This is a genomic window from Paenibacillus sanguinis 2301083 = DSM 16941 (genome assembly GCF_000374825.1).
Classification (GTDB): Bacteria; Bacillota; Bacilli; order Paenibacillales; family Paenibacillaceae; genus Fontibacillus; species Fontibacillus sanguinis.
Genome location: NZ_KB895380.1, coordinates 1 through 230,686, shown reverse-complemented (window position 1 = coordinate 230,686; position 230,686 = coordinate 1). Strand labels below are relative to the sequence as shown.

The following is a 230,686-nucleotide window of genomic DNA, read 5'->3' as shown; positions in this document are numbered from 1 at the left end:
GTATGACAGGTCGAAGCGGATGGGCTTTCCGCTCTCCTCGCTTTCCATGCTGCGTTGTCCTGCTTGCCGGAGGCCGCTGCAAATTGCAGATGGCTCCATTGAACACCATATGCTGCTTCAGGCGGAGGTCTTCTGCGGGTGCGGTTATCAAGCCATGGTGGAAGATGGCATCTTCATTGACCGCAGAGCGGTGAAGACAAGAATTATGCCAACCAAGAAGGAGTTTGTACAGTCGGCTTCCCCGCAGTATATTAATTTATTGTATAACGGTACAACGACACTGATTGATTATATTCAAGCTCCCACCGGTTCATTAGATTATGTTCTTGAGCTGGATAGCTGTGTTGGCCGCTTTTTGATGCGGTACATTGAGCATCTAAAGGAAGGGACAACCTACATTTTGCTCAGTACGGATTTGGAGCGTCTGACGTCCTTAAAGCATAATCTGGAGCGGGAGTACGCAGACAATCAATTTATCTTTCTTTGCTGCGATCTGACCCAGCTTCCCTTGGCCCAAGGCTCCATTGACCGGATTGTAAGCCAAGGCATGTTGCCTAAATCCGAGCACACCGATCATCAATTTCTCCCCGCCCTGGTCTCACCATTGTTGAAGCCGCAAGGGTTGTTCGCCGGGGCCTTCTGGCATCTTGGAGCGCATCAAAATCCCAATAGGTCTTTCCCGGTCGAGACAAAGGTATATATTGACCGGAAGGAGATCACAGAAGAGATTGAGAAGCTTGATCTTTCCCCGTTGGACGTGGAGGAGTTAGGGCCTGTAGTTGACTGCAGCCCCTACCTGATCTTCAGGGGTCAGGAGCAGTATTTAATGCTCTATGCCGGTGTGAAGCATTGTAGCTATGAGGTGCTTTCCAGACCTGCAAGTCGTGAGGTTCAGCTATCGAAGCACCGAATGCCTAATCCTACGGCAAACATGGGGTTAACCCCATGGTAGGGACGATTAGGTTGAGCTATTAAGTTATTTTTTTCACAAATAGAAATTGACCTGGTGAATACCCCACTATGTACACTTGACTTGTAGCATGAGCACAGCAATAGGGGGGAACGATCATGAAGAGGGTTAGGAAGCAGACATGGATTGTAATGATGGGGGTTTTGCTGGTATTCAGCTTGGGCTTGGCCGCTTGCGGGAATTCAGGAGAGAGCAGCAACAGCAATAAAGCAGCCAGCGAAGCATCCGCAGCCGGCATTTACAAGGCAGGGACGTATACGGCAGTGGCTAAAGGGAATAACGGAGACGTTACGGTTGAAGTCGTATTTGATGCCAATCAGATCGTATCAGTTACTGTGAAGGATCATAAAGAAACCCCAGGAATCAGTGACCCGGCGATGAAAAAGATACCAGAAGGTATCGTGACGGGGCAGACGCTGGCAGTTGATGTTGTCTCTGGCGCGACGAATAGCTCTAATGCTATTCTGACGGCAGTTGAAGACTGTGTGAAGCAGGCGGGTGGCGATATTGATGCTTTAAAAGTAGCTGCTATAGTCCATGAAGAAGACAGGGTAGAGACGGAAATGTCTACGGATGTCGTTATTATTGGTGCGGGCGGCACCGGGCTTGCGGCAGCAGGTTCAGCTTTTGAGCAAGGCGCCAAGGTGGTTGTCCTGGAGAAGCAAAGTAATGTCGGCGGATCTACTGCGCTGTCCGGCGGGGCAATTGCAGCGACAGGTACCCGCTTTCAGGAGGAGATCGGCGTGAAGGATACGCCTGAGGACTGGATGAAGCTGTGGAAAAAACGCCAAAGCACTAGCAATCCTGACAGCAAATATCCTGACTATGACCGGGTTGCGAAATATATGGATGATGCCGTGGATACCACTCACTGGCTGGTAGACTATATGAATCATAAATATGCCCGGGTAGAGGGATACGGTGTGGACCCTGTTGCACGTCTGCACTTTCCCGAGAAGGGTGGGGCAGGATTGATCTCTAATCTGGAGAAGTCGGTGAGGGAGAAAGGCATCGACATAATGCTGGAGACCCGAGCAACCGAGCTTCTGACGGATGCGCAGGGCGCGGTTGTTGGCGTCAAGGCAGAGCATGGGGAAGGCACACTGACTGTGCATGCCAAGAAGGTGATCATTGCCTCGGGCGGTTTTGCCAAGAATGAGGAAATGATGCAGCAATTCCTGCCCCAGTTCGTAGAAGATATGGATATTAGCGCAGCGGCAGCAGGCAGTACCGGGGATGGTATTTTGATGGCGGAGAAGATCGGGGCAGCGCTGTATGAAGACCCCTGGATCATTGGCCTTGGCATGGGCAGCCGCATCCAGCAATTGGACGGACTGGGCTGGGATACAACGAAGATTCTGGTGAATGAAAAGGGGCAGCGCTTCTTCAACGAGAATAGCCATTACGCTATTGTTACAAACCAGATGGTGAATCAGGAACAAGTGTGGATGGTGATCGATTCCAGTGAGGCCAATGCCAAGATCATTGACTCGATTCAAGACCTTCTCCCTAACGATGAGATCGCCACAGGCGGGACTTTGCAGGCGCTGGCCGCAGCTATGAAGGTGCCAGCAGATACCTTGACGGAGACTATGGACACCTTTAACAACGGGGTTGCTTCCGGTAAGGATGCCTTTAACAAGGAGAAGGAAACTCTGGTTGCAGTGGCTAAGAGCCCCTACTATGCCTTCAAATTTTATCCTAAAACCATGGGGACCTTTGGCGGTGTGAAGGTGGATGAGCAATACCGGGTATTAACGGAAACCGGGACGCCCATCCCGAATCTATACGCTGGTGGGGAAGCAGCCAACCGTTATATTTATAATCAGGTGTATATGACCGGCAGCGCGGTACAATATGCATTGACAAGCGGTAGATTGAGTGGTGCGAATGCGGCTCATGCCATTAAGGAAGGCAAATAAAGAATAACTACACGTTTATAAAAGAAGAGAGCACCTGTCGGATGAACTTTCCGATGAAGGTGCTCTTTGATTATGAAGACAACTCTTCGCTTTCCGCCTCGGTGGTTTGATACCGCGCCAGAGCTTTTGTTGCGGCTTCCAGCATGCGCTTCTTCAGGTAGTCCCCTTCGATCACACGGACACGTTTGCCAAGAAAGCGGATTTTGGATAACAGGTATTCGACTTCATCACCAAACACGACAACACGGATACGATAGATATCCTGCTCGGCATCGTACTCTACCTGCTTCTCAAAGCTGGAGAAGGCATACAGGATACGAGATAGTTCCTCGTTATAGAGCTGGACTACTTCGATGAGCACATGGTTTTTTCGTGAGTCCAGAAGGGTCCCCATTCTCTTCACCATAGCCTCTACGGCCTCGGGGGGAACGGCTTCCTCCGCCAACTCATGAATCTTGGCCAGCCGGGTACTCATCAGGACACGATTACGGGTACGGTACCATAGCAAATACCATTCTCGCTTCACCATGGAATACTCCAGCTTGAAAGGAATGCCCCGGTGGTCTGTTCGCGTCTCCCCATTTTTCACCTTATAGCTTAAGCGAATGCCGGATTTATTCATGATGAGCCGACGTAAAGGCCGCAGGAGCGGATGAATGACCTGGCGTTCCAGGCTTCCTGCCTTCTGAATGAGGTGAAGCGAGATATCCATGGCCTGTTCAGGCTCCAGAATTTGTTGCAGCTTCGTGAGGGTCTCAGGCGTGAAGGCATCCTGGGCCGCAGGGTGCTCCAGCATCGTCTTCAGCCAGGCCCGTTCATGGCCGGTAATCATAATGGTTCCACTATGCTCCAGACGCGAAATAATCTGATGGCTGAACAGCTTTTCAAATAGATTCATAATAGCTCTGAATCTCCTTCCATTCGGCAATCATGTCCTGACGGAAACGGCGGGGCTCCAAAATCTCGCAACTCGAGCCGAAGCTGCGCAGCCAGGGCTTGATTTCCGTCGTGCCGTTGACCATGATCTCATAGATAAACGAAGCATCATCTTCATCAACGATCTGTCCCCATTGGCCTTGCAGCAGTACCCGTTCCTTGATGAAGTTAGGCTCGGAGCCCCCTGGGTTGTAAAAGCGGGCGCGAACCATAACCGGCTTGCCGGTATCGATGAGCCAGCTGTACTTTAGCTTGTCGAGCAGCTCTGCCTTTTTCTGCTCATGCCAAGCGCTCTCAACGGTCTCGGCTCCCTCCAGTTGGGTGATGCCCTCCATACGGTATTTGCGAATGCCCTGCCGACCATGGGAGAGCAGATACCATCTACCGTATTGATGATCATATACCAGCTTCAGCGGGAGGGTGATCTCTCGCTTGGAGGTCGTATTCCGCTCAAATAAAGGGTTGGTATTTTGCGAATTGTAGCTGCGGTCCGACTTGGGTGAGAAATATTCAAAGCGTACCTTGCGGTGTTCTCTAATCGCCTGTAACAGGGTGAACAAATGTGCTTCATCCAGAATTCGTGAATAGTAATGATACTTATACAGGAAGACCTCGGGTTCCACCGCACTTGTGATTTGCTGGTTTTGCAGCAAATGCTTCTTCAGCCCATCGCGTAGCAAATATCCTTGAACGGAGGGCACCTGCGTATTGGCCATAACATCAATGAAGTCATACAAGTCGATCAATTCCTCGTCCGATAAGCAGCGCACCAAGTCATCCTGAATGCGATACTTGTAGGGGCGTGGCCCCGGCTCCTTCTTGACGACACCCACCGCTTCCAAATATTTGAGATCCGAGCGAATCGTCTTCTCGTCAGGAAGAGCAAGATCAGACGTCAAGCTATCACAGCATAGATCCAGCAGCTCCATGGCGGTCAGAGCTTGTTCATTCATTGCGCTCAGCAGTAGCGAAATACGTTCACTTTCGGATTCCTTCACCGACTTGGTGCGGAACAAAAATAACAATAAAGGATCGGTGGAGTCATGATAACTATAATGAAGGAGTTCGGCGAATTCCTTGTCTTGTTCCTCGGACACCGAAGCATGAAGGGAGGTGATAGCTTCCTTCAGCTTACGCGTGGTTTTATCAAAGGTATGTACAGAAATGCCCAGCCGCTCGGCAAATTGTTTGCGGTTGAACGCTCCGCTCGTTAACACCAGCATCCGCAGGAATTGAATTTCCTTATCGAAACTTTCCTTAGCCATAATGTCCCCTCGAATCGTCATTCGGTCTTATTCCCATTATAACAGGAGAAGTAAACAGAGCGCCCGCTACGGGTATTTTTAGGCTATTCGTCATACTTATGCCATGTTCGTTCGCTCCGCGATCCGTGATAATCGATATTAAGAAGTTTTAGGGTAAGACAACTCACACCAAGGAAGGGGGCTTCCTCATGCCAAACATGAAGGAGCAAATCAGAACAGAGCTAGACCGCATCGAACAAACGGAAAATGTTAAAATCCTGTACGCCTGCGAATCGGGCAGTCGAGCATGGGGATTCCCCTCACAGGACAGTGATTATGATGTAAGGTTCGTTTATGTCCGGCCGCAGGACTGGTATTTATCCATTCTGGAGAAGCGGGATGTCATTGAACGCCCAATCAGTGAAATGTTGGATATACATGGTTGGGACGTGAAGAAGGCGTTGAACCTGTTCCGCAAGCCCAGCCCGCAGCTGCTGGAGTGGCTGCATTCACCGATTGTTTACAAGGAAGAGCAAGCATGGGCCCGGCGGATGCGAGACATTTCCCCCTGGACGTTCTCGCCCAAGTCATGCGTTTATCATTATATGCATATGGCTTCCGGGAATTATCGGGGATATCTGCAAGGGGAACAAGTCAAGATCAAGAAATACTTTTACGTGTTAAGACCACTGCTGGCTTGTCAATGGATTGAGAAATATGAGACGATGCCGCCGGTAGAATTTGATCGGCTTGTTGACGAACTGGTTCCGCGGGATAGCGAGTTGATGGACGAGATTCAGCGTTTGCTGGTGCGGAAGAAGGCGGGGGATGAACTCGACTATGAGTCGCAAATTCCAGCGATTGATCAATTTCTGAAGGAGAGTATCGCCTACTACGAGCAGAACACGTCTGCTATGAAAACTACAGAGCCTATGCCGCCGGATCAGCTTGATGAGTTGTTTCGGATGACACTTCAAGAAGCCTGAAGCGAAGGGAAGTAAAGCGCGCTGAGCGAACAATGTGCCCGAAACCCGGGATTACGCCCTGGGTTTCGGGATTGTCCGACAAAACTCGCAGCAGCATGACTGCTTGTATCACATAACGGCGATAGATGTGTTGAAGGAGGCGGGGGTGCTCAAGCGTCTGCCGTTTGACGCAGAAATGAGCTTTGTACATGGCCTGCTATGGGTTGATTTAAGTTTAAAGCTGGATTTTCAGTGTATCATGCGGAAGGTTAACCCCGGCCGAACGGGTAATGCCCAGCTTCTGATCCTCTGAGAACCCGATGGTCTCTCCATCATGCAAGGTAACATCCGCGCTAATAATATACCAGGCGATATCGGCCAGGAAATCACGAAGCTCCGCTGGCTCGTAAGAGCTGTCCAGCACTTCAAGCTCGTCCTTGCCGAAATTTTGGAGCCCAATCGTATATCCACTGATGCCGTTCTCTGTCCGCAGCAAGCCGAAATAGATCACATTCAGCAATGGAAATTGCTCATGCTGCTTCATGTTCTCCGTCACTTCCTGGAAGAACTCAGGCTGGAACACGGTGCCGGAGGTATAGATGCCGATGGCATTGGGCAGCTTGAGACAACTGGAGACCAGCTTGGTATAGACGGCAGCAGCGTCCAATTGCGAGGCTTCCCGTTTAAATACGGCAACGATGAGCTGCGCCACATGCGTCTCTGTGACTTGAACGGCCTGTGGCCAGAGATAGTTCGTCGCTGCGTTGCGCACGGCCTCATCGTCCGGCACCGGAGCATTGATGAAGCTGACTGCCAGCATGCAGCCCTCAGCCTCGAAGACCAAGGGAGGAGGGCCGTCAGAATCGGCTTCTGCAGGGGCTTCTTCCTGTTCCGTCTCCGATACGGTGATATTCCAGTCGTTTTGCAAATAGGCCTTCAATTGCTCAATATCAAATTCCGAGGAATTCAGAAGTATAAAGCCATTAAAAACACCGCCGGTGCGATCATCCTCTGTCCCGGAATCGCCTTCCCCGATGGCAGTACCCTGGGGGGCCTCGTAAGCCCTGGCCTGCTGCATCCAATACTCCCGGATCATTTCCACCATCTTGATAGCCTCATTCTCTGCGGTATCCGGATGATAGGGTTGCATTTCACTGAAAATGTGACCGCAATGCTCTGTATCCTCAGGCGTCTCGTAACCGCCACATACCCCCAGCAGCCAGCCCCCCAGCATGTTCTTCTTGTATTTGAATATGTAATATTGCATGTCATGTCGCTCGAATTGCCCCGCTACCTCGATTTTGTGAGGTCTGCGCCCAAGCTCGTTCTCGTGGGCCAACCACTCCACCATAGACTCCATAGCTGCTTGCTGCTGTACTGTCATCAAATCTTCTCCTTTGCAGTGACTCCCTACAGGAGTGCAATAAGTTAACTTATTATATCAGTTCAAGCAACTAGGAGACTATCGGGCGCGGGGGCTATTAAATTGTTACTGCTATCCTTAATAAGAACAAACCTTTAAAAATATTTCCGGAAACTATCTTTCTCCTAAGGATTTTTCCTTCAACAAATCCCGGATCTCGGCCAATAGAACCTCTTCTTTGCTGGGAGCAGGAGGGGCTTCAGGCTTTTTCTGTTCCGCGTGCTTGAACTTGTTAATCAGCTTGACGAACAGGAAAATCGACATAGCAATAATAAAGAAATCAAGAACCGTCTGCAGGAAATTACCGTATTTCAGTACGGCATCCCCATATGTAAACTGAAGTCCACTTAAATCAATGCCCCCCAGCAGCAAGCCGATAATCGGGGTAATCAAATCCTCAACAACCGAGGTGACAATCTTCCCGAAGGCGGCACCGATGATAACCCCTACGGCAAGGTCGAGGACGTTGCCCTTGAGCGCAAAGGCCCTAAATTCTTTCCACATAATCAGCTCTCCTTCGTGATGGAGCTCTTCAGCCGAAGCCGGACTCCTCTATTTTGTAAAATTATATAGCAGAGCATGACAAGCTTCAAGCTGGAAAACCATGTGGTAGATGATGGAATAGAAAAAGCCCAGCTACGAGAGCCCAAATGAATATCGAGATATCAGCACATATGAGTTGATTAAGGAGTAGGGCGGGAGTGGAAGCTCGTTGCTTTTCCCGCTACAATCCTGCTATAATTCCGATATATCAATGGCATGGGGGGTTATACCGTGGCAATATGGGCAGCGCCGGATTGCTCGTTCACTAGAAAGGCCTTACGCAAAGCCTGTTAGGGGCCGACTTTGTGTAGGGCGCGACGAGAGTAGCATGGATCGCCCTGAATCTAGCATAACGTTTCAACCTGCAGGCCTTGCACCTTATTTGTTTATCCAATAAAAATAAGGGGCTGACAGCCATGCAAACACCGTTTATTCAAAATCACCAATTTAATGTTATTCAAAAACAAGCTGATTTCCTGCTCAAAGCATTGCGGACGGTTGCGGATCAAAAAGTGTTGGAAACGGTTCGTTATACAGCCATCACCAACATGGTCGAGGTCTTTGACGAATTGAATGCCGAACAGAGGCAGCTACTGGAGCAGCTAACTATCTGTGAGGCTGCACATGAATTCCAGGAATATTTGGACCGAATGGAGACCTACCTGATTTCATTTCCACAAGTAACGGCGAAGCAGATTCAAAAGCTGTTTCCCAAAGTCAAGAAGCTCAAGGTGCCTGATCTGGAAATGGTCGATTATGCACGTACCACCTATCTGAGATGGACTGACATTGCTGCCAATCGCCTGTTTATCGTGTATCCATACGAAGGCAGATTTCTCGGTATTGAGGGACGGATTACGGCTACTAACAAAAAAGGCTACTGTATGTTCTGTCATCGTCATCAGGAACTTGGATTCTTTAATGTAAAGACCAAGAGCAGCTCACCGGATCACCTTTCTTCCATTGGCCAGTACGTATGCTTAAGTGGAACAGCTTGTAACCATAGCATCACCGATCTCACGATGCTGGAGAAGTTCCTTCTCTCCGCATCAAAATAGCTGCAAAGTAGTAAAGGGTCGCTACAAATCGGACCCTGTATAGGGCGCACTGAAGGGACGACTCCTGCATGATGCAGGGGTCGTTTTTTCAGTGTAAGGAAACCCCAAAATGCCATATTGTACTTGCGTAGGAAAAGCCAAGCTAGAAACCTTAATTAAATTATGAGATACTTTTAATTACAAGTTATCTGATTCAATTGAGTGTGTATTGGTAGAAGTAGCAGCTTTGCTAGCTTACATAATAAGATGATAAAAGAGCGCCATGACGTAATTTATGACTGGTGCGAATGTGAAGCGAACATGGTTTTCCCGGGAGATTCGCACCAAAATTAGTTACTTTCATTTGTATTAATGTATATATAAGGATATGAAAAGATGATTCTTAACACTGAATAGGGGGATAGGTGGCTGTTTATACCTTGAAATATCCTTATTCTGTTAAAAATCGGAGTCGCACCCTACGCGGGTGCGTGGATTGAAATAATGCAATGGATATCCCATCAGAAGGGAATCCGAGTCGCACCCTACGCGGGTGCGTGGATTGAAATCGCAAGCTCCCGAGTGACACCAGCCGCGCCTATGCGTCGCACCCTACGCGGGTGCGTGGATTGAAATATACAATGTTAAGGTGAAAATAATTAAAGTAGCGTCGCACCCTACGCGGGTGCGTGGATTGAAATAACCGTCTTAAAGAGAACTGATGCCCTATGTAAGTCGCACCCTACGCGGGTGCGTGGATTGAAATTGGAGCACCCGCCTCCTGGGAGTTGTCATCCGTGAAGTCGCACCCTACGCGGGTGCGTGGATTGAAATCAACTTGGAATATCAATCGTGCCCTTGACATCATGTCGCACCCTACGCGGGTGCGTGGATTGAAATGGATCCGGATAAACGGTGAAGCCAGCCTCATCCAGGTCGCACCCTACGCGGGTGCGTGGATTGAAATAGTAGCCTTGATGGCAGTAGGAGAAGGTAGTTAGTCGCACCCTACGCGGGTGCGTGGATTGAAATTTAATTCATTATCTGCATCTTCCCAGCTCGTCTCCCGTCGCACCCTACGCGGGTGCGTGGATTGAAATCTTGTCCTGATCTGGAGCTGTCGAAAAACTTAGACGTCGCACCCTACGCGGGTGCGTGGATTGAAATGTATTCGTCCACCCAATCAGCGCGCGTATACCAACGTCGCACCCTATGCGGGTGCGTGGATTGAAATTAATAAAAATGAAAAGTGAGGTTTTAAACGATGAACGTCGCACCCTATGCGGGTGCGTGGATTGAAATCTTGCGTAAAACCTTTGGGTATCATCATTACAGCGTCGCACCCTATGCGGGTGTGTGGATTGAAATTGAATTGGTTCTTTTCACAAGTTCCAGCTGCTGCGTCGCACCCTATGCGGGTGCGTGGATTGAAATTCCCGCAGCTTGGCAGCCGATAATATATTGCTGCGTCGCACCCTATGCGGGTGCGTGGATTGAAATACTCATCGTCTGGGTGTTGATTGCCCCGCCCGTGCCGTCGCACCCTATGCGGGTGCGTGGATTGAAATAGCATGTGATCTGTACGGGCTCGGCAAGTTGCCTTCGTCGCACCCTATGCGGGTGCGTGGATTGAAATCACATCGGGTTATGGGCGCAGAAGGGAGCAAGAACGTCGCACCCTATGCGGGTGCGTGGATTGAAATCCGCTTGGGTCATGGTCGCCTAAATGGAGAATGTGTCGCACCCTACGCGGGTGCGTGGATTGAAATAAGTTCGCCATCCATATTGTCAAACCAACTCCGAGTCGCACCCTACGCGGGTGCGTGGATTGAAATCGTCTCTGGATGTCCAGAATTAAATGTGATCGTGCCAGTCGCACCCTACGCGGGTGCGTGGATTGAAATCATAACAAGCACCTTTAAGATGGAGCTTGAAACAGGTCGAACCCTACGCGGGGTGCGTGGATTGAAATGGTTGCTTGACTTAAGTTGATCTGCTCCATGAATGTCGCACCCTACGCGGGTGCGTGGATTGAAATCGGTGATATAAGGCCTGCATTAAATCTATCAATGGTCGCACCCTACGCGGGGTGCGTGGATTGATCTGGTTGCTTTCCTTATTTTGATCCGTTTCGTGAACGTCGCACCCTACGTGGGTGCGTGGATTGAAATCAATAGTATTTTTCTTGAGTGCTGCTCAACATTTTATCGCACCCTACGCGGGTGCGTGGATTGAAATTCAATTTCCAATTTATTGATTTCAGGCGGTTCTCTGCTACACGCTGGAGCAGGGACCAATGTCTATTCTATGGGGTGCACTTGAATATACGGCATACAGGGAAATAATAAAAAAGCCTGTCCAGTAAATCGGACAGACTACCAATAAATCATATAATTCAAAAGTAGTAAGAAGTAAAATGATAGGGTAAGTGTACCACAAGCAAGTCCTGCAATTGCCAAGCCTTTACCGGCATCATTGGATCTAGTAATTTCATTGGATGCCTGCCTTGCTAGAATAATTGAAATTATTGCTAAAATAAAGCCAAAAAGTGGTATTACTAAAGATAAAACCCCTAAAATTAAAGCAGCTACAGATTTAGCATTAACCCCTTCCGGTGAGCTTTTAAACAAAATTAAATCCTCCTTTGATTCCTCCATCTCATAACATTATCATGAACTGCTTATTTTTGTAAAAAGCGATGTATAACATTTTTTAAGAAAAGACCTCCCATCTTCGGAAGGCTTTTTGCCGTTCACATAAAACAACTCCACAAATCATAAAAAATGTTGAATCATGGAAGGTATTGGCGATTTTTCGGAGAAATACATGAGTATATGGAGATAGTTCTCGAGAACTATCGGAAAAGGTTTAGGAGGTCAGGCAGTTGGATTATATTGCACACGTGCGGGAAAATGATGGGACGCCACAGCTAGTGGAGCATCATTTGTTAGGAGCAAAGCGATTGGCAGAGTTCGCTGGGGAGGCACTTGGTATTCGGCATATTACGGGTCTGGCAGGCCTACTCCATGATCTCGGGAAATACGCAATAGCATTTCAAGACTATCTGCGCGAAGCTGTAGCTCACCCGGAAACTCCTCCCAAGCGGGGGAGTGTAGATCATTCTACAGCCGGTGGGCGCTTGCTATATGATCTTTACCATAAGCAGCCGGGCAAAGGAATCTTGGCTGAAATCGTCGGCAACGCCATCATTTCACACCATTCCAGCTTGCATGATTACATCAGTCCAGAACTGGAAACCCCTTATTTGCGAAGAGTTCGGGATAAGGACGATGTTCCTGAATACGAAGCCTGCACTAAACTATTTTTTGAGCGTGTGATGGACCGTGAGGCATTTGAACAATACGTGGAGCAAGCGGTACAAGAGATTGATGCTTACTTTGCCCTTCCGTCCACTTTCACCAAGGAAATGAAATGCCTTTACCTGACTAAATATGTATTTAGCGCTCTAATTGATGCTGACCGCACAGATACACGGCGATTTGAGGAGCAGATTGCGCAGAACGAAGAGCAAGCCCCCAACACGAAGGAACTGTTCGAGAGCTATTATGCTAAATTAATGGATAAGCTGGAGGGATTGGCGGACCATGCTTCGGCTACTACCCCGATTAATCAACTAAGAAGGGAAATGTCGGAGCAATGCGAGCGTTCTGCGTATAAGCCTTCCGGTATTTACACCCTATCCATCCCTACTGGCGGGGGCAAGACGTTAGCCAGTCTTCGCTATGCACTCAGACATGCGATAGAGCACCACAAGAAGCGCATTATATATGTCCTTCCATATACCACTATCATAGAACAAAACGCTGCCGAGGTACGGAAAATTTTGCAGGATGATATTCACATTTTGGAGCATCACTCCAATGTGATTGACGAACTCCATGATGATGAGATGGACGATGGCTTGATTCATATTCGGCAAAAATTAAAGCTGGCCAAGGACAATTGGGATTGCCCGATTATCTTTACGACGATGGTGCAATTTTTGAACGTGTTCTACGCCAAAAGCAACCGGAATGTGCGCAGGCTGCATCACCTTGCGGAATCGGTCATCATATTCGACGAGGTGCAGAAGGTTCCGGTGTCCTGTGTCTCTCTATTTAATGAGGCCTTGAACTTCCTGAAGCACTATGGACAATCCAGCATCGTGTTATGCACGGCTACCCAGCCTGCGCTAGATGAGGTGGAGCATCAATTGCATCTACCCTCGGATGCTGAAATTGTCGGCAACCTGGACGATGTGATTAAGGCATTCAAGCGGGTGGAATTAAGCGATGAGGCAACCACCAGGGTGTTCACGAATGAGAGCTTAACCGACTGGGTACTGGATAGGCTGGAAGAGAAGCGGGATATGCTGATTATTTTGAATACGAAGGCTGTAGTTAAGGATTTGTACGAGCGCTTGAAGGGAATCAAGCACGGTGCTGTCGTGTATCACTTAAGCACGTCCATGTGTGCGGCCCATCGCAAGCAGGAACTGGACAAAATTAGAGGATGCCTGGACAGGAAAGAAAAGATCATCTGCATCAGCACACCGCTTATTGAAGCCGGAGTTGATGTTAGCTTCCAGTGTGTAGTCCGCTCATTAGCGGGGCTGGACTCTGTGGCGCAGGCGGCTGGGCGCTGTAACCGTCATGGGGAAGAGTCGCTCCAGCAGGTGTACATGATTGATCATGCCGAGGAGAACTTGCAGCATCTTAACGAGATTCGCAAAGGGAAAGACATCACCAAACGAATGCTTACGGATATGCAGCGGGATGAGTCGGCTCATGGTAGTTATTTATTATCGGACAAGGCGATGAGATTTTACTTCAAGCGATTTTATGCGGATGTTGAGCCATTATTGAAATTTGAAATTCCAAAGCTGAAGAAGAATATGGTGAAGCTGCTATTTGCTAAACCCCAGGAGAATGATTACTTTCAGGACTACTGTCAAAGTTACGCCAAGCGACCGCCCCAATATCTGCTTAACAGCCCCCGGACAGCGGCCGATCACTTTCACGTAATTGAGGATTTGACCACCCCGGTTATTGCTCCCTATGGGGAAGGTGCTAATATTATCGCTGAATTGAACGGAGCAAGCCGCATTGAGGATTTGGGTCGTCTGCTGCGCCAGGCACAGCAATATACCGTTAATTTGTTCCCGCATGATAAGATCAGGCTGGACCAGAATCAAGGACTGGAGGCCTGTCTGGACGGACAAATCCTTGTGCTGCGAGAGGGAGCTTACAATGAAGAGTTTGGGCTGGATTTAGAAAATGATAGCTGGGGAGCGCCATCTATTTACTAGTCTCTAGCTAATTTGTCCAGGTGCATGAATGATCCCATGGGAAAGGAGGTGAATGACTGATGATAAGAAATGCTGTGGAGTTTGCCGTTTACGGTGATTACGCCTTGTTCACGGACCCGTTAACCAAGCTTGGGGGTGAGAAGCTCAGCTATCAGGTGCCAACCTATCAGGCGCTCAAGGGCATCGTGGAAAGCATCTATTGGAAGCCAACGCTGCTGATGGTTGTGGATGAGGTCCGGATTATGAACGCGATCCGGATGGAATCCAAGGGAGTACGGCCTATTGATTATAGCGGCGGCAATACACTGGCTAATTACACTTACCTCAAGGATGTATATTATCAGGTTAAATGCCATTTTGAGTTTAATCTTAATCGTCCAGATATGGAATTTGATCGGAACGAAAATAAACATCACAATATCCTCAAGCGAAGCGTCAAGGCAGGAGGACGGCGGGACATTTTTCTCGGCACCCGCGAGTGTCAAGGCTATGTGGAGCCTTGCGTATTTGGGGAAGGCGATAGCTTCTACGATCATTACGGAGAACTTCATTTAGGTACGATGGTGCACGGTATCAACTACCCGGATGAGACAGGACGGGATCAGATGGAGGTACGGCTTTGGCAGCCGGTGATGAAGAATGGGGTTATCGCTTTTGCCAGACCCGAGAACTGCAATCAGATACGTGTAATTTCACAAATGAAGGCCAAGGTATTTGACGACAGCAATGTTCAATCTGCCGAGCAATTACTGGCCAGTTGGGGAGAGGAGGAGGTTCAGTGAGCTGGCTGCTTAACTTATATGAGACCTATGAGTCCAATATAGATAGAGTAGGCGAGATTGGATTAAGATACAACCGCGAATATACGCTGCTCCCTGTTGCGCATACCACACAGAATGCTCATATAGAAGTGCGTGTGACCAAGGAAGGAGAGTTTCACTCAGCCAAGGTGATTGACAAGAGTGAAGCCAGCACCTTGATTCCTTGTACAGAAAAGTCAGCCAGTCGGGCTGGCGCTGTCATTGCCCCTTATCCGCTGCATGACAAGTTAAGCTATGTCGCAGGGGACTATGTCGCTTATGGCGGACAAATTAAAGGAGAAGAGCCCTTCGCAACCTACATACAAGAACTGCAAAATTGGGCCGAGTCCCCACATACACATCCCAAGGTAATGAGCATTTATCGTTACTTAAGGAAAAGAACGTTAATTCGTGACCTTGTCGAAGTCAGTCGCATTCTGGCTGTGGATGATCAGCAACAACTTATTGTCAAATGGGACAACAAGTACAGCGATCGATACCCGGTGAAGCCTGAGATTTTTAGCGTAATTGCAGGGGATCAGACCAGCGCCTTTGTTCGCTTCACCGTCTATTCGCCGGACGATGATCGACTTGAAGAGGTTTGGAAGGACGCTGAGGTTCACGCTTCCTTCATCGCCTATTATCAAGAGAAGCTGGGAGATGAAGACCTTTGTTATGTGACCGGGCGACGATTGCCTAGTACCGATAAGCACGCCAACAAGATCCGCAATGCGGCTGATAAAGCCAAGCTTATCTCGGCCAACGACAAGACCGGCTTTACCTATCGTGGACGGTTCACAGATAGCCGAGATGCGGCGAGCATAAGCTACGAGGTATCGCAGAAGGCCCATAATGCCTTGAAGTGGCTCATTCAGCGTCAGGGAAAGACGATTGATGATCGCGTCTTCCTAGTGTGGGGTAATGCTTCCTTGTATATTCCCGACCCTGGCGAGGACACCTTTGCTCTTGATCCGGAGGCGATGCCAGAGGTGGTCCGTAAGTCCAATACGCACGAGACGCTGGCTGCCGAGGTAGCCAAGGCGCTTGATGGGTACAGAAGCAAAATGGTGCAAGGCGAGGTCGGTTCGGCCCGGACAGGTGTGAATATCCTGATTCTTGACTCTGCCACAACCGGACGTATGGCGGTGCTGTATTACCGGAATATGGACAAAGAGCTATACCTGGATCGGCTTAAGCATTGGCATACCACCTGTGCCTGGCTCCATCGGTATCGGAAGAATGAGCAGGGAGAATTCACGGCCTTCTATGGCGCTCCGGCGACACGCGACATTGCCTTTGCAGCCTATGGTCCACGTGCAAGTGACAAAGTGGTAAAGGGCCTCATGGAGCGGATGCTGCCCTGTATCGTTGATGGCTCCAAAGTACCGCTTGATATTATCAGGAGCCTGGTGAACCGGGCCTCTAACCCGGTAGCTTTGGAGCGCTGGGAATGGGAAAAGACGCTGAGTATTGCCTGTGCACTGTTTGACAAGCACTTATATGATCGACGGGAGGGAATCGGCATGCCACTGGATGAACAAAACGATGATCGCAGTTATTTATTTGGAAGAATGCTCGCTGTAGCCGACGTGCTGGAGAGACGGGCGCTAGGAAGGGAAGAGAATCGGGCGACTAATGCTATTCGCTATATGAATACATTCTCTCAGCATCCGGAGCGAACCTGGAAGGTAATTCAGGCTGCCCTACAGCCTTATCAGGCCCGATTAGGGCGTAAAGCAACGAATCTGACCAAAATTATAGATGAGATTGCTTACAAATTTGACCCCAAGGATTTTAATAATCAGTCCTTGTCCGGCAAGTATTTGCTAGGGTTTTATAGTCAAAGACATGAGTTGTATCAAGGCAAACAACAGGATGCTGCTGTTGACACAGATGAATATGAAGCTGATGAGCATGAATCCAACCAATAAGGAGTGAACGAAAATGAGTAGCTTGGATCATAAAATTGATTTTGCCGTAGTTCTTTCAGTAACAGGTGCTAACCCTAACGGTGACCCACTCAATGGCAATCGCCCACGCCAGAATTATGATGGCTATGGTGAGATTTCGGATGTAGCAATCAAACGGAAGATTCGCAATCGTCTACAGGACTTGGGAGAAGCCATTTTTGTGCAATCCAATGACCGCAAGAATGACGAGTATAGCAGCTTGAGAGAGCGGGCAGAAGGAAATGCGCGGCTTAGCGAAGTAGCCAAGAATAAGAAGGCAACTAGTGATGATTTTGCTGAAATTGCTTGTCAGGAATGGATCGATGTTCGCAGCTTTGGGCAAGTATTTGCCTTTAAGGGAGCATCAAGTGGTGGCGGTGTGTCCGTCGGGGTAAGAGGTCCTGTCTCGATTCACGCAGCTCGGAGCGTAGCCCCTATTGATATTACGAGTACGCAGATCACCAAGAGTGTCAATTCCGAGCCAGGAGAAAAGCGTAGCTCCGACACTATGGGGATGAAGCACCGGGTAGATTTTGGCGTGTACGTCTTCTACGGAAGTATCAACACACAATTAGCAGAGAAGACCGGATTTACGAACGAGGACGCGGACAAACTGAAGCAGGCGCTCTTGACCTTGTTTGAAAATGATTTGTCCTCTGCTCGTCCCGAAGGCAGCATGGAGGTGCGGAAGCTGTATTGGTGGGAACATAGCTCGAAGCTGGGGCAATATTCATCGGCTCAAGTACATCGCTCGCTGGCGGTCAGCTCCAAAGTGGACGAGCCACAGTCTTTTGACGATTATGTCATTGAACTGTCTGCACTCGACGGGCTGAAGGCCGAAGTGCTGGATGGACGGTAATCGGGACGAAGATGAGCTGATGCTTTCAGGCATCCAGCATTTTCAGTTCTGTAAGCGGCAGTGGGCGCTGATTCATATTGAACAGCAATGGGAAGAGAATGTTGGCACGATCGAAGGACAGTATTTGCACCGGAAGGCGGATCAGCCCTTCGTGCGGGAGAAGCGTGGGGACAAGCTGATTGTTCGGGCATTACCTGTTAAATCTGCTGAACTGGGTATCACGGGAATCTGTGATGTTGTTGAATTTACTCGGGATGATAACGGCGTACAGATTCAGGGAGCGGAGGGTAAATACACGGCTTGCCCAGTTGAATATAAACGAGGCAAGCCCAAGAAGGATGAAGCCGATATTCTCCAGTTGGCCGCACAAGCGATGTGTCTGGAGGAGATGCTGTTATGTCCGGTTCCCGTTGGCTACCTATTCTATAATGAAATCAAGCGCAGAATTGAAGTGCCACTGACGGCGGAGTTAAAGGGCCGGGTTCGCTCTATTTTCGGGGAGATGCGTGAGTATTACCACCGAAGACATACGCCGAAGGTGAAGACGGGGGCTTTTTGCGCTAAATGCTCTTTACAATCCGTATGTGTGCCTGAAGTGCTGAATAAACGTTCCGTCAAAAGCTATATCGAAGGGAAAATCAAGGAATGAAAAAGCTGCTGAATACGCTCTTCGTGAATCAGCCGGACGTTTATCTATCTCTGGATGGAGATAACATTGTGCTGCTGAAGGATCAGGAGACGTTGGGCCGTCTTCCGCTTCATAATTTGGAGTCTATCGTTGCCTTTGGCTATACAGGTGCCAGCCCCGCACTAATGGGTTATTGCGCTGAACGGAATATATCCATCACATTTATGACGATGAATGGACGGTTCCTCGCCCGCGTCATTGGAGCAAGCCGAGGTAATGTCGTGTTGCGTAAGAAGCAATACGCCATATCCGAGAACGAATTGCAATCGGCCAGGGTGGCTCGCAACTTTATTCTTGGCAAGATATATAATCACAAATGGATGCTCGAACGAATGACGCGGGATTATCCGCTGCGTGTTGATGTAGACCAGTTCAAAGAGGCTTCAGCCCAGTTATCTGCTACAATGGACGCCATTTGGGAATGCGATGATCTGGAACGCTTACGCGGGCTGGAGGGACAGGCGGCACTTAGCTATAATAAGCTGTGGGATCATATGATTTTGCAGCAAAAAGAGGATTTTCAATTTCATACTCGCTCTCGCCGTCCTCCGCTCGATAAGGTGAATGCCATGTTATCTTTGGCCTATACCCTGCTGTCTCATGATATGACCTCTGCCCTCGAAGGGGTTGGGCTGGACGCTTACGTGGGCTTTCTGCATCGTGACCGTCCCGGGCGTGCCTCGCTGGCACTCGATGTGATGGAGGAGCTACGGGGCATTTATGCGGATCGGTTTGTCTTGTCACTTATCAATAAAAGGCTGGTTAGTGCCGGGGACTTCGTCCATAAAGAGAACGGGGCGGTGCTGCTTACCGAGGAAGGCCGCAAAACGTTCCTGTCCGCCTGGCAGACCCGCAAGCAAGAGAAGATCAAGCATCCCTATCTTGGTGAGAACATTTCCTGGGGGCTGCTCCCGCATGTACAGGCTCTATTGCTCGCCAGGTATTTGCGCGGCGATCTGGACGAATACCCGCCATTTCTTTGGAAGTAGGTGTTGAATCATACTGGTACTTATCACTTATGATGTGAGCACTACGGATTCGGCCGGACAGCGTAGATTGCGCCAGGTAGCCAAGACTTGCCTGAATTGTGGACAACGGGTGCAGAACTCTGTATTCGAGTGCATCGTTGATGCTGCCGAATGGACATCCTTGAGACTACGTCTGCTAGAACTCATTGACCCGGAGCAGGATAGTATCCGTTTCTATCAATTGGGCAACCAGTACAAGAACAAGATAGAGCATGTGGGTACCAAATCATCCCTTGATTTGGAGGGGCCACTTATTCTGTAACGACCAAAATTGAAAAAATAGGCTGGTGCGAATGTGAAGCGAACATGATTTTCCCGGGGGATTCGCACCAAAATAAGTTACTTTCATTTGGTTATATGTAAAAATATTCAATTACTTGAGCGGTTTTTGATGATATAAGGGCCATAAATGGCTAATATAGCAGCATAATACCCTTATTATGTTAAAAATCGGAGTCGCACCCCACGCGGGTGCGTGGATTGAAATTGTAGTGTCGATAGGAATTTCTGTCGGAAGTTCAGTCGCACCCCACGCGGGTGCGTGGATTGAAATAAAAGTGGTGATGTTTTGTCCCGTAGCGCTCCAGTCGCACCCCACGCGGGTGCGTGGATTGAAATCGTAAGAAAGAGAATATATCGGGCCGGACTTCCGGCGTCGCACCCCACGCGGGTGCGTGGATTGAAATTTTGCGACGAAAGTAAGACGCGCGTAAGCCCACGGTCGCACCCCACGCGGGTGCGTGGATTGAAATATCTAGTAATTCTTCATTGCTCAGGAAAAATCTCACAAGTCGCACCCCACGCGGGTGCGTGGATTGAAATCGTTGCGGGCATCTTACCAACGCTATCAAAGTACGGTCGCACCCCACGCGGGTGCGTGGATTGAAATAACTGCGAGATCAGTATAGATACTCAGGGGAACGTTGTCGCACCCCACGCGGGTGCGTGGATTGAAATCAATCTCTCTGGCGTCATTTTTGCTTCGCTCCCTGTCGCACCCCACGCGGGTGCGTGGATTGAAATTCGAACAGAAGCTGCTTACGGTTGTTGTACTTGGGTCGCACCCCACGCGGGTGCGTGGATTGAAATTTTTTGATATCAAATACAGTAGCCTTTCGGCTGCTCGTCGCACCCCACGCGGGTGCGTGGATTGAAATAACCACGCTTACCCGCTGCAACGCCTCCGCCACTCGTCGCACCCCACGCGGGTGCGTGGATTGAAATAAACTGATAGCGACGCTCCAGGATCTTAAATCTTGGTCGCACCCCACGCGGGTGCGTGGATTGAAATAAGCTTCTGGAGATAGCATGATTAATGCCCGAATGTCGCACCCCACGCGGGTGCGTGGATTGAAATTTGGCATCCCACGCAGGGTGATGCGTCGTGTACAGTCGCACCCCACGCGGGTGCGTGGATTGAAATATCTACATCGAAGACGAATACAACGAGGTTGCCCAGTCGCACCCCACGCGGGTGCGTGGATTGAAATTGCCATATATGCAACTCGCGAGTATGTCAATCAGCAGTCGCACCCCACGCGGGTGCGTGGATTGAAATAAGTTTTTTTAAATTTAGCCTGGTCGCGTTGGTAGTCGCACCCCACGCGGGTGCGTGGATTGAAATCCTGCTCGATATTGCTACGCGCCCGCGATACAGCCGTGTCGCACCCCACGCGGGTGCGTGGATTGAAATACAGAAGATCATCACGTTACTGCGCCGAAACCTGTCGTCGCACCCCACGCGGGTGCGTGGATTGAAATTTGGTGTGCCCGCTGTTCTCTTCTTGCTTCTATCGTCGCACCCCACGCGGGTGCGTGGATTGAAATCACCCGAACTGCCGTCACGTAATATCGCCGATACGGTCGCACCCCACGCGGGTGCGTGGATTGAAATCCTGCAAGCGATCTACACAAAGGGCGGCTTCAAGTCGCACCCCACGCGGGTGCGTGGATTGAAATGCAATATGGGTCTTATGCAGCACTAGGGCCACGGAATGTCGCACCCCACGCGGGTGCGTGGATTGAAATAATCGAGGGCATCCCCGACTCACTTGGCAGAACCCGTCGCACCCCACGCGGGTGCGTGGATTGAAATCACGCTTTAAGGTCCGGCGCTTGTGGTCTGGCTTGTCGCACCCCACGCGGGTGCGTGGATTGAAATATCACCGTCCCAATTCCATAATCCTTGCTGCCCCTTGTCGCACCCCACGCGGGTGCGTGGATTGAAATCCAAAAATTCGAGGATTTAATGGGAAGTCTAAAATGTCGCACCCCACGCGGGTGCGTGGATTGAAATATCACTCAAGATAGCATCCATGGATACGGCCCAAGGTCGCACCCCACGCGGGTGCGTGGATTGAAATATTTGCATATCCCTCCCCGCGTAAGGCCGCCGCCAGTCGCACCCCACGCGAGTGCGTGAATTGAAATCGCTCAGGGAGAGCTTGAGCGATTAAAAGCGAGATAAGTCGCACCCCACGCGAGTGCTTAATTGAAATGCAGTATAGCAGATTTTTTTTCGTGAGGGAGAAGGGAGAATGGGGAAGCCATGCAGACGATTATTGTTAGATTGAATCCTGTGCTGATGAGGAATCCCGATTTGGATATACGGTATGTTTTGCCGGATACCGTGGAGGCTTATACGGATAATAGTATTATGTACCAAGGCTATGATTATTTGAATGATTCTAACCATAGCATAGGAATCTGGCTGAGCTGCATGAATGCTGAGCGTGATTATTTAAGGGTGCTAGAATGCTTTAGGGAGCATCCTATTTTAAACAATGATCTGCTGCATTGTGCTGAGATCTATATCAGTACGGATGAAGTAGCCAAGCTAGAGGATTGTATCAAGGTCTACCCGCTGAACTCATTGGAATAGTGTTATTGTTGATTGAAACGTAGTCTCTGAAAATATCTATTTCAATTTCAGCGCCTGTGCCACAACCCACTCCAGCCACTTCCAAGGCAGATGTTCCTTCCCCCAAAGCATAGCTTTTGCACCCTGGCCGACCGGGTAACGTAGGCGGGGGGAACGTTTGGCGGCAATGCGGGCTATTAAGTTAGCCACTTGTCCGGGATCGGGGGCCTGCTGCCCGGCAAGCCTGGAGTAACGCAGCACAGACTCCAGTCGCTCGCGGTAAGGCGAGCTCTCGTGGCTGACGATTCGAGCCAGGCCCTTATGCCAGATCGCTGTGCGAAAAGCCCCCGGTTCCACCAGCACGACCCGTACGCCGTAAGGAGACATCTCATGGCGCAGGCTTTCACTGTAGCCTTCGACGGCGAATTTGGACGCGGCGTAAGGACCGTATCCCGGAAAGCCAACTCTGCCGCTAACGCTGCCCACATTAATAATGCAGCCTGATCGGCGCTCCCGCATTTGTGGGAGAACAGCCTTGGTCATGGCGACAACACCAAAGAAGTTAGTCTCCATCTGCTGTCGCCAATCCTCCAGCGATAATTCCTCGATGTATCCACCCACGGCCAAGCCTGCGTTATTCACCAGCAGATCAATCCGGCCGAACCGGGCCATGACCTCTTCCACGGCTTGGCTAATGGACTCACGGTCGGTGACATCCAGCCGCATTGGTATCACCGCATCAGCGACTTGTTCCTTCTGCGCCAGCTCCAGCAGTTCTCCGGCTTTGCCGGGATCGCGCATTGTGGCGACAACCTGATAGCCCTGCCGGGCCAGCGCTATGGCCGTCAACAGGCCAAAGCCGCTGGAGGCTCCGGTGATGAGTGCAACGAGAGGTTGTCCATTAGAGATCAGACCTGCAGCCATCATCAAAATCTCTCCTTCTTGAAAATCTGAAAGTCAGGGACGAAGTTGTGGGGCATCAGCCGCCTGGTTCATAGCTTCAGCCGCTGAATTATCGGTACACCTATGCTGTACAAAAGCTTCTCCAGCAATGTCCAACATACACGGACACCCAGCGGTAGGTGCCTGTCATACACGGCCATCACTTCCAGTTCAGCCACCGCTCCGCGGTTGCGCTTGAACTGTCCTACTCCGGAGCTCTCGTGAAGCAGCAAGCTGCGTTCTTCGGCAATTCCGATCAATACCGCAGACAGCATACGGTACAGGCCCAGCTTTTGGGGCTGGGAGGTATCATAGCCGAAGAGGGGAGCAGTCATTATTCCATCTCGGCTGAAGAAGCCAAGAATCGCATCCAGCCGGCCGTTTTTGCGTAGTCCGTGCAGTTCCAACGTTCCTGTAGCGATGGCTGTGCGGATGAACCTTTCATTTAATTGTGGATTGCAGGGTGAATACTTGTCAATGTATAACATATCGTACAGTTCCTTAATGCGCGCTGTATCCTCATAGCCTATCTCCCTGGGATCGCACACAATGTATCCTTGCTTCGCGATCAATGCCCGGTCGCGCTTCACCAGCCAGCGGGCTTTGGCAGGGACAGGGGGAAGGGAAATAGGATATCCGGCGCTTGTGGCCCCGTTCTCAAGAGAAATTGGCTGGTTCGTCCTTCCGTTAGCCCGCTCATCAGCATCCCCTGACATAGCCGTTTGGTGTCCTGAGCCATGCAGCAAATAAATTTGTCGACTGGGGATCAGCTTGCAGCCTTGTTCGCGCAGCACCGTCAGGTAGGGCCCGGTCGTCGCTTCGTTCAGCGAGCGGCAGATCACCACATGCTTAGGGTAACGCTGCTGCAATACCTCAACAAGCTGCTTCAGTCGTTCCGGCGGCACAGGCGGGAGGAGGTTTGTAGATACCAGCCAATTGTTTACCTGAACCACCCGGTTAAAATGGACACGCCGCAGCATCCAGCCCATCCCGCTGAGTAGGCCGCCAAGCATAATCTCGACGGGGCGGTTCCCGAGCAAAACCAATTCTTCGCGCGCATACGTCACAAAGTGGGTGTAAGGGGAGCAGACATAGGAATTGCCGTACTCCTCGTCATTGACGGTCACCGGCAGCGGTACCCCATCCAGAGTGACCATCAGCAGACGGGTGCGCACATTATCTATATACTGTTCCACCGAGGGGGTAAGCAGGAGTGGCAGCAGATAGTTTTTGGCATACTGCCCGTATGCCGTATCCGGCCATTCCAGGTCAGAGATATTAGTCTTGTCGTAAAAACTAATCCCTGTCTCGCCACTCACATCTGCCATCTCCTCTCTACCCGTCGCAGCTTCGTTAGTCCAGGGACAACATTATATGGGGAAAAAGCCAGCTTCGGCAGCTTGCAGCCCAGCCGATCACATAGGCCACCAAGCTCCCCCCGGATAGCTGCCTCCAATGTCGCATCCAGCTCTCGCCCGGCGCGCAGCATCAGCCCGATGGTGAACTGCTCCGCCCCGGTTTGGACCACGTGGTAATGCTCGATGTTGGGTGAAGCCCCAATGACCGCACGGCTAACGAAGTCCGGGAACACGGGCACAGGTTGGCCGCTCACGATATGTGGCAGATAGAGGATATCATCGCAACGGCCCTCAATCCGTTCAATAGCTGTGTAGATCAGACCGCAGGGACAAGGCTCCGCCGCTTCGGTCAAAATATCGTTCAGTCGGTAGCGGACAATCGGCTGTGAGGTTCTGGAGAAGTCCGTAATAATCGGCACGAAGCGACGGGATTCGGCATCCAGGTACTCCTTCTCCACCAGAACCAGATCCTCATTCAAATGCAGTGTGCCATGCTCGCAGGTGTAGCCCAAAAAGCCTTCTGTACACTGGTAAGCCTGATGCACAGACAGACCAAGGGCCAACTCAATATATCTGCGGTCGAGTGGATCCAGCACCTCTGCTACCGAGATCAACTTGTGTGGTCGCGTAGTAAGTCTGCCGGAGACAACGGCCTCAGCCAGCAGGCGCAGTATGGAGGGAGGAGCGATCCAGATGCCAGGACGATAATCCTCCAGCCGTTGGATCAGACGCTTTATAGGCTCCAGCATGTCAAAATATTGAAACTGCAAGCGTCCGCGCTGGACGGACTCGTATAGATTACTGTTGGCACGTAGGAAAAAAGCGATCTTCTCTTGTTGCAGCAGCCCGCCCGGCAGCATTTTGGCTAGTACGGTCCCACTCCAAGCAGCCTGTTCCCGAGCACTCAACACAAACAGTCCCCGGTTGCCCGACGTCCCGGAGGACAGCCCGATGGTCACGCCGCTCAACAATGGCTTGAAATCCCGGGTCTGCTCCGCGCGGGCGGCCAGTTCCAATGCTTCCTCGCGGCGGATGCCAACTGTATTCAGCTCATCGAAGTGCTCCATCATGCCGGATTTCTCAATGATGGGGAAGCTGCGCCAATCGTCGGCAGGCAGATCATTCCACCATTTTCGATAAAAAGGCGAAGACTGACGCACCCACTTCACATGGCGAATGACCTGCTTCTCCTGCCAGCGCGTCAGGCGATCCCGCAGGAATGTTGCTTGATCGGCAGTGGGCTGGGGATTTAGATTCGCAGGGCTAGAAGAAGATTGGTGACCATGTACGGCCCGCCCGGAAGATAACTTAGCATTTATTTGGGTGAACCGCTTCTCCAGATATTTTGTTCTGAGGTAATGATAAATGACTTGATGCAGCTTCATTCCAGCACTCCCTTTCCCCAGTTGTCCAAAACGCTTCGGCAATGACTGGGAACAATGCGCAAAGCTGGATGCCATGCCCTTAGCGCTTGCAGACGCTCGAAGCTATGCTTATAGTCCAGCCTGTCGGACATGATTAGCCCGGCGGCTGGATGGGGTGGGCGCTGCTCCAGAAATGCCCGACTCGACCAGACCGTGTCCGCGCATAGCAAATAATCGTGGGCGGTGGTGGAGATGAACACACCGATCATCCCGGCGGCATGGCCGGATAGCTCTACGGCCAGCACGCTTCCGTCGCCCAGCAAGTCATAGACCGCTTCGGGCGCAAACGGGGCTCCCGGGCTAAACGAAGCAGCCCAGGGAGCTGCGGGCTTGATGGCGCCGTCCAGCCCACGGCTCCCAGATGCTTCGCTCACCGGAAGCGAACGCTCTGCGAAGTCCTCTGGCAGGAGCCCCGGCAGAAAGCCTGCCTTCACCCGGGCCAACCTGCCAAGCCCGCGAACAGCGGCATAGGCCTTGTCCAGGTAAATGAAGCGGGCGTTCGGGTAGTCCTTTGCGCCCCCGATATGGTCGGCATGGAAGTGGGAGAGGATGATGTAACGCACGTCCTCCGGGGCGATGCCTGCTTGTCCAAGCTGAGCCGCTGCGCTATCCTCCTCCCGGAAATGCACCGGGGTAATGTAGCGGTACAACGCGCTTGGCAGCGTGGCCGTCTCCCGAAAAAAGCGGCTACTGTAGCCCGTATCGAACAGGATTGGCCCGTGCATCGGATGCAGCAGGCAAGCAAAGCCTGCCGGGAACGGTACAGGCCGCAAGCTTCCGCCCTTCAGCGTCAGCCATTCCGGATGCACGCAATAGCCGGCTGAGCGAATCATCAGCTTAATGGGAAGGGAGGTCAGCATGACTTCACCCACCAATCGGCAAAGCGGCGCAAGCCTTCTTCGACAGAAACCTGTGGCGTATAGCCAAGATACTGGCGAGCCAGCGAGATGTCGAGTGTATGCGTCACGCCTATGGAACCAACGGTATAGCGCGTCAATGGAGGCTCACCCTTCAGGGGGAGCGCGGAGTAGACTAACTCCAGCAACGCAGCTAGACTATAGGCTACTTTGTAGGGAAGCTTCCGTGTCTGCAGAGGGATGGCCAGCATGGCAAATAGCTTCTCCATCAGCTCGCGGAAGGTGTACGCTTCCCCGTTCGAGATATGATAAGCTCGTCCGAGCGCTTCCGGCCCGGCCTGACAGCCGAGGACCATGGCGTCCACGACATTATCAACATAGGTCAGGTCAATGCTGGCCTGACCCTCGCCAATCATCGGAACGCCTCCTTGGGCGTTGGCTTCCAGCAGCCGGGGGAAGAGCGACCGATCCTGCGGGCCAAAAATAGCCCGCGGGCGCAGGATCAATGCCGGCACTCCGTCTTGGCAGGCGGACAGCACCTCTTGCTCCGCCAGCAGCTTGGTAGCGGCGTAGGCGTTAGCGGGCCGCTGGGGCAGCGGAGCATCCTCGCGGACGGATCGGCGCGGATGATAATCGAACAGCACGCTTGGCGTGGAGATGTGGACGAGCCGCGAAACTTCGTGCTTGCGACAGCCTGCCAGCACGTGACGCGTAGCTTCTACATTACATTCGTAAAAGCTGCGGTAAGGTCCCCATGGCGCGGATAGAGCGCCGCAATGCAGGACAACCTCCTGTCCAGCACAGGCTTGTTCCACCGCAGCCGCGTCCCGTAAGTCCGCTTCTATAAAGCGGATGCCGTCCCGCTTCAGTTTTTCCCCGGCATCGAGGGAACGGCCCATGGCGTATACCTCCCAGCCCATTCGCGCTAGTCTGCGGGCCGCATGTCCTCCCAGAAATCCGGTTGCTCCAGTGATCAGTACCTTTGTCATTTTGAATCACCATTCCATTCAATATCTTCGGTCAAGGCTTGGGTGACGGTAATTCCCAGCCGCCTGCTCCGCTGCCATATGGCATACATCATACGAAGCTGCTCCGTAAAGGGTCCAGGGTCTTCAGGGCGGCGGATGACATCGCGTGCTCCGCGCAGTGCCCCCATCCATCGACGCCATGTCCGCACTCCACGGACATGCTTGAAGCCGCTGCCCAGCATGGCCAGCTGGATCATCGCCGCTGATCCAGCCCTCGGCATCACGACGCGGCCCGAGAGGGCCACTATATCCGACTGGGTCAAGGCTTCTGCCAGTCCATCCGCTACCTCAAACAGATGCACCCCGCTGGTAGCGCGGGGGTTACATTCAATCGGGTACAGCGTGCCATTCTCGGCCAGGATGAAGTCGAAGCTGATTTGGCCTGTATACCCGATCTTGGCCGTGAAGCGCTTCACCCAATCCAATACAGCGGGCTGCTCCGCTTGCTGGAAATGAACGCAGGCCCCGGACTGCCCTGTGCGGTAATGACAAGCATAGGCGGCATGGGCAATCAGCTTGCCTTCATGTACGATGCTGTAGCTACACCAGGCTTGGCCCGCTATGAACTCCTGAGCGACCCATGGTCTGGAAGGAGACAGCTCACGTATAGCCTCGGCCCGGTAGCGGGCTGCCTTTTTGCTTAATCTCCGAACCTGCCCTAACCTCGTATCTTGTTGCTTACCCGTCCAGAGACTTCTTTCGTCATATTGGTTCTGCCCTTTTCTCTCCGGCAAAATCACCCGCGAGGCAAACCGCGAGTAGACAGGCTTGAATACTAGCGGCAGCGACATGAGAGAAGCCGACTGGCTCAGGTCCATCAGGTCCATGACTGGGTCAACAGGCAAGGAAGAAGCGGGAGTATTGACGCTTCCCACTCTATTTCTAGCCTTAGCCCCAATCCCCTGTTCCTCCACGTCTCTCCATGCGGCTTCATCTTCAAGTAGTGCCGTAGCGGGAACTTGAAACCCAAGCTCGGCGGCCCAGTGTATAAATTCAGCTTTGTGATGGAGGCGGTGCAATACCGCAAGCTCTGGGCACAACACCCGGCAAAAGGGCCGTAGTTGCTTCAGCCCTTGGGCGACATAGAAAATTTCCTCACAGGTTGGTATCAGCAAATCGATGCGCCACTGAATGACCAGCCGCTCCAGTTCGGCCAGAAAGGCTTGCGTATGTGGCCTTGGGGCAGGCAGGACGGCTGAACCCTCCACCACGTTAGAGCTGCGGCATAGATAATAGTCCAGACTTTCCGCCACGTACACGGTATGCCCGGCACGATGCAAGAGCCGGGCCAGTTCAAGAGCAACCGGTGCCCTCCCTCCAGTGATCAGAATTCGCTGCCCGCTCTGTAGTTGTGCTGAATCTTCAGGGTTCCACTTACCGTCCTGATTAATAATCAAGAACCATGCCTCCCAGTGTGAGACCGGCAGCCGTGCCGATCAGGAGCAGGGGATCACCACGATGCAGCCGCTGCTGCTGAATTGCCTCATGCAGTCCCATCGGAATGGAAGCGGCAATGGTGTTGCCGTGGCCTGGCGTAATATTCATAAATTGAGCGGGAGCAATGCCCAGCTTCTTTTGCAGCAGTCGCATGGCCATGGCACTTCCCTGATGGGGAATAACGACCTTAAATTCCTTCATATTTATATGTGAGCCGCCAAGCAGCTCATCAACGAACCCGGGTAGCAGCTTGGAGGCCAGACGGAAGATGCCTTGGCCATCCATGTGGAATTTGAAAGGGTCCTCCACCGGAATCGGTTGATTTGGGTGGTATTTGGTTCCCCCTCCGGGAATTTCGGAATAGTGCGCCCCTTTGCTGTAGGTTCGGAGTGAGGCCTGGCGGATACGCGCAGCTTCTTGCTCTCCGGCGGGTCCGATAACAACCGCCGCAGCGCCGTCCCCAAATAAGGCAGCACTTTCTTTGTCCTTCCAGTTCAAGCCGACAGAGGCAATTTCTGTGGCCACGAGCAGCACATTGCGGTATCTTCCGGCATGAACCATGTAGGACATCACGTCCAGTCCAGCAAGGAAGCTCAGGCAGGTCGCATCGATATCGAACGCCGGCACGCCGGACATATCCTGGCCCATTGCCCGCTGTATCCATACCGCCGTAGACGGCAGCGGCTGCTCCTTGGTTCCGCTGGTGCAGACCAGGCAATCAATATCCTCGAAGCGCAGCCCGGCACTTTTTAGCGCGGTCTCCGCTGCTCTGGCGCCCATAAATGAGGCCGTTTCTTCGTCGGTGGCATAATGCCTGAATCCAACGTCAGTCATCTTATGCACCCAACCTGGCTGTACACCTAACCTTTGGTCCAATTCCTCATCTGTTACAATGCGGCTGGGCAAGTATTTCCCCGTGCCTAATATTTTTATTTTACGATCTTGCATGTTGATCCTCTCCCGTGCTCTGGCTGTGTCCGGAAGCATATCCCGGGCAATTGATGCTTTAATCCTAGCCTATAGAATTCGCTGCTCAAATACAACGATCAAAGGTCCTGGGTAGCAGGTCAGCACGGAGTATATTTGGTGAACACGATTTGCAATTATGACCAGGATATCATTCCATTCCTTAAATCGCCGCCGGGTACGGCCTATATCCGCAATGAAGACGATGTGCTGGTGCTGGATACCGAGTGGGATGGACTCGAGGATTAACCAGAGCCGAGAAGTCCTTTTCCGTATGAATGGGATAGCGAAGTAAAGTGTCAAAGTCATATTGACTTTATATAATGAAGTGGATACTATGATCTGGTTGCGGGGTACTCGTAACTTCCGTGAGGAGTGGCTTGGCTCAGGGCCGTAATGGCTTGCAAAGAGTTCAGGTGCTTGCCAATCCTGGCGGGGAGACTTGCTTAGAGAGGATCATGATCATGGTGAAAAAGAGATTAGCGGATATCGCAACGATTATATTGGGGGCCTTCCTGTTCGCGCTGGCTGTCAATCTATTCATCATCCCGAATGAATTCGGAGAGGGTGGCGTGACCGGGGTCACGATTATTCTGTATTACTTATTCCAGTGGTCACCATCCATTGTCAACATCGTGCTTAATGGACTGCTGCTTATCGTTGGATATAAATTTCTGGATCGGCAAACCACGCTGTATACCATTATTGCCGTTGCCTTCAACTCATTATTTCTGCATGTAACAGAAGGATGGACAATCAACTCGCAGGAGCCCACGATTAACGCCGTATTTGCTGGCGTAATAATCGGGGTCGGCATCGGCTTGATCGTACGTGTCGGGGGAACAACGGCGGGAACCGTCATCCTCGCGAGAATTACGAATAAATACCTTGACTGGAATATTAGCTATGGGCTGTTGTTCTTCGATCTGATTGTTGCTTTCTCGTCTTACTTCATTATTGGGGCAGAGAAGCTGATGCTGACGATTGTTTGCTTGTACGTCGGCACCAAGGTCATGGATTTTATGATTGAGGGGCTGAATCCCAAGAAGGCAGTCATGATTATTTCCGAGAAGCAGGACCGTATCGCTGAGATGGTCATTACACAGATGGATCGCGGTGTAACGGTTCTGTCAGGTCATGGTTATTACACGAAGAAGCAGAAGGAAGTCCTCTATATTGTGATTAGCAAGCAAGAGGTGTCTACATTGAAAAGGATTGTTAGGTCAATTGACACCGCAGCGTTCCTTACCATCCATGATGTGCGCGACGTCTTTGGCGAAGGATTTTTGGACATTTCTAAATAGATTGAAGAATAACCGGCTCAATCTAAAAATAAGCTAAAAATTAGCGGTTAACCATTAGCAAGCAAGACCTGCGAGGCGCATTGAATTGCAAGTATGCCAAAACTAGCTAAAAACCGCCGGTGGCCAGGCTCTTATCGAGTTCCCAAGCTCTTACCACTAGTTACCGGGTTTTATTCGGGGACTTTCCTCTCCTATTATCAGGAAAAACTCCCACTAAATCGCCCATATCCGCCAAAACCGGAGGTTTATAGGGATTTCCTCATGTTAATTTTTGTGAAATGGTCAATTTTTGGGAGAAAGCATAAAATTAACATCAGGATTTCCAGCTATATATAATAATTGATGAAATACAGGCGAATTAGCAGGAAGATTTCAGACTGTTGAGAAAGGGCGTAACGTACCATTTATACGGAGAAGAACCCTTATAAGCTAAAGGGCTTTTCTATCCGAGATGTACGGAAAACCAACTTTCTCAACAATCTGAAGATTTCATGCTAAAGGGCGATAGAGGTTTGGAGTTGCTCACGTCCCTCTGCTTCCACAGCCGTTTCTCCGTAAACGTGTAGCTCCGCTACTCATTCCCTAGCTTCATCAGAGCTTAAGCGTTTAAAAACGCACATCGAAAGCATAAGCTTTGGCCCTGCAACCCCAACCTTTTGAACCCAAACTTTAAGTAAAAATATGAAAATTGTATGTACGAAAGCAGGCTTTTCTGTAAATACTTAGATGAAGAGTTGATGAAATATGTTGATAACGATAATCATTGGTATAATATAATGATTATAAACAAAAAACCAAATGTTCCGAAAGGAGAGTTTATTTTATGTCTTTGATTGGAAAAGAAGTATTGCCGTTTAACGCATCTGCCTATCACAATGGGAAGTTCATCGAGGTATCCGAGGAGAACTTTAAGGGGAAATGGAGCGTCGTGTGCTTCTACCCTGCCGACTTCACCTTTGTATGCCCTACTGAACTGGAGGATCTCCAGGATCAATACGCAACGCTGCAAGAACTTGGTGTTGAAGTATATTCGGTATCCACTGATTCTCACTATGTTCATAAAGCATGGCATGATAGCTCTGAAGCTATTGGCAAAGTAACTTACATTATGATTGGTGACCCATCCCACGTCATCTCCCGCAACTTCGACGTACTGATTGAAGAAGACGGCATGGCTGACCGCGGTACATTCATCATTGACCCGAACGGTGTGATTCAAGCGATCGAAATTACGGCTGGCGGCATCGGCCGCGATGCCAGTACATTGGTCGACAAGATCAAGGCTGCTCAATATGTTCATAATCATCCAGGGGAAGTATGCCCGGCAAAATGGAAAGAGGGCGGCGAAACGCTGAAGCCAAGCCTTGACCTAGTTGGCAAAATTTAAGGAGAGTTTACTATGAAACTGGACGCGGATATCAAACAACAACTGGAGCAATACCTTCAGCTTCTGGAAGGCGACATTCTGTTGAAGGTCAGTGCAGGAAGCGATTCGGTATCCCAGGATATGTTAGACCTGGTTCATGAACTGGCCGATATGTCGGGGAAGATCACGGTTGAGACCGCCTCCTTGCCCAGAACTCCAAGCTTTAGCGTAAACCGTAAAGGCGAGGATACGGGGATTACCTTTGCCGGCGTTCCATTGGGACACGAATTTACTTCGTTGGTTCTGGCCTTGCTTCAGGTTAGTGGAAGACCACCCAAAGTGGAGCAGGATGTCATCGATCAGATCAAGGGCATTCAAGGCGAATACCGCTTTGAGACCTATGTAAGTCTAACGTGTCATAACTGCCCGGATGTCGTTCAGGCTCTGAACCTGATGAGTGTGCTGAACCCTGGCATTTCCCATACGATGATTGATGGTGCAGCTTTCAAGGAAGAAGTCGAGAGCAAAGAAATTCTGGCCGTGCCTACGGTTTATCTGAATGGGGAACTGTTCGGCAATGGACGGATGACCATCGAGGATATCCTGGGCAAGCTGGGAACCTCCGATGCTTCCGCATTTGAGAATAAAGAGCCGTATGATGTGCTGGTGGTCGGCGGCGGTCCGGCTGGAGCGAGTGCGGCGATCTACGCAGCGCGCAAAGGCATCCGTACAGGGATCGTTGCTGAACGCTTTGGCGGTCAAGTGAATGATACGCTGGGCATTGAAAACTTCATTAGCGTGAAATATACAGAAGGACCCAAGCTGGCGGCGAGCCTGGAAGAGCATGCCAAGGAATACAACATCGACATCATGAAGGGCCAACTTGCCAAACGTCTGGAGAAGAAGGAACTCGTTGAGCTTGAGCTGGAGAATGGCGCGGTGCTAAAGAGCAAGACAGTCATTATCTCAACGGGAGCCCGGTGGCGCAACATTGGCGTTCCTGGCGAAGCGGAGTTCAAGAACAAGGGTGTGGCCTATTGCCCGCATTGTGATGGACCTTTATTCGCTGGCAAGCATGTAGCGGTCGTGGGCGGAGGGAACTCCGGTATCGAGGCTGCTATCGATTTGGCAGGTGTGGCTTCGCATGTGACCGTCCTGGAATTTATGCCAGAGCTGAAGGCAGATTCTGTCCTGCAGGACCGTCTGAATAGCCTGTCCAATACCACGGTTATCAAGAATGCTCAGGTTAAGGAAATCACCGGCACCAGCAAGGTGGATGGATTGACCTATCTGGAGCGCGAGAGTGGCCAGGAGAAGCATATCGAGCTTGAAGGGGTATTTGTACAGATTGGTCTTGTGCCCAATACGGATTGGCTGGATGGTGTGCTTGAACGTACGAAGATGGGTGAAATCATCGTAGACAACCACGGGGCAACCACGATCCCTGGCGTATTTGCTGCAGGCGACTGCACCAACTCGCCATACAAGCAGATCATTATTTCCATGGGATCTGGAGCAACGGCAGCCTTGGGCGCGTTCGATTATATGATTCGCAACCAGTAAGCCAAGAGCAGAGCTTCAAGTTCAGTCATAACGATATAGCAAGAGGAACGGCGGTGTGGGGAGCATATCATCCCCGGCACCGCCGTTTTTTTAAGATTATAGAGTTTATAAGTGTTCAGCGGAGCTGAACAATTCTATAATCGCAAGAAAAACTACCGCTTAACGTGGTCTGGCTTTAAAGATAGTACATCAATAGATGTTTTTCTTATAAGCCCGAACACATGCTTTTACGACTCATCATTCGCAGGATCGGGCTTGCCAGTCAAGGTCAGAATTCCGTAAATCGAAGTATCCTGATACCCATTGCCTGTCGTGTCATTCCAGGTGGCGATACTTTGGCGCATGCCATTCTTGGCATCATTGATTTGTGCATCAAATCCAATGATCACTCCGTTGGCCGGGGAGATTGATCTGAACGGAATCCTGGCTTCGATCGTGTAATTAGTGCCCGATACCGTGACAGATGAGACAAAGCCTTCTCCAACGCTCTCCGGATTAAAGGAGGTTTCGTTGACGAAGTTAATCCGGTATTGTCCATCGTCGGCTTGATAAAATGGTGTTTTGGCGTTATTTTCGTCCAGGAAAATTTCGGCGGAGTCCTGCTCCCAAGGGTTGGCATTGGTCTTGTCTAGCTGTGCGTCGTTCACCTGGATCAGCACGTACAGGTAATGGTCATCCCATAGGACTTTGGCCGTACCGCTTGCTCCTTCCCAGGCCAGTTGATAACGGTCGATGGGGATGACCGGTGCTTCATTCCATATGGCATCCACGACTCCGTCGATTATGGGGGTGCCGTAGCTGGCCGTTGACTGCCGCGCCTCCGGCAACTCCGGCTGATGCTCATCGATGAATTTGTCCGGATCGATAACGCCATAGTAAGCCGGTTTGGCTTGCAGGTTCTTATCGAACAGCAGCGGATTGGAGGAGGCCCGCCAGCTTGTGGCATCGTCCAGCCCCCAGAAAGTAACGCGGCTGATCTGATTGGCATGCTCCCGGAAGATCTTCATCAGTTGAGCATACAAGAGGCCTTGAGCATTCGCCAGAGATTCGGGCAACTCGTAGTTGCTGCCTGCCTGAATATCCAGTTCGGTGATGCTGACCTCTACGCCCAGGGAGATGAACTGCTCCAGAGACAATCTGACATTTTGCGGATTCGTATTCACATTGTAGTGTCCTTGCATGCCTATTCCGTCGATCAGGAGCCTTCCGGGATGCGTCAGCGCATAGCGGTCATTTAGCTCCTTCACCATGCTGTAAATGGCTTCAGCTTTGTTCCGGTTGTCCTCGTTATAGTCGTTGTAATACAGCTTAATGTCCCACTCGGGGTGCGCATCCAGCACCTCCCGGGCGGCGAGGAACGCTTGCTCCACGTAGTCCGGGCCGATGGCCTGAAACCATGGCGATGTGCGGAGCGCTCCCTCCCAATCGGTTGGGTTAGACGGGTTATCGTTCATGGCTTCGTTGACCACATCCCAGGAGATCACGTTATCGCCAAAATGCTCCATGACGGTCTGGATATGGGTTCGCAGATTAAGGAGTGCCTCCGTACGCCCCAGGGGGACGGTTTGACCTTGCGCATTGGTCGTTGTATTCATCCAGGCAGGGGATTGCTGATGCCATACGAGCACATGTCCATGCATATTCATCCCGGCGCCCCTTACCTTGTTGATCATGGCGTCGGCCTCGGTGAACGTAAAGTTGCCCTGGGTCCGTTGCAGGGCATCCGGTTTCATGGCGTTGCCTGCGGTGGCCGTGTTGTGGTGCATGCTCAACAGTTCAAGCCGGACCCCCTCCAGATCCTCTGCTGAAATTGCGCTTCCGATCAGAAAGTCATTTTCGTAAGCCTTCTTGAGCGGCAGCAAATCCTTCTCGATGCCAATCGGCCCGGCGCCTGTGCTGGCAAAGCGGATGTCATCGAGATAGAAAGAAGCGTTGGCGTTGTTTGAGCTTTCGGCATATATCGTCAAAAATTCCCCTCCTACGCTGTTGTAGCGGTATGTCCCTTCATATAGCACCCAGCCATCGTCAGCCTGGATAGTTTTGGCTGCCAAGGCTACGTAATTGGCCGAGTCGCCGTTTCCGATTTGGGTGGATAGTTGAATTTGCGAGCTTTCCGGCTCGATCAGCTTAATCCAGGCGGAGATTTTATATTCTTCGCCCAGGTTCACATATTGTTCTACCCGCAGCGCAGGCCCGTGCCAGGTACTGGTCCGTCCCTCCACCTTCAAGGCCCTGGAGCCCCCCGGAGTGTGATTGTCCTCCGTGGTGACGGTCAATGTCTCAGACCCGGCTCTGCCCGTAAAGCCGCCGGTGGTACCGTCTTCAAAGGTAATGGCCTCGAACGGTAGAGCAGGCTTCCTGGGGGGTTCTTCTCCACCTGAGCCAGTCTCCGCGGTAATCAGGATGTCCCCGATATAGAAGGGTACCCCGGCACCATCATCATTGGATTGAATCCGCAGCGCGATATCTTTACCGGTGTCTACCGTGAATTCCTTGGTCAATGTCAGAGGGCTGCCAGCAAGGAAGGATTTGCCATCCAGCCAACCGTAGCTGTTGACGGTTTGTAGATAGACCTGTGCCCCGTCCGGCACACTGACTACCGCGTCTACGTAGACGGATACGGTTACTGTATAGGTGCTGCCATGTTCCAGCCCGATGTCAGCAAATCGGAAGTCAGCACCATCCCAGTTGTTGGTTCGCCCGTCAACATACAGAGCGGCTCCATCTTCGTTGCCTGTGTAGAACTTGCCCGTGACTGCGCTCAAGGATGCTCCACCGGACTGAACGGCAGCGCCTTTTCCACTCGTGAAATCTTCATGATACACCGTTGTCTTGTCACTTGGGGTCAGGTCCGTCCCGGCCTGAGCCGCCGTCGCCAGCCATCCTGATGGAATTAGCAAAGCTGCGGCGAGTAATAGCGAGACGGCATGCTTCATGCTTTTCAACATTCTCACTTCCCCTCAGGTATTTGGTCAAATTTTATAAAACGCTTACATTTTATTGAAGCATCCCTCCTTTATATCCAGATGATACCATTTTAATGATGGGCAGACTTTCTACAAATTAAAGGTGAACCCGTGTTTTTCTTAGGTGATAAAGGAGCTTTTCAAGGTTGATGCCCCAATAAGAGAAGAAGCCATCTTACCCACCTTAAAAGTGGGGAGGCTTCTTCACGAATGTGAGTAGGAGTTCACCAGACTGTTAAAACCATAGCTCTTCACTAGCGGACAAAGAATGAATTTGTATTTGAGTGCTTTGAGCTGCTACGTCCTGAAGCAATTGCTGCCGCAGTTGATCTGTTTCTTCCTTGGCCGCATGGACCAGTACGTTGTGCCGCGCGGGAATCGTTGATATCATCCGGCGTACATCCTCGTAGCCTTGATGGACCTTGTATCTGCGCTTCTGTACATCACAGTCTCCGTATTTCGAGGGTTCTTGCAGCAGTTGCTCAGCGAAGGTTCCTTTGGCTGCATGACCTGTCAGCAATACCAGATTGCGAGAATCATCGCGCAACTGATCATAATACCAACGAGCAAGCTGTGATTGCATCATGCCGTCGGTGGTGAACCATATGGAGGCATTCAGCGTTCTCAGCCAATAGCTGCGCTGGCCTTCATTTTCCGGGACCAGCAAGTCATTTCGATGTAGGAACGGCTCCAGTTGGTCCACTATTTCCTGACCGGTGCAATCGGCATGTTGACGCAGCCATTCGGGATAACGAAGCAGCCGCTCCATGCCGTCTAGCAGTCCCTGCTCAATGACAATGGGGCAGTCCCGGTAAGTCGTGTAAGCCCACAGGAGCATTTCTTGCCCCCGTCCTGTGGCTGGTACCGGCAGGAGAACTTTGCCTCCGCCTAGAATAGTGCTGCTGATAGCAGCCTCCAGTGTGTTCAGCTTGTCCTGCTGAGAGTCTCTGTCCGTGCTATAAGCGGCATCGATGATCGCCAGATCGGCATAACTGGCTGATGAACCTGGACTGTCATCCCCGAGCAGCATTGATTCAGCGGTATAGTCGCCTGAATAGAAGATGGTCTTTCCCTCGACCCGGAGCAACAACCATACGGATCCGGCCATATGCCCGCTCCGTCCCCACATCACTTGAACACCGGGAGCTGCTTCAAACCATGTCAATTTATCGGCCTCCTTGTCAAGGAAGCGGTAGCGGATGGAACGATAGTCTGCATCTGTATAGGGAAGAGCAGTGCCGCATTGCTTGGCAAATGCTCTCCAGCTTTCAAAATAACCCCCCACCTGGCTGGCAGTTTCCTGTGTCGTCCAGACTTCTCCCTCATAGCCCATGCCATATAAGAGCGGAATCGCTACCGAATGGTCCTCATGGGCATGGGAGAGAAATACGGCAGTCAGCCTGGGAACCAGCTCCGGTTCCATGAGTGGATATTCTCCCGTGCCTTCTCGTTTGACCCCACAATCCAGCAGCAGATGGATTTGGTTGCTGCTTAATACATAAGCGGAGCGGCCATGTTCACCAGCGCCGCCCCAAACCTTGAGCTTCATCATGATGCATTCCACTTTCTGTTTGTTTTAAGAGCTTCTACAATAAGCAGTAATATTACAGTCATGCCGACAGAGACGACGGCCATCGCCATACCAAGCGATACCTGCCCCTGCTCGAATTCGGCGAAAATGTAGGTAGCTGATGTTTGCATAGAAGGAGGGAGGATCAGCAAGGAACCAACCAGCTCTCGAACCGAGATGGTAAAGGTCATGATCCAGCCCGCCAGCATTCCCGGTATAATTAACGGCAGCAGGATTCTCCTGGCAATCAGCCAGGGGTTGCCCCCGAACACTTGAGCAGCTTGAAACAGCGTTCCGTCAATTTGGGTGAAATTCGACTTCACATATTGCACCGTATAAGGAAGGAAGAGCACCACATACGTGAGTACTACAATGCCATAGGTATTATAAAGCGTGACCGGCAGCCATGAGGAATTCCAGAATAGCACCAGGCCTACCACCATGACGATGCCAGGAACGGTGTTCGGCAAGAGGCTGAACAGATCAATGAATCGTTGTGTTCGCTGCTGCGACTCGCCGATAACTAAGGCCAGGCCACTGCCGAGAACGACGGCAATGGTTGATGCCGCAAGCGATAAGCCCAGACTGTTCCATAATGCCTTCAGGCTCACCGAGCCCCAGGACAATAGCTCCTTATAATGCTCCAGAGTCAGGTTATCCCAGGCCAGCCCTGCCCCGCGAAGCTTCATAAGAGAGGCGGCAATCACCGAAAAATAAGGGATACCCACCGAAAAAACCAGCAGCAGGAGGAGGTAAGTAATTGATGCTACGCTAGAAAGTCCCCGTAGAGAGTACCGCTTGCTGCGTTGCCCTTTGCCCCCTACGAGGCGATAGGTGAACCGCCGACTCATGATGGATTGCATATACCACATCACCAGACATACAGACATGAGTACAGAAGCCAGCGAGGTAGCTTTCCCAAAATCAATCGGCCAGCTGGATATATACTTATGAATTTCTGAGGTCATCACATAGTAGCCGATGCGTCGGCCAAACGTCGCAGGTGTTCCAAACTCGGCGATCGTCTTGACGAAGATCAGCATCGCCCCCATGCCATAAGAGGATAGCAGCAGCGGCAGCATGATCTTCCTGAAGCGGTAGCCGCTGCTGGCTCCATGAACGGCGCCAGCCTCCTCCAGATTGCCGCCGATTCGTACGATGGCATCGCGCAGCAGCAAATAAAGGAAAGGGAACAGATGCAGACACATAATCAGCACCATTCCCCCGAAGCTGAAGAAGGCATCGCTTACAGCAACACTTCCCGGCAACCATTGCTGAAGATAACCTCCCCTTTGCATAAACAAAATCCAGCCCATCGAGCCAATATAAGGAGGGGTCATAAAGGGAATCATCAACACGACATCAATCCAGCGATGTTGCCCGAGCCGTGTCTTGGACATGATCCAGGCAAGGGGGAGAGCGAGCAGGGTTGTCCCTGCCACTACACATATCCCAAGCCCGATCGTATGCATAAGCACACCGGATAGTTCATGTCCGGCAATCGTTCTGATCGGAGCTAACAAATCTAATCCCTGCTCTGTAGCTATGCTTTGCCAGAAGATCATCAATAGCGGTACTACAATGCCAATGATTAGAAGAAATAAAGCAAGTATGATTCCGATGCTGCGAAAAACCCCGGGACTGTCTTTGAAGCCAGGCCTCACTATGCTCACCTCACATTGCCTTCCCACACTTGTTGTTGCTTATTTGAATACCTCGGAGAACCGAGCCGCAGTCTCATCGCCATGATCGTTCATCCACTTCCAATCTACAGACAGCAGCGGAATGTCCTTGAGATTCGTACGTCCTTCAGCCTCAATGTCCTCACGACCAGGAAGGAGATGAGCCTGGGCAACCAGCTTCTGGGCATCATCAGACAGCAGGTAATCGATGAATGCCTTGGCGTTATCTACATTTTGGCTCGTATTTAGAATTGCTGCCGGTCTTGGGCTGACTACAGTTCCTTCTGCCGGATATACGATATCTACCGGCTCACCTTTTGCTTTTGCCGAATAAGTCATGTAGTCCACACCCGCAGCAACCACACTTTTTGCTCCGGTGATGACAGGGTCCAGGGCCTCTTGATTAGCTCCGGCCATGGCTGCCCCGTTGGCTTTATATTTTTCAAACAAGGACCATCCTTCTTCCCCGTGTACACTTAAATATCCAGTAATGAAGTCAAGCGCCGATCCTGACAATGTGGGGTCAGGGATGTTCACGACATCCTTCCACTCCGCCAGCTCCAGGTCGCTCCAGCTCTTAGGCGGGGTGGATACCAGATTCGTGTTGTATACAATACCAAGCGCCGAGGCACTGCTGCTGAAATAATGTCCTTCAGCATCCGACCACTCTTTGTTCAGCTTATCGCTATTCACGGCTTCCGGATACGGCATCGTCAGTCCTTCGGCTTTCATCGATTGCATCGAGGGCAGGGAAGCGAGGATGACGACATCCGCAACGGGATTGGCTTTCTCCGCTTCCAATCTGGCCAGAATTTTCCCTGTTGTCCCTTGGAACATCTCCACCTTGATTCCTGTCTTATCCTCAAAGCTGCTGATCAGATTATCCGCCAATTTCTTTGGGCCAGCGCTATACAGTACAAGCTTTCCGCCTAAGGTGTCAGCCTTTTCTTTGCCTGCTTCTGCATTTGTCTGCACGGCTTGTCCACTATTAGCAGATTCAACGGCTGAATTGCTGCTAGATACGTTGCCGCATCCAAACAGGCTGATACTCATGAGAGAAGCCAGCAGCAGCATGGTTCCCTTTTTACGCAAATTTGTTGTCATATTAAATCGCTCCTTTTTATTAGTTAGCCCAAGGCTATAAGCTCACGGCTGAGTTCTTGCTGTCCATTTATATTTGAAGCGGCACTACGGTCCTGGACCTGGCACAAGGACTCTGGGGACACATACAAGGTTACCTGTTCGCCAACGGGCAATCGGTTATGCGAGTAAGCTGTCCATTCCAGAAGTGCATTCACCTGGAGACGAATCTCATAGCGCTCACCGACATAGCTGATATGTCGGACGGTTGCCAAGTAACTCAGGTCATGGTCTGAGGTTCTATGCCACCGGGCCTGCTCCGGGCGGAACATGGTCTTGTCCGGCTCAATCCAGTTGGATTTCCCGATAAAGGACGCAACAAACGGGTGGCTCGGCGCTTGGTAGATGGACTCCGGAGTTCCCCGCTGCAGCACCTCCCCTTTACGCATCACGACAATGTGGTCGGACATCGACATCGCCTCGATCTGATCATGGGTGACATAAAGCGCTGTAAGGCCCATGTCTTTTACCAGGGACATCATTTCCACACGCATCTCCTCACGCAGCACGGCATCAAGGGCACTTAAAGGCTCATCAAACAACACCAGCGCAGGGCGAATAGCAACCGCTCTGGCAAAGGCTACTCGCTGCTGCTGACCACCGGACAACTGATGAGGATAACGATCCTCCATCCCTTGGAGCCGAACCATAGCCAGGGCTTCACGGACTTTTTCCTTGATGTTGTGATGAAGCTTGGCCGCTTTCAAGCCGAAGGCGACATTCTCGAATACCGTCATATGGGGCCATAATGCAAAATCCTGAAACACCATGCCGAACTTGCGCTTATGCGCAGGTACATCAATGCGCCTGCTTGCCGAGTAGATACATGTTCCCGCTGAGTAAATCTCCCCGCCGTCGGGCTGTTCAAGCCCGGCAATCATGCGCAGGAGGGTGGTTTTGCCGCAGCCGGATGGACCCAGCAATGTCGTAAACTCGCCCTGCCGCAGTGTCAAATCTGTAGGCTGAAGTGCGGGCGTGCCTGCAAATGATTTATGGATCCCATTGATTTCGATCTCCATACTGATCCCTGCCTATCCTTATTTAACTTTTTTTAGTGTAATGGTTGGGTTCTAGCTAAGTATTAGACTTATGTAAATGAGGAATTAACTTTTTATTTGAATTCTGTTGATGTTCATAGAGTAAATCTATAGTGAGCCCTATATAAAGGATAGATAGAGGAGAGTAATGAAATGAACCTGATGAAATTGCGAATTGTTGAGCTGATTGACCGACATCATAATATGACCAGCGTGGCTGAGACATTGGGCATTAAGCAGCCGACGGTGACATTTCATATGAAGTCTCTGGAGAAGGAGATGGGGGTCAAGCTGTTTGAAGCACGTAACGGGAAGACCTTTCTTACGGAAGCCGGACAAGCTTTGCTGCATTATGCAGTCAAAATGAATGCTCTGGCCAAAGAGTCCAAGCGTGTGGTGAGAGAATATGACAATCTGTATCGCGGTACGCTGTATATTGGGGCAAGCTATGTTCCGGCAACCTACTTGCTCCCACGTATTCTGAACGCCTTCTCCCAGGAGTTTCCCGGTATTCGGATCTCGCTGTCGGTCAAGCCTTCACTTGTTATCCGGAATATGCTTGCCCGTCACCAGATCGACCTTGGAGTTGTTTCATCGGAGTCATTCACCGACAAGAACTTGCTGGCCGAGTCACTGTGTTCTGATGACTTGGTGCTCGTATGTGGACTGAATCACCCGCTAGCCAAAGGAGAGGCGCTAGAGCCTGAGCAGATTGCTCGTACACCATTCGCGCTGCATGGAACGGAATCGAGCACACGACAGTTGACCAACCAGTGGGTGGAGCAACATGGGCTGCAGCTACGCAGCACGGTCGAAATGGATTCCTTGGAGGCTATCAAGCAGTTGGTCCTGTTGGGGCATCATGTTTCTTTTCTGTCCCGTATGGCAGTATACAGGGAAGAGGAGCAGGGGTGGCTGCGGGTTCTTCCGATTCCGGGCCATCAGACCTCACGGTATATTTATAGTGTGCATAACGTGGACCGCTTGCCATCGGTCCAGGTCAACCGCTTTTGTGAAGTGTTAAGAGAGGCTGGTGCTCAGGCAGAGCTGGGGCAGAGAGAAGTGAAACAACAATAATTAGAGGTTGACCATCATAAAATCTATGGAAATTTGATGCATATTTCCCTTTCTTTTAACAGCATGCTTGTACTTCTCCTTTAGAGTGGATTTGTATTCAATACATCTTAAGGAGTGATGAATCGTGAAAGCCTGGAAACGCATCATATTGGCCGCTGTTGTTGGACTCACGACATGGGGAAGCCTGTTTTCCGGTGCTGTACTGGAGCCTGTGTCAGCAGCACCCAATGCTGTCCCGTCGTACGAGGTGAAGTTTATTGCCAGCCCTGAAGCTGTATTGACCTCGGAGGGACAAGTGCAAGAGAACGTCAGGGAGCAGTTCAATCTCCCCTCAACACCTGAGTTGATTGGCGTAGCTTATTATGACACAAACGATCTTGCTCTAAATGAGGAGGGTTGGAGTGTGCGCTTTCGCAAGAAGGAAGATAAGAGCAACTACGAGTTGACTTACAAGAAACGTTACCCCATCTTGAATGGAGATGTTGATGCTGCGTTGACTTTGGCTAATCAGGAAGGCTTTGACGCGTCTGATGATAATTACGAAGCGGAAGTTGATTGGGGTTATAGCAAGCAGACCTTGAGCTTCTCGAACACGAAGAAGGAAAAGACGAAGGCAAAGGGGCCTGAGCTTCCTGCTGACAAGAAGATGTTGGCTCTTCTGCTGGACGAGCTTCCAGGCAAGCTAAATAAGTGGTCTGCTCCAGATTGGGGTGAGCAGATATTGTCTCAATTGCGCGCCCATGGCCCACTGGTCTTTGAGCGTTATCGCGGAGAATGGGAAGGTCAGGAGCTCACTTTGGAAGTATGGCCGATTCGGAATAGTGCAGGTACAGGGGTCGAACATCTGGTAGAGCTCTCTTTCAAGACGGATGATTATGACGTTGCGGCAGAGCTGCGTCCTGAATTCAAGAACGTGCTGGAATTCAGCGGCTGGCTGCTTCCTGCAGACAGCTTGAAGACACAACTGATTTTGCAAAGGTATTAAGTGTGTATCCCCATTCAGCAGACAGGGGGGCCTCTAAACTGGTGCTGTATGGGGATTTTTAGTGAAACGAAGTAACCTGTAGAAAAAGCGGGGAAATATATAAATAATAGGTCTTTAATCCTATCAAAAACCATTTACATAGTAGATAATAGGAATAACGGATGATATAATGGAGACTAAGGAACTATATTAATTTCTATATATATGCTTTTTAAGATAATTAAACCTTAAATACATATAACTACCACTATAATAAATAAAAATGTAATATACAATTAGAGCTAGATTGAGTCTAAAGAGCTTGGGGTTGTGAGGTAGATTGAAAACCATGCTTAAGAAGGCGGCAAAAAGGAAAGGGTTGTGGCTGTTGTTCCTGATCATCATTATTGTTGCGGTGATGTTTGAGGGAAGGAGGTCTTATTTTGCTTTGCAAGCATCGCCCACAGAGCAGTTTATCAAGCGGCATATGATGAATGCCAACGGAACATTGGCCACGTTTCTTCAGGAAGGCGTCTCCGATACGCCGGAAATTCCGGCAGGCAGGGAGGCGTTGTCGGAGTCCCTTGGACTGTGGATGCAGTATGCGGTTTTAAAAGACGATAAGGCGCTGTTTGAATCAGGCTATGAGACTTTGAAGCAGTGGTTTGTTGCACCGGAGGGATATATAGCCTGGAAGCTGACAGAGGATGGGCAATCTATGGTGCACACCAATGCGCTGGTTGATGATTTTCGGATTATCGAGGCGCTGTACGAGGCTACATACAAATGGAATAGAGAAGCCTATGGTACACTGGCTGATCAATTGTCGAGCACGGTCACGGACTTTTTGCTGCGGGAAGGGACCTTCGTCGATTACTATGACTTTTCTCTGCAGGATTCAGGCAGCAACATCAGTCTATCCTACCTGAATATGCCTGCCATGGCGCATATGGTTTATAGTGGAGAACTGGCGCAGTCTGTCTATCAGCGCCATAAGGCGTTGCTTAAGGATATGCCCAATGATGGACGCTTCTACCCCAAAAGCTATGATCCTGTCGCAAATCGTTATACTTATGATGATACCATTAATCTGATTGACCAGCTGCTGGTTGCCTTGAATGTTGTGGATAATGGAGGGGACCCTGCGCCGCTGTTCACATTTATTCAAACCGAATTTACACAGCGACAGCAGATTATGGGGCGTTATAGCCGGGCAGGGCAGCCGGTTGCGCCTTATGAATCGCCTGCTGTATATGGCCTGTCCATCCTGTTGGCGCTGCGTCTGAATGATGTGGAATTTGCCAGCCAGCTATATGATCGGATGCTCAAATTCCGAGGTCAGGATCACACATATCCCGGAGGATATGTGTTTGACCGGAATACCCATCTGTTTGACAACCTTTATCCGCTGATTGCCGAGCAGCAGTTATTAGAACAAACCAGGGGCAAGCAGAGTTGGTGGGACAAAATATGGAGGTGATTCAATGCTTGCAAGACAGAGTGCGGGCCCTGCTGATCAAACGCCCCTGCACAGGCTGGTTTGGGGGTACGCTTTACTGATCGCGATAGCTTTGCTGCAGGAACAGCTTGTGTTCTGGCACATTTATACAACCCAAGCTTTTACCGTACAGGATTTGTTGCTTAACGCTGCTGCACTTTTAGCGTTGCTCGCTGGGTTGCTCTTGCCAGTCGGAATCTCGATTGTGGGTGTATTTGTGTTTTTTGTTGGTTACCTGGTGTGGCTGGCTACCTATGCTCCACCGCAGGTGATCACGATCTCCTGGCTGTTGCTTATTCCGGCGAACATACTGGTTGCAACCTTGATTAAGACGTATTTAATTCGCAGCGGGCGTTATTTGGAGCGGATCAGAGAGCTGGAACGGAAGATTCCAAGGACAGACCCGTATACCTCGCTGGGCAACAAGGATGCGTTGGCTGATGCCATCATTAATCAATCGAACCTGGCCCGCAGGAACCCGGAGCAATACAACTTTAGCCTGGCCCTGTTTAAAATTGATTTCTTGCCGTTGGTGCAGGAATCTCTGGGTTCGCAGCGGTATACAGCATTGCTGCAGGAGTTGTCAGATACGATTCAGAAGCAGATTCGCCACGAGGATTCCAAATTTTTCGTCGATCATGCCCGGTTTGTCATTATATGCCCAATGACTCGCGCTGAATTTCTGGAGCCTCTTACTGAGCGCATCAAGCAAGCCATGATGGCTGTTCCGTTTGCAGATTTGAAGGGGAGACCGCTGAAGCTGGTAATTCGCACGGGCGCCCTTGTGTTCCAGCCTGATCAATTTGAGAAGTACGCCAATGTGGACAGCATTATTGCTGCACTGGAAAGAAATGCTGAGACCGATTTGATCGGTGAATATATATAGGAGAGGAGCACGGCAAGTTGGGGAGCTATTTGAGCTGGTTCATTCCGTTATGTATTGTTATCAGTGTATTTTTTTCGCTTGCCATTATAGGGCTGACCATAGCCACGCTGGTATTTCGCGCTCAGGTCAATCGCAGCTATGATCGGGGGAAGCCAAGTGTCTGATGTCATCCTGCTGGTTACGATTATTAGTATCTGGGTGGCTGTGCTGGAGTCGCTGATCATCATGTTTGGGGCAATCCGTTTCCTGAGCAAGCAGAATCGCAACCGGTTTGTCATCCCGGAGACGATGGAGCATTACCCTAGTGTTACCGTGCTTGTACCTGCTCATAATGAGGAAATCGTAGTTGTGTCTACCGTAGAGCATATCCTGCGCCTTAATTATCCGGAGGACAAGGTTCAGATTATTGTGATTGCGGATAATTGTACGGACCAAACCGCAGAAAAGTTATATGATTTGAAGAATCGTGCGAGTTACAGACACCGCGACTTCACCATTATGGAACGATCAGGAACCGGAGGGAAATCGGGGGCGCTGAATGATGGCCTGAAGCTGACTAAGGGAGAATGGATTTGTGTGTATGATGCCGATGCGGCTCCGGAACGCAATGCACTGATGTTCCTGGTGCAGAAAGCGCTGGAGAAGCCGGATCTTTACGGTGCGGTGTTTGGCCGCAACAAAGCCCGCAACCGGGGACAGAACTTTCTGTCCAAAGCGATTAATCAGGAGCTTGTTACTGTCCAGCGTGTGCATCATACCGGGCTATGGGAGTTATTCCAAATTGGGACGATTCCGGGAACCAACTTCATTATCCAGACCAGCCTGATTCGGGATATTGGCGGCTGGGATGAGAATGCGATCACGGAGGATACCGCCGTATCCTTTGAAATTATGAAGAAGGGCAAGCTGATTGCGTTGGCTCCGCAAGCTGAGGCCTATCAGCAGGAGCCGGAGAAGCTAAGCGTTTATACCAAACAGCGCAGCCGGTGGTCCAAAGGAAATTTTCATGTCGTTATGCATAATTTCCATCACTTGTTTGATCGTACAAGCTGGCGGATTAAGCTGCATGTGCTCTATTACGCTGCCAGCTACTTCTGGTTTATGCTGGCGATTTTAATCTCGGACATTATTTTTCTCACCAATATTGTTTATCAGATTGTCCATTTATTTGCGCCAAACATCAATTCACCTTTTCAATTCTCCGGGGATGTCTATGTGTACCTGGTGATCGCCTGGGCGTTGATGTATTTCATTTATGTGCTGCAGATCAATCTGGCGCTTGCTTCGGATATCGGCCAGAGCAATACCGAGAATTTTGTCATTTCTTGTGTTTCTTATTTCACGTACGCCCAGTTGTTCCTGATTATTTCGGTCAAAGCCTTTATTTCGATTATCGGAGACAAGCTGGCCGGACGGCAGAGCAACCAGTGGTACAAAACGCAGCGGTTTGGTTGAGGTTGCGAAGGCGTTTATGAAGTGAATATAGTAATCTTGTCTTAAGACTAGTGTTGCGGTCCTGCTTGGGGGCGGCTTTGCATTGGTCTTATTTTTTTGTCCAGGGCTGGGAAATGATACTCTCCCGTTATTCCCTGGCATAATCTCCGCAAAATACGTCACTTTATATAACATTAATTGTTAACTTACTGATGATTTTATTCTATTTTTAATTACAATAGCACTTTTAGGGGGTGAAAAGAACAATTTATACATAGAATTCACGTAAAAATAGCTGACATAAATATTTACAAGGTAAAAGTTGTCTAGTATATTAATTAATAATTAAATGATGATTATTAATTTAGCTGATTTCAACAATGATTATGGAGTTAATTTTAGATTATACAGGGTTTTTTATATGAGTTAGTAAACTTAATTTATTAATTAGTCGCCATTTTGGTTTAGTAAAGGAGGTCATCGGTCATGTTTGAAGGTGAAGGCTACGATCAGACCATGATGCGCAGACATCATTCCCTGTTGCTGTTTAATTTAATTCGGGATGCGCAGCAAATCTCACGGGTAGACCTTTCTAAAATAACGCAAATGAGCAGTACGAGTATTGGCAAAATTGTGAAGGATTTGATCGATCGGGGGCTGGTCATTGAGACCGGGCAATCCTCTGGAAAGGTGGGGCGCAAGCCAACTCTGCTGCAAATTAATCCGGAGGGGGCTTACGTCATCGGTGTTGACGTCGATCTGGAGCGGCTTGCCTTAGGCGTTGTTGATCTGAACGGAAAGATTGTCAGTAAATTAGAGAAGCCGATCAATCTCAAGCAAAATCCCGAATTTGTAGTCGACGATATTGTTCAATCCATTAATGAATTATCGGACCAATTTCATGCCGAAGCAAAGAATATTATTGGCGTTGGGATTTGCATACCGGGGTTAGTCTCCTGGCCGGATGGAAATATTGCGATGATTCCGCAGTTTCAATGGAAGGATATTAAACTTAGAGAACTGCTGGAAAGCAAGCTTAATCATACGGTTTATGTCGATAACAATGTGAAGACGGGTTTGCTTGCTGAGTATCTATTCGGAAGCGTGAAGGGTATGAAGCATATTGTCAGCATTCATATCGGCAGCGGGTTGGGCAGCGCGGTGATAGAGAACGGCGATATTCTGCGTGGAGTCAGCAATGCTTTGGGGGAAATTGGACATACCATTATGGACCCGAAGGGACAATTATGTGATTGCGGGCGATTTGGATGCTTGCAGACCTTTATCTGCTCAACGGCATTGGAGAAGCAAGCGGGCAAATCAATCGCGGATATTATCGCTGCGGCCAACAATCAGGACCCAACGGCGCTAAAGCTGTTGGAGAGAGCGGGAGAGTACCTGGCTATTGCCGTATCCAATGTAATCAGCATGTACAATCCCGAGAGCATTCTGTTGGTAGGTTCGATGATGGAGCATTACCCTGAACTGTTTCAAATCGTAAAACGCTATCTGGCCCAATACTCGTGGGAGCCGTTAAATCAATCCTGTGATCTTCGGTTGGCCAAATTTGGCAGTGAGAGCGGAATTATCGGCGGTACGGCACTGGTGCTTAACGAAAAGCTCAAGCTGCCGTTGAAAAAAAACAACGCTTTAGAGGAGCACAACCTGACTACGCTGGAGTTCTAAGTTTAGCCCCGAGATGGGGGCGGTTGCCTAGATGTTTCGTTGGATTTGGGGCTCCCACCCTGAATTCAACTTCACATAAATAATGCAGGTTTGTTTGTAAGAAAGAAGGTGATTTACTCATAAAACGATACCTATGAGCAATAAACAGGGGGGAGGCACATGCACATCGATTATATAATCTGATCATCGGCAAATGACAGATTATAAGTATAAAGACATACCATACAAAATTATAAATAACGAAGCTTATAAATGCAAGTTTCCACAAACAAACGATAACTTACTATATCACCACGTAATGGAGGTCAGGCATAATATGAAATCTATTAATAAATTCAATTCAATTATAGGGATCGTCCTGCTGTTACCGCTCGTTCTGTTCGGTTGTTCATCCAATACGAATAGCGTTAGCAGCAATGAGGGGAGCGGTGCAGACGCTTCGCAGCAAGTGGAGTTGGACATTTTAAGCTGGTGGACGGCAGGCGGGGAAGCCGATGCTTTGAATGCTGTGCTGGACGGATTTCATGCGGCCCACCCTGATATTCTTGTAGAAAATGCCGCTGTGGCCGGAGGGGCGGGATCAAATGCCCAAACCGTGCTGGCAACGCGTCTGGCCGGGGGAGATCCGCCCGCTATTTTTCAGGCGCAGGGTGGACCCGATCTTCTGAGATGGCAAGAGTCCGATTCGCTTGAAGCGCTGACCGGCTTTTATGATGAGTTTGGCTGGAAGGATGTTATTCCGGAGACACTTCTGCAAATGAATACCGTCGATAATGAAATCTACGGATTGCCGATCAACGTTCATAGAAACAATGTGATCTGGTATAACAAAAAGGTTCTTGACGAGAATGGTCTGCAGCCTCCAACGACCTATGACGAGTTCTTCACTACGGCCGAAGCCCTGAAAGCCAAGGGAATCACTCCCTTGGCGCTGGGTGATAAAAATCCAAGATGGGCAACGCTGTTGCTGGAGACGGCATTGCTGGATCAGCTTGGAGCAGATGGCATAGCCAAGCTGTGGACCGGGGATGTGGATTTTGATACGCCGGAAGTCCGCGCAGCCATCGGTATTTACCAAAAGATGCTTACCTACACCAACGAAAATCATAGTGCCCTTGATTGGCAGGATGCCGCTGAGCTAATTGTCAGTGGAGATGCAGCGATGATGATCATGGGGGACTGGGCCTCCGGATTTTTCGCCAGCAAAAATATGGAGCCCAATGTCGATTACGGATGGATTACCACCCCGAGCAAAGAGAAGATTTTTAACGTCGTCAACGATTCCATGGGTATGCCTAAAGGGGTTGCCAACCAAGAAGCTGTGAAAAAATTAGTAGAATACTTTGGCTCTGTAGAAGGACAAAAGGCATTTAATAAGCTAAAGGGCTCCATTCCTGCCCGGACCGACGTAGATGTGTCGGATTATAGCCTATACAGTCAGTCAGCGGCACAAGATTTCAAGGATTCCAAGATTGTATTAAGCCTTGCGGGTGGTTCGGCAACACCTGCTGCATTTATTAACAAATTTGATGAGCTGATCAACATGCTGACGTATCAACAGGATGCCGATGCGTTTGTTCAAGCACTGAATGAGGCCAAAACAATCCTGAAGGGAAATTAAAGCGGCATTACGCAATTGGAGCAAACATTCCACTCAATCTTGACACCATGAGACAATTCGCAGCTAGTTACGGGATGTGTGGTGTGTTTGCTCTCTCTTCTATTGCGGAGTGATCGGATTAGTGAGTTCAGAAAAGTGGCAAGGAGTGGGACTATTGAGTAATCAGAGAAGTGCAATGGGCAAACGAAGAAAGCCTCTCACAACGGATACCTTGTTTTCCTTGCTGATTGTGGTGCCTTCTGTTGTGCTGGTGGGCATCTTCGTCTATGGCTTTATCGGGTGGACCGGCATTGTCTCGCTCGTAAAGTGGAATTCGGTCAACCCGGACTTTACGTTTGTTGGTTTGCGCAACTATGTGAGCTTGTTTGACTCGTTCCGGTTTCAATCGGACCTGAGGAACATGATCTTCTTTTCTATTCTGTTTATAGCTGGAGTCATTGTGCTGGGTCAAGGCATTGCTCTGCTTCTGGAAGCCCGAATAAAGGGGAAATGGTTGTTCAGAAACATTTTTCTGTTTCCGATGGCGATGTCGTTCGTCGTTACGGGCGTGGTGTGGAGATGGCTTTTTAATCCGCAATCCGGAATTAATCTCTTCCTGAGCAAGTTTGGCATTGCGCCCGGCTGGTACACAGATATCTCTATTTTCCCGGGATGGAAGTGGTTCAAAGTCGAATTTGGATTGCCTGTAGCCCTGATTCCCGTGCTCGTAGCTGCCATTTGGCAGATGACAGGATTTTCCTTAGCTATGTATGTAGCGGGGCTTGGGAATGTGCCGGAGGAATTGAAGGAAGCCGCATCTATTGACGGAGCCAGCAAGTGGAAAATCATGACCAAAGTATTGATTCCACAGCTTAGACCGATCACCTTCGGCCTGGTTCTAATTATGTTTCAAATCTCGTTGAAAATATTTGATTTAGTCTATACCATGACGGGCTCCGGGCCTAACTTTGTCACAGATATGCCGGCAGTTTATATGTACGAGACAACGTTCAGGAACAACTACTACGCGGAGGGCGCCGCAATTTCCATGATTATGCTTTTGATCGTTATGATCTTTATTATTCCTTACTTATCCAGACAAAGGGGTGAAGATTAATGTTAAAAACACCCTCACGTCTTTCATCGCTGATGGTCTACGCGGCCTTAATCTTGTTAAGCCTTTTGTTTTTAATGCCGTTTTACGTGCTGATTGTCACCAGCTTCAAATCATTTGATGAAGTATCAGTCATGACCATGTGGCACTTGCCTGAGTCGTTGAACTGGAGCAGCTTCGCAGCTGCCTTTGAGAAGCTAGGGAAGAACTTTTGGAACAGTTTGCTAATGGTTGTGCCAGCCACGGTTATCTCGGCGCTGCTGGGATCGCTCAATGGATATGCTTTGACAAAGTGGAAGTTTAGAGGATCGGAAGTGTTGTTCAATATCTTGCTGTTCGGTATGTTTATTCCTTACCAAAGCATTCTGATTCCGTTGATTAATACCATTCGTGCGTTGGGCCTCTACAATACCATTCCAGGCCTTGTACTGGTACATGCCATCTATGGCCTGCCCATGACGACGCTGATGTTTCGCAATTTCTATGTCAGTATTCCTCAGGCGATGATCGAAGCGGCTCAGGTAGATGGCTCCGGCTTCTTCCGCACCTATACCAAGGTGGTGCTGCCTGTGTCGATTACCTCGTTTGTCGTGGTAGGAATCTGGCAGTTTACAAACATATATAACGAGTTTCTATTTGCCATCACTATTACCGGGTTTGACAAGTATCCTGTCATGGTGGCGCTGCAAAACCTGGCCGGAAGCCAGGTGGTGGAATGGAATGTGCAGATGGCGGGAGCATTGCTAGCTGCTGTTCCGACGATGTTCATTTACATTGTAGCTGGACGTTATTTCATCCGGGGGATGCTTGCCGGGTCAGTAAAAGGATAAATCTATGAATAAGGAGCCGACTATGAAAATCTTAGTAGGATGTCTGTATCACGAGACGAATACATTTAACCCGTTCCCTACTTCTCGGGAGGATTTTGTCTATGTGGAAGGAGCAGAAGTGCTGGATCGCCTTGCCTGCACTTCTCTGCTTCAAAAGAAAGGGATAGAGGTCGTACCAGGTATTTATGCCACCGGCTTGTCCTCGGGCATTGTAAAGAAGGAGGCCTATGAGTTCTTTCGAGATCAAATGCTCGCCTGCCTCGATCAAGAGCTGGACGGTGTATGGCTTCATCTGCATGGCTCGATGATCGTTGAGGAGATCGGTTCGGGTGAGCTGGATCTGGTCCGGGAAATCAGGAAGCATATCGGATATGATATTCCGATCTCGGTCACGCTGGACCCGCACGCCAATCTGTCCGGGGAACTCGCACAGCATATCAACATTGTCCGTTCATACAGAACGGTACCGCATATCGACCAGCCTGAGACCGAATGCATTACGGCTGAACTGTTGGCAACCCATATCGCAACAGCTTCGGCGACGCATCCCGTATTTATTCCGCTGCCCCTGGTTATCTGCGGAGAAAAGGCGCTGGGCAACCAGTTCCCGCTGAACGATATTTTCAATCAACTGGCGGAGATCGAAGCCCAGCAGGGCATTTTAACTGCTTCCTTTTTCCTTGGGCATGCCTGGAGTGATTCCGAGCATACCGGGGCTTCCATTATGATTGTACCTGAATCCCCGGAATTCGAGCCGCTTGCCCGTCAATCGGGGATGAATTTAATGAAATTTGTGCAAGAGCACCGGGATCGCTTCGTCTTCTCATCGCTTGCACTGGAGCCTGCGGCTGCTGTCGAGCGCTCGTTGGCCGAGCCGCTGAAGCCGCTATTTGTATCGGACTCGGGAGATAATACCACGGCTGGCGCGCCGGGTGGAAACACGGAGCTGCTGCAACGGTATCTTGCCACGGAACAGGATAAGAAGGTGCTGATTGCGGCGATTTATGACCGTAAGGCTTTTGTTGAGCTGAATCGCCACGAGGTGGGGGATGGGGTATCCTTTCAGCTTGGCAGCGATTATGACAACCACAGCCGGCCCGTCCAGATTCGCGGGGTGCTGAAAGCCAAAGGCGACCTGCTCGGTTATTTGAATGCTATGGACAACAAGGTGGGCGAGGTGTGTACTGTATCGAGCGGAAATGTAGATATCGTCGTTGCGAACAGCGGGGAATCGTTCATTACGCTCAATCACTTCAGTCGGGCCGGGCTGGATTGGCGGGCTTATGATGTTATCGTAATCAAACAAGGATATCTCTTCCATGAGCTGGCCGAGGTCTCCCGTCAGCATATTCTCGCCCTGACACCGGGAGCGACTTACTTGAAGATCGATTCACTGGATTATCGGCATATCCCTAACGGGAAGCAATTCATTTAACAAGGGAGACAGCTATGAACAAGAAGATCATTGGGCTTGATATTGGCGGTACTACGGTCAAGCTAGGGCTTTTGAATAGAGAAGGCGACATGCTTGAAAAGTGGGAGATTCCTACGGAGCATGGCCCGGGAATAGTCGAAACAATCTACGCGTCGATCTTGGCGAAAATATCCCAAGATGAACTGAATCAGCAAGTGTTAGGCATAGGAGTGGGCGCTCCCGGCTTCGTTAATGAGGGTAAAGTTGAAGCCGTCAATCTGGGCTGGAAAGGATCGCCGCTGCAAGCGATGTTGCAAGAACGGTTTGAGCAGGCTGTATTTGTCGAGAACGATGCCAATCTGGCCGCGCTGGGCGAATATTGGAGAGAGGATGAGAACCGGGTTTCGGACCTGATCTTTGTGACGCTCGGAACCGGGGTCGGAAGCGGTATCATTGTAAATGGTCAAATTATACATGGTTTTAATGGCACGGCCGGGGAGCTTGGTCATGTTATTGTGGATTATAACGGCTATAAGTGCAACTGCGGCCGGACGGGCTGCCTGGACACGATTGCCTCGGCAACCGGTATTGTGCGGAAAGCGAAGGAACGAATGAGCGTTGACCCGACTGGCAAGCTGACTGAGTTTTATCGCACTCACGGTTCACTTAGTGCCAAGGATGTGTTTTACCTGGCGAGTCAAGGGGATGCTGCTTCCCTCGAAACCATCCACTATTCCGCTCGAATGCTGGGGATTACTCTGGCCAATGCTGCTGCGCTCGTTAATCCTTCCAAAATACTGATCGGAGGAGGAGTTTCGCGAGCAGGCGAGTCATTTCTTCAGCTCGTGGACACCTACTTCAAGCAATATGCGCTGGAACGAATTGGCGCAACAACGAAGCTTGAGCTTGCCAAGCTGGGTAATGATGCCGGGATGATTGGAGCCGCTTACCTGGTATTGCGCAGTCTGGAGCAGGAATTTGTTGTGCCAGGGGTATAGGTCTTTTTGAAATAAGGTTTGAAATTTCACAAGAGGGCAAGGTGAATAGGTGTTGAATATTGCTTATGAGGATGTAAAATACACTAAAGTTGCGCCGCCAGAACTGGAGCCTGCCTCTGTTCCGGTCGATTTGCAAGATGAGACGATGATCGAGCATAAGGAGAAAGTTTTGGCGCGTATGCTGGATGCCGGGCTGAATACGCTGGTCATTTACGCAGATCGGGAGCACGGTACGAATTTTGGCTATCTGACCGGGTTTGAGCCACGGTTCGAGGAGTCGGTGCTGGTGCTGCACCAAGATGGGCAGGCTTATATTATGCTGGGCAACGAGTCTCTCAGAATGGCGCAATATTGCCGAATTACTGCACAAGCCATTCATGTGCCGCATTTTTCCCTGCCCAATCAACCGATGGAGACAGACAAGCCGTTTGCGGAATTGCTTGCGGCAAGCGGAATACAATCCGGAAGCTCGGTTGGCGTGGTGGGCTGGAAAATGTTCACAAGTGCACTGGAGGACAATGAGCAGCTATATGATGTGCCGTTCTTTATCGTAGACGCTGTTCGGAGGCTGGTCGGCGGCTTGGGCTTCGTGAAGAATGCCACAGAGCTGTTCATCCATCCTGATCGGGGAGCCCGCGTCATCAATAATGCAAACGAAATTGCCCATTATGAGTTTGGAGCATCGTTGGCATCAGCTTGTGTTCTGAACGCCCTGAATACGATTGAACCGGGCAGGACGGAGCTGGAAATCGCAGATAAGCTGGCCGCCTACGGTCAACCCGTCAATGTGCAGACGATTTGTGCAACGGGCGAGCGGTTTACCAATGCGGTCGTAGCGCCCCGACATAAGAAGGTAGCTCTCGGCGACAGGTTTTCGATGACGATGGGAATGCGCGGCGGGCTGACAAGCCGGTCCGGGTATGTAGCCGCCAAGGAAAGTGAGCTGCCGGACGGACTGCAGGATTATTTACATCAAGTGGCTATCCCCTATTATGCGGCAGCGGCAACATGGTATTCTACAGTGAGAGCAGGCTTGCCGGCCGGTGAATTGTATGAGCGTATTGAAGGTGTTCTGCCAAAGGAGAAGTTCGGTTGGAAGCTGAACCCCGGGCATTTGACCTCGGGAGAAGAATGGATGTCCTCGCCTGTCTTTAAAAATTCATCTATCGAACTAATGAGCGGCATGCTGCTGCAAATGGACATTATACCTCATGTGCCGGGCTATGGCGGCGCCAACGCCGAGGATGGCATTGCACTTGCGGATCAGCCGCTGCGCCAGCAGCTGGAGGCTGAATATCCAGAGGTCTGGGCGCGCATTTGCGAGCGACGCCGCTATATGCAGGATACGCTGGGGATTCGGTTGCATCCGGATGTTCTGCCCTTATCCAATCTATGCGGCTATATGAGACCGTTGCTGCTGGATCGGACGAGAGCGTTCAAGCTGAATAAATAGGAATAATGAGTAGTCATAGATAAGATGTTTGCTCCCCATCAGCCTACAGGAATGAGTATCGATCCTGTGCTGATGGGGAGTTTTTGGCTATCTTTGAGCCTACCGGGATTCCAGCCACTGCAAGATGAATTGTCCCGCCAGGCTGTTGGCCCAGCCGAACCACTCGCGTGTGAATTGCTCAGGATGATCTGGATGGAAGCTTTCATGCATAAGACCAGTTCCGGCGGTGGTGGCCAGCAGTTGATCCAGCAAGTCGAGCTGCTCCTGCTTGTCGGTGGAGGTCAGGCCTTGCATAATCAATCCAATATGCCAGACGTAACCCTCCGGCGTATGCGGGCTGCCTACCCCTGCGGCATAACGGCCCTTGTAGTAATAAGGGTTGTCTTCGCTAAGTACAAATTGCCGCGTGCGCAGATATTTAGGGTCGTCATAGCTGCAATAACCAAGATAAGGCATGGACAGCAGACTTGGCACGTTAGCATCATCCATCAAATTGTAATTGCCGAAGCCATCGGTTTCATAGGCATAAATCGTGCCATGGCGAGGATGCTCTACCGTTCCGTAGGTCTCGATGCCGAAGCGAATCTCCGCTTCCAGCTCGCGTGCGCGCTCAGCCAGCTTGGCATCGGCATAGTAGGTCTCGGCGAAGCTGGCCAAGTGACGCAGAATGACCACCGCGAACATATTGGCAGGAATCAGGTAGCCAAACTTGCAGGCATCATCGCTGGGACGGAATCCCGACCACACCATGCCTGTCACATTCGTTCTTGTTCCCCGGCCTGCCATGGGCAATGTATCCGATGGCAACGTAATATCATCGCGCTCAAAGCTGTAAGAAGAGCGCTCATCGTGATATTGCTCGGTTTGCATCGTCCGCACGATGACATTCAGCATTGCATGAACTTCCTCGGTGAACACGCTGGTATCACTAGTAGCTTCAATATAATCCTGAAGCAATTGTACCGGATAACAGAGCGAATCGAGTTCAAATTTGCGCTCCCAAATCCATGGGCCCATCTCGGTGTGGTCCTGCTGGTGTCCATGCCCGTTGCCCTCCCGGTTGAAGGCGTTGGCGTAAGGGTCCAGCAGCAGGCAGCGGGCCTGCCGCCAGATCAAGCCCCGAATCATCTCCGCTAATTCCCGATCCTCGTGGGCCAAGCGGATGTAAGGTCTTACTTGGGCCGACGAATCGCGCAACCACATGGCCGGAATGTCGCCGGTAATGACGAAGGTCGTTCCATCCTCCATGCGTTCCACTGTTGTATCCAGTGTGTTGCTGTAGCCATTTTTGAATAGCTCGGCGAGTTCAGGCTTAATCTGCTGTAGCTCGGCTGCCGTTGTCTCTATCTGACGTGAAATAGCGTTGAACATTTGTGTTCTCTCCTTTTGTCTTTACTCAATGTGCTATCAGTTGAACAAATGATTGAGGCAAAGAAGCAGACGAGAAAATGTTCTTACGATCGCTGTTGCTCATGGATTTCTCTAATTTAATAAATTCTTATGAGGTAGAAATCCATTCGCAAAGGCAAACGCTCCGCTTCTTCAGAATCATTTCCTCTCTTGCTTGATATGCCTATCGTTTAGTTCAACTTGTAAAGTTATCCCTTGACGGCGCCAGCGGCGATGCCCTTAACAATATGTTTCTGCATCAGAATGTAGAAAATGATGATCGGAATCGTGGAGATCACAAATCCGGCCATGATCAAGTTCCATTGCTGATTATAGCTGCCATAGAAGTATTGCTGAGACAGCGGGATGGTCATCGGCTTGTGATTGCCGTAGACGAGGAACGCAACCAGGAATTCTCCCCAGGCCCATAGCGCATTCAACACAGCTACGGTGGCCGTGATCGGCTTCATCAGCGGGAATACAACCCGGAAGAACATCTGAATGCGGCTGCATCCGTCGATGGCGGCAGCTTCTTCAATCTCCTTGGACATTGTGGCGGTGTAGCTCCGGTACAAGAAGATCGGTACGGGCATCCCGAGGGCAATATAGATCAGGATCAGCCCCACGGGCGAACCAGTGAGCGAGAGCTGACGGGCAATGACGATCAGGGCCACCATATAGACCTGGAAGGGTACGAACAAGGTGGTCATGAAGACGAGCATGATGCCGCTGGAGAATTTGCTCTTCCAACGGGCCAGCGCATATCCCGCCAGGGATGAGACCACAACGGTAAGTGTGGTGGTAGCGGCCACTACAACAAGGCTGAACCATAGGGAGGATAGGAAATCATTATTCGTAAAGATCGTGATATAGTTGTCGAAATTGAGCTTCGCCGGTAGTCCAATAGTGGACACCATGATCTCCGGCTTCGTCTTAAAGGAATTCAGAACCACAATTACGATAGGAGCGAAGAAAAGGATTGCCAATAGCCATACTAATGCGTACAGTCCTGCTTGACGCCACCCTTGTCTTTTGCTCTCGCCGGCAGTTTTCATCATATTTTCTCCTCCCGGGATTTCATCAGTCTGGTCAGAATCAAGGTAATGCCGGCAATCAGAAGGAAGAAGATGGTCGATTGCGCTGTTGCAAGCCCGGTTTGGTTGGCACTAAAGGCCGTATTGTATATTTTCAGCACCATAGTCATCGAAGAGCCCGCCGGACCGCCGGAGGTCATGGTGAACGGCAATTCGAAGATTTTGATATGAGCTGCGGTTGACAAAATCAAACACATCACAATGATCGGAGAGATGAGCGGCAGCTTGATCTTGAACAGGATGTCCGAGGTGCGGGCTCCGTCGATTTTAGCGGCTTCCATCAGGTCATCGGATATGCCTTGCAGCGCTGCCAGATAAATGATCATGTAATAACCGGCTACGTTCCATACTGCCGTAACGGCCAGCGCATAGATAACAATATCGGGGTTGCCCAGAATCGAGGCCTGCCACGAAGCCGGCAATTGGAGCGCGGCGAACAGGTCCGGCAAGGCATCGCTATACACAAACGACCATACATAACCTACCACCAGCAAGCTCATTACGTTCGGGATAAAAAAGATGGAACGCAGGAAGCTTCTGGCACGAATTTTCGTATCCAGCAACAAGGCCAGAATAAGGGATACCACGTTGCCGAGAAGCACGGCGGTGATGGTGAATTTCAGCGTTGCACTAATCGTATCGATGAAGCTTCTATCCTTGAAGGCAGCAATATAGTTGTCCAAGCCGATGAACTTGTAGTTGGTTCTCATACCGTAAGCGTCTGTGAAGGACAAGGCCAGACTCTGCACTACGGGGATGATAAAAAAGATAGTAAACAGCAACAAGGCGGGCAGCAATATGAGAAAATAGAACATATTCGGGCCTTTTAGCTTCATCAGTATCATTCCTTTTGCCACTAGCATTCATTTGTACGTGGCCTAAAGCTGAATGCCCCGGGGGCGGGAAAGAATAATGCCTGGCCCCCGGAAAAGCATCCGCGCAAACATGGTGTTGTTGTAGTTTTATTGTCCGGAAGCTTCAACTTCCTTGGCTCTGTCCCATGCGGCATCCAAATCTTTGGCTAACGTATTCCAGTCCGTTCTGTCCAGCATATACTTGGAGAAATCCTCCCACAGCTTGTCTGTGAACACGGAGCGCAGTACACGGTCGCCATATGGAGTGAACTGACCGCTGGAAATGTATTGGTTGATATCAGCGGCAATCGGATCATAATCCACATTGACGCCATTGACGGTGGAAGATACTTTTACATTCTCGGACCAGATTTGGCCTGCTTCTTGCGAAGCTACAAACTCCAGGAATTTCTTGGCGGCATCCACGTTTTTGCTATTTTTCATGATGGACAAGGAAGTGTCCGGGAATACAAGCAGCTTGGATTCGTCAGGATTATCCGAGATCGGGAAGGCCATCAGGCCGATATCTGCGTCGGGTCCTACCTGACGAATCGGCTCCAGCGCCCATGAACCGTTGCCATAGAACGCAGCCTTGCCTTGAGCGAGCATGGCGTTGGCATCATCGTAGCCGATGTTGAAGGAACCATTGACATCACTGTATCCGTATACATAATCCTTATGCAGGTCGAATGCCAGCTTCCAGCTTTCGTCGGTAGCGATGCTTACATTTCCGGCATCACGTTCTGCCGACCAGTTCGGGTTGCGTCCGAAGACCGTTTCGGCGAACAGGGCAATCAGTGGCATGTAGGCCACGGACAAGTCTTTCGAGCCTGTAGCGAAGGCAGGAATCCCCTTGGCCTTCAGAGCCTCAACAACTTGCTTCATTTCAGTCAAGGTAGTTGGTACTTCCAGGTTGTTGTCAGCAAGGACAGTCTTGTTGTAGTAGAAGCCGATATACCCATTATCAATAGGCATCGCATAAACCTGATCATTATAAATGGCGTTAGCCGCGTTGATGCTCTCGGCATTAAGATTGCCAAGATAGCTTTCTCCCTTCAGGTCGAGCAAATATTCCGTATCGATTTCTTTCATCCAGGTTACGAGGTCCGGCATTTCGTCGGAAGCGGCTCTGGCACGCAGCGTCGTCTTCAATTGATCAGCGTTCATCGTTTGAATTTCGACTTTAATATTGGTGTTTGCGCTTTCAAAACGCTTGATAATTTCTGTGAATGCTGCTTGGCTTGCTTGTTCTTGCTTCAAAGACAGAAATTCAAGCTTGATGTTCTCATTGCTGGGTGTGCCCTGATGATTGCCTGGTTCGGCAGCGTTCTGGCTGTTGCCTCCACATGCAGTTAACACTGTGACGGTCAGCATAACTACAATGAGTGCAGATAACCATTTCTTCATGATGCGATTCCTCCCTTTTTGTGAGCAAAGCATATATGTGAGTTGCGGGCTGCGCTCGGCCGATACGCTGGCCCGCAAAGTACACCGTAATGATTTAGATGATGGAAACTTCAAGACTTCAGAGAGCTATGTTAGCTTATTTAGCTGTAGAGTGGCCCTAATTGCGAGCAAGCGCGATAGTCCATGCCCACCGAGCTATTTTCCAGGCCAAAGGCTTTCCAGTAGCTTGGACGGAATAACCGCTCTTCCGGTACATTGTGCATGTTGACCGGAATCCGCAGCATGGCGGCGAGGGTAATCAGATCACTGCCAATATGCCCGTAGCTGAATACGCCATGATTAGCGCCCCAGTTATCCATGACGGCATAGACATCGCGGAAAGCGTCTTTTCCGGTGAGCTTAGGCACGAACCAAGCGGTTGGCCAGGATGGGTCGGTGCGCTCATCCAGCAGCTCGTGTACATGCTCTGGCAAATCTACCGTATGACCTTCGGCAATTTGCAGCACCGGACCTAATCCGGCAACCAGGTTGATCCGGTAGAAGGTAATCGGCATCCCGCCCTTGGTCAGCAAACGGCTGGAGAAGCCGCCGCCTCGGAAATATCCTTGATGGGCAGCATGCCAGGTAGTGGCTTGCAAGCATCGGTCCACTTCATCCTGGCTAATGTCCCAATGTGGCTTCATCGCCGGCTGGCCATCAATTTGTTGTTCACCGCAGCTATCCAGTGCAACAGAGCCAGAGTTCTTCAGATGAATGACGCCGCCAGCGGCCAAGCCCTCAAGCTCATATCCAGCGACCCGCTTCACGGCTTCCGGACTCCAATAGGTCCGGACGTCCACGAAGGCCTGCGCAGTATGGGTCAGTAAACTCCCCAGCAGCATGGAGGCGCCATTCAGGCTGTCATTCTCAGTAGCCATCACATAAGGAGCACGGCGGCCGTTCCAGTCGAACGAGCTGTTTAGAATCGCTTCGGAAAAGTCGCCATTGGGCAAGTAATCGTTCCAGTGTCGTTGCCCCTGAAATCCAGCGGCAATGGCTTCATGTCCCAATGCTTCTTCTGTGAAGCCCGCTTTAGCCAGCTGCGGATTGCCAGCCATCAGATCCCGCATAATCAAGGTCATCTTCACGACGAACGCCCAGACTTCATCCTTGCGTTCACGGGAGAATTGAGTAGCTGCTTCGTTGTAATCGGTGCCTTCCAGACAATGCTGTCGGGTCCAAGCGAGTGCATGCTCGAATTCCTCCTGATCGAAGATTCCCAGTTGAATCCGGCGGTTGATCTCGCTCATATCTACGTATTCATTGCGCATGCCCAGATATTGCTGGAAGAAGGGTTCGTTGACGATGGAGCCGGCAATACCCATGCTGACAGAGCCAATAGCCAGATATGATTTGCCGCGCATTTGCGCGACGGCCATGGCCGAGCGAGCGAATTGCAGCAGCTTGGCCTGTACATCTTCGGGAATGCTGTCGTCATCCTTGTCTTGTACATCGCGGCCGTAAATGCCGAAGGCAGGCAGCCCCTTCTGATTATGTGCGGCTAGTGCTGCCGCCAGATAAACGGCACCGGAGCGCTCGGAGCCGTTGAATCCCCAAATTGCCTTCGGGCGATACGGGTCCATATCGATGGTTTCACTACCGTAGGCCCAAGCGGGTGTTACTGATATGGTAACGCATACATTTTCAAGCCGGAACTGCTCGTCCGCTTGGCGAGCTTCCTTGATGCTGCTGATGCAAGTAGAGGCAATAACACACTCTACAGGTGAACCGTCGCTGTAATGAAGCTGTTCGCTTAGCAACCGGGCTACCGCTTGAGCCATTGAGAGCGTTTGCGGTTCAAGCGCTTCCCTGACGTTGCCGACCCGAGCATCCACGACCGGTCTGATACCGATTCGAATTCTATTATCCATCACTGATGTCTCCTTGCTGTCGTTAGGTCAGCATCCAAATATAACGTACTGTTATATTTGGAGCTTCAATCTTGGTTTATGGAAGATATGATCAAACACTAAATAGCAGCCGCCTAACGCATACTCGTGTTCCAGTAATTGACCAGGCACGATGCTTAGTCGATTAAAGTGTTCCTTCAATAATTCGCCGGCCGTCTCTTGCAAGGACTTGAGCAAGACCGAACCCTCCAGGTTCGGGCAGCCGCCAATTACAAAGTTAGGGATTTCAAAAATGCGTGCCAGATTCACCAGAGCAAGTCCCAGGTAATGGCCTGCTTCTTGCAATAGGGAGGAGGCCCGCTCATCTCCTTCTTGTGCAAGCTGAACCAAGTTCTCCAGCCGTAGTGGAGACTGCTGGGCCGAAGCGGAATTCCCGCTTCCCTCGCGATAACGACGAATCAGATTAAGTTCGCTGGCAAATACATTCAAGCTGCCCTTGGGGCCGCCAAGTCCTTCCGGTCCGCTGACATCGAGAATCATTTGACCAATGAAGCCTGCGTTGCCATTCTCTCCGCCATAGATTCCGTTCTTCATGAAGATTGCACTACCTACGCCAGAGCGCAGCCCGATATAGATAAAGTCCTGATTCTCTGCAGATAGATAGAAGCGCTGCTCTACCAGTCCCATCAAATGAACATCATTGCGCACATAAACTGGTAGATGAAGGCGATCTTCCAGAATGGATTTGATGTCTACGTTATGCCAACCGTTAATCCGTTCAATAAAGATAGACAAGCCGTTATTTTTGTCAACCACGCCGGACATACCGATGCCAATACCTTCGATCTTCAGCCGATCTACACCGGATTCGTCAATCAACCGGGCAATTTCATCGGATAGGCGATCGGTGATGTATTGCACCGAGCTGTCGAGCGGACAATGATAGTGGTGCGAGGCTAAAATTTTGCCATTGGAGTTAGCCATCGCTATCCGAACTTGCGGGAATTCAAAGTCAACCCCGATGCCGTAGTATGCATCTGAATTAATAGCGAGCAATGCCGCTGCTCTGCCTCCGGTGGACTCAGCAAGTCCACCCTTGATAATGATATGGTCATCGGTTAATTCCTTAACTGAATTAATAACCGTAGGCCGGCTCAAATTCGTCTTCTTCACAATATCCTCAACGGTGATTGGCTGGTAGCTGGATATACATTGCAAGACCAAATACTTATTAGCTTCTTTTAAAATTTTGGAGTTATTCTTTCCCAATCCATTTCACCCTTTGCAAAAATAATACGCCCTCTTAATTATAAGCAAATCTACCTTCTTCTTATAGAGCAGGCATTATTTTTCGCTTTTAGGTACGCTTTCATTGGCTCATTTCTTACTGCGGCATTGTGTTTGATCGGGCTTGATGATGCCAGTATAGCAAGAACAAAAAGTTTTGTAAATACATTTTACTAAAGTGTTTTTTAAATGTGTTATTGAAAACTATTTGGTTTATGTTACAATGACTCTCGTAAGGCCTAAAACGCTATCATTGGGACGGTGACTAGATGAGTAATCACAAACTGGCGCAATTACTTGCGCAGAAATCCGATCAATTAATTCAAGGCTGTATCAAGGTGGCTCATGATGGTACGAAGTTGTTTACCCCTGACGGGATTGCTAGTTATGATGCGCTGTGGGTGCGCGATTTTGCTTATATGGTTGAATACGCTTTCGATTTCCTCAAGCCGGAGGATATCCGGGCTGCGGTAGATTTCGTTATAGGAGGGCGGCGTGAGGACGGGTGGCTGCCTGACCGTATTTATGCGGACGGATTAGGGGTCTATGCCGCAGGTGTGGTAGAGAAGCCGGTAGGGGAGGCCAATCTGGATAATACACCGTTCCTGGCTTTTGTGGTGTATTTCTATCTTAAAGCTCTGGAGGAAGGGGAAGCTCGGGAGTTGTTCGGCAAGTGGGTCAGGGCTCTGGACCAAGGCATGTCGCTGATTCCGCTTAGTGGCGATGGGCTTGTCTACAATGATCCGGCCAAGCCGCATTCTCCATATGGATTTACCGATACCATTGGCAAGACGGGCGAGCTGTTCATGGAATCGCTGCTCTTCTGGCGGGCCTGCCGCTTTTTGCAGGAATTGCACGAGAAGTATGGACAAGCGGCTGTAGCCAAGTCCTATCGTGAGCGGGCGGCTGCGATTGAACAGAGCATCTTCAAGCTCTACGATTCGTCTCGAAAAGGCTTCTATGCGGCTACCGACGAGTGCAAGCAACTGGACATCTGGGGCATCGCGTATCTGCTGTACATTGGCTTCCCGGCGGATGACATCTATGAGGATCTCCTGACCTTCCTGCATGATAACTACGAGGCTTATGCCTACAAGGGCCAAATTCGCCATCTGCTGCAAGGGGAATACTGGGAGCGTCTGCTCATCGATGTGCCGCATGAGGAATACCAAAATGGAGCTTATTGGGCGACGGCCAGCGGCTGGGTGATCTGGTGTCTGGCTCAGAAGGATGGCAAGCTTGCAGCGCAAGCCTTGAAGGATGTAGCAGACAGCTTTGTGAATGACGGCATCTTCGAGTGCTTAAATGAAGGCTACAGCAAGCTGGACAGCTTCGTCGTCAGCGCGACCAATGTGTACGGAGCCTATCAACGGTTGGTGCAGGAGCAAGCACAGTCCTTCATCCAGGCCGTGGATGAGCTGGAGCAGCTCTGATGTCAGCCCGGCATCAAGTGCTGGTGGCTGGAAGTGCGAACATCGATGTCGTGCTCCAGATTCCGCGCATCCCGCATCAGGGTGAATCGCTGGTAGTGGCGGGACAGCGTACCGGACTTGGCGGCAAGGGCTCCAACCGGGCTATTGCCTTGCAGCGGCTGGGTCTGGACGTGCAGCTCTGCTGCAAGCTGGGACAAGATAGCAGCGGCGGTCTTGTATTAAGTGCGCTACAGGCTGAAGGAATCGGAACCCGGCTCGTGAAGCGGGACGAGCATGTTGGTACGGGAGCAGCCTATATCATGGTTGAACCCGGTGGCAAGAATACGATTTTATCGTACTTGGGTGCGAACAATGCTTTTACCAAGGCGGATATTAACGAAATTGTCGATCAACTGTCGTCGTTCTCCTTTTTATCCATGGAGCTGGAATGCAGCCTTTCCTTAATTGAGCAACTGCTATATCACGGCCGAAAGCAGGACAAGGTCATCATCGTGGACGCAGGACCTGTGCGTGAGATCGAGCTTAGTGAATTTCGGGATGTAGACGTGTTCAGCCCGAATGAGACGGAGGCGGCTCAGTGGACGGGCTTTGCTGTAGATACGGAAGCAGCGGCGCGTGAAGCTTGCCGTTACTTGTATGAGGCTACAGGGAGCAAGCGGGTGTTGCTCAAGCGTGGAGAGCATGGCGCGATGCTGTATGATGGCCAGGATATCCGAAACTTCCCTGCCTACCGCGAGGCGGGGCATGTGGTCGATACCACGGCGGCAGGAGATTGCTTCATGGGCGCATTGACGTTAGGCATGGCCCGAAACATGCCGCTGGATCAGGCCATTTATTATGCGAACGTGGCAGCAGCCATTGCAGTGACCCGCTCCGGTGCGGCTGCTTCGCTGCCAACGGGAGCAGAGGCGGATGCGATGTTCGCCAAAGCTCGGGAAGGGGGTTACGTCAAGTGACAAACAAATTATCCTTATCAATCATGTGTGCGGATCAGCTTAACCTGAAGGGAGCGCTGGAGGATGCAGCGCACATTCGGGCGAACTTCATTCATGCCGATATTATGGATGGCAACTTCGTGCATAACATTACGCTGGGCTTTGACCAACTGCGGATGCTGGCCGAGAAGTCGTCCGTTCCAGTGGATGCTCACCTGATGGTCAGCAATCTGGATATGGCCATTCCGCTGGTGCTGGATACAGGCTGTACGCATGTCTGCTTTCATATCGAGGCGACTCATACGCCGATTCGTTATTTACGCCAAATCCGCGAGAGCGGCAAGCAAGCCGGGATTGCCATTAATCCGCACGGCTCGATCGACTTCTTGCAGCATCTTCATCAGTACGTTGATTACGTCCTGGTCATGACGGTAGAGCCTGGCTTTGCCGGGCAGAAGTTCCTGGAGCACACGGCGCTGAAGATCAAGGAGATTCGCGAGCTGCTCGGTCCGGACAAGGACATTATGGTCGATGGCAACATCGGTCTGGACAGTGCCCGGCTCTGCCGCGAGTACGGGGCCAACGTCTTCGTGCTAGGCACCTCGGTAGCCTATAGCCAGCAACAGATCAATGCAGCGCAAATTCAGACCTTCCGCGATAAGCTGGATGTTCCGGTGCAGTGACCGCAAAATATACTATCTATGTGGCAATCTACTAGAAAAGGCGACACCTATCTCCTGAGAGGATGAGTGTCGCTTTTTGTTTGTTGTGGACGGGGACTATGATTCAAGAAGCGATCAACTGATCGTGGACCAGGTCTTCAGTCAAATAGATACGGAAGCTAAGCGACTTAGTGCAAAATAACTGTTGGATAGAGGTTTCAGACAAGGTCTGAGCTCTATCCATTTTTTGATTGTTTTCATGTTGCAAAAAACGACAAAATTAGTAACTTCATATATCTAAACCAAGTGTCGACATTTTTCGCTATATGCAAAAGCAAAAAATGGGATAATAATACTATTTATATTTTGTGAAATTAGGAGGATAGATGATGGTGGGAGTGGATCATAAATAAATCTAAAGAAGCAGGTCTTTGGATTATATTGGAGGCATGCATATCGAAATTGAACAAAATTACAATTTTATTGAGTCTTGATTAGAAAGGGGAGCAGTATGACTAGAAAAAGAATAAACAGACAAGTGTGCCTCATGCTTATCGCAATATTTTGTATATCATTAGTTTCATTATATATGACAAGCAATAAAGCAGAAGCAGCAGGTGAGTGGAAATCGATTTATAAAAAAACTCATAAATTATTGAACTACAAAGATAAAGTGTACTTGCATTATTCAACAAATATCCCCAGAAGTGAACTGAAGAATTACAGGATAGATCTCTCTTGGACTTATACCTCATATCTTATATACGACTACACGGATAGAGATATTGGTAGTTATTATGTTGAAGCAGTAAAGTCTGGTGACACTGATGTTATGGTGAGAAAAACAATTAAAAGAGGGGGCAGGGGCGGTTCTGCTTCCTATTTGCTCTCCACAAACAATGATCTTTCTGTCACAGAAAGGATTACAACTTACTTTAGAACCAATGAATCTAATCTTATAAAGACTATCACTGTGGAAATCTATCATAGAGATGTAACCCCTCCTACTAATCCTGTAATTTCTGTTAACCCATCGGGATACACCCAAGGCAATGTCTCTGTTTCGATTGGTGGGAGTACGGACACCAGTGGAATTACCAGGTATGAGTACAGCCTTCAAGGAGCTCATAATTTGGGATGGACAGTATATAACAACCCGATACCGATTACCAACCCCGGACAGACTACGATTAGTGCCAGGGCAGTGGATGCAGAGGGTAATGTCAGTGGGGTGAGCACTTCCATTGCGTACATAGACAAAACAGGCCCAACAGGACCAGCCGTATACATTAGCCGATCGGGTTGGAGTAATACGGACGTCACGGTAGGCATCAGCAGCCACGGGGCTGACAGCCAGTCCGGCGTATTAAGAAGTGAAATCGCCGTGACAGGAGCGACTAATATAGGATGGCAAACCTATACGGGAACGTTCAACATATCGGCTAATGGTGAGAGTGTCGTCCATGGCCGAACGATAGACAATGCTGGTAATGTGGGTTCAGCTAGTACAGGCGTGGTCCACATCGATAAACTTGCGCCCAACCAGCCAACAATTAGCATGGATGGAAACTGGAGCAGCAGTAATAAAACTTTTACGCTCCAACACGGAACAGATAATGGAGGAAGTGGAGTAAACCGAAGCCAATACAAGCTGGGAAATAGTGGGGCATGGACCGATTACACCGATCCGGTAACCGTAAACCAGGAGAACCTCGTCGTTTACGCCAGGACGATAGATAATGCCGGTAATACGGGAAAGGTTGCTCAATTCAATGGAAATATTGATCGTACACCTCCAACGCAGCCTTCCATTACATTGAGTGAGACCGGATATACGTCCAAAAATATTTCGGTCACTGTAACTAGTGGGCAAGATGCCATGAGTGGCGTGCTGAAATCACAGTATCGGATTGGTAGTTCAGGAGCATGGACCGATTATACGATGCCCTTTTCAGTGACTAATGAAGGGGCAACGACCGTCTATGCCCGTACCATGGACAAAGCAGGGAATGTGAGCGGAGAAGCAACCGCAGTGGCTAAAATTACTAGGACCAAGCCGGTAGAGCCAGCTATCACGTTAAGCCCTGTGGACTGGACAAGCCAGAATGTTACCGCGACTATCAACAATCCGAACAACTCAACTGGAAGTATCTCCTATAAGATTCAGTGTAAGATCGGGGATACCGGGGCATGGGCTGATTATAAGTCTCCCATCACCGTTTTAAATGAAGGCATAAAGGTGTATGCGAGGGTTGTTGATGCAGCAGGTAACATCAGTGAAGAGGTCTTGGCTGAACCAAGAATAGATATGACAGCTCCGACGGAACCAATGATTGAAAGTGTTTTGAATCCGAGCGGATCAGAGGCCAATATCACGGTAACGCCGGGAACGGATATACTTAGCGGAGTGAGCCGGACGGAATACAAAATGGGGGATCAGGGTGCATGGACAGCGTATGAGACACCATTTACCGTTAACCGTCAGAATGCGGTGATCGTCTATGCAAGAACAATAGATCAGGTCGGGAATATATCCATTGAAGCAGTAGAAGTAATCGATGCAGATTCATACCAGAAAACACTGGTCGAGGCCATCCAAGCAGTTGAAAAAGCTGAGGCATCAAAGCTTCAGTCGGATGTCAATGCGGCCGTCACCTTAATTAGTGAATTAAAGGAACTCGATCAAGAATCTCTGCTGAACCGGTTGAATGCTATCCAAGTGATTCCGGACGTGCCAGGTGATCAAAACAGCCCGTCCACCCCTGCCAACCTGGTCGGTACAAATGCAACGCCAACCGGCATGAAACTGTCCTGGAAGGCTTCTACCGATGATGAAGGCAGCGTCAGCTACGAAATCTATATGGATGGTCAGCTCATAGGTGAGACAAGAAAACTCGCTTATGAAATCACAAACCTGGATCCGCAAACCAGCTATACGTTTACCGTGAAGGCCAAGGATGTCGCTGGAAATTATTCCGGTCCGAGCAATACGGTCACTAAAGGTGTATCTAAAAACTATAACTACAAGTATGATGCCGCTGGAAGACTGGACTATATCGAGTCGAATGGCAAAGTGATTTTTGATTACCAATATGACAAGAACGGGAATCTCTTACAAATCATTACGCTGATCAATCCTTAAGATTGGAGAAAAGGTCGATGAAGAGAAAACTGAGTACACGTAACATTGCTATATTCCTGCTGTTAATCCTTTTTTTCAATACAATGAGTGCCTATATTCCTGACATCGCAAGCGCTTCTGAGAACACGGGTACATACGAACAAATCGCTTCCCGCTTTGGGGTATCTGACTCATTCATTCAGAACGAGCTGCAAAAAGGATACTCTTTAAATCAGATATATACGGTCCTTTTTCATGCAGAACAGTCGAATAAAACTTATGAAGAAGCCTTGGCGGAATTGTTTCCTAAGGAATTAAATCAATCAGAAACCGTTACGAGTGATGTTTATAATCGGTTAAATCAATCGCCTGCTAAAGACATCGTCATATTCAATGTTACGGATGACGTCTATGCGAATAACACAAAGGACCGTAGCTCGGTTACTGAAGATGTGTACTCGATTAGTAAGGCTAGATCGAACTCCTTAAATAAAGTCGACGATATTCCTGTACTCCCCCCAATAACCGAAGAAGCTCCGGTTTACGATAAAACATCGTTTAACGATGCTCCTTACTCTGTGGGAAATGAAAAAGAAAGCATCTCCACTCTTTCGGGTAACTTGCATGTCCAAAGTTCCGATATCTCGCTGCCGGGGAGAAATGGTCTTGGATTTTCACTTACCCGGCAATACAATTCCAACGATGCTCAATTCTATGGTATGGGAGCTACATTAATTGATGTAAGTGAAGTAAAGCAAAATTTCTACATCGAATTCAATGTAATTCAGAAGCCTATCATAAGACAATATAAGGTGAGCTATAACGAGAAGAAATGGATCCAGGAAGACACAAATGGAGATGGGGTTGTTGACCGCAGTACATACGATCTCCCTTCCACAACCAAAGTTGTAGGAACCTATTCAACATTGGAAGAGGCAAATCAGGCGGCAAGTCAAAAGATAACGTACAAGGTTCCTGCAGAGTCCAAAACAGTAACTGATTACAGAACGGCCAGGAATCCAGATTCGTTACCACAATCCATTCGTTATAATAAAGATGGCTTTGTTGGGAGTCTTGAACCTAGAGGACAAGTGGAAGTGAAATCAGGTTCATATACACCTCCGGGCTCTAAATATATTTCATCCTATAGTTGTGAAATCTATAAACCAGGGGGTTACGATAGTTATGGATACTGGTCTTCTTATATATATAATCCTGGCGATTCATGTGGTAAATCAAGTCTAGAATATAACGATGGTACCTATAGCGGAACTTTGTCACTTTGGAATGATTTTATATGGTTAGGTTGTCCTTCTCCTAATTACACAAAACGTAATTCGATATGCAATGTTCGAGGCGATGCTTATTATTCGGGGACAGTCTTTTCAAGGGGAACTGAGGATACCCGTATATGGGGTCAGAACTACGAAGGTATAGTTACCAAACCCGGGTACACCAGTGATACCGGCTATGATGCATGGGGCGACAATGGGCAGGGAGGAAGGATAAGGTACGCTTATACCGCTGACGGCTTACCATGGATCGATAAATCTGAAACTGAAGGAAATGGAAGTAAGGTTAAGAAGCAGACTCAGCTTTACTCTACACTGGAAGAAGCTGAAGCGTGGAAAGAGATTATCGCCAGCAATCCCGGTTTAGAGCTTACCGACTCAGAAGGAGGAGCTGAACCTAACTATCGTTATTATATTGCAGAAGGAGCTCATCCCGTTATAGGTGCAGTAACCGTAGAATATCAGCCAAAATTTATTTATCAGAATACGGTTCATACGCCGCTGAGCGAACAGCTTTTTCCATTAGGCAAAGGGTGGACCTGGAATCTTCCATATATAGAAACCAAAGATGACAAACAATATATTCATCTTTCCGAGGGTGGAAGTTATGAAGTTGAGGGAGACCAACTTAAAAATTATGATTGGAAGGGACTTACCCTTGTAGCGGACGAGAGCGTAAACGTAAATGGTGATGCATCAGCCTATGTACTAAAGTCAACCGATGCCCAGCCAAAACACTATTTCTCAAAAGACGGTAGATTACTGCAGATTTCGGATGCATATAACAATTTTATTCGCTTTTATTATGAACAAAATGCCACCTATAATCGCAAATTGTTAAGCAAAATTGAGGACGCCATTGGGAACACAATAGAAATTTCGTATTCTGGGACTGAGGTTACAGTTGTTAAAGGAAATGAGACAGTTGTTTATAAAAAGCATGCGGAACAAGGAGTTGAACTTCTCGATTCGGTAACAGATGCGGTGGGAAGGAAAACGACGTATTCCTATACTTTGGCTCCTGCAAAATTTAATTTAAATGCCTCAGAGCCAGGAAGACAGCTATCGAATCCATACGCGCTTCTGACCAAAGTGTACCATCCTACCGGAGCTGCCACCGTCTACAACTACGATGACCAACCGGTACGGCGCTATATTGGTGCGAATTCTGTTAACGAGGCTTACCGCGCCGTCTCGCGAGTGGATCAAATTATATATAGCAATGACCTTGTTGAGGAGTTTAATCGTGAAACGATGCATTATACCTCCGACATGGCTGCGGCTTATAACGATAATATAAGTTTTTCAACCAGTATAAATAATGGATTAACGAATTCTACGTATAAATACAATAAAAAATATATCGATAATAAAGTTGGCTCTAAATATTACCTGGAACAGGCCGTTGTTCAAGCAGGGGATATCGAGAAGGTAACCGGATATCAGTATGAGAAACAGGTACAGGACAAGTCGTATGCGGCGTCGGTTCCAACGATTACTACATCAAGTAATAATCAAAATTCAGATGTATATACTTCAAGTGTGATGTATGACGATTACGGGAATATTACGGAGTCAACGGATGATCGGGGCGCAAAATCTTACTATACGTATGATGGCAATCACCTCGTTAAAACAGCGTTAGAACCTCTTGATTCCAGCACTAATGGCTATGTTGAGTTTGTACGAAATGAGCAAGGCGATATTCTCCAAACTACTGTCCGCGAGAACAATGCGAGCGGCAAATTGCTGCAAAAGGTGGAGTATCCAGGCAGAGACTCGTACGGGAATGTAACCAAGCAAATCATTACTAATGATGATAAAACGGTTACTACTCTTAGCGAGTTCAGCAGTCAGTATGGTAATGCATTCCCTACTTTGCAAAGTGTAAAAGTGACGAATGCGGATGGAGATATCTCAACAGTCAGCAAAAAAATCAGCTATAACAAAGAAACGGGACTGGTCAGTGCTTCAACAGATGGAAATGGTCATGAAACCACTTATGAGTATGATGCACTTGGACGTGTGGAAAAGGTAACCTATGCGGATGGAACCAACATAGGCGCATCTTACGACGATCAGGAAAATACGGTAATCGTAACGAATGAATTGGGAGTGAAGTCTAAGACACGTTGGAATGCTCTCGGATGGAACGTTGAGACAGGCTTGTATAATGCTACAGAGTATCAAGTTAAAACAAAATCGGCTTATGATCACAATGGCCGACTTGTTTCGAGTGAGGATGCATTGGGAAATCTCATCAGATATGTCCACGATGGTTTGGATCGCCTGACATCAACAACTTACCCCGATGGTTCTATGGCTACAACGACTTACAATGATGCTCTTCGACAAGTAATACAAGCTGATGGAGAAGGCAATAAACAGATTAACACTTACGACAAGTGGAACAGAATGGAGACCATGGAAGAACAGCCTGCTAATCAGGATAAAAGCACGGTTGTGGCGAAATTCGAATACGATCGGGTCAACGACCAGGTTATAAAAGAATATGATGCTCTGAATAACACTAGTTCTTACAAGTATAATTCGTCAGGCAAAGTAATTTCGGTTACGGATCCTAACGGAGACATCACCAAGTATGACTATGATATGCTTGGGAATCTAATTCAAACCACCTATCCTGATGGCAACGTTAAGTGGAAGAGTTACGATGAGCTTGGACGTGTTATTCAGACCAAAGACGAAGTTGGCCAGTCCGAAAAGCAGTATTTTGATCCTAGTGGAAATGTAACTCGTGTGGTAGATCGAAACGGGAACTCGACAGTTTTTGAATATGACAGCCGCAATCGTTTGAAAACATGGAAAAACAGCAGTGAAACGGTAAGTTATACTTATGATGCAGCCGGTAAACGTCTGTCGATGACGGATGGAACTGGAACAACTGCTTACGAGTACGATAAATACACGGAACTGCTGAAGACGATGACTTACCCGGATGGATTAACTCTTACCAATCAATATGATGCAGGAAATAATCGAACACATATGGTGGGTCCATTCGGAGCCGAAACATTCTTCACTTACGACAACCTGAACCAATTGAAAACAGTAGGAAGTGTAGAAAAGCAACCGGATACAACGTATGAGTATTATAAAAATGGACTGGTTCAAGGCGCAGTTTCCAGTAATGGATACGAAACTCAAAATAGGTATACAGGCTCGAAATTGACGGAGTTAAATCATGTGCTGGCTGAAAATGTTACCAATCATTTCGAGTATGGTTATGATGAGAATAAAAATATCAGAGAGCGTCTGCAGAACGGCATTAATGATTTATTTACGTATGATGAGCTAAATCGCATAAGCACCTCGACAGAAAATAACGAGACTTACACCTATGACTCCCGAGGCAACCGTCTTACCTTGATGACGGATCAAGAATTAAAGCCGAAACCAAGAGAATACAGCTATGATGATCAAAATCGGTTAACTAAGGTGAGTGTGAATGGTCAAACCGTCGAATATCGATATAATGGAGACGGTCTGCTGGTTGAAAGAATTCAAGGCGGAGTACAAACCCGCTATTACTATGACAGCAACAGTGAACAAATTATAGCCGAAGCAACCATAGAAAACGGAAAGCCCAGTTTGGTTGCAAATTACACAAGAGGTCTGAAGCTGGAAGCTATAGAATATGCAGATCAAACCAAAGCCTATCCGTTATATAATGGACACGGGGATTTAATTGAGCTGAGAGACTCAGCAGGAGTGCTACTGAACCAGTATCAGTATGATATATGGGGAAATATCATTTCGGAACAAGAGAAAGTCCATAATCCATTCCGTTATTCTGGTGAGCTATGGGATGATGAGGTAGAGTTACAGTACCTGAGAGCCCGCTGGTACGATCCGTCGATTGGTCGATTTGTAAATGAGGATACGTATGAGGGGGAGCTTACCAATCCGCTAAGTTTGAATTTGTATACGTATGTGGAGAATAATCCGATCAAATTCATAGACCCAAGTGGAAACGATGCTATTATCGTAACTGCAAAGGCTGCTGCTTTTGGTGCAGGACATACTTCAGCGCTTTTCCAAGATAAAAATAATGATTGGTTTTATACGTATTGGGGAGATAAAGGAGTGATAGCAGAGAAGGTAAACCGAAACGTGAGCTCACTAGAAGAACTGAATGATTGGATCAAAGGTAAATCCTTTTCCGCTTGGAGTAGTACAGGTTACACAAGTAGTACTTACATTGAAGGGGATTTTACAAAATCTCTTGATTACTTTGAAGATAAATTGAAAATTTTTAATGGAGAGATGGGAGCAAAAAATAAGGACTACAATTTAATAACCAATAATTGCTTAGAGGTTACATCCGGTGCTTTGTCATTGGGAAATTTATATGATGGCACATCAGTTAAACGTTTTCTAACTAGCCCTGTTCTGTCGGGGGAGGTTATTCCAAATTCAGCAAGTATTTTATTTGAAGCGAATTTCTATAACAATTCATTTACGCTAGATGATTATAAAGAACAACTAAACAACAAGTTAGATTTTTATGAAAGCAACTGGTTTACTACGTTTTACTTTAATACAAATATTAAGGGCATAAATTCATTATTAAGCAATTAAGTCAAGGGAAAATATTAAAAATTTTGATTGGAGTTGAATAATTGAAAAAAAAGTTAATGGGCTTGATTCTTTTCATAATAACTGTTGGTGTATTGTCAATGGTTTATGTTATTTTTTATGGAACGCCGTGGGGAAAAAATGAATTTAAAAAAGATGTGATTAAGTACTTAAATGAAAAATATTCGCAGGAGATGATTATTAATCCAGATGCTCATTATAGTTTTAAATTGGGAACATACTCCATTAGTGTTAGCCCAAGGGACATAAAAGATATTCAATTTTCAGTATGGCAAACTCAAGGGAAAGAAGGCAAACTAGGGGATAATTATTTTATTAATTATTGGGCTTATCAAGCTAGTAATCATTTGAACTCAATTCTAACTGTGGCATCACCTAATAATACGATTTCAGGTAAAGTAGTCATACAGCATGAACCTGGTTTGAATAATTATATAAACTCAAAAATCATCCCTCCAAGTTATGATGAAGTCAAGGATCAATTGAAAAATGGGACATATATTTTCATCGATTTTAGAAGAGAGTTGGACTTGCAAAATATTGAGAAAGAGTACACGGACATCTACGATATTTTTCAGCATATTAAACAGAATGGTTTTACTTTTGATATTATCAAGGTAGACTTTAATAAACAAAATAAATTTAGATTAAACTATACGGACTTTATGGACATTCACGAAAGTCAAGATTTAAAGCACTTTTTAAATAAATAGTAGGAAGTGCTGTGATTTGTTTTTATTCCTCACCACAGGCGATATAAATCATCGCTTGTGGTTGTTTGCTCTCCATTCCCGGTCGGGGCGGCGGCTGGCGACAAGTATGATGTTTCGTTAACTGCTTAATAAAATGCGTCATGACATAACAAAATACTATCCTAATAATATATATAAAGACAGGAGGCATAATGGATTATGACAATCCCCCAAAAAGCAGTAGAGATGGACTATATTCTTGAGCGCGTGCTGGAGAACTTCGCCTGCCGAGTTCTATGGAGCGAAGGGCGCCCCTGCCTGGAATACCACCTTGACCAATTAGACGCGATTGCTGAGTATGTACGTACTCAATTCGGCACGGAGCTGCTGGATGTGTTTTTCACGGCTGTAGAGAGGTTGGAGGAGGAATAGGTCTTATTCGTAAATGATTTGTTGCTCCTGATTATAAATGAGGACGGAGGAGTCGCCCATGGTTCCTTCGCCATAGTCACCAACTACGGCATAGGCTCTTTTTCCTTCCTCGATGTCTAGCCGATGCCACTTCCTGTAATCAAAGGTAGCATAAATGTATTTTCCCTCTTGGAGCAGTTGTTCATCATGAACTTGGATCATTAGATAAGGGAACCCTGTCTGAACGCCAAGAATCTCAACGGGCTGCTCCTTATTCTCGTTGACGACCAGATCAGCACCGTATACCATTTTATCGTTCATGATTCTGAGCCAATACGCCCCGATCTTCACACCCCGCTTGTAGAAGATATAAGCAAAGGGTTGGTCCACCTCATTGTTGATTTTATAATCCAACACCTCTAGAACCTCCAGTTCACTAAACTGCTGAATATGGAGATCAGAAATCTGGCTATAGGAGTCCCTTTGCAAGAGGGGAACAAGTACCATAAGCAGAGCAATTAACAGCAGTCCCAAGCCTGGAAGCAGATAGCGTTTTTTTGAAATAGTATCATGAAAGATCAACTCCTGAATTCTATCATATCAATTCTATTTCCAATGATCGTACTAAATTTAAAATTACTGAGAAAATTATATATTTAAAAGGGATTATGGGTATGATTGTCGAATGTACTGCCTTAGTATGGTTCTAAAGACTTATATAGTGATGAAGTTAAGCCGAAAGAAGGTTCACATAATGACATTATTATTAGAAAAAGAATCCAAGGCAACGGTTAATGAAAGTATTAAAAAGAAGAATAATTACCAAGTAAAGTGCATGCCTATGTTGAAATGGGCAGGGGGAAAAAGAAGAATTTTAAAACACTTATTGCCGATAATCCCAAAGAATTATAAAAAATACTACGAGCCATTTTTTGGAGGAGGTGCGCTTTTTTTTGCCACTCAGCCGCAAAATGCTATTCTATCAGACACTAATCAAGAATTAATAGAATGTTATCAGTTTGTTAAAGATTCACCACAAGAAGTTATAGATAAGCTTAGATACATGGAGAATTCTAAAGATAACTATTTTAAAGTAAGAAATAATCTACCAGAGAATGGGCTCGAACGTGCTGCAAGGATAATCTTTCTAACTACGTTATCTTTTAATGGACTGTATAGACTCAATTTAAAAGGCGAGTTTAATGTACCATATGGTAATAAGGTACATATAAACCCGTGTGATGACGCTAGAATTATAGCAGTTAGTAAGGCTCTTAGGAACGCAGAGTTAGATTGTTGTGATTTTAGCCAGTCAGTAGATGGAGCCGGAAAAAATGACTTTGTATACTTTGATCCTCCATATGCAATAAGTCAAGGCAATGGTTTCGTAAAATACAATTCAAAAGTATTCACTTGGAATGACCAAGTAAGGTTAGCTAATGAAGCGACAAAATTAGTAGACAAAGGGTGTAAGGTTATTGTCAGTAATGCAAATGTTCCAGAGATTAGGGAACTATATAGAGGATTTAACTGTAAAATTCTAGAGAGACCATCAGTCATAGCTGCTTCGGGAGAGCATCGAAAGAAGATTACGGAATGCATTTTTTATAATGGTGGTGAAAACAATGTCTAATAATATTGAACCTAGAAATAATTTGGGTGCTGCTGCCCGGGCTAAGTCAAAAAATTATCAGACTAAAACAGTCCAATTAGCTGTATTAGAAAAATATCTTCATGAAGGGTGGGTAATAGAAAAAAAGAATAAAGCATCAGTAAGATTAAAAAAAGCCAAAGAGTCAGGAATTTTATTTGAAGACCGTGTCTGGACTCTATTATTTAAAATGGGTTTTCAATTTTTATCATTAGATAATGGTTTTACATTAATAAATCCCAAAGAACCTGATACGCCAGGTCAATTAATTGACATTGTGGGAATAGATAATGAAATAGCTTTAGGTATTGTATGTAAGTACTCTTATAAGCGAACGTTAGATCATCAATTACAAGAAGAAATTAGTAATTTTAGTAAAATAAGAGAACGCTTTTCTCGTTATATAAATAAGGAATTCACCTCTAATCATAAACGTCAGATTGTATTTGTTGAATTTTTATTCAATGTGTCCGTACCTGAAGAATTGAAAGATCTGGCTGAAAAGTCAAATGTTATTTTACTTGATGAAAAAGACCTTCAGTATTATGAAAATCTAGTATCTCATATTGGACCAGCCTCAAAATATCAATTTTTTGCTGATATGATTCCTGGTAAACGAGTTCCAGGTTTAGAAATAAGGGTTCCTGCCATAAAGACAAAGATGGGGGGGACAAATTGTTATACTTTTTCAATTACACCCGAATATTTGCTTAAAATTTCGTATATATCTCATAGAGCGAAAGGTAAAGCTTCAGATGTTAATACTTATCAGAGAATGATAAGTAAGTCAAGGCTTACAACAATAAAAAAATATGTAAGTGATAATGGGATATTTCCTAGTAATATAGTTCTTAATTTAGATCAAAAACAGGTCCAATTCGAAAAAATAGGAAACGATTTTAATGATAAACAGAGTATTGAAAATGGGATTTTAGGGTGGTTAATTATCCGCCCAACTTATAAGTCTGCTTGGATAATTGATGGTCAACATAGGCTGTACGCATACTCAGGACATGAGAAGGCATCTAATTCAAAGTTATCAATTTTAGCGTTTGAAGGTCTTCCTCCTAGTAAACAAGCTGAACTATTTATAGACATTAATGCTAAGCAAAAGAAAGTAAAGCAATCTCTTTTAGAAGAACTTTATGCTGAACTTCACTGGGATGCCGCTGACCCAGAAACCCGAGTAAGTGCTATAATTTCAAAAGCAGTTCAAGACCTTGGAGCAGATCCTGACAGTGCTCTGCATAATAGGATACAATCGGCAGATTTCCCAAAGGATACAATAAGGTGTATATCTCTGACCAGTATTTTTGGAGAATTACAAAAGGTAGGATTTCATATATCTAAAACTAAGAATGGGAATGTCATAGAATATGGACCTTTATGGGCAGGTGATAATGATTTAACTCTTAAAAGGACCCTTTATATTTTGAAAGGATGGCTTAATACAATCCGTGAGGGAACGAGGGATTGGTGGGATAAGGGATCAGCTGAAGGCGGAGGACTCGCAATGAATGATGGAGTTATAACATGCATTAGAGTTCTTAAAAGTGTTTTCCAGCATTTAGAGACAAAGGGATGCAATTTATCAAAGTTGAATAACAAGGAATTAATCCAAATGATAATGCCCTATAGTCAATTTCTTGTTGACTACCTGTCTTCCCTTACAGAAGAGGAGCGCAAAAGATTTAGAGATTTACGCGGGAGTCAAGGTCAAACCACCAGAACTAGAAGATGTCAACAAGCAATAAGAGATAGAGAGAGTACATTTAATCCACCTGGTTTGGATGACTTTATTAATTTAGAGAAGGCCCAAACTAACAATAAAGCAAAAACCATAATTGATTGGATAGAGGTTAATATGCAGAAATACGTACTTCAGGAACTCCAAGTAGAATTGGGAGGAGAAGAAACGAACTGGTGGATTAATGGTATTCCTCAAGCAGTAAGAGTTAAAGTTACGGAGCGGTTTGAGAAAGATGACGGACAGAGAGGGAAAAAAGAGTTTTACTTTGACCTTATGGATTACCGTAAAATAATCTTAGATAATTGGCAAATCTTTGAGGACTTATTTTCTTATAGAAAAACTGGTAATAAAGAAGCTAAAACCTCATGGTTGGTTTTTGTTAATGAGAAAAGAAATGCCGTAGCACACTCATCATCTGGAGTAACTCTCACTTTGGATGAACTCGCGCAATTGGAAGAATACAGAAATTGGCTTCAGCATCAATTTACAGGTTTGGAACAAGAGGAAATTGAGGAAGAGATAGAAACGTTATACAGTTGAATTGTATGGGTACGTTTAAAAATACCACCTAATCTAGGTGGTATTTTTATTATATAATTCAATAATCTCCCGAATATCTTCAATGTCTAGCGCCTCTGCGATTCTTTCAATATGACCAAAATTAATACTCTCGCGTTTACCATTAGCCAACTCACTTAATGCTGCATGTCGGACATCAGTCATTCGAGATAATTCCCGTAGAGAAATATTATGTTTTTTGGTCAACTCCTTTATTTTTACGACGACCTTTTTAGCCATTGATTCACCACTCCGTTCAGTTTGGCTTGACTATACGCATAAGCGTACCGTATAATGATGTTCATTCTGGTACTTATATGCGTAACAAAAAGAATTTTATATACAATTCAAAAAATTTGTAACATGCTAATCTATATATAAAAAGGAGGCCCCGCCCATGTCCCTTCTCGAATCCCTCTACCACGGAAATCTGCTTCCGCAGGAACAGATCGTCCCGCAGGACCCGCAATATCGTGAGCTAACCCGAGAACTGTCCAGTGCAATGATTGTATGGAAAAAGAAGCTAAGCAGCGCTGACTTCGCCGACTTGGAGGCGTTGATTGACTTGCAGCAGCAGGTACAAGGGATAGAGATGGCTGAAGCTTTTACGCAAGGATTCCGGTTAGGGGCCGGGCTGATGGTTGAAGTCCTCCATAAAAATTATCGCTGAACGCGCACCCGCAACCGGCCTTGTGAGAAAAGGCACGGGAAAGCGCATACGTGGACGCGTATAATAGCTACGATAAGCGAATTTGTTTCGGCATAATTCGTGAATTTTTTCACTTATATTGTGAAAAAAAACACAATGTTGAAGAGGAGCAGAGTACATGAGACATCTAAGTAGCAGGTACGCAAGATCGGGTTTTCTGGTAGCACTGGTATTTATTTTGATGATGGGGTTAATCGGTTGCAGTGGTAGCAACAAGGAAGCCGCCCCGGCAGCTACCCAAGGTCTGTATACACCAGGGACTTACACCGGGGAAGCCCAAGGCTTGCACAGCGTGATTAAAGTAGAGGTCACGGTTGACGAAAATACGATTAAGTCGGTAAAGGTATTGGAGCAGAAGGATACCGAGGGCGTAAGTGACGCGGTATTTACTACGATTCCAGAGAAGGTCGTTGAAGGACAGAGCTTGAAGGTTGACGTGGTATCCGGGGCATCCGTATCCAGCCATGGTCTGATTGATGCGATTGCAGATGCTTTGGCCAAAGCCGGAGCGGACGTTGATGCCTTGAAGAACAAAGAGCCGTTAAAGGCAGCAGCGAAGGAAGCCATTACGAAGGATACCGAAGTAGTGGTTGTCGGCGGGGGCGGAGCAGGTATTGCCGCTGCAGTATCCGCAGCCGAGAACGGTGCCAAGGTGATTCTGATTGAGAAATCCCCAGCCCTGGGTGGGAATACACTTCGTGCGGGCGGGGAGTTCAACTCCTATGACCCGGTCAGACAGCCAAAGGTCGAAATGACGCAGGCCTTGATTAACGATCTGAAAGAAATCTTGACTTACGACGAGAAGGAATTTGGAGATTATGCTGACACCCTTAAGACGGTGAAGGCGCAGATTAAGGAATATTTGGCGAATGGCGATACAACCAAGCTGTTTGATTCCCCTGAATTGCATATGATTCATACTTATATCGGCGGGAAGAGAACGGATTTGGACGGGAAAGAAATTTCGGGCAAGTTTGAGTTGGTGAAAACCTTGACCTCTAACAGCTATGGCACAATTGAATGGCTGGAAAGCAATGGTGTACAGTTTACAGATGGCATCGGTACCGTGCTTGGCGCTTTGTGGCCTAGAACACACCATAACGCTGAGCCGCTTGGAACAGGTTACATCAACAATATGGAGAAAAAGGCAACAGAGCTTGGTGCAGAAATCATGCTGAACACGAAAGCGACCAAGCTGATTGTAGATGGTGACCGCATTGTGGGGGTAACTGCCGAGCAATCGGATGGTACTCCAGTTACTTTGAACGCCTCCAAGGGTGTAGTTATGGCAACAGGCGGCTTCGGCGCCAATCCGGACATGGTGGTAGAATACAACAACTATTGGCCTGAGATGGACGCCAATATCATGACGACCAACACGGCAAATGCTACTGGTGATGGGATCAAGATGGGTAAGGAAGTAGGAGCGAATCTGTGGGGCATGGGCTTCATCCAATTGATGCCGAGTGGTCAACCGGGAACTGGCGCGTTGTCTGGCGGCGTATGGGGTAGTGCGGAGACGCAAATCTTCGTGAACAAGGAAGGTAAACGGTATGTGAACGAGTATGCTGAACGTGACGTACTGGCTGCTGCAGCTTTAGAGCAAACCGACAAAACCTTCTTCATCATCAGCGATAAAACCTCGCTCGGCAATCCTGACTTGAACGGGAAAACCGTATGGGGCGACAACTATCAGGATCTGATTAAGAATAAAAATATTTTTATGGCCGATACACTGGAAGATCTGGCCAAGCAAATGGGCGTGCCAGTGGACACTTTTGTAGCAGAAATGAAGAAATATAACACTTATGTAGAAAACCAACTGGACCCTGAATTTGGCAAGAAGAACTTTGGCCAAAAGCTGGAGACAGCTCCATTCTTCGCAACGCCAAGAACACCGTCCGTGCATCATACAATGGGTGGTCTGGAAATTAACGAAAAGGCTGAAGTATTGACCGCAGAGGGCAACCCCATCGAAGGCTTGTTCGCAGCGGGCGAAGTGGCGGGCGGCGTCCATGCAGGCAACCGTCTGGGCGGTAATGCCATCACCGATATCTTCACCTTCGGACGGATTGCCGGGGCTAGCGCAGCCAGCAATTAACTCGTGCAATCAAATAGCACAACAGCCATTGAGTAAGTATTATTCATGGGCATAAATCCCCCGTTGCTCTAACCGCTTTGATGCGGAGAGAGACGGGGGATTTTTTAGCTCTACAAGTGTGCCTGAAAGCCAGGATTATCCAGGATTAGCTTTCTCTGCGGCTATTTTTATACTCCAAAGGGGACAAGCCCACCTTGTTTTTGAAGACACGGCTAAAATAATACTGGCTTTTATACCCTACCTTGACGGAGAGATTGTTAATTTTGATATTGGAGGCGGCTTCATCCAGCACCTCCTTGGCTTTATTGATTCGTAGCTCGGTTACATAATCCAGAAAGGATTGGCCAATTTCCTGCTTCATACGCTTGCTCAGATAGGTCGGGTTCATATGGAACAAGGAGGCTACTCTGCCGACTGTTAATTCAGGATCCTGGTAATGGTCATTGATGTAATCGGTGACCTTATGCATGAAGACTGTCCCATTCCCACTAAAGGTGGAGATTGGCTGTTTCTGTGGCTTTGCGTGCTGCTTCCCGGGAAAGCGTTGTTGCAGGTGCTTATCCAGGCGATATAGTAATTGGTTCAGGTCGCTCTTGGGAACAGGCTTTAGAATATAATCGAAGGCCTGCAGCTTTACCGCCTGCCGGGCATATTCAAAATTGTCATATCCGCTGATAATGACCACTACCGTGGAGGGGTGACGTTGTTGCAGCAGATTGATTAAGTCCAGCCCATTCATATTCGGCATATTTATATCGATGAAGCAGACATGCGCCAATTGCTGCTCTAACTGTTCTAATGCTTCACTCGCCTGCCGGGCCTCTCCTGTGATGGTAAACGGGTATGGACTGCTCTCAACAAACTGTCTCAGGCCACGGCGAATAATAGTTTCGTCATCTACAATGATTACGTTCCACATCTTATTCTACTCCCATGCTTTGAAGTTTAGGCTGTTACTCTGACTCTTGGATTTGGCAGGGCAGCTGTATAGTCATGGAGGTTAGCGCCTCGCTGCTGCGTATGGTCAGACCATAGCTTTTCCCGCATAACAGCCTGATCCGGTGGTTCACACTGTATAAGCCGAATCCGGCAGCTTTGGAGTCATGCAGGTCCTCCCGCAGCGCTTGATTAATGCGGGTCAGCTTATCTGGCGGGATGGGCAACCCATTATTCTCCACATGAATCAGGAGCCGATCCTTGTCCCGATATGCGCGGATCGCAATGGTGCATCTATGTCCTCCCAAAGGCTTGATTCCGTGATAAATGGCATTCTCGACAAGGGGCTGTAACATAAAGCGAATGACACCGCATGGCAGCAAGCTTTCCTCATAATTCAGCTCGTAATCCAGAATATCCTGATACCGTACACATTGAATATACAGGTAGCTCTCAACATGTTGAAGCTCCTGATCAAGTGAAATAAAGGGCTCTTCATTGCCAAGGCTAAGCCTGAAATACGTGCTGAGTGCCTCTATCATTTCCACAATATTGTCTGCACCGTATTCCTGGGCTGTCCACTGAATGGTATCTAGCGTATTGTATAGAAAATGTGGCTTGATCTGCTCATGTACAAGCCTGAGCTCAATATCCTGCTTCTCCTGCCTGGAGCGATATAGCTGCACGAGCATTTCGTTAAAGCTTCGGGCGAGATCACCAATCTCATCATTCCGCGACTCATCAGCGCGTATGTGCTGATTTCCTTGCTGCACATTTTTCATGACCTGCCGCAAAGCCTGAATGGGTCGAATAATAGAGGACAGCAGCGCCATCAGCAGCACAATAAATACGGCGCCAAGCAGACCGCCGATAAACAGGGCTGTCCGCTGTGTCCTTACCAAAGCAAGTGACAATTCTGAATGTGGTACCTCCAGCACTAGCTTCCAGCCTCTCACACTACCGATGGGGGCTTCAAACAGACTTGCCTTATGGTCACTAGCCTGACGTTGGTAGATGCTTTCGTTGTCAGGCTCTCCTCCCGGCTCATCGGCGCCATTCACAATCAGTTGGCCAAGTTGATCATACAGGGAGATATTATGAGCGATTGCCTTCATTTTCTCTAGCGATACACCAGCAGCAATGTAGGCAACCTCATCGTTCGCCCTTGGCTGGATAGGATAAAGAATCACAACAATCTCCACGCCGTTCGCCTTGGAGACGATCGGGTGACTAACCACATACTGGGCCTTGGATTCAATCAAGTGCTGATAATAAGGGCGATTCATGATCGAAAAGGGCTTGCCAGAGATTCCCCAGGAATAGGCCTTCAGATCAACCACACGAATCGACTCATACTCCTCCCTCTTTCTCATTTCCAGCCGATGAGTCTCCTGTAGAAGCTGCTGTCTTGACCATTGATGATCCGAAGCCAAAGCAGCGAGTGTATCAATCTCACTAATACGTTGCTTGAACCAGTAATCGATCTGATCGCTGCGGGCATCGAGCACCTGCTGAGTTAAACTTTTGTTCAAAGGGATCACCGTATGGTTCATCTCCATGTAAATCGTCGCGAGCAGGGCGAGAAACAGAAGCACAAAGCAGCCGCCTGCATAAAATAGAAGCTTGTTCTGAATAGAAGTCATCGGGAGTTGATCGTCCCTTTCTAGCTGTTAACTATGATCTATCGGATAAAGTCCGAAAAAGACAAGGAAAATCAGGAATGTGCAAATACAGCTTGCTAGATTCGTTCTATAATAGCTCTTGTGCATATTTTCACATTAAATACTACTGGTGTCTAGTTGTCTTTGGATACTGGCTAGAATCTTTATGAAGAGGGGAAGAGAACATGAAGCAAAATTTCACAACCAAAGTATTAGCCATGCTGCTAACCATAGGTTTGGTATTGGCCATGGCTGCCTGTGGACAGCAGGAATCTTCTGATGAAGGCAGCGGGGGAACTCAAGTAGTTGAAGGTGTCGGGCAGGGGAAGCACGGAGACATTAAAGTAAAGGTTACCTTTGCGGATGATAAAATTACCGATATTCAGGTAGTGGAGCATCAAGAGAATGAAGTGCTGGCAGAGCCAGTTTATACACAGCTTAAGGAAGTGGTCATGGCCTCGAATAGTGTCGAAGTGGATGCCATTAGTGGCTCTACAGTCACCAGTAAGGGATATTTGAGTGCCATTCAGGACGCCATTGCCAAATCAGGACTGACGCTTGCTGCGGTAGGGGCTGTATCCAATACATCCCAGCACCAGGAAGAAGCAGAGCAGACGTTTGATGTCGTGGTTATCGGCGGAGGCGGAGCTGGCTTTAGCGCAGCGATTGAAGCGAATTTGGCTGGTGCCAAGGTGGTTCTGTTGGAGAAGATGCCAACTGTCGGCGGCAATACGCTTATATCTGGTGGGGAAATGAACGCGCCTAACAACTGGGTACAGCAAAAGCTAGGTATTACCGATGATTCAGCGGATCTATATTATGAAGATACGATGAAGGGCGGAGATAACCTGGGGACGCCAGAGATGGTGCGGATTTTAGCAGATAACGCGCTTGCTTCCGCCGAGTGGCTGCGTGATGAGATTAAGGTTGAGTTCCTCCCGGATCATCTGTTCCAATTCGGTGGGCATTCGAGAAAGCGTGCCTTGATTCCGGTAGGTCATACGGGGGCGGAACTGATTACTAAGCTGAAGGCCAAGACGGAGGCACAAGGTGTTGCCATTAAAACGAATATGAAGGCAAACACACTGATTACGAACGATCAAGGCAGAGTTACGGGAGTGGCGGCTACTTCCGGAAATGGAGAACAAATTATTTTCCATGCGAACAAAGGGGTTGTGCTGGCTACGGGCGGCTTTGGCTCCAATGTAGAGATGCGCAAGCAATACAATCCCGAAATGGACGAGAAGTACATGTCCACCGATACCCCGGGAACCACGGGAGACGGAATTGTGATGGCTCAGGCGTTGAGCGCCAAGCTGACGAATATGGAATATATCCAGACCTATCCGGTGTGCAATCCGGAGACCGGGGTCATCTCTCTGGTTGCTGATTCTCGCTTTGACGGTGCTATATTGATTAATCAGGAGGGAGAACGCTTTGTAGAGGAACTGGAGCGCCGAGATGTCATCTCGAAGGCGATCCTTGCGCAAACGGGCGGCTACGCCTACCAATTCTGGAATCAAACGATTGCCGATATAGGCAAGACCATTGAAGCGCACCAGGATGAATACGATATGCTGGTGAAGCAGGGGCTTTTGCATAAGGCCGATACGATAGAGGAGGCTGCGAAATTCTTTAATGTAGATGTAGACACGTTGAAGGCTACGGTGGAAAAGGTAAATCAATACGCAAGTACAGGAGATGACCTTGATTTTCATCATCGCAGTGGACTGGTCTCATTGAAGACTGGACCTTATTACATTCAAAAGGCAGTACCTTCTGTTCACCATACCATGGGTGGCCTTGTAATCGATGAACAGGCCCATGTAATCAAGGAAGACGGAAGCATCATTTCAGGACTCTATGCGGCAGGCGAGGTCACCGGCGTCATTCATGGCACTAACCGTCTGGGCGGGAATGCGATTGCCGATATATTCACCTTCGGACGGATTGCCGGTGCTAACGCGGCCAGTAACTAAAACCTGTACAACTAAAGCCAAAACTAAAGCAGTCTCGTATTGTTAATCTTTAAATATACAATTATTAAATTAAGAAGCGTATCTAAGGACAAATCCTGTGAGGGAGGCGTCCTTTTTATTTTGACATTAGTGCATTCCCATCTAAGCTATGTTGCATGTAAAGCTGGTTTAAAACCAATAGCAGGGCTTTCAATGGATTTAATAAATCTAGGCAATTCTCTTAATCTAGCGTAAATAGTCAAAATCTATACTCTACTTGGGTTGAAAACAACATAAATACATGATAAACCCACAATAATCCACAGGGAGTGCGAGAGAACATGAAATATGGAGTAAAGAAAATGTTGTCGCTTGGCCTAGTTCTGTGTTTGTTGATGTTGACGTTGGCAGCATGTGGAGGAGGGACGGGCGACACACCGGCCCCCACTGCGGACGGAAATGCTGAAGCTCCTGCAGAGGAATTAACACTGGCTGAATTGGAGGCTAAAGCCAAGGAGGAAGGCTCTGTCGTTAGCGTGGGAATGCCGGATACGTGGGCCAACTGGAAAGACACCTGGGAGGATTTGAAGAGCAAGTATGGCTTGGAGCACTCGGACACGGATATGTCGAGCGCGGACGAGATCAATAAGTTTGAAGCGGAGAAGAACAAACCGACGGCCGACATCGGCGACGTAGGGATCGCCTTTGGTCCGGTAGCAGTGGATCGCGGCGTGACGCAGCCATACAAGACCTCCTATTGGGACGAGATTCCCGAGTGGGCCAAGGATGCGGATGGACACTGGATCGTAGGCTATCAAGGTTCGATTTCTATCTTTACCAATACGGATCTGGTGAAGTCTCCGCCACAAAGCTGGGAAGATATGAAGAACGGTGACTACAAAATTATCGTTGGCGATGTGACCAAGGCAGCCCAGGCCCAAATGGCTGTGCTCGCAGCAGCTATAGCCTTTGGCGGAGACGAGACCAATCTGGAACCAGGGATTGCCTATTTTGAAGAGCTGGCTAAGCAAGGCCGTTTGTCGAACGCAGAAGCTTCGCTGGCAAATATGGAGAAGGGCGAAGTCGAGGTCACTTTATTGTGGGACTTCAACGCACTTAATTTCAAGGACCAACTGGGGCCGGATAAATTTAACGTAGCCATCCCGCAGGAAGGCAGTGTTGTGAGTGGATATGCCACCATTATTAATAAATATGCGCCTCATCCGCATGCAGCGAAGCTGGCACGGGAGTACATCTTGAGTGATGAGGGTCAAATTAATCTGGCGAAGGGCTATGCCAGACCTATCCGCGAGAGCGTAGAACTACCCGAAGATGTGGCGGCCAAGCTGTTGCCTGCCGAGGCCTACACAAGCGTGAAGCCTGTGAAAGACTATCAGGCATGGGAAGAAGCCGCAAAGAAGCTGCCTCAATTGTGGCAAGAGCGCGTGCTGGTACACATGAACTAATCCATGAACTAACCACACGGTAGTTACTTCAGCGGTGCGTCAACCGTCCCGGACGAATGGCGCACCTTTTGCTCGAAGCAGAGGAGTGAGAAAGGTGAAGCGTAAAAATCGCTGGTTCTGGCTGGGGCTGCTGCCCTTCATAGCTATGGTGGCGTTGTTCCAATTGGTTCCCATCGTTTCGATGGTGACCGGGAGCATCAGCTCGGGATCGGGCTTGACGTTGGAATATTACGGTCGTGTCTTTCAAAGCGAATATTATCTCAAGGCCATTCAGAATAGTCTGTTGATTTCGATATTTTCCAGTGTGATCGGGCTGATAGCGGGCCTCGTATTTGCTTATTCCATTACACGCTTCTCCCCCAAAATGCGGGATCGCTTGATCATGCTGTCTAATATGACCTCCAACTTTGCCGGTGTGCCGCTGGCCTTCGCTTATATTATCCTGCTGGGCAGCAATGGGGTATTTACACTGCTGTTCAAGCAGTGGGGCTGGGATGTCTTTGCCGGTTTTGATCTATATAGCTGGTCGGGATTGGTGCTAGTATATGTCTATTTCCAGGTGCCCCTCGCCTTGCTTCTGCTGTATCCCTCCTTTTACGGCATTCGCGAGCAGTGGAAGGAGGCGGCGTCCTTGTTAGGCGCAAGCACGTGGCAATTCTGGAGAACGATCGGTATTCCGGTGCTGCTTCCGGCCGTCTTCGGCACGCTGGGCATTCTGTTCGCCAACAGTATGGGAGCTTACGCCACGGCATATGCGTTGGTAGGAAGCAACTTCAATCTGCTTGCCGTGCGAATCGGCAATCTGGTCTCGGGCGATGTCGTGAGTGAACCGCAGCTTGGCAATGTACTCGCCGTAATTCTGGCGTTATCCACCCTGCTCGCCGTCTATCTGAATCATAAGATGATCCAGCGTGCGCAGCGGTTTCAGCCAGGAGCCCCGGATGCAAGAGCCTCTATTCGCCGCAAGGGCTTCAAGCTGAAATCGCCTGCACTGAAGGAGGAATTATAATGCACGCATCCGGAGAGCGGCGGGCAGGCTGGGGACATCGCACCTTAATACTGGTGCTGCTCGTTTACTTGTTCCTTCCATTGCTGGCAACCTTCATCTATGCCTTTGCCAAGGACTGGCAAACCACAATCCTCCCGGAACGCTGGACGCTGGAATGGTTCAGCGAGATGTTCACGGATGTACGATTTATGGACGCCTTATGGAAGTCTCTTTATTTGTGCCTGATCAGTGTGGCGTTGAGCCTCGTGGTTATGCTTCCTGCGGTATTCATTATCACGGTGTATCTGCCGGGTCTGGAGAGCTTCATGAAGGGCGTTGTGGTGCTGCCCTATGCGGTACCCGGCGTAGTTGCAGCCGTGGGTCTCATTCGTGCCTATTCTTCCGGGCCCATCAATATTTCCGGGACGGCCTACATTTTGATCGGAGCCTATTTCGTCATTATTCTGCCTTACATGTATCAGGGAATTCGCAATAGCCTGCTGACAGTATCCGCTGTGGAGCTGCTAGGGGCGGCTGAAATGCTAGGGGCGAGTCGGATCAAGGCCTTCATCACGGTGATTTTGCCCAATATTTGGCCCGGAGTCATGACTTCAACCCTGCTGTCCTTCTCTGTATTGTTTGGCGAGTTTGTGCTGACAAATATGCTGGTCGGTGGTCACATCCAGACGATTCAGGTGTACCTGATGCGCAGAATGAACGAAAGCGGGCACTTGGCCAGCGCCATTGCCATCTCTTATTTCTTGTTCATTCTGATCTTGTCTATGGTGTTGATGCAGCTTGGCAAAAAAGTAAACAAGGGGATGTCCAAATGAAGCCATATTTGAGGCTGGAAGGGATTCGCAAGCAATTTGCCGGGAATACCGTGCTGAGCCAAGTGAATCTGGAGATTCGCGAGGGGGAGCTGGTCACATTGTTAGGACCCTCTGGATGCGGAAAAAGCACGCTGCTTCGCTGCATCGCCGGCTTGACGGAGATGGACGAGGGGCAGATCTGGCTAGATAATCGGCCTATTGCAGAACTGCCGCCACGCAGCCGGGAGATCGGCATGGTATTCCAATCCTATGCGCTATTTCCCAATCTGACGGTCAGCGAGAATATTGAATACGGGATGCGCATGCGGAAGGCATCCAGAGAGGCCCGGCGGCAGCGTTCGACGGAACTGCTGGAGCTTATCGATCTGGTGGACAAGCGCAATGCGTACCCGCAGCAGTTGTCAGGAGGTCAGCAGCAGCGCGTCGCCTTGGCCCGTTCCTTGGCGGTACGGCCCAAGGTGCTTCTGCTCGACGAGCCGCTTAGTGCACTGGATGCCAAGATACGCAGAAATTTAAGGAGCGAGATTCGCGAAATTCAGAAAAAATTTAATATGACGACGATCTTTGTCACCCATGATCAGGAGGAAGCATTAACCTTATCGGATCGGGTGTGCCTGATGAATCAGGGCAACATCGTGCAGCAAGGAGCACCCGAAGAAATCTATTCTGCCCCAAAAACGGAGTTCGTGGCCCGATTCATGGGCAGCTATAACGTATTGTCCCGGGCTGAGGCGCTGCGTTTATTCGGAACGTTGGAGGGGGAAGCCGAGAGCTTCGCCATACGGCCGGAGGCGCTCGCTCTTCTGGATCAGGAACGAGAGAGCACGAAGCTGGCATCAGGCAAGCAAATCGTGCAGGGGACCGTGCATTCTGCATCCATTTTGGGCAATGTCATTCGTTATGCCGTGGATGCTGCGGGACTTCGGCTGACCGTTGATCAACTGAACGATGGACGGTCCTTGCGCAGGGAAGAGAACAGCACGGTGAAGCTGGCCTTGGATCCTGCGCAATTGCTGCATTTGGAGAAGGAAGGGGTTTAGGAAAGTTGTCGATTTCATCCGAGGAACGCAAGCGTGTCATTATGGAACAGTTAAAACTGGAGGGACAAGTGAAGGTCCCCGACTTATCCCAGCTATTTACGGTGTCGGAAGAGACCGTTCGCCGTGATTTGGTATTGCTGGAGAAGGATGGGCTGGCCAAAAGGGTATACGGAGGTGCGGTCCTCACCAAGCTGACCAGCTATGAGCCACCCTATCTACAGCGACAGCAGGTGAGGATGGAGGAGAAGGAGCGTATTGGCCGGGCGGCTGCGGAATTGGTCGAGTCTGGTGATACGATTGCCGTTGATATTGGCACGACCACGCTGGAGATGGCGAAGGCCATTGCTGGCCGCGAACGGCTGACGATCCTGACCAATTCCCTGGCCGTCGCCTATCATCTGATGGAATCGCTGAACAGCGGGAAATTCTCCGGGAAGATTGTTGTCGTTGGCGGAGAGCTGAACCCGGAGCAGCAATCGATGTCCGGACCTATGGGGGAAAGTATGCTATCGCAGTTCCGCGTAGATAAGGCATTCATCTCCGTGGGAGGCATCTCTCCGGAACGTGGCATTAGCGACTATGATATCAACGAGACAGGGATGTCGCGGAGAATGGTTGATGCAGCGTCCCGAACCATCGTGTTGGCGGATGAGTCGAAGCTCGGCAAGGAAGCCTTCGTGGAGATCGCTCCGCTCGCTAAACTGCACATTATTGTCAGTAATACTCCGCTTCCGAAGGAGTGGATACAGCCACTTCGCAGCCAGCATATTCAATGGATCGAAGCCAATTAGCATAAGGGAGGAAGAATAGATGTCATCAATAGAAACCAAGCTGGTTGTCGTTGTGTTGGACGGGTTGCGGTATGATGCGGCACGTAAATATTTGGGCTATATGGAGCATTTAGTTGAACAAGGGGAGGTGTCTTGCTACCGTGTGGAGTCTCAGCTTCCCAGCCTGTCCCGTCCACTTTATGAGGTGCTGCTGACCGGAACACCCGTGGCCAGAAACGGCATCAATGCTAACCATATTGCGCGTCTGAGCCGGGAGGAGAGCGTATTCCATCTGGCTACTGCCGCAGGATTAAGAACGGCGGCAGCGGCTTATCATTGGGTGAGCGAGCTATATAACCGGGCTCCCTTCCATTTAGTGGAAGACCGTCACCAGCATGATGAGAGCCAGCCGATTCAGCACGGCATGTTCTACTTTGAGGATCATTACCCGGACAGCCATCTATTCTTGGATGCCGAATACTTGCGTACGACCTATGACCCGAACTTCCTTTATATCCATTCGATGAATATTGACGATATGGGCCATAAGCATGGAGGAGAGAGCAAGGAATATGCCGGAACGGTGCGTATGGCGGACGGTTTGTTAGCCTCCCTGGTCCCGTTATGGAGATCGCAAGGGTATCAGGTCATTGTGACCTCTGATCATGGGATGAATGGGGAGGGGCAGCATGGTGGTACGGAGCCGGAGGAGCGGCAGGTTCCACTGTATGTCTTCGGTGAGCTGCCGCTTCCTTCGGCAGCATTGGAGCGTGAGCGGGGGATATCGCAGCTTTATTTTGCACCCTTAATGTGTCATTACTTGGGGATTAAGCCTTCCGGAGCGATGGTGAACTGGACATAGACAGGAGGATTAGCCGGTGAAGGTTGATATGCATTTTCATTTAGAGGAAGGCCCATATTCGTTGCGCTGGCTTATGCGCACCATGCAGGCCCTCTCTGCCACTGAGCCCATGTCTGCTAGCGCTTCGGGGATGGATGATGATCACTCGCTTGCCTTTGCAGAGCGGCTGTCCGGGCTGTTATCCAGGCGGATACAGCAGGGCTGCTACAGTGAAGAGTGGCTGGACCGTTATTTAACAACGGGCCGCAGCCGGGGAATTCAGCAGTTTGGCGTTGTGGATCATCTGTACCGTTTTCGTGAATGTCGCCCTTATTATGAGAAGCATATGCTGCTTGACGATAGTCCGGTAGGCAAGCTGCAACGCACCTGGCTGGATCAGGTGTGCGTGGCTTCGCTTTCGGAATTTGCCGATTTCATTACGGAAGCCAAGAAGACAAGGTCCGATCTGGCGCTAGGAGTGGAAGCGGACTTTTTCCCTGGTGGGGAGGCAGAGCTTGGCGAGCTGCTTGCTCGGCAAAATTGGGATTACGTGATTGGTTCCGTTCATTTTCTGGAAGGCTGGGGGTTCGATAATCCTCAGGCGAGGGAGGGCTTTGACGGACGGGACATTGTAGCCACCTATGCGGCTTATTATGATCTTCTCGGGCAAGCTTGTGATTCGGGATTGTTCCAGATTATTGCACATCCGGACAATTTGAAGCTGTTTGGCTTTCGCCCCCTTGATGAACGGGAGTTATTGCCATTGTACAGGCAGATTGCTGAGAAAATGAATCGCAGTGGCGTGATTACGGAGATGAATACGGGATTGGCCTATCGCTATCCGGTTGCCGAGAGCTGTCCAAGTCCATTGTTCCTCTCGGTATTGGCTGACCATCGGATACCCCTGACATTATCCTCGGATGCGCATTATCCTGATGATATTGGCATGTTACTGGATGGGGCTCTGGCTGATGCTATGGAGCATGGCTATACAGAGCTTGCCATATTCAGGAACCGGAAACGCCAAATGGTGCCAATTACCCCTTAAGTCGCTGAAAGCTGGATAGCACGTGGTAACAAATACTCACCTCCATTCGTCTTTTTTTTATAATCATTCATTTTATAAGGGCGGGGTGCTCTTCAAGTGAGTGTTCAACAAGCCAGGTTTTCTGTGTGATCGAAAGACGGCTTTTTGAACTGCCTCTTCAAGGACAGGAGGATGGTGCAATGTTAGCGCGGAAGCTCGGCGGGCCGTCCGGCTACAGGAAGAACGAAAGGCAAGCCAGCCGGGGCTGGTATGGACTGCTATACTTGTCGTTTGGGATCTACGTGATGTTGATGGGACAGGTTATTTTGTTTAAGACACTGCCCCTTGATTCATTATTTCATGAACGGCTTAATACGATAAGAAGCGTAAACATGATTCCCTTTCGCACGATCGGGCAATCTTTGGTTCAAGGTGCGATGGACTCGGGGCAGTTGATGGAGAACATCGGAGGAAATATTTTAATTTTTATTCCGCTGGGATTATTTGTGGCCTTCATAGCCAGGCGTTGGTCGTTCTGGGGACAAATTGCCGTAGTGCTGGGCATTTCCTTGTTATTTGAGATCAGTCAATACGTATTTGCCCTCGGCAGCAGCGATATCGATGATGTTCTCTTGAATATTACGGGCGGGGTATTGGGGATAGGCTTGTATCTGTGGCTGGAGAATCGGACCCGTACGCCGAGAAAGCTGGTGGTGATGCTCACCGGAATTTATCTGTTGGTAGGGGCTGGGGGAATTGCTTCTATTACTGCCTATGATACGAGCTTAATTCCTTTTGTGGATGCCAAGGTTGTCTATGCCGACGAAAATAAAGAAGTAATGGCCGGATGGGAGGAAGCGTCCCGGGATTTGTTCGGCGATTTGGAGGGCGTAGGGAAGGATGCAATTACGGTGCGGACCAACCCTGCTTATATGGTGATGACAAGGAAATCGACGGAGGGGTCGGACAGGGAGACTGCGACCACACTGGAGACGGAGCCCAAAGAGGTCACTTTCGCCGTCGATGCAAAGACGAAGATTTTTATTCGTTACATTCATGATGAGGGCAAGCAGGTGATCAGCCGCTATGAAGCAGTAAGCTGGTCATGGTCGGAAGCAGCACATTGGCTTGAGCGTGAGGGTGCAGATCAAGGCGCCGGCTCGGCCCAGCCGCCGACCGTGAGCGTATGGTATTCAGAGGAACGTCCTGGCGTAGCAGGGGCACTGCTGATTAGCATGATGGAGTAACTGGGAGCGCAGAAGCTGGAGAAGCGTCGTTCGTACCGCAAATAGCGGATGGAAGGACGCTTTTTTTGATATATTAAATTTCTTTTCCGGCCTTGATGAAACCAATTGGTTCATTGTCATGTATTATTAAGTAAATACACAACCATCGAAGGAGGAACGGACGTGGGAATCTTATCGAGGTTTCGGGATGTTATGCGGGCCAATATCGGCTCGATGCTAGAGGGTGCCAAGGAGCCGGGGGCAGCGGTAGATGAATATATGAGGCAGGTGCATCTGGATTTGGGCCAGGTACGGGCCGAATCGGCTTCACTTAAAGCAGCGGTGGGTCGGGCCAGGCGGTCGCTTGAGGAATGCGAGGCGGATATCCGCAAGCTGCAGCGTTATGCCGAGAAAGCGGCGGAATCCGGTGATGATGAGGGAGCGCTGAAGTTCTTGCAGCGTAAGGCTGCGCAGGCAGAGGAACGCAGCAATCGGCAAGCCGCTTACGAAGAGGCGGTAGATCAGGCAAGCAAGCTAGGACAAATGCAGGCAAAGCTTGAGGCTGATGTGAATGAGCTGGAGTCGCGGCGCGCTGTGCTACAGGGCAAGCTTGCAGAGGCGGAGGCATGGCAGCGGAAGAATGCAGTGGCTGGCGAACGGTCCAGCTTCCGGGCTATGGAGGAGAAGGCCGAGCTTGCCTTGAACGAAGCCCTGGCACTCGCCGAGCTTCGAGGGGGCACACGTGAGGATGATCTGGATGAGCTGATGGCTCAGCTAGAGCGCGACACCCAGGCAGCGAAAGAAGCTCAAGCTGCTCCAGAGGAGGTCAACCAAGCCTCAGGGCAAGCCGAGCCTGAAGCTGTCTCGCCCGAGGAAGAACTTGCGGCCTTGAAGGCGAAATTGAATAAGGAATCCTGAGAATTACTTATAGAGGTTGTTCAAAAAGTCGTCTTCACAGGACGGAGTTGTTCAAGGAGTAGATTCGACATCGAATCTTGAATTCAGCTGGGCCTTCCGTTGCTCACGTAGATATCTCTACGCTCCGCTACTCAGTCCCTAGCTTTATCCAACCTTCTCGGTCCTGTATACCCGACTTTTTGAATACGTACTTATAGATTGAGGTGAGTAAATGCCGGTCATCGAGTATAAATGTCCCAACTGCGGCAGTGGCATGCGCTTTGATAGCGTGACAGGGCAGCTAAGCTGTCCAAGCTGCGGGCGGCAGGACAATATCGAGCAAATTCCTGATCCGCTCAAGCAGCAGGTCTATACCGACAACGAGGTTAAGGAATATCATTGTGAAAGCTGCGGCGCGGTCCTTGTGACGGAACCGGAGACAAGTGCGACTACCTGCACCTTTTGCGGGTCGGCCGTCGTGCTGAGCGATCGTCTGAGCGGAACACTGGCCCCGGTAAAGGTCATTCCTTTTGCGATCAGTAAGGAAGAAGCCAAGGAGGCATTCAGGAAGTGGTGCAGAAGAGGTTTGCTGACGCCACGGGCCTTCATGGCGGCGAATCGGATCAAGGGCATTACCGGGATTTACGTCCCGTTCTGGTTATACGACCTGCATAATCGGGTAGAGGCCCAGGGCCATGCAACCAAGGTGAGAAGCTATACACGAGGTGATTACCGCTATACCGAGACGGATCACTTCGCCATCTATCGGAAACTGAATGTTGACTACGTGCGGGTGCCGATTGATGCATCGGAGAAGATGAATGACAAGCTGATGGATCGGCTGGAGCCCTTCCCATATGATAAGCTCAAAGAATTCAGAACTCCGTATCTTGCCGGGTATATTGCGGAAAAATACAGTTATACCGGTGAGCAATTGTTCCCTCGGGTCAAGGAGAAGGTTAGGCCTTATATCGAATCCTTTTTGTCTTCCACGGTTTCGGGATATGCCAGCGTAAGCTTTACTGACAAGCGAATTGATACGGATGTGAAACGTAATGATTATGTGCTGCTCCCGGTGTGGATGTTCATCTATGATTTCAACCGCTCGGAGTATACCTTCGCCATGAACGGACAGACGGGGAAGGTTGTGGGCAAGCCTCCACTTAGCAAAGGGAAAATGGCCGCCTGGTTTGCGGGTATTTCAGGTGTATCTCTTCTGTTGCTTAAAATGGTCTCTTGGCTAATGGGAGGTGGATTCCTGTGAGTGCACGAAGATATCCTTATGGCTGGAGCAAGCGTCTGATAGCAATTACAGCACTTCTGCTGCTCCTGGTTAGCTTCACCTGCGGGCCCTTATTAGCCGGGGTAGCGGGTGCTGCTGGCGGCGCAGATAAGCGACTGATTTACGACGAGGCCGGGTTGCTTAGTGCAGCGGATGTTGCTGCGCTGACAGAGATGGCCCGTAGCTATGGAGCTGAGCGGGAGACAGATATTATCGTCTACACGACCAATAACCCCGAGAGCGAGGACGTGGTGAAGCTCACTGAAGATTTCTATGACGAGCGGGCACCGGGGTATGATAAAGCCCACGGCAACACGGTTATACTGACGCTGGATATGTTGAGTCGGGACATTTACTTGGCGGGATTCTATAAGGCAGAGGACTACTTGGATGATGGGCGATTGGATAAAATCCGCAATCACATTACACCGATGCTATCGGCGGGGGATTACAGACAAGCCTTTGAGGAATATATCCTGACGGCACATCGTTATATGGGCTTCAAGCCGGGGGTTAATCCCGACAATATTTTGTTTGATGGCTGGTTCCAGCTTGGTGCGGCCTTGGTGATTGGCGTGGTTGCTGTTGGGGTTATGGCATATCGCTCCGGCGGACGGGTGACGGTCAGTGGAGCTACGTATGAGGATCGAGGGAAGTCTGGCATATTAGGTCGACAAGATCAATATCTGCGCACGACGGTCACAAAGACGAAGATTCAGAAGAGCAGCAGCGGTGGGGGCGGCGGTGGAACAACCGGAGGCGGGCATTCGCATAGCGGCAGCCGGGGGTCATTTTAACAGAAGGGTGTGGGAAGCATGAGCTTTTTTAAAAATCAGTTTGCCAACGTAGTCGAATGGGAAGAATTCCGGGACGATATGATCTTCTGGAAATGGAACAACCGAGAGATCAAGAAGGGTAGTAAGCTGATTATTCGCCCGGGACAAGATGCGATCTTCCTCAACAATGGCAAGATTGAGGGGATCTTCAAGGATGATGGCGAGTTCAATGTGGAATCTGAAATTGTGCCGTTCCTCTCCACCTTGAAGGGCTTCAAATTTGGCTTTAACAGCGGAATGCGAGTAGAGGTCCTGTTCGTGAATACGAAGGAATTCACCGTTCGTTGGGGAACCCAGAATCCGGTGCTGATTCCGACGCCGCAATTGCCGGGGGGAATGCCCATCCGGGCCAACGGAACGTTTAACTTCAAGGTGAATGATTATGTGACAATGATTGATAAGGTGGCGGGCATCAAGCAAAGTTATCTGGTAGAGGACGTGAAAATCCGGATAACTTCTGTGCTGGATCAGCTGCTGATGAAGTGGATTAGTCGGGAAGGCAAGGATATGTTCAACCTGCAAGCGAACAGTGCGGAGATTGCCCGAGGTATTCGTGAGGATCTGGATATGCAGGTGATGGATGACGGGCTTGCCATTACCGGCTTCCAGGTGATGAGCTTCAATTATCCGAAGGAAATTCAGGATATGATTAACAAGACAGCTTCACATGAGATGATCGGCAATTTGTCCAAATACCAGCAGGTCAGCATGACCGATGGCATGGCTTCCGGTAAAGTACAAGGCGCCGGGGCCGCTTCCGATATGGCTGGTATGATGATGGGCATGAACATAGCCAAGGAAATGATGAAGAACATGAATGAGGGGCAGTCCGCTTCTCCATCTGCGTCCGGTAGTGGGAATAGCGGTGCCAAAAAGCCGAATTTCTGTCCAAATTGCGGAGCAAAAAATGAAGGGGCGAATTTCTGCTCCAATTGCGGACAGAAGCTGGCATAACACGAGGCGCACTCAAGTGAGGCGTAAGTAAGTTGGCCCGGATTGTCAGGCTTCGATCAGGAACTTGATTTATGTTATGATGCTATATAAGTCGAACTCAAGAAAGCGCATAACAATTACGGCTCAAACTAAAAATCAGTGCTTGCCAACAGGGATGTATAGAGCGGAGGGTCGTAGGGATTCTGGAGAAACTTAAAGCTTTCTGAAAGAAAGCTACATCGAAAGCCTACGCTTGTTCGCCTTTGCGAGTGGATTTCAACCTTATAAGAATTAATTGAATCAGGAAAATCCATGAGGGGCAGCGATCGGAAGAACCCTACGAACCCGCAGCGCCCCATCGTCCCCATGACAAGCACTGATTTCGGTTTTGAGCCACAATTATGGGGAGTGGCGTGGGGAAATGAGATTTAATTTGTGGCGGCCGATTTTTCTGATTTTGATTGCCATCCTGACTAATAATTTGGTAACCAACCTTTGTATGCTGCTGGGAATGGCTAAAGAGCCGGCGACCAATGTCGGCTTCTTGGCCATGATAATTGCGGCGATTCTGGTGTATGTCCGGTTCACGAAGAATCGGCAGAGGTAGCCAGCGCCAGCGGCACGGTGAACGTGTGGGAACGGGATAGAACTGAGGCGGAAATGAAAAGGGGAACTTACTGGTTGATGGCCGGTGGGTTCTTTTTTTATCATGCTTTGAAATAAAATTACAAATAAATTTATAATATATTGAAATTTTATTTCCGATGATATACACTGAGGGCAGATAGGAGAGGAGATGATAGGATGCTGAATCATTTAAACACAGAGAAGAGGAATCCGAGTACAGCAGACCTGGACAGGTTGTCGACAGGAAAGATTCTGGAGCTCATGCAGGAGGAGGATGCGAAGGTTTCTCTGGCAGTCAAGGCGAAGCTGCCTGAGATTGAACGTGTGGCTAGGTGCGTTATTCGTAGCTTTAAGCAGGGAGGACGGCTCATTTATATAGGAGCAGGCACCAGCGGTCGCATGGGCATTCTGGATGCTGTGGAATGTGTGCCGACCTTTGGGACGAACCCGGAGATGGTACAGGGAGTCATTGCTGGCGGCGAGAAGGCCATCCGTACGGCTGTGGAAGGAGCGGAAGATTCGCCGGAGCTTGCCATGGAGGATTTGGCAAAACTAAGCCTAAGCGAGAAGGATACGGTTCTCGGGATCGCAGCCAGTGGCCGCACGCCTTACGTCATCGGTGGATTACAATATGCGGCTGGAATCGGAGCCACCACGGCCAGCCTGGCTTGTAATCAGGATGCTGTAATCAGCAAGCATGCTCAATACCCGATAGAGATTGTCACCGGGCCGGAAGTATTAACGGGCTCCACCCGACTCAAGGCTGGGACAGCACAAAAAATGGTGCTGAACATGATATCTACTACAGCCATGATCGGGATCGGCAAGGTGTACAGCAATCTGATGGTGGATGTGCAGCCTACGAATGAGAAGTTGGTGACACGGGCAAAATCGATCATCAGCGAGATTGCGGGCTGCGACTTTGCAACCGCCTCCAATTATTATGAGTTAAGCGGGCATCAAGTGAAGGTTGCCGTCACGATGCTGCTTGCAGGAGTGAGTTGTGAAGAAGCGAGACAGCGGCTTGAACAGTCAGACGGCTTTATCAGAAAGGCCTTAGAACAAGTATAGAGGGGGAGTTGAACATGGGGAAAGAGCAGGACTTGGCATTAGAGATTCTGAATACGGTTGGCGGCATCCAAAATATCGAATTAGTCACCCATTGCATGACGCGCGTGCGCCTTACTTTAAGAGATGAAGATGTGGCTGATATTGAGCGACTGAAGAAAATTCCCGGGGTGTTAGGTGTCATTGTTGAGTCTACACTTCAAATTATTGTAGGTCCCGGTGTTGTGGGTAAGGTAGCGAAGGAAATTGCTGATATCAGCGGTGTGGAGATGGGGGAGATTATTCCACTGGATACGGCGGCCTCCGGTCAGTCGACGAACAATAAGGCAGAAGCTGCCCGCATCGCGGCAGAGAACAAGGAGAAGTACAAGCAACGGAACAACACGCCAATCAAGAATTTTTTGAAATCGATTGCTCATATTTTCATTCCGTTAGCTCCGGCTTTCGTAGCGGCGGGCTTGTTGGCAGGGATCACTTCCGTTATCGGCAACTTCATCACGTCGGGACATTTGTCAGGGGAGGGCTGGCAGCAATTTAGCCTTATTTTGAGCGTAATGAAGAACGGGATTTTCTCTTACATGGCTATCTTCGTAGGGATTAACTCAGCCAGAGAATTCGGGGCGACTCCATCGTTGGGCGGTGTCATTGGTGGGGCTACGCTGCTAACCGGGATGAAGCCGGATTTTCCGATCATCAACTTGTTTACAGGTGATCCGCTGATTGCCGGTCAAGGCGGAATTATTGGTGTCGTTCTCGCAGTGTGGATTCTATCGGTCATAGAGAAAAAAATGCACAAGATCGTGCCCAATTCCATCGACTTGATCGTAACTTCCTTCTTTAGCGTTGTGATTACCGGTCTGTTAACGATTTTTCTCATCATGCCTTTTGCTGGATTCGTAGCAAGCAATCTGCTTTATGCGGTCAACTGGATTTTGTCTGTCGGGGGAGCCTTGTCCGGGTTCATTCTGGGAGGCATCTGGCTCGTGATGGTCATGTTGGGACTACATCATATTATGACCCCTATTCACATTGAACTGATCAATCAGACCGGTGTAACCATTCTGTTGCCGATTCTGGCCATGGCCGGAGCGGGACAAGTCGGCGCTGCCCTTGCCTTGTGGATACGTTGTTATAAGAACAAGCCGCTCACCAACATTATCAAGGGCGCATTGCCTGTAGGTGTGTTGGGGATTGGAGAGCCACTCATTTACGGGGTCACCCTGCCACTGGGCAAACCTTTCGTAACAGCTTGTATAGGTGCTGCATTTGGCGGAGGGGTTATTGGTTATTTTGGAAATGTCGGAGCAATTGCCATCGGGGCTACGGGTATTGAAATGCTCTTGCTCATTGCGGACGGCAAATGGTGGATTTATTTAATGGGTCTGCTTACTTTTTTGGCTTCCTGTTCACCTGGTTCTTCGGGGTACCGAAGGAAGCAAGACAACCTCAGGAGGCGTAATTGTACAAACCCCTGAAAATAAAAAGGAGTGGATCGAGCATGGGTGGTTTCCTAGTTTCACTAACAGAGCAAAGCATTGAGGATACCTTGGAGTATATGGATTTAATGCGCAAGCATGGATTTCTCACCATGTTTACGTCTTTGCAGATTCCTGAAGAAGCACCGGAAGATTTGCTTGAGCCGCTGGGAAGAATCGGCAGATTTGCCGGGGAGCATCAGATGGAGCTGATGGTCGATGTATCTCCAAGGACGTTCCATAATTTCTCCTTGGCCCAGTTGAAGGAGCATGGCGTGACAGGCTTAAGAATAGATAGCGGCATGGACAATACCGAAATTGCTGAGCTTACCCGGGATTGGCAGGTTGCCCTGAACGCCAGCACCATTGACGCGGAATTACTGAACGATCTGCGAGTGAAAGGGGCCAATTTCACAGCGCTGGAGGCCTGGCATAATTATTATCCCCGACCGGAGACCGGTCTGGAGTGGAGCACGTTTCGCGCTCAGAACAAATGGCTGCAAGCGGAAGGACTGAAGGTAGGCGCTTTCATCCCGGGGGATGGACGGCTGCGGGGGCCTTTGCATGAGGGACTTCCCACGCTGGAGCACCATCGACATCAAGCACCGTTCGCCAGCTATTTGGAGCTCATGACCAAGGGAGCTGTGGACTTGGTTGTTATTGGGGACCTATCGCTTAGCGAATGGACTCTGTCGCAGTTCGTGGCCTGGAAGGAGGGAGTGGTCCTGGTCAGAGTAGCTGATCAGCAGCCATCCCATGTCTGGGACGATACTCACCATAACCGGCCTGATATCGCACGAGATGTCATCCGTTCGGAGAACGCACGCAGTCATTTTAAGGGAACGATTGCCCCGTATCGGTGCATCTCCCGCCCTCGCGGTGCTGTCACCCTGGATAATGAAAATTACAAGCGTTACCAAGGCGAACTGCAAATTGTGCTTAACCCTTTACCAGCCGATGAACGCGTGAATGTCATTGGATATGTAGTGGAGAACGATCTCCCGCTGCTGCCGTTCTTGCAGATGAAAGGCTACCCCTTCCGTTTCCTTGCCAGATAGCTGGTCGTTCATTAATATAGTAGTATTGAGTAAAATAAGAAGGGAGGCGTGGAGATGGCCGGGGGCCAAATTTTATCGCGGATCGAAAATGTGATGCCTAAATTGACGCAATCTGAACAAAAGGTGGCACGATTTGTCCTATCCGAGCCTGAGGATGTTGTGTTCATGTCAGTGCAAGAGATGGCCAGCCGTTCCCAATCCAGCAGCGCCTCTGTCATTCGGTTCTGCCGTTCCATGGGATTGAAGGGCTTTCCGGAATTGAAGGTAGCTCTGTCGGCCGATCTGGCACAAGATCAAAAGGTCGGGTACTATGACTTGAACAAAAATGAGAATACAAGCGATCTGATCGACAAAATTCTATCCAATGCGGTGCAGTCCTTGAGAGACACCGTCGGCCTCATCCAGATTGATACCATCGAAAAAGCGGCGCATAGCTTATATCATGCGCCGTCCATATTTGCTTACGGAGTGGGAGCCTCGGGCTTGGTGGCCGAGGATATCGCACAGAAATGGCTGCGATTAGGGAAAAATGCATATGTGTTTTCGGATATGCATGTATTAACGATGAGCTTGGCGAATGCCCCCAAAGGCAGCGTCTTTATTGGAGTGTCTTATAGCGCTACGACCAAGGAAGTCCTGCAGATGATGAAGTTTGCCCAAAAGGCCGGGCTTGTGACGATTAGCTTCACCGGCTTTGGTCGAAGCGAGCTGTCGGAATTAAGCGATATCAGCTTATTCACGTCCCTCGCGCCTGAAGCGAAGGTGCGTAGTGCCGCGACAGGTTCCAAGCATAGCCAGTTCTTCATCATTGACGTTCTGTATTATACTTATGCTTCCCTGGATACGGAAGCATCCCTTGATAAGGTCTACAAGACCAGGGAAGCGATTCAAGAATTGAAGCGCATTGAATCTGAAGACTAAGGGCCATGAGGCCCTGATTCAGACCATCAGGGCCTTGATACCGTTGAAGAACGGGATGATGGATCGGATGGCATTGTAACCCAACTTCATAACTGGCATATACTTCTTGGCGGTCTCAATAAGTTCTCTCATACGTGGTCGTACAGGAATAGCGGTGGTGGGGGACAGGCTGACCAGGCTCCCTGCTCCGCTACCGTAACCATATTCTCCGCCGTTCCATCCCATACCCATGTAGGGGTTGCCAAAGGCCGTGGGGGATGGAATTTCCGGGGGCAGCGGTCGAGAACCAGTTGTCGTATCCCAAGGGGGGGCTGAGAGTCCGTTGAACGAGGGGGACAAGGCTCTGACTTGAGCTTTTTTACGACGAGAAGAGGTTTTTTTGGCTGTTTTTTTGTGAGATTTCTTTGTTTTTGGCTTACCGGACAAGGTCACCCCGTTCTCATCAAATCCACTAATCCATCCTACATAAGTTTGCCCGTTACGCAACGTGATACAGACCGGCCGATCTTTTAATTGTATGGCACGTTGGCGGATTTTTGCCGAATTTGCCATATAAGAATCACCTCATTTGTGGGTTTTCACAAACTTACCTACTTAACCTACATACCTGATTCTATTGTACGTAGCCGCCTGTGAAATGCCTGTGCTTGTTCATCGGTTGCGGAAGATAATCTTGGCTCACTAGAATTTGAGTTCCTGGCGATGAACTTGTGATAGAATCAATAACGATTTATTGACGGACATGCATAAACCCCGGCTAATGTGGGAAATTAACTAATAAATAACCACATTTCCATTGAGGAGTTGGCATACCGAATGAAGACGTTAAATATTGTAGCTTTGACTTTACTGATTGTAGGGGGATTGAACTGGCTGCTGGTGGGACTGTTCCAATATGATTTAGTTGCCGGTATTTTTGGAGGACAAGATTCCACCCTTGCCCGAATCATTTACGTCATTGTGGGGGTTTGCGCAATTTATGCGTTCAAGTTCTTTGGCGATGTGACCGAAGACGAAGTCGCCAGATAAGGCAAGCGCAAGTTCATCAAGAGGCTCCTTCCGGTAGAGATGATCTACTAGGGAGGAGCCGCTTTTTTTATGTCATTTTTGGTGCGGAAACGGTTCTATTTTAGCTCTGACCGATACCCCCGGTCAGATGCTTCTCGGTTAAAATGGTCAGCAGTTGAATACCTACTTCATTATGTCCGCCTTCAGGGATGATCAGATCGGCATATTTCTTGGAGGGTTCAATAAACGCTTCGTGCATGGGCTTTACCGTTGCCAAATATTGCTGATAAATGGAGTGGATCGAACGCCCGCGTTCCTCCATATCACGCAGAACGCGTCGCAGGATGCGCACATCGGAATCCGTATCGACGAATACCTTGATATCAAGCAACTCTCTCAGCTTCTCGTCGTACAGCACAAACAGCCCCTCCACGATGACAATGCGACCTGGCAGCAGTTGAATTGTCTTGTCGGAGCGGGTGTGATTCGGGAAGTCATACACGGGGGCGTACGCTGCTTCACCGTTCTTAAGCAGGGTGAGGTGCTGTACCAGCAGCTCGTTGTCAAAGGCGAAGGGATGGTCGTAGTTGGTCTTCTCCCGCTCGCTCATCACCAGATGGGATTGGTCTTTATAATAATTATCCTGGGAGATAAAAGTTATTTTATCGGTTGCGAGCTGGCTGATAACCGAACGGGCTACGGTGGTCTTCCCCGAGCCGGTGCCGCCAGCGATACCTATAATTAGCATATAATTCCACGTCCTCCTAGACAAGATCCCGTTAACATTTCAGTATTGTAGCACAAGGGTCCTCTTTTTTCATCTGTGCGGTAGCGTTAGAGGATAAAATTACAAAATACGGACACCCTTTGTACAATTATTCGTATAAAAAAGAGGGGCTGAATTTTTGATAATTTATGCCCGATTAGGTTTACAATACAGGTAGCGAAACTGGTATGGCTGTCTCTAATTTGAAGGAAGAGGTGTTGAATGCATGTGGTATACCAAAACCCGGGAAGCTGTCTTGGCAGAGCTTAAGGTAAATGCTACATCCGGCTTATCCTCTGAAGAGGTCAAGGCGAGGAAGGAGCAGTACGGCTCCAACCAATTGAAGGGCAAGCCTAAGCCAAGCCTGTTGAAGCTCTTCTTCGCACAACTCAAGGATATGCTAATCTACGTATTGCTTGGTGCGGTTGTGGTCACGCTGATTGTTGGAGAATATGTAGATGCTATTATTATTCTTGCCGTCGTTATTCTCAATGCAGCCATCGGCGTAATTCAGGAGCGGAAAGCGGAGAAGGCCATTGAAGCATTGCAGCAAATGACGGCTAATAAATCATTGGTTCGACGTGGCGGTGAAGTGAAGGAGATCGATTCCGTCGATATTGTGCCTGGAGATATCGTCATTCTCGATGCTGGCCGGTATATTCCGGCGGACTTGCGTTTGCTGGAGAGTGCTAACCTGCAAATTGAGGAATCGGCGCTTACAGGGGAATCGGTTCCGTCAGATAAGCAAGCCGAGGATCTGTATGAAGATCCCAAGACACCAATCGGTGATTTGAGCAATATGGCCTTCATGTCTACACTGGTCACCTACGGACGTGGGGAAGGCGTTGTTGTGGCTACGGCGATGGATACGGAAATGGGCAAAATTGCCAAGATTCTGGATGAGGACATTCAGGAGCTAACCCCGCTGCAAAAGAAGCTGGAAGAACTGGGCAAAATGCTTGGTTATATCGCTATCGGCATCTGTTTGGTCATCTTCTTGATCGGTTTGCTCCAGGGCCGCGATTTGTTCGAGCTATTCCTTACAGCTATCAGTCTTGCTGTGGCTGCAATCCCGGAGGGACTGCCTGCAATCGTAGCGATTGTGCTGGCCTTGGGCGTGACGCGCATGTCACGCATCAACGCTATCGTGAAAAAGCTTCCAGCCGTAGAAACCTTGGGCTCTGTGAATATCATCTGTTCCGATAAGACCGGAACACTGACACAGAATAAAATGACCGTAGTGAAGCATTTTACGGCCGAATCGCTGGAAGATGATGTTCCCGTTGAAATGATCAAGGCTTTTGTGCTCTGTTCCGATGCGACTTATGAGAATGGGGAAGGCACGGGAGACCCGACAGAGATCGCGCTTGTGGTTTACGGAGAGCAGCATAATATTCTTAAGAGATCGCTGGAAGCAGAATATAAGCGAGTCGGGGAGAAGCCTTTTGACTCCGACCGGAAGCTTATGTCTACCTTGAATCAGACCCGAGAAGGCTACCGGGTACATACAAAGGGGGCCATCGACCAGCTGCTGCAAATATCCAGCTCCGCCGTGGTGAACGGTGAGGTTGTGCCGTTGACCGAGGAACTGAAGCAGCGTTATTTGCAGGCGGCGGAAGCGATGTCGGATGATGCCCTCCGTGTGCTGGGAGCGGCATACAAAGACACGGATCGCATCCTGCCACCGGAGGAAATGGAGCAGGATTTGACCGTGCTGGGCTTCGTCGGCATGATCGATCCGCCACGGATCGAGGTCAAGGATTCGATTCGGGAAGCGAAGATGGCTGGTATTACACCGGTCATGATTACGGGGGACCACCGGAATACGGCGGTGGCTATTGCCAAGGAGCTGGACATTGCTCATTCCTTAGACCAGAGCATGACCGGAGCGGAGATTGATACCTTGTCCGACCAGGACTTTGCTGAGAAAATTCGCAACATTCGCGTATTTGCCCGCGTCTCCCCTGAGCATAAGGTGAAAATCGTCAAGGCCTTTAAGGCCCAAGGCAACATCGTCTCCATGACCGGGGACGGTGTAAACGACGCACCTTCACTCAAGAATGCCGATATCGGTGTAGCGATGGGAATTACCGGGACGGATGTCTCGAAGGGCGCCAGCGACATGATCTTGACGGATGATAATTTTACGACCATTGTCCAGGCAATTCGGGAAGGGCGCAACATCTACGCCAACATCCGCAAGACGGTCACCTTCCTGTTAGCTTGTAACTTCGGGGAGATTGTCGCGATTCTGGCATCGATCCTGTTCTTCTGGCCGTTGCCGCTGCTGGCTACCCAAATTCTCTGGATCAACCTGGTGACAGATACGCTTCCGGCGATTGCCTTGGGCGTTGATCCGGGGGAGAAGGATGTCATGAGGCACAAGCCGCGGAACCCCAAGGAGAGCTTCTTCGCCAGAGGTGCAGCGCTGCAAGCGGTGCTGGGCGGGTTGCTGATCGGGGTATTGACGCTCTTTGCCTTCTACATTGGATTGGCTGAACACGGATATGGCCTGCGGTCGCCGAATATCTCCGAAGAGGCTATGACTTACGCCCGGACGATGGCCTTTGTCGTATTGGCCGCGTCCCAATTGTTCTACTCGTTCTCCAAGCGCAGCGCCACGAAGTCCATTTTCACCATCGGCCTGTTCTCCAACAAGATGCTGGTCGGTGCGGTCATCGCTGGCCTGGTGCTGCAATATGCGTCGATCTCCATCCCGTTCCTGGCCGCTGCCTTTAAGGTACAGAACCTGAGCTTGCTGGACTGGGGTCTGGTCTTCGTCCTTGCCTTGATTCCGTTAATTCTTAACGAAATCATCAAGGTGTTCGTCCGGATGAGAAAAGAAGCGTCAGCCTAATTATGGTTAAGTGGATTCAAGTGCACAGGTGAAGAAGCCTGCGCACTTTTTTTTCTGGATCGGTTAATTCCAACTTCCCGAGAGTCCGCTATAATAGAGCATAAAATAAATCATAAATCACAGGGGGATAGGAAACGGAGAGGAGATAAGTATGATGGCTGACAATCAAGGAAAGAGGGAGAAAAAGTCCTTGTCGGACGCATTCAAGCGTACGGTATATCAAGTGCCGGGGCATGGGAAGCGAAATGTGGATGTGTTGAAGCAAGCCTTGGAGAAGGTGAACGGCGGACTGGATAGCGATATGTATGGAAAAGGACAGGCCATCGAGGACTTTGAAGCCAAAATGGCGGGTGTGCTAGGTAAGGAAGCAGCGGCATTCTTCCCTAGCGGTACGATGGCACAGCAAATTGCGCTTAGAATTTGGTGCGATCAGAGGGGAACGAAGCGAGTGGCGTATCATCCTCTCTGCCATTTGGAGATCCATGAAGAGGACGGCTTGAAGAAATTGCATGGGATAGAGCCTACCCTGCTGGCATCCCCGAATCGGCTCATTCGTTTGCCTGATGTCCATAGTCTGGTGGGCAAGGAGATCGCTTGCTTGCTGCTGGAACTGCCACAACGCGAGATCGGTGGGCAGTTGCCGCCATTTGCCGAGCTGGAGGCCATTTCTTCTTACTGCCGGGAGCACGGAATCAAGCTGCATCTGGATGGTGCGCGCTTATTTGAAATTCTCCCTTACTACCAAAGGACCGCAGCGGAGGTGTGCGCCCTGTTCGATAGTGTGTATATCTCATTTTATAAGGGCCTTGGCGGGATTGCCGGAGCCATTCTGGCCGGGGGCCATGAGTTGGTAGACGAATCAAGGATATGGAAACGCCGCCACGGTGGGGATTTGATCAGCTTGTATCCCTATTTTTTAAGTGCAGATTACTATTACGAATTACGAGTGGGCAAGATGGAGCAATATTATCAGCAAGCCCGTGAGCTGGCTCAGCTCTATAATCGTTGTCGTCATATCAGTACCCTGCCAAAAGTTCCGGTGTCTAATATGTTCCACGTTCACGCAGACCTGCCCAAGAAGCAATTGGAGCAACTCCTCCTTGAGGTATATCGGGAGACGGGGATTGGACTGACGCCTATGGTGAAAGAACGCAGTAGCGGCGGGTGCAGCTTCGAGGTGAATATAGGTGATCGGTATGCCGAGGTTCCCAAGGACAAGCTGCAATTGGCATTTCGGCTGCTGAATCAAAAGTTGCAAACGGAAAGATCGTGAAGAACTTTGAACCGATATTTACGTAAGAGCGTGAATTTCGTTGATTATGCGAAATAATCGATGAGGGGAAAGCGTGTAACCGCTTATCTGAGCCATGTTGATATAAAACCTTCCTCTTTTGACCGTTAACCTGCCTTTACACCTTCCTGGCCGGAGGAGTATGATTCAGCAGTAGTTAACAAATGATAAATACCTGATCGCTGAATTCTGACATATCAGAAACGGGGGAACCATCGAAAAGGGCCTTGCTTGGCCCGTTTCAGGGGTGAATCGCTGGGCTGGCATACTCGCCAACCAAGCGTAGGGCTGCTTTCGTGCCCGAATCCGTCAGCTAACTCCGCAAGCGTCCGAAAGAGGGAATTGTCGTGGTGTACGCTCCGAAAAGAAGCGGCTGCGGGAAAGTCCAACTTTCCTGCGGCCTTTTTCTGTTGTCATCAGGCATCTTGAAGCAAGAAGAGGGGATATAACATGGTAAACAAAATCAAACGGGTACTCATTGGGCGGCCGATGAAAAGCAAGGAAATCGAGGGGGAGAAGCTAGGCAAGCTGAAGGCTTTGGCCATTCTGTCTTCGGACGCGCTATCGTCTGTGGCATATGGGACCGAGCAAATTCTGCTCGTCCTGATGGCAGCGGGATTCTCCGCTTTGTGGTACTCCATTCCGATCTCTTTCGCTGTATTGGGACTCTTACTCATATTGATCTTATCTTACCGACAAACTATCTTTTCCTATCCATCTGGGGGTGGGGCTTATATTGTGGCGATGGATAATCTGGGACGATCCACGGGGCTGCTCGCCGGGGGTTCGCTGCTCGTAGACTACATTCTGACCGTAGCGGTGAGTTCATCCGCCGGGACGGATGCCATTATTTCAGCCTTTCCTGGACTGTATGATCACCGGGTTCTAATTGCGCTGATAATGATTACACTCCTTACACTGATGAACTTGCGCGGAGTGACAGAGTCGGCTTCTGTGCTGGCGGTGCCGGTATATCTGTTTGTCATAGCCATTTTCGTCTTGATTGGTACAGGAGTCATCAAATATGCTATGGGCGGTATTCATGCTGCCGCACCGGAGATGGGGGCTACCGTATCCAACATTAGCTTATTCTTGTTATTAAAGGCGTTTAGCTCTGGCTGTTCGGCCTTAACCGGAGTAGAAGCGGTGTCCAATGCCATTCCCAACTTCAAAAAGCCAGCAGCTCGTAATGCAGCGGCTACCCTGGCGATGATGGGCATTATTTTGTGCACGATGTTTATTGGTATTAGCCTGTTGGCGTATTGGTACGGGATCAAGCCGGACCCTCAGGCTACGGTTGTCTCGCAAATCGCAGAGTCCACCTTTGGCCGTGGCACACTTTACTACATCATCCAGGGCATTACGGCGTTGATCCTGTTCCTTGCGGCCAACACAGCGTACTCGGCGTTCCCGCTGCTGGCGTTTATGCTGGCCAAGGATAAATATATGCCTCATGCTTTTATGGTTCGCGGGGATCGCTTGGGCTTCTCGAACGGCATTATTTTTCTTGGAGTGGCCTCGGCCTTGCTGGTTATTGGCTTCGGCGGGAATACGGAGAGCTTGATTCCCCTTTATGCCGTAGGGGTGTTTATCCCATTTACCCTGTCACAGCTCGGGATGATGGTTCGCTGGCTGAAGCTGAAGCCCAAAGGCTGGATGCTCCGGTTTGCAATCAACACAGTGGGGATGCTGACGACGCTCGGAATTACACTCATTTTTATCATTACCAAGTTCTCGCATGTGTGGGTCGTCTTCATCTTCCTGCCGTTGGTCATGTTCCTGTTCTTCCAGATTCATCGCCATTATCTGAATATTGCTCAGCAGCTACGGATATCCATGGATGTGGAGAAGCCTGTAATGAAGGGAAGCACGATCGTGGTACCGGTGGCCGGAATTACACGTGTCGTCATGAATTCGCTGGGTTATGCCAAATCGCTGACTGATAATGTGGTAGCCGTATATGTGGGCTTTGATGATGAGGAGATCAAGCGGATGGAGCAGAAATGGGCGGAATGGAATCCGGGGGTACGGTTGATTACACTGAGATCGAGCTTTAGAAGCATTGTCCGGCCGATTATGAGGTTTATTGATACCGTAGAGTGGAAGACGTCCGAGACCGATCATATCACGGTGCTGATTCCGCAATTCATTACACGCCATTGGTGGCAAAATATGCTGCATAACCAGTCCAGTCTGGTGTTAAGAGCTTACTTGTACAACCATAAGGACGTCGTTATCGCCACCGTGCCCTTCCATTTGCAAAAGTAGGCTTGGGTGTACGGGTGAATGATCACCAAACCGGGCGATCGCACGTACAATAACCTGAATACCCTAACATGACAAGGAGGGGAATGGGTTGATTGTTCTGCCACCGAGCGACAAGAGCCGGCTATCGCAAATGAGCCTGCCTCCGTTCCAACAGGAAATTGTGCAGGCTATGGAGAGGAGTCCGGTGCCCCATCGGTATAGCTCGCTGGATGAGCTTCTCTTCGAATTGAACTTACGGGGATCGATTGTTGAGTCGGCTTTGGCGCTGAACCAGAGTGGGGCCAAGTTTGCCGTATATCGCAAATCGCATTGTAACGAGATGTACTGGTCCCGTACGGACGAAGGGGGCTTCCGCTTGAGAGAGGGCGTCGCTCCTTCGGTTGCTATTCAAGATATCTATATCAATGGACCGCTTTACGGCTTTGAGTGCTCCATGGCCATGATGATTGTGATGTACAAGGCGGTGCTTGAACAGATTGGCAGCCAGTCCTTCAATACGTATTTTACTAATTTGTATTTATTTGACTGGCACTATGACAGCGACCTTGGGTTCACGCAGATGAATCGCAGGCTGGGAGTGTATCCGGGAGATATCCTCTATTTCAAGAACCCCGACCATAATCCGCAGACTCCGGAGTGGCAAGGGGAAAATGTTATCGTCATGGGGGACGATCTCTACTATGGTCATGGGATAGGACTGCGCACTTCGGCGGAAATCATTGCCGCATTGAATCAGCGGCGGAAGCCAGGCGCGCGAAGATCGGCTTACCTGCTCGACCTCGTCATTCGTCCCGATTATAATCATATTCGCCGGCTTCAGGGCGTGTATGCACGAATCGGCACTTCGGTGTATCGCTACTTTGGAGCAGGACAGCAGGCTTAAGGCATGTTTTTCTGCCAATAAGAAAGTTGAAAATGACGGCAGGGGATAACCCCGATGCCGTCATTTTTTTGCGAAAAGTTTGTGCTTGTTTAATGTAAGCTTGAATGCTCATTCGCCTGGGGTAATTTAGATAACTCCGTGAAATTGTGCAGAGTGTTAGCACAAATGGTATAGTTACACCAGAATAAGACAAGGTTAGGAGAGGTGTCCGTGCACAGGCAATTGAGAAAATACTGTTTGTCCAAAAAGGGAGCGGTCGAGGAATACCCCTTTGGACCCGATCCGGCGGTTATGAAGGTAGGAGGCAAAATGTTTGCATTGCTGCCTGTTCCAGGGGATTCTTCAGGGGTATCCATCTCGCTGAAATGTGATCCGGTCATTGCAGAGAATTTGCGAGAGCAGCATGCCAGTGTAACTGCCGGGTATCATTTGAACAAGAAGCATTGGAACACCGTCATTGTCGACGGCAGCCTGCCGATGGATGATCTGCGGGCTATGATCGACCACTCCTATGATCTGGTGCTGAAGGGGCTTAGCAAAGCTGCCCGGGAAGCTGTACTAATGCGGCTAAATGATACTTAATATCATCAAGCTGTGACTAACATTACGTCCCTGGCCCGGGACCATACGCTAGAATGAGGACGAAACCAACATTTGGAGGTATGAGCGCGCATGGCCCAAGGCAAGAGTAGAAATCAAGGTGGCAAACCAGCCCCTAAAGGTAAGGCAGCGAAAAATCAAGGGAAACGTGGAGAAAAATCCAACTTTTTATTTGTACTATCGCTAATTGTTATAGGCGTGGTCGTGATTGTGTTGTCCTTTTTCTTACTGAGAGATTCCAAAGAACCCGAGGCATCCTCGCTGCAGGACCTGCCGAATTACACTGAGATTAGAGGAGATTATGAAGCCAAGGGATTAAAATACGAGAAGCAACCCCATCTGGGCAGTCCCGAGGCCAAGGTCAAGGTGATGGAATTCGCTGACTTCAAATGTCCGGCCTGCATGAAATGGGAAGAGGCCAACATGGATCGATTCCAGCAAGAGTTTATTGATACCGGGAAGGTGGAATTTTTCTTCACCAACTATGCATTTATCGACCGGGATTCTATTATGGCAGCCAGTGCAGGTGAAGCGATCGCCGCGCAAAGCAACGACAAGTTCTGGGAATTCAAGAAGAAGCTATACGCCAACCAAGGCGACGAGACGAAAATCTGGGCTACACCTGAATTCCTGCTCGACTTCGTCAAGAAGAACATCGACGGCATTGACCATGAACGATTCGCCAAGGATTTGCAGGACCGTACCTACATGCTGGCCGTGAAAGAAGACTTCAAGACGGCCGGGTACTATGGCGTCAACGGCACGCCGCAGTTCATGGTGAACGGCGAGCTGCTGCCGAGCTCTTCCTACGAGGAATTGGCTGCTGCTGTTGAGGCGGCGTTGGCTGCTGAAGGCGGGCAGTAAATGTTTCATTTTGAAGGGAAGATTACTAATCATGATTAGCGATATAGTGATACAGTGACTGATATAGCGATATAGCAATATAGTGACTGAATTAGCAATATAGTGATACAGTGATATAACGATCATGGCAACTGTCTGCCGATAACAGACATGGGCCTCATATCCAAGAGGCAGTAAACATTCAAGGGACGTCATTCAACGGGGAGCATACTTCTACAACCTACTGTTAATGCCGTTGGGGCACATTAGTAGGAAATGCTCAGACTGTTGAGAAAGGGCGTGACGTACCATTTCTATGGAGAAGAACCCTTATAGGCTAAGGGCTCTTCTATGCGAGATGTACGGAAAACCAACTTTCTCAACAGTATGAAATACTCCCGTTAATTTGTGGAAAAGTGTTAATTATAGAGATTTAATTGGAAAAACTCCCTATAAATCCACGATTTAGGCCCATATTGGGCGATTTAGCCCGAATTATATGGAGCATTTCCCTATAATGGCTTGTTGTTACTCTAAAAGTAACTTTTATATGGAGGATTTCCCGTTAAGTCTGGCGATTGTTGCGTAATAGTAGAGCTAGATAGCTTCCTCTATAGATGAACCCTCCAATGAATGGGTTAAAAGGGAGTTTTCTGATGGTTATCGGCATCCTTATTATTCTGATTGTATGCACAACCCCTTATTTCTATAAGATGCACAAACGGCTCCAGAAGCTCGAACAAGAGGTTGAAGCAATGTAAAGTCGTAATTAGTGAAGGGTAGCCGGAAGAGGGACGGTTGGAGTTTAAACGAACACAAGCCTTCGATTCGTATCACAGAATCGAAGGCTTGCTCATTTTGCTGATATCAAGCCATCCAACAGCTCTAGGAGTGAGCCATCTCCACGGCTGGCTTAGCTAATCGCAAGGACTTATTACAAAGAATATCAAAGGAATGGCTGTGGTCGATGAAGATACAAATGCGGTCATTGAGCGCAGTTTGCAAGAGCTCATTCATCAGCCTTTTGGTCTCATCGTCCAAATGAGCGGCAATTTCGTCGAATAGCAGGACGCTGGATTCCCTCAGCAGGGCTTTGTGAACTACCATCAATGCCGAGGACAAACGCAATCGTAGAAGGCCGCCATAATTGCATTAAAGCCTTTCAACGCCGTCATTATTTCACACGCAATCGCAGTCGCTACAAGGCGGGTATTTTGATCGAATGTAACCGCCATCGAATGTTGCGCTAATAATCAAGCACTGATTTTGAGGTTGAGCCTACTATATTTTAAAATGAAACTATTTTCTAATTTAGCCAGTTAGCTCAACGATATATTCTCGTAAAATATGCATAAAAAGCCCCTCCTCGCAAAATGGTTTCTTTCATTTTGCGAGGAGGAGCTGGGTTATATCTATTTAACTATTTTAATTCTGCGGCTGCTGTTTGGCCTGCGATACGTCCAAAGACGATGATGTCGGCTACAGCATTACCGCCGATACGGTTGCCACCGTGCACGCCGCCAGCGATTTCACCGGCTGCATACAGACCGGAAATCGCTTGTCCTTCCTTGTTCAATACATGCGTTTTCGTATCGATCTTCACGCCACCCATGGTATGGTGAATACCTGGTGTGACAGGGATAGCATAGTAAGGGCCTGCTTCAAGGGTTTGAGTCAAGTGAGCTCTCTCGAATTCGGTATCCTTACCGTCTTTTACAAATTGTGTGTAGGTCTTCAAAGTAGTTTCCAAGGTAGCAGCATCAAGGTTCAATTCGCCAGCCAGCAGGGAAATGTCATCTCCCTTGGTTGCGTAACCTTCTTTAATATATTTGGCTAACGAAGCATTTTCATCAACCATTTCCTGATTTGTAATCAGATAGGCTATCTTATCCGTTTGCTTCAAGATATTTTGCGATACAACGTCTCTTGTAAGCAACTCATTAGTAAAGCGTTTAGCTTCTTTATTTACAAGGATGGCGCCATCACCACGAAGTCCTTCAGTGAACAAATAGCCAGTTTTCGGATCAGTGGTCGGATGGATCTGAATTTGCTCAATTTGCATCAAATCTGCGCCAACTTCCTCAGCCATGACAATCCCGGAACCAGTTGCCCCGGCATGATTCGTTGTGGAGAATCCTTTCAACTCAGGACGATATTTTACGACCATTTCGCTGTTGGCTCCAAAGCCGCCGGTAGCGAGAATAACCGCTTTGGCGTTCACTTTAAATGGATTTTCATTTTTATCGACAGCTTCAACGCCTACAACTGCACCATCTTGTTGAATAAGCTTCACAGCTTTCGAGTTGAGCAGAATATCAACATCAAGCTCCTTTAATTTCTTCGACAGCACATCAACCACGACTGGACCGATAGCTGCCCCGTCAGCCGGAGTATGGATGCGCGGATTTGTGGCTCCACCGGACAGGGTCACTCTGGAAATTCCGGCGCCCATGTCATTCAGCCAATAAATGGCTTCCGGCGCATGATCGACCAAGGTGCGAAGCAATTCCGGATCGTTGATGCCATGGCCGCCCTTCATGGTGTCATCGTAGAACGTTTGCTTGGAATCCTTAATGCCGTTCTCTTCCTGAATCTTGGTTTCAGCTGCGTTAATGCCGCCGGTTGCACGGTTGGTGTTACCGCCGATAATCGGCATCTGCTCAAGGATCACAACGGATTTCCCCGCTTCCTTGGCTTCGATCGCAGCTGAGAGGCCAGCTCCGCCTGAGCCAACGATGACGACATCAACGTTAAGATCCTCTTGCTTGGCTTCCTCAACGGCTAACTTGTTAGCTGGGTCCTTCAGAGCAGCAATATCGGCCCCGGCTTTTTCCAGAGCGAGGGTAACTGCCTCGATAATCCCAGCACTGGATTCACTAGCTCCTGATACAGCATCGACCGCCAGGCTTTGAGTATTGACGATATCGTCTGTCAACTGTTCAACAGCGCCGTCACCGATACTGCCGGTTTCGCCATCAGCTGTAATCTCAATTGACTCGATCTTGTCAGCAGATACGGTTACCGTAGCTTTAATCTCTCCTCCATGCCCCTTTGAAACGCCCTCGTAAGTGCCTGGCGTAAATTTACCGCCTGCAGCAGCACCTTCATTGGCTGGCTTCTCTTGGTTGCAACCTACGACGAGTAGCATAATCAGTCCCACCATAAGAATTGCCAATAAACTCTTTTTCACTATGCAACGCCCCTTTGTGTATTATTTCACAATGTTGTGCGCCCTTATATTAGCATGATTAATGAGACAAGCATTATAAGATTTGTCACAGCGTCTATTAAAAAGATCATAATGGGTAGTCATCGGGGTACAAGATGGTCTGTTAACTATTAAGTTTGATTGTAAAAAACTCAAAAGTCAAAAAAGGTCAAACAAAAAGAAAAACACTTTTTAATAATGAAAAATCAGTTAAAATGGCCGATAATCGCTCAATTTGGCCTTAGATTGTTTTTGATCAAGGGGAAGGAGTCGCTCTATAATAAAGGCGTAAGGTCAAATAAAGTCAAAGAAAGGGGAATGTGTGATGTTTGATTTGGTTCCATTTGGAAGACGTAGAGAGGATGCATGGGGTCAGTTGGCAAAGGCATTTAACGATGTGTTCAACGATGATTTCTTCACCTCGATGAGACCTCAGGCACTGTCCTTCAAGACGGATGTGCGCGAGACGGATCAGGCCTATCTGCTGGAAGCCGAGTTGCCCGGTTTTCGGAAAGAGGACATCGATATCGGCTATGCCGCTCCTTACTTGACGATTAAGGCAGTTCATCAGGAAGATGGTAGTGTAGAGGATAATCATCAACAAGTGGTCCGCAAGGAACGGCGCTATGGCGAGTATGTCCGCAGATTTTACGTGCAGGACATCGACGAGGACGGCATTCGGGCGTCCCTGAAGGATGGATTGCTGAAGCTGGAAGTGCCTAAGCGGCAGCCAACACAGTCGAAGCGGATTGAAATTCAGGATTAAAATATATCGTGCGTCAAAAACCCCAGGAATGCTGCAATCACGGCATTTCCGGGGTTTTTACTATAACGAGACTCCTAAGCGGCAATAGAGGTGTTTAGTGAGTCTCGTTTTTACGTTGACGGATGTAAAAATAAGGATTATTATGTAAATACATAACTTAAATCTAGTAAATTGTGGTTATGTTTGTTGTCGATGGATGTTGTGATTTGCTACAGTGAAGAGACTAGCTAAGCTGACTGGCAGAAGCAAAATGATCGAATTTGGGGGTGATAATTATTTGATATCCACTACCACGATTCGGGCAGAACTGGAAGATTACATTAGGAATAATGGGACAACCCTGCAGCGTTTTGCCGAAAGTTCTGGGGTAAATGTCGGAACATTAAGCGGAATTATCAATGGCAATCGTCTGATTGCGATCAGTCAGCTTGACCGGGTGACCGAAGTGATGGGCTTGCCGGAGGGACACTTTTACAATTTGTACGCTGTGGAATGCTTCACTCCAAATGCTCCGCATTGGCGGAGAGTGCGCCCCTTCTTGCTTCGTTGTGCCGAGCTGCAGCAGTATGATTGCATCAAGCTGGTGCTATGTCATCTGCTTGAAGATTTGAAGCAGGTTGCCAGCATCTTCGATACCGCTGAAATGATGTATGAGCAGGGCTGGAAGGAAGCGGCCGTTATTCTCTATGAGAGTGTGATCGAGAGTGAGCGATGCAGTCACTCGGAACGGCTGGCAATGAGCTATTATCGGATATTCCAAATCTACCAGAAAGATAGATTTAAGGGGTTCACTGCGGCTTTGCAATTTCTACCCTATAGATATCGTTTACCAGAGTACCTGGCGCTGGATGGAATATTAATGCTCATCGAGGTATACGCGGTCAGATTTAACTGGGTTGAAGTTGAGAACTATGCTGATGAATTAGCCCAGCTAGCGTGGACTTTATATGAAAGCAGAATGTGGGCACAGCCAGACTTCAAGCCAATCCGTCCCCTAGTATTTTATTATGGTAAAGCCTATCTATATAAGTCAGGTGCCTATGAGCTTCGAGGTATGTATGAGGAGTCCAGGAAATGGATTGCTAAATATGCAGATTTATCTTGGTTTGAGGGCCTTGATGATGAGGGTAGAGCAGAGATTAAGATGTTGAAGATATTCGCAGAAGCTAATTATATGTGCGTTGATGTGAAAGCGGGCAATCGTTTGAGGATACCTGAATATGTTGCTTTTCTAAATTCACATCCAGATGAAATTGTTGAAGGACTAATTACTTTAGTCGAGTCTGCCAACAGACATGAATTTTATATTGATGATGTACTGTTGCGATTCTCTGCTCACATTGAGCAGTATAGACAAGTTGGCAGGGAGGACAGTTGGATGGCTAGCAGGGCCGTGGATACAGTTAACTCAAAAGAACCTCCCTATGTGTTCCGTTACTCTTTGTTTTTTCAGAACTATGCTGTTTATCACTTTAGAAGAAATGCTGATACAGAGGGAATTGATAATCTCCTGGACAGCATGAAGATGTCTATCAAGTTGAGTAACAAATCTATACTAGCAAATACCATGGTTCTTTTTGAGCTTCACAGAGAGTTTGCCTCCAAGCAGCAATATCAAGAATACAATAAAGTATGTAGAAAGGTGTGGGAAAATGAAGAAGAAAATGTCTTGGGTGGTTTTGGCTATGCTTACGTTTAGCTTTATTTTTGTTTCGGGTAATGATTTGTTTACGACCTTTTTCCATGGCTGGGGTTAGGTTCTAAAAGATATCAAGGTATAATTTGAGGGTCCGGCGTAAGCTGGTCCCTCTTTCTATTTGTAAAATTGGAATTTTTTGTTTTTTGCAGTATGTTTCATTATGAAATATTTGGCAACATATTCTAATATATTCATAGGGTGATAGCTATGAATAATTCCGAAAAAATCAAAATTTGTATAGAAGCGGAAAGACAAAAATTAAACCGTCTAGCTCAAGTATATGGCCTGCGGAGCGGCCGAGTCATTCATCAGTCCGTCCTTCTGGACGGGTTGATCAATCAGTATAACAAGGTCATGTATGCAGATATGAAGCTCAAGAAACCCATCGCTTAAAGACGGTTTCTTTGTCCTATGGTCAATTCCTGATGAACGGAATGAAGTAACAATTCTTGCAATAAGATGCGTACATCGTATGGGTAATTTTGAAGGTGGACGATAGTCTGGACTTCTGTTACTTAGATGTATGCGGTGTAGATGAGACGGCTGATTGCTATTCAGCAGTCACAGCTCGTGAGCTACGCTTAACTAACTCAAGAGGAACTAGGCGATCAATTCTCGCCCAGCTCCCTTTTAGTGTTTCCTCGATTCATTAATTCGTTTTCGATTTATTATAAATATCAAACGCGACGGCTAACAGCAGGACGAGGCCTTTGATGCCTTGCTGCCAGTCGACGCCAAGCCCGATGAGGGACATGCCGTTGTTCATCACACCCATGACCAGGCCGCCGATAATCGCACCCATGACGGTACCGATTCCGCCGGAAGCAGAGGCGCCGCCGATAAAGCAGGCGGCAATGGCATCAAGCTCGAAGTTGATGCCAGCCTTGGGCGTGGCTGAATTCAGGCGGGCTGCAAAGATTAATCCGGATAAGGCGGCCAAGGCGCCCATGTTGACGAATACCCAGAAGGTTACCCGTTTCGTCTTGACCCCCGACAGGCTGGCGGCCTTCTCATTGCCGCCGATGGCATAAATATGCCGTCCGGCCACCATTCGGTTCATGACAAACGAATAGATGACAATCAAGAAGAACAGGATGATGAGAATATTAGGAAGTCCGTTATAGGTAGCGAGCACAAATGTGAAGATGTTCATCACGGCCACAAGCAGCACCATTTTCGTGACGAACATCCAGATGGGTGCGGTGTCGAAATTGTATTTAATCTGGGTACGGCGGTCTCTGAATTCTTGCCAGATGAAGAGAACAGACAGCAATATGCCGAGCGTCACCGTAAGCAGGTGAATTTCGCCGCCGCCAAGCCAATCCGGGAGAAAGCCGGAGCTGATGCGTTGAAAGGTTTTCGGAAACGGTGCAATCGACTGGCCTCCCAGCACAATCATGGTAAGTCCGCGGAATAGCAGCATGCCGGCCAGGGTGACGATAAAAGCCGGGATTTTAACATACGCGATCCAGAAGCCCTGCCAGGCCCCGATCAGTGCTCCGGCTGCCAGGGATAAAATGACCGCGAGATACACCGGAAGCTGCAAATTCACCATCATGATGGCGGATAGCGCACCGATGAATGCGGCGATGGAGCCGACGGACAAGTCGATATGTCCGGTAATAATGACTAGCACCATCCCAATGGCCAGCACCAGAATATAGCTATTTTGCAAGATCAAATTCGTAATGTTAAGCGGCTTAAGCAGAATACCTTCGGTCAAAATCTGAAATAAAATGGTGATGAAAACTAAAGCAATAATCATGCCGTACTGGCGAATATTCTTCTTAAAGAGCTCGCTGACTGCTTGCATCTGTCTCCCCCCTGCCTCGAGTCATGGATTTCATTAATACTTCTTGCGTGGCTTCTTCGCGGCGAACCTCCCCGGTGATCCGGCCTTCGCTCATGACGTAAATCCGGTCGCACATCCCGAGAATTTCCGGCAGTTCGGAGGAGATAAACAAGATGCCCTTGCCCTCGTCAGCCAATTGATTCACGATGGAATAAATTTCGTATTTGGCCCCGACATCGATCCCGCGGGTAGGCTCGTCGAGAATCAAGATCTCCGGCTGCGAATAGATCCATTTGCTTAATACAACCTTTTGCTGGTTGCCGCCGCTCAGATTAACCGCTTTTTGCAAGATGCTTGGTGTTTTGATGTTAAGCTTGCGGCGGTACTCCTCAGCGACAAGCACTTCCTCCTGTTCATGAATAACACCTCGGCGAGAGAGCTTGCCCAGCGAGGCGAGCGAAATATTACGCTTGATATCGTCGATCAGGATCAGACCATATTGCTTGCGGTCCTCAGTAACATAAGCCACTCCGTGTTCAATCGCCTGGCTGATGTTATCAAATCGAACCTCCCGGCCGTGCAGGAACAGCTTGCCTTGAATATGCCGCCCGTAGGAGCGGCCAAAGATGCTCATCGCAAGCTCCGTCCGGCCTGCTCCCATCAGTCCGGCGATGCCGACAATCTCACCCTGACGAATGTTCAGGTTAATGTTGTCCAGCACCTTGCGCTCTCCTTGCTGAGGATGATAGGCCGCCCAGTCCTGCACCTCAAAGATGATATCGCCGATTTGGGGAGTCCGCACGGGATAGCGATGAGTCAAGTCCCGACCGACCATACCTTTAATAATGATGTCCTCTGTGACCTGATCGGCCTTCATATCCAACGTTTGAATCGTCTGACCATCACGCAAAATGGTAATCGAGTCTGCTACCCGGCTGATCTCGCCCAGTTTGTGGGAGATGATAATCGAGGTGATGCCCTGATTCTTTAACTCCAGAATGAGTGCGAGCAGGTTCTCGCTATCGTCTTCGTTTAACGCAGCCGTCGGTTCGTCCAGAATTAACAGCCTGACCTTTTTGGACAAAGCCTTGGCAATCTCCACCAACTGCTGCTTGCCTACTCCCAGTTCCAGTACACGGGTAGCTGGCGATTCATCCAGCCCCACCGTATGCAGCAACTGCTTTGTTTTCAGTGTGGTCTCGTTCCAGTCGATGAGTCCGCGTTTGCTCTGCTCGTTGCCCAGGAATATGTTCTCCGCAATCGACAGGTAGGGAATCAAGGCTAATTCCTGATGGATAATGACGATTCCAACCTGCTCGCTTTGCTTGATGTCCTTGAATTCACAGGGCTGCCCGTCAAAGGAAATGTCACCTTCGTAAGAGCCATGCGGATATACTCCGCTGAGCACCTTCATCAGCGTGGACTTGCCAGCCCCATTCTCCCCGCACAGGGCGTGAATCTCTCCCTCGGTTACCTTGAGGTTGACGTTGCTGAGCGCTTTAACGCCCGGAAACGTCTTGGTAATGTCCTTCATTTCCAAAATCGTTTTATTCAAGTGCCGTCACCGGCCTTTCCTTGATAGTCTTTTAGAGGCCCAGTTCTTCCCGCGAGTAATAATTGCTTTCCACCAGCAGGCTTTCCACATTGTCCTTATCTACCGATTGAGGCTCCAGCAGATAGGATGGAACCACTTTTACGCCGTTGTCATAGGTTTCAGTATCATTGACTTCGGCCTCCGAGCCTTCCAAGATGCTAAGAGCCATAGAAACCGCCTTTTTAGCCAACTCCCGTGTATCCTTAAATACCGTTTGCGTTTGTTCTCCGGCGAGAATGGATTTTACGGAGGCTAGCTCCGCATCCTGTCCGGTTACAATCGGCAGAGGTTTGCTGCCAGAGCCATAGCCTACGCCTTTAAGCGAGGAGAGGATGCCGATGCTGATGCCGTCATAAGGAGAGAGGACCGCATCCACATTTTCCGTGGAGTAGTGGGCACTCAGCAAATTATCCATCCGTGCTTGAGCCGTAGCTCCATCCCAGCGAAGCGTAGCGACTTGCTCCATCTTGGTCTGCCCGCTGCGCACCACCAGCTTGCCGGAGTCTATATACGGCTGTAGAACAGACATGGCTCCATCGAAGAAGAAATAGGCATTGTTGTCATCCGGCGATCCGCCGAACAGCTCGATATTGAAGGGTCCCTTGCCCTCCTTAAGTCCAAGCTTCTCTTCAATGTAGGAAGCTTGCAGCACACCAACCTGGAAGTTGTCGAAGGTAGCGTAGTAGTCGACATACTCGCTATTCATGATCAGGCGGTCATAGGCAATGACTTGAATGCCTTGGTCATGCGCCTTTTGCAGTACCTCGGTCAATGCGCCACCATCGATGGAGGCAATGACGAGAATGTTAACACCTTTAGTAATCATGTTCTCGATTTGCGATACCTGATTTTCAATAACGTCCTCTCCGTACTGGAGATCGGTGTCATAACCGAGTGCCTCAAATTCCTTGACCATGTTGTTGCCGTCGCCAACCCAGCGCTCTGATGATTTGGTTGGCATAGCAATACCTACCGTTCCCTTACCTCCGGAGCCGCTGCTGCTTCCGCCGGCGCAAGCCGCGAGGCTGAGCATAAGCACCACTGTCACTATTATTGCTAATGATTTCTTCAAAACTCATTCCCCCTACATGTTTTGTGAATGCGTTTTCACTAGAGAGTATAACAAGGGGAAGAGGAAGTCGTATTTACATAGAAACTACTCTTTTTATAATTTTTTTACTTACCACTGACCTCGGTAAGCCAGGGAAAAGCTTTTATCTTTGATGATTCCATGTTTGAACGCAACCGGAGCAAAGCTATAGAGATACTGGCACGATTTAAAGATCATGCCACAGGCGCTTTCTACAAAGGCTTTTGCATATTGACTATGGGGTGGTCGGAGGGTCTCGTTTGTCCCCGTAGACGTTTCCAAGTCTGGGATTACAGAAATAGCAGACGGGATCGACAAACGAATCCACGGTTACAAGCGTCGGCAAAGTACGGACGCCTGTTCGTTCGGCGGTCTGCTTTATTTGCTTTGCGATGAAGTTAGCACGCTCGACTGAGCCTTGGCCCTGCAACAACTGGTTGATTGATCCATGAGGTCGCTACCAAAGCTGGGAAGAAACTTTTGGCTCTTATTCAGCGTCAACTCCAACACTGAATTGCTAGATATTATCGCAACATTTTCTATCTTATAGCGTCAACTTACTGAAACAAACTATTATGGAGGTGTCAAAGTGATGAAAAAGAGCTTATTTATATGTAGCTTAATATTAAGTTTGTCAATGCAAACGGCAACCGGTGCAATGGCAGCTTCAAGTCAGAAAGGACTTTCTCTAAATATTAATGGTAGCGTGGCCAATGGACAGAATCCCGTTGTCATAGACAATGTAACATTAGTTCCAATACGAACAGTTTCCCTTATTCCAAATCTAAAAGTGGACTGGAACAACAAAACCAAGACGGTTACGGTAAGCGATTCAGATACGAAAAATAAACTGAAACTGACGGTAGGTAGTAATATTGCGTATGTCAACGATAAGAAGGTTTCAGTCGGGGTAAATCCTACTGTAAAAGAAGATGCTGTGTATGTGCCTTTTCGTTTTATAGGGGAAGCATTAGATGCAAAAGTACTTTGGAACCCTGATACCAAAACAGTTGTTATTTATAAGCCTAGTCAAACTCTACTTCAACGTTTTGCCAGCAATAAACTAGAAGAATCCAGAAACGCAGCTATCCAATTACCAAGAATCTCACTACAGGAGGAACTCGCCGGGAATGAGGAAGGAGGCGATGGAGGCACTTATTACTTCCCTAATAAAAAGAGCAACAGCTTTATTTACGCCTATAGAGGAATCGCTCAATATGCTGAGGTTAAAGATGGGGCGGCTTGGGTTAAATGGGAAGGCCAGATAAGCACAAGTAAACCAAACAACAAGAGTGTGATTCCAAATGTGCTCCAAGTAAGTGAAAAGGAATGGGGAGACAGACCTTCCTTCACAGGGAAAATAGATTTTTTTAAGGATTTGTGGAAGACAGAGCAAGTGAAATTTGGAACTTTTGATGAAAACGGCAATATCATCTATGAAGGTGAGAAGTCTTTTCCTAATAATAAAGGGAAAGACATTATTGCAACAATACCTGCCGAATAACAATAATAGGTTGTCGATTTGTAGTACGCCGTTCCTCGCGCCTTATTTTTCTTCCTCAGACTCGTTCTCGAAGGCCCCCTTGCGATATTGCAGTGGAGAGGTGCCGGTAGCACGCTTGAACGCGGTGCTGAAATAATGCTGTGTTTCGTATCCTACCTGCTCGGAGATTTGAGCAATGGTTAGCAGGGTGGATGTGAGCAGACGACTGGCCCGGCGAAGCCGGATTTGTGTGAGATAGCTGCCGAAGGTTGTGCCAAGCTCTTGCTTGATCATCCGGCTCAAATAAGCGGGCGAGGCCTGCAAATCCTGGGCCATGGCTTCCAAGGTAAGCTGACGGTCGGCATAATGCTCCAGGATATATTGCTTGGCTCTTCGTACCAGAGGGGAGATCACGACCTCCTTCATCACGATGGCCTTGCTGGCCCGATAGACAGACGGGAGCTCCAATACGCTGCGGGTGCCTTCCGCAAAATGAACCTCCGCGGCAATCTTCAGATGCGTCCGTATCGAGGCTTCAATGCGGTGGAAGTCCTTCTCGGCCTCCAAGTCCCAGAGCAGGATGACCAGCAGCCCGAACGGATCGTGGAACATGACCTTGGGATAGGGCGCGAGCCACTCGCTCACGATATTCTCTACTGCAAACCAGTATAGCTGGCGTTCATCTTCCTTCAGAGCGGCGGGAGAGCCGCCCGGTTCAGGCAGACGAATGACTCCTAGCCAGTCGGGACTGACTTCCGGCAGCTTCAGGAACTGCAATTGCTCCAAAATTTCCGCTTCCGTCAATCCGCCTTCCATCCATTCCTGGCAGAACCGTTCTCGCAGCAGAGGATAGCTTCGCGAGATTTGGCGGGATGTGGTCTTCCAATGCTGCTGCTTCGCGGCTTCTTCCTCCAGTTCGCTGCGAACCTGTCGCAGGACCTTCTCTAGCTGAGCCGGATTGGCTGGCTTCAGAATATAATCCTTCACCTGCAAACGGATGGCCTTCTGGGCATAGGTGAACTCATCATGTCCGGTAATAATGATGAGCTTGGCTTCCGGCAGCTTCTCGCGCACCTGCTTCATCAGCTCAATACCGTTCATAATCGGCATATTCAGATCGACCAACAGAATGTGCACCCTGTGACGCAGGGCTAATTCGAGCGCTTCCTCGCCATCCTCGGCCTCCGCGACGACCTTCATTCCCAACAGCTCCCAATTGACGCTCTCCCGAATACCTTCCCGGATAATCAGTTCATCATCAGCAATCAGCACCTTCCAGCGGAAATCACTCATGCTCCATTCCTCTCTTCCATACTTGGTTCTCCCGAATCATCGGGTGCAGGACAGTCACGGTTGTTCCTTGATCCACTTCGCTCTGGACCGTTATTCCGTATTTGCTGCCAAAGGTCAAGGCCATGCGCGCCTGGACATTCATCATGCCGTAGCCTTGCTGATCCTCACCTGTACTATCCAGAGACGTCGCTATTTTCTCCGGCCCTTCGACACGGACGGCAGCGGCTGCTTGCAGTTTTCTCTGCAGGAGGGCGAGCTTATCCGGAGGAATCCCTTTACCATCATCCCGAATGGTCATCACCAGTATGCCGTCTTCCTCGACGGCTTCCACCGTGATATGTCCGGGTCCGCGACGCTCCTTGATTCCATGATAAATGGCGTTCTCTACAATCGGCTGAAGGATCAGCTTGAGCACGTGAACATCTTGAATCTTCGGATCGATACTTAGCGTATAATCCAGCTTATTCTGATAGCGAACATGCTGAATTTGCAAATAGCTCCGGATATGCTCAATTTCATCGTTTAACGGGATAATATCATTCCCTTTGCTAAGTCCGATCCGGAACAGCCTGGAGAGCGATTCCGCCATTTCGGCGATATCCTCAGCCCCACGGCGGCGAGCCATCCAATGAATGGTGTCGAGCGTATTATAGAGAAAATGCGGCTTGATATGAGCTTGCAGGCTGCGCAGCTCGGCTTCTCGCTTCTGCCGCTCCTGCAATTCCGTCAAGGAGAGCAGGCGATGAATTTGCAGCAGCATCGCATTGAACTGGCGGCCCAGCAAGCCGACCTCATCGGTACGATCACTCCAATGGCGAATCGTCAAGTCACCGGACTGAGCTTTCTGCATGAAGGAGGCTAACTGTCCAATGGGCCTTGAGATAGAATGGGCCAGGTAAAAGGAAGCCGTCATCCCTAGCAGGCAAACGATAAAGACGAAGCTGACGACGTAGAAGCGGATTTCCCGCATCTCGGCTGTCGATTCCGCCATGGGAAAGATACCGACCGTGGTCCAGTCAGGGAACGTGGCGTGCCGATAAACGAATTGGAAGTCACGGCCGCCGATACGCTCTGAATAAGTTCCCGCTCCCGAAGGGTCAAGATGCTCTAGCGGGATTTGCTCAATATAGGGGTCGGGCGGAGCATAGATTAATTCACCCTCGCCGTCTACCACGGTTAAATATCCCGTTTTGCCCAGGCGTACGTCCTGGGCTGTCTCCGCAATGACGCGCAGCTTGAGGTCGATGAGAATGACGCCCTTGACCTGCTGGGTGTCGGGATCAAGGATGGCCCGCACAGCCGATACGACCTCGTTATCCTGATAATTGACATGTGTGGTGACATTGCGGTTATGGGGATGACCAATAATTTTAAAAATCCCCTTGTTTCGGATAGCCTCCGCATACCAGCTTTCCCGCGTCAAGCTTTCTTCGGTGCGTGCATACATTTCATTGCTGATATACTGGCCCTGGCGGTTCACGATCAGAATACCGGCTACCTCGGAATGCAGGGTCGTGAAGCCTTGCAGAAATTTGCGGATTTCGTAGTATTCGTTGCCCGCCTTCAGCAGCTGCTCGGGAATATTTGTATCGCTGACAGCCAGACGAGATGGCAAACTTGCCGCGATGCTGGCTCGCTCCTCTGCGGTTGTCGTCAGAATACCGCTGTCAGAGGTGCTCGGCTGGGCTTCAAGAAACCGCTGTACCTCGGGATTAAACGAGATAAAATAAGTCATGTTCTGCAAATTCTCCACATAGGTCTCCAGAGAATGGTTCACCTTGCTGATCAGCTGCAGGGTGGTGTCCGTAATTTGCCGCTCGATAATGCGATTCACCGTCCAGTTGGTTAGCAGGCCTAGCCCGATGGAGGGAAGGATACTGATTAGCAGAAAGTGGACGATCAGCTTATAGCGAATGGGCAAGTTATTTAGCAGAAAACGGCGGAGCTCCCAGGGCTGTTTCATTCGTCTATTTCGCATAATAATCATTCACATTCTGCCGGGTGACGACGGTAATGCCGGTATCTACCTGCTGCGGCACGGGCAAAGAACCCGGATTCCAGGCTTCGTTCATACCATGATTTAGCGAGAACAGAAATTGCATGGCCCAGTACCCCATATTCCAGGTGCCTTGAGCCATGGTAGCATCAATGTCGCCGCTCTTGACAAGGTCCAGTGTCCCCTTATCTGTATCAAAGCTGACAATTCTAGGTCCTGCTACAGAGGGGCTATATTCGCGTACGGCCTCCGCCACGCCGATGCCCCCGTTAGCCTCTGTGGTGAAGATGCCTGCTACATCGGGGAAGGACTGCAGAATCTCTTCTGCGGCCTGGCGGGAGAAGAGCGGGTCGCCCTTGCCATTTTTGATCACCACTACACTTTGCTCAGGAAATTCGGCTGCGATGGTGTCAACAAAGCCTTGCGTCCGATCTAAATGGTTTTGTTGATCCGGGACGGTGATGATGGCGAGCTTGCCTCTTCCGCCGGTAAGCTCGGCCATCTTGCCCGCCGCCCGGGCCCCTGCCGCGTAGTTATTGGTGCCGAGGAAGGAGAACGCCCGGCTTCCGGGGGCATCCGAGTCGAAGAGAACGACCGGAATGCCAGCCTCTACAGCCTTATTAATCGTGGCTGTCAGCTCGGCGGCGTGCATGGCGGAGATGGCGATACCGGCCGGTTTTTTAGCAATGACCTGCTCCAGAACAGTTCGCTGCTCATGGACATCGCGCTGGGTTGCTCCGCGATATTCAACGGATACGTTCAACGCTTGAGCCGCATCCTCAAAGCCCTTCAGGCCACTCTTCCAATAGTCGATGCCCATTTGAAAGGTGACCATGACGTATTTTTCGTCCATACTGCCCCGTAAGCCGCCGGCATTTCGTTGATCACTAATTTGGCTTTGCGCGCGGTAATTCAGCACATAGAAGGCAAAGCAGGCGATCAGCAGCAAATAGATGATCCAGATTTTCCGCATATGAAACCCCTTTCATAAATGCGTAAATGATAGACTTTCGCCATCATCATACTATGATTCACAGGGGAATTTCATTAATTTTTTACTTTCTTTCAGAAAGCTTTAAGTTTCTCCAGAATCCCTACGACCCTCCGCTCTATACATCCCTGTTGGCAAGCACTGATTTTTAGTTTGAGCCTTTAAAAGAGTCTGGATTTATCGGGAAATTCGCTTATACTCGTTAGGCGTCACACCTACCATGCGTTTGAACAGCTTGTTAAAATACGCAGGATCGGGGTAACCCACCTTGCTCCCAATCTCATGAACCTTGAGGCTACAGCCTGACCGCAATAAATGCTTGGCCTGGTTGATGCGGACCTCGATTAGATAATCGGTAATGGTCATGCCGGTTTCGGCCTTGAATAGCTTGCTCAGATAGGTGGGGGTGAGGAATACCAATCCGGCGAGATGTCCCAGTTCGGCGGGTTGATCATAGTGCTCGGCAATCCAGCGTTTAACGGTTTCAACGGACTTCCCAGCCTGCTCCAGACGAGCGCTGCGAATTACTCCCAATAGGTCGATGAATCCGGCGATAAACATCGTTTGCATTTCATCAAAAAAGAGGGAGGCGCTCAGCGCTTCTTCCAACTCTTTGGCCAATGAAGGTCCGCTATACTGATGCCATTCCTGAAGCTCGGCCGCAGCCGAGTCCAGAACCATGCGGCATAGAAGAACGATGCCCTTCTGTGGCAGTTTGGGTTCCCGGGATAGGGAGAACAGGCGCTGCAAGCAAGCCTCGATTTGTGAAAGCTCCAATATTTGCAGCTTCTGAATAAGCTCCTCCCGGCCTTGGGCGAAGATGGCCCCAGCCTGGGCTTCCTCCTGGCCTACTGCATTTTGGCCCATTGCTTCATATGGCTGATAGCTCCAGCTCGTCGCTTCGTAGATACCTAGCTCGCAGGCATGCAATGCTTCATGATAGGCTTGACCCAGCAGGGCGGTCTCCTGGTAGCCCGGGCTTGTTCCGATCAGAAGTCTGTTCACGGGCAACCAGCTTTGCAGCCGATAAGCGATATTGTGCAACTCCTTGTGCTCAGGTATATTTTCGGCGTACCCAATAAGTGCGAATATTGGATCCCCAATCTCCACCAGGTCCCAGAAGGGGAATGAAGGGCATGTTAGCAGCTCCAGCTTATCCCGCAATAGCTGTACCGAGGCCCCCTTCAGAGCAAACACGACGAAATAAGGCAATGGCAGCGTTAGCTCCGGCAACTTCGAGCACAGGTCCGGCGCATTCTTAAGAAAGGATAGCAGCAGCCCTTGCCGCAGCCGCTGAGCCTGATGGTGCTTTGTCTCCTTCTCTTCCTCCAGCTTGTGCAGTAAGGTGAATAACTGATTTTTGTTAATGGGCTTTAATAAGTAATCTACGGCTGAATAACGCAGCGCTTGTCTGGCATATTCAAAATCCGTAAACCCGCTTATCAGCATACAGCGGATATCAGGATACAATGCCTTGACTTGCTTAATCAGTTCGAGACCGTCCACCACGGGCATGCGGATATCGGTAATGATGGCATCGACGGTGATATTTTGAAGATGCAAACGGTCCAGCAGGTCTTGCCCATTTGCAAATAATCCAGTGACGACAAACCGTTCGCTTTCTTTGCTGACGATTCTTCCCAAGCCCTCTCGAATAGAGGCCTCATCATCCACAATAGCGATATGCAGCAAGCGCCTTCTCCTCCTTTCTATTAGCCGTCCAAGCTGAATTATATGTATATAGCTTAATATAGCGTTACATGTTCAGGAAGTCGTCTCCTCAGACCATTCTGTGATAAAATCAGCAATCCGCAGGGTTACTGTTGTGCCTTCGCCGGGTCGGCTGCTAACCACAAGCTGGGAACGGGGGCCGTAATGAAGGCGGATGCGTTCGTGAACATTGCGCAGTCCAATCCCGAATTTATCCGTCTTGCCGTCTCTAAGGCTGCGATGCAGAGCTTCTAACCGCTCCGCCGTCATTCCGATGCCATCATCATGGATGGTAAAGATCGCGTCCTTATACTCTCGCCGGGCGCGAATGGTGATGGTTCCCGACTCTTCCCGCTTCTCCAGGCCATGGAAGACGGCGTTCTCCACGATGGGCTGGAACACAAGCTTAATGATCGGCAAGGGAGCGAAGTCGACAGGAATATCAAACCTGAAGTTGAATTTACCCGGGAATCGAATCTGCAGCAGCAGTAAATAATTGCGAACATGGTCGATCTCCTGTCCGATGGTGGAACGTTCGTCGGCGCTGCGAGTGATGCTGTACCTCAGCAGGAGGCCGAGCAGATAGGTCAAGTCAGCGACCTGATCATCATCATTTAATTCGGCCAGCATGCGGATCGATTCCAGCGTGTTGTAGATAAAATGCGGATTGATCTGGTTTTGCAAAGCCAGCATATCCGCCTGCTGTTTGCTTTTTTCCGTTTCAGCCACCTCTTCAAGCAACTCCCTGATACGGGAGATCATTCGGTTAAAATGACTGCCCAGCAGCCCGATTTCATCATTGTATTTCACTTGAACAGCCACATCGAGCTTGCCGCGCTGTACTTGCTTCATTAACTGCACGGTAGCCTTCAGCGGCTTAGTTAGCGCGTAAGACAAAATTATGGACACCAGCAGGCCCAGCAAAATAATCGACAACGACGTAATCATCAGCTTGTCGCGGTTCTGCTTCATCGGAGCCAGCAGCTCGGTCGACGGAATGTAGACAAGCGTCTTCCAGCCGGTCTGCACGGATGAGGTGTACACAGCGATGTAGGGCACACCGTCGATGTCCAGCTCAAAGCTGCCGCGTTCTCCGGTTGCTCCGGCAAGCCAGGGGCTTGCACTCAAATCGCCTACCCACCTGGAGGGGGCGCTGCTATACACGACATCGCCCTCCTCGTCGATAATCAGGGCTTCTCCATGGGTGACCGTTCCCAAGGGGGCGACAATATCCTCAAACAGTCTGCTGTCGACATCAATGGCAATCATGCCGATATGGCTCAGTGTGCTAGTGGACTGGATCGAGCGGACGACCGTAAATACCTCGCGCTCTTCCGTATCGTTTGCCCGAATAAGATGAGTACCTGACAGCACCGGAGCGGAGCCGGATTGATCGATCATGCTCTTCCATTCGGCAATGCGCATGTCCGGGTACAATACGTTGATGCCGGACCGGCGATAGTAGAACACGGTATCGTACCGATCCACCAGATAGGTGGACAGAATCTCTTCCTTGGTATTGTTCACGTACATTAGAAACATATCGAGCGTCGTAGTTTTATCCCAATCGGTTCCTTGCTGATCCAGGTACTTCTGGACGTCCTTATTATACAGCGGAAGCAGGGTGTAGCGTTTCAAGTCGGCAATATATCGGTCTACCTTATCCATGGCATTGTCTGTCATCAGGTTGGCGGCATCCTTGGTGCTGCCCAGCACCAGCTCAAAGCTGGATCGATAGGAGCTATAGCTGAAATAAGTAATCGGCAAAGAAAGCAGGAAGACGAAAATAATGACCAGCTTCTTCTGCATAGACAGGTTGGCAAAGAGCAGCCAGGATTTTCGCCAAAGCTTCATTTTACCGCACCGCTGGTGACGCCCTCAAAGATATACTTTTGCAAGAAGAAATAAAGGATGACGGTAGGCAGCAGGATCAACAGAATAGCAGCGCTGATCAAATTCCAATCCGCGACGTTAACTCCCTGGAAGCGCATGAGTACCGTAGTCACCACGCCTAGGCTTTGCTTGGGCATATAGAGATAAGGTGTGTACATATCGTTATAAATACTGATCGTTTTCAAAATAATCAGGGTTGCTGTTGCCGGTGTTAGCAATGGGAAAATGATTGAACGGTAAATCCGAAACAGCGATGCGCCCTCTACCATCGCGTTCTCGTCGAGATCAACGGGAATGTTGCGAATGAATTGCAGATACAAAATGATCTGAATGACATCGGCTCCAATATACAAAATGATGGGCGCGCCTAAAGTATTGTACAGTCCCAGCGACTTAATGACGCCGAAGGTAGCTACCTGTGTGGTGATGCTGGGAATGACCGTGGCGAACAAATAGAGGGCGAATACCGCCTTTTTTAGCTTGAAAGAAAACCGTCCCAGTACGTAAGCCACCATGGTCCCGAATAAAATATTGAATACGAGCGAGACGCATATGATGATCAAGGTATTGCCAAATCCACTCAGCAGACCACCTCGCTCGAACACGATGCGGAAGTTCTCGAAGTTAAAGAAGCTTTCTGGTAATGCCATAGTGCTGGAGGTATTGAATTCTTCGCTGGATTTAAACGAGTTAACAATGACCACGTAAGGAGGGAAGAGCACGACGAAAACGCCGATGAGCAATGTCAGATATTTCAGACCATCTACCAGTGAAAGCTTGCGAATGTTCATTTACTATTCCCTCCCCGGCTAAGCACGAATTGTTGCAGACCCACTACGGCAATGACGAATAGGAGTAAGATAATGCTCATGGCCGAGGCCAGACCATAATGGTTATAGGCAAAGGCGGTGTCGATGACCCGTTGTACATAGGTTTGGCTCGCTCCGGCGGGTCCGCCCTTGGTCAACACGAACGGAAGATCGAAGACCTCCAGCGCCCCCGTCACGGTCAGGAACAAATTCAATTGAATGACCGGCTTCATATTCGGCAAGGTGATTCGCCAGAAGATTTGTGGTCCACTTGCTCCATCGATGCGGGCCGCTTCGTAGATGTCCCTGGGAATAGCTTGCAGTGCCGCGATATAAATAACCATATTATAGCCCATGAACCGCCATAAGCCGGTAGAGGCCAGCGAATAGTTGACAAGCCCGGCTGTTCCGAGCCAGCTGGTTTCGCCTAGCTTGTTGAGGCCCAGGCTTTGCAGAAATAGATTCAGCGAGCCTTGCGTGGTATCAAATACATAGCCAAACATAAACGCAACTGCGACTGCATTCATGATGTAGGGCAGGAACAGCAGAAGCCGAAAGCCATTGCGTCCGCGCAGGCGTCCGTTCAGAATGACCGCAAAGTAGATAGCGATTATATTTTGCAGAATACCCATGACGAAATAAGCAAAATTATGGGTGAATACCCCGAAGATGTCCGGATTGGAGAACACCTCTCTGTAATTGGCCAAGCCAACCCAAGGCTTCTCTGGACTATATCCATCCCAGTCGGTGAAGCTGAACATAACCAGCTTTGCAGCGGGATAATAAGTAAATAGCAGGAGCAAGCTGACTGGCACCAGCAGGAATGAAAGGATGATTAAGTTTTTTTGCGTCTTGTAGGACAGGGTTCCAAACATGAGCTTCCCTCTTTTCTATAGGCTGATCAAGGCGGATTGGCAATACTGAGCTGGAAGACAAAATGGATTATCGGCAAGGGCGATAACCCATTTTGTCCCTTTGCTGCTACTAGGGTGATGCGGTATCCTTAGCGTTCAGACTCGCCCTAATAGCCCAACTCGCCCTAATAGCCCAACTCGCCCTTAGCCTTGGCCCAGGCTTTGTTCCATTTATCCAGCACGGCTTGTGGGTCCTTGGCCAGTACGAACTCCTGCGCAATCGCGGGGAGATCGATTTGAGCCTTATTGCGAATTTCGATCACCTTCGGATCATCCGGCATCCCCTCCTGAAGGTCTACCCCAGTAGCCTGAAATTCAGCTAATTGAGCCAGCTTGGATTCGCGGCCCTCAAGCGGAGAGATGAACCCGGCAAAGTCCTCATACCCCGAGTCCTCCAGCATCCATTTCAGGAAGGCCTTTGTGGCATCCAGATTCTTGCTGTCCTTGTTGACGGCATAGAAGAAGTCGGGGTTGAAGGCGGCCCGGACATCGCCCGAATTATCGAACGGAAGCGGGAAGAAGCCGATATTATCCGATTCTGCACCTACACCAATGACCTGATTAATCACCCAGTTGCCGAGAAAATACATGGCCATTTTGCCATTCGCCAGATCCTTCTTCGACTGCTCCCAGTTGGTAGAGTTGATATCCTTTTCCAGGTAGTCCTTATCGGCTAGCTCTCTGAGCAGCGACATGGCTTTTCCGTAGCCATTATCCATGGTAAATGGAGTGTCGGTATTAATGATTTCGTTAGAAAAATTCTTGTTATTTTCAATGACCCGTGGCATATCATATACCCAACTCCCGAGAGGCCATTTATCCTTGAAGTTGGAGGATAACGGGATGACGCCGTTTTGCTTCAGCTTCTCACAAGCCGCCAGGAATTCATCCCAAGTCTTCGGAAGCTCTGTAATGCCTGCATCCGCAAAGGCCTGCTTGTTGTAAACGATGCCCGAGGTGGAATTACCCGTCGTAATGCCGTACAGTTTACCTTCGTGAGCTTTAAAGTCCTTGAAGGTAATCTCTGCGCTTAGGCCAAGGTCGTCCAGTGGTGCAAAATACTTGGGCAAATCGGAGTTAGGTATGTCCGGAACAAACATCAGATCAGGCAGCTCGCCGCTAGCCATGCGTACTTTCGCTTGCTGGTTGTAATCGGTTTGGCTGGCCTCGAATTCAATTTGGATATCAGGGTACACCTCGTTAAACCGCTTGACGTATTCGTCATATTCCTTGCCGATCATATCTGTCCTGTTCGTCAGGAACGTGACCTTTCCACTCAGCTTGCCTGCGGCATCCCCGCCTGAATCCTGCCCGGTAGCGTTACTATTTCCGCTAGCCTTGCCGTTGTTAGGAGCAGCTTCATTATTGCCAGTGCTATTGCTTCCTCCGCCGCAGCCTGCCAGCACGGCAGTTAGTACAAAACTGCAAACCAACGCAATCACAGCCTTCTTTTTCAACCGTGTCACCCCTTGTCATAAATATATGTTAGCGCTTACATATATAGTCTATCGTCTTCACCTGCACATGGAAATGGACTGAATTGTCATTTATTGTCTTGCCTTGCCTTCTTTACAAGTTATGTTGAATTTGTTTTCTAAAAAGTAATAACAGAATTATAACAAAAACTAACGTATGTGTTCTATAATGATCATATCTTAAGCACAGAGATGGAGGATCTATGAGCAACCATTGTTATTTGCTGACTGATTGGAGATTTAGAGCATCTGATGAAACCCAATGGAACCCCGCCCAAGTACCTGGCACAGTACATACTGATTTGCTGCGAAATGGGCTGATTCCTGATCCGTTCTATGGAACTCATGAACACGATTTGCAGTGGATTGACAAGAAGGAATGGGAATATGAAACGACGTTTGAATTTGATCCTGTCTGGTCTGCGTTGCCGCGGGTCGAGCTGGTATTTGATGGCCTAGATACGTATGCCGATGTTTCAGTCAATGGCGTACATGTATTATCCGCCGACAACATGTTCCGTGCGTGGCGTGTGGAGATTAAGCCGCTGCTGCAACCGGGAGCGAATACACTGCAAGTGCGCTTCCGCTCCCCGATTCAGGAGGATCTGCCCAAGCTGGAGCGGCTGGGGTACGCTCTTCCGGCATCCAATGACCAATCCGAGCTAGGGGGCCTGGGTGAACGGCGAGTCAGTATCTTTGCCCGCAAAGCACCGTATCATTACGGCTGGGATTGGGGACCGCGCTTTGTCACCAGCGGGATCTGGCGTGATGCCCGCATTGAGGCCTGGGAAGGCCCGGTTATCCGCGACTTTCATATTCGTCAGGACAGCGTAGATGCGTCTTTGGCAGATTTTACAGCCGTGCTGGAAGTAGAAGCCGAGGAACATTGGGAGGGAATGCTGCGGTTAACTGCAGGCAGCTTGGCCTGGGAGCGTAAGGTTGTCCTTGCTGCGGGAACGCAGGAGGTGACACTCCGTGCAGCCATCGAGCAGCCTGAATTATGGTGGTGCCGGGGGCTGGGCAAGCAAGCAATGTATCGTTTCCAGGCGGAATTGCTTGGTCCGGATCACACTGTTGCTGCCACCGCCAAGGTTAAGACAGGGCTGCGTACAATCAAGCTCGTTCGGGAGAAGGATGAAGCCGGGGCCTCCTTCTATTTTGAGCTGAACGGTGTCCCCGTCTTCGCTAAGGGGGCCAATCATATTCCGAATGATAGCTTCATTACCGAGGTGACCGCCGAACGCTATCGCCACGAAATTGCTTCAGCCGCCGAAAGTGGTATGAATATGCTGCGAGTATGGGGCGGTGGATTTTATGAAGAAGACATCTTTTATGATCTTTGTGATGAGTATGGTCTGCTGGTGTGGCAGGACTTTATGTTCGCATGCAGCATGTATCCGGGAGATGAGGCGTTCCTGGACAGCATTGCCCAGGAGGCGGAGTACAATATTAAGCGGCTGCGTCGCCACCCGTCCCTAGCCTTGTGGTGCGGCAATAATGAGATTGATTCGGCTTGGGCTCATTATATTGAAGATGTCGGCTGGGGCTGGAAGCAAGACTATACACAGGAGCAGCGGGAGCAGCTTTGGTCGGATTATGAAGCGGTATTCCACAAGCTATTGCCGGAGGCCGTAGAGCGGCTGGCAGATGGAGTTGATTATTGGCCTTCGTCGCCACTGCGCCGGTTGACGGGGGACAGCGATCAGCATGCCTATCAGCCTTCAGGAGAAGGGGATGTCCATTACTGGGGAGTATGGCATTCGGTTGAGCCGTTCTCCAACTACGATAAACGGGTCGGACGGTTCATGAGTGAATACGGCTTCCAATCCTTCCCGGAGCTGGATAGCGTGCTGAAATATGCACCCGAAAGTGAATTGGCCCTGGAATCGAAAATAATGCTGGCCCATCAGAAGAATATGAGGGGCAACCAGTTAATCAAGGAATATATGGATTTGTATTTGCCCTCGCCCAAGGACTTCAAGGCCTTTTTATACATGAGTCAGGTGCTTCAGGCAGAGGCGATCCGGACGGCAATCGAAGCTCACCGGCGTAATAAGCCTTATTGCATGGGCAGCTTATACTGGCAAATAAATGACTGCTGGCCGGTAGCCTCCTGGGCAAGCATAGATTATTACGGGCGTTGGAAGGCGCTGCAATATACCGTGCGCCGCAGCTATCGCGAGGTCATCCTGGCTATTCATGAGCCCGAAAACGGACCGCTCACGGTTCAAGTGGTGTCCGATCTTCGCGAGCCTTTACAAGCAACGCTTCGGCTATCACTCTACGATATACGCGGCGGATTGCTGAAGGAGGAAACGGTGGATGCAGCCATCGCGGCTGATTCCGTCACGGAGGTGTTGGCTTTGAACCGTGAAGTATGGCTGGCAGGCTGTGATCCCTATCAGGTCGTGCTGCACTCCGTATTAGAAGTAGCCGGGCTCGTTCTGGACAGCAAGCCATACTATTTCGTCACGGCCAAGGAGCAGCCGGTTTACCCGGCTTCCATCTCTGTGCGGGAGGAACCGGGCAGCGGAGGCAGCCGTTATACGTTATCCAGCGATGTGCTGGCACGCCAGGTCTGGCTGTCCGCTGAAGAGGAAGGCATTTTCTCAGACAACTATTTTGATCTGATTCCTGGCGTACCCGCGACCGTCGAATTCCGGCGGCGTGGTGGAACAGATAGCCGGGAAGCTTTTGTGACAGGGTCTCCTGGGAAGCTGATTGTGCGTTCCATGGCTGACTTCATTTAGAAGCGGGGTGAACAATTGCCGGATGAGCCGGTTAGTAGCTGCAACAGCGAGGGTAAGCTCATATCGGTTGTCGGGAGGTCCTTATTTGCTCAGCACATTCTAAAGATTGTCTGAACACCGGTTGCGTTGACTTGACGAGACCCGGTACGCCTGAACTCGCTCTAAATGGACTCTGAATTTTACCGTGCTATAATAAACAAATAGAAAATCGAGAAGTTTGTAAACACGGGAATTCAGAGAAATGAGATGGGGAACATGATTGAGATCAGCCGATACAAATTTTTAGAAACCTTTGTGCTACTAGGTGCAAAATTGTTATTACTACGAGCTTTTTTTTATGGCGGTATTGCTGTTCAGGGACTTCCTGCGGAATGGTTATCGGTGTTGGCGTTGTTATGCCTGCTGGAACTGGTCACACCTGCTCGGGTCAAATGGGGGGTGTACCTTGCCTTTAACTTGATAATGTCGTTGGTCTTCTTTGCAGCCACGGTGTACTTTGCCTACTTCGGGACCGTGCCGACCTATGCTGTATTAAGCGGGCTCAATCAAGTGCCTGAGGTCAAAGCCAGCGTAGCTTCCCTGTTGCGGCCGGAACAGTTTCTTTACTTTCTGGACATCCTGGTGCTGGTAGTTATCAGAGTTGCTTATGCGCTTTCCCATCGTAGACGGGGAGATAGGATCGTCGGATTGCGTTACATGAAGGGCCTCAGCTTCCGGACTGATCGGTTGAGGAAGGTCTTGTGGCGGAAAGCCGCTGTCTTGTCTGCGCTGGTGGTTAGTCTGCTGCTCTCCAGCCTTTACATCAACATCGGTAAAGGGATTGATAACGAGCTGGTCCGGGCCGAGAGCGTTGGTTTTTTCAACTTCCAGGTAGATGCGGCCATACGCAATCAAGAGGAAGAACGGATGATTGCAGCGGGTAATCTTCAGGAGACGGTTATCAAGCTCAAGGAATGGCAAAGTAGCTATCCATACCGCGCTGTGCCAGGGCAGAATTCACCCTATTTTGGAGCAGCCGAGGGCATGAATGTTATCGTCGTACAGCTGGAGTCGTTCCAGAACTTTCCGATCCATTTGCAAATAGAGGGTCAGGAGGTCACGCCTGTCTTGAATGAGCTGGCTCAGGCAGGGGTTTATTTCCCGCAGGTCTATCAGCAGATCGGACCAGGCAATACATCCGATGCCGAGTTTATGTCGAATACCTCGATTTATCCCACGGCGACGGCAGCGATGTCGACCAGCTTCGGTGATCGTGAGCTTCCCAGTCTGCCGCGGTTGCTGCAAGCTCATGGATATGCGGCGAATACTTTTCATATCAATGATGTGAGCTTCTGGGATCGCAATCGCTTGTATCCGGCGTTGAACTTCGATCAGTATTATGACAAGCCCTTTTATACGAATGATCATTTCAATGATTTCGGAGCCTCGGATGAGGAGATGTACCGGGTGGGCGTAGAGAAGCTATCTGAACTGAAGGTCCAGTCGAAGCCTTTTTACGCCCAGTTCGTTACTACCTCAAGTCATAATCCGTTTGTCGTACCCGAGGATCAACGTCATATCAAGCTCCCTGCAGATTTGGAGGGGACGATGCTCGGGAACTATATCACGGCCATTAATTATACGGACTATGCGATTGGTACGTTGATTGAACGTTTGAAGGAAGCGGGGATGTGGGACAACACCGTGCTGGTGTTCTATGGCGATCATTTCGGCTTGCAGGAGAAGGATGTATCTGCTGCGGAGATTCAGGCGAAGCTGGGGATCGCTTATGATGAGCGGATTAGCCGCTTCAATATCCCCTTGCTTATCCATGTTCCGGGTCAAGTGATTGGCGAAGTATCGCCACGTACCGGGGGACAGGTGGATATTCTGCCTACCATCGCCAGCCTGCTGGGCATATCTCTGGAGGATGAGGGATTTGTCGCGCTAGGACAGGATTTGTTGAGCGTTGACCGCAATGTGGTAGGGATGCGCTACTATCTTCCGACCGGTTCATTCTTCAACGATGAGGTCATGTTCGTGCCGGGGGCCGGCTTCGACGACGGCACTGCGGTTTCACTGGATACCTTGCAGCCAGTGACCGAGCTAGAGCCTTATCGAAGTGACTATGAATACATTACGGAGCTGATGCGTCTCTCCGATGAGTACGTCAAGCTGCTGCCCAAACGAGCGCCCGGTCATTAAAATGAACAAGCTAACTAAAAAAGCTTCCAACTCCATGCACGGTGGAGTCGGAAGCTTTTTGGATTTTAGCTGTAGATTGTATATTTTCCATAAACGCTGCTTGCCAGAAGGTCAGGCAACTCACGCATCTGCAGCTCATAAGCTTCCTGCGTAAGCGATCCATCGTTCACACGCTGGAGAAGCTGGGCTTGCAGTTGCTTGACTTGCAGGTCAACGACATGCTGCGGGGGCTGTCCGTTCGCTTCGGCCAGCACCGCCAGCGATTGTCCCTCTAGCAGCGCATCATATACCTCCCGTTCGGAGGAGACGCCCAGCAAACGGTCCAGCTCATTATCTTCATGTCCTGCCGGCTCGGACAAGCTGGGCTCCTTGGAGGAATTGGCGATGTAGGCCAGGCTGGTCAAATAACCGGTGAAATTGGGATTTATAATAATAACGAGGGCCATAGTGCCGATGATAACGACCTTTTTAAGGGTAAACTGCTTCATTAAGATTGCTTCCTCTCTTGGGTATCATGCTAGATTAAATTCAGGTCACTCTACTAATACGTATCGGCTCTGATCAAAGTTTCAAAGATATTCTGCTTCAACTTGAAACAATACATCAGTTATGGTGGAGGACTGTAGGATTTTAATTTGTAATTTTTTTCACGATAGTGATCTTCTTCATTCTGAAATGTCAGGTTCAAGTGATAACATGGGATTACTTGAGGACGGCAGCACGTTAAAGCACCAAGCATATCGGCTATCCGTAGTTGGATAGAGATGGGCATTCATGGGGGCGTGGTGTCGGAAGAGGAGGATACGAGTGGGAAAGGCGACTGGTTTTTTGGAGTATTGTCGAGAGGTCCCAGGGGAGAGGGAGCCGTTGGAGCGCATCAAATCCTGGGACGAGTTCTCTATACCTTTGGAAGAGGATAAGTTAAGAACGCAAGGGGCCCGTTGCATGGATTGCGGAACCCCATTTTGTCATGTGGGGCGACTGTTATCCGGGATGGCCTCCGGCTGTCCGGTGCACAATCTTATTCCTGAATGGAATGACCTTGTTTATCGCGGAAGCTGGCGGGAAGCGTTGAAGCGGCTCCATAAGACGAATAATTTCCCTGAATTTACCGGGCGGGTCTGCCCGGCTCCATGTGAAGGAGCCTGTACAGTCGGCAAGAGTGGCTCGCCTGTAACGATCAAAAATATCGAGAAGGCCATCATTGACCGCGGCTTTGCGGAGGGCTGGATTAAGCCGCAGATTCCAGCTGCGTCCACCGGGAAGAGGGTGGCTGTCGTCGGTTCCGGTCCTGCGGGTCTGGCCTGTGCAGATCAGTTGAATAAAGCCGGCCATAAGGTCATCGTATATGAACGGGCCGACCGCATTGGCGGGCTGCTGATGTACGGTATTCCCAACATGAAGCTGGACAAATCGATAGTGCAGCGCCGCGTCGATTTACTGGCCGCCGAGGGTATCCAGTTCGTGACCGGTGTGGAAATTGGCAAAGATATTGAAGCCAGTCAGCTTCGTGCAGAATTTGATGCCGTCGTTTTGTGCGGTGGGGCTACGCAAGCTCGTGACTTGAACGTGGAGGGCCGGAACCTTTCCGGGGTTCACCAAGCGATGGAGTTTTTAGCGAGAAATACGAAAAGCCTGCTGGATTCCCATTTGAGTGATGGTAAATTTCTATCTGCAAAGGGTAAGCACGTTGTGGTTATCGGTGGCGGCGACACGGGAACAGACTGCGTTGCTACGGCGATCCGTCAAGGCTGCCGAAGTGTCACTCAGCTAGAGATCATGCCGATGCTTGCGGCAACGAGGCAGCCTGACAATCCTTGGCCAGAATGGCCGAAGATTCTCAAGACCGATTACGGTCAAGTTGAAGCGGCTGAGTTATTTGGCGAAGATCCAAGAGCATTTCAGACTTCAACCAAACGTTTGGTGGGCGATGCGCACGGCCAGGTGACCGGTGTGGAGACTATGCGTGTGGAGTGGAAGGAAACTGAGGGTCGGCGGGTGCTGAGTGAAGTTCCGGATAGCGGGAAGCTCATCCCGGCTGACCTGGTATTGCTGGCTCTTGGTTTTACGGGGCCTGAGCAAGCCTTGCCGGAGCAATTGGGATTAGCGCTTGACGAACGAACAAATATCAAGGCTGAATTAGGGGATTTCCGTACCAATGTGGAAGGGGTATTCGCTGCGGGGGACATGCGGCGTGGGCAGAGTCTGGTCGTCTGGGCTATACATGAAGGCCGACAAGCAGCCCGTGAGATTGACCGATATTTAATGGGCAGCACGCGGCTTCCCTGAGATAGTTAGCTACATCAACCGTCCGTTTTAGGACGGTTTTTTTCGTATGGCTATCTTTAATCAATTAGAGGCATTAGTCCATTAATAACTTCAGTAGTTGCGCCCGGTTACTGGGCCACGCTTTTTGCAGGATCGAGCGCATATGCTTCTTGATGGTTACCTCTTTCAACACCAAGCGTGAGCTTCCGGGTCAGGGCCCGATTGCTCACGCTTGTTCAGCTTGTATTTACATATATTAGCTACTGGCTAACATTACTTAAGTCGGTTTGCTTGGCTTCCAGCTTGCGTATAATTTCCTTTTGCCATTGCTGATCACCCAAACGGGTTGCGAGGTTCAGCAGATCCAGGTAATCGTCGGTACTTAGCCGGGGCAGCCTCCGGGCGGTTAACAGTCTCATCGCGTTCGTCTCCTCTGTGCCGATGCTTGCAGAACAGCATCATATAATAATGATAATCATTATCAATAATAACCTTACTTTTATTATGCATATCTCTGGTCCTCTTGTAAATAGATGCAACACCGTTTAATCTAAAATTTGAACATTTCTTTATCAAGGATGTCTGGTCATGACACAGGATATGCTAACAGGAATGCAGAACAGCAAGCTGAGGAGGCGCTATGGAAACAGAATCGTTGCTAAAGGTTGAGGAATTGGCACTCAAGAAATACAAAATTTTTAAGCAAAGCCATCTTCGTTATATTGCCAGAGCGATGTTGGCCAGTATGTTCATTGGGTTTGGAGTTATCGTTGCGTTCAAGACGGGGAACTACTTCTACCTGGAGAATTCCCCGCTAACCTATCCGATGGCTGCATTAACCTTCGGCGCCGCTATTATTTTGATTGCTTACGGAGGGGGAGATCTTTTCACGGGAAACACATTCTATTATACATACGCAGCCTTGCGTAAGCGATTGAAGTGGCAGGATGTCAGCAAGCTATGGGTGTTCAGCTATGTTGGCAACCTGCTCGGTGCCGGAGCATTTGCCCTTTTGATCTATTCTACCGGCTTGTTCGCTGATGGGGCGGTGAATGGTTTTCTCCTGAATGTGGTGGAGCACAAGATGACAACCCCGGCCTCGGAGCTGTTTTTTCGGGCGATTCTCTGTAATTGGCTGGTGTGTCTGGCTTTCTTCATTCCGATGTCTCTGAAGGGGGATGGGGCTAAAATGTTCGCCATGATGCTGTTCGTCTTCTGCTTCTTCATCTCTGGGTATGAGCATAGCATTGCCAACATGTGTACGTTTGCGATCGCCCTGGTATTGAACCATCCCGGGACGATATCTTTTGGTGGGGTGGTGCATAACCTTGTTCCAGTGACCTTCGGCAATTTGGTGGGCGGGGTTCTGCTAATGGGTGTCATGTATTATTTCGTCAATAAACCTTATCTCGACACTCAGGACCCATTGGACCAACTAAAGAAATGATGACATAAACCCCCCGCGGGACTTTTGTTCCGGAGGGGGTTGCTTGTTATGAGCCAATTTTAGAAGCTGGCAGAACGTCGGGGTCGCTAAGGAACATCGTGATTGGCATGGAGGCTGCGCCAAGGGCTGTAGAGCGGGTTCCCAATTCGGCGAAGGCGACTGTCGTTTTCTTGCGATGATAGGATAAGCTGCGTTCTTCAATGGTGCGAAGCATCTCGTCCTGCAATAGTTCGCCTGCCAGAGACAAGCGATTGCCAATGACGATCAGCTCGGGATTCAGTATATTGACCAGGTTAGCAAGTCCCACACCCAACTGATTGCCGGTATCGTTCATTAAGTTGATAGCCTCAGGATCACCCTTGCGGGCAAGGGCGATAATCTCCTCCAACCCGGGAAGTGAATCGCTCCACAGCGTGGCGGCTCGGTCCAGCATTGCCTTTTCGGAGGCTAATGTCTCCCAGCACCCACGGTTGCCACAACGGCAGAGTGGCCCATTCTCGGCTACGGTCATATGTCCGACCTCTCCTGAGAAGTTCGACGTACCGCGGTATAAAGCTCCATTCACAATAATGCCGGAGCCGATCCCGATGCCGATACTTAGATAGATCAGATTTTGGGCCTCTCGTCCGGCTCCGTACAGCTTCTCTCCAATAGCTCCGGCGTTTGCCTCATTATCAACATGGATATTGGCACCGAATTCCGGGGCTAAGGCTTCAAGCAGGTCGATTTGATTCCAGCCCAGGTTCGGTGCGGAAATTACCTGGTTCTTCTCATCTACCAGTCCAGGCACACCAATGCCAATGCCTACGATGCCATAGGGGGAGTCGGGAAGCGACTGACTAAGCTGTAGAATGGCTTGGCGTAGATGATTCAGTACCGTGCCAGGTGTAAAATCGCTTAGCGTTGTTGTTTGCTCCTGCAGGACATTTCCCTCCAGGTCTACAAGTACAGCTAGCAGGTCATTGACCCTGATGTCGATGCCTATTGCGTATCCGGCGCTTCGCTCGAACAGAAGCAGCGTAGGCTTTCGCCCGCCGCTGGAGGCCCCTGGCCCGATCTCGGCAACCAGACGGCTTTCGATCAGTTCGGATACAAGAGAGGATACGGTTGCCTTGTTCAGGCCGATCGCAGCAGAAATGTCGGCTCGTGATAACGGATGCCGCTGCCGAATGGTATCGAGGACAATAGTTTTATTCATTTTTTTAATAAGCTGCTGGTCACCGGTCTTCTTCATAACATCTTCCTCGTTCCATCCATGTCTGAAGTCATGGAATTTTATCCTATCCATCATAACACAGGTCGTAAAATGATTAATTTATAACTTAGTTAGTTTACTAGACAAACTAAGTATAACGTGTTAAGATCAAAATGCAAACAGCATGCGGCTATTATTTGCTAGGCATGCTACTTGTTAGCAACAGAATGTAAAGGCTTACTTTAATTAAAATCAGGCTGGGAGGATTTAATGTGAGTTATTTTAAAAACATCAGCAAAATTCAGTATGAAGGTGCAGGTTCCAACAATCCGCTGGCATTTAAACATTATAACGAGAATGAAGTTGTACTCGGCAAATCCATGAAAGAGCATTTGCGTTTTGCGGTTGCTTACTGGCATACGTTGACGATGGACGGTAGTGATCCGTTTGGTAAAGCCAACATGGTTCGTCCTTGGGAAACGGTATCGGGTCTTGATCTGGCCAAAGCTCGTGTTGAAGTGAACTTTGAATTCCTGGAGAAGCTTGGCGCTCCTTATTTCTGCTTCCATGACGTCGATGTTGCTCCCGAAGGCGCAACCTTGAAAGAATCAAACGAAAATCTGGATGTCATCGTGGCCAAAATTAAAGAGGGCATGCAAGCCAGCGGTGTGAAGCTGCTGTGGAATACGGCCAACATGTTCTCCAATCCGCGTTATGTTCATGGTGCGGCTACTACCTCCAACGCCGATGTCTATGCTTATGCAGCAGCACAAGTGAAGAAAGGTCTGGAGACTGCGGTTGAACTGGGTGCGGAGAACTATGTATTCTGGGGCGGACGTGAAGGTTATGAGTCCTTGCTGAACACGAATATGGGTTTTGAGCTTGACAACCTGGCTAGATTCTTCCAAATGGCTATCGACTATGCCAAGGAAATCGGCTTCACGGGTCAATTCCTGATCGAGCCAAAACCAAAAGAGCCAACTACACATCAATATGATTTTGATGCAGCGACTACGATCTCCTTCTTGCAAAAATATGGTCTGCAAGACCACTTCAAATTGAATCTTGAAGCCAACCATGCTACTTTGGCCGGACATACTTTCCAGCATGAATTGCAAGTAGCTCGCATCAACAATATGCTGGGTTCGATCGATGCCAACCAAGGCGACCCATTGCTGGGCTGGGACACGGATGAATTCCCTACAGATATGTATGCTGTAACATTGGCTATGTACGAAATTCTGCAAAATGGCGGCATCGGCTCCGGCGGTGTGAACTTTGACGCCAAAGTAAGACGTGGCTCCTTCGAGCCGGAAGACTTGTTCTATGCCCATATTGCAGGTATGGATTCCTTCGCCAGAGGCCTTAAAGTGGCTGGCAAGCTGGTTGAAGACAAATTCTTTGAACAACTGCTTGAAGAACGTTATGCCAGCTTCAAGACGGGCATCGGTGCGGACATCGTATCCGGCAAAGCCAACTTCAAGACGCTGGAAGCTTATGCTTTGCAAAACAGCAAGATTGTCAATAAATCCAACCATCTTGAATTGGTGAAGGCTCGCCTGAACGAATATATCTTCAACACCAAATAAGTGCTTAAGCCAAGAGTAGACGATTCACTATATAAGTTTTTTAATGTATGAACCAAAAGGGGACGCCAGCCGTCCCTTTTTGTAGTCTAAGGCCCTGGCGGGCACATGTGAAGGGAGAGTATCGCGATGAAGTATGTAATTGGCATCGATCTGGGAACCAGCTCGGTCAAGACCCTGCTAGTCAACCAAAACGGTGATATTGCCGGAGAAGCGACTGCGGCTTACCCGCTCATCCATGAGCGTCCGGGATATAGTGAGCAAGATCCGGAGGAATGGGTTAAGGGCACTATAGCTTGCTTGCAGCAATTATTGAAAGAGAGTGGCGCAGCTGCCGATGAGATCGTCGGCGTATCCTTCTCCGGGCAGATGCATGGCCTGGTACTGTTGGATGAGCAGAACAAGGTGTTGCGTAATGCCATCCTTTGGAATGATACACGGACAACCAAGCAATGCCGTGATATTGAAGCCACGCTGGGCGGCAAGCTGCTGGATATTACCCGCAATGCGGCTTTGGAAGGCTTTACATTGCCGAAGATTCTCTGGGTGCAGGAGCATGAGCCAGAACTGTTCGCGAAGGCCGCGCGGTTTGTCTTGCCGAAGGACTACTTGCGTTACCGCATGACCGGTCAGGTTCAGATGGAGATATCTGATGCAGCGGGTACCTTGCTGCTGAACGTGCCGGAGGGCCGGTGGAGCGAAGAAATCGCCACCGCCTTTCGGTTGCCTGCTAACTTCTGTCCGCCGCTGGTCGGCAGCATAGAGGATACCGGTGCCTTGCTGCCGGAATTTGCTGCCTTGTCCGGCTTATCTGCCGGAACCAAGGTGTTTGGCGGGGGAGCTGATAATGCCTGTGGTGCAGTGGGCGCAGGGATTGTTCGCCCGGGCGACGCGTTATGCAGCGTAGGGACCTCCGGTGTTGTATTAACGTATGAAGAGGATAAACACAAAGACTTTGGCGGCAAGGTTCATTTCTTCAACCATGCGCATCCAGGCGCTTTTTATGCGATGGGTGTTACTTTGGCGGCCGGGTATTCTCTAAGCTGGTTCAAGGAGTCGCTAGCTCCCGAGCTAAGCTTCGATGAGTTGCTGGAGCCAGTGGGGGACATCGCTCCGGGAGCGGAGGGGTTGTTATTCACTCCCTACCTGGTAGGGGAACGTACTCCCCATGCTGACAGCGTAATTCGCGGCAGCTTTATCGGCTTAGCGGGAACGCATCGCCGTGAGCATCTGGCTCGCGCCGTTATGGAGGGTATCACGTTCTCCCTGCAAGAATCCTTTGACCTGTTCGCACAGGCCGGGATCGCCGTTGAACGTGTCATTTCGATCGGCGGTGGCGCGAAGAATCCGACATGGCTGCAAATGCAGGCGGATATTTTCGGCAAGCCCGTCGTAGCATTAAAGAATGAGCAAGGCCCAGCCATGGGCGCGGCGATGATGGCAGCGGTGGGCAGCGGCTGGTTCAGCAGCCTGAAGGAGTGTGCAGATGCCTTTATTGGCTACGCGTCCACCTATGAACCGATTCCGGCCAATGTCGAGAGATATACCCGCCTGTTCAAGCTGTATCAGCAGGTGTATGCAGCGACTCGTTCATTAAATGAAGGATTGCAGGAATTTAGAGAGTAGTCTGTTGCATCTTATGGCTCACACGCGTTAATTTTAGTGCCTGTTCCCCGGGGGAACAGGCACTTTTTGGGTCGGCAAGATGCAGGCGGATGCGACGCCCACACCTTCTGCCTATGTGGAATTAGCGCATTCCGGCTTGTCTGCTGGATGCTTACGAGGCATGCTATAATTGGGGCATGCATAGGAGGGGAAGTTATGTTCATCAGGAATATTTACCGCAACTATTTTAAAAACAACCTGTTTATGCGGATTATTTTATTCTTTTCTATTATAACGATTGTAACCATCATTACCTTCTCCTACTTAATGTTCAAATTCATGTCGGAGTCGGCTGTTGAGAGACAAATGGGGATTCAGAAGCAAGCGATCGAAAGTGTAAGCAGCTACATCGGCAACAAATACGAAGCTGTACAGGATATGGTTCGCGGACTGTATAGAGATGAGGAGCTGGCGAACAACATCACCTATTTCCTTCAGTACCCTTATCAGGACTATGTAAAATATCGGTTAGACCGATTCTATAGTTCCACTACAGATCCGGTCACCTATTTCCGCAATCAGGTTGAAGAGGATGCCGATATTCGCAGCTTGATGCTGTACAGCGCAGAGCAGCAGCAACTCTTCGTTTACAATGACAATTTTCAATTTAAAGTCATCTCCACAAATGCGGCCCGTTCATTTATCCCCGAGGTGATGTATCAGCAGGAAAGCGCCGATGTCGCAGAAGCAAACACCTGGGTACGTCAGGCTGTTGGATTAAATAATCAGCCGATGTACTCGATTCGTATTCCGGTTAATGACAAGCTATGGCTGCGAAATATAGGGCAGTTGATGGTATTTTTCAACACGGACGGCGTATGGAAGAGTCTTGCGCCCTATCAAGAGGATTTGAAGGGCACGATCCTGGTCCTGTCGAAGGATGGTCAAGTGTTGTTCGACTCCTCTGGCGAATATTATGGTCAGAAATATCCTTATGCCGAGCAGATCAATAATACGCTCTATAGTGACGGGATGCTGAATGAGAACATGACAATTACCAAGCTGACGCAAAATCAAGGCGGGTTCACGGTGGTGAGTGTTGTGCCTCAGCAGGATTTGGCCAAGACCTATCGAGGTCTGGGAAATACGATTGTAACCGTCAGTATTATTTGTATTTTCTTTGCCACGCTAATTCCCTCACTGTTTATCAGTAATTTTGCCAAGCGGATGTACGGGATTATCCGGTTCACTCGAAAGGTGCGTAGCGGGGACCTTAAGGCGAGAATCGCCGATTACCGTGAGGATGAGCTGGGTCAAATCTCCAAAAGCTTTAACGACATGCTGGATGAATTGAATATTTATATCGACCGCGTGCTTAAGGCTGAAATCAAGCAGCGAAGAACAGAGCAGGCCGCGCTGGAGGCAAGGGTGAATCCGCATTTCCTCTATAATACGCTGGAGGTTATCCGCATGAGAGCCATATCACAGGGAGCCGCCGACGTTGGGGAGATGATTTATAGCCTCTCCATGTTATTCAAGAGCTATGTTCAGCAGAAGGCGAGGTATACGTTAAAGGATGAGCTGGAGGCTTGCCGACTTTACCTGGAGCTCTTCCGTATCCGCTACAAGGACAAGTTCGCGTATGTCATATCCTGCGATAAGGATATCGAGAACAGCCTGGTGATGAAAATGTCTTTGCAGCCGATTATAGAGAACTATATCCTGCATGGCATGCGGCTGGAATCTGCGGATAATCGGATTGAAATCAGAGTGGATCGGCTTCGCGAGGGTGTGCTGCAAGCTATCGTAAAGGACAATGGAAAAGGTATTGAATCGGAAAGGCTGGGGCAAATTAAGGCTACCTTGCAGAATCCGGAAATGGGTTCGGATTCATTCGGGATGCGCAGCATCCATGAACGGTTGAAATTGCTTTATGGACCTGAATATGGTTTGGAGGTTCAAAGCGAGATCGGGCAAGGGACAACCGTGGCAGTCAGCTTTCCGGAAATTTGGAAGGAGGAGACAAGCCATGTATAAGGTGTTTTTGGTAGATGATGAGCCATTTATTCTGGAGGGACTCTACGACATTATCGATTGGGCCAAGCTGGGAATGGAGATTGTGGGCCAGGCAGAGAATGGGCTTGCCGCCCTGGAGGCATTGAAGGAGGTTCCTGTGGATTTGTTGATCACAGATATTTCGATGCCGAGATTAAACGGTCTGGACCTGATTCGTCAGGCCAGAGAAATCCAACCTGACCTGAAGGTTATTATCCTGAGCGGATATGATGACTTCGTTTATTTGAAGGAAGGCATGGCGCTGGGGATTGAAAATTATTTGCTTAAGCCCATTAATCTCGAGGAATTCAACGCTACCTTGCAAGCGGTCATCGAGAAGCTGGACGAGTCTAAAGTTTTAATTGATGAGCATAGCATTCGCATCCTGCGAGATCATGTTATGACCCGCTGGATGCGGCAGCAGATTGGAGCGGCTGAATTTCATGAACGTGCCGAGCTGCTGGGAATTACTCTGGACCTGCCCAAGGTGCTAGTTGCATTGCTAAGGCTTGAGCATTCCCATCAGGAGGCTTACGAGGCGGTAACTCAGCTGTTTGCCGAGCAACCCCGTGTCGTCGTCTTCCATGACATGGATGGAGACCTGGCTATCGTGTTTAACCTTGACGACACTGCGGAAGAAGTGAGCCGTACAGAGGAAGGCTTGCTGCAACTGGAGCAGCAATTGGAGCCCTATCGTCCTGTGCGTATTGCCGTAGGGAGCAGCGAAGCGGCGGATAGCCAGGCATCTGTCAGCTATAATCATGCGAAGAAGGCCTTGGAGTACTTCTTGATCTTTAAGGATCGCGACCTGATTCGATTCAAGGACCTTGGTGTTGCCGATCAGGCTCTTGGACCCGGTCTATCGATGGACTGGGATAAATATCCCAAGCTGCTTCTGGCCAGAAACAAGGAAGCAATGGACGCAGCGATCGATGAGGATTTTCATCAATTAGCGGCGATGAAGGGAGTAACTCCTGAGCATGTGCAGCTTGTGGTTATGGAATGGTTAATCCGCTTCAAGATGCAGTTGAAGGAGATTCGTCATACGGAAGAACCGGATGTCTTCAATGAGGGCCTGGCTCGAATTCGCACCGCTGAATCGCTTGAGGAGTTAATTGAATTGATGCAGAAGGTTGCCGGGGATACTATGACGGCATTGACACGTGACTTGAAGAGTCCGGTAATTCAGCAGGTGCTCAATACGATTCATACCTCCTACAACGAAGATTTGTCCTTGAAGACGCTGGGGGCACAGTATCATGTTCACCCTGTATATCTTGGTCAGCTTTTCCATAAAGAGGTTGGCGAACTGTTCACTGAATACATTAACCATTACCGGATTGAGAAGGCGAAGGAGCAATTGAAAACAACACATTTGAAGGTTCACGAAATTGCTCGAAACGTAGGGTATTGGGAGCCGGGCTATTTTTACAAGCAATTTCGTAAATATGTAGGGGTTTCCCCGACGGAATTCAAGGGACTTGTCTAACCGTGTCAAATCCGTGTTAAGTCTTCTCCGAGCTTTCTTTACTTTAGACATGATTTATTAGTTTTCACTTCTATTTGAAAATGCTTTCATCGCTTACAGTATAAATAGTTCTCAACGTAAATATCAAAGGGAGGTTAAATTTTCAATGAGTAAAAAGAGAAGACGTTTTTCTTTGTTGCTGGTTTCCCTTATGGCACTCGCGTTAGTTGTTAGCGCTTGCGGCGGTAACGGAAACAGTGCAACAAACGACTCTTCGGCAGCCGGTAACGGCAATGGCGAAGCACCTGTCAACCTGATCTGGTACACCATTGGTACTCCGCAAAAAGACGTAGACCGGGTCATGGAAGAGGTTAGCAAATACACCAAGGAAAAAATCAATGCCACAATTACAATGAAAATGGTTGACTGGGGCGATTATCAGCAAAAGATGCAAGTTAACGTAGCTTCCGGTGAGCCGATGGATATCCTCTTTACTGCTGCTGGTGGTTTTGACTATGTGCAGAACGCAAGAAAAGGCGCATTCCTGGAACTTGACGACCTGCTTGAGCAATACGGTAAAGAGCTGAAAGCCACAATCGACCCTGCCTTCCTGGAAGGCTCTAAAGTGGACGGACATAACTACGGTATTCCGGCTAATAAGGAATTGCCACAGCAAGAAGTATGGCGTTTCAATAAAAGTCTGTTGGATAAATACAACCTGGATATCTCGAATGTACGCAGCTTGGACAGCATCGAGCCATTGCTGAAAACAATCAAAGAAAATGAACCAACGATTACAGCGTTCGCAATGGACAAGAACTATATCCCGTATGTTCCTTACGACTATGTGATCACGAATTTGCCACTGGCTGTAAAGCTGGACACAACCGATTATAAAATCGTCAACATTTTGGAAACACCTGAAATGAAAGAAGCTTTGACCACGATGCGTAAATATTATCAAGCGGGTTATGTAGCTCCTGAAGCAGCTACTACAGGTTCTACCAACGACTTGATGACTTCCGGCCAATGGTTCATGGACCGTGCGCAAACTCAACCGTCCGCAGACAATCTCTGGTCCGCAAGTTATGGCTACCCGGTTGTCTCCACACCGGCAAGTGATGCCATCATCACGAACACTTCGGTACAAGGCTCGATTATGGCGATTTCCGCAAACTCTGAGCATCCGGAAAAAGCGATGGAATTCCTGAACCTGCTGAACACGGATCCGGTATTGCGCAACATGGTTGACTCCGGTATCGAAGGGGTTCACTACAAGAAGCTGGATGACACCCATTATGAAAACCTGCCGGAATCGAAAAATTATGATATGCCTTCTTATTCCCTGGGCAACAACATGCTGCTCTATTTAAATCCGACGGATCCGGACGACAAATGGGAGCAATTCAAGGAATTTAACGCCGCAGGCGTAAGCTCCCCAATCCTGAGCTTCAACTTTGACAGCACGAAGGTAGCTACACAAATGGCGGCGGTTCAAAACGTCAAGGAACAATTCTGGTCCTCGCTGATGACCGGTACTGTTGATCCTGAATCTTACCTTCCGAAAGCTATTGAGAAATTTAAAGAGGCTGGCCTTGATGAGGTTATTGCCGAAGCCCAGGCTCAGCTCGATGCCTGGAGAGCTGACAATAAGTAATAATCAAAGAAATTCGCAAGGATCGGGCGGGTGATCTGTATCGCCCGATCTTTTTACGTTATTTACTGATAGGAGGGGAATAAGGTGACCGCATTCTTCAAGAACGTGATTAAAAACAAAGTCATGTTATTTATGGTATTGCCCGGTGCGCTATGGTTTTTCTTTTTCTCGTATATGCCGCTTGTGGGTACGATTGTTGCCTTTAAACAGTATCGCTTTACGAGAGAGGGCTTCTGGGCCAGTATCTTCAAGAGTGAGTGGGTGGGCTGGGACAACTTCAAATTCCTGTTCAGCACCGACGATGCCTACCTCATTACACGGAACACATTGTTATATAACCTGGCCTTTATCTTCATCGGTCTGGTTCTTTCTGTGGCTATGGCCATATTGTTGTCTGAACTGGTTGGCAAAAAATTGGCAAAGGTATACCAAACCGGTATGTTCCTTCCTTATTTCTTGTCATGGGTTATTGTCGGATACTTTGCATTCAGCTTCCTGAGCATGGACCGTGGGATGCTTAATCAGATTTTGGGCTGGTTTGGTGTGGATCCCATTCAGTGGTATTCTGAGCCGAAATATTGGCCATACATTCTGATACTCGTCAGCTTGTGGAAGTCGATCGGTTATAACAGCGTAGTGTACCTGGCCTCCATTATGGGGATTGATAAATCCTTATATGAAGCAGCCATGATTGATGGTGCCAGCAAGTGGCAGCAAATCAAGAGTATCACAATCCCGATGCTGTCCCCGATCATTATCATTATGACATTGCTGGCCGTCGGCAAAATCTTTTACGCAGACTTTGGTCTGTTCTATCAAGTTCCACGGGATTCGGGTACGCTCTATTCGGTTACTAACGTCATTGACACTTACGTATACCGCGGTTTGAAGACGACCGGGGAAATCGGCATGAGTACGGCAGCCGGTCTTTATCAATCGGTAGTAGGTTTTGCTCTCGTTATGATTTCCAACTTTGTTGTGCGCAAAATCGATAAAGACAGTGCCTTATTCTAAAACAGCGAGAGGAGTGTCAAGCTATGGCGAAGGTAATTAAGAAACAGCGGGACTTCCATCAGGTTTCCCGTGGGTGGAATTTCATTTTGCATTTAATTGCGGGCATATTCTCCTTTTTGTGTGTATTCCCGTTTTTGTTCGTTGTCATTATCTCGTTAACCGATGAGAAGACATTAGCTACAAACGGATATCAGCTAATACCGGCCAAGTGGAGCCTGGAAGCGTACCGTTTCGTATTTGAGACTGGGGATACGCTGCTTCGTTCTTATGGAGTAACTATTCTGGTAACGGTGGTCGGCACGATTCTCAGTTTGATAATGATTTCTTTGTACGCCTATGCCATATCGCGGAAGAGCTTCCCTTACCGGCGCTTCTTCTCCATCTTTGCCATTGTAACGATGTTGTTCAACGGCGGGATGATCCCGACGTATATGGTCGTTTCCCAATTGCTCGGATTGAAGGACACGGTGTGGGCTTTGATTTTGCCGCTGGCTATGAATGCCTTTTACATCATGATTCTACGTACATTCTATAGCACCAGTGTGCCTGAACCGGTTATCGAATCAGCGCGCATCGACGGAGCTGGCGATTTCTACATTTTCTTGCGCATTGTATTGCCGTTATCTCTGCCTGGTCTGGCTACGATTGGATTGTTCAGCACTTTAGGTTACTGGAACGATTGGTTTAACGCTTTGCTGTATATTGATAAACCAAGCTTGGTGCCGCTGCAGTCGATGCTGATGCGGATTGAATCGAGTATCGCGTTCATACAGCAGAACTCGCAAAACAGCTCGCTTAGTCTAACAGCACTGCAATCCATTCCACAGGATACGTCCCGGATGGCGATGGTTGTGCTTGCGACCTTGCCGATTATTTTTGCCTATCCGTTCTTCCAACGTTATTTTGTACAGGGACTTACGGTAGGCGCTGTTAAAGAATAATTATAGAGGTTGTTAGAAAAGGAGCGAGTATCGATGTTGCTTTACAAGGACAGCACGAAACCCATTCCGGAGCGAGTGAAACACCTGCTCGATCTGATGACATTGGAAGAGAAGGCTGGTCAGCTTGTTCAGCCGTTCGGCTGGCAGACCTATGAACATATAGATGGAAAAGTTGAATTAACGGAATCGTTTAAGTCACAGGTTGAGCATGGCGGGGTTGGTTCGTTGTATGGCGTTCTTCGCGCCGACCCGTGGACGGGCGTGACGCTCGAGAGCGGCTTGTCGCCACGTCAGGGGGCCGAAGCGGTGAACGCGATTCAGCGCTATGCCATCGAAAATTCCCGGCTGGGCATTCCGATTCTGATCGGGGAGGAATGCTCCCACGGTCATATGGCGATTGGCGCCACGGTATATCCGGTGCCTTTGTCGTTGGGTAGTACCTGGAACGTGGATTTATACCGCGAAATGTGTCGGGCCGTAGCCCGCGAGACGCGTAGTCAAGGCGGCGCAGTGACTTATTCTCCGGTGCTCGACGTAGTGCGTGATCCTCGCTGGGGACGGACAGAGGAATGCTTCGGCGAGGATGCTCATCTCATCAGTGAGATGGCGGTGGCTTCGGTGGAAGGTCTGCAAGGCGAACGCCTGGATGGACAGGATAGTGTTGCTGCGACCTTGAAGCATTTTGTCGGCTACGGCAGTTCCGAAGGTGGACGTAATGCCGGTCCGGCGCATATGGGGCGGCGCGAGCTGCTGGAAGTCGATATGCTGCCATTCCGCAAGGCGGTAGAGGCCGGTGCGGCTTCGATCATGCCGGCCTACAATGAAATTGACGGTGTACCTTGCACAACGAATCAAGAATTGCTGGACGATATTCTGCGTGGCGAATGGGGCTTCGACGGCATGGTCATCACGGACTGTGGAGCCATCGATATGCTGGCGTCCGGTCATGACGTAGCTGCTGATGGACAGGACGCCGCCGTTCAAGCCATCCGAGCGGGTATCGATATGGAAATGTCCGGTGAGATGTTCGGCAAGCATCTGGTGAATGCCGTTCGCTCCGGGGTGCTGGAGGAAGAGATGCTGAATCGCGCGGTTGCTCGTGTGTTAACTCTGAAATTCCGCCTTGGCTTGTTCGAATCTCCGTACGCTGATCCGGATCGGGCCGAGCAAGTGATTGCCAGCGAAGAGCATGTTGCTCTGGCGCGGAAGCTGGCGACAGAAGGCATTGTCTTACTGAAGAATAAAAATGACATATTGCCGCTTTCCCCGAAGGTGGGTAAAATAGCCGTCATCGGACCCAATGCGGATGCAGGCTATAATCAGCTTGGCGATTATACATCGCCACAGCCGAAATCCAAGGTTACGACGGTGCTTGGCGGTATTCGCAGCAAGCTGGCGAACACACCGGAGCAAGTATTATATGCCCCGGGTTGCCGCATCAAAGGAGATTCGCGAGAAGGCTTCAATCTGGCCTTGTCATGTGCAGAACAAGCCGATACGATCGTTATGGTCGTTGGCGGCTCAAGCGCCCGAGACTTTGGTGAAGGCAGCATTGATTTGAAGACCGGTGCCTCGAAGGTGACAGGGAATTCGGAGAGCGACATGGATTGTGGTGAAGGCATCGACCGGATGTCACTCTCTCTAACTGGTGTTCAATTGGAGTTGATCCAGGAGGTTCACAAGCTGGGCAAGCCACTAATCGTTGTCTACATTAATGGGCGACCTATTGCAGAACCGTGGATTGATGAACATGCCGATGCGATTCTGGAAGCCTGGTATCCGGGACAAGAGGGTGGGCATGCTGTGGCCGATATTTTGTTCGGCGATGCAAATCCGTCCGGACGTCTGACCATCTCCATTCCCAAGCATGTCGGACAGCTTCCGGTGTACTACAACGGCAAGCGCTCACGAGGAAAACGGTATTTGGAGGCTGATTCGCAGCCGCAATATCCGTTTGGCTTTGGACTTGGATATACCGAATTTGGTTATGCCAAGCTGGCAGTGGCTCCTGAGATGATTGGGCGAAACGGCGAAGCAAAGGTCACGGTAGAAGTCACGAATATCGGCAACCGGGCAGGCGCTGAGGTGGTACAGTTATACCTGACTGACGTCGCTAGTACGGTGACAAGACCAGCGAAAGAATTGAAGAGCTTCCGAAAAATATTTCTGGAGCCGGGGCAATCGCAGCTTGTTGAATTCAACGTAGGTCCAGAGCAATTGCAGTATATTGGCCGGGATTTCAAACCAGTGGTGGAACCGGGAGAATTCCGAGTTCACGTCGGCAAGAACGTGAATGATACACTGAGTGCCAACTTCTTTGTGAGGGAGGGCTAATACAAATGGAACGGATCAAACGTTTTATTCGGGAATTGTCGGAGGCGCAGTGGCTTGAAGTGGCTGCGCTGCGGGATTGGGACATTACGACCTCAGTCTATGTGGTTCCTGGAAATTACACAGAAGAGACTTCATACCCGGAGGGCCAGAGCTTCGAGCGCTTTCCAAGTACGCAAGGCACGACTTATTTCTTTCGGAAGAAGCTGGAGATACCCGCAAGCTGGCACGGCCAGACAGGGCTAATATTTGCTTCTATCGGGGAAGGGTTATTGCGGATTAACGGCAAGTCGGCTCAGGGCCTGGATCGCAATCACAGCTTTGTGACCTTGCCTGCAGTTGATGGCGCCCGGTCGCTTGATTTGGAAATAGAACTGTTTGATCCTGTGCCGGAACCGGTGGACCCGCTTAACCATCAGGCAAATATTCAGCCTCCGATCACCCATATCCAGAGTCAACTGGTCTTGGTGAATCAGCCCGTGCAAAGCCTGATGTATGCCGTAACGATTATTCGAGATTCCGCGGTACTGTTGCCAGAACAGGATCTTCGGCGTACCCGGTTAATTGAAGCTATATATAGCGCGATGGATGCGTTTATGAGGTTAGATCAGCAGGCTGTTCGAGAAGGCAGTGCTATTGCTGACATTGAGCAAGCTTTAATTCATAGGATCAAAGAAGTCGGCGGCAATGCCGAAGGACTTATTCATATGGTGGGCCAGTCCCACATTGATATTGCCTGGTTGTGGCCCACTCGCGAGACGGTGCGTAAAGCAAGTCGGACCTTCTCTACAGTGGACGCGTTGATGCGTGAATACCCGGAATACCGTTATGCTCAAAGCCAACCGCAATTATTTGCTTATTTGAAGGATAATGATCCTGAATTATATGAACGAGTGAAAGAACGGATTAAGGAAGGCCGTTGGGAGCTGGTCGGCGGGATGTGGGTCGAACCGGACCTTAACCTGCCAAGCGGCGAGTCGCTGATGCGGCAAATGCTGTACGGTCAACGTTTCTATCAGGAAGAATTCGGACAAACCTCGGAGATTGAGTGGCTGCCCGATACGTTTGGTTATTGCGCTTCTCTGCCGCAAATTCTCAAGCATGGTGGCATTCGCTACTTCATGACGACAAAGCTCGGCTGGAACGACACCAACTTATTTCCATACGACCTGTTTCATTGGGTTGGCATTGACGGAACGCCAATGCTGTCCTATCTGAATCATGGTGTGAACGAAAATACGCTGCCGAAGGATGTTCATGATCACTGGCAGTCCTATCGGGAGAAGGCTGTTCATCCTGAACAAATGCTGCTGTACGGTCATGGCGATGGCGGAGGCGGTGTTACCCGGGAGATGCTGGAGTACATTAATCGCGCTGAATTGATGGTAGGTCAGCCGTCAAGCGCCTATAGCACAGCGGCCGATTTCTTCGCTGGTATTGAAGCGGCTCAGCCGAAGCTGCCGGCATGGCATGGCGATTTGTATCTCGAGCTGCACCGGGGGACATATACCACCCACGGACGCAATAAACGCAGCAACCGGAAGGCAGAGATCCTGTACCGCGAAGCAGAGATTTGGAGCGCATTGTCAGCTCCGTCCGTCTCCGCAGATCGTCAGCGTGAGGTTCAGGCCACGTTGCAAGAGGGCTGGAAGCTGATTCTTCTAAATCAGTTCCACGATATTATTCCGGGGTCGGCGATTACAGAATCCTATGTGACGTCCTTGAAGGAATATGAGGATATCTTTGAAAAAGGTCATGCCGGACTTCAACACGGTCTGGAAGCATTAAGCGGACAGATCGCGACCAAGGGCGAAGGCGTACCCTATATTATGTTCAACAGCCTCGGCTGGTCTCGCGATCTGGTCGCCGAGCTGCACGGCGTTGATGTAACTGGCGGCCTGGCGGCTTATGACGACAAGGGAGCAAAGCTTGAGTTGGATGTGCTTCCGGGAACGGAGGGGACGGCAGTTTGGGTACGTGTGCCGGAAGTTCCGGCCTTTGGTTACAAAACGATTTGGCTGCGGAGCGAGACAACTGCTGAGACGACTGCTGCAAATGAGGCGGGTCAAGGAATTCCTGATGAATGGGATACCGTGTTCTACCGTCTGTCCTTCAACGAACGCGGGGAGATTGTCAGCCTGTGGGACAAGCAGGCAAGCCGTGAAATCATCAAAGCGGATGAGGCAGCGAACCGCTTCCACTTCTTCCATGATCGTCCGACATTGTGGGACGCCTGGGACATTGATCAACGTTACGAGCAGCAACCGGCTGGAGAAGCGAAGCTGCTGGAGAGCCGCATTGTGGCAAGGGGTGCGATTAAGGATGTGCTGCGGTTCCGCTGGAGCGTAGGGCAATCAGAGATCGAGCAAGACCTGATCCTGTATCATCATAATCGTCGTATTGATTTTCAAACGAAGGTGAACTGGAACGAAAATCACAAGCTGCTGAAGGTTGGCTTTCCGATCGACGTGGTTACCGACAAGGCTACTTATGAAATTCCGTTTGGTGCTCTGGAACGTCCCACGCATCGCAATACAAGCTGGGAGCAGGCCCAATACGAGGTGTGTGGACATCGGTTCGCTGATGTCTCCGAGCGCGGCTATGGTGTCAGCGTGCTGAATGACTGCAAGTACGGCTACGATGTGCAAGGCAGCACAATTCGTCTATCCCTGCTGCGGGCGCCAACATGGCCGGACATGACGGCTGACCTGGGCGAACACGAATTTACGTATTCGCTGTTCCCGCACGAGGGCAATTGGCAAGCGGCACATACGGTACGCGCAGCGGCAGAACTGAACCACGGAGCGGCGATCCTCGCGGCTGACGCCCATGAAGGCTCGTTGCCTGCGGTACATGCGTTGCTGGGCTTTGCCAGCCAGCATGTCGTGCTGGACACGATCAAGCCAGCCGAGGATGGCGATGGTGTAGTTCTGCGTTTATACGAGTCGACCGGTGGCCGCGAGCGCGTGGAGCTTACCTGGAGCTTGCCATTTCAGTCCGCGTTATTGTCCAATGCGCTTGAGCAGGAGCTTGAGCCTGTGAACGTTGACGGCGGCCCGATCATCCTGGATTTTGCTCCATATGAGATCAAGACCTTGAAGATTAAGTAATCGCGACTTGCATGGGGGCTGTGATCATCCGGTCCTCAGAGAGCAAAGTCTGACCTGCAAAAAATGTCTTCCGTTAATATGTGCAGCAGATAACGGGAGACATTCTTGCGAACTTTAAGAGGTTGTTCAAAAAGTCGTCTTGCCAAGACGAAGCTGTTCAGGGAGTGGATTCGACATCGAATCTTGAATTCACATATGCTTTGGTCCTGAAAACCCGACTTTTTGAACATACACTTTTAGAATTGTGGTGAACCGTTGCCGGAGAGCCGATATGGAGCTGGAGCAGCGAAGCGGTCGCCTTTAAACCCGGATTTTTACCTTGTCAGGTTCAAATGCTTCAAAAAATCCGGGTTTAACAGCGAGTGGAAGCCCAGATCGGCCGCAGGCCTCATAGTTCACCACACTTCTGACATCGCCTAATAAAGGAGAGAACCAACACTCATGGAACAATTCAGACTTCCTAAAATACCTATGCCTAAGCTGGAGCTGCCGCAAGCGATTCAAGACGTTTTGGCTGAAGCAGAGACCAAGCTGGCCCATCGTCCGAAGCTGCTGGAGCTGTTCAAGAACTGTTTCCCGAACACGCTTGAAACAACCACCAAACTGATGGATGACGGTACAACCTTTGTCATTACGGGTGATATCCCAGCTTCATGGCTGCGAGATTCCGTGGAACAGGTTATACAATATGTACCGTTTGCCAAGGAAGATGCCGATTTGCAGCGCATCATCAGCGGCTTGATCAAGCGTCATATTCAATACGTTCACATTGACCCGTATGCCAATGCGTTTAACGAGTCCGCTAATGACTGGCATTGGAATACGGCGGACGTGACCGAAATGTCTCCATGGGTATGGGAGCGCAAATTTGAAATTGATTCCCTGTGCTTTGTGGTTCGTTTGGCATATACCTATTGGAAAGAAACTGAACAAACCGATATTTTTGACGCCGGGTTCAAAGCCGCGATGCGTAAAATATACGACCTGTTCAAGACCGAGCAACATCACTTTGAACAATCGCCTTACCGCTTCACCCGCAACAACGGCATTCCTGAGGATTCCTTGCGCAATAACGGCCTGGGTATGCCCGTGAACTATACAGGCATGATTTGGTCCGGCTTCCGTTCCAGTGACGATGCTTGCGATTTCCATTACAACATTCCGGGCAATATGTTCGCCGTTGTAACCTTGCGTCAAATGCAGGAATTTGCGGAATGGGTATTCCGCGACCTGGACTTCCTGGCGGAATTGAAGGAGCTGGAGTTTGAAGTCGATCACGGCATCAAGCTGTATGGGATCTATCGCCATCCGGAATTTGGGCCGATTTATGCTTACGAGACTGATGGTTTCGGCAATTATTGTCTGATGGACGACGCGGGTACACCGGGCTTGATGTCCATTCCATACCTTGGTTATGTGGGCGCGGACGATCCGATTTATCAAAATACACGTCGTTTTGCCCTGAGCAAGGAGAACCCGTTCTATTTTGAAGGAAAAGCGGCCAAAGGAATTGGCAGTCCCCATACGCCAAAGGATTACATTTGGCATATGGCGTTGTCGATGCAGGGCATCACGGCGCAATCGAAGGAAGAGAAGCTGGAAATGATCGCGATGCTGGAATCCACAGACGCGGGAACTGGCTTTATGCACGAAGGCTTCCATGCCGATGACCCGACGATTTTTACCCGCAAATGGTTTGCTTGGTCGAACAGCCTGTTCTCACAATTGGTATACAGAGCGATGAAAGAAGGCATTTTGTAATTTCAATCCAAGATTTTTATATCAGCTAATCTCTTAACAAAGAAAAGGAGACAAAATTATGTCTAAAATTATCGGTGAAGCTCTGAAAAACATCCCTTGGCAAGACAAGCCTGAAGGCTTGAATGCTCCAGTTTGGCGTTACTCGCAAAATCCGATTATCGAGCGTCACGCTATTCCGAACTCCAACAGTGTATTTAACTCCGCAGTGGTTCCTTTTGAAGGTGGATTTGCCGGCGTATTCCGCTGTGATTCCCGTTCGGTCAGCATGGACATCTTCGCGGGCTTCAGTGATGACGGCGTGAACTGGAACATCAACCATGAGCCGATTCAATTTGAAGGTGACGAGGAAATCACCAAGCGTGAATATCGTTACGACCCACGCGTCATCAAGATTGATGACCGCTATTATATTACCTGGTGTAATGGCTATCATGGCCCAACCATCGGGATCGCTTGGACAACCGACTTCAAGACATTCCATCAACTGGAAAATGCCTTCTTGCCATACAACCGCAACGGTGTGTTGTTCCCACGCAAAATCGATGGTTATTATGCTATGGTGAGCCGCCCGAGTGACACAGGCCATACGCCATTTGGCGATATCTTCTATAGCATTAGCCCGGACTTGACCTTCTGGGGCAAACATCGTTATGTGATGGGTACGATTAATGGTGATGCTTCGGCTTGGCAATCCAAAAAAATCGGCCCAGGACCGGTTCCGATTGAAACCGACAAGGGCTGGCTGCTGATCTACCACGGCGTAATCAATACCTGCAACGGCTTTGTGTATCGCATGGGCTGCGCTCTGCTCGATATCGACAAGCCATGGATCGTGAAGGCTCGCTCCCGCAACTATATTCTCGGCCCGGAAACGCTGTATGAATGTGTTGGCGATGTACCGAACGTAACGTTCCCTTGCGCGGCCTTGACCGATGCCGATACTGGCCGTATCGCTATATACTACGGCTGTGCCGACACTGTGACCGGATTGGCATTTACAACTGTCGACGAATTGCTGAGCTACATGGAAGAGTATCCTTTGGAAATCGAAGCTTAAGACGAACTTAGACGGCTAAGAAAGCGAGGATCAGCAAATGAGCAAGCAAAGAACCGCACATATCATCTCCCATACGCACTGGGACCGGGAATGGTATTTGCCTTATGAGAAGCATCATGTCCGGCTCGTTGAGCTGGTGGACGCGCTGCTGGATAAGCTGGATGGAGACTCGGCGTTCCGCAGCTTCTACCTGGACGGACAAACGATTATCCTGGAAGACTATCTTCAAGTTCGCCCGGAGAACAAGGAACGGCTGGAGCAGCATATTCGCGCAGGCCGTATCCTGATCGGTCCATGGTACATCCTGCAGGATGCCTTTCTGACCAGTGGAGAAGCCAATGTTCGCAATATGCAAATTGGTCATCAGGATGCGAAGAAGTACAGCACGCCAGCTAAGATCGGATATTTCCCCGATACCTTCGGTCTGGTGGGACAAACACCGCAATTGATGAAGCAATCAGGTATTAACAATGTCTTCTTCGGCCGTGGCGTGAAGCCCACGGGGTTCAATAACACCGTTTCCGAGGGGGATTATGAATCCTCCTTCTCCGAGCTGATCTGGGAGGGTCCCGACGGCTCCAAGGTGCTTGGCATTCTGTTCGCCAACTGGTATTCCAACGGGAATGAAGTTCCGGTGGATGAGGCGGAAGCGAAGGCATTTTGGGATCGCAAGCTGTCCGATGCGGAGAAGTATGCGGCAACGGGAGAGCTTCTGTTCATGAACGGCTGTGATCACCAGCCGCTGCAACTGGATCTGCCTGAGGCAATCCGTACGGCAGAGAAGCTGTACCCGGATACGAAGTTTATTCATTCCAACTTCCCGGACTATCTGAATGAACTGGACCGTGCGCTGGATGGCCGCGAGCTGTCGACGGTGAAGGGCGAACTGCGCAGCCAGCGTAATGATGGCTGGGGAACACTGGTGAACACGGCTTCAGCTCGCGTGTACTTGAAGCAAATGAATCAGGAAGGCCAAGCCTTGCTGGAGAAGGTAGCCGAGCCGCTCGCTTCGGTTGCGCATTTGCTGGGCAAGGCTTACCCGCATCATTTGTTCACCTATGCTTGGAAGACATTGATGCAAAATCATCCGCACGACAGCATTTGCGGCTGCAGCGTGGACGAGGTTCACCGCGAAATGGTGACGCGCTTTGAGAAGAGCCGCCATGTAGCAGAAGCTCTGATCGACGATAGCAAGCAAGTTATAGCAGATGCTGTGAATACCTCGGTATTCGCAGCTTACGGGGAAGAGCCGTTGCCTGTGATCGCGATGAATACAACCGGCTGGACACGTACAGGAACGGTGACGGTGGAGCTGGATGCCGCCCGTCTGTATCTGCGTGAAGGGCTTGGCGTAGAAGAAACAGGCAGCCGCATGAAGGCTGTCGATTTGTCTGGACGTGAACTGGTTGATACCGAAGGCAACACGGTGCCTTGTACTGTTGAAGATTTGGGGTTATTGTTCGGTTATGACTTGCCGGATGATAAGTTCCGCCAGCCTTACATGTGCCGTAAGGTGAAGCTGACCTTCCTGGCACAGGATATCCCGGCGCTGGGCCTGAGCGCCTACGCATGGGTGCGCCGCGATGGGCAGACAACGGACAAGCCTTCCTCGTTGCTCACCGGAGACAAGGTATTGGAGAACGGGAGCCTGAAGGTGGAACTGGCTGAGGATGGATCGTTTACGCTAACCGACAAGGCTAATGGCAAAACCTACCGGGATCTGGGCATCTACGAGGATACCGGGGATATCGGCAACGAGTATATGTACCGCCAGCCGGAAGGGACAGCTCCGCTGACAACCAAAGGTCTGACAGCGGACATCCGTGTACTGGAGGATACGCCTTACCGCGCATCGCTGGAGGTCAATCATACCTGGAATGTTCCTGTATCTGCGGATGAGAAGCTGGATGAGGAACAACGGGAGCTGGTTTATTTCCCTCACCGCAAGGCAGGCCGCAGCAATGAACTGACGACACTTGCACTGCGGACTGTGATTTCTCTGGAAGCCGCAGGCAAGGGCGTACAGATCGAAACGACGATCAACAATACGGCCAAGGATCACCGTGTACGCGCCTTGTTCCCGACCGATATTGAAGCTTCAACGTTAAGCGTCGACTCCATGTTTGAAGTGGCTGAGCGCGATATCGTTCCTGCGCCGGAATGGGAGAACCCGAGCAATACCCAGCATCAGCAAGCCTTCGTCGACGTAAGCGGAGAAGGAGCCGGTCTGACGGTGGCCAATCTGGGCTTGAACGAATACGAAGTTTTGCGCGATGGCCGCAACACGATTGCGATTACGCTGTTGCGCGCGGTTGGCGAGCTTGGCGACTGGGGCTTGTTCCCGACACCGGAGGCGCAATGCCTGGATACCTACACCGCTCGGATGGAGCTGATTCCGCATAGTGGTGATGGTATCTTGTCTGGAGCTTATACGGAGGCCTACCAATTCCAGATTCCTTGGACGGTCTGCCAGACCGGGGTTCATGAAGGACCGCTGGCACCGGTATACAAGCCGTTCCAGTGGGAAGGGGCGGAGCTGGCTTTCTCCTCCCTCAAAATGAACCAAGAGACAGGCGATCTGCTGCTGCGTTGGTACAATATGAGCGACGAAGCGGCTGAGTTAACGCTCGGTACGGACATCCCGCATGAACATTTCTATAAGACGACGATTCTTGAAGAAGCGGCTGCGCCGTTATCCAAGAGCGCGGCTGGTTGTCTGTCGCTGCCGGTAGCTCCGTGTGAGATTACAACGGTCGGCATTCGCCGAGCTTAAACGGAAAGTGCAAAGGCTATTGTCATCGTAAGGAGCCAGCCAAACGGGTACCGTAAGAATGACAAACTGGCATGGCAAGGATGCCAACCGGTACTTTAAGAACAACCGCTGATATCACAAGTTGACAGGCTGATATCGTAAGCTGACAGGCTGATATCACAAGCTGACAGGCTGCTGATATCGTAAGAACAACAAAGGGTTTCGTAAAGAGGATGGTTGCGATTAAGTAGCTGGTTATGGGCTCGAAATGAAGATGGTTGCGATTAAGTGGCTGGTTATAGACTCGAAGTTAAGATGGTTGTGTTTGACTAGCTATTTATGAGCTCGAAATGAAACTTAGCGGGAAAAAGTCCCGTTATTTGCTGGAAACTAGAGGATATTAGCGTTTAGATGGAAATTCTCCATATAATATTTGGGAAACCCACCTTTTTCAGTGAAAACAGTAAGATTAGCAGGAGAATTTCCAGTTAATCCTTAGTTTTTTGGGAAAATGGACTAATTAGCATGAGGAATTCCCGTTAATCCGTGACTAGGGCTTCCTGGTGGGCGCTTCGTGGTGAGCGCTCCGTGATGAGGGCTTCGTGATGAGGGCTTCGTGATGAGAACTTCATGGTGAATGCTTCAAGTAGTGCTTAGTGATGAGAACCTCATGGTCAGGCCTTCTGATCAGGTTCCTGGTGAGGGCTTCATCATGTGAACTACTGGCGTGTGTGTTTACGACAGGACTGTTCACTACAGAAGCCCCACTACAGAAGCCCCACTACAGAAGCCCCTCAACAGGGTTAAACATTCATCCAATAAATAAATCCCCCTGCCAGGAGCAAGCGCCGTGGCAGGGGGATTTTAGATTGTATAGGGTGAGCGGTATGCTCATTCTTTAGGAGCGACCGTAGGCCTTATTGAGCCAGAGCATTCTGGACTAACCGCTTCTTTACCAGATCGTCCTTACCAGATCGTCCTTACCGGACTGTCCTTACCGGACTGTCCTTACCGGACTCTTCTAAACTAGACTGTTTAAACCTCATTCCAGATACGGCGAACGTTGTCGTAGGCAATCCGCGTGCCGAGGCGACAATCCTCCATCCCCTCATATTCAATGGAGAGGTAGCCGTCGTAGCCGGAGTGCTTCACGATGCGCAGCAGCTCGTACAGGTCCAAATCGCCTTGGCCCGCGATGGCCCCGCGTAAATATTGGCCTCCCGCGCTGCGGAACCAGCCTTCGCCGGGATTGATGTGTTCCGGGCGAATATAGAAATCCTTGATATGCACCATCGAAGCATAGCTGATATTGTTCTTCACAGCCATAACAGGGTTTTCATCTACACAGATAAAGTTGCCCACATCCAGTGTTGTCTTGTAGTTGGGCCGATTGGCGGCATGCACCACAGCCTGTACCCGGTCGCTGGCTTGCACGTAATAACCGTGGTTCTCCAGACTGGTAGTGATGCCGTACTCAGCAGCATAGTCCGCAATTTGACGACAGGCATCCGCAATTCGGGGCAAGTCCTCTTGAAAACGGATAATAGAGGTGTCCTGACGGGAGGCTACATCATGGCGCATCAGCTTGACCCCCAAGGCATGAGCATGGTCTACCTCGCGCTTGACCCGCTCAATTTCCGCTTTATAGGCTTCCGCAGATTCAGTGATGAAGTTGGCCCCGATGGCATAGTTGGATAAGTCGATGCCGACCTTGGCCGCACGTTCCTTAATAGCGCCAACCAGCTCCGGATTGTCATTAAAGTTAAAGTCGAGTGGTACGATCTCGATATGCTCGGCCCCCAGATCGGCTACCCAATCGATGGCATCCAGAATGGACAGGATCCCGCTGCGCATCGCTTGGTACAGGCTGTAAGAGCTAATTCCCAGCTTCATGGACAAGCAACTCCTCTACAGTAATAGGTAATAGTTAGCGGAAGGAACGAACGAATTGAACGGCCTGACGGATGTCCTCTTCCGGATGGTCGCCTACTTCGCGCTCAATTGTGAGATAACCGGTATAGCCGATCTCTTGCAGGGCAGCGAAATAAGCCGGGAAGTCCACGCCGCCTTGACCAAGTGGTACCTCGTCGAAGTCTGCACCGGAAGCAGCCATGTCGGCAATCTTCTGATGATCCATGGCCTCATAACCCAAATAGCCGTATACATTGCGTGGGTCCACCAGCCGATGACGAATACCGTCCTTGACATGCGTGTGGACGATATAGTCACGAAGCATCTTCACGCCTTGAACCGGATCATCTCCGGTAACCATGATCATATTGGCCGGGTCAAAGTTAACGGATACGCCGTTGGTGCTAAGTGTATCGAGGAAGCTCTTCAAATGCGCAGCAGGCTCCGGTCCGGTCTCAATCGCGAAATAAGCATTCAGGCTTTTGGCATATACACCAAGCTCCTCGCAGGACTGCTGCATTGCCGCATAAATCGGGCTGCTGCTATCCTCCGGCACAATGCCGATATGCGTAGTTACGATGTTCGTACCTAGCTCCACGGCCAAATCCAGAATGCGCTTGGACTTCTCAATCTTCGCTGGATTAGCCGCCGCATCCTGAAAGCCATGACCAGCCAGGTCGCCGCATAACGCCGATATTTCCAGCCCCAGGTCCTCGATATAGGAGCGCAATTCCTTGCGGGCTGTTCCTGTTAGAACTGCGGGGTCCATATCTCCGGATACAGCATAGATTTGTACGCCTTCAGCTCCAACCTCCTTGGCCTTGCGCAAGCCTTCCTTAACCCCTACGTTAAAGCTATCTACAATGACACCAATTTTATTGGTCAATCCCATGATTCCTGCCACCTTTCTTTCCTGTTTCTTAGAAACGGATTTCCCGGCCCTCGGCCGCAGACTCATAAACCGCATTCAATATTTTGATCATCTCTACGCCGTCCTCAACGGGACTAATAGCTGGGACTTCACCCAGGCACCCTGCTACAAAATGATTGATCTCGTTCTGGAAGCTCTCGGCAAAATCAAAGGCTGGAGCGGTAATTTGCGGACTTATGTTCACTATCGTATTATGCTGTTCGGTCACAATGGACAATTCAGGCTCAATCTCTGCGCCGCCCTTGTCTCCGTAAATATTGATCAACGCTGAATTCTGCTTGGCATGCAGCGAGAAGCTGACGTCTACCATCAGCGAAGCTCCATTTTCAAACCGAATGAGCGCGTTCGCCATATCTTCAACCGTATTAAAGGAAGCGTCGTAATCTGCCGCCTGATAGAAGGCATAATTTTCGATATTGGACCGGTTGCCGAGCTTGGCGTAGGTGTTGCCACTGACGGAGATGACCTTGGGCCGACCCATTAAGTACCAGCAAAGATCGATCACATGCACGCCGATATCAATCAGGGGTCCACCGCCGGAGCGGGCCTTGTCGGCAAACCAGCCGCCGGGATTGCCCAGCCGCCGAATCAGGCTTGCCTTGGCATAGTAGATGCTACCAAGATCGCCAGCATCGAGATATTTCTTCAATACGCTGATGCTGGAGGCATGGCGGCGCACATAGCCGACCTCAAACCAGCGGCCCGTACGTTCCACCGCTTGTTGTACCTGTAGTGCTTCCTCCACGGTCATACACAGTGGCTTCTCGCAAAGCACATCCTTGCCGGCATCCAGCGCCGCGATGCTAATGGCCGCGTGGAAGTTATTCCAGGTGCAGATACTGATCGCCTGAATCTCGGAGTTCGCAAGCAGATCATGAAAATGGGTGTAAACATGGGGGATTTCATATTTGGCAGCGAGCTTCCGCGCCCGTTCCTCGTTCAAATCGCAAATCGCATGCAGGCGTGCTTGAGAGTTGGCTTGATAGGCTGCGAGATGAGCCTCGGAAATCGATCCGGCTCCGATTACGCCGATATACAGTTCGCTCATATTCTGTCCTGACATCCTTTCGTTGTCCACACAATTTTGCTACAATGAGAAAAATATTCTGTGCGGATATGCTTTATTTGTTCAAACACCATTAATTTAACATAGGCATATAAAAGGGAGAATGTGCAGGGTGATAAAATACATGGATTATATGATCAGCTCTCAGCCTATACGCCTATTTAATCCGGTGGTGGACGCCAGCAAGCGAAAAATTCCGTCACTGGCCTTGGTTAATGCGGGACATCTGCCCGGGAGAACTTTAAGGCGTGAAGCCGCGAGCTTTCGCTACTGGGCGTTTGTCATGATTGCTGACGGCAGCGGTGATTACCGGGTGGGCGACGGAGAGAAACAGGAAGTTACGGCGGGCTCATGGTTTTGCCTTTACCCCGGGGAGACCTTCCATTACGGACCTCATAAGGGAGGGACTTGGGATGAATATTATTTCACTGTAGAGGGAGAGCGAATTGAGGAGTGGCTGAATAGCTGGCTGCAGCAGCCTGCCCTGGTCAAGAAGGCGGAGGTGGATGATGCTATTGTCAGCCGGATGGAGCTGATGTTCATGCTGATTGATAGCGGGATACCCAGCAATCTGGATCGGTCTGCTCTGCTGCTGGAATCGCTGCTCTATGAACTAATGTCCCAGACTGATCAGGTGGAAGCGGGGAATCGGGGGCGATTTGCGCTTAAGGTTATTGAGGATATTTCCAATTCCATCTTCACCAATCCCCCGCCAGAGGAGATCGCGGCCCGGCATCATATCTCCGTCTCCACGCTGCGGCGCATTGTTCATGAATATACCGGCTACCCGTTAAATGAATTTCTGCATCGGCTGAAGGCGGCCGAAGCCAAGCGAATTCTGCTCAATACAGAGCTGAGCGTTAAGGAGATCGGAGAGACGCTGGGGTATACAGACACGTTTTATTTCTCGCGTGTATTCAAGCGGATTACCGGCGTCTCTCCACGAAATTATCGTAACCGCGGGGAGCAATAGACACTTCGTGAGCGAAAGATAGCTTTTGGACACGGCTCCTTATGATAGAATAAAGAAAATGGTAGTGAAGGTGGTTGACCTGATGGAACTTCGTGATGCAGTAGAGGCAATTGGACGAATTCGCCGCAATATCGGCGAGGTGGTAGTGGGCAAGAGCGAGGTGGTGGATCTGCTGTTGGCCGCGTTGCTGGGGGATGGACATGTTCTGCTGGAGGATGTGCCCGGTACTGGCAAGACGCTGCTGGCGAAAGCGCTTGCGAAGTCGCTGGGCGGTGAGTTCAAGCGTATCCAGTTCACGCCCGACCTGCTTCCTTCAGACCTCAGCGGAATCCATTTCTACAATCAGAAGCTGGGGGAATTTGAATTTCGTCCGGGCCCGCTGTTCACAAATGTTTTGCTGGCCGATGAGATTAACCGGGCGACTCCACGAACGCAATCCAGCCTGCTGGAATGTATGGAGGAACGTCAGGTAACGATTGACGGGGACACCCATATCCTGAGGGCTCCATTTCTGGTCATGGCTACGCAAAATCCCATTGATCAGCAAGGAACTTTCCCTTTGCCAGAGGCGCAGCTAGATCGGTTCCTCATGCGCATATCGATGGGATATCCTACGGCTGATGAAGGGGTTGCCATTCTGCAGCGCTTCCGGGAGCATCAGCCGCTGCAAGGGCTGCAGGCGGCAGCTTCGGCAGAAGAAGTGGCGGCAGCTCAGGCGTATGCCCGTTCCCTGCGGGTGCAGGACGACTTGCTTGCTTATATCGTCGCGATCACGGAGGCGACGCGCAAGCATGCGGATGTGAAGCTGGGAGCCAGCCCCCGGGCCAGTATGGCGCTATTGCGCGCATCCCAGGGATATGCCCTGGTTCAGGGACGGGATTACGTGACGCCCGATGATATCAAGGCGGTGGCGGAGCCTGTGCTGGCACACCGGCTGTTGATGCGCCACGGACTGGCGCCTGCGGACAATCCGGCGGGCGAAGCGGTACGTCAGGTGCTGGCAGCAACGACGGTTCCAGCCGAGACGCTGGCTCCGGTAAAGGGGAGCAGGTGAACTGACTCATGCAGCTTACGTGGTTTATCGTAAGTGTGGCCTTGATCTTTGGCGTAGTTGCGCTCTTGTATCGTTACAGAGCGCTCAAGGGGATACATTACAATCGCTTCTTTAGCGAGCAGACCGTTTTTGAAGGGGATACCGTGGAGATGGTGGAGGTCATCGCCAATGCCAAGCTCTTGCCTCTGCCTTGGCTGCGGCTTGAATCGAGCATGTCGGCGGCTCTGACCTTTGGTCGACAGAGCAATTTGACCATCCATGCCGGGGATATCTATCAGAATCATAGCAGCTTGTTTTACCTGCGCCCCTATCGGCAAATTACCCGCCGCCATGAGATTATCTGCTCTCGCCGGGGACAATACCGGCTGGACACGGCTACGATGACGACAGGAGACCCGCTGGGCCTCAGCAGGCAATCTAAGCAATTCCCTCTGAAGCTGGAGCTGCTGGTCTATCCGCAAATTTTACCTTTGCCCAAGCTGCCTTTGCCCAATCATAGCTGGCTGGGGGAGCTACCTGTGCGGCGATGGATCGGCGAGGACCCGTTTCTCATTTCGGGTATTCGTCAGTATCGCCCCGGTGATTCGCTAGGCAGCATCAATTGGAATGCAACGGCCCGTACTGGAGAATTGCAGGTGCATCATCATGACTACACGGCCGACCACCGGCTGATGATCTGTCTGAATCTCGAAGTGAGCGACTCCATGTGGAGAACGGTTACCGATCCCGAGCGCATCGAGCTTGGATTGCGTTATGCGGCCACAATTGCTGAATACGCCCAGCGCAATGGCCTGGCTGCAGGCTTCCTAAGCAATGCACGTCTGGCCGACGGTCCACGTGAGCCTGTGCGCATCGCCCCGGCGGTGTCTTCCGATCAGCTTACCCTGCTGCTGGAAGCAATGGCCAGGCTCGTTCTGGACAAGACGGCCTCGATGATTCGCCTGCTGGAGATGGAGCTGGCTGCGGGCGGCACGGATATGGACTATCTGATCATCTCCTGTCATCAGGGCGAGAAGCTGCGCGAGCTTGCCGACCAATTGCGTCTGAACGGCAATGGGGTCGAATGGATGGTGATCCCCGAATCCGAGCAGGTACTGAGACAAGCTTGAGCCATCGGGAAGCAAGATGTTTATTTGCTGCCTGGGGCAAGAGCTTTACGACGAACAAATTGGAGCCAGTCTCTTCCCGCTCGCAAAATTTCTTTGTAGCCCGGCGGGCGGACGAGATAATAAGGGGTCACGACAGCCCCCCAGTTCGTCTTGGATTGAGCGACAGATGGGATGTTGGCTCCGGCAAAGTCGAATTCGGCAAAACCGCTGGCAGATAAATCCAGCAGGGCAAAGCTCTGCGATTGCTGGACCACCCCCCGATTCAGATGCTCTGTTTTGCTGGCGGCGATCCAGCCGAAGGCACGCTGGCCGTCCAGCGAAACAATAACGCTTGCGCTTGCCGGTTCCCCGGAAGGAGCATAGCACACATACGCGCGAAAGGCCTGTTTCCCCAGCAAACTTTGCACGCGTTCAAGGTCTTGCAGACTGAGCTGATGGCTGAAGCCCTGGCGCAGTTCGGTGCCTTCCAGGCATTGATGCACCTCCGTCATGTCCTCGGTGATGGCAGTTCGATAGCCGGCAGCCTGGGCTTTTTTGGCTTTGGCCCGAATCTCTGTACTGGTCTGGCTCAGGTCGAAGGGCAGCTTGGTGATGTACGTGTATTTAACCTCGCCTTTGAAGCCGTTCCACAGAAACGGCCGGATATCAGTGACTTCCGGGGGGAATACAAAGCTGGCCCCCCGCTGCCCCGCCAGCATGTCCGGGAGCATAGCTCCTGCCACCTCATGCCATTGCCGATCCAGCTTGAACCGCTTGTCCGTTGGTGTGGAGTGGAAGGCAAAGGGGTGATATGGGTTCAGGGGCGGCAGATAGAGTCGTCCCTTTTTATCGTAAAATAACATGCCCCTTCCGTTGGCCGCCGAGTTAGGGGCATTCCACTCGGCCACTTCTGCACGGCAACCCCATTTCCCAGCATGAAATTCAGCCCATTTTCCCCATAGTTCCCATGTATCCATCGTTATTGAATTCGCTCCCTCCATCAAGACGTTATTGCCAATCTATGATCTTGTCCTCCTGAATATGTGCGCAGCCGCCAATAATTAAATAGTATAAGTACCGCTTCTCTTGGGATTTGTTCATTGACTATACTAAGAGAACAATAGTCTCGCTTATCCTGATAAAGGGGGAGATGAAATTGATTGACGCAACAAAGCTGGGGGGCGCGCGGAAATGGTAGAATCGATGATTTAACTTGAACGGGAAATCCTCCAGCTAATATTGGCTTTTTCGGCGATTCTAAGCAATTTTCTGGAATTCCTCCATATAATTTGGCCTACATCGCCAGAAATGGTCTTAGAATGAGGATTTATGGGATTTTTTCCAGTTAAGCACTTAAATGCAGCTTTATTGCGCAAAATTAGTGGGAGGATTTCAGACTGTTGAGAAAGGGCGTAACGTACCATTACTATGGAGTTCAGAAGTGCGGTGAAAAAACAGCCTAACGGTCGTTTATTCGCCGCACTTTTATTTTGGGTTGAACTGAGAATCTGATGAAAATCAACGTTGCGCGGTCTAAACCGGACAGGCCGCGAATATAAACACAATAATAGCAAAAGTTTTGGTAGACGATAGAACCGTTGACGAAAGGAAAAAAGATATGCCGGAAATGAAGGGAACCCTTGTCATCTCGCTGGATTTCGAATTGTATTGGGGGCTTCGCGATCTGTATAGCCTGGAGGAATACCAAGCGAAGTGGTTGCGAGAAAGGGAGACGATTCCTCGCATACTAGATTTGTTTCGGCAGGCGGGAGTTCATGCAACCTGGGCTACGGTGGGGTTGTTGTTCTTTAACAACTATGCAGAACTGTCGACCAGTCTGCCCCGGCTTCGCCCGACCTATACGGACCACCGTTTGTCACCCTATGAGGATATGGATGAGAGATTCATCGGAGAAGGAGAACAGGCAGCGCCCTACAGCTATGCGGCCTCGCTGATCAGGCAAATCTGCGCCACTCCGGGGCAAGCCATCGGTTCGCACACCTTCTCCCATTACTACTGCCGGGAGCCTGGGCAGACGACGGAGCAATTTTATAGTGATTTGCGGGCGGCACAGCAAGCGGCCTGGCAGCAGGGGATTACCCTCCGCAGCCTGGTGCTGCCACGCAATCAGTGGCAACCCAGTTATATGGACGAACTGGGGGAGTATGGCTTCCTCAGCTACCGTGGCAATCCTGAACACCCTCTATACCAGCAAGGGTATTCAACGAGCGACTCGCTTTGGCACAGAGCGCTTCGCCTGGCGGACAGCTATTTCAACCTGACCGGACACCATACCTATAACTTTGAAAATCTTGACGCTACCATTCCGGTTAACTTGCCAGCCAGTTTTTTCTTCCGTACGCCACCTGGTCTGTTGCGCTGGCTTGAGCCGCTGCGGCTGAGGAGGATCAAGCAGAGCATGATACACGCGGCACAGCAAGGTGAGGTGTACCATCTCTGGCTGCATCCCTACAATGCCGTGGGATCGGGGCTTAAGTCGCTGGAAGCGCTGATGCGGCATTATTCGCAACTGTCTGCGCAATACGGGATGACCAGCTTGAACATGGAGGAATTGGCCGACCTTATATTGGAGAGAAGCGGAGATTGATTGACAAGCATTTATGAGAAAACCAACCATTTACGGGCAAGCCAACAAGATGAGAGCCATGCTGCCATAGTGACAGGTGCGGGTAGCTGCCGAAGGTACTATGCTTCCTGACAAGGATAGGCCCAAGGACGAACGGGCCTTGAGATGAAGGATACAAATGAATGAGGTGAATAAGGCGTGGATATGGATTTTTTATGGCGGTCGGTCAGAGGCCATCCGCTAGCTTTCTGGCTTGTTGTAACAGGCTGTATTGGCTTGGCGGTGCTGGTGAATGAGGTGATGCCTCCTGCTTACCGGGCCAATGTCAGCTTGGTTGCTAATATAACCTCCAACCCTGAATCCAGCACATACAACGAGTTCCTGGCCAGCCAGATGCTGACCAAGACCTATGAAGACGCTATTCAGAGTCGATCTATTGCGATGCAGGTGAGAAGGCAGGTGGGCGTCTCTGATACCGTCCTGCAATTATTAAAGAACATCAAGGTCCGAACAGACCCCGGCACACTGGTCATTATGCTGTCTTATACCAGTCACGATGCCAAGGAAGCGGTGACCATTGCCAACGCCTTTGCCGAAACATTTATATCCAAATCGCGGGAAATCGTTACTAGTGCCAATGTGTCGATACTGGACAGCGCCAGCCTGGAAGAGACTTCGATACCTGTAAGTCCACGCAAAGAGCTTAATATTGCTTTCGCTGCTTTTGCCGGGCTGTTTGCCGCATTAAGCGTAACGCTCAGCATGGAGCGAAGAGCGGCACGAAAGAAGTCCCAGCGGCACTTGCCGCACGATGATGAGGAGCTTGAAGGAATATTGCTTCGCATTGAACAGAATCAAAAGGGAGGTTCAGCATCATGATTCATTTCGCGATTGTTGGCTGCGGTCATATCGCGGCCAAGCATATGGAGGCCATTGAACGTACAGAGGGCGCCAGGCTTGCAGCGTTATGTGATCCCGATCCGGCCAGGCTGGCAGCCTGGCGTGGGGCAGATTCTGTCTCGCTGTATGCGGATTTCAGTACACTGCTGGAGCAGGAGCGGCAGGTGGAGGCCGTCTGTATTTGTGCCCCAAGCGGCTTGCATGTGCCGCTGGCGCTGGAGGCCATTCGTGCAGGCAAGCATCTGGTGCTGGAGAAGCCAGTAACACTGGACTTGGCCGAGGCCAATCTGCTGCGTCAGGCCTTGGACCAAAGCGGTCTGCGGGCCACCGTCGTTCATCCGAATCGATACCGTCCAGCTATCCGCGAGTTGAAGGCAGCGCTGGAGCAACAGCGCTTTGGCAAGCTAAGCCATATTAATGTGACCGTTCGCTGGAACCGCAGCGATGAGTACTATAACCAGGCTGTCTGGCGGGGAACAAGGGAGATGGACGGCGGTGTGCTGCTAAATCAGGCCATCCACGGTCTGGATTTGCTGCAATGGTTGTTTGGACCGGTGGAAGAGGTCAAATCATTGGTGGCTACGCGCCTGAAGCCTATTGAAGCGGAGGATGTCGCCATTGCCGCACTAAGGCTGGAGAGCGGGGCACTAGGTGTAATCGAAGCAGCAACAACGGTGTACGGCCACAATCTGGAGGAGACGATATCGGTCTTTGGCGAGGACGGATATGCGGTCATTGGCGGCAAGACGGCCAATTGGATCAAGCATTGGGTATGTGCCTCCATGTCCCAGGAAGAGACGGAGGCCTTAATTCGCAGGGTCGAAGCTGACCCGTTTGGCATCCCCGGGCATCAGTGCATCATCGCTGATTTCGTACAAGCGATAGAGGACGGACGAGACCCGGAAATTACACTGGAGGACGGAATCCGGGCGGTCAAGCTGGCTTTGGACATGACCGGCGGGAGCAGCGACGAGCTGGCAGGATCGTTGGGGTGAGTGGTGATCCTGGAACAGCTTCGTCCTGGGAAGACATTTTTTGAACAACCTCTAAAAGGGGAGATATAGGATGGCAGGAACAAGAGCCGGGCTTATAAATCAGGAGGCTAACGGCAGCGAGCAGGCTGTGCTGCTGCGCAGGCTGGAGGATAAAACAGCGGTTATTGGGGTCATTGGCCTGGGTTACGTGGGTTTGCCCCTGGCGGTTGAGAAAGCCAAGGCGGGATATCAGGTTATCGGCTTTGATATTCAAAGCCGCAAGATCGAGCTGCTTAATCGCGGCCACAACTATATTGGCGATGTAGTGGATGAGGATTTACGCAGCATCATAGAGGAAGGGAGACTGCGGGCCACCGCCGATTATCGTTTCTTAAGCGAGGTAGATGCGGTGGCTATCTGTGTGCCTACCCCGCTTGATATCTATCAGCAGCCGGACACCAGCTATGTGGAGAGCTCTGCCAGGGAAGTGGCCCGCTTCCTGCATCCGGGCATGTTGGTGGTGCTGGAAAGCACGACCTATCCTGGTACAACAGAGGAACTGATACGGCCTATATTGGAGAACACCGGCCTGCGCTGCGGGGTGGACTTCTTCCTGGCCTATTCGCCGGAAAGAGTGGACCCAGGCAACAAAACCTACAACACCAAAAATACTCCGAAGGTCATTGGCGGGGTCACGGAGGCCTGTTCTCTTGTCGCCAGGACGTTGTATCGTCAGGTGCTGAACGGGGAGGTACATGTGGTGTCCAGCCCGGCTGTGGCGGAGATGGAGAAAATTTATGAGAATACATTCCGGCACATCAATATTGCACTGGCCAATGAAATGGCCATTCTGTGCAGCCGGATGGGCATCAATGTGTGGGAGGTTATCGAAGCGGCAAAATCCAAGCCCTACGGGTTTATGGCCTTCTATCCCGGTCCGGGGCTAGGCGGGCATTGCATCCCGGTCGATCCCTTTTATCTGACCTGGAAGGCACGGGAATATGGCTATCATACACGTCTGATTGAACTGGCGGGTGAAATTAACAACGGCATGCCGGAATTCGTTGTGCAGAAGATCGCACATATTTTAAATGGTGAAGCTAAGGCGCTGCGGGGCTCTGTCGTGCATCTGCTGGGCGTGGCCTATAAGAAGGATATCGATGATTATCGGGAATCTCCGGTATTGAAAATGATTACGCTGCTGGAAGAGCAGGGAGCCATGGTGCGAGTCAGCGATACCCATATTCCGGAGTTCAAGCATCGGGGAATCCGGTACGCCTGCGAGGCAGTTACAGAACATCGTCTCTCCGAAGCGGATGTCGTTGTAATTACGACCGATCATACCGGTTTCGACTATGAGTTAATTGCGCGAACTAGCCGCAGCTTGCTGGACACCCGCAATGCGATGAAGGATATGGGCAAGCCGGAACGTTATTATTTGCTCTAGAAGAGAAGTGCGATGAATAAGTTGCCTAGACAAAATTCAGACGGAGGTAGACGAAATGAACGGATATATACACGAGACGGCCATCGTTGACCCGGGTGCTCAGCTTGGGGAAGGAACAAGGGTCTGGCATTTTTCCCATGTCTCTGCGACATCGGTTATCGGAGCAAGGTGCAGCCTGGGGCAAAACGTATATGTAGCTGACCATGTGCGGATCGGCAACGGTGTGAAGATTCAAAACAATGTGTCCGTATATCAGGGAGTGACCCTGGAGGATGACGTATTTTGCGGGCCAAGCATTGTATTTACAAATGTCAGGACACCGCGGTCAGCATTTCCGCGGGCAAGCAGCGAAGACTATTTGGCGACACGGGTAAAACGAGGCGCTTCCATCGGGGCCAATGCCACGGTGGTATGTGGCGTGACCGTTGGTGAGTGGGCAATGATCGCGGCCGGCTCCGTCGTGACCCGGGATGTTCAGCCTTACGCGCTCATTGCAGGGGTACCCGGACGACGGATCGGCTGGGCTTGTCGCTGCGGGACCAGGCTGGGATTTAGCGGCGGGGATGCAAAATGCGGTGACTGCGGACGGGAATACGGCCTGCAGCGGGATGCCGTAACCATCAAAGGGGAGGATGAAGCCTAATGAAAATGACGCGAATCCCTTTACTGGATTTACGCCAGGAGATAGCTGAATTGAAGCCCCGGCTTCTGCGAGCAATGGAGGACGTGCTGGATGGAGGCACCTTCATCATGGGGGCTCAGGTAAAGCAGCTGGAAGCCGAGCTTGCCGCCTACCTGGGGACCCAACATGCGATTACATTGAATTCGGGGACAGACGCCCTGGTAATTGCCTTGCTTGCGGCTGGAATTGGCCCGGGAGATGAAGTCATTACCACTCCGTTCACTTTCTTCGCCACAGCCGAGGCGATCAGCCGCGTCGGGGCGGTTCCGGTCTTTGCCGATGTCGATCCACTGACGTATAACCTGGACCTGGACGCCGTGGAAGCAGTGCTGACTCCGCAGACCAAGGGGGTGATTCCGGTGCATTTGTTTGGTCGGCCGCTTGACATGGACAGGTTGATGAGCCTGGCTGATCAACACGGTCTGATCATCATTGAGGATACCGCGCAAGCCTTTGGGGCCGAGGTCAATGGCAAGAAGGCAGGCACGATCGGCCATATCGGCTGCTACTCCTTTTTTCCATCCAAGAACCTGGGCGCATACGGAGACGGCGGACTCCTGACCACAGATGATCCGAAGCTGGCCGAGGCGGCAGCGATGCTGCGGACCCATGGCTCGAAGCGCAAGTATTATAACGAAGCCATAGGCTTCAATTCGCGACTGGACGAGTTGCAGGCGGCCATTCTGCGAGTGAAGCTGCCCCGGATTGATGTGCAAAATGAAGAACGCCGCCGGGCCGCAGCCCGTTATGACGAACTGCTTGGGGATATTGCCGGTCTCATGCTGCCGGGAGCGGTACCATCTTCAGCACAGCAGGTATTCCATCAATATACGGTACGGGTACTTCATGGACGTCGGGATGAGCTGCAAGCCGCGCTAGCCGCTGCGGGCATCAGCACGATGGTCTACTATCCGCTGCCGCTGCACAGGTTGCCGGTTTATGCTGACAGCAAGCCTGTTGTGCCGTTGGCCGAGCTTTTAGCACAAGAGGTGCTGTCTCTTCCGATCTGGCCGCAGATGGACGAAGCTGTACAAAGCTTGGTTGCGCAGCAAATTCGCAATGTGCTGTGCACTTGAACCTATGTCAACCGACTTTTCAAAAGGGACGAGGATGTGAAATATGCCGAAGAAAGCTTCCATAAGCCTCATCCTCCGCTTCATGCACAGCCGTACCGGACAGCTCCGCGAGCTGCTGCGCTCCGCGAACCTGCCTGTTCTCTGGCACAAGCTCAGAAATAATGGATTTCTGCGCAATGTTTTCGTGCTGGCCGGAGGAACGATTATTAGCCAAATTATCGTACTGGCCACCTTGCCGATTTTGACCAGACTATATTCCCCGACCGAGTACGGCACCTACTCCATGTACCTCTCCATCATTGGCATTCTGCTCATGGTCATTTCCTTCTCCTACGAGAACGCCATCACCCTGCCGGAAGATGATCAAACGGCCTCCAGCGTCTTGTCCTTGTCTCTGCGCATCTGTATCGGGGTCAGCATTGCCAGCGGGATCGGCATTCATATTCTGGAGGAACCGTTGTCCTCCTGGCTGCATGAGTCTTATCTGACCCACTATTACATGTTTTTCATCGTAAGTCTGTTTGGAGCCGGATTTTATCAAATTCTGAACTTCTGGTCCATTCGCAAAAAATATTTCAAGCAACTGGCGCGAACGAAATATACACAGAGTCTGAGCCAGATTTCCTCCCAAATTGGACTGAGCTTGTTTCAACTGGGCCCGCTGGGCTTGATTATCGGCGACATTGTAGGCCGTTTTGGCGGATTGCTGCCGCAGTGGCGATTATGGAGGAGAGATGTTAAACGCCAGGACATCGCCTCGGATTGGACAGATTTGAAGGAGACGGCCTACCGCTATCGGCGCTTTCCTATCTTATCGATGTCGGCGGGGCTGCTGAACAGTATTGGCCTGTACGTGCCAACGATTTTGCTGGCTTCGTTTTACGGGCCGCAGGTTGCGGGATGGTTTGCCTTATGCCAGCGCATCCTCGGTTCGCCCATGACATTGATTATGACTTCGGTACGCAGCGTGTATCTGGCAGAATCAGCGGATCATATGATCCATAATCCCAGTCGGCTGTACCCCTTATTCCGAAAGACGGTTCGAAATGTCTTCCTGTTTGGCCTGCTTGCTATTTTGCTGATTGTCGCGGTGGGACCTTATCTGTTTGCTTTCCTGTTCGGTGAGGAGTGGGCCAGGTCGGGCAGCTTTATCCGCCTGCTCTCGGTCATGTACCTAAGCCAGTTTGTGGCCAACTCGGTTGGCTCGACCATCGATGTGATGGAGAGGCAGGACTTGCACTTATACCGTGAAATTATCCGTACATTGCTTATTTTGGGCTCGCTTTACCTGGCCTGGCGAACGAATCAATCCGCTGATCACGCGATCGGATGGTTCAGCGCTGCTTCTACGCTGGGATATGCCCTGCATTTGGGATTATCCTGGCACTCTGTACGCAAATACAAGGTGAAGGCGGACGAAGAAATGGCGGAAGGAGAATCACTACCCAGCAAGGAGCGGGATAACGAATGCTGATTGTACATGCGCCTCCTGCGCGGAGCGCGGAAAGAGAATATATTTGCCGGGTGTTGCTGGGCGAATTCCTTGGTCTTGATTACCGAATCGTATACGAAAGAGACCGGAAAAATGAAGTCCTCCTTGTTCTGGATCAGGCTGGGTCTTCCGCAGCAGGGCCGCGCCGAGGATTACGTATGCCGGATGTGCTGCTTAGCATCCCGCAGGAGCATTGGCTTAAGCCAGCTTCGTTACCGGTGCTGCCGTTGGATCGTTTTGTGCCGCCAGGCGGCGATTTTGTAGCCGAGGGTGAAAAATTACCTGTGATTTATGGCCGAAAGGGGGCTTCGGGTCGCTATATGGAGTGGCAGGCTAATGATCTTTACCTGGGACTGGACGTGTTCGGCAGCAGCCTGTTTATGCTGACCAGGTATGAGGAGGTGGTCCAGGGGGAGAGAAAATTCGACCGTCACGGGCGATTCCCGGCCAGCAACTCTCTGGCCTGGCGGGAGTCGTTCCTACACCTGCCTATTGTGAACGCCTATGTGGAATGCATGTGGAAGCTGCTGACCCGGTTAGAGCCAGGACTGGTGCGCAAGAGACGAGAGCCTTCCGTTCGTCTCACTCATGATGTCGATTTCCCCTTTTATGTATATGGTCGCAGCCGGATCAGCATGCTCCGGGAGGTGGCCATGGACTTGATTCGCCGTAAGGATACGGAAGCTGCGCGACATAAGGCTGCTATGCTGCTCCGTCCTGACCGCTTGGACCAGGACCCATACAATACGTTCACATGGCTGATGGATCTGAGTGAGCAGGCCGGTTTACGAAGTGCGTTTTATTTTATTGCCAGGGACAGGTACTCTCCTTCGGGCCTTGATGGCAACTACGCGGTGAATGACCCGGCTGTAGGACAACTGCTGCGGGATATTCATGCACGGGGGCACGAAATCGGACTTCACCCCGGGTATCGGACCTTTCTGAATCCGGCGCTGATTCGCAAGCAATTTGAAAGGCTGCAGGAGGTTGCCGCAGCTCATGGAATTCATTCCTCAAGCTGGGGAGGAAGGCAGCATTATTTGCGCTGGCGGGCCCCGGAGACCTGGCAGTTCTGGGAGGATGCCGGTCTGGCTTACGACAGCACTCTGGGTTACGCCGAGCATGCCGGATTCCGTGCAGGGGTGTGCTACGAATATCCGGTGTTTAATTTGAAAACCCGCCGCGAGCTGGCGCTGCGGGAGCGGCCGCTCATTGCGATGGACCAGACGTTGCTGCACCCGGAGTACATGGGACTGACACCGGGCCAGGCCTATGAAGCACTGTGCCGCTTGTACAGGCAGTGCCGGAAATATAACGGTGAATTCACGTTGCTATGGCATAATAGCCAACTCCTGAAAAGCTCTCACCGGGCTTTATATCGCAAATTGCTGCTAGAGCTGCTGAAGCCGGATTTCGGTAAGGAGGGATAGGGATGAGGATCGCCTACCTGATTCATTGGAACGAAGGGCCGGAGAGTGGGGTATTCAAGAAAGTGGTGGCCCAGGCTTCAGCCTGGCGGGCGCTGGGGCATGAGGTGTCCCTGTTCCTGTTCAGCCGAAAAACGGCAAAATTATGGAACGTAGCAGACACCGCTGGTATTTCCGTGGTGTGTGAGATGTATTCAGGACGCTGGGGGAGAATGGCCCGGTTCAAGGCGCTGGCAGAACGGCTTTGTTCCTGGCAGCCGGACATTATATATCATCGCTTTGATCTGTATTATGCCAAGCTGCCCTCCTTGCTGAGAGCGTTCCCCTCTGTGCTGGAGATTAACACCAACGATGTGGCTGAACTGGCACTGGAGCGGCGGGGCAGGGGCTGGCTGCGCTATACCTATCATCGGCTGACGCGTGGCTGGGTGCTGCGGGCAGCCGGCGGCCTTGTCTTCGTCAGTCGCGAGTTGGCGAAGGCCAAGGTATTCCGGTGTTATGCGAGGAGAGCAATTGTTATTGGCAATGGCATCGGGCTGGCAGAATTCCCCCCGCTGCCCGCTGGATCAAATAATCAAAGCGTTCATCCAGAGGTGTCCGCGCAAAGGCAAGAGGGAGTAAGTGCAGACGATATGGGGACGGGGTTGGCTGGGCTGGCTGGGCTAAAGGAGAAAAATGATACGGGGGAGGCAGCCGGTGTGGCTGGTTCCATGCGGCTGGTGTTTATAGGCTCGCCCGGTCAGCCCTGGCAAGGACTGGACGAGATTGCCGGGTGGGCAAGAGCTAAACCTAACTGGCGGTTTGATATCATCGGACCTGAACAGGACGAGCTGGAGCAGTTGACAAATAAACGTCTGCCAAAACGAGGGGCAGGCAGCACTTTGCTCGCTGATGATGGGCCTGAAGTGCCTGTAAATCTGTTCTTCCACGGGATACTCACCCGCTTGGAGTATCAACCGCTGCTGGACCAGGCCGATCTGGCCATCGGTACGTTAGCCCTGTATCGAAAAGGCATGGAAGAGGCCTCACCACTCAAGGTGAGAGAATATCTGGCGAATGGCTTGCCGGTTATTGCTGCCTATAAGGAGACGGATTTCCCCCTATCCGTGCCGTTTATACTGGAGCTGCCCAATAAGCCAGGCAGTGCTGTTCATCACCTAGAGGAGATCGAGCAGTTCGCCGCCAGGTGGAAGGGGCGACGTGTGCCCCGGGCGCTTGTGCAGCATTTGGATACCACGGTCAAGGAGGCGGCCAGAGTGGCTTATATGGAGCGCACCCTTCAGGAGTGGAGGCCGAAGCTGCCCGTATGTATCACCTGGAAGGGCTGGATGGAACAAAGGCCCCGGCAGGGGGAACCTACAGGTGTGGATACCTGGGAAAGAGGGAAGGGATAATGCCGGATATCAGCTTGCTGTGGCTAGCACTGCTGGGGGGAGCGATCATCGTATTTCTCCTGCAGTGCTTGTTGACCTTGAATATGAAGGTGGATAGCGCCTGGATATTTTCTTTTTGCCTATACTTCGATCTGTTTGGCTATTTCAGCAAGCTGGTGCTTCCGGGACCTTCCCTGCTGTTATTGCTTGCCGTTCCGCTTCTGCCCGTTGTCATAGCCTTGCTGCTTCATCCGGAATTGCTGCGGGAGATGTTTGCGAATCAGGGTGTCTGGCTGTGGGGGGTGTTCCTTGCCTACATGCTGGTTACGCTGCTGTGGGCGCCTGTGGATTCAGATGGGCTAATGAAGGAGTTTCTGCTGCTGGCTCGCGGTATTGTTCCTGCCATTTACATGTACATTTTGTATTTGAAACATCGCCGGTTCTCATGGAGTGTGGTTGTCTGGACGGGTCTGGCCTACGCCTTGGCGCATTTGCTGCTTGGCGTATATTCCGCGGAGTATCCGGGACGGCTTACCTTGCCGGGGAGCAACCCCATCTTCAACGCCCGAGCTTCGTTGATTACGGCAACGGTTTGCCTGTGGGCCGGGAAAGCTCCGCTCCCATTAAGACTGTTGACGTTGGGCGCGGCAGTGGCCTCGGCTCTGGCTACAGAGTCCCGCGGCCCTTTGGTCGCTTTCCTGATAGCACATGCCCTTTTCCTTGGTTATTCACTGATTCGCAAATATCGAGAGAAGAGGTTGGGACATCTGTCCAAGTGGACTGTCCCGCTGTTGTTCCTGCTGCTTGCGGCAGGAGGGACGGCTACGCTTTATGCGGAGCCGTTGGCAGATTGGGTGGAGAGCAGCCGATTCCTGGTGCTGTTCGATCGCAATCAGTTGCAAGGCGACGATAATTACATTGGACGGATGGATTTGCAAGCCAAAGCCATGGAAAAGCTGGAGGATTCGCCGTTCTTAGGGGCGGGCCTTGGCAGTGTAACCCCGCCGTTAGCACGGGACTTCCCGCATAATCTGGCACTGGAGATCGCGGCGGAGGGGGGCTTTCTGGGCTTGGCCCTATGGACGCTCGCCGTTCTCTTCTCAGGGCTTGCTGCTCTGCGACAAGCTCCTGTGCTGGCTATTTTGCTGGTGCAGGCAATCGCTTATGCCATGGCAAGCGGGGACTTCGGTTATAACTTTGAGTACGTGATGATCGCCTTTGCCGCACTGATGTTGCTTCCGGCAAGGCGCAAGGAGAGAGGGGCTGCAAGCCATGAATATCTTGTTTGTCATTACCGGGTTCGACCATGCCGGCGCAGAGAATCAGGTGCTGGAGCTTTGTCGGGAGTTACGGGCCAGACATTGCCGCGTAAGGCTGGTGACGATGATTCCACCAACGGCGTATTTACAGGAGCTTGGGGAATTGGGCGTAGAGGTTTACAGCCTGGGGATGCCCAGGGGGGTTCCTGATCCCCGCGCCATCCTTCGGCTGGCTCGCCTGATTCGCGCTGAACGGCCTGATGTGGTGCATAGTCATCTGGTACATGCCAACCTTCTTGCCCGAGTAACTCGCCTGTTTGTACATATGCCGGTATTAATCTGCACGGCCCACAATATCCGTGAGGGGGGACAAGTACGGGAATGGCTGTACCGGCTCACCGACCCGCTCTGTGATGTACTGACCAATGTCAGCCGCGAAGCCGTGCGGACCTATACAGCTCGGCAAATAGCTCCAGCCCGCAAAATCCGCCTGATGGAGAACGGCATTGATCTTGGCCGATTCTCCGGTGTAGAGCCATGGGAGCGGAAGGCGATACGCGCCGAGCTGGGAGCCGGGGAGCAGGCAGGGCGTGACACCTTCGTCTGGCTGGCGGTGGGCCGTCTGGTCCCGGCAAAGGATTATCCGCTGATGCTGCGCGCCTTTGCTGCTGCCAGGAGCAAGGGCTTCCCGGCAAGTCGATTATGGATTGCCGGAATAGGCCCGGAGCGGGAGCGGGTGGAGCAGGAGGCGGCCGCTTTGGGGCTGGCGGATAGCGTAGCCTTACTGGGAATTCGCCAGGATATCCCCCGGCTGATGGCGGCTGCCGATGGCTACGTGATGTCCTCCCGCTGGGAGGGGTTGCCGATTGTGCTGCTGGAGGCTTGCGCGGCCAGGCTGCCCATCGTGGCTACGGCGGTGGGCGGCAATGCCGAGGTGGTGCTGGACGGCAAGAACGGCTACGTCGTGCCGCCTCTGGAAGAGAGAGGGCTGGCGGAAGCGCTGGAGCGGGTGATGGCACTGCCCGCAGAGAAGCGGCGGGCATTGGGACAATGTGGCCGAGAGCATGTGGAGGCTCATTATGCCATGTCACGTGCAGCCGGGCGATGGTTTGCTCTATACGAACAGCTCTCTGGCTGCAAAATGGCTGAGGAAAATGCGACGTTCTACAGCAAAAGGGAGGGTTCCGAAGGATGAAACGAAAAGCAGCGTATATCGCCACCGTCTACTCCCATCTGGCGGCGTTCCATCTCCCCTTCATGGCGGATTTGCGCCGGGATGGAGTTGAAGTCCACGCTTACGCGGCTCCGGATCATTGCCGTGAGGAAGTGAAAGCGGCTGAATTTGACTGCCGGGACCTTCCTTTTAGCCGCCATCCGCTAGCCCCCGGCAACTGGCAGGCGCTAGGGGTACTGATCCGCTCTCTGCGTCAGGAGCAATATGAATTCGTCCATGTACATACTCCCAATGCCGCGGTGATTGTGCGCCTGGCGGTTTGGCTGGCCGGCTTGTTCAGACCCGGGGAGGTCAAAAGAACCCGGCTGGTATATACCGCTCACGGGTTCCATTTCTATCGCGGGGCTCCCTGGCGCAACTGGTTGTTCTACCCGCTGGAGCGAGGCTTGGCCCGGTTGACTGATGTGCTGATCACGATCAATCAGGAGGATGAGCAGCGGGCGCGGTCTTTTCCGGTTCGGGGCCATGTGGCCTATATCTCTGGCGTGGGCGTGGAGATGGAACGATATGCTTCCCCGCAGGCGGATGAAATCTGTCGCTATCGCGCGGAGCTTGATCTGGCCCCGGAGGACTTTGTCATTTTGTGCACGGCTGAGCTGAATGGCAACAAAAATCAGGGCCAATTGCTGGCCGCGGTTCGCGAGCTTCGCCGCCGCGGAATTCCCGCTGTATTGCTGCTGGCGGGCACGGGCCGCTGTGAAGCTTCCTACCGCAAGCTGGCCGCCGAATATGGCTTGACACGGGAGGTCCGCTTGCTTGGCTTCCGCCGCGATATTCCCCGGCTGCTGCATGCGGCAGATGTAGTGGCCTTACTATCGCAGCGCGAGGGATTGCCGAAGGCGCTGCTGGAAGGGATGGCGGCTGGCAAGCCGCTGGTGGCGACCGATGTGCGAGGCAGTCGCGATCTGGTAGCTCCCGGACGGAACGGGTACCTGGTTCCAGTTGGTGATGTGTCTGCTACGGCGGCGGCGTTGACCCGGTTGCATCACGATGCTTCGCGGCGGTGGCGGATGGGGGAGTACAGCCGCAAGCTGGCGGCGCTATATGATCTTGGCGAGATACGCGAAGAGCTTGCCGCTATTTATGCTGGACTGCTCGGCCCGTCGGATAGGCGGCAGACATTTGTTCAGGGGGAAGATCATCAAGGAGAGGAGGAACGGTATGATCAGATTATTTCGTAATAAACAAGCCAAGCTTGTATTGTTGTTGCTTGACGGACTGCTCATCTACGATAGCTATGGGTTGGCAAAGCTGATATTCACCCCAAGCGAAAGGTTGCTATGGGCCGGGAATAGCTCAGGGTATGGATTTGCCTGGGAGATGGTCTGGATGATTCTTTTTACGGTGACGACGTATTATTTTTACAACTTGTATGATCTGGCAGGGCGCAGGAAGCCATCGCAAATGCTGTGGAATTTGCTGCTGGCCCATCTGTTTATTGGTGCGGAGTTCATTGTGCTGAGCTACCTTATGGGAGGCATGGTGATGTCCCCTTACGCTTTATTGGCGGGCTTTGCGATTCAGTTGGGTTTGTCGTTCAGCCTGCGCCTGCTGGTGTTCCTCATCCAGCGTCAAGGGTTTGGCCGCAAAAGAACGATCGCTGTGATCAGCGGGGCCTCCTGCGGCTTTGGAGACTCGGCACTAAGCAGTCTACTGCGTAAGGGCGAGCCTTGGTTCCAGATTGAACGGATTGTTCGGGAGGACGAGCTTCGGGGGGCGCTTCAAGAGGAGGAATGGAGCGGCATGGAGGCCTTGCTGCTCGGGCCGGGATTGTCCGTACAGAAGAAGGAGAAGTGGTCGGCAGCGGCGGGCGAGCGAAATATGGAGGTGGTGATCATTCCTGATTTCTATGAGCTGTATATGGCCGATGCGGAGCCTCAGCAGCTTGATGATCTATTGGTATATTCGCTGTTGCCGCCAAGGTTATCGTTGCCTGAGCGATGTGGCAAGCGTCTATTAGATCTGGTGGCATCCAGCCTGTTATTGCTGCTGGCCTCTCCTGTGCTGCTGGCCCTGTTCCTAGTGATTCCACTATCGTCGCGTGGCAAAGCGCTATATGTTCAGGAGCGGGTTGGCTTCAAGGAACAGTCGTTCCAACTGTTCAAATTCCGCAGCATGGTGGAGGGGGCCGAGGATGACACCGGGCCCGTACTGGCAGGGCGCGGGGATGCGCGAATTACGCCGCTGGGGCAGTTCATCCGCGCTACTCGTCTGGATGAGCTGCCACAGTTGTTCAATGTGCTGCTTGGGCAGATGAGCCTGGTAGGACCCCGGCCGGAGCGGGCTTTCTTCATCTCCCGCTTCAAGGAGGAACTGCCGCATTATGCCTATCGGTTCAGGGTTAAGCCGGGGCTGACGGGTTACGCTCAAGTTATGGCTGGTTATGCGACCACGCCGTCCGACAAGCTGCGTTATGATTTAATGTATATTAAGCAATATTCGTTGCTGCTCGATATCAAAATCTTGTTCCAAACCGTCCGGGTTATGCTCCAGCGGCAACAGGCCGCAGGGGTAGAGACGACTAACCAGATTGAAGTAAGGGGAGGAAACCCTAGTGCAGAAAGCCTCCCGAGCGTTGCTGGAGCGGAAGTGGCTGCGGAGGCTCAGGCTCTTGAAGCGTAGAAGCTTGTCAGCACAATAGCACGAAAGCAAAATGGCACGATGGTTTCACGCAGTTAATAGCCCTTATGGTTGAGAGAGGTATCCTCCCCCGGTACGAATAGCTGTACGTGCTTCCTCAGATAGCCGTACGGCTATTTCTGTTCCGCTGATCCGGTTGCCCGTTACGCGAAATTCTCTCACGGCGCCAAGCCAAATGCCGCTCGTATTATGTACCGGCCTGGGGCTTTCACCACGGTAAATGGTGTTATCTGTGATAACGACGCTACGCAAGTATCCGCTGCTAACGCCGATATCCGCTTCAATTGCATTATAATAGCTGCCTGTTCCAGTGATGAGGTTGTCCGTAACCGTCACTGCATCCGCATAGATGGAAATGGCGGCATACATATCCTGAGGCAAGGGTTCTTTCTGCGAAGTGACATAGCGGTTGTTGCCCTGATACATATTGTGAATGCGGTTGCCTCGCACCTCCACTCCGGGGGTGGCGATTTTGATGCCCCGTTTGGCGGCATGGTAAATAACATTCCCGGCGATAACGGAACGGGATAAAGGGGAGGAAGCCGGGGGCTTGTCGAAAAAAATGGCATCGGCATCCTCTTTAGGCGTGATATGCGTAATCTGGTTGTTCAGGATGTGTACGCGGCGGGCTATCGTCTGTCCCGGCTCGTTCCAGACCATGATTCCTCGGGCTACAGGGGTTCCCGAGCGTGCTGCGATTCTCGTAACCTCACAGTTCTGGATAACGATATCGGAAGTATTCCCGTAAATCATCACTCCGGCAACGACGGTGGAATGGAGGGGGTCCAGTGAGTTAGCAGGCTGGCTGAGCTGTCGGATGTGGCTGTTCGTGATTTGTACGTCGGAGGAACCGGCATGAATGCCTACCCCCCTGTTCAGACGGTTTCCGCCATCCACGGTGACACCCTCCATCCGTATACCCCGCCCATGGATGGAAATGCCCTCGAAGCCATGAGTGGCCCCTGCCAGCTCCCGGAATAAAAGGACGGGTTGCCCTTTCCCCCGCAGCGTGACACCGCTCGCGAGGGGAAGAGGTTCGTTGACCGCGAGCAGGTAAGTGCCCGGGGGTACGATGATCGTTGCGCCGCGCCCGCTGGCAGCGGCTTGCTCTAATACTCGCAGAAAAATGCGAGTGTCATTGGTAATGCCGTCGCCCTTGGCGCCGGCTTCTTTGACGTTGTAGACGGGAGGGCCGAACAGGAGAGAAGCGGCTAACAGCAGCAAGCCTGAGCCAATCGTCAGAGTGAATACCCAGCGGAAGATTCGACGCGGGGCCGTGAATTTACTCATATGAATTGGCTCCCAGGGCTTTCGGAGCTAGCTTCTCCCAGGCCTCCATATCGGGAATCCAGTAGTATAGCTCCGCTTGGACAAGCGGGTCATAGGCTCTGCCGCTGCGGCCGGGAAATTGCACATAATCTATCTCTTCGGTATCGAGCTGACTGGCCAGCCAACCCAGGCTCAGGATGTCGGCATCGGTAAGGTTGGTGTCGAGAATGTCCTCCTTCACCAGTGTTAGAAGCGTGGGGAGCTGACGCAGGTTATCGGGCGCGAGTATTTTTTTGGCTATGGCCTTAAGCACCCGGACCTGGTTTTGCTGCCGGGCATGATCTCCATCCTCCAGCGATTTACGTTCGCGTACGAACTGGAGGGTGGTCGTTCCGTCCCAATGCTGCTGTCCCTTCGGCAAAGTCTTGTGGTAGTAGGTTAGCTTAACGGGAGCCTCCAGGTTCATATCTACACCGCCGATCGTATTGACGAAATGCTCAAAGCCTTCAAAGTTGGTTTTGACATAGTAGTTAATCGTACAACGGCAGAGGTCGCTTACCGCCTGGATGGCTGATTTGCTTCCGGCATGGCTGCTTTGGCCTTTGCTTTCCGCCAAGGCGTGAGCATGATTGATTTTGGTCCAGCCCACATGGGGCAAATGCACCCGAGTATCCCGGGGGATGGAGATGAGTTGAATCCGGTTATGGTCTGAATTGACATGGACAAGAATCAAGACATCGGTACGCGAGGCTTCCTCTGCTCTGGCATCCGTAGCGAGCAGCAGCAGATTAAAGCTTCTTTGTGCAGCTTGTGAATCTGCCCCCGGTGAGCTGTAATTGTTCTCCTCTACGCCCTCTACAGTTACGGTGCTGCGGTTGGCTTTAGTTGAAGGTGCTTGAGAAGCGGAAGCGGGGGAAGGGGCTAGCTTGTCCTGCCCCTGTCCGGAAACGCTGGGCAGCTTCATAGGCTGCGGAGTGGCCAGCACAGGAATTTCAACATTCCGAAAATGCCGTGACGGCTCGTATTTTAACCCGGCCCAAAGCAGTCCTCCTGCTACGGTGAGCAGGGCAAGGGCAGGAATGATCATCTTTTTGCAGGTTTTCATTTTCATAGGTTCATTCGTCTCCATCCAGGAAAAGGGGATATAGCCAAGTTGCTATTTCGTAGCATTATATGATCGCCAGGTCGTTTGTATTCGGGGTGTGACTTCATAGACTTCATAGTTCTGACCTATTCTAAAATGGAATAGCTAGCGCTTAGCCCTTGCGCAGCAAGAGGTAGAGGACAATCGCTTGCTGTAAATGATATTGATAATTATTCTCAATGGACATAGGATAGTAGGGACGTGATCAAAAAAAGCGAATAGCGTCAATCTGATATCAACAGGGGCGTGACAGTATGACATCGATTAGTGTGAAAGAAGGTCAAGAGATACTGATTCTCACCTATGAGGATCTTTGCAAATATCATGGCGGCGGGGCACTGATGGCGCTTGCGGTAGGATTTCGCATGCAGCAGACGGCCTTTGCCGAGCTTTATCCCGGAGAGGTGCCGCAACGCCGTTCTTTTTCTATTCGTTCAGGACACGCTGGTCCGGGCTTTCGGGATGCCTTTGAATATGTGACCCGGGCCTATACAAGAGGGGCTTATATGATTGATACCTCGGAGCCGGAAGGACAGTACGATCCCTATCGGGAGCAGAGCTATGCCTTTACGGTTACCGGTGACAACGGCCGGGCTGTTCAGCTCATCCTGCGGCCGGACTTTTTGCCGAAAGCCTTTTTTGATTATATGAAGCAAGGGCGCGACGGCAGGATGACGGTGAAGGATGACGAGGCATTCGCTGACTTGAGGCTTGAGCTATCGGAGAGAGCGCTGGCGTTGCCGGCGTCGGAACTGCTGATCGTGAGGAGGTTGGTATAGCTTATGAAGGCAGCCTGTGATTTACCGGGGCCGCTGCGTATAGCGCTGATAGCGTCGGGCACCTACTTCAGCAGTTGGACCAAAGATGAAGTGGATCCTCTGGCCAATCGCCTGCCGGAGGGCGATGTGGTGGACATTTATGAATTAGCGGATCGGCAGCTGGACGGCTACCGCTGCATGTTCATTGACCATATGGCAGACCAGGAGTTCCTTTATCGGCACAAGGACGTCATCTGGAATTATTTGCAGGGCGGCAACGTGGTTGTCTTTTGCGGACATCAGTGTCTTCCCTGGCTGCCGGGGGCCGGTTTGTTCGTGCCGCTAGAGAGGGGCGGGGTGAAGGATTTTAAAATTAAGCTGATGGGAACAACGCCTCATCCGATTTTTTCAACGGTTAGCGCTGAAGAGTTAACATACCGCAAGGGAGTGGCAGGCTTTTTTGCCAGAGGGTATCATCCGGCTCCCTCCGAAGCAGAGGTGCTGATTACTTTGCCCGGCGATGCTCCGGTAACTTATATTGATCGGCGAAGCACGAACGGTACTCTGCTGGTGCATGCAGGAGGCGCCCTTTGGGGTCAAGGGGAACCGATGGACAAAGTGAGGGAGCAGCTCCTGCACTGGCTCGCGGATGAATGTGTCCGAATAGACGAGAGGGGACAGCAGGAATGAGACGAATAGCCGTGATTTACGGCGGTAATGCCCATCAGCACCGAACCTTCAATCAGCCCCGATACCGACGTTGGCTGGAGAAGATAATCTATTTGCCCGAGATGAACGATGCTGCTCTGGATGAAATAGAGGTATTGCTTGTCCCTTCCCAGCTTCATACCGGATTGATGGCTTGCAATAAGGCGGCGATTGATGCTTTTCTGAAGCGGGGCGGGACGGTTGTAGCATGGGGGGCGCAGCCTACCCCGCTGCTTCCTGGCCATGGCTGGGAGTTTCGTCCAACGAATTTCTGGTGGTGGCTTGAGCCGGAGCCAAAGAGTGGACTTGTGCTGACAGCTCCGGAGTTTGGTCTATTTCAGTATGTGACGTTGGAGGATGCGACCTGGCATCATCATGGTTTTTTTCATCCCCCGGCAGAGGCGCGGATCATTATTGAGGCAGAGGGGGAAGGGGCCATCTTCTATGTGGACAAGTCTTCGACACCGGGGACGCTGATTATGATGACGCTTGACCCGGAGTATCACTATGGCTCGTATTTCATGCCTGCCACGGAACGTTTCTTAAATGGTTTTTTTCCTTGGCTCGCCCATGGAGAATGGTAGAAGTCAAAGGCTGGTTTACTATTTTGTACATTATCAATCGGGAGTGTGTTTAATATATGCGATTTTCTTTATCTAAAAGCGGCTTGCTTGCCATACTTGCTGCTGTTCTTCTAATCGCCGGCTGTTCGTCCGGTGCCAGCAGCACTTCTCCGCCGGAGGCGGATAAGACATCATCGCCACCCGCAGTTGCTGAAGACAGCCCGGCATCTGCGGATGTACCGCTGCTGCGTCTGGCCTGGGCCGGAGCCGGTTATCCATCTCCTTTTGCCTTCAGCGCCTCGGGACCAGGAGGATTTCTGAGAAATTCCTTCCTGTTCGATACGTTGACCTGGAAGGACAGCACGGGTGTTATTCCATGGCTCGCCAAGAGCTGGAAAATATCAGAGGATGGCCTGAGCTATACCTTTGAGTTGGAGCCGGAAGTGAAGTGGCATGATGGTCAGCTATTGACTGCAGCGGACGTTGTGTTCAGCTTTGATTATTATAAAGAGCATCCATTTATGTGGACGGGGGATATTTCGCAGATTGAGTCTGTGACGGCTTCCGGGGATTTGCAGGTAACGTTTAGACTGAAGGGGAAATATGCACCATTTCTCAGTGACCTGGTAGGCATTGTGCCGATTATTCCCAAGCATGTATGGGAAACGGTGGACAATCCGGTGGAATATCGTGATCCTGCGGCGCTGGTGGGCACCGGTCCTTACGTGCTGGAGGAATTCGATGAGAAGTCTGGGCAGTATGCTTTCGTTGCTAATGAGAATTACTTCAAAGGTTACGTCAAAGTGAAGGAAATCCAGTACCTTAATCCGTCCAACAAGATATTGGCGCTGCAAAACGGTGAAATCGATGCGACGATGACGACGAGCTATGGTGATGTGGAGCAGCTGACCCAGGCTGGCCTGGATGTGATCCAGAGTGATCCCACCGGCAGTGCGCTGCGGATTACTTTCAACTTGCAGCATGAGCAATTAAAGGACAAGAAGCTGCGTCAAGCTATTGCTTATGCGATTAACCGCGCAGATATGGCGCAGAAGATTACGGGTGCGGAGCCGATGGTCGGCAGCGCTGGCATCATTCCACCGGATTCCGATTGGTTCAATACGAAGGTGAAATCGTACGATTATCAACCGGAAGAAGCGGAGAAGCTGCTGGATGAGCTTGGCTACGTCAAGAATAGCAAGGGCATTCGCGACAAGCTCAGACTGAGTGTGATGGTATCCTCGACCTCCAAGGAGGCTCAGTTTGTACAGGAGGATTTGAAGAAGATCGGGATCGAGCTGACGATCAAGCAGGTGGATGGCGCCGCCTTCACAGCGGCTATGGGGGAAAATCAATACGATATGGCGATTACGGGACATATTGGGCTGAGCGGTGATCCGGACTTCCTGCGCCTGTGGTTTCTGGGTGAAGCCAGCAATGCCTATGCGGCGCGCGGCAAGGTGTTTGACGAGCAAAACTTCCAGCAGCTTGCAGTGAGCCAGAAGGAAGAGCTGGACCCGACAGCTCGCAAGCTGATCATTGATCAAATGCAGGATGTGCTTGCGGATGAATTGCCGACACTGGTGCTCTATCACCGTCCATTCTACTATTTGTATCAGCCGCAGGTTTTTGCCGGCTGGTTCAACACTTCAGGCGGCATTGGCGATGGCATTCCGCTCTGGGATAACAAGGCAGCCTTTATCGATGAAAATCATTAGGCAGACGTCTGTTTATGCCATTGTGCTATTGATCGTTCTGCTGCTCAACTTTTGGCTTCCCCGGCTCCTGCCGGGGGGGCCGATTGACTATTTAAGCAGTGGCGGAGCAGAAGGGAGCATCTTCCTGACCGAGGCGCAAAAGGCAGCGCTACAATCCTACTACCGGCTTGAGGATTCGCTTTGGGAACAATTTGTCTCCTACTGGACGGGTGTGTTCACCTTCGACTTCGGCTTGTCAATTACGTATAAGCAGCCGGTATTCGATGTGATTCTGGTTCGCTTGCCGTGGACGTTGCTGCTTGTTGGCATCGCGACACTGCTATCCATCGCTCTGGGCTTGCTGCTTGGCCTGTTATCGGCTTGGCGATACCCGGGAAGGTCAGACCGCATGCTGTACCTGGGTCTGCTAGGGATGGGCGCTTTGCCCGAGTTTTTGTTAGGTATGGCGCTGCTGATTCTGCTGGCTGTTTACTGGCCGATATTTCCGCTTGGCGGAGCGGAGACCAGCTTTCTGAGGCCGGACAGCGTATGGGAGCGCTGGCTGGATGTGCTGCATCATGCCGCTTTGCCGGCGGCCGCGCTAACGCTGGTACAATTGGCCAGCCTGTATCTGCTGATGCGCAATGAGGCGATCCGGGTTCGGCGCGAGCCCTTCATTGAATTTGCCGAGGCCAAGGGACTGTCTGCACGCACTGTCTTGCTGCGCCATGTGGCTGGCAATGCGCTGCTGCCGATCGTGACTATGATTTTTCTGCGGATCGGCGGTTTGCTGGCCGGCTCGGTGCTGGTGGAAACGGTCTTTGCCTATCCCGGGATAGGCAAGCTGCTGCAGGAAGCTATTCTTGCTCGTGATTATCCGTTGCTGCACGGTTTGTTCTTGATCATGACGATTTTTGTCCTGCTATTGAATTTGCTGGCTGATCTGATCTATCCGTTGCTGGATCCGCGTATTCGTGTTTCGGGCTCCAGGGAGGTTGTCGTATGAGGAAAACAGGTCTTGCTGGACTCAGTATGCTTCTGCTGCTTCTGGCCCTGGCGCTGCTTGGGCCGCTGTTAACGCCTTATTCGCCGTTTGCCAGCGTTGGCGATCGTCTCGCTCCGCCGTCGGCGGCCCATTGGCTGGGCACCAACTCGCTGGGACAGGACATGTTCAGCGGTCTGGTTCATGGCGCGCGCACCTCACTGCTGGTTGGCTTTGCTGTCAGCCTTCTCAGCACGGTATTGAGTGCCCTGCTAGGGCTGGCAGCCGGGTACTGGCGACGGATTGATCCACTGTTGAATGGCCTGGCGAATTTGCTGCTGGTGTTGCCCTCGCTGCTGTTGATTCTGATTGTGACCTCCTTCACTGGCGGGGGCACGCTGCAACTGATTGCAGCGTTGGGACTCCTTACCTGGCCGGGATATATGCGGCTGATTCGAGCCTCCGTGCTGTCGCTTAAGGAGAGGGAATTCGTCAAGGCGGCATATCTCTATAACGCGGGGGCCGGATATATATTCCTCAAGCATCTGTTGCCGTTTCTGAAGCCGTTGCTGGCGGCCAAGTTCATTCTTTCCTTCCGCATGGCGATACTGAGTGAAGCCAGTCTATCCTTTCTCGGCATCGGCGATCCGAACCGGGCATCCTGGGGGAAAATGCTGCAGGAGGCCTTTCAGGCCAATGAGACGTGGCTGACGAATGTGTGGAGCTGGACGGTACTGCCGCCCATGATTGCGTTGCTGGTTGCTACAACCTCGCTTGCCTTGCTCGCGGAAGGGATTCATGGACGGCTTAAGCCAATTGTGCAGCAAAGGGAGCCGGACCAAGCGGAAATGGAGGAAGGATGGGACAATGGAACCGGGGCTGCCGCCGACACTGCTCGTGGACTCGTTGCCAGACGGCTTAAGGTTCAGCTGGGAGGCGCGGTAATAGTGCAGCCAAGCAGCTTTATCCTGGCAAGCGGCTCGGTGACTGCGCTTGTTGGCGAGTCCGGATCGGGCAAGACGACGCTGGCGAGGGCGCTCTATGGCTTGCTTCCGCGAGATGCCTTCACAGGGGAGATCATCTACCTGGGGGATGATGGGCCGTCTGAGCTAAGGCGCTGGCGGGATGCGGCATGGGTTCCACAGGACCCGCGGGCCAGCATGAATCCGTTGCTGAAGATCGGCAAGCAATTTGATGAGGTGCTGAATCACAAAACGCCGAAGGAGGAGCGGCGAAGACAAGCGGAGAAGGCATTGCAGGAGGTACAGCTTGGTGACGAAGTGTTGGAGCGATATCCGCATGAACTGAGCGGCGGAATGCTGAGCCGGGTTGCTATTGCGCTAGCCCTGCTGAACCAGCCGTCACTGCTGATTGCGGACGAGCCAACCGCCGCGTTGGACCCGATTGTCGGGCGCGAGACGGCAGAGCTGCTGCTGCGTAAGGTTCGGGAGCACCAAATGATTTTGCTGCTTATAACGCATGATTGGAAGCTGGCTGCTCATGCAGCGGACCGTATATTGTGGCTGGAGGATGGGAGACTATCGGAATTCCAGCAGGGGGAGCAAGGAATAAAATAGGGGGAAAACGCTATGTTGGAGATAAAGCGGATAACCAAGCGCTATGGCAAGCGAGAATCCTCATTCGAGGCGTTGAGCCGAGTGAATATGAAGGTGGCCGATCAGGAAATTGTAGCGCTTGTTGGTGAAAGCGGCTCTGGAAAATCAACTCTGGCTGAGCTTGTGAGCGGTCTTCAGCAGCCAACAGAAGGTGAAATTCTCTGGTCGCCGGAGGTTGGGAGCGCGCTCGTGACTTCCACAACATCCAGGGCATCCAGGCAGCATCATAAAAGCATTCAGATGGTGTTCCAAAATCCCGATCGTTCATTAAACCCTTACTGGAGGATCAAGGAGATCGTAGCGGAGCCGTTGCGGCTTGCTGGCGTGCCCAAAAAGCAGGCCTGGCAACAGGCGGCAAGCCTGCTGCGTCAGACCGGCCTGCCGGAAGCGCTGCTTGAGCGGCGTCCCAATGAGTGCTCCGGAGGGCAAAAGCAGCGGGTGGCGATTGCTCGAGCCTTGTGCACCAAGCCGCAGCTGTTGATTGCCGATGAGATTACCTCGGCGCTGGATACGCAGACGGAGAAGGGCATTATGCAATTGCTGCTGGCGCTGCGGATTCAGACAGGGATGTCGATGCTTTATATTACCCACAGACTGGATGTGCTGGATGGCTTTGCAGATCGCATTGTGGTAATGAAGCAAGGGCAAATTATCGAAACGGGCACGGTTCATCAGGTGCTGCGAAACCCGCAGCAGGCCTACACCAGAAAATTGCTTGAAGCGAGCTTTTTTGCCTAGAGCCTGGAAATCAGCACATTTACACGATTTTCGGAAACCGGCTCTTGAAGTAGCTTGCGGTCTCACGTATGAAGTCTTGCTCGGGCTCGGTAAGCCGGCTCTTCAGTGGTATGAGCAGCCCGTTGGAACGGGTAAGCGACAGTGAGGAAAGCGGCACGGCAGCCAGCTCGCCGCGAGCCAGCCATTCGGTCACAACAGGCGCAGGAAGGAAAGACAACCCAAGATGGGCCTTAACCGCCTGAGCTATAATCTGAAAATTGCTCATCTGTAAAAATTGTACCCGTGCATTATAGCGTTGCAGATATTGTGAAATTAGCTGATTCATATATTTGCTCTGCGAGAGCAGCAAGGTTTGCCTGTTCAGCTCGCGCATCGCAACTCGCTTGCGGGATGCCCAGGGATGATCAGCAGGCATGACAAGAACAAGCTGTTCCTCAAACAGCTGTCTGGAGGTGAAGTGCTCCTGTAATTGCTCATCCTCTTCGTAAAGGGGCATCAGGGCAAATCTGGCTTGGCCCGCGAGCAGGGCCTGACGAAGATCGGCATAATTCAGTGCATGAATTTCCAGTAACTGATTGGGGAATTTGCGGTGATAGGCATTTAATATTTCCGGCAAATGGCAGGAAGCTATATATTGGCTGGTGTATATGGAACAAATCTGATTATGCTGCAGCACGGAATGGCGTACCTTCTCCTGTGCCTCCATTAGCAGATGAATAGTTTTCCGGCTGTAATTCAGTGCAATTTCGCCAGCAGCAGTCCAGCGAATGCCATTGCCATCCCGAATGAGCAGAGTGGCGCCAAAGTAGGCCTCGAGCTGCTGAACATGCTTGGTGATTGTCGGTTGTGTGCAATAAAGACGCTTGGCGGTCTCGGTGAAGGAATTGCATTCAGCGAGTGTCAGCAAGGTCTCCAGCCTGTCTAGTAATTTCATTGTGTTGTTCACCTCGCGTCGCTGTGACATTTATCACAAGATATCCTTAATCCCATAATAATGATAATCATTCTCAAAATCAATAGCCGAAAAATTTGAATTTTTAATGCTTGTCATTGTCCAACTAGTCTATTTCGTCCCAAGCCTACATACGGTGTTGAAGCGGCAGTTAACGTCATAATGCCATTATATTGGGGAATGGGAGAGTCGGAAGAATGAAGGTGTTGGTAACAGGGGGAGCGGGATTCATTGGTAGTGAGACGGCAAAGCGGTTGAGGGAGCAAGGTGAGCAGGTAGTTGTCGCAGATAATGGAGTCCGGCATGGAGGAAGGCATAGCCTGGAAGCGGATCAGGCAGTGGCCTATTATGCTGTGGATGTGGCGTCTAAAGAACTGGAGGATGTTTTTGCACAGGAGCGGCCGGATGGGGTCATTCATTTGGCCGCACAGACCAGTGTTCGGCATTCCTTAAATCGTCCGCTTGGGGATGCGCAGACGAATATTTTGGGAACGGTGAATGTGCTGGAGCAATGTGTCCGCTACGGGGTGCAAAAGCTTGTGTTTGCTTCCTCGGCTGCTGTATACGGCAATCCCTTGCAACTTCCCATCGAGGAGTCGCATGGAACGGAGCCGTTGTCCTTTTACGGGATGTCCAAACGGGTGGGGGAGAGATACATAAAGGCGTTTGGCGAACGTTACGGGCTGGGCTATACAATCCTGAGATATGCCAATGTCTATGGCATTCGGAAACGCCGGACCGGGGAGGACGGCGTGCTCACGGTCTTTGTCGAGCGGATGCTGGCCGGATTGCCCCTGGATATTTTTGGGGATGGCAGCCAGACTCGTGATTTTATTTATGTTAAGGATATTGCGGATGCAACGGTACTTGCGCTGCGGACGAATCAGAATCACGTCATGAATATTGGCAGCGGCAAGGGGACCTCGCTATTGGAAGTGGTGGAGCTGCTGAAGGAACTCTCCGGGCGTCAGCTGCAGCCGCAGTTCCATTCAGCTTCGGCGGGAGATATCGGACATAGTGTACTGGATAATGGCAAGGCACGTGATGTGTTGTGGTGGGAGCCACAATATACATTGTACGAGGGCCTGCGGGAGATGGTAGAGTTCGAGATGGAAGCCCGCCAGAATCCTCTGCTAGTAGAACGGTTGGGTTATAGTGAAGCATCTATTTCAGTGATTTAAAGGCGAGGCGAGTTAGTCCGGAGAGTGAATATGAGTTGGAATAGCGAGCGAATTCTATAATTATAATCCTCTGTGTCCATAAAGGAGCAGGGGATTTTTTTACGTTGCATACATGCTTGACCGGACGATATGGTATGATCGAAACAGTAAGTTTATGTACATACGCACAATGTGAATGAGGGCGGGATGCTTAATAGACGGGGAGGGGAAAAGGTGCCACTCGATCAGAAGAAGGGGAGCCACGGGTCAGAGCTTCAAGCAGATGCTGGAGATTCATTCGTACAGGGAAGTGAACGGGAAGCTGTAGATAGCGCCTCACTGAAGTGGAATGCCGCAGAGAATGATACGAATCAAAAGCGCGTTTCCTCCCTGCGGAATTCCTTGCGATTATGGCTGTCCTGCCTTATGGAGCACACTTTGCTTCTCCCCATTTGGATTTTGTTCGTTGTTTATGCGTGGCCGGAAGGGCAATCCTTTATTTGGCTAGGAGGATTGCCGCTCTTGTCGCTGATTGGAGCTTTGCTGAGCTTGCGTATGCGCAGGTTATGGCAGCGAGGGGTTATGGCTGTATGCCTGGGGGCGGGGTATGCATCATTGCCGTTGATCTGGCTGCCTCGTCTGGGATTCCCAGGCAGCGATATTACGGCCGGGCCTGCCCGGGTATTATTGATGGTTCAGGCAGCGGCCTTCCTTGGTGCTGCCGTTGTGTGTACCATGCAGGGGTTAACCGCTGCGGCGCGCGAGGGACAATATCGCTTGTACTGGGCGGCAATTGCGAACTATTTTATCGCCGGAATTGTGTTTCCCAAAGTCCCTCTGCTTAGCGACACTGTTCCACTGTTGACTTGGGCCGGGGCTGCTTGCGTAGCAGCCGTACTCTTCGTAACGAATCATCAGCATTTACGTTATAATCTGGATTCGACCGGCTCACATGAACGGTTGCCTGCTGGCTTGAAACGGCATAACCGGCTGTTCATGGCGGCTATAATAGCAGCTTCGCTTTTGCTTGCGGCTGGAGTTGGGCGCTGGATCGGAGGCGTGTTATGGGAGCTGCTTCGCGGGCTGATACAATGGCTGACGCGCTCGCCAGCCCCTGAACCTATCCTGCCGGAAGAGCCGCCTGCGATGCCTGCTCGGCCACCACTTCCTGAAGAGGTCAGTGAGCCTGGTATGCTGGCAGAGCTGCTAAACATCCTTTTTTATGTTTTTGGCGGTTTGGTGATCGCATTGCTGATTGGCGGGGCTATATATTGGCTGTACCGTCATGGTGGAACCCTCTGGCGTAAAAGCATCGCCAGGTTATTATCCTTGTTGCGCCGGGAGTCGCCACTTCCCTCTCAGGAGGTATATCGGGACGAAGAGAAGAACATTTTTAGCTGGGAGGATACGCTGCAAGGCTGGCGTCAGGCAGCTTCACGTTTATTCGGCGTCAGGGCAGCAGCGCCGGAACGATGGGAAGAGATGAAGGATAGCCGCAAGCAGGTACGTTACTTATACCGTCAGTTCTTACGCAAAGAGCGGGATCGGGGGTATAGCTTAAAGGCTGAACTGACCCCAAGGGAAACAGCAGAGGATATACGCTGTGAGCAAGCACGGCAGCCAGAGCTGCGGAAAGCGTCAGGACGCAGATGGAAAGGAAATGCAAGCTCCCAAAGTGGGCCCTGGGGCTTGGAACAAGCCCCAGGAGATTCGGTTATTCAGCGATTGCTTAAGCTTTATTATCCGGCTCGTTATGGCGATAAGCCAATCAACGAAGAGGAAGTGGCAGAGCTGCACCGCAATCTATTGCCGTAATTTTTCGACATCGAATCTTGAATTCAGCCGGGCCTGGCATGTGCTTTCGTCTGAACTCGTACTTATACTAATATAAAGCGAGCTTGCCAGAGGAAAGTGCTTGGCAAGCTCGCTTTTTTACAAGTCTATCATCTATAGAACGGAACGGGTTGTTAGGCCGATCCTTGCTTCATAATCTCAAGCTTTCTGAAACGGTGAGGCTCTTTCTCCAGCAGCTTGAAGGTCAGGTCTTCATGCTCCAGCGTTTCGCCCACGTCCATCGCCGGATTCATGCCATAGAGCCAGCCGCCGATGGTATCCACTTCCTCGGTGCTGAGCCCTGTCAGCAGCACTTCGTTAATCTGATTAACGGTTACGGTTCCCAAGGCAACCACATGATGCTCATTTAGTTGTACGAGTGGATCTTCTTCTTCCTTGTCGAACTCATCCCGGATCTCTCCGACCAGCTCCTCAAGGATATCCTCCAGTGTGACTAGTCCGGCTGTCCCGCCGTACTCATCAATCAGAATAGCAATGTGAGTGCCTTCAGCCTGCATTTTTTTAAGCAATTCGTTGATTGGAGTAACCTCCGACACCGTCATGGCCGGCTGTAGCAAGGAAGCAAGCTCCAGGTCGGGATTACTGTCATAGGATAAGAAAAATTGCTTGGTATTAATGACGCCAATAATATTATCCTTGCTGCCTTCCACCACGGGAAAACGTGTGTATTGCTGTTCCTTGATGATATCCAGATTCTCTTGCCGCGTCTTATCCGTATATAAGCACACCATGTCGGTACGCGGAACCATAATTTCCTTAGCCAGCAAGTTATCAAACGCAAAAACACGATTTACATATCCGTATTCGTTCTGGTTGATTTTGCCGCTTTCAAAGCTTTCGTTAATGATGATTTGCAATTCTTCCTCCGAGTGAGCATCTTCATGCTCGGAGGCGGGCTTGATGCCGATCAGGCGTACAAGCTGGTTGGCCGAGCCATTCAAGGTCCAGATAAACGGGCGCATGATCTTGGTGAACAAGATCAAAGGTCTGGCCGTAAGCAAGGCGATCTCCTCGGATTTGCGAATGGCCATCGTTTTTGGGGCCAGTTCCCCGACAACCACGTGTAAATAAGTAATGACTACAAATGCGATAATAAAAGAAAGCCCACTGCTGACTGCTTCAGGTAATTCAAGGCTTTGAAACACCGGATGAAGTATTTTCTCTACGGTAGGTTCCCCTAGCCAGCCAAGTCCCAGCGCGGTGATCGTGATCCCAAGCTGACATGCTGACAAATAACCATCGAGATTCGAGGTTACCAGTTTCACGGCGGGCGCCCCCTTATGCCCTTCCGCAATTAACTGATCAACCCGGCTCCCCCGGACGCGTACTATCGCAAACTCTACGGCCACGAAAAATGCGGTGAGCGCAATGAGGATTACGACCAAAACCAAGTACAATACCAAAAGCCTGTCACTGTCCATTCTCTACATCTACTCCTTGTTAAATATTAAAGTGATAAAGCATAAGCTTATTATATAATAGGCTGGCTAGAGAAAGCTAATTAGGGAAAGTCAACAAAATAAGTAATTAATTATATTAATGTTCGTGTTTATTTGTGGTTTATATGGATTTAATAATGAATGTAATTGTATTTTTAATTTAAATACGAATATTAATTGGTTTTTAAACTTGACTTGGTCTATTTTTTTCAATATACTATGGTTGTTTCAGGGAGATACATGAGATAGCTAACGTTCGTATAACCTCGATAATATGGATTGAGGGTCTCTACAAGGAACCACAAATTCCTGGCTACGAATAGGGTGCTTTGGCATACCTATGAATAGCCGGGAATTTTTTTTTAGAGGTAGTTCAAAAAGTCGTCTTCCCAGGACGAAGCAGTACAGGGAGTGGACTCGACGTCGAATCTTGAATTCAGCCGGGCCTTGCGTTGCTCACGTAGATCTGTCTACGCTCCGCTACTCAGTCCCTAGCTTCATCCAACCTTCTCGGTCCTGAGAACCCGACTTTTTGAACATGCACTTAAAGAAGTAGTTCAAAAATCCGTCTTCCCAGGACGAAGCTGTTCAAGGAGTAGATTCGACATCGAATCTTGAATTCAGCCGGGCCTTGCGTTGCTCACGTAGATCTGTCTACGCTCCGCTACTCAGTCCCTAGCTTCATTCAACCTTCTCGGTCCTGAGAACCCGACTTTTTGAACATGCACTTAAAGAAGTAGTTCAAAAAGTTGTGATCCCAGGACGAAGCTGTTCGAGGTGTAGATCGACATCGAATCTTGAATTCAGCCGGGGCTAGCATAGCTTACGCAGTATGTTTCTTGCAGAAACATTGGAGTTGCTCACGTACTCCATGCTCCGAAGTCATTTTCTGCGAAAACGAAAAGCTTCCTTACTTACGTCCCTAGTTTCATCCTTTTGAAAAAAACGCACATCGCAAGCATAAGCTTTGATGCTGAAAACCTGATTTTTTGAAGGCTCACTTATACTATTCATTTCTGGAGGTACAGATGAGTAAATATGATGTGATCGTGGTAGGAGCGGGTCCTGCTGGCATATTTGCCTGTTATGAGTTAACTCGTAAGGCTCCGCATTGGAAGGTACTGTTGGTGGACAAAGGGCATGATATTTACCGCCGGAGATGTCCGATTTTAGAGGATAAGATTACGCTTTGTCCGCCTGCTGCCGGACGTAAGGAATATGCGGGGTGCCTGCCTGCGTGCTCCATTACTGCCGGATTCGGTGGTGCGGGGGCTTATAGTGATGGTAAATTTAATATCACTACGGAGTTTGGCGGTTGGCTAAGTGATTATATTGCTCCATCCCGGGTGCTTGATTTGATCAAGTACGTGGATTCGATTAATTTGGAGCATGGCGCTACTCATGCGATTACGGATCCGCTGACCGAAGAGGTGCAGGATATTGAAAAGCGGGGATATGCAGCGGGCTTGAAGCTGTTGCGTGCGCAGGTGCGTCACTTGGGAACGGAGCAAAATCTGGAGATTTTGAAATCCATTTACGAATATCTGCAGACTCGCATCGATATGCTATTCAAGGCGGAAGTAGCCGACCTGATCACGGTTAAACAGGATAAGAACCATGTGGTGCAGGGGATTACGCTGCAAAATGGTGACACGCATGAGGCGAATTGGGTAATGGTTGCTCCCGGCCGGGACGGCTCGGCATGGCTGACGGAAATTTTGAAGAAGCGTCGGCTAAAGATGATGAATAACCAGGTGGACGTTGGGGTGCGCGTAGAGACATCCGATGTGGTGATGCGGGAAATTAACGAGCATTTGTATGAGGGGAAATTTATCTATAACACCTCGGTTGGCACGCGGGTGCGCACATTTTGCAGTAATCCGTCGGGACATGTGGTTGTGGAAAATCATAGCGGTGTTATGGCGGCAAACGGGCATTCTTTTAAAAATCCGGAGCTGGGGTCCCATAATACAAATTTCGCTTTGCTGGTATCCCATAAATTCACGGACCCATTTGATAAGCCCAATGAATATGCACGTGAGATTTGCCAGCGGGCCAATGATTTGTCTAATGGCGGAGTGATCGTGCAACGATACGGGGATATTTTGCGAGGCCGTCGTTCAACCGCAGGTCGAATTTCGGAAGGGTTCCTGGAGCCAACACTGAAGGAGGCGGTGCCGGGAGATTTGGGGCTTGTCCTTCCTTATAACACGATGAAAAGCCTGATTGAAATGGTCGAGGCGCTGGAGAAAGTCACACCGGGGATTGCCTCGGAGCACACTTTGTTTTACGGTGTAGAGGCCAAATTTTATTCAGCTCGCCCCAAGCTAAGCGAATCGCTGGAAACGGAAATCAGCGGCCTTTTCTGCGGTGGCGATGGTGCCGGCATCACCCGGGGCTTGGCTCAAGCCGGGGCCGCCGGGGTCTGGATCGCTCGGGGAATGCTGGAAAGGGCTGGGGCGAGTCGTATCTCATAACTGTGGTGAAATCGAGGGGCAAAGCATAAGGAGCAGGCCCAAGGGCAGGTTCAACATTCTGCCCCACATATAGTCGGTAAGCCATTGCCAGAGTGAAAGGTCCTTCCCAAATGGAAGAAATTCACTTATACTAGTAACTGGTGAAGCACACCTTGCATCGTAATAGATGGTGAGGTGTGCTTTTTTGCCGCATTAAAATGGGTTAATTTCACAAATTAGAGAGAAGAAAGGAGGGTGAAGGAAAGAGGATGGCGAATATCTGAGGAGTTGGATCCGTTAAGGACGTGAAGGAAATCAGCAAAATGTGTGGGAGTGATGGGGATGAAAAAGCTGGTCATTTTAATGCTATGTGGTGCGTTGGGAATGGGGTTAGGAGCAGCTCCGCAAGTACAATACCTCCAGACAGCGGGTGCAAAAGAAGCCATCGTGGGCAGTCCTAAACTGGCTGTACTTGTGGATGGACGTAAGGTGAAGTTTCAGGGTGGTGATCCAGTATCGGAAAATGGCCGTATACAGGTGCCTCTTCGGGGAATTGGCGAAGCACTTGGAGCTAATGTGGAGTATGACAGGTCTGGGAAAAAGGTGACCTATACCAAGGACAACAAATCAATCGTGCTCGCCATCGGTAGCAAGCAGGCCACGGTAGACGGGCGCGCGGTGACGATGGACACGGTAGCCAAGGCGGTCAAAGGGCGTACCTATGTGCCACTGCGTTTTGTTAGCGAAAACCTGGGGGAAACCGTGGAATGGGACCAGGCCGCAAATTGGGTTTGGGTAGGAAAGAAGGAAATTCCGAGCCCGGAAGAGGCAGGGGTGAAGAATGTACCTATTAGTGAATTCACTAAGTTGATTGGTGATCATACCTGGGTTTTAACAAGTGTTGAGGGAACAAAGTACACTACTGTCAACGTGATTAAAGCGGATCAGCTCCCCCTAAAGATTGGGGATCGGGTGATTTATGACATATGGCCAGTCAAACAGGGAAGCATCGAAGGATTGAAAATACATGCTTCAGATGGTAGTCCTAATTTAGTTTTTCTTGGTTCTCAATTTGATGCAAGATCGAGAAATCCTAGAACAAGTCTTTCAGTAACTAATACAGATAAAACTCGTACTTTGACCTATGCGGTCAGAAGTGGCCATGATGTAGATATCGACCCGAATTTTAAAAATTTCAAACTAGCACAGGTTGAATATATTGTGGTAGCTATGTCTTCTAATGCTTTAACGGTCATTGAGAATCCGTTTAAATAAGAGGAGAGTTCCAATGCTAAAGCGGATTTCAATGATCATTTTGGCTGTTCTAGTAGTAGTAAGTATCTTCGCACTTCCTCCAAGGGTGGAAGCGGCCGGCACATTACCAACTACTCAAGATAAGAATAACCCTAATAGATATTATTTTGTTGCATTATTTAGTTCAGATATTTGGCGTAGATCGGACGGAGTAACCTGGACAGGTGATGGTAGCCCAGGAGGGTCAGTAAATATAACGTTCCCTTATTCCTTTGATTTTCCTGGACGAAAGATAAAGAGTGTGCAAGTAACTAGATTCAGAGATCCTGGCGATTGGGATAATGGTTTAAATATATGGAATACATCGCGGTACAACTCAATGAAATGGGCTGACATGGAATATTTCATGAGTGATAATTTTAATTCTATCCGATCAGGAGTTCTAACTCTGAAAAATAACGGAAGTTCCGTCTCTTTTACAGTTCAGGTCAAAGGGACTTTAACGACCAAAAATCCAGGAAATGCGGGAATGGATATAACAGAAGAAGGCGGTGGTGGCCTGGGGGGCGGCGTTATTGGCTACCGCTACTACTTTCCTTCCATGCTGACGATTGAACTGGAACCCGAGGAAGGCCAGGCAATCATTAAGTATTTCACCACAACAGGAAAGTCCCTGAATGGGGTGGATGGCTTTAAGAATCGAACGGAAAAACTGGTGAAAGGCCAGTCTTACGCCTATACGCATAGAACGGAACCTTCAAACTATCTGTACAAGGGGTATCAAAAGCGGATTGATCAGGTGCCGACTGGTGGGCCTAGCGAATCCACAGGTGATCCCCCAGGATTTACATACAACGGTGATTTTTCAACGTACTATGTTAATTTCTACTACGAAGAAAAGGATGGGGAAGAGCAGCCGGATGTAAAATGTACAAATCCTAGGCCAGAGCAGTCTATGGTGGGCGAGGATTTTGATCCTAATGTTAGTGCGGTGATTCGAGCGGATGCACGGGGCAGAGAGAAATTCAACGTACTGGATGGCATTCCTACCTCGGAGAGTCTATACGGCAATGTAAAGACTAAACAATATTTATATAACTATGAATATACAAAGATGGTGGGAACATGTACCTTTACGGTGCCCGTAAAAAGAGACTTTTTGCTGTATTGGACAGAATATGTATTTGGCGTCGGTTATAGGTATAAATCGGAGGAGATCACATGGAAGGATGAGGTTGAGGTAACAAAACCTTATGCTTACTGGTCGGTAGAGGATTTCCAGGTATATGGTATAGCCCGGGCAGCCTTGCTGAACTATGCCTTTGAGGGCGGTGGAATCTCCATTTTGCCCCAAGGTTATGATCCGCCGGAGTTTGCGTTAGCCTCTCACTCTACCCATATGGACATCCCTCCCATCAAGACCATTGAGTTGAGGAAGAAAAGTGTGGATGGAGGAAATGAACGTCCGGATATTGAGAACAATCGGGATGAGCAAAGGGAAATGCAGGAGGCAGCCAGTAGACAGGCTCCCAAGCTGCTGGTGCGGAATGATTTTCTGGAATTTGCCGGCCAGACGATTATGAAGGATGACTGGGTGGAGCAACCATCTACGCCCGGGCAAATTCCGGGAGCGGGTCTTATTGATAAAAATGTATTGTACAGCGCTAACCATTTGATCCCGGTCAGTAAAATGAATAAAGCGGATCAACCGAGCAGCGGAACGATTTATTACACCATCCTGGACGGGAGTACGGATGAAGACAGTGATAAAAGCTTTCCCATCTACGGAATCAATTCGGTAACGGTGCATACGCCAGTGGTGATCTATCCGAGCGTTTCAAACGACAAGGCGCATAATCAGAAGACCAAGCCAGTGGCAGGGCGCTCCGCGATTATCCTGGATCGTTCGTTTACGGTAGAGATGCCAAACAGCGGACAGCATACGAATTACCTGGGTTACGGTAACCGCAACTATCTGAAATATATTGGCAGCAAGCAGGTGCGCTTTCCATTTGACGTGTACGACAGCACAAAATCTACCTTCTATCCGAAAAACACCTGGATTGAAGTAGATAAGGCCAAGGAGTCGTTCAAGTTTTTCCTTCCGGTTTGGGTAGACGAAGGCTTTTACGATGTGGAGTTCCGGACGATTGCGCATAATGCTCCTTCGGGCGCATCTCACCAGAAGAATGCCAACTTGAATTTGAAGCATCATATCGCCTATGATACCGTGCCCGTGGATGCGATCGGACGGGTTTATGATTTCCGGATTACCGACATCGCCGACTATAATTGGGAGCGCGTATTCCGGACAGAGAATGGTAGCAGTACGCCTACAGGAGTCTCGTATTGGGTAGGTTTAAATGGAATCGATGGGGCGCTACGGGGGAACGAAGAGCGGTACACCTTGCCAATCCGCCCGGGCAGCCATCCGCTCTATAAAAATGCTGTCATCAAAACCGGTTATCATTTCAAATTTGATCTGAAGACGAAGGGGAATATGTTTGATTTGGAGGATCAAATTGTGATAACTCCAAGCTTTCATTTTGTCGACGGGGACAGTGGAGCGAGACAAGCGGTGGATTTGTATTATCACACCGGGAGCCGGAGTTATGTGCGGATTGGTTCTCCATCAGATCAGGTGAAACGGTACGTGATTTTGAATGAGCGGCTGCGAAATGTACCGGAGGAAGAACTGAGAGACACAGCGCTGTATAAGTATGATCATGAGTATACGTTTAGTCAGGTGGCTGGGATCGGGCGGAGCCAGTTCGTGCAGAACTTTATGAAGCGGCAAGCCATTCGGGAGACAGCGGTAGGAAGCTTGAGTCTGCTGCGGTTGCCCGAGGGCGTACGGACGCTGATTGGGCCAAAGTCGGAAATTCCGGCAACGGTAGACCTGGCGCGGGCCAATGCAGCCGTTCAGAAATGGTATGGAGAATACAGCCTGCCGGCAGAATTGTTTGCCGTACCGACTGGAACGAATGTAGCAGAGTATGGACGTACGCATGGAGGGTTGACGGATCGGGCGGAAATCTTTTTGAAAAATGGCTATATTGTAGTGAACTTTAATGTGGAAACGGTGCGAAACGGGGAGCTTGACCGGCCCTATCTGCAATATATTCATGGGCCTTTGATGAATCAATGGCATGACATGGAGGGATTTGCTCGGCAGGTGCTGGACCCGTATGGGCGGAACTTCAGTTTGCAGGATGGGGATGTCGCGTTTTATCATGCAGACTTGTCCAGCAGGGATGATTTCCGGTCTATGGTGACGCATTGAGCGCACCAGAGGCTGGAGGCCCGGATGCGGCGATATTGCTGCATAACGGAGGTGAAACTTCTTCACTGCGCTGAATGTCTAATGTCTGCGGTGTAGCCGGGCTGGAAGTTCAATGTTCATAAGTTAGAAAAGTTATAGAAGCTAGAACAAAAAGATCCGTGTATTGCCCCTGGGAGCCATTAACAATCGCTCCCAGGGGCTTTTTCGCGTGTAATGCGCATGTTTCTTGGTGGATTTAAATGAGAGTTCAAAAAGTCGGGTTCACAGGACCAAAGTTTATGCTTTTCGATGTGCGTCTTTTCAAAACGCTTGAGCCTCGATGAAGTCAGGGACGTCAGTAGCGGAGCTGCACGTTTTCGCAGAAAACGACTTCGGAAGCAGGGGGACGTGAGCAACTCAAATGTTTCTGCAAGAAAGACACATACTGCAGAAGCAATATACTAGGCCCGGCTGAATTCAAGCTTCGATGTCGAATTTACTCCTTAAACAACTACGTCCTATGAAGACGACTTTTTGAACAACCTCTTTAAGTATTTTTATGGTGAATGGCTGGAAAAGCTAGAGTACGTCCGCAATGTCTGCTAGAATAAATAAGTTAATGAATGATTTAATTTTGAAGCTTTATGAAAGATGAAACGCTGGTCAAAGCCAGCTTGGGAGGATATATATGAGTAGCCGTAATACAGGATTAACCAGACAGGACGTAGAGCTGTTGGCACCGGCTGGCGATTGGGACTGCATGCGGGCCGCGGTGGCAAATGGAGCGGACGCGATATTTTTTGGAGTGGAGAAGTTTAATGCCCGTGCCAGAGCAAACAATTTTCGGATGGATGAGCTGTCTGAAATCATGGCTTTTTTGCATAGCTATGGGGTCAAGGGCTTCCTGACGTTTAACATTCTTGTCTTTGAGGATGAGCTGCGCGATGCTCAGGAATTGATCGAGGTGTGTATCGATAGCGGTGTGGATGCGGTCATTGTACAGGATTTGGGTTTGGTCAAGCTGATCCGCGAGCTGTCGCCGGACTTCCCGATTCATGGGTCAACGCAAATGACGATTACATCGCCGGAGGCGGTTGAGTTCGTCAAGCCTTGGAATATGGAGCGTGTGGTGCTGGGCCGGGAAAATAATTTGAAGCAGATTCAGGTGATCGGGGAGCAGGCGAAGCTGCCGATGGAGGTTTTTGTGCATGGGGCGCTGTGCGTTTCGTACTCGGGTCAGTGCCTGACCTCGGAGATGTGGGGCGGTCGCTCGGCCAATCGTGGCGAGTGCGCGCAGGCTTGCCGCTTGCCTTATGATCTGATCGTGGATGGCGAGCAGAAGCCGATGGGCGATGTGGCTTATCTGTTGTCCCCTAAGGACCTGGCCGCCATCGATATTATGCCGGAGCTGATTGAAGCGGGCGTGACTTCTTTTAAAATCGAAGGTCGGATGAAAAGTCCGGAGTATGTGGCCAACGTGGTGAGCAAGTATCGTAAAGCGATTGATCTGTATTTTGATGGTGATGATGCGCGGCCTTCAAAGGAAGAGATTCGTGAGCTGCAGCAGAGCTTCTCGCGTGGGTTTACGCATGGCTTCCTGGAAGGGACGAACAACAAGCAGCTGGTCGAGGGCACATTTCCGAAAAGTCGTGGTGTTTATCTTGGACGGGTGGAGAAGGTGCTGCGCGATGGTGTGGTCTGCAAGCTTGAGGCTCCGCTGAAGCGGGGGGACGGGATTGTGTTTGATGCCGGGGACCCGACGAAAAAGGAAGAAGGCGGGCGTGTGTACGACTGGCGTCGCCAAGGGGTGAAGCAGGAGGGCGAAGCCGGGGAGGGCTGGATCATCGATATTGTGCCGGGCCGGAATGATGTGGATTTACGCCGTGTGCATGTAGGTGATCGCATCTGGAAAACGAGCGATCCGGCGCTGGACAAGCGGCTGCGTCAGACCTATGAAACGGAGAAGCCGTACCGGGTGTTCCCGGTGCATGTGCGGGCCGTAGGCCATGCCGGGGGGCTGCTCTCCACCTTCTGGACCGATATGCAGAAGGGGACGACGGTGCGTGTGGACTCGGAGCTGGAGCTCGAGATCGCGCAAAAACGGCCGATGGACGCTGCCCTGCTCGAAGAGCAGTTAGGGCGTCTGGGCGGCACGGTGTTCCAGCTCGAGAAGCTGGATGCGGAGCTGCATGGCGACGTGATCCTGCCGATGCGAGAGCTGAACGGCATCCGCCGGCGCGCGGTGGAGCTGCTCGCTGCCGAGCGGCCGAAGCCGCCCGTGTGGACGCGGGCGGCCGGGGCTGCTGCCCCCGCCACGGGCGGGGCAGCGCTGGAGCAAGCCCCCGTGCTGGACGGGGGCTTTGGGCCCGGCGCGGGAGCTCTCCGCGCCGAGGGGCACGCAGCGTCTGGCGAAGCCGACGCTGGTCAGGGCGGAGCGCGCGTAGCTGCTCCGCCGGCTGGCGCCAGCGCTGCCGCAGGCACGCGCCGCGCGCCGCGTTCGCGCGGTGAAGCAGAGCTCACCGCGCTGTGCCGCAGCCTGCCGCAGGTGCAGGCTGCGCTGGAAGCCGGCGTATCCTGGGTCTACGCCGACTTCGAGTTTATCAAGCAGTTCCCGGCAGCAGTGGAGGCCGTTCGGGCCGCGGGCAAGCGTATTGCGCTGGCTACGCCGCGCATCCATATGCCGGGCGAGAACGGCTACCACAACAATATCCTGCGTCTTGCGCCAGACGCGGTACTGGTGCGCAACACTGGGGCGCTTTATTATTATCTGCGTCATCGGCAGGAGAATCCGTCTGCGCAGCACCCGCAATTGATCGGCGATTTTTCGCTTAATATCGCCAATCACAAGGCAGCGGAGCTGTTCCTGGAAGCCGGCTGTGACCTCGTAACGCCATCCTATGATCTTAATATTCAGCAGATGATAGACCTGCTGGAGGTTAGCCCGACGGGTGAGATGGAAATTGTCATCCATCAGCACTTGCCGATGTTCCACACCGAGCATTGTGTGTATTGTACCTTTCTCAGCGAAGGGACGAATTACACAAACTGCGGTCGTCCGTGCGAGGAGCAGCGGGCTTCGTTGCAGGATCGTATCGGTATGTCCCACCCGGTCCGTGTGGATGAAGGCTGCCGTAATACGGTGTACAATGCGATTGAGCAATCGGGTGCGGAATATTTGAGTCATTTTCTGGAGCTGGGTGTTTCTCGTTACCGGGTAGAGTTCCTGGAAGAAACACCGGAGCAGGTGCATGAGGTTATTGATTTGTACAACCGGGCGTTACGTGGTGAAATTAGCGGCACCCAGGTGTGGAAAACATTGAAAGCAACTAATCAGCTAGGCGTTACCCGTGGACAACTGGTGAAATAGATAGGTATGCATAATGATAGAGTCTTTATGGCTCAATCTAAAAATCAGTGCTTGCCAACAGGGATGTACAGAGCGGAGGGTCGTAGGGATTCTGGAGAAACTTAAAGCTTTCTGAAAGAAAGCTACATCGAAAGCCTACGCTTGGTCGCCTTTGCGAGTGGATTTCAACCTTATAAGAATTTATTGAATCAGGAAAATCCATGAACAATAGCGATCGGAAGAACCCTACGAACCCGCAGCGCCTCATCGTCCACATGACAAGCATTGATTTTCGTTTTGAGCCTTCTTTATGGCCGAAAATGCCGGCCCATAAAGACTCTTTTTCGTGACGCAGGCACAAAAGATGCACCTGGCAAAGACACTCGTTTTTCCAATGAGGACAACATGTGGAGGGTTTGTGAAGATGGCATGAAAAGGCGCCAAATCAAGCCTCCAGGCTGCATCAAACCATTCCAATATGATATAATGTAAACGTAAACAAAATTAAAGAGCGATCCTGGCAGATTGCATAAATGGCTGGTGAAGGTAGAACCGTGTGATGAGGTGCTGCTTGAACATCCAGCCATGAGGCAAGTAAGTTAGGGTCATCCATTAAAAATGTTGCAAGAGGCAGTCTGAGAGTATCGCTCGACATTCCCAGGAGGGTGATCGTGATGTTTGAAGGATTCCTCGAAATGCAATCAGCTGTAACCCGGATTCATGGCCGATTAGGTCTGGACGGTGAGCACGAGTATCGCAAGATCGAATTTGGCAATGAGCATCGATTGCCTGCCCCGGATCTGGATCGTCCGCCACTGTTTCTGGAAGAAGAGCAGCCTTGGTGGACAAGAGTGTCAGGGAAATGGCGTAGTCATTAATGGTTCGAAATAACGGAAAACGAAATAGATAAAGTCAGGTCAGATTTATGGGTGGATTCGGAGCTATTCCGGGTCCACCCTTCTTGCGATTACAATGAATAGCCAGCCGTATAGCTGGCAATCTGTCAATGCAGAGATTTACCGGGAGGCGGTGCTCAGGGGCTTGTACCACTCATTAGCTTCATGCAGGATCTGTCTTCCGCCTGCCTCCATAAACTCATTCACAAAGGTATCAAAGTATTCGACAGGCTGATCGCCGGTGATGATGGAAATGTACGCCTTATCTCTCATACGGATCAATTCGGATGAGTATTGAATCAGGGAAGGAGTGGCCACTTCCAGAAGATTATAAATACCATGCTCCTCCAGGCCCATGGAGGCAGCCCACTTCTCCCGCCGATCCAGACCCGAGCCTGGAACCTCCATACCGATACGGGAGCCGATCAGGTTGGTGTAGTTATCCATACTTTTATAGGGAGATAGCAGGTGGAACTCCCTTGAGTCTGCATCGCTCCAGTCCCAGTGCTTTCCCGGGAGACCATATTCCATTTTGATCTGTTCCACGGGGTCGGGATTGGCACTGACATCATTCAGTATCTCAAGAATCTGCTCCAGCTTTCCTGGCTCGTTCACAGCATTTGCTCCGATAGCCATGAAGCTCATCAGCAAATTGTAAGCCTTTGAACCGCTATGCCCCTCAGGGCCAATTACTGGAGAGCCAAATACAATATCGGCAGCCGGGTTCTTCTTTAGAAGCTCAGCTACGTTAAACGAGGCTTCAATCGGGACCTCTTGACCGTATTCATTAAGAACCTGGTAGTCTCCCTCTTGAATCCAATGGTAATAGTTGCCCATCGAGGTCATCCCGATTTTGCCATTGATGAAGGCATGCGATAAATGCTTATAGCCGCCTTTATTTTCCCCTGTGATAAACTCAGGGTCAATGATCCCGTCCCTGTACCACTTTTGCAAGTAAGCTAGCGCCTCCTTCATCTCAGGCTCTACAGCACCGATCACAAGCTGATCATTTTTGCGATTAAAATACAACTGCTCCGTAAAAACAGCTTGTCCAAAAGCGCCAAACACGACGTTCATGCCTTCCTTGGACAAACCATACGTATCCTGCTTCCCATTGCCATCGGGATCCTTTTTAGCAAAGGCGTATAATACGTTCTCCAGCTCATCTAATGTCTCCGGAACCTCCAGATCGAGCTGTTTTAGCCAGTCCTCTCGATAAACGACAGGAACTCGATACACATTGGTGGAATTAATGACCGGAATGCCATACAAGCTGCCGTCGATTTGTCCGTAATCCAGATAACGTGGATTAAACTCACGGATTCGCTCTACAATGTCAGGCGCGTGCTGCTTAAGCAGCTGCACTGGAATTTCTGCCAATACCCCTTGCATTTGATATTTAAGCAAATCCTGGGGCTGCCTGATTCGGAACAGGTCTGGGATTTGGCCCTGGGCCAGCTTCAAGTCCAGCAATTCCTCATAGCGGTTGTTCTGCAGATTCCAAACGTCCAGGTCGACATTAAATAAATGCTCAACATAAGTCAGCATCTCGGCATTCTCAGGAACCGGCACATTTTGATGCATCGTCCATGAAATCGTATAGCGTGGCGGCTCGGCTGCAGTCTTCCCGGAGCTGGCGGCGGGGTTTCGGGGCTGGACTTGATCTCCTGCCTGCTCTGAAACGGAACACCCGCCAGTAAATGCAATCAGAGGCAGCGCCGTGATCAGCAGGAGCAGGATTCTTGTTAGTTTAAGGTTCATGGCGGCTACCTCCTTATGTTGAATGATAAAACCTGCTCCATCATAGCAGGGAGAGGTCAGTAAGCTTATTAATTCATCAGGCTGCGCATAAAATGCTTGGGTGTGCAGCCGTGGATTTCCTTGAATCGTTTAATGAAATAGGCAGGGGTGCGATAGCCGACCGTATTGGCGATTTGCTCAACGGTAAATTCCCGGTGCAACATCAGCTCACGCGCTCGCTCCATCCGCTGATTCGTAACATATTCGGAGTAGGCGATGCCGGTTTCTTCCTTGAACATTTTACTGAGATACTTCGGACTGATAAATACTTGCTCCGATACATGCTCCAGGGTGAGATCTTCCGATAGATGCTCTTGCACATAGGCCTTGACGGCGGAGATGGTGTCGATGTTTCTGGCCTCGCTTCGCTTCTCCATCTGCCGGATAAATTCGGTTACCTGCTGAATCATCCATTCCGCATATCGGTCAATATGATAGAACGACATGTACTGCTTATATAAATTCATAGAGCTTGTCTCGGCAGGCTGCAGGCGCACTTGATTGATACAGTCAGCGTAGATGGACACCATCTTCAACAAAATGATGCGGCTATATTCTGCAGAATACATATCCTCCTTCAACGTTTGTACAATCTCCTGAATGGCCTGAACCGTCCCCGCTAAATCTCGGGCTTGCAGCTTCTTCTCATAGTTCGTAAGGTAGGAGTCCGGCATTTCCAGATGGCTGGTTTCTCTGCCTAGCAGCTTGAGGTCTTGAATGACCGAAGGATCAGATAGAAAGTAGCTGTATTGAATCAAACTGCTGGCTTCACGATAGCTGGTGTGTATCTCCAGCGGTTGCGCTACCCAGCTCCCTAACGCTAAGACAAATTCAAGACCGAACCTGCTTTTCACCTCGGAAAGAATGAAGCTTGCAATCTGATGGGTAAGCGGCTCTTCGGGTTGGTTGGTGCAGATAACGACCGCTATTTTGTGATCCTGCAATTCTTCGGCAAGCAGCCGGGTTCCACCGAATTCTGCGGTCTCCAACTGGTCAATCATGCTGTACAACGTGTGCTGCAGCTGCCGGGGCTGCAGCTCCTTCCATTTCTCACTGACAGGGTCGATCACGATGCAACGGAAGCGGACATAAGCTGTCGAGACATGAATGGACTGGAGCTGCTCTGTTAGTTCCTCGGCTGTAAACCGGTTATTTAACATATTAAGAATAATGTTATGCTTGATAATCTTATGATTGGCTTGCAGGGTCTCCTCCAGACTATTGACTTTATTGGACAGGTTGTCGATCGCGGAATCAATGAATCGGTATTCATTTTGCCGTAAACTGTCCTGGCTGTTGGTCCGGCTCTTGATATTATTTAGAATGCGTCTTAGAGGACTGTAGCTGGCGGCGGTGAAGATGGATGACATGGCAATGCCGACCAGGACAGCCAACAAGCAAAGAAGGAGTGAAGCGGTCTTCAAGTTATCTATTTTAGTATAAAAGCTCTTGTTAGGCGTCTTGGTGTATATGGTCCAGTTGTTCCCCATGAATGGCTCTTTGGAAATAACATGGCTTTTTTCTGATCGTGCGAAATTCTTCTTCAAGGGAGTCCCCAGCAAAGACTTGTCGGCAGCAGACAGGATGGTTCCATCCTGGTCTACAATAAATGTGCCCTCATAGTCTGTTGGCAGCATATCCTTCATGATCTGACTGATCGCCGATTCCTTGATATCAATAGCAATCAAGACTTTACCTTCTTGTCCTGAGGATTGGAACGGATAGCTGTGAACATAGGTGATTAACGGATTCAGCATGCTTTGTTCAGACAGTCTTGTATAAGCATCCTGAGGCACCAGGCGTGTTGGCATCCATAAGGAGCTATCCTTTGTCTCTTTCATGGCAGTAATCCAATCAGCCCTATAATCCGTTGTTGCTGGCATATTCTCGTAGAGCAGCAGCCCATACACCGAAGAAATCATGAAGTGATTTTCCGCGTCGTATACATGAATAGCCTGAATCAAATCAGCATGACTCTGCACCTGATGATTAAGCATCTGCTGGATATCCAGGATTTTGCTGTGATTTCCTTTCAAGCTATTTATATCGATATTGACAGGGCCACCCAAGGCCAGAGACAGATAGATCTGATTAACTCGCTCGATGACGGAGCTCTCCATATAATTGACGGTGCCCTTTAACATGACTTGCTTGTTGATACGAAGTTCTTTCCTGTACTGATGAGAAAAGAAGAGATAGAGGACCGAACCGAACAGAAGCGCAATGACAAGAACGATAGTGAGATAGGAGAAAACCATCCTGAATTTTACTGACTGGAAGGGCGTCTGCATCTTGTATCCTCCTTCTTTGTTGGCTTCCAGATGACTTCATCATTATACAATAGCGCTGTGACGCCAAATCAGCTTGATCAAAATTTAACAAACTACCGAATAAAAATTTACCTCATGTTAATGTTTTTTTACAAACATCTACACTCCATTTTACGAATGTATTATTCGTCAGATTTTCTCTGTAGATCAAGGGACAGAACGTACGAATTTGATATAAAGCGGAATTTGTTCTATAGCTGCCAGACGCCCCCGGATGCTAAAGTAACGCCGTAAACTATTTGTGAGAAGGGGAGCGTGTTGTTGCAGTTATGAGAATATCATGGAAAAAATCACTGGCAGCTCTTTTGTTGTTATCTATGGCCAGTCCAACTTTTGCGGGTCAAACCTTGGCAGTCGATCGGGAGGTTTCATTCTCTGATATTAAGGGACACTGGGCAGAGGCCAAGATACAGGCCTGGATGAATGAGGGATGGGTGCGCGGATATTCGGATCATTCCTTCAGACCGGACAAGGTTATTACGAGAGCGGAGTTCATGAGCTTGGTGAATCGCGCTTTTGGCAATACGAATGGTTATGCGGATCAGACGAATAAGCCACAGGCGCCTTTAACACGTCAGGAGGCAGCCCGGATCATCGCCGGTATGATGAACCTGGAAGAGAATGAGGGAGCCGCCGATGTGTTTACGGATGCTGGTTCCATCGCAGCGTCGAGCAAGGGGGCTGTAGGTGCAGTTGTAGCAAAAAATTTGCTTGCAGGCTATAAGGATGGCAGCTTCAAGCCTTTGCAGTCTATGACTCGCGCCGAGGCTGTTGTTGCATTAGTTCATGCGGTGGATGCGAATGGGATGGTTGAAGGTCAAGGGTCTTTATCGGCTATTCGGCATGGAGCGAACGCGGATGACGATACTTTGAAGAATATCGCTGCCACTAATCCGTTTGTTCAAATTCTAGACGGTTTTGATCAGATATGGTCGATGAATCAGGCGGATTGGAGAGATGGAACGGCGTTAACCAAGGAAGGGGCGAATGGCAAGGTTGCCAAATATGGAGATGGACCAACTCCTTATTTTGATGGCTATAAAAATGATGCCAAGGCCAAAGTTGCCGATAAGAAGACCTATGCCAAGGAAGAGATCAGAAATCAAGCGGCATGGGTGGCCAATATTAAATATGTGGAGGATGTTACGCAAAATCGCACCGATGAAGAGGCTCTTGCCGCCTACTATGATGATCAGAGAGATAAAATCTATAGTATGATGGATGCCTTTGGTCCCCTGGCTAATACCTATGTGGATATTATCAAGCCAATGACAAGTGTGGAACGCAGCATTGATGAAATGAATATTGTATTGACCGAAGAGACGGTGGAGGATGAAAGTCAAGGGTTGGGCAAGGATTGGGCTAATTCGGAGCTTGCGGATATGGTTGGCTTGGTCGATTTGATTCGCTTTAAGACACCGGCCTCCTCCAATCCTTCTAAATATTTCTTCTCTTCTCCAAGACCTTGGAGAATGAATTCCAAGGGCGAGGTTGTAGAGGTTGTTAACGAACAGGGAGTAGCGGTATGGGAAACCCTGGGTGAAGGGGAGAAGACAGAGGAGCCCTTGGCCTCTGGAGGGAAAAAGTCAACGGGAGAGAAGCATTATCAGCAATATGAGACCAAGGTTGAGGTAATTCCTGCTTTACGCTATGTAAGAAGAATTGCTGAAGACGGTCGGGGGAAGGACGGAGCCTATCCAAGTGGACATACTAGTGCGGCATACCTGACTACATTTGCCTTTGCTTACGCGACGCCGGAACGATATGCTGAATTTTTGACCAGAGCAGCCCAAATGGGAGAAAACCGCATCGTCACCGGAATGCATTCACCGCTGGATGTGATTGGCGCGAGAATCCAGGCGACCGCGATGACGGCCTATGCGCTGAACAAGCCAGAGAACAAGGAAGTGCTGGAGAAGGCCTATGCGAATGCAGGCGAGGTCTTTGGCAAATTGGCTCAGGAACATGGAATGAGCCTGTATGAATATGCGCATACGGTCACCGAGGATTATACCTTCAAGAGCGCATATGATGAGAAAAAATGGGAAGATCATGACGCCAACAAAGCCTTCTATCGGGCGAAGCTGACTTACGGCCTGCCACAAACAGGAACAAAGGGGCTGGAGCCTGTCGTTCCTGAAGGCGCAGAAGCACTGTTGGAGACCCGCCAGCCGTATTTGACCGATGAGCAGCGCAGAGAGGTATTATATACTACCTCCATTGACTCAGGTTACCCTGTGCTGGACGAGTCCGGCGGTTGGGGCCGAATCGACCTGGTAACGGCAGCAGATGGCTACGGGGCGTTCCGGGACCATGTAACGGTAGATATGGACGCTTCCAAAGGGCGCTTCAATGCGCAGGACTGGTGGAGAAATGATATTTCCGGCAGCGGCGGGCTGACGAAGAAGGGCAACGGAACACTGACCTTGACCGGAGATAACAGCTACAGCGGCGGAACCGTGCTGGAAGCAGGAACGCTGGAGGCTAAATCTGCGACTGCGTTTGGCACAGGCGATGTTCGCGTGGAAGCTGGCACGCTTGTAGTCAACGCCGATAGTACGTTGAAAATCGGCGGCACACTGCAAGTTAACGGCGGAACACTGAAGCTGGACTTTTCTAACGATAAGCTGGAAGGCTCCCGGGATATGGTGGTGGCGACAGCCAAGGCTGTTCAAGGTGAGTTTGATGCTGTCACTGCTGAGGGGTATAACGTTAAGCTCACTTATGAACAGGATCGGATCATGGCGCATGTGACTGTTCAATAGTTGGCCTATTTATTACGCATAAAATAAGCTGTAGCGGATTCGGAGTTTCTCTCCGGTCCGCTTTTTCACATATCATAATTACAGGCGCCCAGGGGGATGTGATATAATGACAGCAGCCATTGGACAATCCTGAAATGAGGAGATCGTTGTATGAAAATTCGCAAGGCCATTATCCCGGCAGCAGGGCTGGGTACGCGCTTCCTGCCAGCGACCAAAGCCATGCCCAAGGAAATGCTGCCAATCGTGGACAAGCCCACTATCCAATATATAGTAGAGGAAGCTGTGGCTTCCGGGATCGAGGATATTATTATCGTCACGGGTAAAGGTAAGCGGGCGATTGAGGATCATTTTGATACCTCGTTTGAATTGGAACACAATTTGCATGAGAAGGGGAAATTTCAGCTTCTCAAAGAGGTGCGCAAATCCTCAGATATGGCCGACATTCATTATATTCGGCAGAAGGAACCCAAGGGCTTGGGTCATGCGATTTGGTGCGCCCGTAAATTTATTGGCTATGAACCGTTCGCGGTGTTACTTGGCGATGATATTGTTGAATCCGAGGTTCCCTGCTTAAAACAGATGATTCAGGTTTATGATGAACATCAGGCTTCTATCGTTGGTGTACAGCCAGTTGAGAGCAGTGAAGTATCTCGTTACGGAATTGTCGATCCTACGGCTATACAGGAACGGGTATATCTGGCTAATCAACTAATTGAAAAGCCCGAGATAGGAACCGCTCCCTCCAACCTGGCCATTATGGGCAGATACATTTTAACTCCGGCTATCTTTGATATATTAGAACAGCAACGAGTTGGGGTGAATGGAGAAATCCAGTTGACGGATGCGATTTCAACACTTGGCGAAATGGAGCGGGTACTGGCCTATCATTTTGACGGGGAACGTCATGATGTTGGGGAGAAACTGGGCTTCATCAAAACAACGATTCACTATGCTTTAGAAAATCCAGAGCTGCGGGATGAACTCATTCGTTATATGACGGATATTTTGAAGCCTGTGGTCAAATAATACACTTTAATTTTAAAAAACGGCCTCTCCTATGCGGAGGGCCGTTTTTGATTGTACGCCCAGCATGGGCGTCATCTCTAGGGTGAAAGTCCCGAGCGGGGGCTGGCAAGCGCCTACCGTTAGCCAAGGGCAAGGGTGTCCACCGTGAGGTGGAATCTGAAGGAAGCCGGAGGCAAAAGCACGGCCTGAGGTACACGAATCCAATTGGAGGCGGTCGCAGTCGGATGAGTCACCAATACATGACGAAATCCAAAGCTGCCAAGGGCTGTAGCCGTAGACTTGGGCAGGCACGGGCGGAAAGATGGCGTTCTTATCTGGGGAGG

Annotated in this window: 170 protein-coding genes, 4 pseudogenes, 2 CRISPR repeat arrays and 2 riboswitches (1 of these 178 cut by a window edge); of the genes and pseudogenes, 120 read left to right on the top strand and 54 right to left on the bottom strand. The window is 50.1% G+C overall.

Annotated features, from left to right (window positions below; all coding sequences use genetic code 11):
* A protein-coding gene (locus C557_RS0110360) for a MerR family transcriptional regulator (RefSeq protein ID WP_018751798.1) crosses the window boundary here: on the top strand, positions 1-952 show its 3' portion. 353 nt of this gene lie to the left of the window's left edge; the window shows 952 of its 1,305 coding nt (coding positions 354-1,305); its start codon lies beyond the left edge, outside the window; the stop codon is at positions 950-952.
* A 116-nt stretch (positions 953-1,068) separates the two neighbouring features.
* Positions 1,069-2,892 carry an FAD-dependent oxidoreductase gene (locus C557_RS0110355; protein ID WP_018751797.1) on the top strand — a complete coding sequence of 608 codons (1,824 nt, stop codon included), beginning with the start codon at positions 1,069-1,071 and terminating at the stop codon, positions 2,890-2,892.
* A gap of 70 nt (positions 2,893-2,962) precedes the next feature.
* Here the strand turns inward: C557_RS0110355 and C557_RS0110350 are convergent, their stop codons facing one another.
* Complete coding sequence (locus C557_RS0110350; RefSeq protein WP_018751796.1) at positions 2,963-3,790, bottom strand: WYL domain-containing protein; 828 nt, start codon at positions 3,788-3,790, stop codon at positions 2,963-2,965.
* Positions 3,777-5,093, bottom strand: coding sequence for a helix-turn-helix transcriptional regulator (locus C557_RS0110345; RefSeq protein WP_026263407.1), 1,317 nt, complete (start codon positions 5,091-5,093; stop codon positions 3,777-3,779). Before C557_RS0110345 ends, C557_RS0110350 begins: the two co-directional genes overlap by 14 nt.
* A gap of 188 nt (positions 5,094-5,281) precedes the next feature.
* Between C557_RS0110345 and C557_RS0110340 the strand changes: the two genes are divergently transcribed.
* The gene (locus C557_RS0110340) at positions 5,282-6,058 is read left to right on the top strand and encodes a nucleotidyltransferase domain-containing protein (protein ID WP_018751794.1); all 777 of its coding nucleotides are present in this window, start codon (positions 5,282-5,284) and stop codon (positions 6,056-6,058) included.
* Positions 6,059-6,272: 214 nt separating this feature from the next.
* Here C557_RS0110340 and C557_RS0110335 read toward each other — a convergent pair whose 3' ends face one another.
* Positions 6,273-7,421 (bottom strand): DUF4261 domain-containing protein, encoded by a 1,149-nt coding sequence (locus tag C557_RS0110335; RefSeq protein WP_018751793.1) that lies wholly within the window; start codon positions 7,419-7,421, stop codon positions 6,273-6,275.
* A 153-nt stretch (positions 7,422-7,574) separates the two neighbouring features.
* Complete coding sequence (mscL, locus tag C557_RS0110330; protein WP_018751792.1) at positions 7,575-7,964, bottom strand: large conductance mechanosensitive channel protein MscL; 390 nt, start codon at positions 7,962-7,964, stop codon at positions 7,575-7,577.
* A gap of 455 nt (positions 7,965-8,419) precedes the next feature.
* Here mscL and C557_RS0110325 point away from each other — a divergent pair, with 455 nt between their 5' ends.
* A complete protein-coding gene (locus tag C557_RS0110325) occupies positions 8,420-9,061 on the top strand; it encodes a FusB/FusC family EF-G-binding protein (RefSeq protein ID WP_018751791.1) in 642 nt (213 codons plus the stop codon).
* A gap of 450 nt (positions 9,062-9,511) precedes the next feature.
* Positions 9,512-10,944: direct repeats of the CRISPR family, unit length 32 nt; unit sequence GTCGCACCCTACGCGGGTGCGTGGATTGAAAT.
* Positions 10,945-11,415: 471 nt separating this feature from the next.
* Here the strand turns inward: C557_RS0110325 and C557_RS0110320 are convergent.
* Entirely contained in the window at positions 11,416-11,670 is a 255-nt protein-coding gene (locus tag C557_RS0110320; protein ID WP_018751790.1) for a DUF4190 domain-containing protein, read from the bottom strand.
* A gap of 254 nt (positions 11,671-11,924) precedes the next feature.
* Between C557_RS0110320 and C557_RS0110315 the strand changes: the two genes are divergently transcribed.
* From C557_RS0110315 to C557_RS0110285, 8 genes are all read left to right on the top strand, one after another.
* Positions 11,925-14,348 (top strand): CRISPR-associated helicase/endonuclease Cas3, encoded by a 2,424-nt coding sequence (locus C557_RS0110315; protein WP_018751789.1) that lies wholly within the window; start codon positions 11,925-11,927, stop codon positions 14,346-14,348.
* Between the two features lie 62 nt (positions 14,349-14,410).
* A complete protein-coding gene (cas5c, locus tag C557_RS0110310) occupies positions 14,411-15,130 on the top strand; it encodes a type I-C CRISPR-associated protein Cas5c (protein ID WP_026263406.1) in 720 nt (239 codons plus the stop codon).
* On the top strand, positions 15,127-17,079 hold the full coding sequence (cas8c, locus tag C557_RS0110305; RefSeq protein WP_018751787.1) for a type I-C CRISPR-associated protein Cas8c/Csd1: 1,953 nt from the start codon (positions 15,127-15,129) through the stop codon (positions 17,077-17,079). The genes cas5c and cas8c overlap by 4 nt, the downstream gene beginning before the upstream one ends.
* Positions 17,080-17,092: 13 nt before the next feature.
* Complete coding sequence (gene cas7c / locus C557_RS0110300) at positions 17,093-17,956, top strand: type I-C CRISPR-associated protein Cas7/Csd2 (protein WP_018751786.1); 864 nt, start codon at positions 17,093-17,095, stop codon at positions 17,954-17,956.
* Positions 17,946-18,605 (top strand): CRISPR-associated protein Cas4, encoded by a 660-nt coding sequence (gene cas4, locus C557_RS0110295; protein ID WP_018751785.1) that lies wholly within the window; start codon positions 17,946-17,948, stop codon positions 18,603-18,605. Before cas7c ends, cas4 begins: the two co-directional genes overlap by 11 nt.
* Positions 18,602-19,633 (top strand): type I-C CRISPR-associated endonuclease Cas1c, encoded by a 1,032-nt coding sequence (cas1c, locus tag C557_RS0110290; protein WP_018751784.1) that lies wholly within the window; start codon positions 18,602-18,604, stop codon positions 19,631-19,633. The genes cas4 and cas1c overlap by 4 nt, the downstream gene beginning before the upstream one ends.
* Positions 19,634-19,643: 10 nt before the next feature.
* Positions 19,644-19,934, top strand: a complete 291-nt coding sequence (gene cas2, locus C557_RS24460; protein WP_071784238.1) for a CRISPR-associated endonuclease Cas2 — start codon at positions 19,644-19,646, stop codon at positions 19,932-19,934.
* A gap of 193 nt (positions 19,935-20,127) precedes the next feature.
* Positions 20,128-22,102: direct repeats of the CRISPR family, unit length 32 nt; unit sequence GTCGCACCCCACGCGGGTGCGTGGATTGAAAT.
* 118 nt (positions 22,103-22,220) lie between these two features.
* A complete protein-coding gene (locus tag C557_RS0110285; protein ID WP_018751783.1) occupies positions 22,221-22,553 on the top strand; it encodes a hypothetical protein in 333 nt (110 codons plus the stop codon).
* Between the two features lie 36 nt (positions 22,554-22,589).
* Here C557_RS0110285 and C557_RS0110280 read toward each other — a convergent pair whose 3' ends face one another.
* The 7 genes from C557_RS0110280 to C557_RS0110250 all read right to left on the bottom strand — a co-directional run bounded on the left by C557_RS0110280 (position 22,590) and on the right by C557_RS0110250 (position 30,526).
* On the bottom strand, positions 22,590-23,459 hold the full coding sequence (locus C557_RS0110280) for an SDR family oxidoreductase (RefSeq protein WP_018751782.1): 870 nt from the start codon (positions 23,457-23,459) through the stop codon (positions 22,590-22,592).
* 65 nt (positions 23,460-23,524) lie between these two features.
* Positions 23,525-24,802 carry a hypothetical protein gene (locus C557_RS0110275; RefSeq protein WP_040676713.1) on the bottom strand — a complete coding sequence of 426 codons (1,278 nt, stop codon included), beginning with the start codon at positions 24,800-24,802 and terminating at the stop codon, positions 23,525-23,527.
* Entirely contained in the window at positions 24,790-26,217 is a 1,428-nt protein-coding gene (locus tag C557_RS0110270) for a F390 synthetase-related protein (protein WP_018751780.1), read from the bottom strand. The genes C557_RS0110275 and C557_RS0110270 overlap by 13 nt, the downstream gene beginning before the upstream one ends.
* A complete protein-coding gene (locus C557_RS0110265) occupies positions 26,214-27,116 on the bottom strand; it encodes an MBL fold metallo-hydrolase (RefSeq protein ID WP_018751779.1) in 903 nt (300 codons plus the stop codon). Before C557_RS0110265 ends, C557_RS0110270 begins: the two co-directional genes overlap by 4 nt.
* Entirely contained in the window at positions 27,110-28,102 is a 993-nt protein-coding gene (locus C557_RS0110260; RefSeq protein ID WP_018751778.1) for an NAD-dependent epimerase/dehydratase family protein, read from the bottom strand. Before C557_RS0110260 ends, C557_RS0110265 begins: the two co-directional genes overlap by 7 nt.
* Complete coding sequence (locus tag C557_RS0110255; RefSeq protein WP_018751777.1) at positions 28,099-29,538, bottom strand: ATP-grasp domain-containing protein; 1,440 nt, start codon at positions 29,536-29,538, stop codon at positions 28,099-28,101. Before C557_RS0110255 ends, C557_RS0110260 begins: the two co-directional genes overlap by 4 nt.
* Entirely contained in the window at positions 29,528-30,526 is a 999-nt protein-coding gene (locus C557_RS0110250) for a beta-ketoacyl-ACP synthase III (protein WP_018751776.1), read from the bottom strand. Before C557_RS0110250 ends, C557_RS0110255 begins: the two co-directional genes overlap by 11 nt.
* Positions 30,527-30,607: 81 nt before the next feature.
* On the opposite strand from C557_RS0110250, the gene C557_RS24455 reads away from it, so the two are divergent.
* The 4 genes from C557_RS24455 (at position 30,608) to ahpF (ending at position 34,777) form a co-directional block, all read left to right on the top strand.
* Positions 30,608-30,793 (top strand): immunity protein Imm33 domain-containing protein, encoded by a 186-nt coding sequence (locus C557_RS24455; RefSeq protein ID WP_083930112.1) that lies wholly within the window; start codon positions 30,608-30,610, stop codon positions 30,791-30,793.
* 218 nt (positions 30,794-31,011) lie between these two features.
* The gene (locus tag C557_RS0110240; protein ID WP_026263404.1) at positions 31,012-31,848 is read left to right on the top strand and encodes a YitT family protein; all 837 of its coding nucleotides are present in this window, start codon (positions 31,012-31,014) and stop codon (positions 31,846-31,848) included.
* Between the two features lie 823 nt (positions 31,849-32,671).
* Positions 32,672-33,235 carry an alkyl hydroperoxide reductase subunit C gene (ahpC, locus tag C557_RS0110235; protein ID WP_018751773.1) on the top strand — a complete coding sequence of 188 codons (564 nt, stop codon included), beginning with the start codon at positions 32,672-32,674 and terminating at the stop codon, positions 33,233-33,235.
* A 12-nt stretch (positions 33,236-33,247) separates the two neighbouring features.
* Complete coding sequence (gene ahpF, locus C557_RS0110230; RefSeq protein WP_018751772.1) at positions 33,248-34,777, top strand: alkyl hydroperoxide reductase subunit F; 1,530 nt, start codon at positions 33,248-33,250, stop codon at positions 34,775-34,777.
* A 227-nt stretch (positions 34,778-35,004) separates the two neighbouring features.
* On the opposite strand, the gene C557_RS0110225 is transcribed toward ahpF, so the two are convergent.
* From C557_RS0110225 to C557_RS23330, 5 genes are all read right to left on the bottom strand, one after another.
* Complete coding sequence (locus tag C557_RS0110225; protein WP_018751771.1) at positions 35,005-37,725, bottom strand: endo-1,4-beta-xylanase; 2,721 nt, start codon at positions 37,723-37,725, stop codon at positions 35,005-35,007.
* 253 nt (positions 37,726-37,978) lie between these two features.
* Entirely contained in the window at positions 37,979-39,295 is a 1,317-nt protein-coding gene (locus C557_RS0110220) for an MBL fold metallo-hydrolase (RefSeq protein ID WP_018751770.1), read from the bottom strand.
* Entirely contained in the window at positions 39,292-40,977 is a 1,686-nt protein-coding gene (locus C557_RS0110215) for an ABC transporter permease (RefSeq protein WP_018751769.1), read from the bottom strand. The genes C557_RS0110220 and C557_RS0110215 overlap by 4 nt, the downstream gene beginning before the upstream one ends.
* Positions 40,978-41,016: 39 nt before the next feature.
* A complete protein-coding gene (locus C557_RS0110210) occupies positions 41,017-42,099 on the bottom strand; it encodes an ABC transporter substrate-binding protein (protein ID WP_018751768.1) in 1,083 nt (360 codons plus the stop codon).
* A gap of 23 nt (positions 42,100-42,122) precedes the next feature.
* The gene (locus C557_RS23330) at positions 42,123-43,154 is read right to left on the bottom strand and encodes an ABC transporter ATP-binding protein (protein WP_018751767.1); all 1,032 of its coding nucleotides are present in this window, start codon (positions 43,152-43,154) and stop codon (positions 42,123-42,125) included.
* A gap of 171 nt (positions 43,155-43,325) precedes the next feature.
* Between C557_RS23330 and C557_RS0110200 the strand changes: the two genes are divergently transcribed.
* From C557_RS0110200 to C557_RS0110140, 13 genes are all read left to right on the top strand, one after another.
* Positions 43,326-44,249, top strand: a complete 924-nt coding sequence (locus tag C557_RS0110200) for a LysR family transcriptional regulator (RefSeq protein ID WP_018751766.1) — start codon at positions 43,326-43,328, stop codon at positions 44,247-44,249.
* A 124-nt stretch (positions 44,250-44,373) separates the two neighbouring features.
* The gene (locus C557_RS0110195; protein WP_018751765.1) at positions 44,374-45,234 is read left to right on the top strand and encodes a hypothetical protein; all 861 of its coding nucleotides are present in this window, start codon (positions 44,374-44,376) and stop codon (positions 45,232-45,234) included.
* A 328-nt stretch (positions 45,235-45,562) separates the two neighbouring features.
* On the top strand, positions 45,563-46,693 hold the full coding sequence (locus C557_RS23325; RefSeq protein WP_018751764.1) for a hypothetical protein: 1,131 nt from the start codon (positions 45,563-45,565) through the stop codon (positions 46,691-46,693).
* A gap of 4 nt (positions 46,694-46,697) precedes the next feature.
* A complete protein-coding gene (locus C557_RS0110185) occupies positions 46,698-47,597 on the top strand; it encodes a GGDEF domain-containing protein (protein WP_018751763.1) in 900 nt (299 codons plus the stop codon).
* A 17-nt stretch (positions 47,598-47,614) separates the two neighbouring features.
* Positions 47,615-47,761 carry a hypothetical protein gene (locus C557_RS25170; RefSeq protein ID WP_018751762.1) on the top strand — a complete coding sequence of 49 codons (147 nt, stop codon included), beginning with the start codon at positions 47,615-47,617 and terminating at the stop codon, positions 47,759-47,761.
* A complete protein-coding gene (locus C557_RS0110175) occupies positions 47,754-49,052 on the top strand; it encodes a glycosyltransferase family 2 protein (RefSeq protein WP_018751761.1) in 1,299 nt (432 codons plus the stop codon). The genes C557_RS25170 and C557_RS0110175 overlap by 8 nt, the downstream gene beginning before the upstream one ends.
* A 465-nt stretch (positions 49,053-49,517) precedes the next feature.
* Entirely contained in the window at positions 49,518-50,717 is a 1,200-nt protein-coding gene (locus C557_RS0110170; RefSeq protein WP_018751760.1) for an ROK family transcriptional regulator, read from the top strand.
* Positions 50,718-51,033: 316 nt separating this feature from the next.
* On the top strand, positions 51,034-52,338 hold the full coding sequence (locus C557_RS0110165) for an ABC transporter substrate-binding protein (protein WP_018751759.1): 1,305 nt from the start codon (positions 51,034-51,036) through the stop codon (positions 52,336-52,338).
* Positions 52,339-52,513: 175 nt separating this feature from the next.
* The gene (locus tag C557_RS0110160; RefSeq protein ID WP_018751758.1) at positions 52,514-53,434 is read left to right on the top strand and encodes a carbohydrate ABC transporter permease; all 921 of its coding nucleotides are present in this window, start codon (positions 52,514-52,516) and stop codon (positions 53,432-53,434) included.
* Positions 53,434-54,261, top strand: coding sequence for a carbohydrate ABC transporter permease (locus C557_RS0110155; RefSeq protein ID WP_018751757.1), 828 nt, complete (start codon positions 53,434-53,436; stop codon positions 54,259-54,261). The genes C557_RS0110160 and C557_RS0110155 overlap by 1 nt, the downstream gene beginning before the upstream one ends.
* 22 nt (positions 54,262-54,283) lie before the next feature.
* Positions 54,284-55,696, top strand: coding sequence for a M81 family metallopeptidase (locus C557_RS0110150; RefSeq protein WP_018751756.1), 1,413 nt, complete (start codon positions 54,284-54,286; stop codon positions 55,694-55,696).
* A 14-nt stretch (positions 55,697-55,710) separates the two neighbouring features.
* The gene (locus tag C557_RS0110145; RefSeq protein ID WP_018751755.1) at positions 55,711-56,673 is read left to right on the top strand and encodes an ROK family glucokinase; all 963 of its coding nucleotides are present in this window, start codon (positions 55,711-55,713) and stop codon (positions 56,671-56,673) included.
* Positions 56,674-56,725: 52 nt separating this feature from the next.
* The gene (locus C557_RS0110140) at positions 56,726-58,126 is read left to right on the top strand and encodes a M24 family metallopeptidase (protein ID WP_018751754.1); all 1,401 of its coding nucleotides are present in this window, start codon (positions 56,726-56,728) and stop codon (positions 58,124-58,126) included.
* A gap of 99 nt (positions 58,127-58,225) precedes the next feature.
* Here C557_RS0110140 and C557_RS0110135 read toward each other — a convergent pair whose 3' ends face one another.
* The 6 genes from C557_RS0110135 to C557_RS0110110 form a co-directional block, all read right to left on the bottom strand.
* Positions 58,226-59,497 carry a glycoside hydrolase family 125 protein gene (locus C557_RS0110135; protein ID WP_018751753.1) on the bottom strand — a complete coding sequence of 424 codons (1,272 nt, stop codon included), beginning with the start codon at positions 59,495-59,497 and terminating at the stop codon, positions 58,226-58,228.
* Positions 59,498-59,724: 227 nt separating this feature from the next.
* Complete coding sequence (locus C557_RS0110130) at positions 59,725-60,573, bottom strand: carbohydrate ABC transporter permease (RefSeq protein WP_018751752.1); 849 nt, start codon at positions 60,571-60,573, stop codon at positions 59,725-59,727.
* Positions 60,570-61,445: a carbohydrate ABC transporter permease gene (locus C557_RS0110125; protein ID WP_018751751.1), complete on the bottom strand. Its 876-nt coding sequence runs from the start codon at positions 61,443-61,445 to the stop codon at positions 60,570-60,572. The genes C557_RS0110130 and C557_RS0110125 overlap by 4 nt, the downstream gene beginning before the upstream one ends.
* A 126-nt stretch (positions 61,446-61,571) precedes the next feature.
* Positions 61,572-62,870 carry an ABC transporter substrate-binding protein gene (locus C557_RS0110120; protein ID WP_018751750.1) on the bottom strand — a complete coding sequence of 433 codons (1,299 nt, stop codon included), beginning with the start codon at positions 62,868-62,870 and terminating at the stop codon, positions 61,572-61,574.
* Between the two features lie 140 nt (positions 62,871-63,010).
* A complete protein-coding gene (locus tag C557_RS0110115) occupies positions 63,011-64,780 on the bottom strand; it encodes an L-fucose isomerase (protein WP_018751749.1) in 1,770 nt (589 codons plus the stop codon).
* A gap of 51 nt (positions 64,781-64,831) precedes the next feature.
* On the bottom strand, positions 64,832-66,028 hold the full coding sequence (locus tag C557_RS0110110) for an ROK family transcriptional regulator (RefSeq protein ID WP_018751748.1): 1,197 nt from the start codon (positions 66,026-66,028) through the stop codon (positions 64,832-64,834).
* Positions 66,029-66,315: 287 nt separating this feature from the next.
* Between C557_RS0110110 and C557_RS0110105 the strand changes: the two genes are divergently transcribed.
* From C557_RS0110105 to C557_RS0110075, 7 genes are all read left to right on the top strand, one after another.
* On the top strand, positions 66,316-67,479 hold the full coding sequence (locus C557_RS0110105) for an MGH1-like glycoside hydrolase domain-containing protein (protein ID WP_018751747.1): 1,164 nt from the start codon (positions 66,316-66,318) through the stop codon (positions 67,477-67,479).
* Positions 67,479-68,435 carry a ribokinase gene (locus C557_RS0110100; RefSeq protein WP_018751746.1) on the top strand — a complete coding sequence of 319 codons (957 nt, stop codon included), beginning with the start codon at positions 67,479-67,481 and terminating at the stop codon, positions 68,433-68,435. The genes C557_RS0110105 and C557_RS0110100 overlap by 1 nt, the downstream gene beginning before the upstream one ends.
* Positions 68,432-69,097 carry a ribulose-phosphate 3-epimerase gene (locus C557_RS0110095; protein WP_018751745.1) on the top strand — a complete coding sequence of 222 codons (666 nt, stop codon included), beginning with the start codon at positions 68,432-68,434 and terminating at the stop codon, positions 69,095-69,097. The genes C557_RS0110100 and C557_RS0110095 overlap by 4 nt, the downstream gene beginning before the upstream one ends.
* A gap of 1,111 nt (positions 69,098-70,208) precedes the next feature.
* Positions 70,209-72,218, top strand: a complete 2,010-nt coding sequence (locus C557_RS24175) for an OmpL47-type beta-barrel domain-containing protein (protein WP_018751744.1) — start codon at positions 70,209-70,211, stop codon at positions 72,216-72,218.
* 17 nt (positions 72,219-72,235) lie between these two features.
* Complete coding sequence (locus C557_RS0110085; protein WP_018751743.1) at positions 72,236-78,091, top strand: RHS repeat-associated core domain-containing protein; 5,856 nt, start codon at positions 72,236-72,238, stop codon at positions 78,089-78,091.
* A 41-nt stretch (positions 78,092-78,132) separates the two neighbouring features.
* Positions 78,133-78,822: a YfjL-like protein gene (locus C557_RS0110080; protein ID WP_018751742.1), complete on the top strand. Its 690-nt coding sequence runs from the start codon at positions 78,133-78,135 to the stop codon at positions 78,820-78,822.
* A gap of 198 nt (positions 78,823-79,020) precedes the next feature.
* Positions 79,021-79,233: a hypothetical protein gene (locus C557_RS0110075; RefSeq protein ID WP_018751741.1), complete on the top strand. Its 213-nt coding sequence runs from the start codon at positions 79,021-79,023 to the stop codon at positions 79,231-79,233.
* A gap of 3 nt (positions 79,234-79,236) precedes the next feature.
* On the opposite strand, the gene C557_RS0110070 is transcribed toward C557_RS0110075, so the two are convergent.
* Positions 79,237-79,629 (bottom strand): hypothetical protein, encoded by a 393-nt coding sequence (locus C557_RS0110070; RefSeq protein ID WP_169338219.1) that lies wholly within the window; start codon positions 79,627-79,629, stop codon positions 79,237-79,239.
* Between the two features lie 337 nt (positions 79,630-79,966).
* On the opposite strand from C557_RS0110070, the gene C557_RS0110065 reads away from it, so the two are divergent.
* Both C557_RS0110065 and C557_RS0110060 read left to right on the top strand, forming a co-directional pair.
* Positions 79,967-80,845 carry a DNA adenine methylase gene (locus tag C557_RS0110065; RefSeq protein ID WP_018751739.1) on the top strand — a complete coding sequence of 293 codons (879 nt, stop codon included), beginning with the start codon at positions 79,967-79,969 and terminating at the stop codon, positions 80,843-80,845.
* Positions 80,838-83,153, top strand: coding sequence for a DGQHR domain-containing protein (locus C557_RS0110060; RefSeq protein WP_018751738.1), 2,316 nt, complete (start codon positions 80,838-80,840; stop codon positions 83,151-83,153). The genes C557_RS0110065 and C557_RS0110060 overlap by 8 nt, the downstream gene beginning before the upstream one ends.
* A gap of 33 nt (positions 83,154-83,186) precedes the next feature.
* Here C557_RS0110060 and C557_RS0110055 read toward each other — a convergent pair whose 3' ends face one another.
* Positions 83,187-83,411 carry a helix-turn-helix domain-containing protein gene (locus C557_RS0110055; protein WP_018751737.1) on the bottom strand — a complete coding sequence of 75 codons (225 nt, stop codon included), beginning with the start codon at positions 83,409-83,411 and terminating at the stop codon, positions 83,187-83,189.
* Between the two features lie 157 nt (positions 83,412-83,568).
* Between C557_RS0110055 and C557_RS0110050 the strand changes: the two genes are divergently transcribed.
* Together C557_RS0110050 and C557_RS0110045 are read left to right on the top strand one after the other, a co-directional pair.
* Complete coding sequence (locus C557_RS0110050) at positions 83,569-83,841, top strand: DUF6809 family protein (protein WP_018751736.1); 273 nt, start codon at positions 83,569-83,571, stop codon at positions 83,839-83,841.
* 157 nt (positions 83,842-83,998) lie between these two features.
* Positions 83,999-85,981 carry a flavocytochrome c gene (locus C557_RS0110045; protein WP_018751735.1) on the top strand — a complete coding sequence of 661 codons (1,983 nt, stop codon included), beginning with the start codon at positions 83,999-84,001 and terminating at the stop codon, positions 85,979-85,981.
* Positions 85,982-86,126: 145 nt separating this feature from the next.
* Here C557_RS0110045 and C557_RS0110040 read toward each other — a convergent pair whose 3' ends face one another.
* Together C557_RS0110040 and C557_RS24170 are read right to left on the bottom strand one after the other, a co-directional pair.
* The gene (locus tag C557_RS0110040; RefSeq protein ID WP_018751734.1) at positions 86,127-86,900 is read right to left on the bottom strand and encodes a response regulator transcription factor; all 774 of its coding nucleotides are present in this window, start codon (positions 86,898-86,900) and stop codon (positions 86,127-86,129) included.
* 34 nt (positions 86,901-86,934) lie between these two features.
* Complete coding sequence (locus tag C557_RS24170; RefSeq protein ID WP_018751733.1) at positions 86,935-88,560, bottom strand: histidine kinase; 1,626 nt, start codon at positions 88,558-88,560, stop codon at positions 86,935-86,937.
* Positions 88,561-88,763: 203 nt separating this feature from the next.
* Here C557_RS24170 and C557_RS0110030 point away from each other — a divergent pair, with 203 nt between their 5' ends.
* The 18 genes and pseudogenes from C557_RS0110030 to C557_RS0109945 all read left to right on the top strand — a co-directional run bounded on the left by C557_RS0110030 (position 88,764) and on the right by C557_RS0109945 (position 107,824).
* Entirely contained in the window at positions 88,764-90,557 is a 1,794-nt protein-coding gene (locus C557_RS0110030) for a flavocytochrome c (RefSeq protein WP_018751732.1), read from the top strand.
* A 320-nt stretch (positions 90,558-90,877) separates the two neighbouring features.
* Positions 90,878-92,002, top strand: coding sequence for an ABC transporter substrate-binding protein (locus C557_RS0110025; RefSeq protein ID WP_018751731.1), 1,125 nt, complete (start codon positions 90,878-90,880; stop codon positions 92,000-92,002).
* 94 nt (positions 92,003-92,096) lie between these two features.
* Positions 92,097-93,011, top strand: coding sequence for an ABC transporter permease (locus C557_RS0110020; RefSeq protein WP_018751730.1), 915 nt, complete (start codon positions 92,097-92,099; stop codon positions 93,009-93,011).
* Positions 93,011-93,823, top strand: a complete 813-nt coding sequence (locus C557_RS0110015; protein WP_018751729.1) for an ABC transporter permease — start codon at positions 93,011-93,013, stop codon at positions 93,821-93,823. The genes C557_RS0110020 and C557_RS0110015 overlap by 1 nt, the downstream gene beginning before the upstream one ends.
* Complete coding sequence (locus C557_RS0110010; RefSeq protein ID WP_018751728.1) at positions 93,820-94,863, top strand: ABC transporter ATP-binding protein; 1,044 nt, start codon at positions 93,820-93,822, stop codon at positions 94,861-94,863. Before C557_RS0110015 ends, C557_RS0110010 begins: the two co-directional genes overlap by 4 nt.
* Positions 94,864-94,868: 5 nt before the next feature.
* The gene (locus tag C557_RS0110005) at positions 94,869-95,654 is read left to right on the top strand and encodes a DeoR/GlpR family DNA-binding transcription regulator (protein WP_018751727.1); all 786 of its coding nucleotides are present in this window, start codon (positions 94,869-94,871) and stop codon (positions 95,652-95,654) included.
* A 19-nt stretch (positions 95,655-95,673) separates the two neighbouring features.
* Positions 95,674-96,495 carry an alkaline phosphatase family protein gene (locus C557_RS0110000; protein WP_018751726.1) on the top strand — a complete coding sequence of 274 codons (822 nt, stop codon included), beginning with the start codon at positions 95,674-95,676 and terminating at the stop codon, positions 96,493-96,495.
* A gap of 16 nt (positions 96,496-96,511) precedes the next feature.
* Positions 96,512-97,522, top strand: coding sequence for a PHP domain-containing protein (locus tag C557_RS0109995; RefSeq protein ID WP_018751725.1), 1,011 nt, complete (start codon positions 96,512-96,514; stop codon positions 97,520-97,522).
* Between the two features lie 179 nt (positions 97,523-97,701).
* Complete coding sequence (locus C557_RS24165; protein WP_018751724.1) at positions 97,702-98,748, top strand: VanZ family protein; 1,047 nt, start codon at positions 97,702-97,704, stop codon at positions 98,746-98,748.
* A gap of 162 nt (positions 98,749-98,910) precedes the next feature.
* On the top strand, positions 98,911-99,645 hold the full coding sequence (locus tag C557_RS23305) for a PspA/IM30 family protein (RefSeq protein WP_018751723.1): 735 nt from the start codon (positions 98,911-98,913) through the stop codon (positions 99,643-99,645).
* A 211-nt stretch (positions 99,646-99,856) separates the two neighbouring features.
* Positions 99,857-100,888, top strand: a complete 1,032-nt coding sequence (locus C557_RS0109980) for a TFIIB-type zinc ribbon-containing protein (protein ID WP_018751722.1) — start codon at positions 99,857-99,859, stop codon at positions 100,886-100,888.
* Complete coding sequence (locus tag C557_RS0109975) at positions 100,885-101,703, top strand: TPM domain-containing protein (RefSeq protein WP_018751721.1); 819 nt, start codon at positions 100,885-100,887, stop codon at positions 101,701-101,703. The genes C557_RS0109980 and C557_RS0109975 overlap by 4 nt, the downstream gene beginning before the upstream one ends.
* Before the next feature lie 18 nt (positions 101,704-101,721).
* Positions 101,722-102,696 carry an SPFH domain-containing protein gene (locus C557_RS0109970; protein ID WP_018751720.1) on the top strand — a complete coding sequence of 325 codons (975 nt, stop codon included), beginning with the start codon at positions 101,722-101,724 and terminating at the stop codon, positions 102,694-102,696.
* 400 nt (positions 102,697-103,096) lie between these two features.
* Complete coding sequence (locus C557_RS0109965; protein ID WP_018751719.1) at positions 103,097-103,282, top strand: hypothetical protein; 186 nt, start codon at positions 103,097-103,099, stop codon at positions 103,280-103,282.
* A gap of 197 nt (positions 103,283-103,479) precedes the next feature.
* A complete protein-coding gene (murQ, locus tag C557_RS0109960; RefSeq protein WP_018751718.1) occupies positions 103,480-104,373 on the top strand; it encodes an N-acetylmuramic acid 6-phosphate etherase in 894 nt (297 codons plus the stop codon).
* Positions 104,374-104,387: 14 nt separating this feature from the next.
* Positions 104,388-105,829: pseudogene (locus C557_RS23300) on the top strand (PTS transporter subunit EIIC).
* A gap of 39 nt (positions 105,830-105,868) precedes the next feature.
* Complete coding sequence (locus C557_RS0109950; protein ID WP_018751717.1) at positions 105,869-106,903, top strand: DUF871 domain-containing protein; 1,035 nt, start codon at positions 105,869-105,871, stop codon at positions 106,901-106,903.
* Between the two features lie 54 nt (positions 106,904-106,957).
* Complete coding sequence (locus C557_RS0109945) at positions 106,958-107,824, top strand: MurR/RpiR family transcriptional regulator (RefSeq protein ID WP_018751716.1); 867 nt, start codon at positions 106,958-106,960, stop codon at positions 107,822-107,824.
* A gap of 18 nt (positions 107,825-107,842) precedes the next feature.
* Here C557_RS0109945 and C557_RS0109940 read toward each other — a convergent pair whose 3' ends face one another.
* Positions 107,843-108,376 (bottom strand): hypothetical protein, encoded by a 534-nt coding sequence (locus C557_RS0109940; RefSeq protein WP_018751715.1) that lies wholly within the window; start codon positions 108,374-108,376, stop codon positions 107,843-107,845.
* Between the two features lie 264 nt (positions 108,377-108,640).
* Between C557_RS0109940 and C557_RS0109935 the strand changes: the two genes are divergently transcribed.
* Positions 108,641-108,853 carry a DUF378 domain-containing protein gene (locus tag C557_RS0109935; protein ID WP_018751714.1) on the top strand — a complete coding sequence of 71 codons (213 nt, stop codon included), beginning with the start codon at positions 108,641-108,643 and terminating at the stop codon, positions 108,851-108,853.
* 100 nt (positions 108,854-108,953) lie between these two features.
* Here the strand turns inward: C557_RS0109935 and udk are convergent, their stop codons facing one another.
* On the bottom strand, positions 108,954-109,580 hold the full coding sequence (udk, locus tag C557_RS0109930) for a uridine kinase (RefSeq protein ID WP_018751713.1): 627 nt from the start codon (positions 109,578-109,580) through the stop codon (positions 108,954-108,956).
* Positions 109,581-109,824: 244 nt separating this feature from the next.
* On the opposite strand from udk, the gene C557_RS0109925 reads away from it, so the two are divergent.
* From C557_RS0109925 to C557_RS25675, 7 genes and pseudogenes are all read left to right on the top strand, one after another.
* Positions 109,825-112,455 carry a cation-translocating P-type ATPase gene (locus C557_RS0109925; RefSeq protein ID WP_018751712.1) on the top strand — a complete coding sequence of 877 codons (2,631 nt, stop codon included), beginning with the start codon at positions 109,825-109,827 and terminating at the stop codon, positions 112,453-112,455.
* A 154-nt stretch (positions 112,456-112,609) separates the two neighbouring features.
* Positions 112,610-113,728, top strand: a complete 1,119-nt coding sequence (locus C557_RS0109920) for a threonine aldolase family protein (RefSeq protein WP_018751711.1) — start codon at positions 112,610-112,612, stop codon at positions 113,726-113,728.
* Between the two features lie 188 nt (positions 113,729-113,916).
* A riboswitch (cyclic di-AMP (ydaO/yuaA leader) is annotated at positions 113,917-114,089 on the top strand.
* 107 nt (positions 114,090-114,196) lie between these two features.
* On the top strand, positions 114,197-116,014 hold the full coding sequence (locus C557_RS0109915) for an APC family permease (RefSeq protein ID WP_018751710.1): 1,818 nt from the start codon (positions 114,197-114,199) through the stop codon (positions 116,012-116,014).
* Between the two features lie 88 nt (positions 116,015-116,102).
* Positions 116,103-116,897 (top strand): protein-glutamine gamma-glutamyltransferase, encoded by a 795-nt coding sequence (locus tag C557_RS0109910; RefSeq protein ID WP_018751709.1) that lies wholly within the window; start codon positions 116,103-116,105, stop codon positions 116,895-116,897.
* Positions 116,898-117,107: 210 nt separating this feature from the next.
* Positions 117,108-117,479 carry an MmcQ/YjbR family DNA-binding protein gene (locus C557_RS0109905; protein ID WP_026263399.1) on the top strand — a complete coding sequence of 124 codons (372 nt, stop codon included), beginning with the start codon at positions 117,108-117,110 and terminating at the stop codon, positions 117,477-117,479.
* 90 nt (positions 117,480-117,569) lie between these two features.
* A complete protein-coding gene (locus C557_RS0109900) occupies positions 117,570-118,361 on the top strand; it encodes a DsbA family protein (protein ID WP_018751707.1) in 792 nt (263 codons plus the stop codon).
* A gap of 1,062 nt (positions 118,362-119,423) precedes the next feature.
* A pseudogene (locus C557_RS25675) lies at positions 119,424-119,590 on the top strand (ISL3 family transposase); the annotation flags it as partial.
* Between the two features lie 170 nt (positions 119,591-119,760).
* Here C557_RS25675 and C557_RS0109885 read toward each other — a convergent pair.
* Entirely contained in the window at positions 119,761-121,530 is a 1,770-nt protein-coding gene (locus C557_RS0109885) for a flavocytochrome c (protein ID WP_018751704.1), read from the bottom strand.
* Between the two features lie 343 nt (positions 121,531-121,873).
* Between C557_RS0109885 and C557_RS0109880 the strand changes: the two genes are divergently transcribed.
* The 3 genes from C557_RS0109880 (at position 121,874) to C557_RS0109870 (ending at position 124,406) form a co-directional block, all read left to right on the top strand.
* On the top strand, positions 121,874-122,314 hold the full coding sequence (locus C557_RS0109880) for an Hsp20/alpha crystallin family protein (protein ID WP_018751703.1): 441 nt from the start codon (positions 121,874-121,876) through the stop codon (positions 122,312-122,314).
* A gap of 250 nt (positions 122,315-122,564) precedes the next feature.
* Positions 122,565-124,013, top strand: coding sequence for a helix-turn-helix domain-containing protein (locus C557_RS0109875; RefSeq protein ID WP_018751702.1), 1,449 nt, complete (start codon positions 122,565-122,567; stop codon positions 124,011-124,013).
* Between the two features lie 207 nt (positions 124,014-124,220).
* The gene (locus tag C557_RS0109870) at positions 124,221-124,406 is read left to right on the top strand and encodes an aspartyl-phosphate phosphatase Spo0E family protein (protein WP_018751701.1); all 186 of its coding nucleotides are present in this window, start codon (positions 124,221-124,223) and stop codon (positions 124,404-124,406) included.
* Between the two features lie 256 nt (positions 124,407-124,662).
* Here C557_RS0109870 and mmsB read toward each other — a convergent pair whose 3' ends face one another.
* From mmsB to chvE, 3 genes are read right to left on the bottom strand one after another with little or no spacing between them, the layout of a single operon-like run.
* Entirely contained in the window at positions 124,663-125,826 is a 1,164-nt protein-coding gene (gene mmsB, locus C557_RS0109865) for a multiple monosaccharide ABC transporter permease (protein WP_018751700.1), read from the bottom strand.
* Positions 125,801-127,360 (bottom strand): multiple monosaccharide ABC transporter ATP-binding protein, encoded by a 1,560-nt coding sequence (mmsA, locus tag C557_RS0109860; RefSeq protein ID WP_018751699.1) that lies wholly within the window; start codon positions 127,358-127,360, stop codon positions 125,801-125,803. The genes mmsB and mmsA overlap by 26 nt, the downstream gene beginning before the upstream one ends.
* 31 nt (positions 127,361-127,391) lie before the next feature.
* Positions 127,392-128,432, bottom strand: a complete 1,041-nt coding sequence (gene chvE / locus C557_RS0109855; RefSeq protein ID WP_420805392.1) for a multiple monosaccharide ABC transporter substrate-binding protein — start codon at positions 128,430-128,432, stop codon at positions 127,392-127,394.
* A gap of 153 nt (positions 128,433-128,585) precedes the next feature.
* Between chvE and C557_RS25670 the strand changes: the two are divergent.
* Both C557_RS25670 and C557_RS24160 read left to right on the top strand, forming a co-directional pair.
* Positions 128,586-128,835 (top strand): annotated as a pseudogene (locus C557_RS25670) (IS4 family transposase); the annotation flags it as partial.
* Between the two features lie 246 nt (positions 128,836-129,081).
* A complete protein-coding gene (locus C557_RS24160) occupies positions 129,082-129,993 on the top strand; it encodes a copper amine oxidase N-terminal domain-containing protein (RefSeq protein WP_018751697.1) in 912 nt (303 codons plus the stop codon).
* A 42-nt stretch (positions 129,994-130,035) separates the two neighbouring features.
* Here the strand turns inward: C557_RS24160 and C557_RS0109845 are convergent, their stop codons facing one another.
* The 8 genes from C557_RS0109845 to C557_RS0109810 form a co-directional block, all read right to left on the bottom strand.
* The gene (locus tag C557_RS0109845) at positions 130,036-131,265 is read right to left on the bottom strand and encodes a response regulator (protein WP_018751696.1); all 1,230 of its coding nucleotides are present in this window, start codon (positions 131,263-131,265) and stop codon (positions 130,036-130,038) included.
* Positions 131,258-133,228, bottom strand: coding sequence for a cache domain-containing sensor histidine kinase (locus C557_RS0109840; protein ID WP_240472944.1), 1,971 nt, complete (start codon positions 133,226-133,228; stop codon positions 131,258-131,260). Before C557_RS0109840 ends, C557_RS0109845 begins: the two co-directional genes overlap by 8 nt.
* 4 nt (positions 133,229-133,232) lie before the next feature.
* Positions 133,233-134,234 carry a substrate-binding domain-containing protein gene (locus C557_RS0109835; RefSeq protein WP_018751694.1) on the bottom strand — a complete coding sequence of 334 codons (1,002 nt, stop codon included), beginning with the start codon at positions 134,232-134,234 and terminating at the stop codon, positions 133,233-133,235.
* Positions 134,235-134,429: 195 nt separating this feature from the next.
* Complete coding sequence (locus tag C557_RS0109830; RefSeq protein ID WP_018751693.1) at positions 134,430-135,944, bottom strand: response regulator transcription factor; 1,515 nt, start codon at positions 135,942-135,944, stop codon at positions 134,430-134,432.
* A 72-nt stretch (positions 135,945-136,016) separates the two neighbouring features.
* Positions 136,017-137,816 (bottom strand): cache domain-containing sensor histidine kinase, encoded by a 1,800-nt coding sequence (locus tag C557_RS0109825; protein WP_018751692.1) that lies wholly within the window; start codon positions 137,814-137,816, stop codon positions 136,017-136,019.
* On the bottom strand, positions 137,813-138,646 hold the full coding sequence (locus tag C557_RS0109820; protein ID WP_018751691.1) for a carbohydrate ABC transporter permease: 834 nt from the start codon (positions 138,644-138,646) through the stop codon (positions 137,813-137,815). Before C557_RS0109820 ends, C557_RS0109825 begins: the two co-directional genes overlap by 4 nt.
* On the bottom strand, positions 138,643-139,539 hold the full coding sequence (locus C557_RS0109815; RefSeq protein WP_018751690.1) for a carbohydrate ABC transporter permease: 897 nt from the start codon (positions 139,537-139,539) through the stop codon (positions 138,643-138,645). Before C557_RS0109815 ends, C557_RS0109820 begins: the two co-directional genes overlap by 4 nt.
* A gap of 164 nt (positions 139,540-139,703) precedes the next feature.
* The gene (locus tag C557_RS0109810) at positions 139,704-141,035 is read right to left on the bottom strand and encodes an ABC transporter substrate-binding protein (RefSeq protein WP_018751689.1); all 1,332 of its coding nucleotides are present in this window, start codon (positions 141,033-141,035) and stop codon (positions 139,704-139,706) included.
* 221 nt (positions 141,036-141,256) lie between these two features.
* Here C557_RS0109810 and C557_RS0109805 point away from each other — a divergent pair, with 221 nt between their 5' ends.
* The gene (locus C557_RS0109805; RefSeq protein WP_018751688.1) at positions 141,257-143,803 is read left to right on the top strand and encodes a beta-mannosidase; all 2,547 of its coding nucleotides are present in this window, start codon (positions 141,257-141,259) and stop codon (positions 143,801-143,803) included.
* Between the two features lie 255 nt (positions 143,804-144,058).
* Positions 144,059-145,987 (top strand): LTA synthase family protein, encoded by a 1,929-nt coding sequence (locus tag C557_RS0109800; RefSeq protein ID WP_018751687.1) that lies wholly within the window; start codon positions 144,059-144,061, stop codon positions 145,985-145,987.
* A 65-nt stretch (positions 145,988-146,052) separates the two neighbouring features.
* Here C557_RS0109800 and C557_RS0109795 read toward each other — a convergent pair whose 3' ends face one another.
* Positions 146,053-146,475, bottom strand: a complete 423-nt coding sequence (locus C557_RS0109795) for a hypothetical protein (protein ID WP_018751686.1) — start codon at positions 146,473-146,475, stop codon at positions 146,053-146,055.
* Positions 146,476-146,794: 319 nt separating this feature from the next.
* Here C557_RS0109795 and C557_RS0109790 point away from each other — a divergent pair, with 319 nt between their 5' ends.
* Positions 146,795-148,276: a glutamate synthase subunit beta gene (locus C557_RS0109790; protein WP_018751685.1), complete on the top strand. Its 1,482-nt coding sequence runs from the start codon at positions 146,795-146,797 to the stop codon at positions 148,274-148,276.
* A 239-nt stretch (positions 148,277-148,515) separates the two neighbouring features.
* Here the strand turns inward: C557_RS0109790 and C557_RS25165 are convergent, their stop codons facing one another.
* Entirely contained in the window at positions 148,516-148,674 is a 159-nt protein-coding gene (locus C557_RS25165; RefSeq protein WP_018751684.1) for a hypothetical protein, read from the bottom strand.
* A 221-nt stretch (positions 148,675-148,895) separates the two neighbouring features.
* Between C557_RS25165 and C557_RS0109780 the strand changes: the two genes are divergently transcribed.
* On the top strand, positions 148,896-149,702 hold the full coding sequence (locus tag C557_RS0109780; protein WP_018751683.1) for a formate/nitrite transporter family protein: 807 nt from the start codon (positions 148,896-148,898) through the stop codon (positions 149,700-149,702).
* A 46-nt stretch (positions 149,703-149,748) separates the two neighbouring features.
* Here C557_RS0109780 and C557_RS23285 read toward each other — a convergent pair whose 3' ends face one another.
* The gene (locus C557_RS23285; protein ID WP_018751682.1) at positions 149,749-150,936 is read right to left on the bottom strand and encodes an ROK family transcriptional regulator; all 1,188 of its coding nucleotides are present in this window, start codon (positions 150,934-150,936) and stop codon (positions 149,749-149,751) included.
* A 233-nt stretch (positions 150,937-151,169) separates the two neighbouring features.
* Here C557_RS23285 and xylA point away from each other — a divergent pair, with 233 nt between their 5' ends.
* The 12 genes from xylA to C557_RS0109715 all read left to right on the top strand — a co-directional run bounded on the left by xylA (position 151,170) and on the right by C557_RS0109715 (position 172,255).
* A complete protein-coding gene (gene xylA, locus C557_RS0109770; RefSeq protein WP_018751681.1) occupies positions 151,170-152,486 on the top strand; it encodes a xylose isomerase in 1,317 nt (438 codons plus the stop codon).
* Positions 152,487-152,612: 126 nt separating this feature from the next.
* Positions 152,613-154,109, top strand: a complete 1,497-nt coding sequence (gene xylB, locus C557_RS0109765; RefSeq protein ID WP_018751680.1) for a xylulokinase — start codon at positions 152,613-152,615, stop codon at positions 154,107-154,109.
* Between the two features lie 195 nt (positions 154,110-154,304).
* On the top strand, positions 154,305-156,125 hold the full coding sequence (locus C557_RS0109760; RefSeq protein ID WP_018751679.1) for a sensor histidine kinase: 1,821 nt from the start codon (positions 154,305-154,307) through the stop codon (positions 156,123-156,125).
* Entirely contained in the window at positions 156,118-157,632 is a 1,515-nt protein-coding gene (locus C557_RS0109755) for a response regulator transcription factor (RefSeq protein ID WP_018751678.1), read from the top strand. The genes C557_RS0109760 and C557_RS0109755 overlap by 8 nt, the downstream gene beginning before the upstream one ends.
* Positions 157,633-157,777: 145 nt before the next feature.
* Positions 157,778-159,268, top strand: a complete 1,491-nt coding sequence (locus C557_RS0109750) for an ABC transporter substrate-binding protein (RefSeq protein WP_018751677.1) — start codon at positions 157,778-157,780, stop codon at positions 159,266-159,268.
* An 84-nt stretch (positions 159,269-159,352) separates the two neighbouring features.
* Positions 159,353-160,282, top strand: coding sequence for an ABC transporter permease (locus C557_RS0109745; protein WP_018751676.1), 930 nt, complete (start codon positions 159,353-159,355; stop codon positions 160,280-160,282).
* A 23-nt stretch (positions 160,283-160,305) separates the two neighbouring features.
* Positions 160,306-161,223 carry a carbohydrate ABC transporter permease gene (locus C557_RS0109740; RefSeq protein WP_018751675.1) on the top strand — a complete coding sequence of 306 codons (918 nt, stop codon included), beginning with the start codon at positions 160,306-160,308 and terminating at the stop codon, positions 161,221-161,223.
* Positions 161,224-161,256: 33 nt separating this feature from the next.
* Complete coding sequence (locus tag C557_RS0109735) at positions 161,257-163,557, top strand: glycoside hydrolase family 3 N-terminal domain-containing protein (protein WP_018751674.1); 2,301 nt, start codon at positions 161,257-161,259, stop codon at positions 163,555-163,557.
* 5 nt (positions 163,558-163,562) lie between these two features.
* Complete coding sequence (locus C557_RS0109730) at positions 163,563-166,664, top strand: alpha-mannosidase (RefSeq protein WP_018751673.1); 3,102 nt, start codon at positions 163,563-163,565, stop codon at positions 166,662-166,664.
* Positions 166,665-167,105: 441 nt separating this feature from the next.
* Positions 167,106-168,425, top strand: coding sequence for a glycoside hydrolase family 125 protein (locus C557_RS0109725; RefSeq protein WP_018751672.1), 1,320 nt, complete (start codon positions 167,106-167,108; stop codon positions 168,423-168,425).
* Positions 168,426-168,483: 58 nt separating this feature from the next.
* Positions 168,484-169,482 (top strand): glycoside hydrolase family 130 protein, encoded by a 999-nt coding sequence (locus tag C557_RS0109720; RefSeq protein WP_018751671.1) that lies wholly within the window; start codon positions 168,484-168,486, stop codon positions 169,480-169,482.
* 37 nt (positions 169,483-169,519) lie between these two features.
* Positions 169,520-172,255 (top strand): alpha-mannosidase, encoded by a 2,736-nt coding sequence (locus C557_RS0109715; RefSeq protein ID WP_018751670.1) that lies wholly within the window; start codon positions 169,520-169,522, stop codon positions 172,253-172,255.
* 1,014 nt (positions 172,256-173,269) lie between these two features.
* Here C557_RS0109715 and C557_RS0109710 read toward each other — a convergent pair.
* Genes C557_RS0109710 through C557_RS0109700 form a run of 3 tightly spaced genes read right to left on the bottom strand, consistent with a single transcriptional unit; the run spans position 173,270 to position 176,124 of the window.
* Positions 173,270-174,127: a sugar phosphate isomerase/epimerase family protein gene (locus tag C557_RS0109710; RefSeq protein WP_018751669.1), complete on the bottom strand. Its 858-nt coding sequence runs from the start codon at positions 174,125-174,127 to the stop codon at positions 173,270-173,272.
* Positions 174,128-174,161: 34 nt separating this feature from the next.
* Positions 174,162-175,037: a sugar phosphate isomerase/epimerase family protein gene (locus C557_RS0109705; RefSeq protein WP_018751668.1), complete on the bottom strand. Its 876-nt coding sequence runs from the start codon at positions 175,035-175,037 to the stop codon at positions 174,162-174,164.
* A 28-nt stretch (positions 175,038-175,065) separates the two neighbouring features.
* Positions 175,066-176,124 (bottom strand): Gfo/Idh/MocA family protein, encoded by a 1,059-nt coding sequence (locus C557_RS0109700; RefSeq protein WP_018751667.1) that lies wholly within the window; start codon positions 176,122-176,124, stop codon positions 175,066-175,068.
* 130 nt (positions 176,125-176,254) lie between these two features.
* On the opposite strand from C557_RS0109700, the gene C557_RS0109695 reads away from it, so the two are divergent.
* The 3 genes from C557_RS0109695 to C557_RS0109685 all read left to right on the top strand — a co-directional run bounded on the left by C557_RS0109695 (position 176,255) and on the right by C557_RS0109685 (position 179,278).
* A complete protein-coding gene (locus C557_RS0109695) occupies positions 176,255-177,115 on the top strand; it encodes a helix-turn-helix domain-containing protein (protein WP_026263396.1) in 861 nt (286 codons plus the stop codon).
* An 82-nt stretch (positions 177,116-177,197) separates the two neighbouring features.
* Positions 177,198-178,169, top strand: coding sequence for an AAA family ATPase (locus C557_RS0109690; RefSeq protein ID WP_018751665.1), 972 nt, complete (start codon positions 177,198-177,200; stop codon positions 178,167-178,169).
* A gap of 8 nt (positions 178,170-178,177) precedes the next feature.
* On the top strand, positions 178,178-179,278 hold the full coding sequence (locus C557_RS0109685; RefSeq protein ID WP_018751664.1) for a DUF58 domain-containing protein: 1,101 nt from the start codon (positions 178,178-178,180) through the stop codon (positions 179,276-179,278).
* Positions 179,279-179,298: 20 nt separating this feature from the next.
* On the opposite strand, the gene C557_RS0109680 is transcribed toward C557_RS0109685, so the two are convergent.
* Positions 179,299-180,234 carry a GNAT family N-acetyltransferase gene (locus C557_RS0109680; protein WP_169338218.1) on the bottom strand — a complete coding sequence of 312 codons (936 nt, stop codon included), beginning with the start codon at positions 180,232-180,234 and terminating at the stop codon, positions 179,299-179,301.
* Positions 180,235-180,875: 641 nt separating this feature from the next.
* Here C557_RS0109680 and C557_RS0109675 point away from each other — a divergent pair.
* From C557_RS0109675 to C557_RS24150, 14 genes and pseudogenes are all read left to right on the top strand, one after another.
* A complete protein-coding gene (locus tag C557_RS0109675) occupies positions 180,876-181,865 on the top strand; it encodes a polysaccharide deacetylase family protein (protein ID WP_018751662.1) in 990 nt (329 codons plus the stop codon).
* Between the two features lie 177 nt (positions 181,866-182,042).
* Positions 182,043-182,723 carry a YveK family protein gene (locus C557_RS0109670; protein ID WP_018751661.1) on the top strand — a complete coding sequence of 227 codons (681 nt, stop codon included), beginning with the start codon at positions 182,043-182,045 and terminating at the stop codon, positions 182,721-182,723.
* Entirely contained in the window at positions 182,720-183,739 is a 1,020-nt protein-coding gene (locus C557_RS0109665) for a Gfo/Idh/MocA family protein (protein WP_018751660.1), read from the top strand. Before C557_RS0109670 ends, C557_RS0109665 begins: the two co-directional genes overlap by 4 nt.
* A gap of 70 nt (positions 183,740-183,809) precedes the next feature.
* Positions 183,810-185,165: a nucleotide sugar dehydrogenase gene (locus C557_RS0109660; protein WP_018751659.1), complete on the top strand. Its 1,356-nt coding sequence runs from the start codon at positions 183,810-183,812 to the stop codon at positions 185,163-185,165.
* Positions 185,166-185,220: 55 nt separating this feature from the next.
* Complete coding sequence (locus tag C557_RS0109655) at positions 185,221-185,808, top strand: acyltransferase (RefSeq protein WP_018751658.1); 588 nt, start codon at positions 185,221-185,223, stop codon at positions 185,806-185,808.
* Positions 185,808-186,923, top strand: a complete 1,116-nt coding sequence (locus C557_RS0109650) for an aminotransferase class I/II-fold pyridoxal phosphate-dependent enzyme (RefSeq protein WP_018751657.1) — start codon at positions 185,808-185,810, stop codon at positions 186,921-186,923. The genes C557_RS0109655 and C557_RS0109650 overlap by 1 nt, the downstream gene beginning before the upstream one ends.
* Positions 186,924-186,966: 43 nt before the next feature.
* Positions 186,967-188,397: a lipopolysaccharide biosynthesis protein gene (locus C557_RS0109645; protein ID WP_018751656.1), complete on the top strand. Its 1,431-nt coding sequence runs from the start codon at positions 186,967-186,969 to the stop codon at positions 188,395-188,397.
* Positions 188,391-189,845: a polysaccharide deacetylase family protein gene (locus C557_RS23280; RefSeq protein ID WP_018751655.1), complete on the top strand. Its 1,455-nt coding sequence runs from the start codon at positions 188,391-188,393 to the stop codon at positions 189,843-189,845. Before C557_RS0109645 ends, C557_RS23280 begins: the two co-directional genes overlap by 7 nt.
* A 2-nt stretch (positions 189,846-189,847) precedes the next feature.
* Positions 189,848-191,236 carry a glycosyltransferase gene (locus C557_RS0109635; protein WP_018751654.1) on the top strand — a complete coding sequence of 463 codons (1,389 nt, stop codon included), beginning with the start codon at positions 189,848-189,850 and terminating at the stop codon, positions 191,234-191,236.
* Entirely contained in the window at positions 191,149-192,684 is a 1,536-nt protein-coding gene (locus C557_RS25430; RefSeq protein ID WP_083930109.1) for an O-antigen ligase family protein, read from the top strand. The genes C557_RS0109635 and C557_RS25430 overlap by 88 nt, the downstream gene beginning before the upstream one ends.
* A pseudogene (locus C557_RS25425) lies at positions 192,587-192,934 on the top strand (glycosyltransferase); the annotation flags it as partial. The gene C557_RS25430 and the pseudogene C557_RS25425, both read left to right, overlap by 98 nt.
* Positions 192,935-192,967: 33 nt before the next feature.
* Positions 192,968-193,669 (top strand): glycosyltransferase, encoded by a 702-nt coding sequence (locus tag C557_RS25420; protein WP_276202655.1) that lies wholly within the window; start codon positions 192,968-192,970, stop codon positions 193,667-193,669.
* Positions 193,666-194,889: a glycosyltransferase family 4 protein gene (locus C557_RS23270; protein WP_018751651.1), complete on the top strand. Its 1,224-nt coding sequence runs from the start codon at positions 193,666-193,668 to the stop codon at positions 194,887-194,889. Before C557_RS25420 ends, C557_RS23270 begins: the two co-directional genes overlap by 4 nt.
* Complete coding sequence (locus tag C557_RS24150; RefSeq protein WP_018751650.1) at positions 194,870-196,330, top strand: exopolysaccharide biosynthesis polyprenyl glycosylphosphotransferase; 1,461 nt, start codon at positions 194,870-194,872, stop codon at positions 196,328-196,330. The genes C557_RS23270 and C557_RS24150 overlap by 20 nt, the downstream gene beginning before the upstream one ends.
* 63 nt (positions 196,331-196,393) lie before the next feature.
* Here the strand turns inward: C557_RS24150 and C557_RS0109610 are convergent, their stop codons facing one another.
* Both C557_RS0109610 and C557_RS23260 read right to left on the bottom strand, forming a co-directional pair.
* Positions 196,394-197,638, bottom strand: a complete 1,245-nt coding sequence (locus tag C557_RS0109610) for a glycosyl hydrolase family 28-related protein (RefSeq protein WP_018751649.1) — start codon at positions 197,636-197,638, stop codon at positions 196,394-196,396.
* Complete coding sequence (locus C557_RS23260; protein ID WP_018751648.1) at positions 197,631-198,728, bottom strand: LCP family protein; 1,098 nt, start codon at positions 198,726-198,728, stop codon at positions 197,631-197,633. Before C557_RS23260 ends, C557_RS0109610 begins: the two co-directional genes overlap by 8 nt.
* Before the next feature lie 287 nt (positions 198,729-199,015).
* Between C557_RS23260 and C557_RS0109600 the strand changes: the two genes are divergently transcribed.
* From C557_RS0109600 to C557_RS0109570, 7 genes are read left to right on the top strand one after another with little or no spacing between them, the layout of a single operon-like run.
* Positions 199,016-199,540, top strand: a complete 525-nt coding sequence (locus C557_RS0109600) for an FmdE family protein (RefSeq protein ID WP_018751647.1) — start codon at positions 199,016-199,018, stop codon at positions 199,538-199,540.
* Positions 199,541-199,543: 3 nt separating this feature from the next.
* On the top strand, positions 199,544-200,209 hold the full coding sequence (locus tag C557_RS23255) for a hypothetical protein (protein ID WP_018751646.1): 666 nt from the start codon (positions 199,544-199,546) through the stop codon (positions 200,207-200,209).
* The gene (locus C557_RS0109590; protein ID WP_018751645.1) at positions 200,206-200,811 is read left to right on the top strand and encodes a hypothetical protein; all 606 of its coding nucleotides are present in this window, start codon (positions 200,206-200,208) and stop codon (positions 200,809-200,811) included. Before C557_RS23255 ends, C557_RS0109590 begins: the two co-directional genes overlap by 4 nt.
* Before the next feature lie 56 nt (positions 200,812-200,867).
* Complete coding sequence (locus tag C557_RS0109585; RefSeq protein WP_018751644.1) at positions 200,868-202,508, top strand: ABC transporter substrate-binding protein; 1,641 nt, start codon at positions 200,868-200,870, stop codon at positions 202,506-202,508.
* Positions 202,495-203,493 carry an ABC transporter permease gene (locus C557_RS0109580; protein WP_018751643.1) on the top strand — a complete coding sequence of 333 codons (999 nt, stop codon included), beginning with the start codon at positions 202,495-202,497 and terminating at the stop codon, positions 203,491-203,493. The genes C557_RS0109585 and C557_RS0109580 overlap by 14 nt, the downstream gene beginning before the upstream one ends.
* A complete protein-coding gene (locus C557_RS0109575; protein WP_018751642.1) occupies positions 203,490-205,046 on the top strand; it encodes an ATP-binding cassette domain-containing protein in 1,557 nt (518 codons plus the stop codon). Before C557_RS0109580 ends, C557_RS0109575 begins: the two co-directional genes overlap by 4 nt.
* Before the next feature lie 12 nt (positions 205,047-205,058).
* Positions 205,059-205,823, top strand: a complete 765-nt coding sequence (locus C557_RS0109570) for an ABC transporter ATP-binding protein (protein WP_018751641.1) — start codon at positions 205,059-205,061, stop codon at positions 205,821-205,823.
* Between the two features lie 19 nt (positions 205,824-205,842).
* Here the strand turns inward: C557_RS0109570 and C557_RS23250 are convergent, their stop codons facing one another.
* Complete coding sequence (locus C557_RS23250; protein ID WP_018751640.1) at positions 205,843-206,757, bottom strand: LysR family transcriptional regulator; 915 nt, start codon at positions 206,755-206,757, stop codon at positions 205,843-205,845.
* 215 nt (positions 206,758-206,972) lie between these two features.
* Between C557_RS23250 and C557_RS0109560 the strand changes: the two genes are divergently transcribed.
* Entirely contained in the window at positions 206,973-207,956 is a 984-nt protein-coding gene (locus tag C557_RS0109560; protein ID WP_018751639.1) for an NAD-dependent epimerase/dehydratase family protein, read from the top strand.
* A gap of 213 nt (positions 207,957-208,169) precedes the next feature.
* On the top strand, positions 208,170-209,750 hold the full coding sequence (locus C557_RS0109555) for a DUF4129 domain-containing protein (protein ID WP_018751638.1): 1,581 nt from the start codon (positions 208,170-208,172) through the stop codon (positions 209,748-209,750).
* Positions 209,751-209,902: 152 nt separating this feature from the next.
* Here C557_RS0109555 and C557_RS0109550 read toward each other — a convergent pair whose 3' ends face one another.
* A complete protein-coding gene (locus C557_RS0109550) occupies positions 209,903-211,210 on the bottom strand; it encodes a hemolysin family protein (protein ID WP_018751637.1) in 1,308 nt (435 codons plus the stop codon).
* A gap of 254 nt (positions 211,211-211,464) precedes the next feature.
* Positions 211,465-211,564, top strand: a riboswitch (purine riboswitch).
* A 692-nt stretch (positions 211,565-212,256) separates the two neighbouring features.
* On the opposite strand from C557_RS0109550, the gene C557_RS0109545 reads away from it, so the two are divergent.
* The 5 genes from C557_RS0109545 (at position 212,257) to C557_RS23245 (ending at position 222,424) form a co-directional block, all read left to right on the top strand.
* Complete coding sequence (locus C557_RS0109545; RefSeq protein WP_018751636.1) at positions 212,257-213,705, top strand: NAD(P)/FAD-dependent oxidoreductase; 1,449 nt, start codon at positions 212,257-212,259, stop codon at positions 213,703-213,705.
* Between the two features lie 321 nt (positions 213,706-214,026).
* Positions 214,027-214,959 (top strand): copper amine oxidase N-terminal domain-containing protein, encoded by a 933-nt coding sequence (locus C557_RS0109540; RefSeq protein WP_018751635.1) that lies wholly within the window; start codon positions 214,027-214,029, stop codon positions 214,957-214,959.
* 508 nt (positions 214,960-215,467) lie between these two features.
* A complete protein-coding gene (locus C557_RS0109535; protein WP_018751634.1) occupies positions 215,468-218,221 on the top strand; it encodes a DUF5704 domain-containing protein in 2,754 nt (917 codons plus the stop codon).
* A 667-nt stretch (positions 218,222-218,888) separates the two neighbouring features.
* Positions 218,889-221,567: a U32 family peptidase gene (locus C557_RS25415; protein WP_018751633.1), complete on the top strand. Its 2,679-nt coding sequence runs from the start codon at positions 218,889-218,891 to the stop codon at positions 221,565-221,567.
* A 653-nt stretch (positions 221,568-222,220) separates the two neighbouring features.
* Positions 222,221-222,424: a hypothetical protein gene (locus C557_RS23245; protein WP_018751632.1), complete on the top strand. Its 204-nt coding sequence runs from the start codon at positions 222,221-222,223 to the stop codon at positions 222,422-222,424.
* Between the two features lie 138 nt (positions 222,425-222,562).
* On the opposite strand, the gene C557_RS0109520 is transcribed toward C557_RS23245, so the two are convergent.
* Entirely contained in the window at positions 222,563-224,203 is a 1,641-nt protein-coding gene (locus tag C557_RS0109520) for an extracellular solute-binding protein (RefSeq protein WP_018751631.1), read from the bottom strand.
* Positions 224,204-224,271: 68 nt separating this feature from the next.
* Entirely contained in the window at positions 224,272-226,533 is a 2,262-nt protein-coding gene (locus C557_RS0109515; RefSeq protein ID WP_018751630.1) for a helix-turn-helix domain-containing protein, read from the bottom strand.
* A 308-nt stretch (positions 226,534-226,841) separates the two neighbouring features.
* On the opposite strand from C557_RS0109515, the gene C557_RS25570 reads away from it, so the two are divergent.
* Together C557_RS25570 and galU are read left to right on the top strand one after the other, a co-directional pair.
* The gene (locus tag C557_RS25570; RefSeq protein WP_018751629.1) at positions 226,842-229,337 is read left to right on the top strand and encodes an S-layer homology domain-containing protein; all 2,496 of its coding nucleotides are present in this window, start codon (positions 226,842-226,844) and stop codon (positions 229,335-229,337) included.
* A 150-nt stretch (positions 229,338-229,487) separates the two neighbouring features.
* Entirely contained in the window at positions 229,488-230,363 is an 876-nt protein-coding gene (galU, locus tag C557_RS0109505) for a UTP--glucose-1-phosphate uridylyltransferase GalU (protein WP_018751628.1), read from the top strand.
* Positions 230,364-230,686 lie beyond the last annotated feature (323 nt).

Coding starts and splice junctions, on each gene's coding strand:
- C557_RS0110355 (WP_018751797.1), top strand. CDS start 1,069: ATGAAGAGGGTTAGGAAGCAGACATGGATTGTAATGATGGGGGTTTTG.
- C557_RS0110350 (WP_018751796.1), bottom strand. CDS start 3,790: ATGAATCTATTTGAAAAGCTGTTCAGCCATCAGATTATTTCGCGTCTG.
- C557_RS0110345 (WP_026263407.1), bottom strand. CDS start 5,093: ATGGCTAAGGAAAGTTTCGATAAGGAAATTCAATTCCTGCGGATGCTG.
- C557_RS0110340 (WP_018751794.1), top strand. CDS start 5,282: ATGCCAAACATGAAGGAGCAAATCAGAACAGAGCTAGACCGCATCGAA.
- C557_RS0110335 (WP_018751793.1), bottom strand. CDS start 7,421: ATGACAGTACAGCAGCAAGCAGCTATGGAGTCTATGGTGGAGTGGTTG.
- mscL (WP_018751792.1), bottom strand. CDS start 7,964: ATGTGGAAAGAATTTAGGGCCTTTGCGCTCAAGGGCAACGTCCTCGAC.
- C557_RS0110325 (WP_018751791.1), top strand. CDS start 8,420: ATGCAAACACCGTTTATTCAAAATCACCAATTTAATGTTATTCAAAAA.
- cas7c (WP_018751786.1), top strand. CDS start 17,093: ATGAGTAGCTTGGATCATAAAATTGATTTTGCCGTAGTTCTTTCAGTA.
- cas4 (WP_018751785.1), top strand. CDS start 17,946: ATGGACGGTAATCGGGACGAAGATGAGCTGATGCTTTCAGGCATCCAG.
- cas1c (WP_018751784.1), top strand. CDS start 18,602: ATGAAAAAGCTGCTGAATACGCTCTTCGTGAATCAGCCGGACGTTTAT.
- C557_RS0110285 (WP_018751783.1), top strand. CDS start 22,221: ATGCAGACGATTATTGTTAGATTGAATCCTGTGCTGATGAGGAATCCC.
- C557_RS0110280 (WP_018751782.1), bottom strand. CDS start 23,459: ATGATGGCTGCAGGTCTGATCTCTAATGGACAACCTCTCGTTGCACTC.
- C557_RS0110275 (WP_040676713.1), bottom strand. CDS start 24,802: ATGGCAGATGTGAGTGGCGAGACAGGGATTAGTTTTTACGACAAGACT.
- C557_RS0110270 (WP_018751780.1), bottom strand. CDS start 26,217: ATGAAGCTGCATCAAGTCATTTATCATTACCTCAGAACAAAATATCTG.
- C557_RS0110265 (WP_018751779.1), bottom strand. CDS start 27,116: ATGCTGACCTCCCTTCCCATTAAGCTGATGATTCGCTCAGCCGGCTAT.
- C557_RS0110260 (WP_018751778.1), bottom strand. CDS start 28,102: ATGACAAAGGTACTGATCACTGGAGCAACCGGATTTCTGGGAGGACAT.
- C557_RS0110250 (WP_018751776.1), bottom strand. CDS start 30,526: ATGCAAGATCGTAAAATAAAAATATTAGGCACGGGGAAATACTTGCCC.
- ahpC (WP_018751773.1), top strand. CDS start 32,672: ATGTCTTTGATTGGAAAAGAAGTATTGCCGTTTAACGCATCTGCCTAT.
- ahpF (WP_018751772.1), top strand. CDS start 33,248: ATGAAACTGGACGCGGATATCAAACAACAACTGGAGCAATACCTTCAG.
- C557_RS0110225 (WP_018751771.1), bottom strand. CDS start 37,725: ATGTTGAAAAGCATGAAGCATGCCGTCTCGCTATTACTCGCCGCAGCT.
- C557_RS0110220 (WP_018751770.1), bottom strand. CDS start 39,295: ATGATGAAGCTCAAGGTTTGGGGCGGCGCTGGTGAACATGGCCGCTCC.
- C557_RS0110210 (WP_018751768.1), bottom strand. CDS start 42,099: ATGACAACAAATTTGCGTAAAAAGGGAACCATGCTGCTGCTGGCTTCT.
- C557_RS23330 (WP_018751767.1), bottom strand. CDS start 43,154: ATGGAGATCGAAATCAATGGGATCCATAAATCATTTGCAGGCACGCCC.
- C557_RS0110200 (WP_018751766.1), top strand. CDS start 43,326: ATGAACCTGATGAAATTGCGAATTGTTGAGCTGATTGACCGACATCAT.
- C557_RS23325 (WP_018751764.1), top strand. CDS start 45,563: ATGCTTAAGAAGGCGGCAAAAAGGAAAGGGTTGTGGCTGTTGTTCCTG.
- C557_RS0110185 (WP_018751763.1), top strand. CDS start 46,698: ATGCTTGCAAGACAGAGTGCGGGCCCTGCTGATCAAACGCCCCTGCAC.
- C557_RS0110170 (WP_018751760.1), top strand. CDS start 49,518: ATGTTTGAAGGTGAAGGCTACGATCAGACCATGATGCGCAGACATCAT.
- C557_RS0110165 (WP_018751759.1), top strand. CDS start 51,034: ATGAAATCTATTAATAAATTCAATTCAATTATAGGGATCGTCCTGCTG.
- C557_RS0110160 (WP_018751758.1), top strand. CDS start 52,514: ATGGGCAAACGAAGAAAGCCTCTCACAACGGATACCTTGTTTTCCTTG.
- C557_RS0110155 (WP_018751757.1), top strand. CDS start 53,434: ATGTTAAAAACACCCTCACGTCTTTCATCGCTGATGGTCTACGCGGCC.
- C557_RS0110150 (WP_018751756.1), top strand. CDS start 54,284: ATGAAAATCTTAGTAGGATGTCTGTATCACGAGACGAATACATTTAAC.
- C557_RS0110145 (WP_018751755.1), top strand. CDS start 55,711: ATGAACAAGAAGATCATTGGGCTTGATATTGGCGGTACTACGGTCAAG.
- C557_RS0110135 (WP_018751753.1), bottom strand. CDS start 59,497: ATGTTCAACGCTATTTCACGTCAGATAGAGACAACGGCAGCCGAGCTA.
- C557_RS0110130 (WP_018751752.1), bottom strand. CDS start 60,573: ATGATGAAAACTGCCGGCGAGAGCAAAAGACAAGGGTGGCGTCAAGCA.
- C557_RS0110125 (WP_018751751.1), bottom strand. CDS start 61,445: ATGAAGCTAAAAGGCCCGAATATGTTCTATTTTCTCATATTGCTGCCC.
- C557_RS0110120 (WP_018751750.1), bottom strand. CDS start 62,870: ATGAAGAAATGGTTATCTGCACTCATTGTAGTTATGCTGACCGTCACA.
- C557_RS0110115 (WP_018751749.1), bottom strand. CDS start 64,780: ATGGATAATAGAATTCGAATCGGTATCAGACCGGTCGTGGATGCTCGG.
- C557_RS0110105 (WP_018751747.1), top strand. CDS start 66,316: ATGAGTAATCACAAACTGGCGCAATTACTTGCGCAGAAATCCGATCAA.
- C557_RS0110100 (WP_018751746.1), top strand. CDS start 67,479: ATGTCAGCCCGGCATCAAGTGCTGGTGGCTGGAAGTGCGAACATCGAT.
- C557_RS0110085 (WP_018751743.1), top strand. CDS start 72,236: ATGAAGAGAAAACTGAGTACACGTAACATTGCTATATTCCTGCTGTTA.
- C557_RS0110075 (WP_018751741.1), top strand. CDS start 79,021: ATGACAATCCCCCAAAAAGCAGTAGAGATGGACTATATTCTTGAGCGC.
- C557_RS0110065 (WP_018751739.1), top strand. CDS start 79,967: ATGACATTATTATTAGAAAAAGAATCCAAGGCAACGGTTAATGAAAGT.
- C557_RS0110060 (WP_018751738.1), top strand. CDS start 80,838: ATGTCTAATAATATTGAACCTAGAAATAATTTGGGTGCTGCTGCCCGG.
- C557_RS0110055 (WP_018751737.1), bottom strand. CDS start 83,411: ATGGCTAAAAAGGTCGTCGTAAAAATAAAGGAGTTGACCAAAAAACAT.
- C557_RS0110050 (WP_018751736.1), top strand. CDS start 83,569: ATGTCCCTTCTCGAATCCCTCTACCACGGAAATCTGCTTCCGCAGGAA.
- C557_RS0110045 (WP_018751735.1), top strand. CDS start 83,999: ATGAGACATCTAAGTAGCAGGTACGCAAGATCGGGTTTTCTGGTAGCA.
- C557_RS0110040 (WP_018751734.1), bottom strand. CDS start 86,900: ATGTGGAACGTAATCATTGTAGATGACGAAACTATTATTCGCCGTGGC.
- C557_RS24170 (WP_018751733.1), bottom strand. CDS start 88,560: ATGACTTCTATTCAGAACAAGCTTCTATTTTATGCAGGCGGCTGCTTT.
- C557_RS0110030 (WP_018751732.1), top strand. CDS start 88,764: ATGAAGCAAAATTTCACAACCAAAGTATTAGCCATGCTGCTAACCATA.
- C557_RS0110025 (WP_018751731.1), top strand. CDS start 90,878: ATGAAATATGGAGTAAAGAAAATGTTGTCGCTTGGCCTAGTTCTGTGT.
- C557_RS0110015 (WP_018751729.1), top strand. CDS start 93,011: ATGCACGCATCCGGAGAGCGGCGGGCAGGCTGGGGACATCGCACCTTA.
- C557_RS0110010 (WP_018751728.1), top strand. CDS start 93,820: ATGAAGCCATATTTGAGGCTGGAAGGGATTCGCAAGCAATTTGCCGGG.
- C557_RS0110000 (WP_018751726.1), top strand. CDS start 95,674: ATGTCATCAATAGAAACCAAGCTGGTTGTCGTTGTGTTGGACGGGTTG.
- C557_RS24165 (WP_018751724.1), top strand. CDS start 97,702: ATGTTAGCGCGGAAGCTCGGCGGGCCGTCCGGCTACAGGAAGAACGAA.
- C557_RS0109980 (WP_018751722.1), top strand. CDS start 99,857: ATGCCGGTCATCGAGTATAAATGTCCCAACTGCGGCAGTGGCATGCGC.
- C557_RS0109970 (WP_018751720.1), top strand. CDS start 101,722: ATGAGCTTTTTTAAAAATCAGTTTGCCAACGTAGTCGAATGGGAAGAA.
- C557_RS0109965 (WP_018751719.1), top strand. CDS start 103,097: ATGAGATTTAATTTGTGGCGGCCGATTTTTCTGATTTTGATTGCCATC.
- murQ (WP_018751718.1), top strand. CDS start 103,480: ATGCTGAATCATTTAAACACAGAGAAGAGGAATCCGAGTACAGCAGAC.
- C557_RS0109950 (WP_018751717.1), top strand. CDS start 105,869: ATGGGTGGTTTCCTAGTTTCACTAACAGAGCAAAGCATTGAGGATACC.
- C557_RS0109945 (WP_018751716.1), top strand. CDS start 106,958: ATGGCCGGGGGCCAAATTTTATCGCGGATCGAAAATGTGATGCCTAAA.
- C557_RS0109940 (WP_018751715.1), bottom strand. CDS start 108,376: ATGGCAAATTCGGCAAAAATCCGCCAACGTGCCATACAATTAAAAGAT.
- C557_RS0109935 (WP_018751714.1), top strand. CDS start 108,641: ATGAAGACGTTAAATATTGTAGCTTTGACTTTACTGATTGTAGGGGGA.
- udk (WP_018751713.1), bottom strand. CDS start 109,580: ATGCTAATTATAGGTATCGCTGGCGGCACCGGCTCGGGGAAGACCACC.
- C557_RS0109925 (WP_018751712.1), top strand. CDS start 109,825: ATGTGGTATACCAAAACCCGGGAAGCTGTCTTGGCAGAGCTTAAGGTA.
- C557_RS0109920 (WP_018751711.1), top strand. CDS start 112,610: ATGGCTGACAATCAAGGAAAGAGGGAGAAAAAGTCCTTGTCGGACGCA.
- C557_RS0109915 (WP_018751710.1), top strand. CDS start 114,197: ATGGTAAACAAAATCAAACGGGTACTCATTGGGCGGCCGATGAAAAGC.
- C557_RS0109900 (WP_018751707.1), top strand. CDS start 117,570: ATGGCCCAAGGCAAGAGTAGAAATCAAGGTGGCAAACCAGCCCCTAAA.
- C557_RS0109880 (WP_018751703.1), top strand. CDS start 121,874: ATGTTTGATTTGGTTCCATTTGGAAGACGTAGAGAGGATGCATGGGGT.
- C557_RS0109875 (WP_018751702.1), top strand. CDS start 122,565: ATGATCGAATTTGGGGGTGATAATTATTTGATATCCACTACCACGATT.
- C557_RS0109870 (WP_018751701.1), top strand. CDS start 124,221: ATGAATAATTCCGAAAAAATCAAAATTTGTATAGAAGCGGAAAGACAA.
- mmsB (WP_018751700.1), bottom strand. CDS start 125,826: ATGCAAGCAGTCAGCGAGCTCTTTAAGAAGAATATTCGCCAGTACGGC.
- chvE (WP_420805392.1), bottom strand. CDS start 128,432: ATGCTCAGCCTCGCGGCTTGCGCCGGCGGAAGCAGCAGCGGCTCCGGA.
- C557_RS24160 (WP_018751697.1), top strand. CDS start 129,082: ATGAAAAAGAGCTTATTTATATGTAGCTTAATATTAAGTTTGTCAATG.
- C557_RS0109845 (WP_018751696.1), bottom strand. CDS start 131,265: ATGAGTGATTTCCGCTGGAAGGTGCTGATTGCTGATGATGAACTGATT.
- C557_RS0109840 (WP_240472944.1), bottom strand. CDS start 133,228: ATGAAACAGCCCTGGGAGCTCCGCCGTTTTCTGCTAAATAACTTGCCC.
- C557_RS0109835 (WP_018751694.1), bottom strand. CDS start 134,234: ATGCGGAAAATCTGGATCATCTATTTGCTGCTGATCGCCTGCTTTGCC.
- C557_RS0109825 (WP_018751692.1), bottom strand. CDS start 137,816: ATGAAGCTTTGGCGAAAATCCTGGCTGCTCTTTGCCAACCTGTCTATG.
- C557_RS0109820 (WP_018751691.1), bottom strand. CDS start 138,646: ATGAACATTCGCAAGCTTTCACTGGTAGATGGTCTGAAATATCTGACA.
- C557_RS0109815 (WP_018751690.1), bottom strand. CDS start 139,539: ATGTTTGGAACCCTGTCCTACAAGACGCAAAAAAACTTAATCATCCTT.
- C557_RS0109805 (WP_018751688.1), top strand. CDS start 141,257: ATGAGCAACCATTGTTATTTGCTGACTGATTGGAGATTTAGAGCATCT.
- C557_RS0109800 (WP_018751687.1), top strand. CDS start 144,059: ATGATTGAGATCAGCCGATACAAATTTTTAGAAACCTTTGTGCTACTA.
- C557_RS0109795 (WP_018751686.1), bottom strand. CDS start 146,475: ATGAAGCAGTTTACCCTTAAAAAGGTCGTTATCATCGGCACTATGGCC.
- C557_RS25165 (WP_018751684.1), bottom strand. CDS start 148,674: ATGAGACTGTTAACCGCCCGGAGGCTGCCCCGGCTAAGTACCGACGAT.
- C557_RS0109780 (WP_018751683.1), top strand. CDS start 148,896: ATGGAAACAGAATCGTTGCTAAAGGTTGAGGAATTGGCACTCAAGAAA.
- C557_RS23285 (WP_018751682.1), bottom strand. CDS start 150,936: ATGAAGAAGACCGGTGACCAGCAGCTTATTAAAAAAATGAATAAAACT.
- xylB (WP_018751680.1), top strand. CDS start 152,613: ATGAAGTATGTAATTGGCATCGATCTGGGAACCAGCTCGGTCAAGACC.
- C557_RS0109760 (WP_018751679.1), top strand. CDS start 154,305: ATGTTCATCAGGAATATTTACCGCAACTATTTTAAAAACAACCTGTTT.
- C557_RS0109755 (WP_018751678.1), top strand. CDS start 156,118: ATGTATAAGGTGTTTTTGGTAGATGATGAGCCATTTATTCTGGAGGGA.
- C557_RS0109750 (WP_018751677.1), top strand. CDS start 157,778: ATGAGTAAAAAGAGAAGACGTTTTTCTTTGTTGCTGGTTTCCCTTATG.
- C557_RS0109740 (WP_018751675.1), top strand. CDS start 160,306: ATGGCGAAGGTAATTAAGAAACAGCGGGACTTCCATCAGGTTTCCCGT.
- C557_RS0109735 (WP_018751674.1), top strand. CDS start 161,257: ATGTTGCTTTACAAGGACAGCACGAAACCCATTCCGGAGCGAGTGAAA.
- C557_RS0109730 (WP_018751673.1), top strand. CDS start 163,563: ATGGAACGGATCAAACGTTTTATTCGGGAATTGTCGGAGGCGCAGTGG.
- C557_RS0109725 (WP_018751672.1), top strand. CDS start 167,106: ATGGAACAATTCAGACTTCCTAAAATACCTATGCCTAAGCTGGAGCTG.
- C557_RS0109720 (WP_018751671.1), top strand. CDS start 168,484: ATGTCTAAAATTATCGGTGAAGCTCTGAAAAACATCCCTTGGCAAGAC.
- C557_RS0109715 (WP_018751670.1), top strand. CDS start 169,520: ATGAGCAAGCAAAGAACCGCACATATCATCTCCCATACGCACTGGGAC.
- C557_RS0109710 (WP_018751669.1), bottom strand. CDS start 174,127: ATGAAGCTGGGAATTAGCTCTTACAGCCTGTACCAAGCGATGCGCAGC.
- C557_RS0109705 (WP_018751668.1), bottom strand. CDS start 175,037: ATGGGATTGACCAATAAAATTGGTGTCATTGTAGATAGCTTTAACGTA.
- C557_RS0109700 (WP_018751667.1), bottom strand. CDS start 176,124: ATGAGCGAACTGTATATCGGCGTAATCGGAGCCGGATCGATTTCCGAG.
- C557_RS0109690 (WP_018751665.1), top strand. CDS start 177,198: ATGGAACTTCGTGATGCAGTAGAGGCAATTGGACGAATTCGCCGCAAT.
- C557_RS0109685 (WP_018751664.1), top strand. CDS start 178,178: ATGCAGCTTACGTGGTTTATCGTAAGTGTGGCCTTGATCTTTGGCGTA.
- C557_RS0109680 (WP_169338218.1), bottom strand. CDS start 180,234: ATGGATACATGGGAACTATGGGGAAAATGGGCTGAATTTCATGCTGGG.
- C557_RS0109675 (WP_018751662.1), top strand. CDS start 180,876: ATGCCGGAAATGAAGGGAACCCTTGTCATCTCGCTGGATTTCGAATTG.
- C557_RS0109665 (WP_018751660.1), top strand. CDS start 182,720: ATGATTCATTTCGCGATTGTTGGCTGCGGTCATATCGCGGCCAAGCAT.
- C557_RS0109660 (WP_018751659.1), top strand. CDS start 183,810: ATGGCAGGAACAAGAGCCGGGCTTATAAATCAGGAGGCTAACGGCAGC.
- C557_RS0109655 (WP_018751658.1), top strand. CDS start 185,221: ATGAACGGATATATACACGAGACGGCCATCGTTGACCCGGGTGCTCAG.
- C557_RS0109650 (WP_018751657.1), top strand. CDS start 185,808: ATGAAAATGACGCGAATCCCTTTACTGGATTTACGCCAGGAGATAGCT.
- C557_RS0109645 (WP_018751656.1), top strand. CDS start 186,967: ATGCCGAAGAAAGCTTCCATAAGCCTCATCCTCCGCTTCATGCACAGC.
- C557_RS23280 (WP_018751655.1), top strand. CDS start 188,391: ATGCTGATTGTACATGCGCCTCCTGCGCGGAGCGCGGAAAGAGAATAT.
- C557_RS0109635 (WP_018751654.1), top strand. CDS start 189,848: ATGAGGATCGCCTACCTGATTCATTGGAACGAAGGGCCGGAGAGTGGG.
- C557_RS25430 (WP_083930109.1), top strand. CDS start 191,149: ATGTATCACCTGGAAGGGCTGGATGGAACAAAGGCCCCGGCAGGGGGA.
- C557_RS25420 (WP_276202655.1), top strand. CDS start 192,968: ATGGAGAACGGCATTGATCTTGGCCGATTCTCCGGTGTAGAGCCATGG.
- C557_RS23270 (WP_018751651.1), top strand. CDS start 193,666: ATGAAACGAAAAGCAGCGTATATCGCCACCGTCTACTCCCATCTGGCG.
- C557_RS24150 (WP_018751650.1), top strand. CDS start 194,870: ATGATCAGATTATTTCGTAATAAACAAGCCAAGCTTGTATTGTTGTTG.
- C557_RS0109610 (WP_018751649.1), bottom strand. CDS start 197,638: ATGAGTAAATTCACGGCCCCGCGTCGAATCTTCCGCTGGGTATTCACT.
- C557_RS23260 (WP_018751648.1), bottom strand. CDS start 198,728: ATGAAAATGAAAACCTGCAAAAAGATGATCATTCCTGCCCTTGCCCTG.
- C557_RS0109600 (WP_018751647.1), top strand. CDS start 199,016: ATGACATCGATTAGTGTGAAAGAAGGTCAAGAGATACTGATTCTCACC.
- C557_RS23255 (WP_018751646.1), top strand. CDS start 199,544: ATGAAGGCAGCCTGTGATTTACCGGGGCCGCTGCGTATAGCGCTGATA.
- C557_RS0109590 (WP_018751645.1), top strand. CDS start 200,206: ATGAGACGAATAGCCGTGATTTACGGCGGTAATGCCCATCAGCACCGA.
- C557_RS0109585 (WP_018751644.1), top strand. CDS start 200,868: ATGCGATTTTCTTTATCTAAAAGCGGCTTGCTTGCCATACTTGCTGCT.
- C557_RS0109580 (WP_018751643.1), top strand. CDS start 202,495: ATGAAAATCATTAGGCAGACGTCTGTTTATGCCATTGTGCTATTGATC.
- C557_RS0109575 (WP_018751642.1), top strand. CDS start 203,490: ATGAGGAAAACAGGTCTTGCTGGACTCAGTATGCTTCTGCTGCTTCTG.
- C557_RS0109570 (WP_018751641.1), top strand. CDS start 205,059: ATGTTGGAGATAAAGCGGATAACCAAGCGCTATGGCAAGCGAGAATCC.
- C557_RS23250 (WP_018751640.1), bottom strand. CDS start 206,757: ATGAAATTACTAGACAGGCTGGAGACCTTGCTGACACTCGCTGAATGC.
- C557_RS0109560 (WP_018751639.1), top strand. CDS start 206,973: ATGAAGGTGTTGGTAACAGGGGGAGCGGGATTCATTGGTAGTGAGACG.
- C557_RS0109550 (WP_018751637.1), bottom strand. CDS start 211,210: ATGGACAGTGACAGGCTTTTGGTATTGTACTTGGTTTTGGTCGTAATC.
- C557_RS0109545 (WP_018751636.1), top strand. CDS start 212,257: ATGAGTAAATATGATGTGATCGTGGTAGGAGCGGGTCCTGCTGGCATA.
- C557_RS0109540 (WP_018751635.1), top strand. CDS start 214,027: ATGAAAAAGCTGGTCATTTTAATGCTATGTGGTGCGTTGGGAATGGGG.
- C557_RS0109535 (WP_018751634.1), top strand. CDS start 215,468: ATGGATATAACAGAAGAAGGCGGTGGTGGCCTGGGGGGCGGCGTTATT.
- C557_RS25415 (WP_018751633.1), top strand. CDS start 218,889: ATGAGTAGCCGTAATACAGGATTAACCAGACAGGACGTAGAGCTGTTG.
- C557_RS23245 (WP_018751632.1), top strand. CDS start 222,221: ATGTTTGAAGGATTCCTCGAAATGCAATCAGCTGTAACCCGGATTCAT.
- C557_RS0109520 (WP_018751631.1), bottom strand. CDS start 224,203: ATGAACCTTAAACTAACAAGAATCCTGCTCCTGCTGATCACGGCGCTG.
- C557_RS0109515 (WP_018751630.1), bottom strand. CDS start 226,533: ATGCAGACGCCCTTCCAGTCAGTAAAATTCAGGATGGTTTTCTCCTAT.
- C557_RS25570 (WP_018751629.1), top strand. CDS start 226,842: ATGAGAATATCATGGAAAAAATCACTGGCAGCTCTTTTGTTGTTATCT.
- galU (WP_018751628.1), top strand. CDS start 229,488: ATGAAAATTCGCAAGGCCATTATCCCGGCAGCAGGGCTGGGTACGCGC.